Raw genomic sequence first — 227,419 nt, 5'->3', positions numbered from 1 at the left:
ATCGGAAGCACCCGTAGCTCAGCTGGATAGAGCGCTGCCCTCCGAAGGCAGGTGTCAAGGCTAAGAATACCAAGATATTTTGGAGATTACTGTTAAGTTACAGAGGCTTATTCTGGCACTGCGAATTGGGTTCACATCGCACTTCCTTCCGAGTAAGCACCGAGTAAGCACTAAGCACCCGTAGCTCAGCTGGATAGAGCGTCGCCCTCCGAAGGCGAAGGCCACTGGTTCGAATCCAGTCGGGTGCACCACTTTTATAATCGTTAGTCGTCTTATCGGCTTCGTCCCGCACGGCGTGTCGGCACCAAGCAAACGTGTCAGTCCTTTAATTCAGAGCTGTGTATTGGTGAGCTCGGGGCCGCCGGTCTCGCGCCATCCGGCGATGACTGGCGTGGCGCTTATTCCAGAATGTGCAACACACCAAGTCCTTCACACGCAAATTCATCCGTATCCACTGCCGCACACTCGTCCGGCGCGCATAGCTTTGCCATGCCGCCTGCCTTCCGGCGAGGATGGGAGGGGGAGGGAAAACCGGAAATCGCTGCCCTGGCGCGGGCCGGCGGGCACAGCCCGCAACACGGGGGCGTCTATTTACGGTTTCGGGAACGAGAGGGCGAAGCCCTTGGCGTTCCCGCGCAAGGATCGCACCCGCGATCCGGACAAACGACGGCACCCTTGCGCGGCGCGAAGCCGACGAACGTCCTGCGCGCGGACCTGTGGGCCAGCGGGCGTCCGGCAATAAGAGAGGCAAGAGTGCCTGCGGGTTAGCTCGAGAACGCCGCGCCCTCAGGAGCACATCGCAAGATGTGTGGGACAGAGCGCGTCCTCCAGAATCTCCCGCTCAATCTGAAGCTGCTCCTGATCGTCACCCAAATGGGCCGGGACTACAGGCCCGGTCCGCGCAGCGGATAGAGCAGGTCGCCCGCAAGGGCAGCCCCCCGACTCGCTCGGCGGTTTGCAAGGACGAAAGTGTGCTGTGCAAAAGAAACTTGCGCGACGAACAAAACATAAACAACAAGTGGCTGTATGACTCGACCTGAAAATGCTGGCGACGCCCTTCCCTTGGATAGCGCAGATTTCGACATCGAAGCGCTGCTTGAGAGCATGCGTCCTCCATCGTTCCCGCGCGAAATCTGCGAGAAGCACCCAAAATTGCAGGCATGGCTGACCCGCATTGATCGTAAGCACACACTCTCATTGCTGGCTGGTTTGCAGGCTACGCCCGAATTTCATGCCAACACAATTCGACTAGATTGGGCCATGCGACTGATTGCCGCTTTTGCCGATGGCAAAGAGAAGCTCAATCGGGAAAAACTGGCGATGCTGCTCAATGTCTCGCTAAAGAAAGCAGACGTCACTCGGCTGGAAGACCCTATCGAGGACTTCTTCGTTGCGCCGGTAGTTACCCGCGATGGTGAATTTCTGACTTTTCAATCCACGTGGGAAAATCCTGCCTTTCACACTGAAGTCGTGCTGGAGGCATTCGCAGAACTTCCAGACGGCCAGCCAAAGCTAGATGTGCTTGCAGGTGCACAGGCGTTGTTACTGATTGGCGACGTGATCATTCGCCGAGCGGAGCTGGAGCGCTGGGTTCCCGGTTCCGGGCAGCCTGCCCATAAGCTCAAATTGCCAAGCCAGCGTCGCTTAAATGACAGCGCAACCAGAATGAAATTGTCATGGCAGGAGGTCGAGGAGATCATTCCCGATGCACTGCTGTTGACGCCTTTCGTGCTGCCGGATGAACCCGCACCCTCAATTGCTGATCAACCCATCGGCAATGCGCTGGTCGACTTCAAGCCGCTGCTGGCCGACGCAGACGGCATCACGCTGATTGCCCCAGGCTCGATTACTGTTGCCGCTCGTGGCCACCTCATCAACGAGGCGGCGACGCACGGCATGGCCAGAAGGCTGCAACGTAATATGCTGGCAGAGGAGGCCGTCAGGCTACGTGCTGGTGGCTTTGAAAACTTGACAGAAGGGCCCGACTCTTTCGCAGGAAATGAAGTCGTCCGTCAAAAAGTGACTGAAGTCTCGCGCGGGCACTTTGTGCATTTTGTGCTGTCCATGGACGGCTTCCAGACCTGGGCCGCTCAGGGTTTTAGTGGGATGACTGAATACGGAGAGAAATTCTTCGAAACCGTGTTCGAGGGTGCCCGTTTTGCCCGTGACGCAGCACGGAAGAATCCGGGCTTCAAGGACGGCATGACCATCCTGTTGCTCGGTGGCTGGGGTCAGGGTCGCATGCTCGAATTCGAGGTGCCGCTCGATCTACGAGGCTGGCAGTTTCAGTATATGCAGCCAGTTGAAGCCATCACTCTTGGCTCGCTAGACGATGCCAAGCTACCCGATCTCCGCCGCATATGGCTAATTGATCGGATCGTGCATGGCATGGGTTTTGAGCTGCAAAACCCAAGTGGCTTTCTGAATCTGTTCCAGTGGTGGAAAGAGAGCGATCATGCGCTCGTCCCAGAAGATGAGGTGGAGTTAGTTCCGCCGTGTGTCATCAACTTCGGTTCAGATCGACTTTTCTCGGCGCGAGTGGAATCGGCTCAAGCCAGTGACCGCCGCGCTGTGCCATTCCCTGAGGGTACTGTTCGCCGGGTGATGCGAGTTGATCCACGATCACATTTTGAACGACTTGAACCAGTTTATGCCTGCATAGATGCCGTACAGCGTGGGGAATTGCTTGGCGTTGTTCTGTCAGGAGAGTGGCCAGTGTGGGTGTCGCGCGACGTAACCGGCCCACGAACTTACGACGAATACGAGAACTGGCGCACCATCCTTCGCTGGGTGGAAATCGTTGCGGCACCCCAATCAGGCGCAATCTTGCCAAAGGGAGACCGACCTCTTCTCATTACATTACATATCGAGCAACCGGACGCAGATCATTTAACTGATACCGTTGCGGACCAAGAGGTGCGTGACGCAATTTCCTATTGCATAATGACCGAAGGTCAATCCGCCGAATTGCATATCGCCGCAAAGTGGCATCATGGGCTGCGGCGTTCAGACAATTTTGCAGAAATCATCCTCGCTACTACGCTGCTGCGATGCATCGCTGAACTTCGGGGCACTGAGGTCACAACGGAAGACGCCTTAGAACAAGTCCGGCGCGTTGTAGGTTCCTTGGATCTTCGCTGGCGACATGCGCTGATTGCAGAGCGCCCTATCGAGATTTTGCGGGCGCACGGACTGGTCAATGAACGTTATCGGCATGTGCCGCTTTCAGCCGCAGCACTTGTCAAATGCGGTTCGGCGCTCTCTGTGCCCGGTGCGAAGCCGGGGCAGATCATCGAAGGCCAGGACGACTGCTTCGATTTTCTAAGTAGGTTGCAGGCTGAATTGCTGGCATCGCTATGTCAGACAATCAGCAGGTACAATCGTGAATCGGTCGTCCTGACCGCACTTGAGCAATATCAGATCGCGCTCGCTGAACAGCGCAGCTGGGAAACCAGCGCGCGCGCGTTACGTGTTATTCACGGCGTGGATGGAGACCAGAAGGCAAGCTTCGAGCAACGCAACCATATCAACGCCACCATCCGCGCCTGTTCAATCCTGACCGAAATCGCCGGATCGCAAGCCACGCTCGATGGCGGCTACGAATTGGGAACAATCGACTTCGACGAATTGCAGGCGCTCGCTCTTCAAATTTTCGCAGTTTCTGATCTTATTCCTGCGCTGCGCGGAGGGCAGATCAAGGCAGAGCTTCGGATCAGCCCAACCGGACATCTGCTGCATGATCATGAGTTTGGGGAAGCCGCTCTCGGCTCGACGGTGCGCTTGCTGCATTCACAGGCTCGGGCCGATCAAAGCGATGCATATGACAGGCTCTACGAAGCACGCGATCCAGCTCCGGGTACGCCCGATCCGCAGTTCCTGAATGCACTTCAAGCGGAGTATGGCGTGCCAGCAGAGATATTCGTCCAGTTGGGGGAATTTCTCGTCAGAATTGGCATCGAGTTGCAGAAATCGGCATTTGAAATACCCCGGTCAGAGTTGCTTGCTCGGTTGTCGGCAATGGAGATCGAAGGTGCTCCCGATTTCGCCCCACTGATTGACCGGCTAACCTTACCTTGTCGGGATGGGTGGGACGATATTCCTGAAGGTGCTGGCAAGCTCGACTTCGACATCAGCAGGTTCGACCGTCGTTTCTCGATCATCGGACGACCGCTGGTAGCAATGACGCCGGATGACAATCCCTTGCTCGCGATAGCGCCCGGCATCGTTGAACGCGCTGCACGGCACAATGTGGCCGGAGCGTCAGCAGGCGGACTTCAAGGCAACTTCTGGGTCAGCAAGGCAATGCGCAGTTATGTTGGCCATGCGGGCGAACGGTCCGGCATGGAGTTCAATGAGAGAGTGGCGGCAGCGGTGCAAGCGCAAGGGCTTTTAGCGGCGGCGTCAGTGAAGCCATCTGCTTGTCTGAACCACAAGGCCACGGATGGATTGAAGCGCTTGGGTGACATTGATGTGCTCGCTTTTTCTCCGGATGGGAAACATGCTTGGGTTATCGAAGCTAAGGATATCAAACTGTGCCGGACGCTTTCCGAGACGGCGAGACGCTTGTCTGAATATCGCGGGCTAACATTGCCAAATGGTAAGCCAGACAACCTCCTGCGGCACCTCAACCGGGTTGCATATGTGCGGCAACATGCCGCCGATCTCGCCAAGCGCAACAAATTGCCTGAAGTTCCGCAAGTGCATGGGTTGGTGATCGTAGATGTGCCGCAGCCCATGACGTTTGTCATTGCGAGTGAATCGAAAGATGCCAGATTTGTCCGAATAGACTCAGTGAAAGAGGTCGATTGGGCACCTCAGCCTTAGTTGAGTACCTGTAGTGTGCGCCTCACGGCGGCAATTCGCGTAAGCTTCAAATTTGAGCCTGTCCGGTCGTTCCGTCTTTTTGCACCGCCAGAACGTCATTGATCCGCGCCCGAAGACGTTCGCGGCGGTCGGTATGAAACTGCTCGAAATCTTCGAGCGTGTCGGGAATGTCCCCAAGTTCATGCATCGCACAATAGTGCGCCCGATCACCGGCATTGGGATAATGGCTCGAAAGCCACTTCGCGGGCAAGGCATCGCGTTTCTCGGTATTGGTGGTGCCTTCGAGCAACTGCAAGTTGGGCAATTCGTTCGCCATCCGAGCGAGGTCCTCGATCCTATCCTCAGCGAAGCCAGCTTTGCGCAGCTTGGCTGTCGTGAACCGTGAGATCGGAAAGACATGGTCCATGTGAAATTGGTTGCGCAGATTGACGAAGGGAAACAGCATCGACAGCAGCGCAAACATGCGTTTGTCTCCGTATTGCATCGACAACATGTCTTCGACCTCGGCTGGCGAGAACGTAAGCGACTTGCCACGCGCGTCCATGACCAGTTCGAGTTCCCGCGCCGGAAATGACTCTTCGCCCTTCTGCTGTATCACTTCTCGCAAGGCGGTGAGGAATGTGTCGAGGCCGCTTCCCCAAATGCCGGATGCTTTAAGCAATGAACGTATGAGCCAGGAGTGGATAACGGCACGGTCGGCGGCGAACTGATTGCTAACTGCATAGTTCGCCGGGGCTTTCCGGTGATATAGATAATAGGCAATGGGAAGTAGGGCGCTGTCCGCGCGAAGTGTCTGGCCATTCAGACCGAAGCTCGCGGCCAGCTCCACAGTCCGGACCAAGGCAGCGCGAATTTGCGGCCAATTGGCTTCAAGCCTCTCCATGTTGGCTTGAGTGAAGTTCTCGACCTTGAAGCCGACACTAGCGATGTCAGACAGCATTAGTCCGGCTTTCAGAACGAAATCCTGGCTCAGCGTGAAACCGGTGCCAATCCGGTTGATCTCATCGACCAGACTGTGAATCTCTGAACGGGCATCGACTTTCTTCCATTGCGCGACCGCGATGCTGAGCAATAGGTCGGAATAAGAAAGAATTGTTCCACCAGAATTGAGCCGAATGAAGATGTTTAGGACCCGTTCAACGTCCTGAGCTTCCTCTTCGTAGTAGTACATCAATTGGTTGGTCTTCACGACGTGATAGAGTTTAGTCAACATCCTGAAGGCGGATTTGAAGGGGTCCCCTGTGAGACCGGCATCGACCAGCCAGTCATTAAGGTCGGTCACGTCGTTGACGGCCATGACGTCGGGCACATTGTACCAGAACGCCTCTTCGCTGCGCTCGACTTGAGCATCGTCCATGAACCGAAAATCGTAGACAATCCCGTCCTCGTCAGGCTCCAATGACGCAAGCAAATTAAGGCGGAGCGTCCTTTTCGGGAAGGCGTCGGGGTTCGTCCACCACTTGCTCGGTAATTTCATCGCCATCGAACCACGGAGCCCAATATTGAGCGCAGTCAGTCGCTGTTGACCGTCGAGAACGGCTGTGACCGTCTGATCGTGCAATGTTGGCAACTCGGGACAATGGGCGGCATCGCGCTGGTGGTAGTGCAGAACGAAATCGTAGAATTTGAAGCTGCCGCTCGTTTCCGGTTTGACCGTCCAGAAGAGGAAAGTGCCAAACGGGTAGCCTTGCATCAGGCTGTCGAACAGGCGCTCAATCTGCTCAGGTTTCCAGACGAATTCGCGCTGGATTGCCGGAAGCACATATGACTTACGTTGGATTTTCTCCAGCGCTGCGGCGATTGTGCCTCCTGGCTTATACATCCTTTTCCCCCCAATTTCCTCGATTTAAACTAGTTGATTGGTGCTGATCTACATGTTCTGCCGATCCAAGAACAAGAAGTGACCGCAGGTGATGCAGTCAAGTAGTCAAATCTGCTGCACGTCTCCATTGCACCGCACGAATGCGAGCACAACGATGATTCCGCAGTCGCGCTTGCGCACCGGTTGCGCTAGTCGAGGACGAAAGTGAAGGGGGATGTGTGGCGCTCGATCCGATTGAAATTGCCGAAGAGTTTTTCGAGGCGGTCCGTAAGGTTCGGGCCCTTGGGGCCGGAACGCCGGAAACTGCATATTATCCGGCACTCAGCACCTTGCTGGAACGGATCGGCGCATCGCTAAGCCCGAAAGTCTTGCCGCTTTCCCAATTGGCAAACACCGGTGCAGGCAGCCCCGACTTCGGGCTGTTCGCTGCAAGTCAGCTTCAAAAAGGAGAGCCCCGCAAGGGCCAGCTACCGGAACGCGGCGTAATCGAGGTCAAGGGGGTCGACGATGCCAGCCTCTTTACCTCGACACCCACCCAGCTGAGCAAATACTTTGATGCGTATCGGCTCGTATTGGTTACCAATCTTCGAGCGTTTCAGCTCGTCGGAGAAGATATAAATGGACAGGCCACACGGCTTGAAGCGTTCGAACTAGCCGAAAATCCGGCTGACTTTTGGGCGCTGGTTAAAACACCGGCTGCGTCGGCAAAGAACGTTGGGCTCGCCTTCGTCGAATACCTTAAGCGCGCGCTTACCCAGAATGTGGCGCTGGTACAGCCGAAAGACGTGGCGTGGTTCATAGCGTCATACGCGCGCGATGCTCTGGACCGCGTGGAAATGGCGGGCGAGTTACCCGCGCTCAAGACTGTGCGGACAGCGCTTGAAGATGCCCTCGGCATCACCTTTGAGGGCGAGAAAGGCGATCATTTCTTTCGTTCGACACTTGTCCAGACGCTCTTCTACGGGCTGTTCTCGGCTTGGGTGATCTGGGCACGGACCGTGCCGCGGAAACCGGCGCAATTTGATTGGCGTTCGGCGGGCTGGAGTTTGCACGTCCCATTCATTCAGACCCTTTTCCAGCAGCTGACTGCACCGCAGCACATCAAGCAACTCGATCTAGTCGAGGTGCTGGACTGGACGGGCCATACACTAAACCGGATCGACGCTGCTGAATTTCTCAAGCGGTTCGATGACGGAGAGGCTGTCCAGTATTTCTACGAGCCCTTCCTAAAGGCCTTCGACCCGAAGCTTAGGAAGCAATTCGGCGTCTGGTATACTCCCGCTGAGGTCGTCGACTACATGGTGGCAAGAGTAGACTATGCGCTGCGCGAGGAACTGGGCATCGCCGATGGGCTTGCCGACGAGCGCGTGTATGTGCTCGACCCGTGCTGCGGTACGGGTGGCTTCGTAAATGCAGTTCTGAGACGAATTCGCGCGAACCTTGAAAATCACGGACTTGGCAGCGCGTTAGCGGACCGGCTGCGTGATGCAGCAAAGAACCGCGTCTTCGGTTTCGAGATTATGCCCGCTCCGTTTGTCGTTGCGCACATGCAAGCTGGTATAACGCTTGCTGAAATGGATGCTCCGCTAGCGGGAGATTCTCGCCCGGCGATCTATTTGACCAATGCGCTGACTGGGTGGGAGCCACACACGAACAAGCCGTTGCCGTTCCCCGAGCTGGAGGCTGAACGCGCTTCCGCCGATGCGATTAAGCAAGCAAGCCCGATCCTCGTTATCCTTGGTAACCCTCCATATGATGGCTTTGCAGGGATTTCAGACAATGCCGAAGAGCGCGCCCTTTCAAATGCCTACCGCCAGGTAAAAAAGGTCGCGCCGCCGCAAGGGCAAGGTCTGAACGAACTCTATGTCCGGTTCTTTCGCATGGCCGAAAGTCGCATTGCGGAAAAGACCGGTGAAGGCGTGATCTCATTCATTTCGAACTATAGCTGGCTCGATAGCTTGAGTTGCCCTGGAATGCGCGAGCGCTACCTCGACGTTTTCGACAGCATCACCGTCGATTGCCTAAATGGTGACAAATACAAAACCGGCAAGAAAACGCCTGAGGGACTGCCTGACCCGTCGATTTTTTCCACGCCCGCCAATCCTGCAGGCATACAGGTTGGCACCGCAATCGCGACACTGGTGCGGAAGAAGGACCACAGCCCCTCGGAAACAATATCGTATCGGGACTTATGGGGAACTGCGAAGCGTGAGACGCTGACGGCGACAGCCGAGGCGGACCCTGTGATTTTATACGAAAAGCTCACGCCATCGTTGCCGATGAGGCTTCAATTCATGCCTTCCGATGTCGACGAAGCTTATTTCGAGTGGCCGCGCTTGCCTGAATTGCTGCCAGTGAACTTTGCCGGCGTAAAAACAAGCCGCGATGAGTTTCTTGTCGATGTCGATCGTGAAGCTCTGGAAAAGCGCATCGAACAATACTTCGACACCAATGTCTCCAATTCGGAATTGAAAACAGCATTCCCAGCATTGATGAATGCTTCGTCACGATACGATCCTTCGGAAACTCGAAAGATGCTGATGGACCGAAAGCACGCACTGGGAGAAGTCGTCAGGTACGCTTATCGACCTTTCGACGTGCGTTGGGCATACTGGGATCCAGACACAAAATTGATCGACGAAAAGCGGCCCGAATTTTTTGGCAACACGAGTTTCGACAATCGTTTCCTGACGGCTGGTGAGCGCAATCGCATGGGCATATTCTACAACCCACAGTCGATTAGCGTCCTTGGCGACCATCACTTGGTAGAAAGCAACGTCGCAATCTTTCCGGCTACTGTACGGCAAGACAGCCACAACCTCGAACCGAACATTGCAAAATCGCTCAAGAAAGAATTGGCGGATCGAGGCATCTCAAGTGATCAGCTGTTCGATCACATCCTCGCAACACTTAACGCACCGTCGTACGAAATTGACTATATCGATGCCCTGAGAATCGATTGGCCGCGCATACCGTTTCCCGGAGATGTAGAGGCTTTCAGAATGTCTGCCGAGCTGGGCTCACGGCTCTCGGCTCTGCTTGATGCAGAAGTCGAAATCGACGGTGTGACCCGAGGCTCATTGCTGGCGGGCCTTTCAGTAATCGCGCCGCCACGTGGCAAGTCGTTCGAAGTGACGACTGGCTGGGGCTACAGCCAGCGCCGCGAAAACGGCACTCGTCTTGTGATGCCCGGCGTTGGCAAAACCACGGAACGCGCATGGACCGAAGCTGAGCGTGATGCTCTTGCGCATCTCGCGGATCGTCATGATCTAGAGCCTGACGCGTTGCTCGAACTGATCGGTACGCGCGCAGTTGACGTTGAAATCAACGCGGGTGCTATGTGGGAGAGTATTCCAGAGAACGTCTGGGAATATACACTAGGCGGATATCAAGTGCTTAAGAAATGGCTTTCCTACCGCGAGCTCGACGTCCTCGGTCGCGCACTTTCGGGAGCCGAGGCTCTCCACTTCACCAAGACCGCGCGGCGCATTACCGAAATCCTCTGTATGGGACCTGCTCTCGACGCTGCCCACGCCAAGGCCCGCGACTGCGCTGTGCCCTGGATCGAGGGGAAGCCAGCTTCTAATTGAGGCTCTCATTTCACGTTTCCATGTTCGTATTTCGGGTTAGAACTGCACGTCTGCGCTCGACCAAGTTTCTCAGGCTTCTGGTAAGCACAAGCGTGGCACTTCCTAGCTTGATGAATTCGATCTCGCCTTCGCCGATGAGCACGTAGAGGGTGCTGCGACCTATCCCGAGGTAGCGGCATGCTTCGGGCACACGCATCGCGACCGGTTCAATGGCGGACAGGCGTCTTTGCTTGGGCCGTTTGTCGCTCGTTTCTGCTGTCGGCATGCCGGTCGGTCCTTTAATCGTTCGGGTGATGACGGACCGACCTCGGGGACATGGAGGGGAGCAGGTCAGCCCGCCATCGACATCAATTATCAGTCGATTCAGGCCAATTGCGCCACATGACATTCTTACTCTGAGGCCTCCGTTTCTACGCTGTTGTCCCGAAGCTCAGCCAAGCATCTTCCAATTGAATGCGACTGCGTCTGCGCGGACAGATGTGGACCGATAAACCGATGCGCCGAAATTTCGAAATGAGCTTGATTGAGGGAAGCGCCATCGCACTTTGCATTGAGAACAAAGGGCTTTCCAGCAGAACCGCCGCAGCGCAGTCTCGAGCGCCGTCGCAATTTGCCTAGCAATACCAACCACATGTACCCCGACCGACGGCGGTGCTTTTATCTTGCCATCGTAAAAGCCATCATAAATCGGACGCCTGCGGACATTCAATTCTGATGGTAGCGCGCGGTGTTTGCCGCTCAGTAGCCGCCGACCTCGTTCCAGAAGGCGGCGTCGCGTTCAGCCTCAAGTTGTTCCAACGGTACATGGATCAAGTCTAAGTCCATGTTGTACATCGGAAGCTGCCAGTGATTGAATAATAGCCGAGCATGCTGCTCGGTGCCGCAATCTGAGATCAAGCCTTCCGAGTCCAGTCGGGCGGCAAGTTGTTTTGTCAGCTCACGCGCTTCCACTGGTCCCTCATCGTTCACAAAATCGACACTGCTCCAAACTTCACTGGTCGCCTGAAGGCCCGAGCGTGTTAGTACCCCCAGAGCCTCAAGTGCTTCGACGAGGTCCAATGCAATGGGTCGCATCATCATTGTAGAGTCGGACCAGCGATTGGGATCATTCCACTGCGGAATGCCTCTTCATGGACCTCGATGTCGGCATACATGGTGCTCTCACGCTGATAGAGCGACCAGTTGGGAACGATGTATTCGCTCATGCCACCTTCGAGATAGTGCCCTTGCCTTTCGTGATCGATATACTCTTGCAGCTGCGCGACATTGGCAGGCAGCCACGACTGAGCTTTCGCATATATCATACGAGAAAGATGATCGTAGAGCGTCTTCTTCACGATCCTCCCAATGCGCTTACCCACCTCAGGCTTAGGGCATCGGACTAGGCCCTGTTGACAAACTGGATTCACAAACGGGCTGAGTTGTGATTCAAGATAGCTTTTGCGGAGGTTATCTTGGCGCGGTTGCTGATGGAGGATGCGGAGTGGGCATTCTTTGAACCCTTTTTGATGGCGGTGCGTGGGCAAGGCGGTCGGCCTGCCTCCAACCACCGGCTTGTTCTGGATGGCATTTTCTGGATTGCTCGCACTGGTGCTGCCTGGCGTGATCTGCCTGAAGAGTTCGGCAAGTGGTCGAGCGTCTATCGCCAGTTTCGGCGCTGGACCTTGTTAGGGCTGTGGGAGTTGGTGCTCGATGCCCTCAATGACAGCGGCGCGGTGCCAGACAGCGTCCAGATGATCGACAGCACTGTTATCCGCGCGCACCACTTGGCAGCGGGCGCAAAAGGGGGACTCAAAGACAGGGTTTTGGCCGTTCAAAAGGTGGCTTCACGTCCAAAATTCACCTCATTACCAACGCTCACGGCCTCCCTGTCCGGGCGGAAGTAACTGGCGGCGAGGTCTCCGACTTCAAAGGCTTCGATGCTCTGGTGGATGATGACCTACCGACGGCTCGCGTGTTCTTGGCTGACCGGGGCTACGACAGCGACCATATCCGAAGCACCATTGCGCTACGTGGCGGAACGCCGGTGATCCCGGCCAAGGCCAACCGCAAAGAGCCAATACCCCACGACACCGTCACCTACGCGTTGCGAAACCGCATCGAACGGTGCTTCGCGAAGCTCAAATGCTCACGCCGTCTCGCAACCCGATACGACAAAACATCAGCAAGCTACCTCGGCTTCATACATATCGCCGCCGCTCGCCTCTGGACCAATCAGTTTGTCAACAGAGCCTAGCGGATTACCGGTCGCTACAATCACAATAGTTTCAACCAATGTGAATAGAAAAATAACTCGTTCCCACTTGACATCCGCTCCGAACAGTCGACCCTAGCTCAAATAGGGAAAAGGGAAGCGTAATATGTTGAAGCCTGTCGCAGTATTATCGTTGCTTTTGACAACCAGTTCGTTAGCAGCGCAGGAGGCTCCACCGCCACCAGTGTCAGCAGCTACCAGCGACGTAAGCGCAGGTGTCGCTTACCTTATGGACCTATATGGCTTATCCCAGTCTGAGGCCGATGAACGCATCTCGCTGGAAGAGGAAGTAAGTGCTTTTGCGACTCAGTTGAAAAGTAGCAACCCGGACGGTTTTGGCGGTATATGGATCGAACATTCACCGGTTTACAAGATAGTCGTCGCCGTCAAAGACAACACAGACGCTCAAGCGCTGCGGAAGATGGTCTCACCACAAATGAGACGTTATCTGCAAACCAAGAAGGTGAAATTTTCTGAAGCAGAAATCGAAGTTCGCATCGACCGGGTAATTCAAGCGCTTTTGCCGTTAAACATCAACTACGTATCTTATTATGAGCACAAAAATGACAGTCTCGTCATCGAAACGAGCTTGGATAGTGGAGTCGGACTAATCCGGCAGGCCTTGCCGCAAGATTTGATGAGCTTTGTCCAAATCAAGAAGGGCTCTGTTCCGAGCCAGATGCAGGCAACAGGTATGCAATCTGGAGACGGAGTATACGGTGGTTGGTCATTCTCAGACTCGACTGCGGATGCTTCGCGATACGTCTGCTCGTTCGCTTTCAACGCAAAAGACAACCTAAATCGTCCAATCATACTCACAGCCGCACACTGCGCTAACAATCCGAGGATATATTATCAGCGCTCTGGCGTCCCGCATTGGGTGTCTCTCACGTTCGAAAAAGAATGGATAGGGCCAGGCACGAAATACGATTACCAATTTCATCGGACCGATGGTTTAAATAACGGCGCTTGGGTGTGGTTTGATAATGGTCCTGGCAAAATTGATTTTAAAGGCTTTAGGCCGAGCGACGATCATACTCTCGACTCTAGCAAGAACATTATCGCATCTCAATCTGCTGAAGGTTATTACGCAGTGAAAGGGACGTGGGGATATTATGACCAGAAAGTTGGACAGGTCTTGTGCAAATCCGGGCGCTCGACTGGTCTAACATGCGGCCAGATTACGCACGGCTACTACACGTTCAACGGCATAAAAGGTTGGATCGAAACCGGCTTGTCGAGTGCATTCATCTACGCAGTATCAGGTGATAGCGGAGGCGCCGTATTCACCGAGCCGACCACTGCCGGAGGCATCAAAGCTGCAGGTATCGTCACTGCTGCAACAATCCACGATCCGACCCGGAACGCTAAAGGTGAGGTGAATTTTAGCGGCGATGAGCGTCCGTGCCTGCCGTTTATGGAAGGGAATTCTTCATATCCCGATGTCGGTCCGGATTGCAAAATGATCCATATGCCCATCGATTATGTCGATGATCAACAGCTCATTACGATTGTCACACAATGAGAATTGCTGGGCTCATTCCGATCTTCATCCTGGTTGCCGGATGCTCTACCGAAGTGACACCGGACACTTCCCCAGTGCTTCAAGAAAATCAAAAAGTAGCGCAGGCAGAATCGGTTTTTATCGGACGCCGGGTTGAAGACCGAGAAACCCCTTACGCTGCTTTATTCACCGGAGAATATGCGATCCGAAGTGGTTGTCTGGTATTCGCAGGCGGAGGGGAGGCGGTCTATCTTGCTGTCTTTTCGGAAGCCACAGATGTTGCCATAACTCAGACAGGAATAACAATAGACGGATCCAAAGAGATTGCATTCGGCACTCCGCTATCAATTGGTGGAGGCGTTGTGCCGACAAATGCGGTCACCTTGCGGAATGCTGTCCCAGCCGATTGCGACTATGAGTTGTTATTGGTCGGAGGGTAGCTGCCTTCGTGCGCTATGGCAGCGACCATATCCGAAGCACCATTGCGCTACGTGGCGGAACGCCGGTGATCCCGGCCAAGGCCAACCGCAAAGAGCCAATACCCCACGACACCGTCACCTACGCGTTGCGAAACCGCATCGAACGGTGCTTCGCGAAGCTCAAATGCTCACGCCGTCTCGCAACCCGATACGACAAAACATCAGCAAGCTACCTCGGCTTCATACATATCGCCGCCGCTCGCCTCTAGACCAATCAGTTTGTCAACAGAGCCTAGATCGATGAGGATAAGGGCCTTCGCTGACTCTTCCTCCGCGAAGCCCGCGAGCACTGCCGCCTCGCGCGGTCGCTCCTTAAGCGTTTCCGCCGCTCGCCAAAAGCCCCGCGCACTTTGAAGTACAACCGGCAGGCCCTCGGCGATAAAGTCGAGACGCGCCGAATGGCTCATGTTGCAGAGGGCGCGCGCTTGACGCCCACCAAAGGTGATCTTGGTTCCTCTTTCGCTCATGCAAGCTTTCTAGCACTGTTCATTCCGTGACGCGCATGCGATCAGCAACACATGGGCAAGACACCTTATGATGATCGCGAAGATCTCGAGAAGCTTCAGACTCAGTGGAAGAAGATCGAAGGGATTATCGAACGCCGGAAGGAATGGTCCACAGCAATCGTAAGAGCTGCTACTGCCGCCGAGATTGCCGCCAACATCGCGATAAGAAAGCGCTTCGAAAGTGAAAGCGAATTCTCGCCGGAGTTCGTAGATTCCCTGCTAAGATGGGCCAATGGCATCGATGGAAAATTTGGCCGTTTGATCATACCTGCTGAGCAAGACGAGACGCGAAAGAAGGCGCTCGGCAAACTCAAAAAGCGCTCCGAGCGACTGAACAAGAAGCGCAACGCCATCGTCCACCAAGGTGCGTTCGCAAACAAGCGAGAGATGCGTGAACTGGTTAATCTCTCGCGTGAGATCGTGAATGCGCTGGTCACCCCTTGGGAACCAACGTTCGTGCTGGGCGGTGAGAAACTTGCCAGTTCCAAGTCAGGAAATGCTAAAAAGCCTGCGCAAGTTACGAAGGCGAAAAGCAGAAAACGAAAAAGCTAGCGCACTCTTGCACGTGGGGGGTGGAGCTTCGTGACTGTTTAATTTGTGGCGTTCAACTAAGCCTTGAGCTTTTCAAGCCGCTCCGAACACAGCTCATGCACGACGCGGCCTAGCTCCTCGACTTGCTCACCGAGCCATTCGAGCTCTTCTTTGGTGATGCGGTAGTGCTTCGAATAGCGCGCTTTGACGTAGGCTTCTTTGAGCTTCTCGAAGCGCGCGCGGTCCTGCCGTGTGTCGCGCGGCCAGACATAGGTAAGGCGCGCATCGATCCGCTCAGCCTGGGTGCGCAGGAAGCCGAGATTGTGCACGTGTGGCGTGTAGAAGGTGCAGACCAGCAGCACGCAGTGGTACAAGCTCTCGGTCGCTTGATGCATTAGAAATGCAGCTTCTTTGAAAAACTCCTGATCCACCGCATCTTGCGTAAGCTTGAACTTGCGCATCGATGACTTGAACCACTCATCGAAATATTCCTGCGCCATCGCAAGCGCCTGTTCGGGCGTTTTCGGCTTGGGCGTGTGCAGCTCGGTGTCGTCAGACTGGTAAAGCGCGACCCCGTCCTGCTTCACATCCATGAAGAAGTAGCGCCCATGCGCAAGGCCATCGTTCACTTCCTGAAGCGTGTGGACGATGAAGTTGACCGGCGTCTTGATCGTCCCGGTTACACCATACTCGCGCATCAACCGGTCATCGAGCTTGGACCAGTACTTCACTCGGTCGGTCAGTCTGCTGTCATTGACGATCACCAAAAGGTCGTAATCCGACTGGTAGCCCTTTGCAGTGTGTGGTTCGTCGACCCAGGTGCCGCGCGCATAGCTGCCGTAGAGAATGACCTTCAGGATGCGCCCGGCCTTCTTCCAGTCATGCTTGGCTAGCGCGAAGGAATCATCAAATTCTTCGAAGATCAGCTGCACTACGCGTTCAAGCTCGCGTTGTTTTTGCGGGGGCAGATGATCGAGGTCGGTCTTCATCGCTCAATTCCTAGCAAGCGCTTGAGATTCTTGCACCCGCCAAGTCGCGAGGTGCGCGGCGACGGCGCATCCCAAAGCGCTGAGGAGCCGCGCGCAGTCTGCCGCGTTAGCAACAATCCGACAGGATTGTTTGTTAGCATAGTTAAGGGGCCATATTTTCCAACAATGCCAGATGTTTGAAGGTGGTTTCGGTTCCCGATAGTCCGAGCTTTCGGTTCCTGATCGTCCGAGTCCAGCGGTTCCTGATAGTCCGAAGAGCCCACAGTTTTATCCACAGGGTTAGCCATCCCCATTTCTGGGGAGGGGGCTTGAATCGCGTTTGCAGTAAGAGTGTGCTGGCAGGTTTGCATCGGAACCTATTTCATGATCCAGCTGCGCGCTCGGCGATGAATTCGCTCATGGCGCTCTTTCGTGCAGTGCGGTCCAGTGCAAAGCTGCCTCGCTGGAAGTTCGTGCCATTGAGCAAAGCGCTGACATACCCCGCAATCATGTCGGCGGCAGTGACCAACGTCGCGTCCAGCACGTGGATATATCTGCTGGTGATCGAACCCTTGGCGTGCCCTAGCAGCGCGGCGATTGTAATTTCGGTGAATCCGAGATCATTGCCGATGCTCGCAAAGCTATGACGCAAGACATGGGCTGTGACCCCCTCCAATGGTGAGCCGCTAAACAAGGCGTTCCAGTGATTTGGGAAGCCGCCAAAAGCGGTGTCATCGCCGTAACCCGGGAACACATAGCTACCCGTGGCAGTGTTACGCTGTGTCTCGAGAAATTCGACAACAGGCAGGCCGATGGGCCGGATCGATCTGCCTTCCTTGCTTTCAGAAAGCCGCAGGCAACTGCCATCCAGGTCCACGTCGGACCATTTGAGATTGATGATCTCGCCGCGTCGGCACCCTGTTAGCGCAATCTGACGGATGATGTCCGTTGTCGGGCAGAACTTTTCTTGCGCCTGCGCATCTCGCAACATGTTCCCCAAAATGCCGTACTCAGCTTCGGTCAACCGCCGCTCGCGCACTTTGTATTTCGGCTTCTTGATGCCGTGCGCGGGATTGTGTTCGATGATCCCCAGATCAATGGCGTATGAGAGTATCCCACCAATGAGGCCCAGGGTCCGGGTAGCAGTGCCAGGACCGCCCCTCACGATGGACTTTCCCCGTAGCTTCTTGGTTTTGACAATGATCCTCGACCGACCCGCCATGATGTCGCGCATGATCTTGACCATATCCGCTCTGGTCAGATCCTTGACGCGCCGGGTTCCGATCAGGGGAATGATGTGTCTCTTGATCCGACCGATATCGGTATCGATGGTCGATTGCTTCTTCGGGCGCCCCCCTTGCCGAGAATCAGGCCATCATCGAGGTCCTGAATGTAGCGCTTGCAGAGGCCCTTCATCGTGATCGCACGATGATCTTCAAGGCGCTCCTCTGCCGGATCGTCGCCTCCCGCGACACGTCCCAACTGAGCCTTCGCTTCTCGGCGAGCCAGTTCCGCTGTCCACACGCCGTGCAATCCAAGCGTGAGCCGCCTCGCGCGTCCCCTCTGTCGATACTGGATTACATAGCTGCGCTTGCCCGACCGGTATACTCGGAGCCCAAAACCGGGTAGCTCTTCATCCCAAATGATGTAGTCTTTCACCTGAGACTTGGCTGCCTCGACAGTGCGCTTCGTTAATTTGACCACGGCGATCTCCGTTTCCAGAGCCCCGTTTTTGAGTAACTGTGGTGTCATCACTCGGAGGAAAACCGGGGCGTAGATTTGGGTACGCCAGCGAAATCCGAGTTCAATCTAAATCTATACAAAACAGTAGTTTAGAGTAGTATTTCGTAGTCTGGCGTACCCGTTCTGTACCGGCTCCGAAGGCAGAGGCCACAGGTTCGAATCCTGTCGGGTGCGCCAGTCAACTGCCTTAGGGCGTTGTGATTGCTCTACTTTCTAGAAAATCGCAGAAGTAGTTCCTACGATTGACCCCACACAATGTGCGGGCTTTTCCAGCACATTCTGGGGCACTCCGGGACGCTCGGTAGCCGCACTTGCCCTCTTCAGAAGGCACCTGCAGAGCAGCGAATCCACGCGAATCTGGGCATCGCCCGCACACGACGCGATCGTACTTGGTACATCCGATACCTGGCTGAATGGCAAATCAACGCCCTCAAGCGGTCAGCGCTCTCGCCGCTGCCCGTCGATTGTTTCGCAACTCACTCAACGTGGGGGCGAAAGGATGGGTGGAGAAGTCGATGTTCAGGGGCGTCCTGTAACTTTTGACCAAGTCCTGTTCGGCTTCAGCCGGTCGAGGATCGGTGATCCAGCAGGCGTAAATATTCTCATCCATCCAGTTGCGGAGCCGCGCTGCTCCTTGAGGAGAAGTGTGGAATTTGGCCTTGCCCTTTTCGATACGCAGAACGCTAGGTCCAGCGACGTCGGGTAATAGTGAAGCCAGTGTCAGACAGATCGTCGAACGACGCTCGTTCCCGCCAAGGTGGTTCTGACCCAGCCTGTTGCGCAACGTACCGCGCCTCGCGCGGTCAGCACCTGCGGTGCCTATATAGAGAAGGCTAAGCTTTCCGCGACAAAAGGCTCCATCGATTGGGGCGATCCCTGGCGCCATCCCGAAGTAAAACCCGTAAACACCCCGGTCGGTAGGCAGCATCGCCTTATTGCGACGCACATCGGAGAGTTGATACAGAGGGCTGGTTTGAAGGAAATCTGGCATAACATCTCAGTCCGATCTCGGTACGGTCTCCTTGGCGGCGAGCGACCACTCCGCGAGTGGGACGAAATGCTCGTCGATGATCTTCATAACTTCGTGATCATCATACTGCGTTGTGAAGCCTGCCTGTGTCGCCCAGCTCTTTGTGACTCCGGACAGCCAGAAATAGACGAAAAAGCAGTTTGCAAAGACCTCCGTTAGGAAGTCATTCGAGATTCTCAACGAAGCTTCGTCTTCAAGACCCCAGCCTGGTACCTCTTCGAGTCGATGAACCATCTGATTGCGGATATTGAGAAACGTCGAAAGGCGGGAATCGATTTGAGGTTCGACGTCAACACGGAACCGGAGTTGATTCAGGAAATAGCCAATAGTTTTTTCCCGTTCAGCTTTCGACTGCGCTTCCCACTTTTCGAGATCAAGTCCTTCCTGCCCTTTCTGTATGACGAATGTCATCACAAAGCGAAACGAGGCTTCAACGCTTTGCACAAAGAGCAGAGCCTCCCCAAGCCGAGCTAGCGTATCTTGTTTGGTTGTGCCTCGCCTCGCGTCTATTACACGGCGTAGCTGGTCGAATGTGAAAGGGATCATAGGCTGCGTCGAAGAAATTAACTCATGCTTATCTTGTTGGCCCGGTATATCTCACTTCACGACAAGCACCAAAGCTGGCCAAACAAGGATTTGTCGTTCTATCCGACCTTGGTGCCAGCACAAACCTTCATGGCTTGATCTGAATTGAACAACTGACAGACTTTTCCGCTTTCCGTGCCCGCTCATGGCAGCGATCCAAGGCTTCTCGGTTTGCGCTCAGAATGAGCTGCGCTGTAGCCAGTTCCTCCCAGGCTTCGGGGTTCTGAGACCGGATCAACCGGATGCCCGCTTCCACGATGGTCGGTTCGCCAACCGCCTTGCGAGCCATACTTTCGGGCCAATGCCATCTTTCGGGCATGGCGCGGGCAATGGTGCCGGGCAGGATCGACCAAAGCAGCATACCGGCAGCCAACCCGATGCCAGCAAAGCGCCAGGTCTGGCGCTTCTGCTCGGCCTCCGTGCGGACGCGTCCTACAATCGCAGCGAGCCGACCGGTTGCATTGTCTAGGTCTTCGCGGCCCTGGCGAAACAGGTCGCTGCTGTCGCGCAGCATGTCGAGCGAGGCGCGCTTGATCTGAACTGCAATGTCTTCCGGAGTCAGCTCGATGGCAGGCTTGGTGCCGATTGTGCTCAAAGTCTTGGAGACCTTTGCCAACTGATCGGCCATCTGGCCGAGGGTGGAGGTGTAGTCGGGGATCAAGATGTCGGCTCGTTCCCTCGCCATATTTTGGACCGTATGGCGCACCATCGTCATTTCGCCTTCTAGGCGGGCGAAGGCTTCCGTTGCCGGATCGGATCCTTGCGCCGCTTCTGGCTGCGCGGTTGGCGGCTCCTCCACTTCGAGGTCCAGTTGCACTTCGTCGATGTGGTCGTCTTCCATGTCGGTTCTCCTAAATGCCCATGTCGAAGGCGCGGGTGCGCTCGCGAGCGAGGGTTGCGGTGAGTTCGTTGGCGATGCTGCGTTCCGGCTTCGGATCGATGCCAAGTTCGCGGGTCTTGCCACGCAGCAGGCCTTCGACCTGGGGATCGCGTTCAAGCGACTTCGCCAGCTCGTTCTGCTTTGCCGATACGCGGGCAGCGCCGGCGCGGTCGCCTTGCTGCTCAAGCTGCTTGCGCGCAGCGGCCAGCCCCAGCCAGTCGCTGACAAAGCGCTCGGTTCGTAGCGCCGGATCGGTGCGCACGGCGGCTTCGTGCTGCATGGCGCGCAAGACTTCCTGGCTGCGCCCGCCTGCGGCCTCTGCAATCAGTTCAGGACGCCGCTCCAGCGCTTTGGCGAGGTCGGTGACGGCATGGGGCCGGATCGCCTCGAGCGCCATTCCGGCCCTCTCCAGCGCGTCCTTCTGGTGCGGCAGGACGGGCAAGCCCTGGGCCTGCATCGTCCCGATATCGCCAAGCGCGCGGGCGTAGCGTTCGACCGCACGGCGCTGGTTGTTCTGCGTGTTCGTTTGTGCTGGAAGCGGCTCAAGCTGGCGTGCCTGCGGACGGAAGTTTCCGAAGATCGATTTGGCGCGTTCGGGCACCTGCCGCACCATCTTTACGATCCGCTCGCGGAAGGTGATGCCCCGCAGTTCGGCGAAAGCCTGCTCGGGCTTGTAATCGCCCGCCATATCCTTCCCGCGCTCACGGCTGAGCGTGCGGACGAGCTTCGACTGGTCGGCAAAGTCATCGCGCCCATAGTGCAGCGCCAGCCCTTCGCGATGGCGCGACATGGCGACATAGGCCGAGTGGCTGTCCATGCCGGGAGTGGCGAGCGCATGGGCACGATCCACCGTCATGCCCTGCGCCTTGTGGATCGTGGCCGCGTAGCCATGATCGATATGGCCATAGTTCTTGGTCTCGAAGGCGACCTCGCGGCCATCATCGGTGCGCACGGCCATGCTCTGCACGCTGGCCATTGCGACCGTGCCAAGTGTCCCGTTCTTGACCCCAAGCCCACGCTCGTTGCGCAGGAAAATGATGCGGTCGCCCGATGCAAACTGGCGTTCGCCGCGTGCCGACTTGATCGTGGCATCGGCACCTAGCGCGCCAGCCTCGCGCATCTTCTCGCGCGCCATCTGGTTCAGCTCGCGCACCTCGTCATTGGTGTGGGTGAGGATGATCTGGCTTTCGTCTGGGCTGGCCCGCCGCTCCTGATCCCAACGGTCGATCAAGGCCGCGCGGGCCGCTTCGCGCGTGTCGGCGGCATGGACCATGCCGCGTTCCTCATGGCTGCGGATCGCTTCGCCGGTGCGGCCTGTGGCGAGGTGCCTGGTCGCATCCTGCTGCCAAGCCGATAGCTGACGGCGGACTTCGCTGATCTCGACGCCGCCGTGGCGTTCCTGGATCGCCCGGAAGGCCGCGCCTGCCTCGATGGCCTGAAGTTGCTGCTGGTCGCCGACCAGGACTACCTTCGCACCGGCTTTGGCAGCATGGGACAGTACGCGCTCCATCTGGCGCGTGCCGACCATGCCCGCTTCGTCGATGACGAGCACGTCGCGGGAAGTGAGCAACTCGCGTCCCTTGCCCCATTGGTGCTCAAGGCTGGCGATAGTGCGCGACGCGATGCCGGAGCCGTTCTCCAGCCCCTCGGCGGCGATGCCGGACAGCGCTGCGCCGCGTACTGTGGAGCCCGCACTTTCCCAGGCCTCGCGCGCCACGCCCAGCATCGCGCTTTTGCCGGTCCCGGCGTAGCCGACGACCACGGCAAGTCCCTTGCTCTTGGTCACATGCTCGAAGGCGGATTTCTGCTCGCCGGACAGCACCAGGCCGCGCCCTGAAGCGTTCGCGAAGGCGGCATTTCGTTGCACATCATTGACGGCGTGACCCGTGCGCTGTGCCATCGTGTCGGCGGCGCGATGCAGGCGCTGTTCGGCCTCGATCATTGCGCGTGACGTGAAGCGATCCTGCCCGCGTCCATCCTTGCCCAGGGATATCAAATCGGACGAACCTCGCACCGCATTGTAGGCCGCGTCGAATTGTTCTTTGCCGTCGCTGTGCCGGTGAACGAAGGCGGCGAGATCGCGCCTGGTGAACGTCGCCTGCTGGTGCGTGATCGCATCCAGTGCCAAACCCGGAGTTGCAATGATCCGTTCGCCATTGCGTTGGGCAATGGCGCGGTGCTCTTCGATCCTCTCGGCTTCCAGCCCGCGCCCGCCAATGCGTGATGCGGCGGGGCCGATCTTGTCCTGCGGCTCCAGCGCTATCCCTTGGGCTTCGAGGCTGCGGTGATCCATCCGCGCGTCTATGTCGCGTGTCGCAAGCGCGCGGTTCACATGATCGGCCCAACGCTCGCGCCACTGCTCGATCAGCGCGGTCTTGTTCCAGTCGCGAACCTTTGCGCCAAAACCGTCCTTGGTGACCTCGCGCATGGTGAGCATGACATGCGTGTGCGGCTTGGCCTTGCCGTCTTCGCCAATATCCCAATGAACATTGAGATCGGCAATCATACCCTTCTCGACGAACTCGGCTTTGACGAACTCGCGTGCCAGCCTGATGTTGTCCTTCTTCGCCAACTCGCGGGGCAGGGCAAACTCGACCTCTCGGGCGAGCTGGGCATCCTTGCGCTTTTCGGCGGCCTCGACCGCGTTCCACAAAGTGGCCCGATCGGCGAAGGCTTCAGGCGCACCTTTGGGCAACATCACTTCGGAATGAAGAACGCCTGCCTTGTTGGTGAAATCATGGGTTCTGTCGATGCGTTCATCATGCAATCTCTCGCCTGCACGATAGGCTGCCGCCGCAACGGCACTGCGTCCGCTCGACCTTCCGATGACCTTTGCGCTGAAGTGAAAGATTGCCATGACGGCAATCCAGTTACACCGCAAAGCCTGCGTCGGCACGACGTATAAGCGCGCCCTCTCATGATAAAATCCTGATCGGGACTAGGCGGTTTCACATTGTCCCGGCGACCTTACTGCATTGGATTACAAGCACGATTATCATGGCTCCATCACACCAACGATGGAGACAACACATGCGCAAACCCCGCGATTTTGATTCGGAGCTGAAGGCACTTGCCGACAAGGCCAAACAGCTCAAAGAACGCCGCGTGCGCGACCTCGGCGCGCTGGTCACAGCAACCGGTGCCGACACGCTCGATGCCGATGTCCTCGCAGGCGCGCTGCTCGATGCTGCGGCGAATACCGACAAGGCAATCGGGGAGGGCTGGCGCAAGCGCGGCGCCGCATTCTTTCAGGGAAAGTCACGGGACACTTCGAGCGCAGCTAGCAAACAGCCGGAAGGCACTCTCCCGCTCGATAGCGGCGCGGCATCGGCTTGAGGCAGCAAAGGCGCGAACTGACATGCGCGAATGGCAAGTGAAACGGCGCGAGCGGACCCGGCAACTGATCGAGCTAGGCGGCCTGGTCGCAAAGGCCGATCTGGTCGAGCTGACCGACGATGATCGCGCCGCTCTCTACGGCGCGTTCCTCACCGTCGCGGCCAAGCTGCGCGGGCCTGACGGAGCGCAGGCGCTGGTGCTGTTCCGGCGCAAGGGGAAACGGGCGTTTGAAGCGGAGCAATCGAATGATGGATAGCAGCGCGGCCCGAACGGCAATTGGCACGCTAATCCCGTCCTAGAATCGAGCGGGTCAACTCAGCCAATCCACTCGCATCAAGGTGCGCAGACAAAGCGTCCTTTTGCAGCAACTCCTCTGTCAAATGCGGATGGAACTTCTCGAACAAAAGGTTTGGTGAATGAGCAAATAGGTCCATCTCTTTGCCATCTGCGAGAGCAGAAAGTGCGTCGATCAACTCCGGACTTTCGTCCTTCCCGAACACTTCCAGAAAGCCGTCGTGAGTCTGCACGGTGAAGCCGCTCGCGCGAAGGGCGAGTGCCAAGGTCGTTGTCCGAACGGAACCTGTTTTGGTCGCTATGACAGCGGCATTGTCGCTGAGCTGCGCAATCCTTCCGGGGGCAAATTGCAGTTGGCCGTAGTTGCTGCGTGCCTCGTCGAGTAGCTCTAGCGCAGTCGGATCAAGATAGATCGGGCGCTTTTGGCCTTCTATAACATCGAACATTCGCTCGATCACCCGGTCATGGATGTTGCCAGGGTCGCCCCCAAAGATGGGCGGCACTCCGGCTTTCGCCGGTGCAACCATGATGACACGATCCCGGTCGAGAACTTCCTGCACCAGCCAGCGCCTGCCGGAAAAAATGAGAAGCATTCCCGGCGCGATCATGTTGTCGATGGGAAGTGTCCCAAGCTCCTTACCGCCGGAAATCAGCCGGTATTCCTCGGGCGTCTGAAATACGGCGTAGAAGCTATAGTGCTCGACCAGCTTCTCGCCATTGGCACCGAGCAATAGAAGGCCATCGCTGGCTTGCTCAATGAGCGCGACCTCGGGTTGCCCGAGTGCTCGCAAGACATCCAGGAACAGCTGGGTATCGACCTGGCGGAATGGCCCGATCTGGCAGAGAATCCCGTAGAGTTGCTGCGCACGTATTCCGCCTCGCTCGGAGATTACCGAGAGGATTTGGTGAACGAGTGTCGAAAGGTGAAGGGCCTCGCGTTGCGGCGGTTCGCACCAGCCTTCCAAAAGCAATTCGATCATCGAAATGGCCCGCACCATGCCTAGGCGAAGACGGTCCGAGAAATTGCTCGTCGGCGTGAGCTTCGCCTCAACTGCGTATTGTCGAAGGATAGCTGGCTTGCCAGGTCGCCGCCCTGATCGGCCAAGCCTTTGCCTGAGTGATGCGACGCTGAACGGTGCGCCAATCTGGCCGACGCAGGTTACATCGCCAATATCGATTCCCAATTCCAGCGTGGAAGTGCAGATGGCAGTCGTCGGCGCAGTACCATCTTTCAGGCGACGTTCGACGAAGTCTCGATGCTCGCGCGACAGGCTGGCGTGGTGAGGGTAAAACTCCTGCGGCAGGTGTTCCTTTTCGCAAAGTGCGCGCAACCGATCTGAGTAGATTTCAACTGCCTGACGCGCACCGCCAAAGACAAGATTGTCGCTGCCTCTCAGGTGTTCGAATAGGTGCTGCGCAATGGCATCCGTCGCTGAAGGGCCTTCATCGTCCTTGTCGCCAGCAACGTAGCCACGGAGCTGAAGCTGCAATTCGGCTGATCCGCCCTCGGCAATGACCTGTTCGACTTCACTTGGGCTGTCAGGACGAAGATAAGCCTTCGCAAGCTCCATATCTCCGAGTGTGGCCGACAAACCAACCCGGCGAATAGGTCTCTTTAGAGCAATTTCGAGGCGCGTGAGAAGCGAACGCATCTGGATTCCGCGCTCACTGTCGAGGACCGAATGCAATTCATCGAGAATGACTGCGCGCGTTGCGCCAAACAGTCTCGGAATCTCCAATCCGCGTCGAATGAATAGCGCTTCAAGAGACTCCGGGGTGATTAGCAGCACGCCCCTCGGTCGCTTGGTAGCCTTAGCCTTCACCGATGACGAAACGTCGCCATGCCACGGCGTGATAGGCAAGTCTGTGTCGCGACAAATGTCTTCAAGTCGCCGCGCCTGATCGGTGATGAGCGCTTTCAGCGGCGCGACATACAGAACATCAAATCCGGAGTCCTCACTGGGTTCATCGAGCACCTGGGACAGTAGTGGGAGAAATGCGGCTTCAGTCTTACCTCCGGCAGTGCTGGCAGCGACAATCAGGTCACGATTGCCGTCCATAAGCACGTGCGTGGCGCGCGCTTGAATGTCGCGCAATTCCTTCCAGCCTTGCTGACGAACCCATTTCTGGATTGGTCGAGCCAGCTTGTCGAACGCCGTGCTCACAGTCGGAAGCTGGCTAGCTCGTCGCTCTCAGGGACAGCGCCAACGCTCTCATCCACGTCGCTCATGTCGTCACCAGAATCTTCCGCCACGTCGAGCTCTTCGATGAGGTCCGACCATTCGACGCCTGGGTTTTGTTCGAGCACCGCCAGAAGATTTACAAAAGCCGTGACTGTGTTCCGGGGGGTTCTGAAATAGGCCTCCCCGATCCTTTCCGAGCAGTGTATCATGAACGCTTCCAAGGCGTCGTCTGGTAGGATTGCTTCATCGCCCTGCATGACGGCGCGAATGTTGGCTAGGAGCACGAACAGGTCTTCAGGTGTAAGGCTGGCCAATCGAATGACTGGCCCGGAAAGATCGACCAGTCCGTCACGCGCAAAGGTGTTCTCTGCGAGGCGAGATTGCAGGGCCTCATAGCTGTAGAGGCCGCGCCGCGTATTCATGAGGAATTCCGGCGTTCCTCCCAAGAGGAACCCAAGGTTCTCAGCGCTCCCTTGCAGAACGTCGTTCAGGATACGCAGGATTTGCTCATAGTTGGCATTGCGGGCTTGCGATGAAGTCAGCTTGTAGAGGTTGACCATCTCGTCAAGGCCGACGAGCAGGCCCTTGTAGCCCGCTTCACAGACAAATGCCGACATCAGTTTGAGGTGATCGTAGACGCTGGCGTCATTGACGATTGTGCGAACACCCAGAGCCTTGCGAGCATCGGTTTTGGTTGCAAATTCGCCGCGCAGCCATCTGATCGCTGCCGATTTCAGCTCTTCATCGCCGGTTTCGTGCCCCTCCCAATACCGGCGGATCACCTGCGCGAAGTCGAAGCCTCCAGTCAGTTCTTCGAAATGGGCAAGGCGCTGGCGAATGATGTCATCTGTCGATCGCTCTTGAGCCTCGGCATCGTGCTGGGCCTGGCTGACAAACCGCTCGACAACACTTGGCAATGCACCGCCATCCGGCTTGGTACGGGTGGCAAGGTTTCGCGCCATCTCTGCGTAGAGGCCCCGTGCTTGCCCGCCGGTCGCGTGGATGCGCCGATCCGGGGCAAGGTCGGCAAACATGACGACCAGTCCCTTTTCGAGCGCCACAAGCCGGATCAGGTTCATGAAGAAGGTCTTGCCGGAGCCATACTCGCCGATGATGAAACGAATGGCTGAACCGCCATCGGCGATCCGGTCCATGTCCTTGACGAGTTCTTCGATCTCACGCGCTCGTCCGACCTGAATGTGCCGAAGTCCCAATTTGGGAACAACCCCCGCGCGTAGCGCCTGAACAATAGCGTCGCGTTCGCGCGGCTTCAGTCTCGACATGAATTAATCCCCCTTCGCCATCTCGGCTCTCAACGTATCGGCGATGTCCGGCGATACGTCATATCCGTCATATTCATCGAGCAATGCTTGATCGAATTTATCGAAAGCCCACTCATTGACTACCTCAAGCGCGCCAGAGGGCATGAGCCCTTGCTTACCTGCGATCTCGTCAAACTCTTCGTCAGTCCAGTGTTCGCGCTGGATTATCTGCTCCACAAGCATCGCGTGCTTGGGATCGAGGCCAGCCATTGATGATGGAAGAGCATGTGCTGCGGTGGCCTCGTCGCTCCCGTCTTCGTCGGTCGAAAAAATCTCGCCCAGTACGCTTGAAACGCGCTCGGTGTCATTTCGAATAGCGGCAATACGCGCTGCATCGAGCGAAGCGGCTTTGGGTTTCGGCTCGTCCGGTATTTGTTCGCCTAGTGCTTCAGCTTCGGCGGCTTTGACGCGAACCGGGCCGTCTGGCACGTCGCCAGCATGAAGGTCGGCGTAAACGAAGCCAGCATCGATCCCCAGAGCCTTGTAGATCTTCTCGATGCAAGCCACTTCTTCAGACTGAATCACGCTGTCAGCGTGGGCTATCGCGACAACCGCAGCACGCAGGGCCAGATGATGTTCAGCGTCTGCGTCTTTCAACTTGCTCCGCAGCCATGACATGTCTGGCGGAACATCGAGATACCATTCGAGGTTGGCGTAGAGACGCTTTCTCTCAAGCTCAGTCAGGCCGCTAACCGCTTCGATCTTTTCACGAAGTGCCCTGCGTTCGGCTTCCACAATTTTGCTGTCGGCATGTGCGACGAAGGTCGCCAGCGCGAGTTCCAACAATTCGGTCCGATAGGCCTGGGATACATCTTCAAGCTGTTCGACCGGCTCGCCCAGTTCGAAGATCACGACGGGTTCGTCGAACTTCGGCCCACGCAGTGAAAATCTCGGGTCGGGAGCCATACCGAAGCCAATCCGGGCGAGTGCATCTGCTGCGCCAGTCAAGTTCCGCTTGCCTAGTTTTTCAGGGGCTGCTCCTTCCAGTCGTGAGATCACATCAACCGCTAGAACCAATCCGCCAGCTGCAATTTGCGCTTGCGCCCACGCTTTGAGTTCTTCCAACTCGCCCGAAGGGAAAAGATTCCAAAGCTCGGCAGGTAGTAGTGCCTGCGCTTCGATGGTTCCCCGCCCATCTGGATTTCGTCCAAGATATCGGCTGAATTTATCGAGTTCATCCATTGCCTCATCTGCGATCTTCTGAGCAACTAAGACCGGCTTTATGAGGTCAGAAATATCCGGAACGGGCTCTCCATTGAGTGTTGGCGTCAATGGCCCTTCAAATTCACCGGATGCCGCTTTGTATCTGTCAGCCAGCGCGCTTTGGGGCTGTTGGATTTTTAGACCATCGGGGTAGAGCGCATGAAATTTGAGCTTGAATAACTCTTTAAACTCGTTTGCGCAGCGCTGCGCCGGTGTACGAATCCGGCGCTCGGGATGACAAGAAAGCCATAGGTAAATCCATTCCGCATCGAGTGCGTGACCCTTTGCAATCAGACCACCGATAGAGAATTTCAAGGAGAATGGTAAATCCCACCCCCTGTTCTCCAAAATTCTTTGTTTTAGCGTAGGGTCATCGAAATCGAATTCGCCCATGCCAGCTACACCAGCTACATCGAGGAATTCGCCGAGATATCTTTGGGCGGAATGGCTTTCTGAGAATAGATTTTTTAGTCGCCTGACTTCTGTCAGAATTTGTCTTCTTTCTTCCTGCAAGGGCTGGTCGATCAGAAAGCGCCGCTCCAAACCATAGAAGAACAGGAACATGTATCCGGGGTTGATTGCCCCGTCTTGTCGCCCACCCGCCAGCCAATCAAGGTAGGTGGCTCTGCAAACGGCAGGAATGCTCGAATACCCCGGCCAATATGACATGTTATCGCCATTCTTGTCCGACCCGACCCGCGAGACGGATAACGATGGATCGATGTAGGCTCGACAGCTCTCGCCATAATAGGATGAGTCAATGCGCGGGGGTTTGCCGACGTAGATCATCCCATTGATTGTGCGACCTGCGATAGTGATGGGCTGGCCCTTAGGTACCCAGCCTTGGTAATGACCTTGCGATCTTTCCGATGGACCCTGCCTCGGACTCTCTGCTTGACGCGAAAGCTTCTCTTCTTGGTCCGACCGGCGCTGTAGTTCTGTAGATCGGCGCACTGTTTCCGCTGCAATTTGCGCAACTTTTCCGAAGTCGGAATCAAACTGATCTGGCTGACCGGGTCTGGAATTCGGAGTCTCTCCTACTTCGCGCGACAATGGGAGAGATCGTAGCTTTTCAGGGGCGGCCGTCTCAGCCACTCGCGCACTTCGACGCTTTTCATACCACCAGACAAACGCGATGGGCGCGAGAAGGGCGAAAAAAACTTCAAGCGCATCGGGCAGACTATCCAATGCGATTGCTGCGATTATTACGCAAACAAAGAAAGAGACGACGTAAAGCCCGATAATACGGATGATTTTCCAGACAATCGACATATGCACTGCCTGCCATTTTGCGGATGAGAGGTCACGCTGATTTTCGCCAAGCGAACATTCGGTCAGCCGAGCAACACTTTCTCCAGAGCCTCGATCAACTCGTGTCGTTTCTCAGGCAGCATCTTCTCCAGATTCTGCTGTTTCCACAAGACTGCGGGCAAGTGGCTGGCTTCCGGTATTTCGAGAAGCTCCCAGTCCAGTTCACCCCGCTTGAAGCCGATTAGGAACTTGCGGTGCACGTCTGGCATCTCGCCAACCATCGTGGCGACGATTGCCTCGCGCGTACCCTCAAGATCGACAAGCTCGACATTCTCTTTTGTCATGCCGATAAAGCCACGTTCGAATTCCTCGGCCAGCGGTTTGCGGGTCGGAGCGAGCACTTCGGCCATCGGGCGATTGTGGCTGATAAGGTAGACGAGGAATGCGCGCCGCAGTTCGTCGCTTATCCCTTCGTTCTCCAGCAAGTCTCGCACGTCGAACAGGTCGCGCGGGTGCTGGCGATCCAGCGCCGCCACGATCTTCCCCGCATAGAGGTCGGCGAAGGAAACAACGTGCATCTCGGCGAAGCCGAATGTGTCTTCGACTGTAGGCACGACGCTCATCACCACGGGGTCGTAGACGGTGCCGCGCAAGACAGGCGTGACCTCGATCTTGATCTGGACGCCTTCGGAGCGGACGATAAGTTTGGTGACAATGTTGTCGCCTGCGGAGCGCGATGGCGCGACCGCTGCGCCCGGTATGCCGGCTTCGATCCGCTCCTTGATCCGCAGCATCGCCGCGTCGATAGCTGCGAGTGATGGAGCGCGATCCTCGACCGGCAAGTAGGTCAGGTCGATGTCCACCGAGAGGCGCGGCAAGTCGCGCACGAAGAGGTTGATCGCCGTGCCGCCCTTGAGCGCGAAGCACTGCTCTTGCGCCACGAACGGGATGGTACGGATCAGGAGGGCAACCTGCTGCCGATAGGCGTCCTGGAAGGCCATTTCCTATTGCCCTCCAAGATCGGCAGGTACCGTGATGTCGTATTGCGGATCGAGCCTACCCCCCTTCACCAGAAGCCGTTTGCCGGAACCCAAATCGATCTTGGCCAGGTCGAGTTTCGGTCGCCACGCATGGCCGTGCCGGTCGGCAAAGAACAGGAACAGCCGCTTCACCTTTACGCTGGAGCAGGCTTCGAGAAGAGTTTGCAGGCGACGAGGGCTGAGATCGCTCAAGCCTTCCATTAAGGCATCGACCTGATGAAAGCTCTCATGCTTGGGCAGTTCATCGAGCAATTCGAGAACGGCGCGCTCCTTGCTCGAATAGCGAACAGGCAATTGCGCGCCAGCGGCACTATACATGGTGGGGCTTGGCAATGGTGGCGTGTCGGCATCTGTCGGAAACAGGCGCAAGCTGTTGTGCCATGCGAATGTCACTTCGAGCGGCAAATCACCCAGCCAGGTTGGCGGTCGTGTCGGTCCGTAAAGGTGAACCGTCTGGACGTTTGCCGAAAGGTAGTGGGCATAGCCTTGCTGTTCGAGCGCGGTGCGACCGCCAACGGTCAGTGGAAGGTCAAGCATGGTCTGGAGCGAGATCACGACTTGCTGCCAGGTCATAGGCCCGCGTGAACGGCGATAGACCCGTCGCGCTGGGCTATCCAGCCAGCCGGAACTTACATACTGGCTGCGCAGCGCGGACGAATAGCCATTGGCCTCCAGCCAAGCGGCATCGACCAGAAGTCCTTCCGGAAGCTCCTGCTGGAGTTGGTTTAGCTTGCTGTCCAAACGCGTAGCCATGCTTAGTGTTTTGCCACTTGTGTAAACTTGTGTCTAGTTTGAAATAACCTCAAAAGACTAAGCTGAACTTAGCGTTCTGGCAAAGATTCAAACCCAGCAGCCAAGCCGACTGCGCGAAATCCGGCAAAGATGGCGCGGAAATCCATCGCTGCCGTCGCAAATTCGCGCGTGCCAGCCGCAAGATCGCATCGAGCGAAAAAATTCTCAGAATCAATGGGCAAAGAAGCGGTATGTCCGTAAAGGTCTCGGACCGTCCATAGACGGTTCAAATCGTGCAAATCGTTGAAGAATTGCCCGAATCCCAACTGGATCTGACCCTTGCGCCTTTTAGAAAAGTTCTCATTATGTTCCGCAGAGGGGCTGCTAATGTTAAAGTGAGAAGGCCCTATGTCGAATACCGAACGCATCATCCGCCTCAAGACCGTGCTCGACCGCACTGGTCTTTCCCGCTCTACTATTTATCGCAAGATCGCAGAGGGCACGTTCCCGTCGCAGGTCAAGATCAGCATCCACGGCGCGGGCTGGCACGAGTCTGCCATCAATCGCTGGATTGCCGATCCCGCTCACTATCGTGAAGAGGAACCGGCGGAATGAGCGGCCATCAACCTGTCGAGCCGATCTGCGTCAGGATCAATGACGCTGCCCGAATGATAGGCGTTGGGCGCACGAAGCTCTATGAACTGATCTCCAGCGGTGAACTCGAAACGGTGAAGATCGGCAAGGCAACGCGCGTTACCACTGCCAGCTTGCAGAAGTTCGTCGAGCTGCGAGTTTCAGACCGGTGGCATTGAAACCCTCTTTAGAGAGAAGCCGACCGGACTCCTGTCACTCTGTCACATCGCCCACGCGCCACACTGTCACTTCGTTCTTAAGGCGATTGACCAGGAAGGTCATATCAGCATCCGGGAAATAATAGGCGTCGTGCAATCTCGACATTGTTGAAGGCCCCTTCTCCGCAGGCCCAAGCCGCGCCTCGAAGCTCTCTCGATTCCATGGCACATTCATGCCGATATTGCCCATTACCCAACGTTGCAGCTCATTCCTACGCTCGGCGTCTGCGCGATCCTCTCCCGAACCGCCCAATGTGATCCTGTCCGTAGCTTCGAGTTCGGGTGCGGTCTTTGCGGCTGGATTTCCATTCTCCGCTCCCCAACGTGGGTAGAAACTCACCTCTGCATCATATTCTCCGCTCGGCAACGCGTTGCGAGCGCTGGAGGTATCGAGGACAAATTCGGTGCGAGGGGACGCAAGTGTAACTCGCTCGCTGTGACCTATGAAGACGTCGTCAGGCTTCTGACCCGCCAAAGCCACCCCAGCCATAACCTCTACCGGAGTTGGAAGATTGGTTGTCACAACGAACCGGATTTGCGTGTCGCTTTGCGGTGAAGCGTCCAACGAGATTTCAGCCGTTGCAGGATCGAAAGCATCGCCAACTGAGCCAGCTTCAACTTCGACATCTTCAGGCGCTGGGTTCGGGGCTTGACCACAGGCCGCAAGCGTTAGGACTAGGCCTGCCGTCCAAAAATACTTCATTGTAACCCCCTATAGTCCCATATCAGAAATGGCTTGCGGTGTCCGAAAAGCCCGCGAAGCAGCCTAAGAATGGGATCGTAGCGAACCTGATAGCCAAATCTAGTCGAAGTCGGGGCCGTGCATAGCTTGGCACTTGTGGCACCTTTGACCGTTATGATTCCGGATTCAAATACTCCGCCCATACAGCCATTAAGTCGCGCCGCTTGTCGAAGAAGTCGGTGCGGCGATAGGCGGCTTCGACCTGGTTGCTCAGCTTGTGGGCCAATGCCTTGTCTGCCACTTCCTTCGGAAAGTCGGTCTTCTCCGCCGCCCAATCAGTAAAGGCGGAGCGGAAGCCATGGACGGTCGCGCCCTTGATCCCGGCATCGCGCAACAGCTTGGTCATTGTCATGTCACTGATGGGCTTGTCGCCATTGTTCGAGAAAACGAGGCCATCGTCGCTCGTGCGCAGTTTCCAGCGCCGACGCAGAATGGAAACCGCTGCCTTAGAGAGCGGCACCACATGCGTTTCCTTTGCCTTCATGCGCTCGCCGGGGATTGTCCAGACCGCCTTGTCGAGGTCAATCTCAGTCCAGACGGCCTTGCGCGTTTCGCTCGACCGCACGGCGTTGTAGATGGTGAAACGCAGGGCATCGCGGCCCGTGGTGGGTGATGCGGTCGCCAGCTCCTTCATGAACGCCGGAATGCCAGCATAAGGCATGGCCTTGAAGTGCTCGACCTTGTCGGTCTGGCGCGGCAAGCCCTTGCGGACTGAGCGCAACGCGGCCTCTTCTTCCCGCCATCCCTTGATATGCGCAAAGTCGAGCACTGCACCGATGCGCTGCAAGATTTTACGAGCAGTGTCGGGGATGTCGAGCCAGATGGGCGTGAGCACCTCGACGACGTGGGTGCTGTCCACCTGATCGACGGGCTTCCTGCCGATCAGCGGGAAGACATGGTTTTCCATGCTGGAAATCCAGTTGCGGTAGTTCTGGTTCTTCCAGCCGTCCTTCAAGGCCTCGTAGCATTCGCGCGCTGCCGTTTCGAAGCTGGGCACCACCTTGCGCGACTTCCGTCGCTCGGCAACGGGATCGATCCCAGCGCGAACCTGGCGGCGCAGAGCTGCCGCCGCGTCACGCGCTTCGGTCAGCGTCACATCGAGCGCCGATCCCAATCCGTAGTCGCGCCGCCTGCCGTTGTGCTGCATCCGCAAGACCCAACTACGGGAGCCGCTTTCCTTCACAAAAAGACACAAGCCACGGCCATCAACGTAACGACCGGGCTTGGCGTTCTTCACCTTCAATGCTGTCAGTGCCATAGGTTATACACACCATAAAATTGTTCCAACTTTCGACCCCACATGGTGATCGAAATGCAGGCAAACGGGGGCGATCAACCGTGAACACGGTAGAAGACAAATCCCTGATTTTACAGAGTGGTTAGGGACGTCCCGACACTGCCTGCGACAGAAGTTTTAGCAATGTCGGGTGCACCATTCGCGGCCGGTTCCTCTTGGGACAACCTCACCGTGACCCAACCGCAATCCTGATCTGACCTCCGCCCAGGATTGTGGTGGGCTTGGGATGGGAGTCTCTCTTCCGAAGGCGTTGAGGATCGGCATTTCGCCGCGAACCGTGCCCCTTGCGGGAAGAGTGCGATTTCCCGGAACCGGTGATGGTTGGATTATGGGTAGCTAGAACCATGCCCGCAGGCCGATGACGGCCTTCACGCCATCCGGGTCTCGTCTGTTCGCCCGAGCAATGTCGGCGGTCTCGCCCAGCTTCGCTTCGTATTCGATCCCGATATAGGGCGCGAATTCGCGCAGGATCTCGTATCGCAGGCGTAGCCCCGGTTCGATCGTGGTAATCCCGGCGCCGATTTCGCGCTCCGGAATGTCCTGCGCCGCAAAACCCGCCTCGATGCGCGGTTGCAGGATCAGACGCTGGGTGATCTTCTGATCGTATTCGGCCTCGACCCGCGCGGTCAGATCGCCGCGGTCCGACAGGAACAGCGCCCCGTCGAGATGGACCATGTAGGGCGCGAGGCCCTGCAGACCGACCACCAGATGCGTGAGGCTGCCGGGCTCGAAGTCGAGCCGCACGCCCGCCTGCAGATCGAAGAACGGGCCGATCGCGCGGCTGTAGAGCGCTTGAATTTCGGCATCCTCCAACGCGCCGCCGAATTCACCTTCGCCTTCGGTTTTGAGCACGAAGCGATTGATGTCGCCGCCATACCAGGCTTGTGCATCCCACACATAGCCGTCTTCGCCGCCATCGGTTGCGATCCGCGCTTCCAGCCGTTCGACCAGGATCGTGCCGGTGGTCATGCCGCCGTTTTCGCGAGCCAGTTGCGTGCGTGCGGGGGCCATCGCTTCGCGGCCCCAGACTGCATCGGCCGCGTATCGCGGTCCTTCCAGTGCGCGGGGCGGGGTCGCATCTTCGGCTGCGGCCCCGGGTGCGGCCTTGTCCGTCATCGCTGCGTGCGATCCATGGTCCATGCCCGCCATGGGCGCGTCGTCGTCGTTGCGCTCGCTTGGCGGACATTGCCCGGGTGGAAGATGCCCCATCGCGCAATGATCGATCTCGGGTTCCGGCGAGGGTTCCTGCTCAATCTTGGGCGGGCATTTTTCGGGCGGCAGGTGGCCCATCGCACAGTGATCCATCTCGGACTGCGCGGCAGGCTTCTTGCCGTGCGCCGAATGGTCCTGCGCAGCAAGCGGAGTAGCCGCCACCATTGCCCCGGCAAGCACTGCAACGCGCATCATGACGTGCCTCCCTCGGGGAATGGCCGCACTGTCACCACTTGCATCATTCCTGCGTGCATGTGGTAGAGCAGGTGGCAGTGGAAGGCCCAGTCGCCCGGCTCGTTCGCGGTCAGGTCGAAGGTCGCGGTGCCGCCGGGCTGGACGATGACCGTGTGCTTCAATGGCTGGTGCATATGGTCCGCGCCATTGACCAGTTCGAAGAAATGGCCGTGCAGGTGGATCGGGTGCGCCATCATGGTCTGGTTGACCAGTTTCACCCGGACCCGCTCGTCATAGCCGAAGCGGATCGGGTCGTCGGTGACGGCCGCAAATTTTTTGCCGTCGAACGACCACATGTAGCGTTCCATATTGCCGGTAAGATGGATTTCCATCTCGCGGTCTATGCTGCGATGCGGGTTCATCCGCCTGGCCTTGAGATCGGTGTAGCGCAGCACGCGGTGGCCGACCCCGTCGAGGCCGAGACCGGGGGAATCCATGCGGTCCATCGGCATCGGCGCAATCATGTCGACGCCCGGCCCGACCTCGACATCGCCCGGCACGAGCGACTTGTCCCGCATCGAGTGGTCCATGCCTTGCATTCCGTTCATTCCGGAATGGTCCATCATGCCCATATCGACCATCGTCAGCGTCGGGATTTCCCGCAGCGGCGGCGGGGTGGCGCGGTGGCCCTTGTGGCTTGTCAGGCTGGCGATCCCCATCCCGCTGCGGTCCATCGCCTCTGCTACGATCGCGTGGCTCCCGTCCGACGGGGACACGATCACATCATAGGTCTCGGCGACGCCGATCTGGAATTCGTCCACCTGCACTGCGTCCACGTCCTGCCCGTCGGCTGCGATGACGGTCATCGGCACACCGGGAATTCGAACGTTGAAGAAGGTCATCGCCGATCCATTGATGACCCGCAGGCGCACGCGCTCGCCCGCGCGAAACGCCAGTTGCAGGTCATCCTGCGGACCGTGCCCGTTGATCAGGAAGGTGTAGGCGGTGCCCGTCACATCGGAAATGTCGCGCGGGTTCATCCGCATCTGCCCCCACATGCGCCGCATCTCGCCCGGCATGTCGCCCTCGGTCGCGGTCTGCATCTGGCGCTGGAAGTAATGCTCGCCGACCTTCAGCTTGCGCATGATCTCGTGCGGATGCAGCGGCGTGAACTCGGACAGCAACACCACGTAATCGCGGTCGTAGCGCGGATCCGGTTCCGCACTCTCGATGATGATCGGGCCGTAATGCCCCGCCTGTTCCTGCAGGCCCGAGTGCGAGTGCCACCAATAGGTGCCGCTCTGGCGGATCGGGTATTCGTAGGTGAAGGTCTCGCCCGGCTTGATGCCGGGGAAGCTGACGCCGGGCACCCCGTCGAACTGGAACGGCACGAGCAGGCCGTGCCAGTGGATCGAGCTGTCTTCGTCCAGATTGTTCGTCACATGCAGCCGCGCGGTCTGGCCTTCGCGCAGGCGCACCAGTGGCCCCGGCACGGTGCCGTTTACGGCGAAGGCGTGTCCCGAGCGGCCGCCAGCCGTGAAATGATGATTGCCGATGGCAAGCGCGATGTCCTCGCCCGCCACTTCGCCAAAGCCGTTGCGCGCGTGCGTCAGAGACGCGCCGCGGGCCCAGGCGGGCATCGGAAGCGCGCTGGCAGCAGCCAGGGCAGCGGTGCTGCGGATTAGATGTCGTCGGGAAAGCGAGGGCATTGGGGAGCCTTGCAAAAGATTGATCCGTCGATGTCGGCTATATATACCCCCATGGGGTATGACAATCGGACACTTGGGCCATGGCTGACGCAAAGACCGCAAAAATCAATCGGCTGAACCGGATCGCGGGGCAGGTGCGCGGCCTCGCGCAGATGATCGAGGATGACCGTTACTGCATGGATATTCTCCATCAGCTGCAGGCGGTAAAATCCGCGCTCGCCAAGGTGGAAACGCAGATCCTGAAGGATCATGCCGCCTGCTGCGTAGCCGAAGCCATCGCCAGCGGCGACGAGGCCGACCAGCGCGAAAAGTTCGAGGAACTGGTGGATTTGTTCGCCAAGCGGCGTTGACCGTCACGCCGCGTCTCGGGTGGGCGCGGACGAATCCGCTGACGGCGGTCACCTTGCGACCGAGTTCGGAGCGCCTGTTGCATCTGCCCGGGATGGAGGCCCAGGCCGATGTCGTGCCCTCAAGCCATTCCCGACCGCCAAGTCCTAGCTGGCGGGCTTCCTCGCAAAGACGCCAAACCCGGCGATGATTGCGTAGCAGATGATCGGGATGATCATCGCCACGGCCAGATCTCCGCCCGTAGCATCGGCCACGACCCCGTAGATGAGGGGAACGATAGCGCCGCCGCAGATCGCCACGTTGATGATGCCCGAACCGTCTGCTGCGCGCGGGCCCAGTTTTTCGCAGGCGAGCGAGAAGATCGTCGGGAACATGATCGAGTTCATCAGACCCACGGCGAGCAAGCTGTAAGCGGCGATGGAACCGCTGCTGGTGGTCGAGATCACGATCAGTGCGATGGCGCCAGCGGCGTTGAAGGCAAGGATCTTGCCCGGGCTGAACAGGCGCAGGAACACCGATCCGATGAACCGGCCGATCATCGCGCCGCCCCAATACAGGCCGATCATCCAACCGATCACGCTTTCGGGCTGACCCAGCACGCGTTCTCCGGACAGGTAATTGATGATTACCGAGCCGATCGACACTTCGGCGCCGACGTAAAGGAAGATGCACAGCGCGCCATAGCCGAAGCGGCCGCGCTTCAGCAGGTCGAGCCCGGCGAGCCCTTCGGAGGCTTCGTGCGTTTCGCCCTGCAGGCGGTTGCGGAACAGCCAGACCGTGAGAGCGACCAGCGCAATCAGCGCTGCCAGGCCGAGATAGCCCTGCCAGATCGCCTCGCTTTCCGCCTGGCGATAGGCCTGGAGGTCGGCGCCGGACAATTGGTCGGCGCTGATCGTGGCCAGGCTGCCAAGGATGAGCGCCGCCCCGACGATCGGGAAAATGGTGGTGCCGAGCGAATTGAACGCCTGCGCGAAGGTCAGCCGGCTGTGCGTGGTGCTGGGCGGGCCGAGCAGGCTGATCAGCGGGTTCGCGACGACCTGGACGATCACCACACCGCTGGCGAGGACGAACAGCGCGAACAGGAAGATCGCATAGGTCGCTGTCTGGCTGGCCGGGATGAACAGCAGGCAGCCCGCCATCATGGTAAGCAGGCCCGCGACCGCGCCGCGCATGTAGCCGATCTTCTTGACCAGTTTCGCGCCCGGTATGCCGATAATCGCATAGGCGGCGAAGAAGCAGAACTGGACCAGCATCGCTTCGGTCCAGTTGAGCGTGAACAGTTCCTTCAGCTTGGGGATGATCACGTCGTTGAGCGACGTGATACCGCCGAAGATGAAGAACAGGCCGAATACGAAATACTGCAGGCCCGGTGCGTCGACCGGCGGCCTGTCGTCCTCGATCGAAGCGGGAATTGCGCTCGTTGCGGCGTCGGGTGCCAGTGCCATGTCAGTTATCCTCCCAAGACCCGGTGCGACCCTGGTGGGGCCCGGTTTGTATTCTATGGCTCCCGGTCTCAGGCGCGTGCCGCCTCACGCCGGGAGTTTGGACCGGCCTGCTCAGAACGAACAGTCGGTTCCGTCTGCAAATTCCTCGCGCACGATGGTCCCGATGCTCAGCGCGAAAGCGCCCTGCGATGCGAAGGTCAGCGTCGGGCCGAGATCGGTGGTGCAAGCGCCGGTGATGATCATCTCCCGCCAGCTCTTGCCCGCTGCGACTGCCAGCTGCTGCGTGATGTCGAGCGGTTCGCCCGAACCGACCGCGAGCGTGACGGGGGCCTCGGGCCGATCGGTGACGGCGTAGAGGATGCGGTAGCCGTAGCCGCTGTTGCCGCCGCCCTGCGACAGTTCGAGCGCGGCGCCCGGCGCGAAGGTTACGCTCCGCGCGTCTTCCTGCGCGCTCCGGTCGAGGCCCATGGCGGTGATCCCGCCCGCTTCGCCGCGCAGATTGTCGAGCTTGCCACTCGCGGTATTGGCCAGCACGCCGTCGGCGAGGCGGCCGTTGACATACCAGTCGAGCGCGGGCCCCTGTTCGAGCGGAGCGCAATTCTCGTCGAGCTTGCGCAGCGGCGCGGTGTCCGCCAGCGAACGGCCGTAGCCCACCGGGAAAAGCGCGCCTTCGGGGCTGTTGAGCGGGCCATAATCGCAGCGTTCGGGCCAGCTGAAGCCGAGTTTGCCCGTGACCGGCACCGCGCCGGTGAGGACATCGGCAACACCCGCGCCCTCGCTGCCCGGAAGCCAGCTGGCGACAAAGGCGTCGGCCAAATTGAGTTCGCGGTTCATCCACATCGGGCGGCCCGACAGGAACACGGCGACCGTGGGTACGCCTTCGGCTGCGAACTTGCGCAGCAGGCCGAGCCCCTCTTCGTCGGAGAAGCCGAGGTGCTTCCGGTCGCCGGCGAATTCGGCATAGGGTTCTTCGCCGAAGACCACGATCGCGGCGTCGGGTTTGGCGGCATAGGTCCCATCGACCGACAGAGTGGCACTGCCGCCACGCGCTGCGGCAGCGTCCTTGAGCCCCTGCCAGATCGAGGTCGCGCCGGGGAAATGTTCTGCGTTCGCGAGTTCAAGCCCGCCCTGCCAGGTGAGCGTCCATCCGCCCGCGGCCTGCGCGATGCTGTCGGCAGCGCTCCCGGCGACGAGGATGTCGGCGCCTTCGGCCAGCGGCAGCACACCGTCGTTCTTCAGCAGGACCTGCGATTTGGCGACCGCCTCGCGGGCGATCGCGCGGTGCTCGGGCGAGCCCAGCAAATGGTATTCGCCGGCATTGGGCCGCGCGGACGGCTGGGCGAATTCGTCCAGCAGGCCGGCGCGCATCTTGACGCGGAGGATACGGCTGACGGCTTCGTCGAGGACCGGCACCGGGATGGTGCCATCCCGGACCTGGGCGATCAGCGTTTCGTACAGGCCCTTCCAGTCGTCGGGCACCATGTAGATGTCGAGCCCGGCGAGCAGCGATTGGGGGCAATCGGTATTGGTGCAGCCGGCAACCTGGCCGTGGCCGTTCCAGTCGCCGACCACGAGCCCGTCGAAGCCCAGCTCGCCGCGCAGGACATCGGTAAGCAGCATCTTGTTGCCATGCATCTTGACGCCGTTGATCGAATTGAAGCTGGCCATGATCGCTTCGACGCCCGCATCGATCGTCGCGGGGTATGGCGCGGCATGGATCGCCTTCAGCGCTTCGATGTCCCCGGTGACCTCGCCCTGGTCGACCCCCTGCTCGGTCCCGCCATCGCCAAAGAAATGCTTGGCGGTGGCAATGACGTGTCCGGCGCCGAGACGGTCGGCTTCGCCCTTCCGCCCCTGCAGACCTTCGACGAGTGCTGCGCCAAGGGGGGCTACGATGGCGGGATCTTCGGAATAGCTTTCATAGGTCCGGCCCCAGCGGTCGTCGCGGGCGACGGCGACGGTGGGCGAGAAATTCCAGTCGATTCCGGTCACCTCGATCTCGACGGCGGTCGCTTCGCCGATCTGGCGGACGAGATCGGGATCGCGCGCCGCGCCCAGGCCGATGTTGTGCGGAAAGATGGTCGCCCCCACGACATTGGTATGGCCGTGCACCGCATCGGTGCCCCACATGGTCGGGATGACGGGTTCTCCGCCTGCGAGCGGCTCTACCGAGGCGAGATACATTTCATCGGCATGGCGCAGCCATTGCGAGGCCGGGGCGAATTCATCGCCATAGGGGCCGCGGTTTCCGCCATTGAGATAGCTGCCGAAGCGATAGCGGCGCATGTCTGCCGCAGTGAAGGACCCGATCTGCGGCTGGATCAGCTGCGCGACCTTGCGCTCGAGGCTCATCCGCGCGACGAGATCGGCAATGCGCGCATCTTCATCGGCGACGGGCGCGGTTTGCGCCGGCGGTGCGCTCGCGGCAGGGGCGGGAACCGTGGTGCATCCCGCCAGCCCGATTGCGGCAGCCGTCGCTAGTAAAAACGTTCTCATTCCAGCCATCCCTCCCGCTCCCTTGTTCAAATGAGAACGTTATCAATCGGGCTGGGGTGCCACGCGTATCCGGTAAAATCAAGCGGCGTTTTCACCGCGCAGCCTGGTTGCCAGCAGGAGCGTTGCCAGCGCGGCGAGCCCGGCAAGAACCCAGAAGAGCCCGCTGAAACCGAACACCGGGACCATGGCCAGCGTCAGCCATGGCATGATCAGGCTGGGCACCGTGTTGGTGAGGTTGAAAAAGCCGAGATCGCGGCCGCGCCGTGCAGGTTTGGGAAGAAACCTCAGCGTCTGGCTGGAATGCAGCGCCAGGAATACGCTGGTCGACAAGCCGAAGACGACATAGCCGAAAAGCGCCCCGGCAAGCCCTCCTGACAGGGCCATGATGGCAAGACCGATGCTGCCGATCCCCGAACCCAGCACCAGTGGCAGGATCGGACGGCTGCGGATATCGGACCAGCGGCCGGCAAGCAGGGCTAGCGGCACCGACAGGCCGAGCACGAGCGCGAAGATCCGCGCAGTGTCACTATCGCCGAAATCCGGCTCGATCCCCGATATCCACACCAGCAGATAGGCGAACATGGTCGCTTCGGCGATCTGGACGAGCAGCCGGGCGAGCCACATCCGGGCGACCATGTCGCGGGCCGCCCGGCGATGCCCATGCGGGCTTGCCGGCTTGTCCGCCATCAGATGCGGCATCGCCCGCGGACGGCCGAACACCACCACCGGCAGCACCATCACCACGACCAGTCCCGCGACGAGGCCAAGGCGCAGGTCCGGTCCGGCCAGCCCCGGGATGGTCACGAAGGCCCCCGACAGCGCACCCAGCGTCGGCGCGAAGGCCAGCAGGCCGCCGAGAAAGCCTTTCTGATTGTCGGGCACGACATCCCCGGCCCAGGCCGCCAGCGGCGCGAGCATCATGTTCACCGCCAATTGCCACGCGACGATCGCGATCAGCAGCTGGGTCCGGTCCTGCGCAAGGGGCACGCACAGCAACAGCAGGCTCGACGAGAGCATCCCGGCGACGATCCACGGTTTGCGCCGGCGCGTCACATCGCTCAGCCAGCCGAAGCCGATATTGGCACAACTCGCGGCAATCGCCCCGGCGAAGGCGGCGTAAGCTAGCAGATCGATCGTGCCCGCGCTGGCCATGTCGCTGGCTCTGAGAGGCAGCAGCAGGGTGAGGAACGGAACGTAGGATACCGCGCCGCCGGCTACCGCGAGCGCGTAAAGCCACAGGAACCGGCGCGATTGGGTTATGCCCGCGTCCCGGCTCAAGTGCGGGAACGCGTGGGCGCGCGGGCCGTGGAGGCACGGACGATCAGCTCGCCTTCGACCACCACCGGCGCCTGGGGCGCGCCATGCTTGTTGAAATCGATCAGCAATTCGACCGCCCGTGCGGCAGTGCGCGCAATCGGCTGGTCGACGGCAGTGAGCGACGGCGTGGCGAAGCGCACGATGGGTGTGTTGTCGAAACTGACGATCGACAGATCGCGCGGGACGTGGAGGCCGCGTTCCTTGGCCACATCGAGCGCTGCCAGAGCCATTTGGTCGCTGCTGGCGATGATCGCCGTCGGGGGATTTTCGCGGTCGAGCAAAGCCTGCGCTGCGGCAAGCCCGCTTTCGAAGCCGAAATCGCCCTGTTCGAGCAGGTCTTCGCAATCGAGCTCGGCATTCCCCATCGCTTCGCGCCAGCCATCGGTGCGCCAGCCCGCCAGGCTGTATTCGTCCGGCCCCGCGATAAAGCCGATGCGCATGTGGCCCAGTTCGATAAGATGGTCGGTGGCTTTGCCCGCGAGCAGCTCGTCGCCCATGGTCATGGCGATACCTGGCCCATCCTCCTTCGAGCCGATGCGCGCAAACGGAATGCCGTTTTCGGCCAGCAAGCCGGTGATCTGCGGGTTTTCCGAATGCGGCGGTGTGACGATAACGCCGTCGGGCTGCAAAGCCGCGATCGCCGCGCCGAGTTCGCGCTCCACATGGTCGCTGTGCGTATCGATCAGTTCGAAGATCATCCGGTAGCCGCGCTCGGCCGCGGTCAGCATGCCGCCGAGCAGCATCTGGTCGACCCAGTCGCGGCCATCGCGGGCCCGCCAATCGGCAATCGTGCGGTCCCGGTCGTTGATCGCCAGGATCAGGTAGGACCGCGATCCGCTCATCCGCTGCGCCGCGATCGAGGGGACATATCCCAGCTTGTCGATGCTCGCCTGAACGCGCTCCTTCATGGCCGGGCGTACGTTCGGTTCCTTGTTGATCACGCGGCTGACCGTCTGCAGGGAAACCCCCGCATCGGCTGCGACGTGCTTGATGGTCACTGACTGGCGCCGCCGGCCCATGGAATAGCTAACCCCCCGAAACTCAGACCGTGCTAATACGAACCGGCCGGGCATTGAACCCCGGTCTAGGCTGCCTGGGCGGTTTTTGCCCCGCAGTATTGCGCGACATAGGCATGGTGGTCGGGCAGGTTCGCAACGGTGCGGGCCACTTTCTCGCGCAGCGTCTGGAGGAAATGCGCCAGCTCTTCGTCGGTCATCTTCTTGGCGACCGGGTGGAAGGCGCGCGGCATGATCCCCTGACCCAGCATGACCTGGATCCAGCTGTTCTCGACGAACAGTTCCTCGTTCTTGCGGAACACGCGCCCGGTTTCGCGGAACAGTTCGATCTTCTGGGTCAGACTGTCGGGAATATCCATCGTCGCGCACTGACGCCAGAACGGGCTGTCGCGCCGCTCGGTGGCCTTGTAGTGCAGGATCAGGAAGTCGCGGACCTGGATCATGTCGGTCAGCTGCTGGTCGTTGAATTCGGCAATGTCGCGCTCGCTCACATCGCCTGCCGGCATCATCCGCAACAGCCGGATGACCGCCCGCTGGATCAGGTGGATGCTCGTCGATTCGAGCGGTTCCAGGAAGCCGGACGACAGGCCGATGGCAATGCAGTTGCGGTGCCATTGCTTGCGCCGTGCGCCGGTGGTGAAGGGGATTGCGCGCGGTTCGCTGATCGGCTTGCCGTCGAGCGTCGACATCAGGCGATCATGCGCGGCGTCCTGCGACAGGTAGCGGCTGCAATAGACAATGCCGTTTCCGCCCCGGTGCTGCAGCGGAATGCGCCATTGCCATCCCGCATCATGCGCGATCGCGCGGGTGTAGGGCACCGGGGGGCCGGCCAGTTCGGTCTGCACCGCGATCGCGCTGTCGCAGGGCAGATAATGCGACCAGTCGTCATAGCCGACATGCAGCGCGCCTTCGATCAGCAACGCGCGGAACCCGGTGCAATCGACGAACAGATCGCCTTCGAGGCGAGTCCCGTCCTCCAGGCCGATCGCCGCGATATTACCCGTCTCGCCATCGATATCGACCTTGCCAATCTTGCCCTCGACGCGCTTCGCCCCGGCCTGTTCGGCGATGCGGCGCAGATAGGCGGCATATGCGGTCGCGTTCAGGTGATAGGCGTAGTTGAGGCCGTTTTCGGGCAGATGGGCGAATTTCTTGGCGTAGGCGGCGACAAGCTCGAGGCAATATTCGTCGTAACTGACCGTATGGCCGCGTTCGCGCCCTTCGGCCCAGAAATGCTGGAAGCCGGCCGACCAGTGGTCGCGCCCGGTGTTGCCGAAAGAATGGAAGTATTTCTCGCCGTCGCGTTTCCAGTTCTCGAATTCGATGCCGAGTTTGAAGGTGGCCTGCGTTTCCCGCATGAAATCGGCCTCGCTTATGCCGATCAGGCGGTTGAACAGCACCAGCGGAGGGATGGTAGCCTCGCCGACCCCGACGGTGCCGATGGCATCGCTTTCGACCAGCGTCAGATCGATCGCATCGCCCATGGTGTGGGCGATGGCCGCGGCAGCCATCCAGCCCGCGGTGCCGCCGCCGGCCACGACGATGCGCCGGGGTTTGAAATCGCTTCTCATCGGTTCAGTGTCCTCAGCAGGAAGGTGCGAATGCGGCTGGCGGTTTCGGCGGTAAGCGGCGCGAGTATGCCGCGCGCCGGTTCGGGAATATGCTCGGCCACCTCGGGCGGGTTCTCGAACACGTAGTGATCGAACAGCTGCCGCCAGAAGGCCCGCTCCTCCTGCGGCAGATCGCGCAGCGCCCATATCGCGTGGTTGAGCGCGTCCTGGGGCTGCCCCAGAAAACCCGGCGTGTCGCGCCACCAGTAATTCACCAGGACATTGAAGACCTCCAGCCCTTCGACATGGTGCCACCACATCGACGGGATGTAGATCGCATCGCCCGGCTCGAGTTCGGCGATCCGGGCATGCGCCAGCGCCTCGGCGAAACGGGGGAATGCTGCCAGGTCCGGATCGTGGAAGTCGACCAGACTGACCGCGCGGCCCGCGGGCGTGTTTTCCAGCGGACCGATATAGAGATTGCGGAACTGTTCAGGCGGGAACACCGTGAAGCGCCGCCGGCCGACGGCGCAGCAGGCGAGATTGCGCGGAAAATCATTGTGCGCCGCGACGCGCGTATCAGTCCCGATCCAGATGCTTTCGCGCGGATCGCGGCCGCGGACCGGGGAGGGGTTTTCATCGGCCAGGCCGTCGAAGAACAGCTTCATATCGACCGAGGTGAGGTAGATTGCCGGCGCGTCCGCGCGGCCTTCATTGTCGTCGAAGCCGCGGAAGATATCCGCCAGTTTCCCGCGCGCCTGGCGGAAATTCATGGCGAAATCGTCTTCGTAGAACAGCCGGCCGTCGCGCCCCGGCTGGCCGATCGTCACTTCGAACGGCACGGGATGCGCTTTGTCCAGCAGGTAGGACCGGGCCGCGCGGGGCGAATCGCGGCCAGCCGCAACCAGTGGCCAGTCGTTCACCAGGCCGCGCACCACGAATGGCGCGCTGGCCTCGTCGAGCAGCGCCGAAAGCGCGGCAAAGTCCGCAGCTTCGCGCACTTCGACCGGTTTCATCTGCGCGAAGATCGAAGGATCGGCTTCAGCCACGGGCCTCCCGCCTGTTCTTGCGCTCGACCAGCTCGCTCAGGTTCGACAGCGATGCCACCGCCATGAAGATCGGCATGAGGTGGCCGTCGGCGTGAAGCGCGCCAAGCGCATCGCCGTCGAGTTGCTGCAGCTTGTCTTCATTGATCATGTGGAAGCCGACGAGCGTGTTCTTGGCGCCGTTCGCCAGCGTGACCTCGAAGCTGAACGGTTCGAGCAATTCGTACCGTTCGAGCGCCGCGATAAACGCCGCGCTGTCCTGATAGCCTACATGCAAATCGCCCAGCTGCGCCGAGATCTGTTCCACGTAAGGCGTCGGCCGGCCGAATTCGTCGAACAGCCGCATGCCTTCGCCATCGCTCGAAATGCGCGGATGATCCATATCGATATGAACGGTGGGCTCGTGGCTTTCATCTACCGGGCGCCCGACGAGGAACGGCTGGATCGCCATCGACAGCGGCCGATAGGCGGCATCCCATTCGCTGCCTTCGAGAAACAGGTTTTCGCCGTTCTCGAACCCGAGCAGGGCAAGCGCATTGAACCGCCCGCCATCGTTATCCCGCCGAAAGACGATCGGGTAATGGACCTGGACCTGCCGAAATTCATTCGGAATCACGAGCGCGGCCATCGCGGCATCGCCGAACTGCGCGCCAGCACCGGTATGCACGCGCAGCGCGGCATGGTCTGAATTGTTGAGGGTTTGGTGATTGCTCATGATCAGGCGATTGCTCCCTGCGCGCCGCGGTCGGTCTCGGCCGCGCGCAATGTATCGAGATAGGTTCGGTTGGACGGCAGCGCAGCGGCGAGCGCGCGGCTGCGTTCGGACACTTCGGCAAGCCGCCGCAGCGCATCGTGTCCGGGCGCCGGCCGCGCGGCGCTGGGCAGGGGAAAGCCCATTCCGTACAGGACATATTGCTGGCTGAAGGCGGAAAAGATCTCGTCCACCTGCGGGAAGTCCGCCGCGGAAGGCGGGTGATCGCGCCAGAGTTCGAGCTGCGCTGCGAGCGAGTCCGGGATCGTGGCTGGATCGCGCTGCGCCTGCCAATAGGGTTCGCCGCGCTTGCTGAGCACGTAGTGCAGCTTGAGGAAGTCGACGATCCGGTCCCAGCGATAGCGGAACAGGGCGTTGAACCGGTCCGCCAGCCTCGGCAGCGCGGAGCGGCTGTGCGGATAGGCATCGGCAAGCGCTTTGAGCGACAATTCGATCAGCACGATGGCCGATGCTTCGAGCGGTTCGATGAACCCGGCGGACAGGCCTACGGCAAGGCAGTTGCCGCGCCAGAACTGTTCGCGATGGCCGGTCGCAAACTGCAGCTTCCGCGGCGCGAGTGCGCCTGGATCGGCGCCGGGCACCTTGGCCGTGATATAGTCTGCGAGAATTGCCTCGGCGTCTTCGTCGGACAGGAAGCGCGAGGAATATACGCAGCCGATACCGCGGCGCGTGGGCAGGCCGATGTCCCACAGCCAGCCCGCCTTGTGCGCTGTGCCAACCGTCTGCGATGCGATGGCGCTGCCGGGTGCGACCGGAACCTGCATGGCCAGCGCGCGATCGTTGAACGAGACATCCGACCGGTCGCGCCATCCGATGCCAAGCTCGTCGCCGATCAGCCGGGCTGCCATGCCGGTGCAGTCGATAAAGAAATCGCCCTCCACCGTATCGCCGCCGCGCAGCATGAGTTTGGCAAGGAGGCCGTCTTCGCCGCGTTCGACGCCTGTTACATGGGCGCGAACGTGCGTCACGCCCAGACGGGCAGTACCCTGTTCGGCGAGCAGCGCCCCGAGCTTGCCTGCATCGAGATGGTAGCCGTAATTGAGCGCGCCCGTAAAAGCCGGCATGGCACGCTGGCGCGGCGCCAGGTCGCGATCGCAAACCGCGATCTGCGGCGTCACGGCCCCGGCAAAGGAAGCTGTCTTTCCGTGCTGCGCGGACCAGGCGGAAAGGATGTCTGCCATCGGCCCCGAAGCGGGCGGGGTGAAGGGATGATAATAGCTGTCATCGGCCGACCCATCCACCCAGCCATCGAACCGCGATCCCTGCTTGAACGAGGCATCGCAAGCGCTGAGGAAACGGGCTTCGTCGATCCCGATCGTGGCGAGCGTCTCGCGCAGTGTCGGCCAGCTGCCTTCACCGACGCCGATGGTCGGGATATCGGGTGCCTCGACGAGTGTCACGTCGAGCTCGGGCCGTCGGGCCGCAAGCAGGCAGGCGGACAGCCAGCCAGCCGTCCCGCCGCCCACGATCACCAACCTGTTGAACTCGGAACTCATCGATCGGACGTCCATACCCTCTCATCACGCAGGATACAAAGCGAGCCGCACTGCGCGGGCAGTGCGGCTCGCTTGCCCGAATATCGGCCGGACCTGCGGGTCCGGGTTGCAGTTACCAGGTAGAGCGGACGCCGCCGGCATAGCGGGCATAGCCCGGGGCGGCGAAGTACACTGCCTGGTCGGCACGCATGTGGCCCTTGCGGTCCGCATTGGTCACATTGATGCCCTCGGCAAAGACCGAGATGCCGTTGGCGAACTCGTAGCTCGCGCTGACATCGAACTGGCCGTACTCCTCGGTGAAGAACGGATCGGTCCCGAAGCCCGACAGGAACTCGTCGCGCCAGTTGTAGGCGACACGCGCCTGGAACCCGCCCTTGTCGTAGTAGAGCACTGCATTGGCACTGTCGCTTACGCCGGTCACCGCGAACTGCGGCTCGGGGTCGAAGCCCGGACGCAGCAGCTCGTATTCGGTGTTCGAATTCACGATCGTGTAGTTCAGGATGACGCCGAAGCCGGTGTCCCAGAAGCTGTGGGTGATCGCGAATTCCCAACCGGAAAGAGTCGCGCTCTGGTCGCTGTTGCCCGGCTGGCTGATGTTGAAGATCAGCAATGGATCGCCGGGCTGGGCAAGGATGCCGACCGGCATGCCGCCCGCATCATAGTCGACGGCGTCCGGATAGTTGGCAACGACGTAGTCGAGGATCGAAGCGCCCGGATTGGCCGCGTCCGGTGCGAAGGGCGCATTGCTTCCCTGCCGCGCAACGGCCTCCCGGAAGATCGCGCCAGCGCTGGGATCGCGCAGGTCGAATGCCGAGGACTGACGGATCGAGTTGCCGATGAAGTTCGACACCTTCTTGTTGAAGTAGCCGACCGAGAGATAACTGGCCGGGGCGTAGTACCACTCGGCCGACAGGTCGATGTTCTTCGACTTGTAGGGAAGCAGGCCCGGGTTGCCCGAGAAGCCGGTGCTGCCACCACTCACACGCGCCGGCGAATTGACTGTGAGACCACCGTCGAGGTTGTTGTAGGCTGGCCGGGTGATGGTGTGGCTGTACGATGCGCGCAGCACCACGTCCTGGATCGGCGTCATGTCGAAATCGATCGCCGGGAGCCAGTTGTCGTAGCTGCCCTTGAGCGTCGTGAAGACCGTATCCGACGGGTTTGAATCGACAATCGCAATCTCGTTGAACGATACGAGCGATGCGCCGTCCGGCGACGGCACGAGGGCCGAACTCGAGACGTCGGTCGCCTCGTAGCGCAGGCCGAGGCGCAAATGAGCCTCGTCGGCCAGAATATCGAAGGCATGTATGGTCTGGAGGTAGGGGGCGATCGTACGCTCATTGAGCAGGCGGTCGACGGTATACTCGGCCAGACAGCCCTCTCCGGTCGGGGTCCCGACCCAGGGGGTCGTACAGACGCCGATCTCGCGGTCCAGCAGGTCGATCAGCGAGACCGTGTCAACCGTGAAGTAGTTCGGAATGACGGCCGGATCTTGCGATCCTTCCATGCCTGCGAGGTCGTCCGGCAGGTCCTGCAGCGTGTACAGGCCGTCGGGCGTATCTTCTGCGCTCAGCGTGCCGCCCCAGCTATCGGTCTGAAGGAAGCCGTAGGCCGAACGAACCTTGTTGTCGGTATAGGTTACCCCGAAATCGAGGCTTTCGATAAAGCCGTCGTCGAAGTCTTTGCCGCCCGACAGGCGCACTTCGTTGATCCGGTCCTTCATGTAGGCCGTACGGAAGGCGTTGCCGGAAGGCCGGATGTTCGACGCGTCGATTTCGGAACCCGGATACATCTGCACGGAGATGACCGGCATGTCGCTGGTGAAGTCGATGCTCTGATTCTGGACACCGAAGATTGCGCTGCCAACCGCGATGTTGCTGCCGAAGGGCGAGGTCGGTTCGGATTCCGCAGTCGAATGGTGCGCGTCGAGTTCGAAGCGCCATCCGCTCGGGTGGTTCCATTGCAGGTTTCCGCCCAGCGAGTGGTTGGTGTTGCGGTTGGCGGCAACGGCGCCGGTAATCGCGAGGTCCTTGCCCGGGCCGAAGTCCTCGGCGTAGAAGTTCGGGCCGGCCACCGGGCCATCGGTCCAACTGCTGGCGGTCGCGCCGTGGTTGAACCAGACCCCAATGCTGTTGGTTTCCGCATCGATGGTGTTCTGCGAAAAGGTGTAGTCTACGGTTGCGGTAAACTGGTCGGACGGGCTGAACTGCAGCACCGCCTGACCATTGATACGCTCCCGGTCGATGTTGGTGAAATCGTAACCGGCGTTCTGCGGCGTCTGGTAGATATCGTCCGGACCCGGGCGGTTTTCCACTCCGCCGGTCGTCGGCAGCGAACCCCAGCTCGAGGAGTCGCTGCCCAGATAACCTTCGCGCCAGCCCGCGTTGAACTGGGCGAGCGACGCCTTGCGGCGCTGGTACGAACCGCTCAGCAGGATGCCGAAGGTGTCGTCGGCAAAGGTCTTGCTGATGACACCCGATATCTCGGGTGTGATTTCGGTATTTTCGAACGTGTGGTCGAGAACACCTTTGACGCCGATCGAACCCTGGAATCCGGGCCGATCGAGCGGACGCGGGGTTTTCACATTGATGACCGAGCCGATGCCGCCGGAGGGAAGTGTCGCACGCCCCGACTTGTAGACTTCGACGCCCGCAATGCCTTCCGAGGCAAGGTTGGCGAAATCGAATGAGCGCGACGCAGGCGCTTCGCAGCATGAGCCAAGGCCCGATGCCGGCATCTGGCGGCCGTTGAGGAGTACGAGGTTGAAGTCCGGCCCGAAGCCGCGGACGGTGACCTTCGAGCCTTCGCCGCTTTCGCGATCGATCGACACGCCGGTAATGCGCTGCAACGATTCGGCGAGATTGGTGTCAGGGAACTTGCCGATGTCCTCGGCACTGATGGCATCGACCACACCGACCGCATCGCGCTTGATGTTCATCGCGTCCTGGAGGCTGGCCCGGATGCCCGAAACGATAATGACGTTGCCGCCATCGTCAGCCGCGACTTCCTGCGCAGTCTCGGAAGGCTGAGCACCTGTCCCGACATCCTGTGCAGCGGCAGTCGATGCCGCCGCCCCCAGCGTCAGGATCGACGCGCCCGCCATGAAACGCGCGAGTGATTGTTTGTTGCCGAACTTCATTTTCCCTCCCTCTCCTGCGAAGCGCCGTCAGCGCGCGCAGGCTTCCTGATTTTGATCGAGGATATATATGTTAACGTTCACTTGGTCAATCGCGGCTGGAATTGGCTGGTCACAAAAATGCATGACTGCGGCGAAAATGTTGCAGTTGGCGCATGTCATCCTGGTGGCACCGCCGACCACGGCTTTACGAGCGTAGGAAGATTGGGCCCCCGCTCCCCCAAGATCGTTTGGGCCCTGGCGAAGACTGCATGCGTCGGGCGGCAACCTCTAGATCCGAGCCGATACGTGGATGCGGCGGAGTGCGTTTCGGCGCAGTCCTCTTTCGGCCCAATGGCGCCAACAAGGGCTTGCCGTAGCGTTGCGGCGTGGTTCAGCGCAGCGCCACAATTGCCCGGGCAATTGTAGCCTTTTGCGCACGTGCGACCAAGAATCGGGCGCGCCACTATTACAATTTGGCGAAAATGCCCTAGGTAGGCGCCGCAGGGGGCGATTAAGGCACAAGGTTGATGGACCGGGTAATCTACAACTTCGACAGCCTGCCCCAGCGGCACGGCTTGGCGTCGGCCCCCAAGCGCCGTTCGATTTACCGTGCCCGCCGTACGCCGGAACCGCGTGTCGGGATCATCTATAATCCGCGCAGCCATCGCAACCACGGGCAGGATCTTGCCTGCAGCGGTGCGGACAGCATCATGGTCGCGCAGCCGCGCACGCGGGACGAGATCGCCCATGCCCTTGCCGGGTTTGCGCGCGACGGAATCGATTTTCTCGTGATCAATGGCGGTGACGGCACCGTGCGCGATGTGCTCACGATGGGCCAGACCGTATTTGCCGATCGCTGGCCCGCGATCGCGGTGCTGCCCAAGGGCAAGACCAATGCGCTCAACGTCGACCTTGGCGCGCCGGCCGATTGGTCGCTCGAAGGCGCACTTGCGGCTTATGCCTCGGGCCGGCAGATCATCCGCCGCCCGCTTGCGGTCAGCCGCGAGGATCACGACGATCCGGCCATGCTCGGCTTCATTTTTGGCGCCGGCGCTTTCACACTCGGGATCGAGGCGGGACAGGATGCGCATTCGCTGGGCTTCTTCAACAGCCTCGCAGTGGGCGCGACCAGCGCCTGGGGCGTGATCCAGGGCCTGTTCGGTAGCAATCGCAACAAATGGCGCCGCGGCACGCCGATGCAGCTCACCTACCTCCCTTCGGGCAAGCCCGTCCCGCGCTCGGCGCATGGCGATCCTGCACGGCGCAGCGTGCTGCTCGCATCGACGCTCGAGCGCATGCCGATGGGTATCGAGCTGTTCGGCATCCCGCGATCGGGCCTCAAGTTCGCTCTGCTCGACCATCCGCTGCGGGGCCTGTTGGCCGCGCTGCCCGTCATCCTGATGGGCTGGCGACCGCGCTGGCTGGCCAAGGCTGGCCTCCACCAGCTGGAGGCCGATGCGCTGGCGATCGACGTGGCCGAACCGGTGATTCTCGACGGCGAGGCCTTCCCCCCGGGGCGCTATCGCGTCGCACAGGGGCCGGAACTCACCTTCATCAGCGCGTGAGCGGCGCACTCGCGCAGCGCATCGCAAGCGCACTCGACCGCCCGGTGCGGGACGAGGTGGCTGCCTTCGCGCGCCGGTTAAGCGAGGACGCCGGGGCGCTGGCAGTGCTGTTTTACGGTTCGAACCTGCGGACCGGCTCGCTCGAAGGCGTGCTCGATTTCTATGTCCTGCTGCCCGGCCCCCAGCGCGAGAAAATCTGGCCGCGCGTCAGCTATCGCGAATGGGACCATGCGGGCGAGCGATTGCGCGCCAAGATCGCGACGATGTCGCTGGCGCAGTTCGATAGCGCCGCGCGCGGGGAATCGCGCGATACGACGATCTGGGCGCGCTTTGTCCAGCCCTCGGCATTGGTCTGGTCAGCAGACGACGGTGCGCGGGGGCGAGTGTTGGCGGCGCTCGGTGGGGCGGCGACCACTGCAGGCCGCCTGGCGGCTGCTGTCGGACCCGAAAAAGGGGCGGCGGAGGCCTATTGGCGCGCACTGTTTCGCGCGACCTACCAGGCCGAATTCCGTGTCGAGAAACCCGGGCGGGAAAACTCCATCCTCGAGGTCAATGCGGCGCATTTCGATGGGCTGTTGCCGCTGGCGTGGGAGGCGGCGGAGATCGCCTTTTCGCGCGACGGTACGACCTTGCGGCCGAATCTGTCCGAAGACCGCCGCCGCCGCATCCTCGCGTGGTGGCGGCTTCGCGCGCGCCTGGGCAAACCGCTCAACCTGCTGCGGCTGGCCAAGGCGACCACCACCTTCGAAGGGGCAGCCGATTATGCCGCGTGGAAGCTCCACCGCCACACGGGGATATCGCTGGAGGTCACGCCATTCCGGGCCAAGCATCCGCTGCTCGCCGCTCCCGGCGCGCTGCTCGAACTATGGCGCAAGCGCCGCTCCTAGCGGTAGCGCATCCTGATCGAGATGCTTTCGACGCCCGAACCGACCTCGAAAGCCGTCTTCTTGTAGCTCGGTTTGCCGAGGTTGAAGAGGTTGATGCTGGGATTGTTCGACATTGCCCCGCCATCGGCGAAGATGTCGGTGCTGCCATTGCCATTGATGTCGTGGCGCACCGCGATTGCATAGGTTCCGGGGCGCGGCAGCGGCATGCAGAAGGACATCGACCCTGCCTTCGCGGGGGCTTCCATGCGGTAGATCCACTTGCCCTTCTCGAGCCAGTCTTCCTTCGTCCCGCGATAGCTCTGGACGCGGATGGTGCCCTTGCTTTCCTTGATGTCGGTAATGGTCACGCGCACGGCCGGGCCGGCGCCGCCAGCGCATTTGGCGGCGTCATTGGTGATTTTCTGGCGGTATTGTGCCTCGGCCGGGGCGGGGGCGGCAAGTGTCGCAAAGGCAAGCGCCGCGATACCGGCGGTGGCGAAAGTCGTCCGTTTCATAAAGGTAATCCGTCTCAACTGGGTCGATGCGGCGCCGCGGCGCCGGGTGTGAAGGGCCTGTCACCCCTCGATATGGCCTGCTGTTTACCAGACCGCGCTGAATTACGGCTGAATTTCGCACCTGCGGGATGTCCGTAAGCGAATGCTGGGCCCATCCGGGTGCGAGCAAATGCACGGCCCATGTGGAAAAGGCCCCCTCGCTCGCTTGTTAACCCTCGTTTCGCGCGCGTAGGGCTGGCCAAGGCTCACCCGCGACCAAGGCCCCCAGCCCGCATGACCATTCCGCTTATCTCGCCTTCGATCCTGTCCGCCGACTTCGCTGCGCTGGGCGAGGAAGTGCGCGCCATCGATGCCGCCGGGGCCGACTGGATCCATGTCGATGTGATGGACGGGCACTACGTACCCAATATCACCATCGGCCCGGCGGTGGTGAAGGCGCTGCGGCCGCATACCGACAAGCCGTTCGACGTCCATCTGATGATCGCGCCGATCGATCCCTATCTCGAAGCCTTCGCCGAAGCCGGAGCGGACATCATCACTGTCCATCCCGAGGCGGGGCCGCATATCCACCGCACGCTGCAAGCGATCACCGCGCTGGGCAAGAAGGCGGGCGTGGTGCTTAATCCGGGCACCAGCCTCGACGCGCTCGACTATATCCTCGAGGACGTCGATCTGGTGCTGGTGATGAGCGTCAATCCCGGTTTCGGCGGGCAGAGCTTTATCCATTCGCAGCTGCGCAAGGTCGAGGCGATCCGTGAGCGGATCGAGACGCTGGGCAAGCCGATCCACCTCGAGGTCGATGGCGGCGTCAACGCCGAGACCGCGCGGCTGTGCGTCGATGCGGGCGCCGATGTGCTGGTCGCGGGCTCGGCCACCTTCAAGGGCGGGCCGGGGAAGTATGCGGCCAATATCGCGGCGCTGAAGGGGCAGGCGTGAACCACGGCGCGCGCACTCTTCTGCGCGAGGATCGCGGCGCCCCCGTCGACAGTACAGCACCCGCGCTGCCCCTCACCGGCATGGCCGAACCGCTGGTCGACCGCGGCCCGCCCGCCAGGCCCGACGCGGTGCCGCTCGAACCGGCGCGTGCGCTGGTCCTCACCGATTTCCAGCCGCCGCGCGCGGGCCCTGTCGATAGCCTCGTGCGCTGGGCCTATCGGCTCGGCGTGCCCAATTCGGTGCTTGCCGCGCCGCTGCGCAAGCCCGCCGCGCCGCGCCTGCTCGCCACCGTGGTCAGTCCGCTGCAGGGCGAGCGCGCCGCGGGCATGGCTTTGCGCGCCGGTCAGTTCCTCGTCCACGGGCTCAAGGTGCCGGTCGACAAGCTCGATTTCGCCAGCAATGCCCCGCTGACCCCGCCCGTGCAGCGCGCGGTGCAGGGCTTTGGCTGGCTGCGCGATCTGGGCGCCTGTGCCCCGCGCGAGGAATGCGCTGCGATTGGCGAGAAACTGCTCGCACGCTGGCTCAAGGCCAATCCCGTCCCCGCCAAGGGCCCCGCCTGGACGGTCGAACATGCCGGGCTGCGGCTGCTTGCATGGCTGGTTCATGCGCCCTTGCTGCTCGGCGGCGATGCACGGCTGCGCGCCCGCGCGCTCGGAGCGATGGAAGCGACGGCGCGCTTTCTCGACCGGCAGGTTGCCGGGGCCGAGGACCGCCTGGGCCAGGTGGCCGGCTGGTGCGCGCTGGTGGCGGCCGGACTGCTGCTGCCCGATGGCCGCCCGCGCCGCCTGTTTGGCGAAGCGGGGCTGCTGCGCGCCCTGGGCGAATTGGTCGCCGAAGATGGCGGTGTGCTCTCGCGCAGTCCGCTGGCGCAGGCCGAGGCGATCGCGCTGCTGGTCGATCTGCGCGCCTGCTACGCCGCGGTGAACCGCGAACCGCCGCCCGCGCTGGAAACCATGCTCGGTCTGCTTGTCCCGCCACTCCTGACGCTGCGGATGGGCGACCGGGGTCTGGGCAGCTGGCAGGGGGCGGGTGCGACCTCCGCTGCGCGCGTCGATGCATTGATAACGGCGAGTGGTATTCGCGCGCGGCCGGGCAAGGAAAGCCGCCACTGGGGCTACCAGCGCGTCGATGCGGGCAAGGCGACGCTGGTGCTCGACGCCGCGCCGCCGCCACGCGCGCGCCACGCGCGCTATGGCTGTGCTTCCACGCTGGCCTTCGAACTGTCGCATGGCGACCAGCGCATCATCGTCAATTGCGGCGGGGCCGAACTGGCGGGCGGGCTGGTGCCCGTGCGGATCGAGCAGGGACTGCGCGGCAGCGCGGCGCATTCGACGCTGGTGCTCGACGATGCCAATTCGACCGCAGTGCTGATCAAGGGGCAGATCGGGAAGGGCGTCGAGGAAGTCGATATTGCGCGCACCGCGGTCAAGCAGAAGGGGCGCGATGCCGCGCGGCTGGAGGCTTCGCACAATGGTTATGCGGCGCGTTATGGCCTGATCCACCGGCGGACGCTGCTGCTGGGCGCCGACGGCAGCGGCCTGTCGGGTGAAGACGTGCTCGAACCCTCGGGCCGGCAGGGCAAGCGCGGGAAGATCAGCTTCGCGATCCGTTTCCATCTCGGCCACGGCATCGAGGCCGGGCTGGCGGACGACCGGCGCGGTGCGGGGCTCGCGCTGCCCGACGGTAGCTACTGGCAATTCCGCCTCGGAGGCGATAGCGGCGAGGCGCATATCGCGATCGAGGACAGCCTCTGGGTCGACGGGCAGGGCCGCCCGCGCGCGACGAAGCAGCTGGTCGTCGAAGGACTGACATCGCGCAGCGGGGGACGCTTCCCCTGGCTGCTCAAACGCATGGGGTGATTTTACGTGGCTGACGTGGCGATCAAACGGGCACTGCTTTCGGTGTCCGACAAGAGCGGCTTGGTGGAACTGGGCACGGCGCTGGCCGGACGCGGTGTGGAACTGGTGTCGACCGGCGGCACCGCCAAGGCGCTGCGCGAGGCGGGGCTCGACGTGCGCGACGTGTCCGATCTCACCGGCTTTCCCGAGATGATGGACGGGCGGGTCAAGACGCTCCACCCGATGGTCCATGGCGGCCTGCTCGCCGTGCGCGACAATCCCGAGCACGCGGCGGCGATGGAAGCGCATGCGATCGGCGCGATCGACCTCGTGGTCGTCAATCTCTATCCCTTCGAGGCGACCGTGGCGAAGGGTGCGGAGCGCGACGAGATCATCGAGAATATCGATATCGGCGGGCCCAGCATGGTTCGCAGTGCAGCCAAGAACCACCAGTTCGTCACCATTGTCACCGATCCGGCGGATTACCCCGCGCTGCTGAGCGAACTCGAAGCATCGGGCGCAACTTCGCTCGACTTCCGCCGCAAGTGCGCGGCCAAGGCCTTTGCGGCCACCGCTGCCTATGATTCGATGATCAGCCAGTGGTTCGCTTTCGCGGACCAGCGGCAGCTCTTTCCCGACTTCCTCGCAATCAACGGCAAGGCCCCCGTCGAGCTGCGCTATGGCGAGAACCCGCACCAGCAGGCGGCGCTCTACACGCCGGTCGGCCCGCATGCCCGGGGCATCGCGCAGGCCGAGCAGCTGCAGGGCAAGGCGCTGAGCTACAACAATTACAACGATGCCGATGCCGCGCTGGAACTGTGCGCCGAATTCGCCGGCGGCGAACCTGCGGTGGTTATCGTCAAGCATGCCAACCCCTGCGGCGTCGCGCAGGCCGCGACCTTGCTCGAGGCGTGGAACCACGCGCTCGCCTGCGACAGCGTGTCGGCCTTTGGCGGCATCGTCGCGGTGAACACCGAACTCGATGGCGCAACCGCAGCGGCGATCTGCGAAATCTTCACCGAAGTCGTGATTGCCCCTGCGGTCAGCGATGCGGCGCGCGAGGCGTTTGCCAAGAAGAAGAACCTGCGCCTGCTGGTTACCGGCGACCTCCCCGATCCCCGCCGCGGCGGTCTGGCGGTCAAGCCGATCACCGGCGGGCTGCTGGTCCAGACGCGCGACAATGGTGCAATCACCGAAGCCGATCTCAAGGTGGTCACCCGGCGGGAGCCCACCGAACAGGAATTGCGGGACTGCCTGTTCGCCTGGACCATCGCGCGACACGTCAAATCGAACGCCATCGTCTATGCCAAGGACGGCGCAACCGCGGGTATCGGGGCCGGCCAGATGAACCGCCGCGATTCCTCGTGCATCGCTGCAATGAAAGCCGCCGAAGCGGCGGAGAAATACGGCTGGGAGCAGAGCCGCACGGTCGGTAGCGCGGTCGCCTCCGACGCCTTCTTCCCCTTTGCCGATGGCCTGCTGGCCGCCGCCGAAGCGGGCGCGAGCGCGATCATCCAGCCGGGCGGATCGATCCGCGATGACGAGGTGATCGCCGCCGCCGACGAACGGGGCCTCGCAATGGTCTTCACCGGGATGCGCCACTTTCGTCACTGAGGCCGGGCCGCTTCTTGGTCAGCGTTCGACGAGCGAAGCTGAACATCCGACGACGGGCGTATTAAGCCGGTTGCAAGAGGTGCGGGTGTAACCATCTGGGCGAGACATACGAAAGAAGCCCCTATGAGCCTGTTCACTCCCGACCTCTATCGCAATTTCGGCATCGGTTTCGGTGTCGGCGCCGTTGCTGTTCTACTGACCAATGGCAGCGAATGGCTCGCCGCCGTGCCGCAGTTGGTCGCTTCGATCCTGTAATGCGCCTGCGCGCCGCCCTTGCCGCCGTCATGCTGGCGCTGGGGGCTTCTGCCTGTCAGCAACCGGTACTGGCTGCGGAACAGGCGGTCGCGGCACCCAAGGCGCAGCGTGTTGCCAAGGAAGGACCGGGGCTCAAGACCGCGATCTTCGCAGGCGGCTGCTTCTGGGGTGTCGAGGGTGTTTTCAGCCATGTGAAGGGCGTGACCAGCGCGGTTTCCGGCTATCATGGCGGGACCGAGCGGCAGGCGAGCTACAAGCTCGTCTCCAGCGGCATCACCGATCACGCCGAGGCCGTGAAGGTCACCTATGATCCCAAGATAGTCCGCTATGACCAGCTCCTGCGGATCTATTTCTCGGTGGTCGCCGATCCGACCCAGTTGAACCGGCAGGGCCCGGACCGCGGCGCACACTACCGCGGGGCCATCGTCCCCATGTCAGCCGAACAGAACACCGTCGCCAAGACCTATATCGCGCAACTGACCGCGGCAAAGCTGTGGAACCGCCCGATCGTCACGCGGATCGAACGCGCGCAGGCCTTCTATCCGGCCGAAAACTACCACCAGGACTTCATGCTCAAGAACCCGCGCCACAGCTATATCGTGCGTTGGGATGCGCCCAAGGTGAAGGCGCTCAAGGCGATGTATCCGGGTGTCTACTCGGCGAGCTTCCGGCGCGACTAACTTGCGATAGGCGGCTCGCGCGCCTACTTCTTCGCGCATGGCCAGACATGCGCATGCACACACCGAACACGAAGGCGACGACCTCATCGAGGCGGCCCGTCACACGCTGACCGACAATGGCGAGCAATGGACCGGCATGCGTCAGTCGGTGTTCGAGGAGCTTGCCCGCCACGACAAGCCGGCCAGCGCCTATGACATTGCCGACAATCTCTCGCAGAGCCGCGGCAAGCGGGTCGCGCCCAACAGCGTCTACCGGATCCTCGACCTGTTCGTGCGCACCAATCTTGCCAACCGGATCGAGAGCGCCAATGCCTATCTGGTCAACACCCATCCGGGGTGCCGCCACGACTGTATCTTCCTGATCTGCGACGATTGCGGCAAGGCCACGCATATCGACGACGACCGCGTCACCGGCGCGCTGCGCGTGGCGGGGCAGGACGCGGGCTTCACCGATGTCCGCCCGGTGGTCGAACTGCGCGGGCTATGCGACGATTGCGCGCGCTGAGGCGCGCCGTCAAACCGTTCATTTGCGGCGATAAAGCGTTCATCGACAGTTGCGTTTCGCGAGTGTAGAGCTTGTCCGCATGACAAGTCGCCCCAAGACCCCCCTCCTCGATACGGTTAATACACCCGACGATCTGCGCAAGCTGGGCAAGGACCAGCTCCGCCAGCTGTCCGACGAATTGCGCGCCGAAATGATCGACGCCGTCGGCACCACCGGGGGCCATCTGGGATCGGGACTGGGCGTGGTCGAGCTGACCACCGCAATCCATTATGTTTTCGACACGCCGCAGGACAAGCTGGTGTGGGACGTCGGCCACCAATGCTATCCGCACAAGATCCTGACCGGGCGCCGCGATCGCATCCGCACGTTGCGCCAGGGCGGCGGGCTGAGCGGGTTCACCAAGCGCAGCGAAAGCGAATACGATCCGTTTGGTGCGGCGCATAGCTCGACCTCGATCAGCGCAGCGCTCGGCTTCGCCATGGCCAACAAGATGCAGAACCGGGCCGGTCGCGGGATCGCGGTGATCGGCGACGGCGCGATGAGCGCGGGCATGGCCTATGAAGCGATGAACAATGCCGAACAGGCGGGCAACCGGCTGGTCGTCATCCTCAACGACAACGACATGTCGATCGCGCCGCCGGTGGGCGGCCTGTCCGCCTATCTCGCGCGGATGGTGTCGAGCAGCGAGTATCTCGGCCTGCGTTCGATGGCGTCGAAACTCGCCAAGAAGCTCGGCCGACGCGTCTGGGGCGGGCTGGAAAAGGCCGAGGAATACGCCCGCGGCATGGCGACCGGCGGCACGCTGTTCGAGGAACTCGGCTTCTATTATGTCGGCCCGATCGACGGGCACAATCTCGATCACCTCATCCCGGTGCTCGAGAACGTCCGCGACAGCGAACAGGGCCCGGTGCTGATCCATGTCGTGACGCAGAAGGGCAAGGGCTATGCCCCGGCCGAAAACAGCGCCGACAAATACCACGGGGTCGCCAAGTTCGATGTCGTCACCGGCGAACAGAAGAAATCCAAGGGCGGCCCGCCCGCCTATCAGAACGTCTTTGGCGAAACGCTGGCGAAGCTCGCCGATAGCGACCCGCGCATCTGCGCCATCACCGCCGCCATGCCCAGCGGCACCGGCGTCGACAAATTTGCGCAGGCGCATCCTGGCAGGGCCTTCGACGTCGGCATCGCCGAACAGCACGGGGTGACTTTCGCTGCAGGTCTCGCCGCCGAGGGTATGCGCCCCTTCGCCGCGATCTATTCGACCTTCCTCCAGCGCGCCTACGACCAGGTGGTGCACGATGTGGCGATCCAGAACCTGCCCGTGCGCTTTGCGATCGACCGCGCCGGTCTGGTCGGCGCGGATGGCTGCACGCATGCCGGCAGCTTCGACATCACCTATCTCGCGACGCTGCCCAATTTCGTCGTCATGGCCGCCGCCGACGAAGCCGAACTGGCCGCGATGACCTATACCGCAGCCGAGTATGACGACGGGCCGATCGCCTTCCGCTACCCGCGCGGTGCGGGCACGGGCGTTGAGATTCCCGAGAAGCTGGAAAAGCTTGCCATTGGCAAGGGCCGCATCGTGCGCGACGGCACCAAGGTGGCGATCCTGTCGCTCGGCGCGCGGCTGGAGGAGGCCAAGAAAGCCGCCGACCAGCTCGAGGCCAAGGGCCTGTCGACGACCGTCGCCGATATGCGGTTCGCCAAGCCGCTCGACACCGGCTTGATCGAGAAGCTGATGCGCAGCCACGAAGTGGTGGTCACGGTCGAGGAAGGCGCCGTGGGCGGCCTTGGCGCGCATGTGCTGACCTTCGCGAGCGACACGGGCCTGACCGATGCCGGGCTCAAGGTGCGCACCATGCGTCTGCCCGACACGTTCCAGGACCAGAACGACCCGGCGAAGCAATATGACGAAGCGGGCCTCAACGCCCCGCAGATCGTCGACACGGTGCTCGCAGCATTGCGCCACAACAGCACCGGAGTGGAAGAAGCGCGCGCCTGACCGGCGATTTGGGGCGGCCTCTTCCCCCAGCCTGATCCTTCCCCTGCCGGGAAGCTAAAAAATCGCGGGCATCATACGATGCCAGCTGGGTGCTAACTCTTTCGCAGCGCCGCCGGGAGTGGCAGGACGGTCGGTGAAAGAGAGGCTGCATGACCCTGCTGACTACCGACACGTCGAATCACGTCACCACGCTTACGCTCAATCGTCCCGACACGATGAACCCGCTTGGGGCCACGGGTGACGGGGATGCCTTCGCCGCCGCCTGCGATGCGATCAATGCGGATATGGAGGTGCGCTGCGTGATCCTGACGGGCGCGGGGCGCGCGTTCAGCGCGGGCGGCGATATCAAGGCGATGAAGGAGCGGACCGGGACCTTCGGCGGGACCGCGCCCGAGATATCCGACGGCTACCGCAACAACATCCACAAGGTGCTGCGCGCGCTCTACGGTCTGCGCGTGCCGCTGATTGCCGCGGTCAACGGGCCGGCGATCGGGCTGGGCTGCGACCTCGCCTGCCTCGCCGATATGCGTATCGCGAGCGACCGCGCGAAATTCGGCGTCACTTTCCTCAAGCTCGGGATCATTCCCGGCGATGGCGGGACCTGGATCCTGCCGCGGATCATCGGCGAGGCGCGCGCTTCCGAACTGTTCTACACCGGCGATGTGATCGACGCGGCCACCGCGCGTGACTGGGGTCTCGTCAGCCGCGTGGTCGAGGGCGAGGCGCTGATGGACGAGGCGCACGCGCTCGCGGCCAGGGTTGCCGCGATGCCCCCGCATGCGCTGCGCCATGCCAAGAACCTGATGCGGCAGGGGCGGTCGGTGACCTATGACACCGCGCTCGAAATGGCGGCCAACACGCAGGCGCTGATGCATCTGACCCAGGACCACATGGAAGGGGTGGATGCGCTGATCGAGAAGCGCGCCGCCAAATTCACGGGCGACTGACGCGGCGTAGCGCCCGCCTGCGGCTTGCCAGTTGCGGTAAAATCGGAGAGACTTTGCCCGCGAGGGGGATAGCATGCCCGTAGGAGTGCTCGAAGTCATCGTCTGGACCTGCGTCGGCCTGTTCGTCGGCGTCGTCCTGCTCGGGTTCGCCGCGCTGGTCGGCTGGTGGCACCCCCGCGACGAGGAAACGGGCAAATGGCTCAAACGCTCGGTCGTCTTCCCGCTGGTCGGCGGCGTGGTCGGTTTTGCGACCCTGGAGTTCGGCAGCGGACGCGATACGCCGCCTCCACCCGAACCGACCCCGACCGTATCACCCAGTTCGACGCCTTCACCGTTCCTGCCGACCGGCTCACCCACGCCGACCCCCCGCCCCACGCCGACAGAAACACCTAAGCCCCCCGATCCCGGTCCGCTGGCTGAGGCGTGTACTGTCTCGGTCCCCCAGTCGCTGACCAGCTGGGCAGACGAGCAACTGGGTGAGCCCCCTGCCTTCACCTGCGCGGGCCGCCAGCCATATCCGACCTGCCTCGACCCGCTGCGCCAGCGCTCGCGCCCTGAAATATCGTCGGCGGCGGCGCGTGAGTGCGGCGATGCGCTGGCCGCCTTCCGCCGTGAATATGTCGCCCCCGTCTATGGCGCAAAGGCCACCTATCAGGTCAATCTCGACACCGCTGAAGCCGCCTTGCGGCTGCGTACCTCGGATGAGGCGGTGGAGCGATATGACTACGTCACTGCCGAAATCAGCCGGATGAACGGACGCGAGTGGGATGGGTTCGTCGCCATCGACCGCCAGTCGCGGGAAGACATGCGCGCCTGCCAGGACGAGCGGCGGTGCCTCGACGAATAAAGGCTTGTTACAGCCAGCGCCACAGTCCTGCAGGAATGCCATTGGCGTGAATGTGGGCATAGGTCGCGGCGAGCCAGATGATGAACCCGCCGATCCAGGCGATAGCGCCCGCCCTCGCCAGCCCGCCGAAGCGCGGCCAATAGCTGGTCCGTTCTTCCCACCCGGTCCATGCGTCGCCCATTTGGCTTTCCTTCTTGCGGTCCTGCAGATGCGCCCCGAGCAGCGCCAGCAGGCCGATCGCGCCCGCGAGAATGATCTGGCGCGGCGTCGGGCTGAGCAGGATATGCGTCGCGGCCCACAGCGCGATCGACCACATCATCGGGTGCCGCGTGACATGGAAGACGCCGTGGGGAGCAAGCGCGGCATGCGCCGCCGCGCGCGGATCGGGCAGCGCGGGATTGCGCTGGAACGACCCCGCCAGCAGGACCGAAGCAAGCAACATGATCACCGTGGCAATCGCCCATAGGAGGTCACCCGATCCGTTCCACAAGGAGAGCCCGCCCGGCCCGACCGCACGAAACGCCATTGCCGCCCAGACGAATGTCGCGAGCGCAACCAGCGAATAGAGCGCGCGAAAGCCATTCTCGCCCAGCGCGCCGACCAGCGGCGCACGTAGGGGGTGCGACAGCGCAAAATGCATTCCGACAAAGGCGAGTGAAGCGGCGAGCAGCGAAACCAAGGCCTGATCCATGACCGACTCCCATGTTTACAGCGTCAACATGGATAGCAGAACCGGACTGCGAAGCAAGCGGCAATCGCGGTGGCTGGATTATGCGGCGGGTTCGATCCCGAGCAGCTGGACGGTGAACAGCAGCGTCGCCCCGCCGGGGATCGGCCCCTTGCCGCCTGGCCCATAGGCGAGGTCGGCGGGTGCGGCGATCTCGATCGTGTCGCCCACGCCCATTTCGGGGATCGCCATCTGCCATGCCTTGATCAGCCGGCCCAATGGGAAAGTCGCCGGTTCGCCGCGGTCGAAACTGCTGTCGAAGGTCTCGCCATCGAGGAAGGTACCCGCGTAATGCACGGTCACCGTATCCTCGACGCGCGGCTTGTCGCCGCTGCCCGCATAGTCGACATAGCGCCACTTGAGCCCGGCCGGCATCGCGCGCCAGCCGTCCTCATGCGACAGTCCGCCGAGATAGGCTTGCTGCGCATTCATCCAGGCGATGTCCTGCGACCGATCGGGCGGCGTATCCTGCGCGGATAGCGCATGGAAGCCAACTGCGGCGGCGGCCGCGCCCAGCGCGAGCAGGGTGGTGCGCATTTCCTTCACCGGCCTACCAGTCGTAGCCCTTGGGCAGATCGCTCTCGTCGAGATCGCGATAACGCTCCTTGAGACGGCTCTGGTGGTTGTCCAGCGGCTGCTCCACGCCGTCGATGAACACCTTCACCGGCATCGATCCCACTTGGAGCGGATCGCCGTCCCAGATCACCAGGTCGCCCATCGCACCCGGGGCGAGCACCCCGGCCTGGCCGCCCATGCCGCTGATGCTGGCGGGCACCGAGGTGATCGCCGCGAAGGCCTGGCCCCAGCTCAAACCGTCGGCCCCGGGCATGCGGGTCAGCGCCACGAGATTGCCCGCATACTGGTTGAGGTTGCGCGGGTTCTCCATCGCCGCGGCGTTGAGCGCGACCTTGACTCCGGCTTTCACCATCCGCCCGATATTGCTCTGCGTTGCCGCCAGCTCCTCGAAATTGGCAGGCAGATCATCGAGTCCGTCGGCGATGACAGGCACGCCGGCTGCAGCGATCTCGCGGGCGACGAGCCAGCCTTCGCTGGCGCCAACGAGCACGAGGTCGAGGCGCGGGAATTCGCGCTTGAGCGCCAGCGTGCTGCGGATGTCGGAAGCGCGCTCGACATAGACGTAAAGCGGCTGTTCGCCGCGGACGACCGGGGCCAGTGCCGCCGCGTCGAACCGGGTGAGCAGGACCTCGTCGCTGCGGATGTCGGCGCTGGTGGCCGCGCGGTTGGCGCTCGCCTCGCGCAGCGCGGCGCGCAGCAGCGTGTGCGTGGCGACGCGGCTGCCGCCCGCGATCCGCCCGCCATATTCGCCGAGCGCGACGACCTGGAAGGCGCGCGCCTGCGTAACCGCGTCGGGATCGGCCCCCAGATCGATCACCGCGCCCTGCCCGCCGAAGATCGAGCTCGAGGGCAGCGTCACCGTGGCGGCGCGGGTGATGCCCGAGGCGCGGTGGACGAGGATGTGCTGCGAGGAAGGATTGATCACCGGAGCCACGTCGAGCGCGGCGCTGAACGGCGCCCCACCGGCGCGCGTATCGTTCGATTCGCTCACCGCACCGACGTCCCACAGGCCGAGGCTGGTGAGGGTCGCGAAAATGCCCGGGGTAACCCAGGCACCGTTCGCGTCGATCGCGGGAAGGTTGCTGGCGGGCGTACCGCTGCCGATCGCGGAGACCTTGCCGTTCTCGACCACGACATAGCCGCTCTCGATCGGTTCGCTGCCATCGCCCGAGGCGACGGTGGCGTTGGTCACGACGAAGCTCTGCGCGGCGGCAGGTGCGGCGACAGCGATCGCGGCGGAGGCGAGAAGCGTTGCGAGAGCCTTCATTTCACGTCTCCTTCACCGGGCTGGCCGAGCTCGAAATCGCTCACCGGACGCCGCTTGCGGTCCATCGCATCGAACATCAGCGCGCCATCGACCCAGACCTTTTCGGGCCGCGAATAGACCGACAGCGGATCGCCGTTCCACAGCACGACGTCGGCCATCTTGCCGGCCTCGAGGCTGCCGGTCATCTCGGCGATGCCCATGGCCTTGGCGGCGTTGTAGGTGAACCAGCCGACCACTTCGGCGTCGGGGATGTCGATCCCCAGCCGATGCCCGGCGGCCTGCGCCTTGGCCGCTTCCTGGTTGAGCCGCTGGATGCCGTTCTCGTCATCGGAATGGATCACCACGCAGGCATCCGCCTGGCGCAGCAGCGCCGCGTTTTCGAGGATACCGTCATAGGCTTCCATCTTGAAGCCGTACCAGTCCGCCCAGATCGCGCTGCAGACGTCGTTTTCGCGCAGCAAATCGCCGATCTTGTAGGCTTCGACCGCGTGATGGAAGGCGGTGACCTTGTAGCCCATCTCCTTGGCCATATCCATCACCAGCGCCATTTCGTCCGCGCGGTAGCAATGGTTGTGGACGAGGATTTCGCCGTCGAGCACGCCCTTGAGCGTTTCCTTGCCCAGATCGCGCTTCTTGCCGTCATAGGCCTCCGCATCGAGCCACATCTGCCGGTTGACCGCGAAATTGCCCATCCGGGTCGAGGGCGTGCGGCCCTTGCCGCCATAGACGCGCTTGGGGTTCTCGCCGCAGGCCATCTTCATGCCATAGGGCGCGCCGGGGAACTTCATCCCCTGCACGGTCCGCGCGGAAACGTTCTTCAGCGTGACCGAGCGGCCACCGGTCAGGTTCGCCGAACCCGGCAGGATCTGCAGGCTGGTGACGCCGCCATTGGCCAGCGCGCGGGTAAAGCCCGGGTCCTGAGGCCAGACCGAATGCTCGGCCCAGACTTCGGGCGTCATCGGGCTGGTCGCTTCGTTGCCGTCGGAATGCGCCTGCACGCTGGGGGTGGGATAGTCGCCCAGGTGCGAATGGATGTCGATCACCCCCGGGGTGACGAACTTGCCGCTGCCATCGATCCGGTCGTAGCCCTCGGTGGCCAGCGAGGCATCGCCGACGGCAACGACCTTGCCGTCGCGGAACAGGACGGTGCCGTTGTCGATCCGGCCGCCTCGGCCGTCGTACACGGTCGCGCCGATCAGCGCCGTCGGACGGCCGGGATAGGGGGTGTAGGTCGAGGGGAAGGGGGCATTGCCATCCTTGCCAACCGGCGCGGTCCAATCCTTGGTAGAGGCCGAGGCCAAGCCGTCGCCCCCGGTGGTGGAACATCCGGCAACCGCGAATGCGGCCGCGCAGGCGAGCAAGGTATATTTCTTCATGGAACCCCCAATGCAGTCGGGCCGGAGCATCGCTGCCCCGGCCCGTGCGGTCAATTGCGTTTTGTCGGCGCTATCAAGCAGTTCGCAGATTGGCACCGGATAGCGGATCAGCCCAATGGGCGTGTTTCCGGATGGATACCGGCGCCTTGCGGTTCGCCCGGACCCTCGCTCTGGCCGAGCAGGTCGTCGCCGACATCGTCGTCCTGAAGCGTATCGAGATGCATGAGCTTCTTGATCAGCGGGCTGATGACCATCACTCCGACACCGATCGCGATCGCGTACCAGCCGACGGTCGAGTAGACGTCGAGCACGACCTGCTTGCCCGCCTCCTCGCCCACGCCTTCGGCACCGGTGGCCGAGGCGATCAGGCCGGCGGCGAAGTTGCCGGTGGCCGAAGCGAAGAACCAGGTGCCCATGATCAGCGACGCCATATGTGACGGCGCCAGACGGTTCATGGCCGAGAGGCCGACCGGTGACAGGCACAGCTCGCCGGTGGTGTGCAGCAGGTAGATCAGGAAGATGAACAGCACGGGCACGGCCGCGTCCATGCCGACCGACTGCGCGCCCCATACGAGGACGAGGAAGCCAAGGCCGACCTGGACGACACCCAGGCCGAACTTGAGCGGAGCGCTGGGTTCCATCCCCTTGCGGCCAAGCGTTTGCCAGGTAACCGCAAACACCGGGGCGAGCAGGATGATGTAGATCGCATTGATCGACTGGAAGGTCGACGCGGGCACGCCGCCGCGATCGACATGGCGATCGGTGAACAGGTTGAGGCTCGAGCCCGCCTGTTCGAACAGCGCCCAGAAGACGATCGAGGTCAGGATCAGGAACATCGCTGCGAAAATGCGGTCGCGTTCTTCGCTGGGCAGCTTCACCACCGCAGTGAACAGCACGTAAAGCACCAGCGACCCACCGAAGAGGCCGAGCACGTAGCCGACCATGTCCTGATACTGGATCGCAAGCCAGCAGACGCCGACCAGCGCGATGCCCACGCCGTACATCGACCATTCGGTCTTCTTGGCAAGCTGCTTGGGCGGTTCGCCGCGGCCGAGCAGCAGCGGCTTGCCCCAGACGAACACGACCAGGCCCGCCAGCATGCCGATCCCTGCAAGACCAAAGCCATAGGCCCAGCCATAGGTTTCGCCGATATAGCCGCACAGCAGCGAACCGATTGCGGCGCCCAGGTTAATGCCCATGTAGAAGATGGTGTAGGCCGCATCGCGGCGCGTATCGGTCCGCGGATAGAGCTGGCCGACAATCACCGAGATATTCGCCTTGAGGAAGCCCGATCCGACGATGATCAGCGCCAGTGCCAGCCAGAAAACGTAGACGATCGGATTGTTCTCCGTCCCCGCGGCGGGATCGCCTTCGAAGGCCATGAAGAAATGGCCGAGCGTCAGCAGGACCGCGCCGAACAGCACCGCCTTCCTCTGTCCCAGATACTTGTCGGCGAGATAGCCGCCGACCACCGGGGTGATGTACACCAAGGCGGTATAGGCGCCGTAGATGATGCCCGCATCGCTGTCCGAAAACAGCCAGTGCTTGGTCAGGTAGAAGATCAGCAGGGCGCGCATCCCGTAGTAGGAAAAACGCTCCCACATCTCGGCGAAGAACAGGACGAACAGTCCCTTGGGGTGGCCCAGGAATGTTCCTGCCGAATCCCCGTCAACCGGTTGTGTTGTGGCCATGCGTGGCAAACCTCTTGTAGTGTTCAGGAAGCCGCACACAGGGCTTCCTCCCCGAAGAAGCGGGCACCCTAACGGCTTGCGCGCTCATGTGAAGCATTAGTTACACTCGTGACCGGCTGGTTCGCGAATGGCGGTTTGGCCGGGAACCTTGCGCGCTCCGGTGTATTATGGCACTGATGCAGTCAGCTTCGGGGAACACGTGATGCGCAACCAGTCCAAGCCGGTCTATCTCAAGCTGCGTGACATGATCGCAGCGGCGATTATCGACGGACGCTATGCCGAAGGCGACATGCTGCCCTCGGTCCGCGCGCTGGCTGCCGAGCAGGGCGCCAATCCGTTAACCGTCGCCAAGGCTTACCAGCAGTTCCAGAACGACGGTCTGGTCGAAGTCCAGCGCGGGGTCGGCATGTATGTCGTCGACGGCGCAGCCGAGCGCCTGCGCCGGTCGGAACGCGACGCTTTCCTGCGCGAGGAATGGCCCGAGATCAGGGCGCGGATGGACCGCCTTGGCGTCTCGGCCAGCGAACTGCTTGCCGAAGCCTGAGGGCCGGGCTGAAATTTACAGCTGTGAACTTGCGGGGAACCGCGGCTTCTGCCACAACCAGCGGATTGGAATCGGGCAAGAAAGCATGATTTCGGTGGGGCGCGTGGTAATAACCCATTTGTGGCCGAGTGGGCCAGGAGACGCCAAATGATCCGATCCGAACTTCTTACTGCCCTTGCCCAGGATAATCCCGAGCTGCGGGCCGAAGAGGTCGAACAGGTCGTGGACGTCTTCTTCGAAGAAATTGCCCAGCGCCTGAGCGAAGGCGGACGCGTCGAACTGCGCGGGTTCGGCGCCTTTTCCACGCGAGAGCGCGAAGCGCGCAAGGGTCGCAACCCGCGCACCGGCGAAACGGTCGATGTGCCCGCCAAGCGCGTGCCCTATTTCAAGCCCGGCAAGGATATGCGTCGCCGTCTCAACGACGACTGACGTTTCCCTATAGCTCAAGATCGACGATTGCCCGCCCGCCGGGCAGCGATTAGGGCTGCTTGCCGCAGGCGGGTGTGGCGGAATGGTAGACGCCGGGGACTTAAAATCCCCTGTCCTTTGGACGTGTGGGTTCGAGTCCCACCACCCGCACCAGCGCTGTCGCATCCCTTCGATGAACCAAGCGCGCCCTACCGCGAATAATTCGCAAGGGGTTTATCTCCGCGTTAACCCCTAGCGTTATATTAGGGGCCTTCAAAGGATCGCTGGGCCAGGGAACCGTGGCAGACAAGCCGTAGCTGCGGGTACCTGGAGAATTTAGGGGCGATGGAATTTACCACCGAACTCTACATGGACGATAACGCTTCCTCGACCGGACCCGAACAGCGCGCTGCGCCGCGCTTCATCTCGCTTATCCGCGCGGCGAAACTGGTGTGCGGGCAGGGCGAGTTCGTCTGCGTTATCCGCGATGTCTCGGCGACCGGCGTATCCGTGCGCACCTTCCATCGCTTGCCGACCGATGCGGCGATCGCGCTCGAACTGCAGAACGGTGAAACCTACGAGCTGGAACTGGTCCGCTCCGAGGGCTTCGAGGCGAGCTATCGTTTCGTCACCCCGATCGCGGTCGAACAGCTGATCCAGGAAGACTGGGGTTACCCCAAGCGTCAGCTGCGTCTCAACATCATGCTTCCGCTGGTGGTGTCCGCGCTGACGGGCCGGGGCAAGGCGGTCACGCTCAATGTCTCGCAGCAGGGTGCGCGGATCGAATGCGACCACGTCTTTTCTATCGACCAGCGCGTGACGATTTCCTGCGACCAATTGCCCGACATCCGCTGCACGGTGCGCTGGCGCAAGGATGCCAATTACGGGCTGGTGTTCGAAGATACCTTTACGCTGGCCGATTTCGCCAAGCTGGCGGCCAAGGTGCAATGCCCCGCGCTGCTGCAGGACCAGAGGTAATACGCGCTGCTGTTCAAGGCGACTTCGTCACGCCTGGTCGGGCGCTAATCTAGCTAACCACGAAATCCATCGCGGCGCCGTTGATGCAATGGCGCTTGCCGGTCGGCTTGGGCCCATCGTTGAAGATATGGCCCAGATGCCCGCCGCAGTCGGCGCAATGCACTTCGGTGCGCGGATAGCCGATCTTGTAATCGGTGGCGGTGCCGACCGCGCCCTTGTCGATGGCCTGCCAGAAGCTGGGCCAGCCGGTTTTCGAATCGTATTTGGCCCTTGAGCTGTAAAGCGCATTGCCGCAGCCCGCGCAGGTGAAGGTACCCGCCCGCTGTTCGTCATTGAGCGGTGAGGAATAGGGCCGTTCGGTCCTCGCCTCGCGCAGGATCGCGAATTCCTGTTTGCTGAGCCGCTGGCGCCATTCGGCGGCCGTGTACTTTATCCGGAATTCCTTCGCCTCCGCCGCGCCTGAGCCGCACGCGGCCAGTCCCGCAAAGCTCGCAGAGGCACCGATCCAGCCAAGCAGGCGGCGGCGATCGAGGGACAGGTCGGTCATCGGGTGCGGTCTCATGGCGTGGAGGAATAGCCCCCCACGCCTGAACCTACGCTTGAACCGCGCGGCGGGTTACCGCCCGCCGTCAGAACTGGGTGACCTCGACCTCGAGCTTGCGGAAACCGTGGACGAAATTCGCCCGCACGCGCTCGATATCGCCCGCGACATGCACGCGGATGCGGCGCTTGTGCATTTCCTCGAGCAGGATCCGTAGCTGGAGCTCGGCCAGGCGCGCGCCGACGCAGCGGTGGATGCCATAACCGAAAGCGATGTGGCGGCGGGCATTCTCGCGCGTCAGGTCGAGCTTGTCGGGATTCTCGAACACTTCCTCGTCGCGATTGGCCGAGAGATACCACAGCACGACCTTGTCGCCCTTCTTGATCGTCTGGCCGAACACTTCGGTATCCTCGGTGCAGGTGCGCCGCATATGCGCGAGCGGGGTCTGCATGCGGAGCATTTCCTGCACCGCATTGGGGATCACGTCGGGGTTCTGTTCGAACAGCTTGCGCTGCTCGGGGTTCTTGTCGAGCTGGTAGATGAAGCCGCTCATCGAATTGCGGGTGGTGTCGTTGCCGCCCACGATCAGCAGGATCAGATTGCCCATGAATTCCTGCGGGCTCATCTGGTTCATCGCTTCGGAATGGATCATCATCGAGATGAGATCGTCGCCCGGTTCCTTGTCATGCGTGCGCTCGATCCACAGCGACTGGAAATAGGCCGCCATCTCGTTGAGGAAGCCCCAGCGCATCTCATCGAGATCGCGCACGGTGGCGAGTTCGGTATCGCCCGCCCAATCGGACCAGAAGGTCAGCAGGCGGCGGTCTTCCCAGGGGAAACCGAACAGGATCGCGAGCATGCCCGTGGTCAGCTCGATCGAGACCTTGTCGACCCAGTCGAACACTTCGCCGCGCGGCAAGCTGTCGAGCAGTTCGCCGGTACGCTGGCGGATCTCGCCTTCCATCTCGGCCATGCCGCTGGGCGTGAACTTGGGCGCAACGGTGCGTCGCTGGCCGGTGTGCTGCGGGCGGTCCATGGCGATGAACATGGGCAGCTCGCGCCGCTCCTCGATCCCCGCCTCGGCCAGTTCCTCATCGGTCAGCCGGTTGAGGATGGTGATCCCGCCATGCTCCCAGCTGGAGGAAAAGGTGTCGGGCAGCGCCTCGATATGCTGGATCGCCTTGTGGCCGACCACCGCCCAATAGGGGCCGAAGGGGCTTTCGGGGATGTAATGCAGCGGTCCGGCTTCGCGCATCTCCTTGAAGATCGGCTGCCAAGTGTTCTCGGAATAGATGTCGCTGCGGCTGACATCCCATTTGTGCGGGTGGCTGAGGCGTTCCTCGGGGTGCTCCGCAAAATGCTGTTTCAGCGCTTCATGCGCTCTGGGTTCGGTACGGCATTGGGGGCGTTCGATTGCAGCAGTGGCCATGTCTCTCTCCTCGCGGGAGCGACTCCATCCGCCGCTCTCCCTCCTATGCCGCCCATCCTGCCTTAACTGACACGTGTGTCAATAGTGCGTTGCAAATCGCCACCCAACGAGGTCGTTGATCCAGATGCGAGTTCTTACGCGGGTTCGGTCCCGCCGACATGCCCCTTCACCGCGCGTCCGCCGCGGCCCGATTTCATCACCCGGCGGCGGAAGATCATCGCCCCGAAGCGGACGAACAGGATCACGCACAGCGCCTGCCAGCCAAGCGCGAGCGCATGCGGCCACAGCGCGTCCGACTGCGCCGCGCGCGCCAGCATGGCGAAGGGCGAGGACAGCGGGAAAATCGCGGCGAACAGCTCTATCGGCGAACCGGGGCGGGTGATCGAGGACGCGGCGAGGAAAAACACCAGCAGCTGCGCCATGGTGACGGGCATCGACAGCGTCTGCACCTCGCGCACGGTCGTCGCCATCCCGCCAATCGTCAGGAACAGCGAGCCGAGCAGCAGATAGCCCATCGCGAAATAAATAATCCCGAACAGCAGGAACAGCGGCCAGCCCAGCGCGGGTTCGGGCAGTTGCGGCAATGCGCTACCGGCCAGCAGGCCGATCGCCGCGCCCGCGGTGGCCCACACCGCAATGCCGACCAGGCTGATGCCCAGCATGGCGGCCAGCTTGCCGAGAAAGACGGCGTCCATCGGAATGGCCGCGGCGAGCACTTCGATGATCTTGTTGGCCTTTTCCTCGACGAGGTTGGAGAGCACCATGCCCGCCAGCAGCATCATCAGCAGGAACAGCAGCAGCTGCCCCGCCTGCGCGGTACGGATACGGTCGCTGCGCTGCGCGGCGACACTGGTCGCGACCGGGCGCGCGGTAACTTCCGGATAGGCGGTTGCGGTCCCCCTGCCGGCATCGGCGGCGATCAGCGCGATGGGTCCGCTCCAGTATTCTATCGCGTCTGCCGGCGCAGTCAGCGCGGGCGCGGCCACCGTGCCGCTGATCACCGCGGTATAGTTTTTGCCCGGCTCGCGCAGGATCTGTTCGGGCGAGGCTGCGCTGGCGCTCGACTGGAGTTCGGGCAGTGCCATGCCGATCTGCGGGGCGAGCCGTGCGCGTGCCGCGATCATCGCCTGCGTGTCGGCCTCCGCCATGGCCACCGCGACAACGCGGGTATTGGCGTCGCGCTGCACTTGTCCGCCGATCCCGCCTGCCAGCGCCCCGATAACGATCGGGAACAACGGGCCCAGCAGGAAGAAGAAGAATGCGCGGCTGAACAGGATGGCGTGGAAATCGCGCTTTGCCACGACGCGCGCGGCTTCGAACAGCGACAGGCGGGTGGTGTCGGTCATCGCGAGGCTCCTGCGGCCTGGTCTTCCTCGAGCGCGCGGGCCGCCGCTTCGCCCGCAATCTCGACGAAGGCATCGTGCAGACCGGCGCGCTCGATCGACAGCGACAGGATACCGGCTTCGCCATCGATCAGCTGCTTGAGCAAGGCTTCGATTCCTGTCTCGGGAACGGGGAAGAACCAGAAATGGCTGCCATCCCCCTTGTCATTATGGCGGGCATCCGCGGGGAGCGCCGCGCGCCAGGCCCCGTCGCGCTGGCGCGTCTCGAGCCGGACCTGCGCGGGGATGCGGTCGCGTGCGGAATCGACCGACCCGGCATAGGGGACCTTGCCCCCGGCAATGATCGCGACCTCGTCGCATAGCCGCTCGGCATGATGGATGACATGGGTCGAGAAGATCACCGTGGTGCCATTGTCCGCCAGCTCGCGGATCATCACTTCGAGCTTGCCCTGGTTGATCGCATCCAGCCCGCTGAAGGGCTCGTCGAACACCACCAGGCGCGGGCGGTGGACCAGCGTGCCGAGCAATTGCACCGTCTGCGCCATGCCCTTCGACAGCTGGCGGATCTGCCGGTCGACCGCATGGCCAAGGCCGTGGCGTTCGAGCAATTCGCGCCCGCGCGCCTTGCCTTGGGCGGTGGGCAAACCGCGCAAGGCGCCCATGAAGGCGATCGCCTCGTCGCATTTCATCGCCGGGTAGAGCCCGCGTTCCTCGGGCAGGTAGCCGATCAGCTTGGCGACCTCATGCGGGCGATCATTGCCGAACACGCGGCGCACGCCCGCGTCGGGATCGATAATGCCCAGCAGCATGCGCAAGGTCGTGGTCTTGCCCGCGCCATTGGGTCCAAGGATGCCGTAAATGGCGCCTTCGGGCACGGCGATATCGACGCCGTCGACCGCCAGCGTGCCATCGAAGCGCTTGACCAGCCCGTGGGCCTCGATAGCGAGCGGGCGCTGGTCGCCAGCCGGGGGTCGCGTCATGGAGCCTGTCTCGGTAAGCATGCGCGCATGATTAGTGGCTGGCAGTGAACGGGAGCACCCGCAAGCGTGGTTAATGCAGGATTGCAGGCGGAATTGCGCGCCGAGGCCCTCAGGCTGGGTTTCGTCGCCTGCGGATTTGCATCTGCTGCGCCCGACCCGCAGCGCGCCGCGCGGCTCGAGCACTATCTGGGCGAAGGGCGGCACGGCGCGATGGACTGGATGGATGCGCGCAAACAGCAGCGCGCCTCACCGCAAGGATTATGGCCCGAAGCCAACAGCGTGATCGCACTGGGCATGAGCTATGCGCCCGATGTGGACCCTCTGGCGCTGGCGGCCGCGCCGGAGAAAGCGCGCGTTTCGGTCTATGCGCAGGGGCGCGACTATCACGACGTGGTCAAGAAGGCGCTGAAAGCGCTGGCGCGCTGGCTGATCGCGCGCGAACCGACAAGCGAACTCAAGGTCTTCGTCGATACGGCGCCGGTGATGGAAAAGCCGCTGGGGGAGGCGGCCGGGATCGGCTGGCAAGGCAAGCACACCAATCTGGTCAGCCGGTCGCATGGCAGCTGGCTGTTCCTCGGCGCAATCTATTCGACGCTCGAATTCGCGCCCGACCTCTCGCATCCCGATCGCTGCGGAAATTGCCGCGCGTGCCAGGATGCCTGCCCGACCGACGCCTTCCCCGCGCCCTACCAGCTCGATGCGCGGCGCTGCATTTCCTACCTCACGATCGAGCACAAGGGGCCGATCCCCGAGGAGTTTCGTGAGGCGCTGGGCAATCGCATCTATGGCTGCGACGATTGCCTCGCGGTCTGCCCATGGAACAAGTTCGCCGATACGGCGCACCGGCACCTCAAGCTGGCGCCGCGCGAGGAGCTGATGGCGCCCGACCTGGCTGCCTTCCTGGCCTTTGACGATGCGGGCTTCAGGCAGTTCTTCTCCGGCTCGCCGATCAAGCGGGTTGGGCGCGACCGCTTCGTGCGCAACTGCCTTTATGCGGCAGGGAATAGCGGTTCGGCAGCTCTCGCTCCGCTTGTCGAAGGGCTGCGCGGTGATCCCGATCCCGCGGTTTCCGAAGCGGCCGATTGGGCTGCGGCAAGGCTCGCCTAGTCGTTGCGATAAGTCCGGTCGTGCTCGCCCAGCAGCGGGGCGGGCGCTGGATCGGGCGCTTCCCAGGCGGAAAAGCGCGACGGCTCGCGCATCTCGACCAGCGCGCCTTCGGTGGGGTGTTCGCGGCGCATGAAAAAGCCCGACGCTTCAAGATGGGGCTCCTGCGCCATGTCGGCCATGTCGCGCACCGGCATCGCGGGGATCGCATTGGCGTGCATCAGCGCGACCAGTTTGTCGGTCGCGAAACCGGCGGTGAGTTCGGCGATGCGGGCATAGAGTTCGGCCTGCCCCGCGATCAGCCCTTCGGGCGTGGCGAAGCGCTCTTCTCGCGCGAAGGCCTCGTCGCCCATCAGCGCGATCACCTTGGTGAAATGGTCGAGCCGGTAAGGCACGATGCTGACATATCCGTCGCGGGTCGGGAACGGCTGGCGATCCGGGTCGACCTGGCGGCCATAGCAGGGCGGGCCGACGGGCGGCTCGAAAGTGTTCCCGCCAAGGTGCTCCTTGAGCATGAAGCTGCTGAAGGCCTCGAACATCGGCACTTCGACATGCTGGCCTTGCCCGGTCCGCAGGCGGTGTACCACGGCGGCCATCACCGCATAGGCGGCGTGCAGTCCGGCGACCTTGTCGGCGATCAGCGATGGCAGGTAGCGCGGGCGCTCGTTGCCGTCTGCGCGCGGCAGCAGGGTGGTGGTGCCGCTGGCGGCCTGGATCACGTCGTCATAGGCCTGCAGCCCGGCATAGGGCCCGCCCGAGCCGAAGCCAACGCAATGTGCATAGATGATGTCGGGAGCAAGCGCGCGCACGCTGTCGTAATCGAACCCGAGCCGCTCGATCGCTTCGGCGCGGACATTGTGGATGAAGATGTCGGCATCGGCGAGCAAATCGCGCAGTATCGCGCGGTCGGCCTCCTGCTTGAGATCGAGCACCAGCGACTGCTTACCGCGATTGAGCGCGATGTACCCCGGGCCCATGGCCTTGCTGCGCGCGGAGGGCGCGCCGTAGCGGAACACGTCGCCGCCGGGGGCTTCGACCTTGATCACCTCGGCCCCAAAATCGGCGAGGATCTGCGTGCAATAGGGCCCGAACACCACCGAGGTCATGTCGATCACGCGAAGCCCTTCGAGCATCGCGCGACCGTCCCCGGCTGCAATCACAGCATGTCCTTGAGCGGCACCGCGCTGTCGGCAAGCACTTCGGGATCCACTTCCGCGCGCGCCATCACCAGCTTGCGGCCCTGCACGTAATCCTTGGTGTTGTTGACGCAATCGAGCGCGATCACCACGCCTTCGCGCAGATAGACCACGCTGAACTTCTTGTCCGCCGGATCGCCGCGCAGCACGGTGGCATCATAGCCGATCGATATGCCCACGGTCTGCAGGCGCAAATCGTACTGGTTCGACCAGAACCATGGGACCGCATCATAGGCCTGCTTGTCGCCCATGATCGCCTTGGCCGCGATCGTCGCCATGTCATTGGCATTCTGGACCGATTCGAGGCGGATGACCTTGTTGTCGGCATAGGGGTTGGCGTGGCTGGCGCAGTCGCCGATGGCATAGATGTTGTCGAGCGTAGTGCGCCCGTACGCGTCGACATCGACCCCGTTCGAACCCGCTGCCCCCGCAGCGATCAGCGGCCCCACAGACGGCACGATGCCGATCCCCGCGATGATCACATCGCAGGCGATCGTCTCGCCGCTGTCGGTCATCACGCCGGTGACGCGGCCGTTCTCGCCGGTGATCGTCTCGACCGCGGTCGACAGCCGCAGATCGACGCCGTGTTCGCGGTGATAGGCAGCGTAGAATTCGGACAATTCGGGACCCGCGACGCGCGCCAGCACGCGGTCGAGCACTTCGACCACGGTGACCTGGCAATCGAGCTTGCGGAGCACCGCCGCTGCCTCGAGCCCGATATAGCCCGCCCCGACGATCACTGCGCGCTTGGCCCCGGCGGCGAGCTCTTCCCTGAGCGTATCGACGTCGCGCCGCGTGCGGACGTAGTGGATGCCGGCATTGTCGCTACCCGGGCACGACATGCGGCGGGCATCGCCGCCGGCAGCCCAGACCAGCTTGCGATAGGTAATCCGCGTGTCGTCGGACAGGCCCAGCTCGCGCGCGACCGGGTCGACCTCGTTGACGTTGCGGCCGAGGCGCAGCTCGATGTCCTTGTCGGCCCAGAATTGTTCGGGGCGTATCTGGATACGCTCGAATGGCTTCTCGCCCGCAAGATATTCCTTCGAGAGCGGGGGGCGTTCGTAGGGCGGATTGCGATCGCGGCTGACGATGAGGACCGAACCCTCATGGCCGTTCTGCCGCAATGCGATGGCGGCCTGGGCCCCGCCATGCCCCGAGCCCACGATGACGATATCGAAATGTTCCATCGCCGCGCTGGCTGGCGCGAAAACGCCAGCCGGTCAAGCCCAGCCGGTCATGCCCGGGTCGGGTGTGGTGCTAGCGGCCGAGCAGGTTGCGCGCCATGCTTGCGACCTGCGCCAGCATGGCCGGCGCAACCGGCGACTGGCCCTGCGCCCGCGCGACCATGCTGCGGAACCCGCGCACCGCGACGGCCTGCTCCTCGGCCCATTTGGCAACCGCGGCGGGCATGTCCTGCTTGGCATCCTTGCGCCGCGCGAGGCGCCGCAGCAGTTCGAGCCGCATCTGCTGGAAATCGCGCGCGAGGCCAGAAACCAGCAGGCGTTCCCACACATCCGAGGGGCTCATCAGCGCGGCGGTCGACTGCGCCCAGTCGAGACCGAGCCGACGGCCGATATCGGTGAAGGCCTCGGTCAGCCCGATCGGGGCGATGCCGGTTTCGCTGGCCAGCTTGGCGAGGCCCACTGCGCCGTCGAGATCGTAGAGATGCGCGACGCGCGCGGCGAGCGCTTCGGGCGCCCCGGCGGCGATGAGCTGGTCGCACAGGCGATCGGATTGCTGGCGCGATTCGGCGCTCAGCAGTTCGGTGGTGGCGCCCGCCAGCTTGGCGACTGCCTTGCCGATATCGCCGACCAGCGCGCTCGGGTCGACGTGGCCCGAAGAGGTGCGCAGCACGTCCGAAATCAAATTTCCCGCTGCCGCGGCGATCCGGTCGAACAGCATCAGCCGCGCGCTTTCAGGCATCGCTGTGGCATCGATAGACGCCCATAGGTCGGGCAGGTCGAACAGGTGTTCGGCAGCGACGAAGGCCGCGGCCACTTCATCCAGCTCGACGCCTTCCTCTTCGGCCAGTTCGAAGGGATGGATCATCCCCATGCGGTTGACGATGCGGTTGGCGAGCTTGGTCGCAACGATCTCGCGCCGCAATTGATGGCCCGCGATCTGCGTCTTGTACTTCTTGCGCATCGGCGCGGGGAAGGCTTCGAACAGCGTTTCCTCGAGCAGCGCATCGTCGGCCAGGCTGCCGCGCTCGATGGCATCCTGGAGCACCAGCTTAGACGAGGACAGCAGTACGGCGAGTTCGGGCCGGGTCAGGCCGGCGCCATCGGCCGCGCGCCGTTGCAGCGTCTGGTCGTCCGCCAGCCCCTCGGTCCGGCGGTCGAGATTGCCGCCAGCTTCGAGCGTCTGGATGATATGTTGCTGCGAGGCCATTGCCCGCGCGCCGCCGACTTCGGCGATCGACAGCGCAAGTGCCTGCAAGCGATTGTCCTCAAGCACGATCCGTCCGACCTCGTCGGTCATCGATTCGAGCAGCGCGACCCGCTTGGGCTCGCTGAGCTTGCCCGCGCGCTTGGCGGCGGCCAGCGCGATCTTGATATTGACCTCATTGTCCGAACAATCGACGCCCGCCGAATTGTCGATGAAGTCGGTGTTCGATCGTCCGCCGCCATGCGCGAACTCGATCCGGCCTGCCTGCGTGATTCCGAGATTGGCGCCCTCGCCGATGACCTTGGCGCGGACGTCCTTTGCATCCACGCGCAGCGCGTCGTTGGCCGGGTCGCCGACCTGGACGTTATTCTCCTGCGACGCCTTGATATAGGTGCCGATGCCGCCGAACCAGATGAGGTCGACCGGCGCCTTCAGGATCGCCGAGATCAGCGCCTCGGGCTCGATCGTGCCCTGCTCGATGCCCAGCTTCGCCTGCATCGCCTTGGACAGCTTGATGCTCTTGGCGTCGCGCGCGAAGACCCCGCCGCCCTTGGAAATCAGCGCGCTGTCGTAATCCTCCCAGCTCGAGCGGGGGAGCGCGAACAGGCGCTGGCGCTCGTCCCAGCTGGCGGCCGGATCGGGATTGGGATCGAGGAAGATGTGGCGGTGATCGAAGGCGGCGACCAGCTTGATCGCCTTGGACAGCAGCATCCCGTTGCCGAAGACATCACCCGACATGTCGCCGCAGCCGACCACTTCAACGGGCTCGCTCTGCACATCGACGCCCATCTCGAGGAAGTGGCGCTGGACGCTGACCCAGGCACCCTTGGCGGTAATGCCCATGGCCTTGTGGTCGTAGCCTTTCGAGCCGCCGCTCGCGAAAGCGTCGTCGAGCCAGAAATCCTTCGCTTCGGCGATCGCGTTGGCAACGTCGGAGAAGGTCGCGGTGCCCTTGTCGGCGGCGACCACGAAATAGGGGTCCTCGCCATCGGTGATGACCACGTCTTCCGGATGGACGACCTTGTCGTCGACGATGTTGTCCGTGACCGACAGCAGCGTGCGGATGAAGGTCTCGTAGCTGGCGCGCCCCTCGGCGGCCCAGGCCTCGCGGTCGAGCGCCGGATTGGGCAGCTGCTTGGGATAGAACCCGCCTTTCGCGCCGGTCGGCACGATCACCGCGTTCTTGACCCGCTGCGCTTTCATCAGCCCGAGAATCTCGGTGCGGAAATCGTCGCGCCGGTCGGACCAGCGCAGGCCGCCGCGCGCGACGGGGCCGCTGCGCAGGTGGATACCCTCGACCCGGCGCGAATAGACGAAGATTTCGCGGTAGGGGATCGGCTTGGGGAGATTGGGCACCTTGGCCGAGTTGATTTTGAAGGCCAGCGCTTCGGCCGCCGCGGGGGCGAAGGCGTTGGTGCGCAGGATCGCGTCGATCAGCGAGTTGTAGAGCCTGAGCAGGCGGTCGTCATTGATCGCCTTGACCTTGGCGAGGCCGCGCTTGATCGCGGCGCGCGCATCCTCGACCGCCTTGTCGCGTCCCGTACCGAATTCGGGATCGTGACGCGCGGTGAACAGCGCGATCAGCGCGCGGGTCACGTCGGGCGCGGCAGCCAGCGCATCGACCACGGTGTAGATGGTGAAGCCCATGCCGGCCTGCCGCAAATAGCGGTAGAAGGCGCGCAGCCAGTTCGCCTCGCGCGCGGACAGGCCCGCTTCGGGCACCAGCCGGTTGAAGGGGTCGTTCTCCGCTTCGCTGTTGAGGACCGCGCTGACGGCTTCCTCGATCGCATCGGACCGGTCGATCAGCGCTTTGGGATCGGCACCCGGCTTCAGGTCGAGCAGGAAATCGTGGATTGTCCCCAACCGGCCCTCGTCGAGCACGGTGGGCATTTCGGACCGCACGTAGAAACCGAAATCTTCCAGTGCTGGCACGCCTTCGGACAGCGGCAGGCTGCCTTCCGACTGGTAGAGCTTGAGCCGCAGGCACCCCTGTACCTCGCGGTCGCAGAAATACATCCGCGCGCCGCGCACCACTTCCTCGCTTTCAAGGCTCGCACCGAGTTCGTGCAGGCGCGCGATATCGAGCGCTGCCTCGCGCGGGCCATAGCGGCCGCGGAATCCGGTAGGGAAATGGTCGGCGAAGCGCATGGCAAGGCCCGCCGCGCGGCTGGGTTCCTCGATCGCGCCAAGCTCGGCCTCGACCGCTTCGCTCCAGCCGCGCAGCAGCGTCTGCATCTGCTCCTCGAGCTGGGCCTGGTCGGGCGCCTGGTCGCCATCGCGAATATCGAAAACGAAGCGGATGGTGGCGAGATTGCCGCCTTCGACCTCGAGGCTCCAGTCGAGCAGCCGCGCCGAAGCGGCTTCCTCGAGCAGCGCCTGGATTTCCAGCCGCACCTGTGTCGCGACCATGTCGCGCGGCAGCCAGACGAAGGCGAAGAGGTGGCGCGCCAGCGGCGCCTCGACCAGCGCGAGGCGCGGGCGCGGGCGATCGACCAGGCTCATCATCGTCGTCGCGACGCGTTCGACGTCTTCTTCCGAGAAGCCGATCAGCAGATCGTGCGGGAGCGTGGTCAGCGCATGGACCAGCGCCTTGCCGGCATGGCCGGTGTCGTCGAACCCGTGACGGCTGCGCAGCGTATCGAGCTGGCGACGCAGGCGCGGCACGCTGCGCGGCGGCGCGGCGAGCGCGGCGCTGGTCCAGACCCCGGCATGGACCGAGAGCGCGACCGGCTTGCCCTGCTCCTCGATCGGCACGATCAGCAGGTCGAGCGGGACGCGGCGATGCACGTTGCTGAGGTGGTTGGCCTTGATGATCAGCGGCCGGCGCTGGTCGGTGCCCGCTTCGAACCAGGCGAAAGCGCGTTCGTATGAGGCTTCGGCGAGCAGCACTTGCGCGCTGCGGCGGCAGATGCCCAGCTCGTTCACCTGGCGCCCGTCGCGGTGACGGGTGACGTGACCCAGCTGGGTCAACATGCCCGAATTGAGCCAGTCGAGCAGCTCGGCGCCTTCATTGTCGGTTGCCGCGATCCGCTTTGCATCGCTCGCCATGGCCTCCTGCAGCGCGGGCCAGTCGGTGACTGCCGCGCGCACGTCGGCAAGCGTTTCCTTGAGCGTTTCCTGCAACTGGCGGCGGGTCTTGGCATCGACCCGCGCAGCCTCGATGTAGATCATCGATTCCCAATAGGCCTCGTCCGGATCGCCTTCGGGGATGCCGGTCAGCCGTCCGGTCTTGTCGCGCTCCACGGGGATGACCGGGTGGACCAGCCGGTCGATCGACAGCCCCAGAGCGGCAATCGTCGCGGCGACCGAATCGACCAGGAAGGGCATGTCGTCATTGACGATTGCGATGCGCGTGAGGCGGCGTTCGTCGCTGACGCTTTCGATCGCCATCGCAGAACGCCCAAGCGTACGCTGGACGGCCAGCTGCCCGACAAATTGCGCGGCGTCGCCAAGCTGCGCCTTGTCGAACGGCGTATCGCCGCTGAGCAGCGACAGGCGCATTCTCTCGGTGATCGCATTCTGGAGGGTTTTCGGAAGGACGGCAGTTGTCGAACCCATAAGGGGCCTCTTCTTCTTGCGGCGCATGATCGTTTCCGCGCCGCGAAATATCCGAGTCGTGTGCGCCACGACCTGCGCGCCGCGCCTAGGCCCGTTGCAGGCGGGCTGCAAGGTGCTGTGCGTGCAAAAGTGCAATCGTATGCGCGCCATCATGCGGCCCGCCGACGCTACGGCACGCTAGTCCGTCAGGACATCCATCGCGAGTTCCAGCGCCCGGCACCGCGCGGCGGGATCGAACATGCTGCCGCCGAAGACGATCTCGTCGGCCCCGGTCCGTTCGACAAAGGCACGTACCGCCCTAGCCGCCTGTTCCGGCGTGCCGATCGCGCTGGCCTGGCCGATATGCGCGAGCATGGCCTGCGCTTGCGGCGGCAGGCTGGCACGGTAGCCGCGGACCGGCGGCGGTAGCTTGCCCGGCGTGCCCGTGCGCAGCGCGACGAAGGCCTGCAATTGCGAGCTGGCGAGATATTCGGCCTCGTCTTCGGTATCGGCGACGAACAGGTTCATCGCCGCCATCACATGCGGCGCGGGACAGGCTTCGGAGGGCTGGAAATCGCGCCGGTAGAGTTCGAGCGCGCCATCGAGGTGGTCGGGGGCGAAGTGGCTGGCAAAGGCGTAGGGAAGGCCGAGCTGGGCGGCGAGCTGCGCGCCGAACAGGCTCGACCCGAGCATCCAGAATTCGGGCCGCGCGCCGAGCCCGGGGGTCGGATGGATCGCGGTTTCGCCCGCCATCAACGCCATTAGCTCGACCACATCCTGCGGGAACATCTCGGCGGCGCGATGCAGATCCTTGCGCAGCGCACGCTGCAATTCGGGACCGGCTCCGGGCGCCCGGCCTAGCCCGAGGTCGATCCGCCCGGGAAACAGCGCATCGAGCGTCCCGAACTGTTCGGCGATCTGGAACGGCGTGTGGTTGGGCAGCATGATCCCGCCCGACCCGATCCGGATGGTCGAGGTGGCATTGCCGATATGTGCCAGCACGACTGCAGTCGCCCCGCCGGCAATCCCGGCCATGGCATGGTGCTCGGCCACCCAGAAGCGCTTGCAGCCGGCCTTTTCGGCGGCTTGCGCGAGCATGGTCACGGCATCGAACGCCTCACCCAGCGTGCCCCCCTCGCGGACGGGGACGAGATCGAGAACGGAGAAATCGGTCATGATGCAAGCTGCTCCAGATAGGTCCGGGCCCGGGTGGCCTCGGTGCTTTGCGGCGCGACCAGCAGCACCGATTCGAAACTGCGCCGGGCTTCCTCGTCACGCCCCGACAGCGCGGCGATCACACCCGCCTCGAGCCCGACTGCGGGGTCCTGCGGCGAAAGCAGGGCGGCCTGCGCAATCTGTTCACGCGCTTCGCCAAGCCGTTCGAGCCGCCGCGAGAGCGTGGCCGAAAGCAGCCACGCGCGGGCATTGGCAGGATCCGCTCCGCGTGCGCCGGCCAGCGCAGCCACCGCGTCCTCGTTGCGGCCCATGGCAACCAGAGCGCGTGCGCGGTCGACCGACACGCTCCCCAGAAGCGGCGCATCGGCGGCATCGGTGGCGTAATTCACTGCGCGGGTGAAGGCGATTTCGGCGATGGCGGGATTGCCCTGCGCCATGGCCGCATTGCCCGACATGGCCGAAAGCCGCGCCTGGTAGGCCGGGGCACCGGGAGGAACTTCGCCAGCGGCCAGATCGAAGGCGCGCTGGGCTTCGGCGAAATCGTCCAGCCGGACGAGCGCGAGACCAAGGCAATGCGCCGACTGGGCCAGCTCGAGCTGGTTCGCGGCGGTCTCGCGCCAGGCCTGCGCCATATCGCTGGCAGCTTCGGCATCATCGGCGGCGAGCGTAACGCATTCGGCCAGCTTGCTGCCCGAGGTGCCCGTGATGCCGACGGGTGCAGCCGCACGCTCGCGCGGCGGGCGATCGCGCAATTCCTCGGGTAGGCCGGGGAAGGCGTTGGCGCCAGGGTTAGGGCCGACCTGCAGGATCAGCAGGGCGATGGCGGAGGCAATCATACAAGGCCTTTCGAAAGCGCGTCGACGGTGCGCAGCAGCAGGGCGATGTCCTGCTCGCGCGACAGGCGGTGGTCGCCGTCCTTTACCAGTGTGACCTGTACATCGTCCGAACGCAGCGCGGCGGCGAGACGCAGGCTGATGTCCCACGACACATCCGGATCGCGCTGCCCGTGGATCAGCCGCGCGGGTGCGGTGATGGGAATCTCGCCGCCGAGCAGGAGCTGCGCCTGCCCGTCGCTGAAGAAGCCCGGGTGCAGCGGTGTGGGGTCGGGCCCGTAGGGGTTCTCGTCGTAGATGGTCTCGCCCGCGAGCAGTTGCGCCTTGTCGGCATCGGACCGTCCCCAGTCGGTGAAATCGGGGGCCGGGGCGAGGCCCACCAGCCCGGCCAATTGCCCGCCAAGCGTTTGTCCGACGGCCAGCATCAGCCAGCCGCCCATGGAAGACCCGATGACGATTACCGGTACCTCGATCAGCGCATCGACCAGCGCGAGCACCTCCTCGCGCCAGAGCGAGAGCGTGCCGTCGGCAAAGTCCCCCTCGCTCGCGCCGCAGCCCGAATAGTCGAGCAGCAGGCACGCCTGCCCCCGCGCCCGTGCCCATTCAAACACGGCGGTCGCCTTGCCGCCCGCCATGTCGGACATATAGCCCGGCAAGAAAACCAGCGCGGGGCCGCTGCCGTGCGCGTAGCGATAGGCGATGCGCTTGCCGCCGGGCATGACATGGAACTGGATATCGCTCATTTGGGCATGCTGTTCACGCGACCGTGCGCGATTGCAAGGGTCAGAAGAAGCCGAACTCCTCGACATCGGGATCCTGCGCGCACATCGATTTGAGCGCGGCGAATTCCGCTTCGGTCAGCACCGGGGGATAGTCCGCGTCCTCTTCTGCCGCCGCGCGATAGGCCTCGGCGCGCTCGCCCGAGGACGGGTGGCTCGCCAGCCATCCGATCATGGCGGGGGCATCCTCGCTATCGCCCCGGCTTTTCGCCATGCGTTCGAAAAATCCGGCTGCGCCCATGGGCGAGATATTGCTTTGGGCCATGCGCGCGCGGGCATAGTCGTCCGCCTCGCGTTCGGCATCGCGCGAATAGCCCATCGCGGCGAGACCGAAGACGCCGTTGGTGACGCCCGAATCGGCGCCGGCCAGCAGGATCGACAGGCCGAACTGGCGCAGCAGCGCGGTCATCACATGGCGCTCGCGGACATGGCCGACCTCATGGGCGAGCACACCGGCCAGCTCCTCGGGGCTATCGGCCTGCTGGACCAGCCCGTCGAACAGCATGACCTGCCCGCCGGGCAGCGCGACTGCATTGACCATGGCCATATTGGCAACGCCTGCGCGTACCTTTTCCTCCGCCGGATCGACCTTGGCCAGCAGCTTGGCGAGCGCCGCATCGCCCGCTGGCGTATGACAGATACGGCCGCCGAAATCGCCGACCATCGCCTCGCCGATCTGGCGTTCCCAGCCGGGCGGGATACGCGGGCCGAGCCAGTCGGGTGCGGTCAGGAACAGCGCCACCGCCGCGGCGCTGGCAACGCCGAATATCGCCGCCGCTTTGCCCAGTCCGAGCTTGTCGACCCAGGCGCCGTAATCGCTTTTCGCAGGTAACTGCGCGGCGAGGCCCGCGGGGATCTCCTTGGGCAGGATCAGGCGGAAATCGGGCACGCTGGCGCGGTGATAGACGCGCTGTTCGGGACGGATTTCGCCGAAGCGCAGGTCGGCGGCGTCGAATTCGTCGCGCGCTTCTGGCCCCGCCAGCGTGAACCCGCCGCGCCCGTCCCAGCTCAGCGTCCCGCTATGGCGCACCGCATTGGTGCCATCGTACCATTGGGCGGCAGTCTGGAACGCGTCTTCCATCGGCTCAGATCGCGCCCATGTCGAAGGCGTCGAGCAGGCCCTCGCCATGCTTCGCGGTCCTCGTCTGCGACTGGGTCAGCTCGTCGAGCAGGATTTCCCCGCTCGCCTCGAGATGCGTCATGAAGAACTTCCAGTGGCGATAGGACAGGAAGACCAGCCCGATCCCGAAGGTAAAGACGACCAGCAGCGCATCGACCACCAGCAATTTCACCCAGTCCAGCGTCGAAGCCGTGAAAGTGAAGTGCAGGTCGCGCCAGCGGGTTGCGCCGACCACTTCGCGGTAGAACTTGGCGAAGAATGCCACTGCGATCAGGCCGAGGCCGAAGTAAAAGAACAGCACCAGGGCGAAAATGCCGATCATCCCGCCGAGCGCGCGGCCTTCCTCGCCGCCGACACCATAACCCGCGAGCATTCCCATGCCGGCCATGATGATCCCACCGGCAAAGAGGACAAAGGGGGTCAGATAGAACAGCAGATAGCGCGCGAAGACATTGCCCGCTTCGGCATCGGCCTCGAACGCGTAGGGGCCGAAGCTCATCTTGCTCCACCGTTCGTTCCACAGGCTGGTCATCGACCAGGGCAGCAGCAGGCCGGCCGGGATCCAGCCGACCGCGGTCTTCCACATATATGACAGGCCGAACAGGAAGCCGGCGGTGTCGCTGCCGCCGCGAATGCCACGCCAGCGGGTGCGCGAAAGGCGGTAGCGCAGCGCGCGGAAACGGGCGACGCCCAGCAGGTAGAAGATCGCCAGCGCCGCGAATGCCGAAAGCGCAATGCCGAGCGATTCGTACCCGCGCGCGACCAGCGCCTGCGCAACGAAGCTCAACCCGAAATAGGGAATGCCGAATAGGACGAAGACCATGACGAAACCGATGAACAGCTCCATTCCGGTGCCTGCCCATTCGAGATTTTCGTCGACGAAGCGCGTGCGCGACCACAGATAGCGGCGCTCGCGCGCGGTCGCCCAGAAGCGGTAAACGCCCAGCGTGACGATCGTCAGCAGCAGGTTCGGCAAGGCGATCCTGGCGAAATCGCGCCAGTTTCCTTCGAAGACGAAGGCGCTGTCGGCCCCGTCCCTCGCGTGCGACCCATGCATAAGTAACGACCCCTGTGAATATACCGCGCAAGGGTCGGGGATCGCCGCTGCCGTGTCAATCGGTGAGCCGCTATTCTTCGCGCAGGAAGATTTCTTCTATCGCCAGCCCGAAAACATCGGCGATCCGGAAGGCGAGCGGAAGCGAAGGATCGTAGCGCCCGGTCTCGACCGCGTTGACGCTTTGCCGCGACACTTCGAGCCGGGCGGCGAGGTCCTGCTGGCTCCAGTCGCGTTCGGCGCGCAGCACTTTGAGGCGGTTCTTCATGCGCCGCGCACCTTCTGCCACAATTGCGCCAGGCCCAGGCCGATCGCCCAGACGGGCAGTACCCACCACGCCCAGATATGCGGCACCAGTTCGAACATCTCGAGAAAGCCCCAGAAGATGCCCAGCGCGAGCACCAGGCCGAGCGCAACCAGCGCTGCCATGATCGTGCGATGGCGCAGATATTCGTCCTGTTCCTCGGCGAGGTAGCGCCCCATCGCCCAGATGATGCCGAAGGTCGGGAGCGTCGGCAGGAGCGAAATGGCGAAGACCGCCGGATCGGACAGCTCGTAGCGGCTCCACAGCGTGACCGCGATGCCGAGGCCGAGTACGTAGCCGAAGCTGCTGAACACGATCCGCCGGTTGTACGAAGCCATCGCCTGGCTGGTGCAGCCATCCGCACCGCGCCGCGCCAGCGGGAAGAGCAGGAAGGTCGCCGCAGCCAGCAGGATGAAGCCGACGGGCGATGCGATCGCCCCGCTCAGTTTCAGCGCCGCGATGACGGCGATGCTGAGGAAGTAGAGCGCGACCCAGCGTCCCGGCGACTTGAGCAGCCAGGGCCCGCCGGTGCCGCTCATGCGCGCATCTTCGTGCTGCAACCGCACGAGCCGGTGCGCGCGATATGAATGGCCGCGAGGGCCGGGAAGAGGATCACGCTGAACTGCGCAAATTCTTCAGGGACGATGTCGAAGACGGCGAGCACGGCAATCGCGATGATCGCGCCGGCGAACAGGAGGGGGGTCTTGAGTGACATGGCAATGGTCCTTTCCGTGATGTAAAGCGTGTTTGTCATAAGCGTCGCCTATTGTCAAGTATGCTTTCCATTAGGTCGTGCGTGCTTGTCGCTTCGCAAAATGGCTTGTCACCACACCGTCATCGGGCGCAGGCAGGGGGCCGGAAGAGGAGAATTCGAATGTTCGCGACTGAACCGCCTGCCGCTGCCCCGCTATCCGCACTCGACCGCCGTTCGCTGCTCAAGACCGGCATCCTCGGGCTGGGGGTGGCCGGCGCTCCCCTCGCCGCGCAGCCGGGCGGGCAGGGGTTCAGCCACGGCGTCGCCAGCGGCGAACCGGCGGCCGAGCGCGTGCTGCTGTGGACCCGCTTCGTCGGCGCGCAGGACACCGCGCTGGAATTCGAGGTCAGCGAAATGCTCGACTTTTCGCGCGTCGCGGCTGGAGGCTCGGTCACTGCACGCGCGGAGAACGACTGGTGCTGCAAGGCCTGGGCCGAGGGGCTCGAACCGGGACGCTGGTATTATTACCGCTTCACCGCACCCGACGGATCGCACTCGGACGTCGGCCGCACGAAGACGCTGCCCGTCGGCGCGACCGACAAGTTCCGCATGGCGGTGTTCTCCTGTTCGAACCTCGGTTTCGGCTGGTTCAATGCCTATGCGCATGCCGCCGCCGATGGCAATTTCGACTGCGCGCTGCACCTTGGCGACTATTTCTATGAATACGGTCCCGGCACCTATCCCTCGAACGAAGAGACGCAATCGGGCCGCGTGCTGTTTCCGGCGCGCGAGATCGTCAGCCTCGCGGATTACCGGCTGCGCTATTCGACCTATCGCCGCGATCCGGACCTGCGCCGGTTGCACCAGCTGTTCCCGATGATCGCCGGCTGGGACGATCACGAGAGCACCAATGATTCGTGGGAAGGCGGCGCGCAAAACCACCAGAGCGAGACCGAGGGCGACTGGTCGGTGCGCAAGGGCGCCGCAGTGAAGGCCTACCGCGAATGGATGCCCGTGTCGGACGAGCCATGGGCCGCCTATGAAGTGGGCGACCTCGCGACGCTCTACCGGCTCGAAACGCGGCTGACCGCCCGCGCCGAACAGTTTTCCTACGGCCAGATCCTGTCGGGCAAGACCAGTCCCGAAGCCGCGATGGCTGCGCTCGTCGCCTTCCGCGAGGGCGACTACCGCGATGGCAGCCGCGAATTGCTCGGAATGAAGCAGCAGGCCTGGCTGGCCGATGGCCTCAAGCGCTCGGCTTCTGCAGGCAAGCCGTGGCAGGTGCTGGTGCAGCAGGTGCTGATGGGCAATCTGGTCACGGCGCCGCGATTGACCGAAGGGCTCCCGGCAGACCTGCCCGCCTATATCCGCCAGCGCATCCTGGCCGGGGCGATGGCCGGCCGCGCCGAATTGCCGCTGAACATGGATGCGTGGGACGGATACCCCGCTGCGCGCGAACGGGTGTTCAGGGCCGCGCTCGACGCCAATGCGAACCTCATCAGTCTGGCGGGTGATACGCATAATGCCTGGGCTTTCGATCTCGATCATGCGGGGGAGAAGGTCGGGGTCGAATTCGGTGTGCAGGGGGTGACCTCCCCGGGACTCGAAAGCTACGCCTCCTACCTCCCGGTCGATGTCCTCGAACGCGAGACGGTTGCGCACAATCGCCAGCTCAAGTGGATGGACGGATCGCGCCGCGGATACATGGCGGTGGAGCTCACCCCGGCCAGCGCATCGAGCGAGTTCCGCTTCGTTTCCAGCGTGCGCGAGAAGGGCGCCGGGGTGAACGATACCCGCCGCGTTTCGACGCAGGCGGGAAGCCGCGCGCTCGATATGGGTTGAGAAACCCGCGGCCCGCACCTAATGTGCCGGCCATGCCCGACGCGCGCATCATCACGACCACTACCACCACTCCGGGTGACCGGGGGCGGTCGGTCGCGGCTTGATCCGCGCCGCCGCCGCCCGGTTTCGGGCGGCATGGCGTTTCCTCCCGAAACCGGATTTTGCGCAAACGCCGCTTCAAGCGCGCGCGCCCTTGTGCCATGGGCGCCGCAACCAGACGGACGACGAATGACATGACGGAACTGCTCAAGATCAGCCTGCCCGATGGATCGGTGCGCGAAATGGAACAGGGCTCGACGCCGGCCGACGTCGCCGCAGCGATCGGGCCGGGCCTCGCCAAGGCGGCGATCGCGGCGCGCGTCGATGGCGAATTGCGCGACATCAACCGCCCCTTCGAGGGCGATGCCGAGCTGGCGCTGGTAACCGCGCGCGACGAAGAGGATGCGCTCGAACTGGCGCGGCACGATTTCGCGCATGTGCTCGCCGAAGCGGTGCAGGCGCTCTGGCCGGGTACGCAGATCACCTTCGGTCCCGCGACCGACGACGGCTTCTATTACGATGTGAAAGCGCCCGAGAGCCGCGACCCGTTCAGCATGGACGATCTGCCCGCGATCGAGGAGGAGATGCGGCGGATCATCAAGGCCGACAAGCCGCTGCGCCGAGAGGTCTGGAGCCGCCAGCAGCTGATCGAGAAGTGGGAAGCCGAGGGCGAGACCTTCAAGGCCGAATGGGCGCGCGAACTGCCCGAGGACGAGGCACTGACGGTCTACTGGTCGGGCGAGGACTGGCTCGACATGTGCCGCGGGCCGCACCTGCCGAGCACGGGCAAGCTCGACCCGCAGGCGTTCAAGCTGATGCGGGTGGCGGGTGCCTATTGGCGCGGCGACCAGAAGAATGCGCAGCTCACGCGGATCTACGGCACCGGCTGGCTCAACAAGAAGCAGCTCAACGCGCATCTTACGCGGCTGGAAGAAGCGGCCAAGCGCGACCATCGCAAGCTGGGCCGCGAGATGGACCTGTTCCACTTGCAGGAAGAGGCACATGGCAGTGTCTTCTGGCACCCCAAGGGCTACCGCATCTGGCGCGAGCTCGAAGCCTATATGCGCCGCAAGATGGATGGCGCCGGCTATCGCGAGATCAAGACGCCGCAGCTGATGGACGTGCGCCAGTGGGAGCAATCGGGTCACTGGGGCAAATATGCCGAGAACATGTTCGCGGTGCCCGACATGGTGCCCGAGGTCGACGACAGCGATGCGGGTGCGCATCCCAGCGTCGCCAAGGACGCCGACTGGATGGCGATCAAGCCGATGAACTGCCCCGCGCATGTTCTGGTCTTCAAGCAGGGCATCACCTCCTATCGCGACCTGCCGATCCGGCTGGGCGAGATGGGCTGCTGCCACCGCAACGAACCGCACGGGGCGCTGCACGGACTCATGCGCGTGCGCCAGTTCACGCAGGACGATGCGCATATCTTCTGCACCGAGAAGCAGGTCGTCGAAGAGGTGCGCGCCTTCTGCAAGCTGGCCGCCGACGTCTACAAGGACTTCGGCTTCGGCTTTGCGATCAAGCTCGCGCTACGGCCCGAGAAGCGTCTGGGTTCGGATGCGGACTGGGACAAGGCCGAGCAGGAACTGCGCGATGCGGTCGAGGAAGCCGGCATGATGAGCGAAGAGTTCGGCTGGGAAGAACTGGAAGGCGAAGGCGCCTTCTACGCGCCCAAGCTCGAATGGCACCTCACCGATGCAATCGGCCGGACCTGGCAGGTCGGCACGATCCAGGGTGACCGCGTGCTGCCCGATCGGCTCGATGCGACCTATATCGGCGAGGATGGCGACAAGCATCGCCCGGTCATGCTGCACCGTGCGATCTTTGGTAGCTACGAACGCTTCATCGGTATCCTGATCGAACATTTCGCCGGGCGCCTGCCCGTCTGGCTTGCCCCGGTGCAGGCGGTGGTCGCGACGATCGTGTCCGACGCCGACGACTATGCGAAGGAGGCGGTCGCCAAGCTCGAGGCCGCGGGCATCCGCGTCGAGAGCGACCTGCGCAACGAGAAGATCAACTACAAGGTGCGCGAGCACAGCCTCGCCAAGGTCCCGCACCTGCTGGTTGTGGGCAATCGCGAGGCCGAGGAAGGCACGGTCGCAGTTCGCACGCTGGGCGAGAAGGATCAGCGGGTGATGAGTCTCGACGAAGCGATCGCGATGCTGCGCAGCGAAGCCACCCCGCCCGACTTGCGCTAGAAGGACTGCACGCGATGGACCTGCTGGCGGCCTATGCGCCGTGGCAATTGGCGGCGGCGCTTGCCGCGGCCTTCGGCTCGGCCTTCGTGCGCGGCCTGACCGGCTTCGGCATGGCGATCCTGCTGGTCCCGATCCTCGCGCTGGCATTGGCGCCGGTGGAGGCGGTGCTGCTGGCCAATTTCCTCTCGCTCTTCATCGGGCTGAGCGAGGTTCGGCGGCTGGTGCGCGGGGCGGAGCGATCGGCATGGCGCATATCCATCCTCGTGGTGCTGGTCACCCCGCTCGGCCTGCTGGCGCTGGCCGCGACGAGCGATGACCTCGCGCGCTTCCTGATCGCGATGATTGCGCTGTCCGCCTTCTTCGCCATTCTCCTGCCGCGCCGGGCGGGCACCGAGCCGGGGCATCTGGCGACCGGGGGTGTGGGCGTACTGAGCGGGCTGATGACGGGTTATGCGGGAATGCCCGGCCCGCCGGTGGTGCCCTATTATGTCGGGCGAGCCATCCCGCGCGAGACGGCCAAGGCCTCGATGATGCTGATCTTCACCATTGCGGCAGGCGCGGGCCTGGTTTCGGGCGCCGCGCTGGGAATCCTCGCCTGGCGCTTGCCGCTACTGGCGGCGTTGCTGTTCCCCGCCGTATTGCTGGGGAATTGGCTGGGGGATCGCGCTGCGGGGCGGATCGGGGACGCGCTGTGGCGCGCGGTCGTCGGCGTGATTTTGGGCGGGGCTGCGCTCGCGGCGCTGCTGCGGCTGCTCTAGGCGATCAGAACGGCAGCACCGGTCCGGCGAGGACCAGCGCAAGGCCGCAGCCACCCACGATCAGCGCGCGCGCGAGATCGACCACCGACTGGGCGGGGGTCTGCGTGCGGGAGAGAGCGGTGGGCTTGACCATGACCGCCATTCTCGGCTGCAATAGCTAATGAAAGGTTAAGGCTGCCATCCGGCCGCGGGCATCTGCTGGCTGGCGCAATGGAACCCGCCTCCGCCGGCAAGCACGGCATCGCCCGGCAGGCCGATCGTTGCGCGGTCGGGGAACAGTTCGGCGACGGCTGCCACACCATCTTCGTCATGCGGGCTGCCGAAGGTCGGCACGACGACGAGATGGCTGGTGATCGCGAAATTGGCGTAGCTCGCGGGTTCGACATGGTCGCCGCTGGTGACCAGCCCGGGCGAGGGGATCTGCTTCACGGTCACGCCCGCAGCCTCGGCACGCGCCTTGGCGTCGGCGTAGATCGCGGTATTGGGATCGTCCTTGCCGGTGGCGCGTGGCAGGCACAGCGTGTTGGGCGCCACAAAGCGCGCGAGATTGTCGACATGGCCATCGGTGTGGTCGTTGATAAGCCCTTCGCCAAGCCACAGCACGCGGTCAAAGCCGAGGTCGCGCTTCAGGCGCTCTTCGATGGCTTCGCGCGACAGCTGCGGGTTGCGATTCGGATTGAGCAGACACTGCTCGGTCGTGGCCACCAGCCCCGTGCCGTCGCCGTCGATCGCCCCGCCTTCGAGGATCCAGTCCGCCACTTCCACCGGTAGCCCCGCATCCGCGCCGAGTTCGGCGCCGACCGTCTGGTCGCCGTCCATCAGATATTTGCCGCCCCAGCCGTTGAAACCGAACCGCCGCGCGGCGCGGTTGCCTGCTCCGTCGCACAGCACCAGCGGACCCGTGTCGCGCAGCCAGACGTCGCCGTAGCTGCGCCGTTCGAGCGTGACGGCGCCGGTTACCAGCTGGCCCGCGCGTGCCTCGTTGGCGGCGTCGCGGACCAGCAGGCGAACTTCCTGTCCGCTCTCAGCCACGGCATTGGCGAAGGCCGCGATCTGCTCCTGCGCGCGCGGGAGCACTGCGGGCCATTCATCCGCGTCGTGCGGGAACCCGATCCACAGCCAGTCCTGCGGTGCCCATTCGGGCGGCATGCGCAACGTCATGGACCGGTTCTCCCGCTCGGCAGGCTCAGGCGGCGCAGCCAGCGCCTTCGGCGGCGCAATCCTCGTCGCGCGTGCCCTTGAACTCGTCGCCCTCGTTCCAGTTGGGCCAGCTGGTCGAATCGCCCAGCATCCGCCCGATGCGATAGAACAGCGCGAGATCGCTCATCACGCCCGACCAGTCCCAGTTCGGATCATATTCGTCCTTCGGCCCGTGATAGCGGTTTTCGCGATAATCGGCGGCCACTGCCGCGCCCGCTTCGGTGCTGCCCTCGATCAGGTCTTCGCCGCCGTCGAGATAGAGCATCGGCACGCCGCGCTTGGCGAAGGCGAAATGGTCCGAACGATAGTAATAGCCCGCTTCGGGGTTCGGATTGGGCGTAGTCACCCGGTCATCGTTAATCAGCGCCTTGTCGAGGAACAGATCGAGCTGTGACTTGCCCGGTCCGACCACGGTTACGTCCTTCGCCGCGCCCGCCATCAGGAAGGCGTCCATGTTGATCCCCCCAACTGTCCGGTTGAGCGGGAACACCGGATTGGCGGCATAATAGTCCGCGCCGAGCAGGCCCGATTCCTCGGCGGTCACCGCAAGGAAGACGAGGCTGCGCTTGGCGGGGCCTGCCTTGGCATGCGCTTCGGCCAATGCGACCAGCGCGGCGGTGCCGGTGGCGTTGTCGACCGCGCCATTGCAGATGTCGTCGCCATCGGGTGCCGGCGTGCACCGGCCGAGGTGATCCCAATGCGCCGTGTGCATGACATATTCGTCGGCGCGCTCGCTGCCCGGCAACATGCCGATCACGTTCTGCGAGGCAAAGGTGCGGATATCGTTGCGGAAGCTGGTCGAGGCGGTGAGGCCAAGCGGGACGGCAGTGAAGCCTTTCTCGCGCGCGGCGGCCGACAGTTCGCCGAGGTCCTTGCCCGCGGCGCCGAAGATATTCTCCGTCACGGTCTTCTGCACCCAGCCGTTTACCTGCGTCATCGGCGGGGGATTGTCGCCGCGCGAGGCATAGGCCTGCGGACCCGACCAGCTGCTTTCGACTACGTTCCAGCCATAGGCGGCCGGCGCAGTGTCGTGGATGATGATCGCACCCGCCGCGCCCTGGCGTCCGGCTTCCTCGTATTTATAGGTCCAGCGGCCATAGAAGGTCATCGCCTTACCGTTGAACGGACCCTCGAGCGTTTCCGCGCCGAAATCGGGATCGTTGACGAGGATGACCGCGGTCTTGCCCGTCATGTCCAGCCCGGCATAGTCGTTCCAGCCCTTCTCGGGGGCGTTGATGCCATAGCCGACGAAGACCAGTTCGCTGTCCTCGAGCGTGGTCTGGACATCCTCGCGATAGGTCACTCCGACCCAGTCGCTGGCATAGGCCAGTTCCATCGCCTCGCCTGCGCCGCCCGCAATCGTCAGCGGCGCGTAATTCTTGCCGGTGATCTCGACCAGCGGGACATCCTGCACCCAGCTGCCGTTATTGCCCGGCTCGAGGCCTGCCTTCTCGAATTCCTCGATCAGATAGGCAACGGTCTTTTCCTCGCCCGGCGTACCCGGTGCACGGCCTTCGAATTCGTCCGAGGACAGCCGTTCGGTGACGCGCTTCATCGTCTCTTCGGACAGTGTGCCGTCGGCGACTTCGGGCAGGTCGAGCCCGGTGTCCGCGCCTGCATCGGGATCCAGCCCCATGTCGCAGGCGGACAGCACCAGCGCCGCGCTCGCGGCAAGGATGAAGCGTTTCATCGCAGAGGTTCCTCTTCTCACATCTCGCATTGCGCGCGCTTGTGTCAGCATGGCGGGACGAGGGCAAGCTTGCGCGGGCGCGCAGGCGGCGGCAGGGATGCCGGCGATGGCTGCCGACTGGACCTCCGCGCTGAACCGCGCCCGCGACCATGCGCCCTTCCTTGCGCGCGTGCTGGAGCGCCGACCGGACTTGGCCCGGATGCTGGCCGAGGGCGCGGGCGAAGAGGCGCTGCTGGCGGCCAAGCAGGTCGCGGAAGCCGACGTGGCAACGGCGCTGCGGCGCGAACGTCTGGGTCTGGCGCTGGTGCTGGCGGTAGGCGACCTCGCGGGGGCCTTCGATCTCGAGAAGGTCATGCGCGAACTGTCGACCTTTGCCGACCGCGCGCTGCATGCGGCGCTTGCGGCGGCGATTCGCAAGCGCGTGCCCGATGCCGAGCCAGCGGGAATGATCGGCCTCGCGCTGGGCAAGCATGGCGCGGGCGAGCTCAACTATTCCTCCGACATCGACCCCATCCTGCTCTACGAGCCCGAGCAGCTACCTCGGCGCGAGCGCGACGAACCGGGCGAGGCGGCCCAGCGCTATGCGCGCGAAACGGTGCGGCTGCTGTCGGATGTCACCAGCGAAGGCTACGTCTTCCGGGTCGATCTGCGCCTGCGCCCGGCAGCCGAAGTCAGTCCGCTGGCGATCTCGCTCGACTCGGCCATCACGCATTACGAAAGTTCGGCACTGGCGTGGGAGCGCGCGGCGTTCATTCGTGCGCGGGCCTGTGCGGGCGACATCGGTGCAGGCGAGGCGTTCCTCGACCATATCCGCCCCTTCGTCTGGCGCCGCAGCCTCGACTTCGGTGCGATCGACGAGGTCCGCCGCCTGACCCACCGCATCCGCGACGAACAGCGCGGGCCCCGGGTTCCGGAGCCGGGCTACAACCTCAAGCTGGGGCGCGGCGGTATTCGCGAGATCGAATTCTTCGCCCAGACGCATCAGTTGATCCATGGCGGGCGCGACCCCTCGCTGCGGGTCCGCGGAACGCGCGCGGCGCTCGATGCGCTAGCCGCGACCGGCCGGATATCCTCGGCGGATGCGCAAGCGCTGGGCCAAAGCTACGACGGTCTGCGCACGATCGAGCACCGGCTGCAGATGGTCGGCGACAAGCAGACGCATACGCTCCCTGCGGGGGAAGCGCTGGACACGGCCGCGCGGCTGCACGGACTGGATGGCGGCGCCGCGCTGATTGCGCTGGTGGAGGATCTCGCCCGCCCGGTCGCCGAACGGTTCGATGCCCTGCTCGACGAGGACCGGATATCGGTCCCCAAGAGCGCGCCGCATGTCGTGGCGGACACCGGCGCCGCGCCCGACATCCCGGTCGAACTGGTCGAACGGATGAGCCAGTGGACTGGGGGGCGGTATCCGGCGCTGCGCAGCACCGCCGCGCTCAGCGCCTTCGAGGCGATCCGCCCCGACCTGCTGTCCTCGATCGCGGATTCGCCCGACCCCGCGGCTGCCGCAGTGCGCTGGGAAAGCCTGATCGCGCGCCTGCCGAGCGCGATCAACCTGTTCCGCCTGCTCGAAGCGCGCCCCGGCCTGTTCGCGCTGATTGCCGATTGCCTGACGCTCGCGCCGCCACTGGCCGAGGATTTGTCGCAGCGGCCCGAACTGCTCGACGCGCTGATCGACCGTACAGCGCTCGACCTGCCGGGCAGTGTTGCCGAGCTCGCAGCGCACATGGGCCGGCGCGAACGCGGCGACGATTACGAGATGCAGCTCGACCGGCTGCGCGTGGTCACAGGCGAAACCCGCTTCGCGCTCGCCGTGCAACTGGTGGAGGCGGCACATGATCCGCTGGCCATCGCTGCCGGGCTTGCGCGGACGGCAGAGGCCGCCTTGCAGGTCGCGGTGGCGGCGGCCGAGGAGGAATTTGCCGCAAAGCATGGCCGGATCGCGGGCAGCGAACTTGTTGTCGTCGGGCTGGGGCGGCTGGGCGGCGGGGTGCTGACTCATGCGTCCGATCTCGACATCGTCTATCTTTTCACCGGCACGCATGAAGGCGAATCGGATGGCGAGCGCCCGCTTGGCGCAACGCTCTATTTCAATCGTCTCGCCCAGCGGGTTACCGCCGCGCTCAGCGTACCGACAGCGCAGGGCGCGCTTTACGAAGTCGACACGAGGCTGCGACCACAGGGCAATCAGGGACCGCTTGCGGCCAGCGTGGAGAGCTTTGCGCGCTACCAGCGCGAGGATGCCTGGACGTGGGAGCATATGGCGCTCACTCGCGCACGGGTGCTGGTGGGGAGCGAGGCCGCGCGTGCCGAGGTCGGCGAATTGGTGACGTCGATCCTGTGCCGCGAACGCGATCCCGATAGCCTGCGCAAAGACGTGCTCACGATGCGCGGCGAGATGGCGGCGCACAAATCGGCCAAGGGACCGCTCGATGCCAAGCTGCTGCGCGGCGGGCTCGTCGATATCGAATTCCTGGTGCACTACCTGCAATTGCGCGATCGCGCTGCGCTTGGCCCCGATCTGGGGCCGGTCATCGGCAAGCTGGTCGCCGCGGGCAAACTGCCGCCCGCGCTTGCAGGCGCGCACCGCTTGATGACGCGGCTGCTGGTCGGTACGCGGCTGCTCGCGCCCGACCTGGCCCGCCCCAATCCCGCGGCCGCGGCGCTGCTGGCGCGGCAGAGCGGGTGCGGCGACTATGCGGATCTGACGCATTGCCTGCGCGCGGCGCGTCACGATGTAGCCGCGGCATGGCAGGATGTGTTCGGCGAAACCCTGGAGATGGACGAATGACCAAGACCTATGGCGAAGGCGATGCCTTTCCCGATTTCACCATGGAAACGCCCGATGGCGGCACGCTGACCAAGGCCGACCTGGCGGGAAAGAAGGCGGTGATCTTCTTCTACCCCAAGGACAACACCCCGGGCTGCACCACCGAGGCGAAGGATTTCTCCGCCCTCAAGCCCGAGTTCGACAAGGCGGGCGCGGCGCTGCTCGGGGTCAGCAAGGATTCGGCGAAGAAGCACCAGAACTTCATCGCCAAGCACGATCTCACCGTCGCGCTCGCAACCGATGCGGCCGAGGGCGGGCTCTCGGATACGCTCGGCGTATGGGGCGAGAAGCAGATGTATGGGAAAACCTTCATGGGGATGATCCGCTCGACCTATCTGCTCGACGAGAAGGGCCGGATTCAGCGCGTCTGGCCGAAGGTAAAGGTCAAGGGCCACGCGGAAGAGGTGCTCGCGGCGGTCCGCGGCGGCTGACGTGTCTCCTCGCCGCTACCGATCTGCCGCGCTGGATTCAGGCGGCTGTCGGTGCGCGGCGCGCTGAACCGAGGGGCAGCAGCCCTCCGCCACACTACGGGGCGCGAGGGCAGGCGGTCCGGTGCGGAATGCGATTCGCCGGTAGAAGCGAAAAGCGGCCCGCGAGGGCGAGTGACGTTCTAAGCCCATGAATTCAGGGCACATATTCTCAAACGAATCATTGACCGGGCAATCGCCCTTATTGCGATCGGCCCGAAGCGTTTTCACGGCTCCGGAACGCCGTTCAGTGGTAACCTACAGAAAATAAAGCGAAAAATCGCCGGGTCCGGGTCTCTTGGGAGCGGCAGGGGTAGCGGTAAACGACTCAACGCGTTTCGCAGGCAACCTGCCGCGCGGTTCCTGCGCAGCTATTGCTTGATTAACTTTTCTGCCGATAACCCAAACTCACAAGAAGCCGGGGGGTTCCGGCGCAGACTGAAAAGGGCGGAAACGGCCGGGACGCCGGGATCGCCAAAAATCGAACAGGCGCGCAAAGCGCCGGATGGACGGGTTAGCATGATCACCAAGCGCACTTCGCTTGTTCTCGCATTGATGGCTGGTTTCGGTATTGCCGCCGCTCCGGCCCATGCGCAGGAAACCAACGCCGCGGCCGCTGTCGGCGCGATCGACATGAGCAAGGTCACTGCACCCGCCCAGGCTGGCGACGACGCGCAGTTCCAGCAGCTATTCGCCAAGTGGGACGAACTCGATCGTACGACCCCGGCCGCTGCCCGGGTTTCGGTGCCGTCGCGCATGCCGCTCGACGACACGCGGCTGACCAGCGATTACGGCATGCGGACCCACCCTGTGCTCGGCGGTCGCCGCAGCCACAAGGGTGTCGACCTGTCCGCGCCGACCGGTACGCCGATCTATGCAACTGCGGATGGTTACATCAGCAAGGCGGAATGGTTCTCGAGCTACGGCAAATATGTCTCGATCGAACACGGCGCGAACCTGCAGACCCGCTTCGCGCATATGTCGGATATCGCGGTGACTGCGGGAAGCCGCGTCAAGAAGGGCGACATCATCGGCTATGTCGGTTCGACCGGCCGTTCGACCGGCCCGCACCTGCATTATGAAGTCCGCATCGACGGCAAGGCGGTCAACCCGGTTCCCTATATGGTCGAATCGGAAGCACAGCGCGCTTTCGCGCTCGCCACCGGCCAGGGCGGCCAGGGTGACGGCGAAGAATAAGATTTTAGCCCTTCAAGGGTCGCAAAAGGGGCGGTGGGAGCGATCCTGCCGCCTTTTTTCTTGCCCATGCGAGAGGCTTGGGTAGGTTTCTTCTCGAAACTGGACGAGTCCGCGGCAGAACGTCGGACCGGCAGACAGGAGAGAGAAGCCCATCATGCACCCCATTACCCATGCGCAGACGCGCCCCGACCATCCCGCGATGATCATGGCGGGCAGCGGCCAGACCGTGACCTTCGCGGAAATGGACGCCTATGCGAACCGCTTTGCGCAGTTGCTGCGGGCACGCGGGCTCAAGCGCGGCGACCATTTCGCAGTGCTGATGGAAAACAATGTCCATTACCTGCAGGTGGTGTGGGGCTCGCAGCGTGCGGGCACGATGATGGTGCCGATCTCGACCCGGCTGACCGCGCCGGAGATCTGCTACATCCTTAAGGATGCGGGAGCCAAGTTCCTGCTCACCAGCACGCGCTATGCCGAGGCGATCGAGGGCATCCGCGACGAATGCGCCGACCTGCCGCTGCTGATCGTCGATGGCGAGGGCGAGGAAGATTACGAAGCCGCGCTCGCCGCGCAGCCTGCCGAGCCGATCGCCGACCAGGCGCCGGGACAGTACATGCTCTATTCCTCGGGCACCACCGGACGGCCCAAGGGGGTCAAGCCCGCGCCGCCCGAGGACGACGACATCCTCGCGACCAATCCGCTGATGGGCCTCGCGGTGATGGGCGCCGGCATGCCCGCCGATGGCAGCATGGTCTATCTCTCGCCCGCGCCGCTCTATCACGCCGCACCGATCGGCTGGTGCACCACCGCCCAGCGGCTTGGCGGCACGGTCGTGGTGATGGAGAAGTTCGATCCCGAGCACGCGCTCGAGACGATCGAGAAATACAAGATCACCGACAGCCAGTGGGTGCCGACGCATTTCGTGCGCATGCTCAAGCTCGATCCCGAGGTGCGCACGCGCTACGATCTCTCCAGCCACCAGCGTGCGCTGCATGCTGCCGCGCCCTGCCCAGTGCCGATCAAGCGCGAGATGATCGAGTGGTGGGGCCCGATCATCAACGAGTATTACGCCGGCTCCGAAGGCGTCGGCATGACGCTGATCAAGGCCGAGGACTGGCTGACCCATCCCGGCAGCGTCGGCAAGGCGATCCACGGCACGCTGCATGTCTGCGATGCCGAGGGGGAAGAGGTCCCCGTGGGCCAGGACGGATTGCTCTATTTCGAGAACGATCTCATCCCTACCTATCACAACGATCCCGAGAAGACGCGCGAAGCGATGCATCCCAAGGGCTGGATGACGCTGGGCGACATCGGCCATGTCGACGAGGACGGCTTCCTCTACCTCACCGACCGCAAGAGCCACATGATCATCTCGGGCGGGGTCAACATCTACCCGCAGGAGATCGAGAACCTGCTGGTTACGCATGACAAGGTGATGGACGCGGCGGTGATCGGTGCGCCCTGCCCCGATTTCGGCGAGAAGGTGGTCGCGGTGGTGCAGCCGATCGACATGGCCGAGGCGGGCGATGCGCTCGAGGCCGAATTGCGCGATTTCCTCGCTCCCAGCCTGTCCAAGATCAAGATGCCCAAGCTGTTCGACTTCCGCGCGCAGCTCCCGCGCGAGGCCAATGGCAAGCTGTACAAGCGCGAATTGCGCGACGAATTCCAGAAGGCGGCCGAACAGCAGACGGAGCAGGCGTGATGGCGGCGCAGGACCGGCCCCGGCTCGATCCGGCCACCGCCCGCGCGGTGATCGACCCGCAGAGCTATGCCGAATGGGACGGCCTGCTCGACACGTTCGACCGCCTGCGCGAGGATACCCCCGTCGCCTGGGTCGAGCCGGCCGAAGATGCGGTGCACCCGCCCTTCTGGCTGGTCACGCGCTATGACGATGTGATGCGCATGTCAAAGGACAATGCGACCTTCCTCAACAACCCGCACAGCGTCGTCTTCAGCCTGACCGAGGGGATCGAGTTCGCCAAGGCGCTCACCGGCGGCAGCGAACACATGGTCGCCAGCCTCGTCACCTTCGATGCGCCGGTCCACATGAAGTACCGCAAGCTGACGCAGGAATGGTTCATGCCCAAGAACCTGCGCGGCGTGGAGGACGAGATCCGCGGCATCGCGCATGCGGCGGTCGACCGGCTGCTGGCGGGCGGCGGCGAGGCGGATTTCGTGAAGACCGTTTCGGCACCCTATCCGCTGCATGTGGTGATGCAGATCCTCGGCGTGCCCGAGGAAGACGAGCCGCGCATGCTGACGCTCACGCAGCAGATGTTCGGCGGCAGCGACGAAGACCTCAACCAGTCGGGGATGAAGGACCTCCCGCCCGAGGCGATCACCCAGCTGGTGGCAGGCGCGGTCAAGGACTTCGAGGCCTATTTCGCCAAGCTCACTGCGCAGCGCCGCGCCAACCCCACCGCCGATGTTGCCAGCACCATCGCCAATGCGGTGGTCGACGGCGAACCGCTCAACGACCGCGACATGATGGGCTATTACATCATCCTCGCCGCCGCGGGGCACGACACCACCAGCGCCAGCACTGCGGGCGCGATGCTCGCACTGGCGCAGGACGCTGAGCAATGGGCGCGGGTGCGCGCCGATCGCAGCCTGCTGCCCGGCATCGTCGAGGAAGCGATCCGCTGGACCACGCCGGTGCAACACTTCATGCGCACTGCGGCTGAGGACACCGAGGTCGGCGGGCAGGCCATCGCGAAGGGCGACTGGCTGATGATGAACTATGTCGCCGCCAATCACGATCCGGCGCATTTCGACGATCCGCGCCGCTTCGACGCCGCGCGCAGCCCCAACCGCCACCTCGCCTTCGGCGCGGGCGCGCACCAGTGCCTCGGCCTGCATCTCGCCCGGCTCGAAATGCGCATCCTGTTCGAAGTGCTGCTCGACCGGATCGAGACCGTCGAACTGGCGGGCGAGCCCGAGCGGTCCAAATCGACCTTCGTCGGCGGGCTCAAGACGCTGCCGCTGCGCTTCACTGCGGCCTGAAAAGGCATCCCGGAGGACCACAAAACGCGTTTGCGGAAAGCGTGACCTTCCGCCGCTTCACGGCGCAGCCCGCGCGCTTGCGTGCGGACTGCACTTGGCGGGATGTGACCTTCCATTCGAGCCTGCTCCACGATGTATTGGCCTGCCGCTGCGGGCGATCTTGGACGCGACCACGGCCATGTTATCACGCGCCGGACCAGTAGGAAAATCGAACTCGGTTCGTCGCATATTTGTGTCGAAAAAGCGCGATTTCCGCTAAGAAACAGGTGTGAAAACAAGTCGGAAGCGAGAAGCCTTCGTCCTTTGAGGCCGAATTTGTCCCTCTGGCTGTAACTATAGTTGAGAGCCGGGGGGTCATGTCGATATTCGAAGCACACAACATGCCGTTCGCCGCGGCATTCGTCTTGGTCTTGCTGCTTGCACTAGTTCAGGCGATTGGTCTCGGCGACATGTTCGGCGGCGACGCGGAGGTCGATCCGTCGACCGGTGTCGAGGTCGATTCCGGTATGCAGCCAGGGGCGCTGGACGGGATATTCACCTTGCTGGGCATCGGCCGGGTCCCGCTGACCATCTGGCTTGCGGTGTTCCTGTTCGGCTTTGCCGCAATCGGGGTATCGATCCAGTCACTGTCGGATAACCTGCTCGGTGCGCCGCTGTACCGCTGGGTCGCCGCGATCGTCGCTGCCGCGGCCGCCCTGCCGCTGACCGGGATGCTGGCACGGCCGCTGGGCGCGATCCTGCCAAAGGATGAAACCAGCGCGGTCAGTACCGACACGCTACTCGGGCGCCGCGGGACCATCACCGACGGGATCGCCCGTCGGGGTTCGCCCGCTCGCGCCCGGGTGCAGGATGCGCACGGACAGGCCCACCATGTCATGGTCGAGCCACACGAGCCGTCCAGCGAGATATACGCCGGCGACGAAATCCTGCTCGTGCGCCGTGAAGGTCGCCAGTTCTACGCCACTGCGCTCGCCGAGCGCCGCCTCTCGCCGCAGGCGTGACGCGCTTACCATGATTCGCAATTCATCACCGAGGAGAACCAATGGAAACCCTGCCTGAAGTCGTAGTTTGGGGCGGAGGCGGTCTTGCCGTTTTCCTCGTCATCGCACTCACGATAACGCGCCTGTACCGGCGCGCGTCGAAGGAGATCGCCTTCGTTCGGACCGGCGTCGGCGGCGAAAAGGTCGTCATGAATGGCGGCGCCCTGGTGCTGCCCGTCTTCCACGAGACCATGCCGGTCAATATGAACACGCTGGTGCTGCCGGTGGTCCGGCGCGATGGCGAGGCGCTGATCACGCTCGACCGCCTGCGGATCGATGTGAAGGCCGAGTTCTATGTCCGCGTCCGCCCCGATGCCGGAGCGATCGCGATGGCCGCGCAGACGCTTGGCCAGCGCACGATGCAACCCGAAATGCTCAAGGACCTGGTCGAAGGCAAATTCGTCGATGCGCTGCGTTCGGTCGCAGCCGGTATGAGCATGAATGAGTTGCACGAACAGCGCGCCGATTTCGTCCAGAAGGTGCAGCAGGTTTCGTCGAACGACTTGGCCATGAACGGGCTGGAACTCGAATCGGTCTCGCTCACCGGGCTCGACCAGACCAGCATCGAGCATTTCAACGCCAACAACGCCTTCGATGCCGAAGGCCTGACCAAGCTGACCGAGCAGATCGAGGCGCGCAAAAAGCTGCGCAACGACATCGAGCAAGACACGCGCGTGCAGATGGAGACCAAGAATCTCGAGGCCGATTCACGGAGCTTCGAGATCGGTCGCGACAAGGAATATGCGCGCCTCCAGCAGGAGCGTGAGGTGGAAATCCGCCGCGCCGCGCAGGCTTCGGAAATCGCCCGCGAACAGGCCGAGCGTAGCCGCGAAGCCGATGCCGCGCGGATCGAGGCCAAGAAGCAGGTCGATGCGCAGCAGATCGAGGCTGACCGCCTTGTCGAGGAAGCCCGGATCGACCAGCATCGCGCCCTCGAAATCGCCCGCCAGGAACAGCAGATCGCGGTGCAGAACAAGAGCCGCGAGGAAAGCCAGGCCAAGGCCGAGGCCGACGAGGCCCGCTCGAAGGCGGTGGCCGCGGAGGAGCAGGTCGCCACCAGCCGTGAAACCGAGATTGCCGAGCGTATGAAGCGCATCGAACTGATCGAGGCTTCGAAACAGGCCGAGCGTGACGCAATCAAGATCCGCGTCGATGCCGAAGCGGAAAAGGACGCGGCGTCGAACCGGGCCGAGGCCGCGCGCCGCGAAGCCGAGGGCGAAGCCGAAGCCGAGAAGCTGCGCGCCGAGGCCGCACGCGTCCGCTTCGAGGTCGAGGCTGCCGGCCAGAAGGCGATCAACGAAGCTGCCAACATTCTGTCGTCAGGCCAGATCAGCCTGCAGACCAAGATGGCACTGCTCAAGGTGTTGCCCGAAGTCATTCGCGAAAGTGCGAAGCCGATGGAGGCGATCGACAGCATCAAGATCGTGCAGGTCGATGGTCTGACCAATGGCGGAGGCAAGGCGGGGGCGCCAGCGGGCAGCAATGGCTCGGGCAATCTCGCCACCGATGCGGTCAGCGCCGCGCTGGCCTATCGGGCGCAGGCGCCGGTGCTCGACGGACTGATGAAGGAGTTGGGTCTCGATGGTTCGTCGCTCGACAGTCTCGTCAAAGGACCGGCGGCGGCAGAAACCGCGCCGCGCCTGGCAGAGGTGCTCGACGACATAGCGGAACAGGTCGAGGAGGCCGAAGCCAAGGCACCGGCGAAGCCGGAAGCCACAAAGGGCGAAGACGCTCCGGCGGCATAGCTCGCGAACTTAGGTAATTGGGAAAGGGGGTGCTGCGGCGCCCCCTTTTTCGTCGCTATTCGCTGAGCAACCGCTCCGCCATTGCGCGCACCTCGGCGCCCATGTCTTCGCGTTCGAGTGCCAGTGCCAGCGTCGCTTCGACGAAGCCGGTCTTGCTGCCGCAGTCGAAGCGACGGCCGGCGAAGGTGGCGGCGTGGAAGGGCTGGTTGCCGATCATTTTCGCCATTGCGTCGGTCAGCTGGATTTCCCCGCCCGCGCCCTTGCCCTGGTCCTTGAGCACGCCCATCACCTCGGGCTGGAGGATGTAGCGGCCCGAGATGATCTTGTTCGACGGCGCCTCGTCCACCGGGGGTTTTTCGACCAGCCCGGTCACCTCGGTCAGCGTCTCGGACAGCTGGGCGCCCGGCGCGATCACGCCATAGCTCGACACTTCGTCATGCGGCACTTCGAGCACCGAGATCAGATTGCCGCCGACCTCTTCATAGGCTTCGACCATCTGCTTCATGCAGCCGGTGCCGCCGCCCTTGGCCGCCACCATCAGCTCGTCGGGCAGGAGGATGGCGAATGGATCGTCGCCGACGATCGCGCGCGCGCACCAGATCGCATGGCCCAGCCCCAGCGGCACCTGCTGGCGTACGGTGATGATATCGCCCGGCGTGGCGCGGGTGGGTTCGAGCACCGAGAGGTCCTTGCCGCGCTCCGCCATGGTGGTTTCGAGTTCGAAGGCGACATCGAAATGCTCGACGATCGCGGTCTTGCCGCGGCCGGTGACGAAGATGATCTGCTCGATCCCCGCCTCGCGCGCCTCGTCCACCGCATACTGGATCAGCGGACGGTCGACGATCGGCAGCAATTCCTTGGGGATCGCCTTGGTCGCGGGGAGAAAGCGGGTTCCGAGACCGGCGACGGGAAACACCGCCTTCTTGATCGGTTTACGGGCTGACATCTGTGTTGCTCCTGCCTGTTTGCGCGGCCAATTTCGCGCGGGGGCGCACGCGATCGGCCGACGATACATCCGCTGGCGCGGCGCTGCGACGCTATCGTGACGCTTGCCAGCATGACGCGCGAGGGTAAAGCACGGTTCCATGGACAAACTGATCATTCGCGGCGGTAACCGCCTGTCGGGGACCATCCCCATTTCGGGCGCCAAGAATGCCGCGCTCACGCTGATACCCTGCGCGTTGCTGACCGAGGAGGCGCTGACGCTGCGCAATTTGCCGCGGCTGGCCGATATCGACGGCTTCCAGCACCTGATGACGCAGTTCGGCGTCAGCCATACGATTCCCGGCAAGCGGCCCGAGGACTTCGGCCGCAACGTCACGCTCGAGGCGATGCGGATCACCAGTTCGGTCGCGCCCTACGATCTGGTGCGCAAGATGCGCGCCTCGATCCTCGTGCTCGGCCCGCTGCTCGCGCGCACCGGCGAGGCGACCGTGTCGCTGCCCGGCGGCTGCGCAATCGGCAACCGCCCGATCGACCTCCACCTCAAGGCGCTCGAAGCCTTCGGCGCGCATATCGAACTGGCGCAGGGCTATGTGAAGGCGATGGCGCCCGATGGCGGACTGCCCGGCGGCGAGTTCGACTTCCCCGTGGTCTCGGTCGGCGCGACCGAGAATGCGCTGATGGCGGCGGTGCTGTGCAAGGGCACCAGCCGGCTGGTCAACGCCGCGCGTGAGCCCGAGATCGTCGATCTGTGCAATTTGCTCACCGCGATGGGCGCGGAGATCGAGGGGATCGGGACCTCCGAGCTGACGATCCACGGGGTGCGCAAGCTGCACGGCGCGACCTACCGCGTGATGCCCGACCGGATCGAGGCGGGCTCCTATGCCTGCGCGGCGGCGATCACCGGCGGCGAAGTGCGGCTCGAGGGTGCCGATGCGGGCGACATGGGCTCGACGCTGCACGCTTTGCGCAACATCGGGGTCGAGATCGAAAGCGACAAGCACGGTATCAACGTGGCCGCGAACGGGCCGCTCAAGGCGCATAACCTCACCACGGCCCCCTTCCCGGGGCTGGCCACCGACATGCAGGCGCAATTGATGAGCCTGCTGACCCGCGCCGAGGGCACCAGCGTGCTCAAGGAAACGATCTTCGAGAACCGCTTCATGCATGTGCCCGAACTGGCGCGGATGGGCGCGGATATCGAAACCGAGGGGCGCACGGCGATCGTTCGCGGTCCGGTGGACCTCACCGGCGCGGAAGTGATGGCGACAGATCTGCGCGCTTCGATGAGCCTGGTGATCGCGGGGCTCGCCGCGGCAGGCGAGACCACCGTGCGCCGTCTCTACCACCTCGACCGCGGTTATGAGCGGCTGGAAGAGAAGCTCCAGCTGGTCGGCGCAGATGTCGAACGGGTGGGCGACGAATGAGCGCTGGCTGACGGACCTTTCGGGCGATCCGCGCGTTGGGTCGCCAAGGAAGGAGTTCTCATATGTTACTCAAGCTCATGGCGCTCGGCGGTATCGGATATGCCGGTTATCGCTATCTCGAAAAGAACAAGTCCAAGGCGGCGTTTGCCGACAACCAGGGCGATGCATCGATCCGCGACGCAGGTCCCGAATCGATGCGCGACAAGCCCGACGGGACCTGGACCAAGGCCGATGAGGAAAGCGACGAAAGCTTTCCCGCGAGCGATCCGCCCGCCAATTACTGATCAGGCGGTTTGAACTGCCGAAGGGGCGGTTGGCGTAAGCCAGCCGCCCTTTTCATAGGTGACCAGCCAGATGCAGATCGCCCCCGCCAGTCCCGGCGGGGTTTCGGCGCGGATTCGTTCGGCGTCGATCTGCGCAACCAGCGCATTGATCGACTGGTTGCGCATCCGCGCCGCGGTGGTGAGCTTGTCCCAGAACAGCGGTTCGAGGCTGATCGAGGTGCGGTGTCCGTCGATGCGGACCGAGTATTTCTTGGGGGGGTGGTAAGGGGGCATTTCCATAGGCCGCGCGCCCTACAACGCTCGGGCCGGGGCCGATACGATTTTTTTGGGGTGTGCGGTGAACCGTGCCGCGCCTAAGTTTCGGGCATGGCTGAAGGCTATGACGCGCTTACCGAAAAGGAGAAGGAAACGCTGCGCCTGATGGCGCGGGGGCACGATGCCAAGTCGGCCGCGAGCGCGCTATCGCGGTCGGTACACACGATCAACGAGCGGCTGCGCGGGGCGCGGCGGAAGCTGGCGGTAACCAGCAGCCGCGAGGCGGCACGGCTGGTGCTCGACCGCGAAGGCGGACCCCACGAAAATTTTGCGGACAAGGATTTGGGGGGAGACCCGCGTGCCGGTTCGGATGATCAACCGGGCAGCAGGCGCAAGGGTGCCTGGCTAATCGGAGGAATCCTCATGTCCGTACTGACCGCAGCGCTGCTGCTCTTCACGCCCCTCGCCTCGGATGGCGCGGGCTCTCCCGATGCCGAAACCGCGGCGCGCGACGCAGCGGTCGAGTCTGCCGCGCGAAGCTGGCTCGTGCTTGGCGATGCCGGAAACTGGCAGGCGAGCTACGATGCGGCGGGCGACAGTTTCCGCTCGGCCAACAGCGTTGCGGGATGGGCCGCGGCGTCGGAGCAGGCCCGGGTTCCGCTGGGCGCCGTGGTGGCGCGCAATCTGGCGACGATCCGCTACCTCAACGCGCCGCCGCACGGCTATCAGGAAGTCACCTTCCATACGCGTTTCGCCAACAAGCCTGACGCGATGGAAACGGTCACGCTGGTGAAGGAAGATGGCCAATGGAAGGTCGTCGGTATCCTGATCGACTGAACCGACCGACCACCGGGGGGTGCGCCGGCAGCCCCCATGGCCATCAATACATGTGCTGACCGCATTGATGCTCATCGTCGAGCCGGTCACGAATGCGGCATGTTCGGAGCACAGGAAGCTGACCCCGCGGGCGATCTCGCTGGCCTTGCCCAGTCGCCCGACGGGGATCTTGGCGACGATCTTCTCGAGCACCGGTTCGGGGACGGCGGCGACCATGTCGGTGTCGATATAGCCCGGCGCGATCGCGTTGACGGTGATCCCGAAGCGCGCGCCTTCCTGCGCCAGCGCCTTGGTGAAGCCGTGAATCCCGCTTTTGGCGGCGGCGTAGTTGACTTGGCCATATTGTCCGGCCTGGCCATTGATCGACCCGATGTTGACGATGCGGCCCCATCCGCGTTCTTTCATCCCCGCGAAGGTGGCCTTGGCGGTGTTGAAACAGCCGCCCAGATTGGTGCGCATGACCGCGTCCCAGTCCGCGTAGCTCATCTTGAGCAGCGTGCCGTCGCGGGTGATCCCGGCATTGTTGACCACCACGTCGATCGGGCCATGCTGCTCGGCGATGCTTGCGCAGGCCGCTGCGACAGCCTCGGGGTCGCCGACATCGAACTTGCTCGTGGGGATGCCGGTTTTTTCAGTGAAACGCTGGGCGGCTTTGTCATTGCCGGCGTAATTGGCGATCACGGTAAAACCGCGCTCGTCGCGCAGGCGTTCGCAGACTGCGCGGCCGATCCCGCGTGTGCCCCCGGTTACAATAGCCACCCGTGACATAGTCGATTCTCCCCGGCATTCCCTAGCGTTGCGGCGAGCCTAGGCCAGCGACGTGGCGCACGCCAAGGCCCAACGCCAAGCGGCGCTGCGATGCAATCGTATTTTCGGGTGGGGTCTGCTTAGAAGCTGACGCGCGTGCCGACGTAGACGGCTTGGTCGTCCTCGAGCCCGTCGGTCAGCGGTGCAAGCCGGTTGCTGTCTTTCGACAGGCGGACACCGGCGGTCACGTTGAGATTGCCGACCACGCGGTAGGAGGTGCTGAGATCGACGCTCTGGTTGCCTGCGCCTTCGAGTGTGCGCGGCGAGCGGCCGGCCTTGTCTTCCTTCTCGAGCGCGAGGCGCGAATCGAAGCGGCCCGGCTTGGCGGGCTTGTCGCCCTTGTCGAGGGCGTAGCTGGCGAGGTCGGGCATGCCCATGTCGCGCAGGCCGACAGAAACGGTCGCCGGCTTGGCGGGCTGGGCGAAGCTCTGATAGCCGCGCGCCACACCCAGATTGTAGCTGGTCTGGCTGATCGCGAGCACGCGTTCGCGGCTGTCGGCGGTGCCGGCCGAATCGATAGCGCTGCGGACCGAGATCGCGCGGGCCATGGCGTCGTCGACGCGGACCGCGACGGTCACCGTGCGGTCCTTGGTCAGCACCGGCTTGTTCGCCGGGGTGAAACGCAGGCCGTCTTCACCCATCACGGCGGCGACGCGCGCAGCAAGCTGCGGATCGACCTTGGCCGGGGTAAAGCGCAGATAGGATACGGTTTCGGGAAGCTCCGCTGCCGCGCTGGTCTGCACCACGGCGAGACCGGCCGCGGGTATCGCCAGCGACAGACCGGCAACAGCCAGCGCCGCGGGTACGAACCGCGCCTTGCCCTGACTTTTCACCGAACGTGCCATCGCGAACGAGCTTCCCTTGTTTCTCGGGACTAAAGGCAGAACCGCCCTGAACGGTTCCTGACTTTTACGCCCTGGCGGGGCGAGTCCCTTGTTTGTGACAGCCAAGGTAGCACTCGCGCACCCGATGGCCAGCTTTTCCACAGCGGTTCCGCGCGATTGGCGAAAAGTGTTGCGCAGTATCCACAAGCACTTGGCAGAAGGTGCGCGGGCCGCGCGCATGGATTAAGCCCGCATTCACGGGCGCAAGGCTGTGTGAGGCCCCGATGGCCTATGCCTTGCTCCCAAGCGTGCAGGCTTTATAGAGCCAAGCAATCTGCAGGATACCAAGGATCGACATGAGCGCTTTCGCAACCATTCGCCGCCCCGCAACCATCGCCGTTGCGACCGCCGCCTCGCTGGGCCTCGCGGCATGCGGTGGCGGGCGTGAGCGGCCGCAGGCGGACATTGCCGCGGCGCAGGTCACCACCATCGGGGTCAATTCCTACCTCTGGCGCGCCTCGCTCGATGCGGTGAGCTTTGCCCCGCTGCTCCAGGCCGACAGCAATGGCGGCGTGATCGTGACCGACTGGTATGCCAATCCGAGCAATCCGGGCGAACGGGTCAAGATGACCGTCACCATCCTCGATTCCGATCTGCGCGCCGATGCGCTGCGCGTAGCGGCCAGCCGCCAGGTCAACCAGTCGGGCACGTGGGTCGATGCGCCGGTCCAGGCGGCTACCGTGCAGAAGCTGGAAGACATCATCCTGACCAAGGCGCGCGAACTGCGCCGCGAAGCGGTCAGCTGATCGCGGGGGCGCAGCCTTAAAGCGCCTTCCCATAGCCGGTAAAATCCGTAAACGCCGCTCGCATGAGCAGCGAAACCCGTTTCGATCCCGCCAGCGCCGATGCGCGCTGGCAAAGCGCGTGGGACCAGGCGCAGACCTTCCGCGCGGATAGCAATTCCCCCAAGCCCAAGAGCTACGTGCTCGAGATGTTTCCCTATCCCTCGGGGCGCATCCATATCGGCCATGTGCGCAATTACACGATGGGCGACGTGCTGGCGCGCTACAAGAAGGCGGTGGGACACGAGGTGCTGCACCCGATGGGCTGGGACGCCTTCGGCATGCCCGCGGAAAACGCGGCAATGGAAAAGGGTGTCCACCCGGGCGGCTGGACCCGCGACAATATCGAACACATGAAGGCGCAGCTGAAGCGTCTCGGCTTCGCGCTGGACTGGTCGCGGGAATTGGCGACCTGCGAACCCGATTACTACGGGCACGAGCAGGCGCTGTTCATCGATCTCTACGAGGCGGGCCTCGTCTATCGCAAGGAAAGCGAGGTCAATTGGGACCCGGTCGACATGACCGTGCTCGCCAATGAACAGGTCATCGACGGCAAGGGCTGGCGCAGCGGCGCCGAGGTCGAGAAACGCAAGCTGAGCCAGTGGTTCCTCAAGATCACCGACTTCGCCGAAGAGCTGCTCGAAGGGCTCGGCAGCCTCGAGAACTGGCCCGACAAGGTCCGGCTCATGCAGGAAAACTGGATCGGCAAGTCCAAGGGGCTCGAATTCAGCTTCGACCTCTCGAATGGAGAGACGCTGCCGGTCTATACCACGCGGCCCGACACGATTTTTGGCGCCAGTTTCGTTGCGGTCGCTGCCGACCATCCGTTGGCGCAGGGCCTCGACAGTGATGACGCGCGCGATTTCATCGCGCTGTGCAAGAAGGGCGGGACCACCGCCGCCGAACTCGAGACCGCGGAAAAGCTGGGTTTCGATACGGGCATTACCGCCAAGCATCCGTTCACCGGGGCGGAGCTGCCCGTCTATATCGCGAACTTCGTGCTGATGGATTACGGCACCGGCGCGATCATGGCGGTGCCGGGCCACGACCAGCGCGATTTCGAATTCGCCACCAAATACGGCCTGCCGATCCCCCGCGTCGTCGCGGCGAGCGCCGATCAGGCGGACAAGCCCTTCGACGGCGAGGCCGAGGCGGGTGAGGGCGTGCTGGTCAATTCGGACTTCCTCGACGGGATGGAAGTCGAGGACGCCAAGCGCGCAATCATCGCGCGCATCGAGGAACAGGGGCGGGGCGCAGGCAAGACCGTGTGGCGCCTGCGCGACTGGGGCGTGTCGCGCCAGCGGTACTGGGGCACGCCGATCCCCTTCATCCATTGCGACACTTGCGGCGTCGTCCCCGCACCCAAGGATAGCCTGCCGATCACGCTGCCCGAGGATGTCGATTTCCAGACCCCGGGCAATCCGCTGGTGAGGCATCCGACCTGGAAACATGTCGACTGCCCCAAATGCGGCGCTGGCGCGACACGCGAAACCGATACGCTCGACACCTTCGTCGACAGCTCGTGGTATTTCCTGCGCTTCGCCAGCCAGCCCGCGGACAAGCCCTTCGACAGGGACGAGATCGCCAAATGGCTGCCGGTCGAACAGTATATCGGCGGGATCGAACATGCGATCCTGCACCTGCTCTACGCCCGGTTCTGGACCCGCGCACTGGCGCATATGGGCCAGATCGACGTGACCGAACCCTTCGCCTCGCTGTTCACGCAAGGCATGGTCACGCATGAGACCTACAGCCGCAAGGATGGCGGCAAGACCATCTATTATGCACCCGACGAGATCAGCCGCGAGGCCGAACGCGCGCTGCTGAAAGACGATGGCGGCGCAGTCGAGATCGGCCGCGTCATCAAGATGTCCAAGTCGAAGAAGAACGTCGTCGACCCCGATACGATCATCGACGCCTACGGCGCCGACGCGGTGCGCTGGTTCATGCTGTCCGACAGCCCGCCCGAACGCGACCTGCCGTGGTCCGAAGCGGGGATCGAGGGTTGCTCGCGTTTCGTCCACCGCCTGTGGCGGCTGTTCGCCGCCCATGACGCCGGAGCCGAAGGCGAGGACAAGGCGCTGCTGCGCAAGATGCACCAGACGGTCGCCGCGGTCGCCGAGGACATCGAATCACTGGGTTTCAACAAGGCGGTGGCGCAGAATCTACGAACTGACCGGCGCGGTCGAGAAGGCGCAGCCTTCGGCCAGCCGGTCGGCCGCGATCCGCACGCTGGTGCAACTGGTCGCGCCGATGATGCCGCATCTGGCCGAGGAAGCCTGGGCGTCGCTGGGCGCCGACGGCCTGGTGGCCGATGCCGCCTGGCCGGCAGTCGATCCCGCGCTGCTGGTCGAGGACGATGTGACCATCGCGGTCCAGCACAAGGGCAAGCTGCGCGACACGCTGACCGCGCCCAAGGGAGCCTCGAAGGAGGATCTCGAAGCGATGGCGCTGGCTTCCGACAAGGTGCAGCGTTCGCTCGACGGGGCAGAAATCCGCAAGGTCATTGTGGTGCCTGACAGATTGGTGAATATCGTCACCTGATGCGCATCGTCCTCGCCTCTCTCGCCCTGTGTACGCTGTCGGCCTGCGGCCTGTCGCCCATGTATGCGGGCGGCGGCAGCGGCGCGGTCGCGCAATCCATGGCCGCGATCGAGGTTGCGCCGATCGAGGGGCGGGCCGGCTGGCTGGTCCGCAGCGCGCTCGAAGAACGCTTCGGCGCAGCAGGCACGGTCAGCCCGCAATACCGGATCGATGTCCGGCTCGACGACCAGCTCGAAGGGCTTGCAGTGCTGCGCGACGATACGATCAGCCGCGAACGGCGGACGCTGCGCGCGCGCTATCAGCTGGTCGACCTCGCCACTGGCGAAATCCTGCTCGACGCGACCGATGGCTCGGATGCCGGGATCGACGTGGTGTCGAGCGAATATGCGGTCATCGCCGCTGAACAGACCGCGCTGCAGAACCTGTCGCAGGATCTCGCGCAGCGGATGGTGACGCGGATCGCGCTGGCCTTGCGGCGGCAGGGCGACGCGGCACAGTGAAGCTCAGCAACCGCGATTTCGCGGCCAAGGGACGCAGCGCCGCACAGGGCTGCGGCATTTTCTTTTTCTGCGGACAGGATGAAGCCGGCGCGAGTGCGGCGGCCAACGACCTCGTGACCTGGCTGGCCGAACCGGGCGAACGCGTCGAAATGTCGGGTGCCGAACTGCGCGGCGATCCCGCGCGGCTGGGCGATGAGGCACGGACCAATTCGCTGTTCGGCGACCAGCGGCATATCTGGGTGCGGGCCAACGGCGACGAGGCGCATGAAGCGCTCAAGGTGCTGGTCGAAACCAGCGAAGCTGGCGGCGGCGAGGCCTGCCCGGTCATCGTGGTCGCCACCTCGGCCACCGACAAGTCGCGCTCCGCCAAATTGCTCGAAAAGCGCAAGGATGCGCTGGTGGCGATGTTCTATCCGCCCGACCTGCAATCGGTCACCCGCAGCGTGCGCGGTCTCGCCGACGGGGCCGGGGTGCGACTGGGCGGCGATCTGGCTGAACGGATCGCGCGCGCGGCCAATCTCGACGTGCGGCTGGCGAAGAGCGAGGTCGAGAAACTGGCGCTCTATCTCGATGCCAGCGCGCAAAGCCCGCAGAGCGCGACCGCGGAAGACCTCGACGCGATCGGCGCGGCAAGCGAGGACGATGGCTTCACCCCGCTGGTCAATGCGGTGATGGGCGGACAGGCACCCAAGGTCGCGGTCGAGCTGGCGCGGATGAAATTGCTCGGCCTCAATCCGGTCGGCGTATTGCTCGCCTTCGAGCGGCGCGCGGCGCAGCTGGCGCGGATCGCCGCGGCGCTCGGTTCGCGCTCTTTCGGCGATCTGGATCGGGGCGAGGAGGCGCGGCTGGGTATCTTCTTCAAGGAAAAGCGCGATATCGGGCAACAGCTGGCGCTGTGGCGCCACGGCGACAAACTCGACCGGCTGACGCAGCGCCTCGTCGGGCTCCACCGCGAATTGCTGACCAACAGCCAGGCCGCCGAATTGCTGCTGGCGCAGGGCCTAGCCGATATTGCGCGCGTGGCCGGCGCGCGCGGGCGCTAGCCGCGGCTCAGCCTTCGGGGACCGAGAAGGACCCGGTGACCCGGCCGCCCGACTGGCCTTCGCCCGTAACCGAGGACGATCCGCTGGCGCGCCCGTCGACGCTCGACACGCCCGAGGCGAGATCGATCACCAGCCGTCCGCCATTGAGCGTATCGCCCCCGCGGTTGAGCCGGACATTGCCCGCCATGGTGATGATCCGGCGGTTGAAATCATAGACCGCCGTATCGCCGCGCGCGCGTTCGTTACCGCGGGTTACATTGACCCCGCCGGTGGCCATGATGCGCTGGATCTTGAGTGTGCCGGCATCCGAATAGCTGACGATGGTGCGCGCCGCATTGAGGTTGAGCCCGGCCTGGGTGATCGCGACATTGCCCGACAGGACGACGCGGTTTTCGCGGTCCTGCAGCTCGATCCGGTCGGCGGCATAGGACACGGGCGCATCCGAATTGTGCCCCGCGATCGACTGCGCGGAGAGCTGGATACCGGCAAAGGCGACCGCCGTGACCGCGAACGAACCGATGCCCCAGCGGGCGATGGTGGGGAGCAGGGGCTTCATTACGGCATCCTCAGCTTTCCGGGCTCCATGCGCAGCCGCGCATTGTCCGACAGGGTTATGGTGCGCGCCGACAGATCGGCGGTCAAACGGTCGGCGCTGAAGGTCCCGGCGGGAATTTCCCCCTCGACGCCCCCCGCACCGACCAGCAGCTTGTTGGCGAGGTCGACCGAGACGCCGCGCGCCAGCATGCGATAACCATCGGCGGCCTGCATGCGCATCGGCCCGGTGATCGAAACCACTTCCTTGTCGATGTCATATTGCCCGGCTTCGGCACTCAGCCGCGCGGGGCCATCGTCGAGCAGCAGCCGCGCGACCAGATCGTCCATCCGCACGAGCCCTTCCGCGCTCGAGCGCTGGACCGCCTCGCCCGCGGTCAGCGAGAACGGACGGTTCTGGTTGTCGGCCCCGCGATAGAGCGCATTGTCGACGCGCAGGCGTTCCGAAATGATCGCCACCTTGTTGCGGTCGAGCAGGAAGCTGATCTCGCCGCGCGGCGAGAGCGGGGTGATGACCATCAAGGCGGCCAGCACGCCGACAGCCATCGGCAGCGCGCGCGCAAGGAAAGCGACGAGGCGATCATGCGCCCCGCCGGGCTCGGCCCAGTGCTGGCGCTCGTGGCGCCGCTCCTGGGCTTCTGCCGTTTCGATCCTGCGTTGCCGGAATGCCATGCGTGTCGCCTGCCCGCGTGATCCTTACATGTGGCTGAAGATGTCGTGCTCGGCCCAGCCCGCCACATCGAGCCGCGCGCGGGTAGGGAGGAAGTCAAAGCAGGCCTGCGCCAGTTCGGTGCGGCCCTCGCGCGCCAGCCGGCGGTCGAGCTCGTCCTTCATCCGGTGGAGGTAGCGTACGTCGCTGGCAGCGTATTCGCGCTGCGCGTCGTTGAGATCGGGGCCGCCCCAGTCGCTCGACTGCTGCGCCTTGGAGATGCTTTCACCGAGCAATTCCTCGACCAGCATCTTGAGCCCGTGACGGTCGGTATAGGTGCGCACCAGCTTGCTGGCGATCTTGGTGCAATAGCAGGGCGTCGCTTCCACCCCGAGGTAATATTCGATCGCGGCGAGGTCGAAGCGCGCGAAATGGAACAGCTTGAGCCGTGCGGGATCGGCCAGCACCGCCTTGAGATTGGGCGCGTCGTAATCGCTGTCGGGCGCAAAGCGCACGAGATGCTCGTCGCCCTTGCCGTCGCTGATCTGGACGACGCACAGCCGGTCGCGGATCGTGACGAGACCCATGGTTTCGGTATCGACGGCCACGGGGCCATCGGCGAGGACGCCTGCGGGGAGGTCTTCTTCGTGGAAATGCACTGCCATGCGCGCGGCCTTAGGCCGATTGGGGATTGGTGGGAAGGGGTGCTGGCGAGGCGCGTCCGGGCGGCCTAGTCCTGTCCCTATGGCGACCGACGAAATCCCCGAAAGCTGGCAGGCCGCGCTGGGCCCGGTGCTGGCAACCCCGCAGGCGCGGCAATTGGGCGGATTTCTGGTGGAGGAAGAGCGCGCGGGAAAAACGGTCTATCCGCCGCGCGGTTGCCGCCTGGCTGCGCTCGACCTGACCCCGCTCGACGCGGTGAAGGTCGTGATCCTCGGGCAGGATCCCTATCACGGGCCGGGGCAGGCCATGGGCCTGTGTTTCGCAGTGCCCGAAGGAGTGAAGGTCCCGCCGAGCCTCGTGAACATCTACAAGGAGCTGGAAGCCGATCTTGGCATCGCGCGCCCCGCGCATGGCGATCTGCGCAAATGGGCGCGGCAGGGCGTGCTGCTGCTCAACAACACGCTGACGGTCGAGGGCGGCAAGGCGGGCAGCCATGCAAAGCGCGGCTGGGATGCGATCACCGATGCCTGCGTGGCGGCAGTGGCGGCGCGCGAGGAGCCCGCGGTGTTCATCCTGTGGGGCAGCCATGCGCAGGCCAAGGCGCAGCGGATCGAGCACTTGCGCGATCCACGCCATTGCGTGATCGAGAGCCCGCACCCCAGCCCGCTGTCGGCGCATCGGGGATTTTTCGGCTCGCGTCCGTTCAGCCGGACCAATGCCTTCCTTGCCGAACATGGTCGCACCCCGATCGACTGGGCGGTGTGACTTGCCATGGGCGTAAGCCTGTAGGAGACTTGCCGTCAGCGACAGGGGGAAGTTGGCAGTGAAGGCGATATTCAAGGCAGGCGCGGCGCTGGCCGTGCTGGGAATGGTGGTTCCGGCACAGGCTCGCACTGGCGGCGATCACCATGCCGAGGCAGGCGCCCCCGATGCCGCCCGGGCTGAGGCGCTGGCCGAAGCGATGCGCGCGGCCGAGCTATGGGTCGAAGGCCAGCGGCAATATCGCAACATCCCCGCGGTCTCCGCCGCGGTGGCGCAGGGCGACCGGACCGTCTGGGCGCGCGGCTTCGGCACCACCGACCGCGCGCGCCACGTGCCCGCAAGTGCCGATACGATCTATTCGATCTGTTCGATTTCCAAGCTGTTCACCGCGGTTGCACTGATGCAGCAGTGGGAGCAGGGTAAGGTCGCGCTCGACACGCCGATCGCGCATTATCTGCCTTGGGCCACGCTGGCGGACGATCCGCGTGACAGCGTGCCGGTGACCCTGCGCGGGGCGCTGACCCATTCTGCCGGGCTGCCGCGCGAATCGGACTATCCCTATTGGACCGGGCCCGATTATCCCTTCCCCAGCCAGGCGCAGGTCCGCGCCAAGATCGGCTCGCAGGCGCCGCTCTATCCCGCCTCGACCACCTGGCAATATTCGAACCTCGGCCTGACGCTGGTCGGCGAAACGGTCGAGGCGGTAAGCGGCGAACGCTTCGCCGACTACGTCACCGCGAACATCCTCGAGCCGCTTGGTCTGGAGGATACGCGGCCCGGGCTTCCCGGCGCGCTGTATGGCGCGCAGCTGGCGGTCGGCTGGGGCGCGCTGACGGCGCAGGGCACACGCCCGCAGATCGACCTGTTCGATCCGGCGGGGATCACGCCCGCCGCCGGGTTCAGCGCCAGCGTCGCCGATCTGGCCAAATTCGCCAGCTGGACCTTCCGCCTGGCCAAATCGGGCGAAGCCGAAGTGCTGCGCGCCTCGACGCTGCGCGAGATGCAGCGGGTCCATTATATTTCGCCCGATTGGGAAACCAGCTGGGGGCTCGGCTTCGCGGTGCGCCGTGAAGGCGACACGACGGTGGTCGGCCATGGCGGTTCCTGTCCCGGCTATCGCAGCTCGCTGATGATCGCGCCGAGCGAGGAAATGGCGGTCGCCGTCGCGATGAACGCGATGGATGATCCGGGCGCGCTTGCCTATGGCATCGCCGCGCTGCTCAAGGCGCGGGGCGGGGCCACGCCCTTTGCCGAGGTCGAGGGCGTCGATCTGGCCGACTATGCCGGGGTCTATGACGGGCAGCCCTGGAGCGCGGACTATATGCTGATCCCCTGGGCGGGCGGGCTGACCTGGCTCGCCGCCGATGCGGATGAACCGGCCAAATCGATGTGGCGACTGAAACCGCTCGGCGGCGACCGGTTCCAGGTTGTCACCGACACCGGCGAAGAGCGCGACGAAGTCGTCTTCGAACGGGACCGCGCGGGCAACATCCACGCGGTCCACCAGCACTCCAATTCCTCGCGCCGGCTGCGCGGGCTCTAGCTCAGAAGATCGAATAGCCCCCGTCGATCACCACCGAATCGCCGGTGTGGAAGCGGCTGGCATCGCTCGCGAAATAGACCGCGATGCCTGCAAAGTCCTCGCCCTCGCCCCAGCGGCGCATCGGCACGCGGCCGATCGCTTTTTCATTGAAGGCGTCCCAGTTCTGCAGCCGCTCGGTCATGTCGGTGGCGATCCAGCCGGGCAGCACGGCATTGGCACGGATACCGTAGCGCGCGAGTTCGACCGCGGTGCCGCGGACCATGGCCAGCACGCCCGCCTTGGTCGCGGCATAGGCCTGGTTCTGCGGCGCGCCGTGGATCGCCGACACGCTCGAGGTGACCAGCAGCGAGCCGCCCTTGTCGCCGCTCTCCGCGCGCGCGACCATGTGCTTGCTCGCCTCGCGGAAGGTCCAGAACACCGCATCGAGATTGACCGCGGTGACCTTGCGCCATTGCTCGGTCGTCTGTTCGATCAGCGGCGCGCGCCCGCCGACGCCGGCATTGGCGATGCAGCTGTCGATCCGGCCAAGGCGCGACAGGCTTTCGGCCATGGCATCGACCACCGCCTGTTCATCGGCGACATCGACCTCCAGCGCCTCCACGCGCGTACCATGCGCTTTGAGCCGTTCGAGCGCAGCGGCGTTCTTGTCCGCATTGCGCCCCCAGACCGCGATGTCGGCGCCGGCCGCCGCAAGCCCTTCGGCCATGCCCAGGCCGATCCCGCCATTACCGCCGGTTACCACTGCCGCCTTGCCCGTCAGGTCGAAGGGTTTGAAAGCCATAGTCCTAATCTCCTCTCGCTCCGCTGGCAGTGAAGGGCAGCAGAGGAACGATTGCAAGATGCAACTTGTTCGTTAGGCTGCCCTGCATGACCGACCTTGTCCTGACCGAGATCGCCGATGGGATCGCCACCGTCACCCTGGATCGCCCCGAAGCGATGAACGCGCTGTCGAAAGCGCTGCGCCACCGGCTCTATGCGGTGATGACCGCACTCGATGCCGATGACGCCGTGCGCGCGGTGATCCTGACCGGTGCGGGCACACGGGCCTTCACCGCGGGGCTCGACCTCAAGGAACTGGGGGCGGAAGAAGGCGCGCTGGGGGCGGCCAATGCCGAAGGCGCGGAAGAAAATCCGGTCAAGGCGATCGAGAGCTGCCGCAAGCCGGTGATCGGCGCGATCAATGGCGTGGCGATCACCGGCGGGTTCGAAGTCGCGCTGGCCTGCGACGTGCTGATCGCCAGCAGCAATGCCCGCTTCGCCGACACGCATGCGCGCGTCGGGATCGTGCCGGGATGGGGGTTGTCGCAGAAACTGTCGCGCATCATCGGGATCAGCCGGGCCAAGGAATTGAGCTTCACCGGCAACTTCCTCGATGCCGATACGGCCGAGCGTTGGGGGCTGGTCAACCGGGTGGTCGCGCCTGAAGACCTGCTGCCCGAGGCGCGGCGGATCGCGGCTGATATGGCGGGCATCGATCCCGCCTTTCTCGCCCGCTACAAGCAGCTGATCGACGAAGGCTATGCCGCAAGCATGGGCGAGGGGCTGGCGATTGAGCACCGGCTCTCCTCGGCGGCGAATAGCGCGGTCAGTCCGGCAGAGGTCGAGGCCCGCCGCGCCGCAGTGCAGGCGCGCGGACGCACGCAGAATTAGCTCAGCGGGCTAGCTCAGCGGGGCAGTTCGCTCGCGCCCATCAGCGCCTTGTCGACCGCGCGGGCGCATTGCCGGCCTTCGCGGATCGCCCAGACCACCAGGCTTTGTCCGCGCCGCATGTCGCCGCAGGAGAACACATTCGCCTCGCTGGTGAGATACCATTCGGTATCCGCCGCGACATTGCCGCGCCCGTCGAGATCGACGCCTGCACGGTCGAGCAGTCCGCGCCGCTTGGGCCCGGTGAAGCCCATCGCGAGCAGGATGAGATCGGCCTTGAGCGTAAATTCGCTGCCCGCGACTTCCTGCATGCGGCCGTCTTTCCATTCGACGCGGACACATTCGAGACCCGCGACATCGCCATTGTCCTCGACCACGCGCTTGGTCAGCACCGCCCAGTCGCGGTCGACGCCTTCTTCATGGCTGGACGAGGTGCGCAGCTTGAGCGGCCAGTCGGGCCAGGTCAGCGCCTTGTCTTCCTTCTCGGGCGGCTTGGGCATGATCTCGAGCTGGGTCACACTGGCCGCGCCCTGGCGGTTGCTGGTGCCGACGCAGTCGCTGCCGGTGTCGCCGCCGCCGATCACGATGACATGCTTGCCGGTCGCGGTGAGCGAACCGCGCGGCGCGGCGCGGACTTCGTCGTCGCCGGCATTGCGCTTGTTCTGCTGGGTCAGGAATTCCATCGCCAGCCGCACGCCGTTGAGTTCGGATCCGGGGATGTCGAGCATGCGCGCTTCTTCGGCGCCGCCCGCCAGCACTACCGCGTCGAAATTTTCCTGCAGCGCCTGGAAGCTGACTTCGACTCCGACCTCGCTCGACGTGCGGAACTGGACGCCTTCGGCTTCCATCTGCACCGCGCGGCGGTTGATCAGGTGCTTTTCCATCTTGAAGTCGGGAATGCCGTAGCGCAGCAAGCCGCCGATCCGGTCGCTCTTCTCGAACACGGTGACTGCATGGCCCGCGCGCGCCAGTTGTTGCGCGCAGGCGAGGCCCGCGGGACCGCTGCCCACCACCGCGACCGATTTCCCGCTGCGCCGATCGGGCAGTTCGGGTTTGACCCAGCCTTCCTCGAAGCCGCGGTCGATGATCGCGCATTCGATGCTTTTGATCGCGACCGGCGAATCGACGATGTTGAGCGTGCAGGCGGCCTCGCACGGGGCGGGGCAGACGCGGCCGGTAAACTCGGGGAAATTGTTGGTCGAATGAAGGACCGCGAGCGCGTTTTTCCAGTCGTCCTCGTAGACGAGGTGGTTCCAGTCCGGGATGATGTTGTTCACCGGACAGCCGTTGTGACAATAGGGAATGCCGCAATTCATGCAGCGCGCGGCCTGCTGGCGCAGCTCGTCCTCCGACAGCGGGAGCGTGAACTCCTTGTAGTTCGTCAGCCGTTCCTGCGGGTCGAGATAGGTGCGCTCGAGCCGATCGTATTCGAGAAAACCGGTTTCCTTGCCCATGACCCTTACTCCGCCGCTTCCATTGCGGCCTGTTCGCGTTCGTCTTCGAGTGCCTTGAGCGCGCGCTGGTAATCGCGCGGCATCACCTTGCGGAAATTGCCAAGCTCGCTGGTCCAGTCGTCGAGCAGAGCCTTGGCCTTGGCCGAGCCGGTGTGCAGCAAGTGCCGCTCGACCAGAACCTTGAGCCGTTCCGCGTCATGGTAGAGCGGATCGCCCATGCCGCAGTTCTCGACCGAGATCGGGCGCTGCTGCGGATTGCCCCAGCTGCGTTCGGCACCTGTCCCATCGCCCGGCTGGACGTCGACCACATCGACCTGCGCCGGATTGCACAGCGCTTCGAAGCGGCGGTCGGGATCGTAGACATAGGCGATCCCGCCGCTCATCCCGGCAGCGAAATTGCGGCCCGTGGGGCCGAGCACGCAGACCACCCCGCCGGTCATGTATTCGCAGCCATGATCGCCCGTGCCCTCGACCACCGCGACCGCACCCGAATTGCGCACGGCGAAGCGTTCGCCCGCGACGCCTTCGAAATAGGCCTCGCCCGCGATCGCGCCATACAGCACGGTGTTGCCGACGATGATGTTTTCGCCCGGCGCACGCGGCGCGTCTTCGGGCTGGCGGACGATGATCCGGCCGCCCGACAGGCCCTTGCCGACATAGTCATTGGCATCGCCGGTCAGGCTGATGGCGACGCCATGCGCGAGCCATGCGCCAAAGCTCTGTCCGGCAACCCCGGTGAAATCGATCCGGATGGTGTCGGGCTGGAGCCCGGCATGGCCATGCGCTTCGGCGATCCGGCCCGACAGCATGGCGCCGACGGTGCGGTTCACATTGCGGATCCGGCGCGTCAGATGAACCGCCTGGCCGCTTTCGATTGCGGGCTTGCAGGCCTCGATCAGTTCGACATCGAGCGCCGCAGCAAGGCCGTGGTCCTGCGTTTCGGTCTGGAACAGCTGCTGGTTTTCCTCGAGCGGGACCGCATGGAGGATGCGCTTGAGATCGACGCCATGCGCCTTCCAGTGGCGCTCCACCCGGCGCATGTCGAGCCGGTCGACGCGGCCGATCATTTCTTCGACCGTGCGGAAACCCATCTCGGCCATGATCGCGCGCAATTCCTCGGCGACGAAGAAGAAGTAGTTGATGACGTGTTCGGGCGTACCGGTGAACCGCTTGCGCAGCACCGGGTCCTGCGTGGCGACCCCGACCGGGCAGGTGTTGAGATGGCATTTGCGCATCATGATGCAGCCCGCCGCGATCAGCGGGGCGGTGGCAAAACCGAATTCGTCCGCGCCGAGCAGCGCGCCGATTGCGACATCGCGCCCGGTGCGCAGCCCGCCGTCGACCTGCACCGCGATGCGGCTGCGCAGATCGTTGAGCAGCAGCGTCTGCTGCGTTTCGGCAAGACCGATTTCCCACGGGCTGCCCGCATGGGTCAGGCTGGTCAGCGGGCTGGCACCCGTACCGCCGTCATAACCCGAAATGGTGACATGGTCGGCCTTGGACTTCGACACACCCGCGGCGACCGTGCCGACGCCCACTTCGGACACCAGCTTGACCGAAATACGCGCCTTGGGCTGGACGTTCTTCAGATCGTGGATCAGCTGCGCCAGATCCTCGATCGAATAGATGTCGTGATGCGGCGGGGGCGAGATCAGGCCGACGCCGGGCGTCGCATGGCGCACCGCGCCGATCCGCTTATCGACCTTGTGGCCGGGCAGCTGGCCGCCTTCGCCGGGCTTTGCGCCCTGCGCCATCTTGATCTGGATATCGTCCGAATTGACCAGATATTCGGTGGTCACGCCGAAGCGGCCACTGGCGACCTGCTTGATCCGGCTGCGCATCGAATCGCCATTGTCGAGCGGCAGAAAGCGTTCGGGCTCCTCGCCGCCTTCGCCGGTGTTCGAGCGGCCGCCGAGACGGTTCATCGCGATGGCGAGTGTCGAATGCGCTTCGTGGCTGATCGAACCGAAGCTCATCGCGCCGGTGCTGAAACGTTTGACGATCTCGACCGCGGGTTCGACCTCGTCGAGGCTCAGCGGCTGTTCGGCGGGCGTCAGTTCCATCAGCCCGCGAATGGTCAGCAGGCGTTCGCTCTGCTCGTTGATCGAGCGCGCGAATTCCTCGTAATTCTTTATATCGTTGCCGCGCACCGCGTGCTGCAATTGCGCCACCGATTGCGGGGTCCAGGCATGCGCTTCGCCGCGCAGCCGGTACTGGTAGATCCCGCCGACATCGAGCATGCCCTTGTACAGCGGATTGTCGCCGTAAGCCTGCGCGTGACGCTGCACCGCTTCCTCGGCAACTTCGGCCAGGCCGATGCCTTCGATGGTGGTCGCCGTGCCGGTGAAATAGGTATCGATAAATTCGGAATTGAGCCCGACCGCGTCGAAGATCTGCGCGCCGCAATAGGACTGGTAGGTCGAGATGCCCATCTTGGACATGACCTTGAGAATGCCCTTGCCGACTGCCTTGACGAAGTTCTGGCGCACGTCGGCCGGGTCGCGGTCGGGGAAGCGTCGGGCGCGCAAATCCTCGAGCGTCTCGAAGGCCACATAGGGGTTGATCCCCTCGGCGCCGTAACCCGCGAGCGCGCAGAAATGATGCACTTCGCGCGCTTCGCCGGTCTCGATCACGAGCCCGGTCTGCATCCGCAGCCCCTGGCGCACTAGCTGATGATGCACTGCCGCGGTCGCCAGCAGTGCGGGCATGGGAATGCGGTCAGGCCCCTGGCCGCGATCGGACAGGATCAGGATGTTGGCATCGCCCAGCACCGCTTCGGTCGCCGCCCAGCACATTTCCTTGAGCGCCATCGCGAGGCCCTCGGCGCCGGTCGAGGCATCCCAGGTGATGTCGATCGTAGCGGTGCGGAAGGCACCGTCCAGCGCGGCTTCGACCGAGCGGATCTTCGCCAGACCTTCGTTCGTGAGGATCGGCTGGCTGACTTCGAGCCGCTTGTGCGTGCCCGCATCGCGGCCGAGCAGATTGGGCCGCGGGCCGATCATCGACAGCAGGCTCATCACCAGTTCCTCGCGGATCGGGTCGATCGGTGGATTAGTGACCTGCGCGAAGTTCTGCTTGAAATAATCGTAGAGCAGGCGGCTGCGGTCGGACAGGACCGCGATGGGCGTGTCGGTCCCCATCGAACCGATCGGGTCCTCGCCGCCCTGCGCCATGGGTTCGAGGAAGCGGCCGATGTCTTCCTGCGTATAGCCGAAGGCCTGCTGACGTTCGAGCAGGCTGGTGGTGGCGGTGGGGATCTCGCTCAGGTCGGGTTCGATCCGGTCGAGGTCCTTGAGCTTGTACTGCGCCGTTTCGAGCCATTTTTCATAAGGCGCGGCATTGGCCAGCTCGGTCTTGAGCTCCTCGTCCTCGACAATCCGGCCCTGTTCGAGATCGATCAGCAACATGCGGCCCGGCTGGAGCCGCCACTTGCGCGTGATATCGGCATCGTCGAACGGCAGCACGCCGCTTTCCGAGGCGAGCACCACGAGATCGTCCTTGGTCGTGCACCAGCGCGCGGGGCGCAGGCCGTTGCGGTCGAGGCAGGCGCCGATCTGCTTGCCATCGGTGAAGCACACCGCGGCGGGGCCGTCCCAGGGCTCCATCAGCGCGGCGTGATATTCGTAGAACGCGCGCCGGGCCGGATCCATCAACGGGTTCTTGGCCCAGGCCTCGGGCATCAGCATCATCATCGCATGCGCGAGGCTGTACCCGCCCGCGACCAGCAGTTCGAGCGCATTGTCGAGGCAGGCGGTGTCCGACTGGCCATGCGGGATCAGCGGCCACATCTTGTCGAGATCGGCGCCGAGCAGCTCGCTTTCCATCGTCCGGCGGCGCGCTTCCATCCAGTTCACATTGCCGCGAACCGTGTTGATTTCGCCATTATGCGCCATGAAGCGATAGGGATGCGCCAGCCGCCAGCTGGGGAAGGTATTGGTGCTGAAGCGCTGGTGGACGAGGCCGAGCGCGGACACGCAATCGGGATCGCGCAGATCGTCGTAGAAACTGCCGACCTGGTTCGCCAGCAACAGGCCCTTGTAGACCACGGTGCGGCTGGAAAAGCTCGGGATATAGGCGGTCGATAGCCCGGCAATGCCGTGCTTGTGTTCGAGCGCGGCAAGCGGGTTGAGCGTCTGCTTGCGGATCACGACCAGCTTGCGTTCGAAGGCATCCTGGTCGGCGCAATCGGGACCGCGCGCGATCACGCACTGGCGGATGACGGGCATCGAATCGACAACCGCCTTGCCCAGCCCATCGAGCGTGGTCGGGACATCGCGCCAGCCGATGAGACGCTGGCCTTCCTTCTCGACGAACCGTTCGAGCTGGCGCTCGACGAATTCGCGCGCTTCGGTCGGTTGCGGGAGGAAGCACATGGCGACGGCATAATCGCCCGCCTGCGGCAGGTCGTGGCCGTGATCGGCGGCCCATTTGCGCAACAGCGGGTCGGGTACCTGCAGCAGGATCCCCGCACCGTCGCCCAGCAGCGGATCGGCACCGACCGCACCGCGGTGGTCGAGATTGGCGAGAATCTCGAGCGCCTGCGTGACGATGGCATGGCTTTTCGCGCCCTTGATATGCGCGACCATGCCGACGCCGCAGGCGTCGTGTTCGTTACGCGGATCGTAGAGACCCGTTACGGTTTGGGGCGGCGTGCGTCCCATCAGCGATGCGTCCTCCTTCGTGCCCGCCCACCGGCCTCGCATGGGGTGCGGGGCAGCCGGGAGCATGGTCGAGCGGTGCCCATCACGGCACCAGCAAAATTGCGCGAAGGATCGTAATGCCGACCGGATCGGGATTTTGCAACTGCGAGAAGCGAAGCAAAATTTCGCAGCCGCCAAGTTTTCCGCTTTATACGGCGCGTTAGCGGGGGTGCGGGCTGGGCCCGGTGACCAAGCTAGTCGGGCTTGCCGACGCGGCTGAGCTTGTCGAGCGCGCTGCGCAATTCGGCCTGCGCGTCGTCGGATGTCTCGCCCCGACGCGATTCGGGTGCATCGCGCTCGGCCTCGCGGCGCAGGAAAGCGATGACCATATCCGAATCTTCCTGCTCTTCCGCCGACGGGCCGGACTGGAAGGCCTTGAGAGCCGAACCGAGGCGTTCGGTGAGCTTGTCGAGCGGCAGATCGCCCAGCGCCGCGGCCGGAACCGGGTTTGGCGCAGGGTCGGACGGGGCGACCTCTTCAGTGGGGGCGGGGGGTACTGGGGGCGCTGGCGGCGCGGGCTCGTCGAAGCCTTTTTCGTCCGGACTTGTGGGATCATCGTCCGAATTGTCGAAAGCGCTTTCGTCCGAGCTATCGAGATCGCCAATGGGATCGGCGATTGGATCGACATCGGCCACTTTCGGCCCGACGTTCTGCCACTCCTCCCACGGGTCCCCCCCGAATGAAGCCACGGGCTCCTCCCAATTGTCCGCGATCGGTGCTGGCGCGGTTTCGGCCTTGAACTTGTCGAAGACCGAGATTTCCATTTCGTTAGCGTCCGCTACCTCGGGTTCGTCCGGCCACTCGGGCGCGGTGCCGGCACCTGCCTCTTCATGCCACAATTGCGTCATCGCATCGTCGGGCTGCGGGGCATCGGCGAGCAGGACTTCTTCGCTCTCGGTTTCCTCGGGCGGGTCTTCAGCCGGGCGGATGCCTTCCTCGGCCATGTCCTCGCGCGGATTGAACGGGCGGCGCGGGCCGGTCTTGCGGAGCGGGGGCGCATGCTGCGCGCCGTCATCGTGCAGCCAGACACCGCCGGGCTCGTCCGCATAATCCGTATCGTCGTCGTCCCCCATGGCCTCGTTGATGGCGGTCACGCGCATCGCGATGGCCAGACCGATCAACAGGCCAAGCCCCGCAGCGGCGGCGGACAGCGCCAAACGGCGCACGCCTGCATCCGCCAGCATGTCGGCGAGGCCGAGGCGCTCGGCCATCAGCAGGTGGACCGCAGCAGGCATGACGAAGAGGCCAAGCCCCAGCAGCAGCGCAAACCATGCGCCGACACCCCATTTGAAAGCAGGGTGGCTGCTGATCGGTGCAGAGTGCGTCGCGGCGTTCATCGGCGTGGTAATACTCGTTGCATGCGGCTCAGGCGACCGCGGAAGAATCACGGGCTAGCAGATTCTGGTAAACGGCCCGATAACGATCAATGTTCCTAGCCCAATCATGGGCTTGCGCGACATGCGCATGACCCGCCTCGCGCATTGCCGGCCAGCGCTCCCGCGCGGTGATGAACCCCGCCAGCGCCTCGGCCATGCCCGCAGGATCGTCGGGCGGGAAAAGCAGGCCGGTGACGCCGTTTTCGATCAGTTCGCGGTGCCCGCCGACATCGCTCGCGGCGACGATGCGCCGCTGGGCCATGGCCTCGAGCGGCTTCAGCGGGGTGACGAGATCGGTCAGGCGCGATCGTTTGCGCGGATAGGCCAGCACGTCGACCAGCGAATAATAGCGCTCGACCTCGCCATGCGGGACGCGTCCGGTGAAGATGATCGCCTCGCTGGCGGTCGATGCCGCAGCCTGCGCGCGCAGGGCTTCGTCCATCGGCCCGCCGCCGACCAGCAGCAATTGGGCCCCCGGCTGGCGCTCGCGCAGCAGCGGTAGCGCCGCGATCAGATCGTCCAGGCCCTCGTAATCGTAGAAGCTGCCGATGAAGCCGATCACCGGTCCCCGCCCGATGCCGAGCGCCTCGGCCAAACCCGCATCGCGCGGCGGCGGGTCGCCGAACAGCGTCAGATCCACCCCATTGGGGGCCAGCGCGATCTTGCCCCCATCGTGGCCGCGCGCGACCAGATCGCCGCGCAGCCCCGCGCAAATCGTGAAGACCGCATCGGCCTGCGCCACCACGCGGTTTTCGAGCGCGCGGGTGAGGCGGTATTTGAGCGACCCCGCGCGCCCCGTGCCATTGCCGACCGCCGCATCCTCCCAGAAAGCGCGAATTTCATAGACGAAGGGGAGGCGCAGGCGGCGCGCGGCGCGCAGACCCGCCATGCCGCACAGCGCGGGCGAATGGGCATGGATGATGTCGGGGCGCCATTCGTGCACGACTTGCTCGATCTCCTGGCGCAGCGCTTCGATTTCGCGCCATTCGCGCCAGACGGGCGGGCCCGACGGCTGGCCGGGCGTGCGGTGGAAGGTCAGCCCCTCGACCTTTTCCACTGGCGGTCCCTCGGCGAAATGGCGTTGGCCGGTGATGCCGCGCACCTCGACCCCGGCACCCTGCAGGCTCTTGAGGATCGCGCGCGTACGGAAGGTATAGCCGGAATGGAGCGGCAGCGAATGATCGAGGATATGCAGCACGCGGGTCATCGGTGGGTGCCTGTGTCACATTACGCTTAACGGCGCGTCAACCGCGAGGCATTAGGGACCGCTGCGGAGACCAAGCACTCGTGATCGACTATTTCGCCCTCGCCCTGACACATGCGCTGATCCTTATTGCGATCCTGCGCGTGTTCATGCGCGACGACCTCGACCGCGAGGACCCGCCGGGCGCGGAGCCCGAGGTGGCGAAGCCGAACCAGCGCGAGGCGAGGCGAGCACGGCGCTCAGGCGGGAAGACGCGCGATGCTTGACGCGGCACTGTTCCTGTTCGTCATGGCGTTGTTCGCGCTTGGCCTGAGGCGCCCCTTCGTCTGGGTGCTGGCCTATCTCTATATCGATATCCTCGCCCCGCAGAAGATCGGCTGGACGCTGACGCCGATGCTGCCGATTTCCTTCATCGCCTTCATGCTCGCCTTCGCCGGCTGGGCGATTGCCGATGCGAAATCCGAGATCCGCTTCACGCTGCGGCAGGGCATCATGATCGCCTTTCTCGGATGGTGCTTCCTCACGCTGCAGTGGGCCGACTTCCCCGAGGATGCGGCCTATAAGTGGGAATGGGTCTGGCGCGCGCTGGTATTCGCCATCTTTCTGCCCTTCACGCTGGTCACGCGATTGCGGCTGGAGCTCGCGCTGCTGGTCGTCACGCTGACAGCCGGAGCGATCATCATTTCCTCCGGTCTCAAGACCGCGCTTGGCGGCGGGGGCTATGGCAGCCTGTATTTCTTCGTGAACGACAATTCGAACATCTACGAGAGTTCGACGCTCTCCACGGTCGCGATCGGTCTGATCCCGATCATCTGGTGGTTCATGAACCACGGGCGGATCTTCCCGCCCGACTGGCGCGTCAAGCTGTTCGGCGGCGCGTTCATCTTTGCCTGCCTGCTGATCCCCGTCGGAACCGAAGCACGCACCGGGCTCGTGTGCATCGGCGTTCTCGCGCTGCTGCTGCTGCGCGACGTGAAGCGCCGGATGACCTTCATCGTCGGCGGCATCGCGCTCGTGCTGATGGCTGCGCCCTTCCTGCCGACCAGCTATTACGAACGCATGGGGCTGATCACCGGGCACGAACAGGACCAGTCGGCATCGACGCGCCTTGCGGTGTGGCAATGGACCTATGATTATGCGCTCGAGAACCCGCTCGGCGGCGGGTTCGATTCCTACCGCGGCAACAAGTTCGAATACCGCCTGCCGCAGGTCGAGGAAAACGGCAGCACGACCACGGTCGAATACAAGGACGTGGTCGACGAAGCGCGCGCCTTCCACTCCTCGATCTTCGAGGTGCTGGGCGAACAGGGGTGGATCGGCCTGTTCCTGTGGGTCTGGCTCCATGCCAGCGGGCTGTGGCAGATGGAAAAGCTGCGGCGGCGCTGGCGCGGGCGCGAGGGGGCGAGCTGGCAATCTCCATTGGCGAGCGCGCTACAGATGACGCAGATCATCGCACTGGTCGGATCACTGTTCCAGGGGATCGCTTACCAGCCGGTGATCCTGCTGATCATCGCCCTGCAATGCGGGCTGTGGACCTATCTCAAGCGCTGCGAGGAAGCGGCCGCCGAGCCGCGCTCCTCGCGCAGGCGCGCTGCCCACCGTTCGGAGCCCCAGCGCGCCACCAGCGCATCGAACGCGGCCCGTTCGGCCCCGGCGAGCGAGGCGTAATCTGCACACCGCCGTGCGCGCGTGACGCAGGCTTCGCCGCTGTCGAGCCGCAGCGAAATCACGCCGAGCTCTTCATGCGCGAGACCGATCGCGGTCGGTTCGTCGAGCGGCCCGATGTGGAGGAAGGGCGCGGGCGGCGCGGCGGCGGGAACATCCGCGCCCAGAAGCCGCAGGATTATCGCGCGGTAGTCGCTTAGCGCGAGCGGCGCGCGAGCCGCGCCCAGCGGACGGTTGCTGGCGAGAAACGTCGCATTCTGCCGGTCGTTGATCACATGGCCATGGCCGAGGAAGCCGTCCTCGAACAAGGCCTCGCCGTGATCGCCGGTAACGATCAGCACGGTGTCCTGCCACACGCCCATCGCTTCCAGCTTGGCGATCAGCCGGCCCAGCGCGGCGTCGGTATGCGCGACCGCGTTCCAGTAGGTCCGCTCCAGCGCCGCGCGGTTGTCCTCGTTGATGTGGCCGCGTTCCAGGGGCGGCTTGGCGAAGCGGTGCGGAACGGCGTCGTGGTGATAGGGGAAGTGCGGCGTCTGGAAATTTAGGTAGACGAATTGCGGCTTCTCCCACGCTGCAGCATCGCCGAGCGCGGCGTCGAAGCGATCGAGCACGATGTCCTCGTCGATCAGCAGCGAGCCCTGCGCGGCGAAGCTGAAGGCGCGCTGGTCCTTAAGCGTTTCGGCATCGACGAAGCGGTCGGCAACCTCACGCATTCCGACAGCTGCCGAAATACCGCCGAAATCCTCCGGTTGTCCCGAGAACACGCCGATCTCGTAACCGCTAGCATCGAGCTCGCGGAACAGGCTCGGCGAACCTGGCGGCACGACCAAGCTGCCCGCGAAGAGCGATTTGAGCGAGGCGGTGGTGAAGCCGACATGGCTGTAGGCGGGCGCGAGGGCGCCGCCCTGCGCCGCGACCCGCGCGAGATTGGGGGCAACGGCTCTTCCGTCGATGCGCTTGCCCAGCACATCCGCGCGGGTGCTTTCGAACACGACGATGACGAGATGCGGCTTTGCGCCGCCGATCGGCGTGGCGGGCAAGGACCCGGCAACCGGGACCAGCGCAAGATCGCCGCCGTAGCCATCCTCGTCGATCCCGTTGCCGGGAATGTCGAGCGCGAGCGGATGGCGGCCGGCATCGAACGGGGCGGGATCGATGGTCCGCCCGGCAAGGCCGTAGCCATCGCCGTCGAAATCGCTCGCCAGTGCCAGCCCGTCGGCCAGCCCCTGCCAGGCGGCGATCCTTTCCAGCCCCCGCGGTCCGTCGCCGCCCAAACGCGGCAGCACCAGCACGGCACCGGCAAAGGCCAGCCAGACAATGCCGAGTGTGGTCCAGCGAGGCCATGCATGGGCAAGCGATGACTGCTTTCCCAGCCATCGGCGCAGCAGGCGTGCTGCCAGCCACCATCCCGCAAGAAACAGGGCCAGCGCGCCCACGCCGAGCATGATCTCGTTTTTGGCGAACAGCAGCGCATCGGTCGCGCTTCCGCCGCCCAGCTGCTTGAGGAGGGCGAAGCTGACCGCATCGCTGAAATAGGAATGGAGCTGGTACCGCAGGGTCAGTACCAGCAGGCTGATCCCGCCATAGAGGAACGCGAAATGCAGCACGGCGGACTGCGCGCCGGACGCGCGCGCCAGCCGTGCGGCGAGTTTCCAGGCGAGGAGGGCGACCGCGATATGGGCGAGCGCGAAGCCGAACATGAAAATGGCCAGTTCGCCGCCCGTATCGACCGCACTCGACTGCCCGAACCCGCCGGTGAACACACCATATTTGCGATTGGCGACCGCCAGCTCCGCGCCGGCAACAAGGGCGGCGACCAGCGGTACGCCGATTGGGGGTTTGAAGGCAGCGCCGAGCATACGGGCCAGCATGATTTCTCCAGCGTCGCGGACGCGGTTGCGCCACATGGGGGACCATACCGCCTGTGCGAATCGGCTCAATATGCGGGGCGCCCTCCATCACCGGACACGGCGCTTCCCCATGCCGTAGCGGCACGTGCGGCGGTGTTGCGCCTATCCCGCGCATGCGCCATGAGTCGCGCCGCACGCGCGGCCGGAGTCGCGCGAAACCGTCAGTTTGGATAGAGGAGAGGCGCGCATGAGCCCGCAGGATCTGGCCGGCAAGGTCGGCGAAGTAATCGGCACCAGCGAATGGGTCGAAATGAGCCAGGAGCGCATCAACCAGTTCGCCGATGCCACCGGCGATCACCAGTTCATCCATATCGACGAGGAAAAGGCCAAGATGACGCCGTTCGGCGGCACCATCGCGCATGGCTTCCTGACGCTGTCGATGATCCCCTATCTCGGCGCGCAGTCCGACATGCCGCGGCTCGACGGCGTGAAAATGGGCGTCAACTACGGCGGCAACAAGACGCGCTTCATCTCGCCCGTACGCAGCGGCAAGCGCATCCGCGGCCACTGGAAGCTGGTCGAAATGATCGAAAAGCGTCCCGGCCAGTGGCAGCAGACCAGCGAGATCACCATGGAGATCGAGGGCGAGGACAAGCCCGCGCTGATCACCGAATGGATCACCCAGATTTTCGTCTGATTTCCCCCTCCTCCCCGGTGAGGATTCAGGCACCATAGCAACCAAGGAAATACGCATGCGTGACGCAGTCATCGTCTCCACCGCCCGCACCGCCATCGGCCGTGCCTACAAGGGCGGGTTCAACGACACCAAGGGCCCGACGCTCGGCGCCTATTCGCTCAAGCCCGCGATCGAGCGCGCCGGTATCGACGCCGGCGAAGTCGACGACGTGCTGTGGGGCAGCGCGCTCCAGCAGGGCACGCAGGCCGGCAACCTCGCCCGCCAGGTCGCGCTGCGCGCCGGTTGCCCGATCGGCACCAGCGGCATGACCATCGACCGCCAGTGTTCGAGCGGCCTGATGAGCATCGCCACCGCGGCCAAGCAAATCATCACCGACCGGATGGACGTGGTTGCCGCGGGCGGCCAGGAATCGATCAGCCTCGTGCAGACCAAGGAAATGCGCGTGATGCCCGATCCCGAGCTGGTGAACATGCATGGCGCGGTTTACATGCCGATGCTGCAGACCGCCGAAACGGTCGCGCAGCGTTACGGCATCAGCCGCGAAGCGCAGGACGAATACGCGCTGCAGAGCCAGCAGCGTACCGCCGCCGCGCAGGAAGCCGGCAAGTTCGACGATGAAATCGTCCCCGTCAGCACCACGCACAAGGTGCAGGACAAGGAAACCGGCGAGATTTCGGACGTCGAAATCACCATCGCCAAGGACGAGGGCAATCGCCCGCAGACCACGCTCGAAGGCCTTTCGAGCCTCAAGCCGGTGATGGGCGAAGGCACCACGATCACTGCGGGCAACGCCTCGCAGCTGTCGGACGGTTCGTCGGCCAGCGTGCTGATGGAAGCCAAGGTCGCCGAACAGAAGGGCCTCGAGCCACTTGGCCGCTATGTCGGCATGGCAGTCGCCGGCACCGAGCCCGACGAAATGGGCATCGGCCCGGTCTTCGCGATTCCCAAGCTGCTCGAGCGCTTCGACCTCAAGGTCGACGACATCGGGCTGTGGGAACTGAACGAGGCGTTCGCGGTGCAGGTGCTCTACTGCCGCGACAAGCTCGGCATCCCGGGCGAGTTGCTCAACGTCAACGGCGGCTCGATCTCGATCGGCCATCCCTACGGCATGACCGGCGCGCGCTGCGTCGGCCACACGCTCATCGAGGGCAAGCGCCGCGGCGCGAAATACGGCGTCATCACCATGTGCGTCGGCGGCGGCATGGGCGCAGCCGGCCTGTTCGAGATCTTCTGATCGGACGACCGGCAAGCCGCCCGCTTGCCTAAACGGATAACGGACATCCTCCGGCCCCGGCGGTCGGAGGATGTTTGCGTTTGGGCATCAATATCGCGGTCTCGACTGTCGAAGACGTGGCGACGGTCGGGCTGCTCTAGCTCGCCTATGAATTCCCGCCGACCGGCTGATCGGGTCAGCCGTGCGCGGCGATGAATTCCTCGACCACCGGCGCGATACGGTCCCGCCACTTGCTGCCGTTGAAGATGCCGTAATGCCCCGCGCCCTCGGCCATGTAGTAGCGCTTCTTCGCGCTATCGAGCTTGGGAGTTAGGTCGAGCGCGGCCTTGGTCTGGCCGAGCCCCGAAATATCGTCGCGCTCGCCTTCGATCGCGAGCAGCGCGGTGCGCGTGATGTCGCCCAGATCGACTCGCTTGCCGCGATGCAGGAAGGTGCCGTTGGGCAGCGCATGGTCCTGGAAGACCTCCTGCACCGTCTGCAGATAGAATTCGGCGGTCATATCGGCCACGCTGCGGTATTCGTCGTAGAAATCCTTGGTCGCCTGCGCGCTCGCCTCGTCGCCCGCGGTGAGGTGTTTGAACATCTCGTAATGGCTCTGCATGTGATTGCCGAGATTCATGCTCATGAAGCCCGCGAGCTGCATGAAGCCGGGATAGACCCGCCGGCCCGCGCCGCGATACTGCATCGGCACGGTGGCGATGACATTGTGGCGGAACCATTCGATCGGGCGATCCATCGCCATGTCGTTGACGCTGGTCGGCGAACAACGCGTGTCGATCGGCCCGCCCATCATCGTCAGCGTGCTGGGGGTGCAGGGGTGGTTGTCGCGGTTCATGATCGCGGTGGCGGCGAAAACCGGCACCGACGGCTGGCAGACCGCCATGACATGCGCGCCTTCGCCGATATGCTCGAGGAAGCCGATGACGTAGTCCATATAGTCGTCGAGGTCGAACTCGCCCTCGTGCAGCGGCACGGTCTTGGCATCGGCCCAGTCGGTCACGAACACGCGGTAATTCTGCAGCATCCGCTCGACTGTGCCGCGCAGCAGCGTGGCGTAATGGCCGCTCATGGGCGCAACGACCAGCAGGCGCGGCGCATCCTCGGGCAGGTTTGCGCGGTAGAACTCTTTCAGATCGCCGAAGGGGCGATTGAGTACGGTCGCCTCCAGCACCGGATCGGGGGTGCCATCGACCTCGACCGCCTCGATGTTCCAGCCCGGCTTGCCGTAAGTGGCGGTGGCATGGGCGAACACTTCGAGCGCGCTGGCCGCCATCGGACCGATGTTCAGATAGCCCATCGGGTCGAGGTGATTGAGCGGGTTCGATGGATTGTTGAGCATTTCCACCCCGATCGAGGCGATGGTGCTGGCCGAGTTCAGCCAGCTGCGCTGCAGTTCATAGGCGTGATAAAGCAAAACATATCCCCTGCTGGTCCGGCGCATGATGCGGTCTCCGGCCCGGGTAAAGACGGTCATCCTGCCGTCCGGTTGGTAATTGTGCAACGCACAATAGCCGAAAATGTGCCTTCGCGCGTGCAGCAGTGTGGATTTTCGCGCCGCACCGACCTAACTGCATGCGCATGGCAGCCCAGGACGAGATGGAAACCGAAGGTCGCGGTCGGTTCGCGCGCAAACGCGCGGCCAAGGACGCACCGCGCCAGCGCTCGTTGCGGCCCTTGCGAATGGTGTGGCAGGCGGGGACGGGCTATCCCGGTCACGTCGCGCTGGCGCTGGTCGCGCTGTTCATCACCGCCGCCGCCACGCTGGCGATCCCGGCGGGGTTCAAGATGGTCATCGACCGCGGTTTTGCCGAAGGCGCCACCCCCGATGATATGGCGCGCTGGTTCCGCTATCTGCTGATGATCGTCGCCGTGCTCGCGGCGGGTACGGCGATGCGGTTCTATTACGTTAGCTGGCTGGGCGAGCGCGTGGTCGCCGATATCCGTCTGCGGGTGCAGGAAAACCTGCTGCAGCTGGCCCCGGGTTTCTACGAGGAGAACAGCCCCAAGGAAATCTCCAGCCGCATGACCAGCGATACCGCGCTGATCGAACAGGTCGTGGGCACCACTGTCTCGGTGGCGCTGCGCAATGCGCTGATGGCGATCGGCGGGACGCTGTATCTGTTCTGGCTCGTGCCCGGGCTGACCATGGGGCTGCTGCTGATCATCCCTGCGATCGTGGTCCCGATCACGCTGTTCGGGCGGCGGCTGCGCAAGGTTTCGCGCACCAGCCAGGACCGCGTGGCGGATATCGGGGCGATGGTCACCGAAGTCCTGTCGGCGATGAAGATCGTCCAGGGTTTCAACCAGGAGGGCCGCGAGCACGGACGGTTTCGCGAAGCGGTCGAGCGGACCTTTGCCGTGGCACGGCGCCGGGTGATGCTGCGCGCGGCGATGACCGCGGTGGTCATCCTGCTGGTGTTCGGCGGTATCACCCTGCTGGTCTGGCGCGGCGCGCAGGCGGTCAGCGAAGGCGCGATTTCGGGCGGTACGATTGCCGCCTTCGTGCTTACCGCGGGCCTCGTGGCTGGCGCGATCGGCGCGCTGACCGAGGTCTATGGCGATCTGCTGCGCGGTGCCGGCGCGGCCAGCCGCCTGTCCGAACTGCTCGACGAAAAGCCTGCGATCACAGCGCCCGAACGCCCGCAGGACCTGCCCGTCCCGCCGCGCGGCAGCCTGTCGTTCCGCAATGTCACTTTCCGCTATCCCACGCGGCTCGAAGCGCCAGCGATCAGCGATTTCAGCCTCGAGGTCGAGCCGGGCGAAGCGGTGGCCATCGTCGGCCCCTCGGGGGCAGGCAAATCGACCATCTTCCAGCTTGCCGAGCGGTTCTACGATCCGCAGGCGGGCTCGATCCGGATCGACGGCATCCCGTTGACCGGCGCCGACCCCGCCGAAGTTCGCCGCCGCATCGCCTATGTCCCGCAGGAAGGCGTGTTGTTCAGCGCCAATGCGCGCGACAATCTGCGCTATGGCAATTGGGAAGCGAGCGAAGAAGATATCTGGGCCGCCGCGCGCGCTGCCAATGCCGCCGAATTCCTCGAGAAACTGCCGCGGGGGCTCGACACCTACCTTGGCGAGAGCGGCACGCAGCTGTCGGGCGGCCAGCGCCAGCGCATCGCCATTGCGCGCGCGCTGCTGCGCGATGCGCCGATCCTGCTGCTCGACGAGGCGACCAGCGCGCTCGATGCCGAAAGCGAGCGGCTGGTGCAGGAGGCACTCGAACATCTGATGGAGGACCGCACCACGCTGGTCATCGCGCACCGGCTGTCGACCGTGCGCGCTTCCGACCGGATCGTGGTGATGGAAGATGGCCGCATCGTCGAGCAGGGCACGCACGACCAATTGTCGGGCAATGGTGGGCTGTACGCCCGGCTCGCCTCGCTTCAGTTCGGTCTCGAGAGCGCGTGACCGCTTGACTCCCGCCTCGCCTTTCCCTTGGGGACTGCCGCAATGAACGACTATCTCACCGCCATCTTCCTCGGCATCGTCGAGGGGCTGACCGAATTCATTCCCGTCTCCTCGACCGGGCACTTGATCCTCGCCACCGAGTTGTCGGGTGCGGACCCGAACGAATGGGCGATGTTCAATGTCGTCATCCAGCTCGGCGCGATCCTCGCGGTGGTCTATCAATATTGGGGCACCTTCTGGTCGGCCGGCATGGGTGTGCTGCGGCTCGAACGCGAAGGGTTGATGTTCGCGCGCAACATCCTGCTGGGGTTCCTGCCCAGCGCGGTCATCGGCTTCGCGCTGTACGAGAATTTCGAGGCCATGCTGGGCAATCCGGGGATCGTGCCGTGGGCGCTGATCGTCGGCGGTGTGGCGATCATCGTGATCGAGCGCGCTGCCAAGCCGCGCGACGAGGGCCGCGGGGTCGCCGAACTGCCGCTGAGCAAGGTGCTCGGCGTCGGTTTCGCCCAATGCCTGGCGATGGTGCCGGGGGTCAGCCGTTCGGGCGCCACGATCATGGGCGCGCTCGCCATGGGCATCAACCGCAAGACGGCCGCGGAGTTCTCCTTCTTCCTCGCCGTGCCGACCATGGTCGGTGCGACCACGCTCGAAGTCGCGACCAAATACGATGCGATGATGGCCGGCTCGACGCGGGTCGGGTGGGACCATATCGCGCTTGGCTTCGTGGTCAGCTTCATCGTCGCGCTGGTCGTGATCCGCGCCTTCGTGGCCTATGTCAGCCATAGCGGCTTCACGCCGTTTGCCTGGTACCGGATCATCGCGGGCAGTGCCGCGCTGGCGTGGCTGACATTCGCGTAACTCCCGGCGCGTACCGTGATCGCCACAGTCCGGCCATAATTCCATCCCGCGCCGGAACTTTTGTTTCGCGGCGGGTTTATTGCCAGTGAGTGACACGTAAAGGTTAGACCAATGGGCTTACTGATCCTGATCGTAGTGGGCGCCCTGCTGGGGTGGCTGGCGACGATTATCCTGCGCATCGAGGATGGTCGCACCATCCTCGCCAATGCGCTGGTCGGTGTGCTCGGCTCGCTGGTGACCGGGATGGTCGCGGGCAATGGTGCCATCCTGGGCACGGTAAGCGGCGTTGCGCTGCTGTGGGCGGTGCTTGGCTCGGTCGTGACGATCGGCCTGTTCAACCTGTTCCGCCAACGCGCCTACCGCTGAACGCGCTTCACATAATCTTAGCATTGATTACAAACGGGCGCGGGATGGATTCGCGTCTCGAATACCAAGGGGAATACACATGAACTTCAACAAGCTTACCATCATCGCCTCGGCCGCTGCCCTGAGCCTCGGCGTTGCCGCTTGCGACAGCCCGCAGGAAGAAGCCGCTGAAGAGCAGGCCGAAGCCATGGAAGACGAAGCTGACGCGATGGAAGATGCCGGCGAAATCACCGACGCTGAAGCCGACGCCATCGAAGCCGAAGCCGACGACATCGAAGATGCCGCCGAAGGCGACACCGATGCGATGACCGAAGGTCTCGAAGAAGCCGTCAACTAAGACGCTCTTCAGCAAGAATTACCAGGCGGCCCGGAAGCGATTCCGGGCCGCTTTTGCGTGCGCCCGTGCCAATCGCCGCAATAGCATTTGTCTGGGAACCGGGCGGCTATTCGCCCGTTCATCACATTCTCGCCGCATTTCGAATACGCGGCGTGCACGAGCGTCGCGACGCGGCGCGAACCTAAAGGTTAAAGGGGATACGTAATGAAGTTCACCAAAGCCACGATCATCGCTTCCGCCGCCGCCATGAGCCTCGGCCTTGCCGCTTGCGACAGCGCAGCTGAAAACGAAGCTGAAGAAAACATCGAAGAGATGGAAGACGCTCGCGACAACCAGGTTGATGCACTGGAAGAAGCCGGTGAAATCACCGAAGACCAGGCCGACGCGATCGACGACCAGACCGACGCCATGGAAGAATCCATGGAAGAGCAGGCTGACGAAATCGACGAAATGTAAGCATCGTCGATCGTCATTCGATCATGCGGCCCCGGAGCGATCCGGGGCCGTTTTTCGTTGGGCCCTGTTTTTTCCAGTCCTGATGCCGTCAGACCGGTTTCGCGCCGCTCTCGCGCCCACCGCGCAGCGTATATTCGAGCGAGCCGCGGTTCACCACATGGTCGACATCGATCACCGCGGTATTGGCATAGGTGAAGCCCGCGCCCAAATTCCGGTACAGCTTGTCGAAATCGCGCTCGACCGTCTGGCGATAAAGGTCTTCGAAACTCTCGATCACGAAATAGGTCGGCTGCAGGTCGCTGATCACGTAGTCGGTGCGCATCACCCGGTCGACATTGAGCATGATCCGGTTGGGGCTCTCGGCCTCGGTGGCATAGACCACCTCGGTCGGGCCCGAGAGGATCCCCGCGCCATAGGCCTTGATCCCGTCGGCTTCCTGCAGCAGTCCGAATTCGACCGTGTACCAGTAGAGCGAACCGAGCGCCTTGAGCCGGTTGTAGCGCATCGCCTTCCAGCCCGCGCGGCCATATTCCTGCATGTAATCGGCATAGACCGGATCGGTCAGCATCGGGACGTGGCCGAAGACGTCGTGGAACACGTCGGGTTCCTGGATGTAGTCGAAGGTCTCGCGCGTGCGGATGAAATTGCCCGCCGGGAAACGCCGGTTGGCCAGGTGCCAGAAGAACACGTGATCGGGAATCAGCATGGGCACGGGCACCACGCTCCACCCGGTGAGCGTATCGAGGTCTTCGGACAATGTGCCGAATTCGGGCACGCCCCCGCGGTCGAGGTTCAGTTTCTCCAGACCCGCCATGAACGCGGTCGCCGCACGGCCGGGCAGCACGGCCATCTGCCGCGCAAACAGATCGTTCCAGATCGCGTCGTCTTCGGCGGTATAGTCGGTCTGTTTTGGTTCGAGCCAGTCGTCGCCCACATGTGCGGGTTTCTTCAGCGGCGCGGTGAACACCTCTGCCGGAAGGTCGGGCAGGCGGGTAAAGTCCTGTTCGGTCTGTGTAAGTGTAGCCATATGGTCGGCGCTAATACTATCATTGCCGCATGCATACAAATGGCAGGAGCGAGGCGCGATGAAACGCAAGCACTATGAGACGGCGATGGCGCCGCTGCGCGAGCAGCTGGTCGTCATGGCGCGGTGGGCGCGCACGACGGGGCAGCGGATCGTGGTCTTGTTCGAAGGGCGCGATACCGCGGGCAAGGGCGGCGCGATCCGCGCGGTGTCCGAGAAGCTCAACCCGCGCCAATGCCATATCGTCGCGCTCGCCAAGCCGACCGAGGCCGAACAGAGCCAGTGGTATTTCCAGCGCTACGTCGATCATCTGCCCAGTGCAGGCGAAATCGTGCTGTTCGACCGCAGCTGGTACAATCGCGCGGGCGTCGAGAAGGTCATGGGCTATGCCGACGACGCGCAGGTGACGCGCTTTCTCGAGCAGGCCCCGGCGTTCGAGAAGATGCTCGTCGACGACGGCATACTGCTGTTCAAATACTGGCTCGGGACCGATCAGGCCCAGCAGGAGGAGCGGCTGCGCGAACGGCTGGAGGACCCGCTCAAACGCTGGAAGCTGTCGCCGATCGATCTTGCCGCGCGCGAGCGTTACGATGCCTATACCGACGCACGCGAAGCCATGCTGGAAGCAACGCATACCGCGCATGCCCCCTGGACCCTGGTTGACTTCAACGACCAGAAACGCGGGAGGCTGACGCTGGTACGCGATCTGCTCGACCGGCTGCCCGATACGCACGTCGTCCCGCCGGAGATCGACTTCCCGGCGCTGGACCGTGAGCCGCGGGCCGAAACCTACGCAGTGCTGAAGCCGATTGCGGATTATCCCATCGAATAGTCATTGCGGAGGGCCGAAGGCGACGCGGCTTCGCCGCTCGCGAAGATTAGCTGAGAGTAGCAGACGCCTTGGTCACCTGGCGTCCATCGCCGGCAAAGGCACCGAGCTCGATTTCCCCGCCATCGCCGCGCAGCACGAGGTGGAGCGGTTCGCCCGCAATCGCCGGGCTGACCCCGCGAAAAGCGAAGTGGGCGAGGCGGTTCTCGCCAAAATGCGCGCCGGCCAGCTGCAGCAGCAGGCTCGCGGTGAGCGGGCCGTGGACGACCAGCCCGCGATAGCGTTCGACCTCGCGCGCATAGGGCGCATCGTAATGGATACGGTGCGTGTTGAAGGTCAGCGCCGAATAGCGGAACAGCAGCCGCTCGTCGGGCACGAGTTCGCGGTGCCCATCCCACCCCTGCGGATCGAAGACAGCCGGGGTCGGTTCGGGCGGGGACAAGGGTGCATCACCCGTCAGCGCTTCGAGATAGACCGCGGTCTGGCGCTCGGTAACGGCAGCGATGCCGTCGGCGCTGGTTTCATGATCGATCTCGACGAAGACCATGTCGCCCCGGCTGCCCGATTTCGGCGTGATCGAAACCACGCGGCTGACGCGCTCGACCGTCGCGCCTACGGCGATCGGGGCGTGAAACTGGATCGCGCTCGATGCCCACATCCGCCGCGGTAGCGGGATCGGGGGCAGGAAGCTCGCCGGGTCGTCCTCGCGCAGCGGATGCCCGTCGGGGCCCAGCCGTGCGGTCGGTGCCTCGGGCGTGCAGAGGCAGAAATGGATCCCCTGCGGCATGGCGGCAGAGGCGGGGGCGCCGTGATCGAAGGTCGCGTACCACCGCGCGGCGAGCGCCGGATCGAGCCGGTCTGCCGCGCGTTGTTCGCGTCCAATCCAGTCGCCCCACTCGGCCATCAGGCGGCGCGTTCGAACACGGCGGCCATTCCCTGGCCCCCGCCGATGCACATGGTCTCGAGCCCGTAGCGGACCTCGCGCCGCTGCATTTCATGCGCCATGTCGGCGAGGATGCGGATCCCCGTCGCGCCGATCGGGTGGCCCAGCGAAATGCCCGAACCGTTGACGTTGACCAGCTCGCGGCGGCTGTCGTCCTCTGTGAAGCCCCAGCCCTTGAGCACGGCGAGCGCCTGCGGGGCGAAGGCCTCGTTGAGTTCGATCAGCCCGATATCGTCCCAGCCCATATTGGTCTTGGCGAACAGCCGTTCGACCGCGGGAACGGGGCCGATCCCCATCCGGCTGGGATCGCAGCCGGCCGCGCTCCATGAATGGAACCACAGGATCGGTTCGAGGCCCAATTCCTCCACCTTGTCCTCCGCCACCACCAGGCAAGCTGCGGCGGCGTCGTTCTGCTGGCTGGCATTGCCCGCCGTCACGATCGCATCTGCATCGCGCTTGCCGTCGATCGCGCGCAGCTTGCCCAGCGTGTCCATGCTGGCGTCTTCGCGAAAGCCTTCGTCACGCGCGAAGACCACCGGGTCGCCGCGCCGCTGGGGGATCTCGACCGGGACCAGCTGTTCGTCGAACCGGCCTTCGGCCCAGGCGCGGGCGGCGTTCTGGTGGCTGCGCACCGCGAATGCATCGGCGGCCTCGCGGCTGATGTCGTAATCCTTGGCGAGATTCTCCGCGGTCTCGATCATGCCGGTGATCACCCCGAAGCGTTCGATCGGCTGGCTCATCAGCCGGCCGCGCGTCAGCCGGTCCCACAGCACCATGTCGCCCAGCCGTGCGCCGTGGCGCGCCTTGGTGGTGTAATGCTCGACATTGGACATGCTCTCGACCCCGCCCGCGAGCACGCAATCGGCCACGCCGGTTTGCACCATCATCGCCGCAGTCGCGACCGCCTGCAGGCCCGAGCCGCAGCGCCGGTCGAGCTGGAAGCCGGGCACTTCGATCGGATAACCCGCCGCCAGCCAGCTCCAGCGCCCGATCGCGGGCGCCTCGCCGCTGCCATAGCCCTGGCTGAAGACGACATCGTCGACGCGCATGGGATCGACGCCGCTGCGTTCGACCAGCGCCTTGATGATCACCGCGCCGAGCGCGCCCGCCTCGAGCGGGGCGAGGCTGCCGAGGAACTTGCCCACCGGCGTACGCAGGGGCTTGCAGATGGCTACGCGGCGGAGTGTCGTCATGGCTTAATCCTTGTCGGAGAGGCGGGCGATATCGCGGTCGACGAGCTTGCCGATCGCGCCCGAGGACAGGCCGAGCCGTTCGGCGAGCACTTCCTCGGTATGCTGGCCCAGATAGGGCGCAGGCGCGGGCGCCCCGGCTTCGCGCGAAGGGATGTTCGCAAAGCTGCGCGTGGCCGGATATTCGAAGCCGCTGGGATTGGCGGGCGAAGCACCGAAGAGCGGGTTGGCGGCCACCAGTGCGGCGTCGTTCGCCGCCTCATGCATCGTGCGGTAGCGTTCGAAAGTGGTGCCATGCGCGGCGAGGCTGGCGGACAGTTCGTCCCAGTCCATCTGGTCCGCGCGTTCCTGGAACAGCGCGAACAGGCGGTGGCGGTGTTCGAAGCGTGGCCGGTCGCCATCGGCGAAGCGCACGCCCAGCTCGGCCTCGAGCGCGGCAATCGCGTCCGCGATCCCGAAGGCGGCGACGAGGCCGTCCCATTGCTTTGCGGTCAGTGCCGCGACCATGAAGCGCACCCCGTCGCGGCTGCGGAAGTCGCGCCCGAACGCGCCCCAGATGGCATTGCCGAGCCGTTCGCGGTCGCCGCCGCGATAGAGCATTTCGGCCATGGCGCCGCTATTGGCCATGGTCCCGATCGCGACATCGCCGAGCGGCACGCGCAATTCGCTGCCCTGGCCCGTGGCATCGCGCTGGCGCAGCGCGGCAAGCAGCGCGAAGGCGCAATAGGCGCCGGTGATGAAATCCCATGCGGGCAGAACCTGGTTGACCGGCGGCGCATTGGCCATGTCCCAGTCCTCGGGCCCGCACATCAGCGGATAGCCGCTTGCCGCATTGACGGTGAAATCCATCGCCTGGCGCCCGTCGTGCCAGCCCATGATGCGCACGCTGACCAATTCGGGCGCGCCCTCGGGCTGCTGCGCGGCGATGGCATCATGCCCGAGGAAGCTCTTTTCCGGCAGGTTGGTAATGAGATTGCCCGTATTGGCCGACAGCGCGACCAGCAGTTCGCGCCCCTCGCCGCTGCGCAGGTCGAGCGCGACCGATTTCTTCGCCCGGTTGAGGTTTTCCCAGCTCAGGCTGCGGCCCTGCTCGGTCAGCATGTAGCGGTCGTAATCGAGCCCGCCTTCCTTGTGATCGACGCGGATCACTTCGGCGCCCAGTTGCGCGCAATAGAGGCCGGCGGTGGGCGAGGCGACGAAGCTCGAGGCTTCGATAATGCTCAGTCCGTCGAGAAGCTGATACACGCGCTACAATCCCGCCGCATAATCGCGCAGCATGTGCTTGGCGATCTGCAACTGGAGGATCTGCGTGGTGCCTTCATAGATGCGGTAGATGCGCGCATCGCGGAAGAAGCGTTCGGCGTCGTATTCTGCGAGATAGCCCGCACCGCCGTAGATCTGCACCACCCGGTCGACCACGCGGCCGCACATTTCGGAGGCGAAGACCTTGAAGGCGGCGGCGTGCTTGACCGTGTTCTCGCCGCGATCGACCCGCGCGGTGACATCGGCCATCATTGCCTCGGCAGCGTAGATTTCGGTCCAGCTTTCGCTGAGCATCTGCTGGATCAGCTGGAAATTGGCGATCGGCTCGCCAAAGGCCTGCCGCTCATTGGCGTATTTGAGCGCCGAATCGAGCGCGCGGCGCGCATAGCCGGTGCTCGCCGCGCCCACCGAGATACGGCCATTGTCGAGGCTCATCATGGCGAAGCGGAAGCCCTGTCCGGTCTGTTCGCCCAGCAGCGCGTCGCCGGGGACATGCACGTCGTCGAGCATGATGTCGGAGATATGGCTACCAGCCTGGCCCATTTTCTTGTCGGGGCTGCCGGTCGATACGCCCGGCGTATCCATCGGCACGATGAAAGCGCTGACATGCGCGTTCTTGGGCTGCGCGTCCTTCTCGGTGCGCGCCATGATCAGCCCGACCTCGGCATGCGGTGCGTTGGTGATGTAGCGCTTGGTCCCGTTGAGGATCCAGCCATTGCCCTCGGGATCGGGCTTGGCGGTGGTCGCCATGGCGGCGCTGTCGCTGCCCGAACCGGGCTCGGTCAGGCCGAAGCAGGCGATCGCGCCCGCGGCGATCCTGGGCCACCATTCGGCCTTTTGCGCCTCGGTCCCGCCGTTCTTGATCGCCGAGTTGAACATGCCGACATTGATCGAGAAGATCGAACGATAGGCGGGCGCGGCATAGGCCATGGTCTTCACGACCTGGGCATATTGCGTGATGTTCAGCCCGGCGCCGCCGAATTCTTCGGGGACGGTCAGGCCGAACAGGCCCATCTCCTTCATCTCCGCGACGATCTCGTCGGGGATCTTGTCGTTCGCGATGACGTCCTTCTCCGCCGGGATCAGCCGCTCGCGGACATAGCGTTCGAGCTGTTCGAGAAACTGGTCGAAGGTCTCGGCATCCATGCCGGGGTGGACGGCATCATTCATCGGGTAGCTCCATTTGCTCAGGGCCGCCCGATTCCTGCGGGGCTGCACCGGGGGGCATCTTGCCTGCGGGGGCCTCGGTGGATGCTTCGGGCGCGGGCGGGACCACGCCTTCGGGCAGGCGGCGCTGCTCGATCATCTCGGCGGCATCGTCGAGCGCTTCGGCCTCGCTTTGTGTCACCGCGCCGACCGGCTCGGTATCCTCCTCGTAGCCGGAACAGGCAGGCAGCGCGAACAGGGCGAGGAGCGGGATGAATCGGTTCATGGCTGCGGAAGCTAGGCGCACAAGCACCGCGCGCAAAGGACGCTACGGCGCGGCTGGGCGCGGGCGAGCCGTGAGGCCCGCCCGCTTGAGGCTCAGTTGCTGGCGTCTTGCGACATGGCGTCCATCGCCGCAGCGGCGGTGTCGGCCGCATTGTCGCCGGCTTCCTGGATCTGCGCGGTCTCGCTCGGGCTCAGATCGGGGGCCTCGGTGGCCACGTCATTGGCGGCGGGGTCTTCGACCGGCTCGGCTTCGACATCGGCCAGCGCGTCGTCGGCGGCGATTTCGACGGTGTCGGCTTCGGCTTCGGTCGAGGCGTCTTCGGTGCTGCCGCAGGCGGCAAGGGCGAGCGTGGCGGCAGCGGTCAGGGCGATACGGAAGTTCATGGTTTCTCTACTCCGGTGATGGGTCGCGCGGGTAAAGCGCAACCGCGGGGCGCGGGGCAAGGGGAAAATCGCCCGCGACCGGTTGCGTGTACCGTTCCTTCTGCCATCAGGCGGGCATGACCGGAATTGCGCGCGCAGGACAATCGCTGAAGGAGACCTTCGGCTTCGATCGCTTCCGCGGGCGGCAGGAAGAGGTGGTCGCGCGCGTACTGGCCGGCGATTCGACGCTGGCGGTGATGCCGACGGGGGCGGGCAAGTCGCTGACCTACCAGCTCCCCGCAGTCATGCTGCCCGGCACCTGCGTGGTGATCAGCCCGCTGATCGCGCTGATGCACGACCAGCTGCGCAGCGCGCGCGCCAACGGTATCCGCGCGGCGACGCTGACCAGCGCCGATGCCGACTGGCGCGAAACGCAGGACGCTTTCCGCGCAGGCGAGCTCGATCTGCTCTATGTCGCGCCCGAACGTGCCAGCCAGCCGGGTTTCCGCGACCTGCTGGGCACGGCACCGCTATGCCTGTTCGCGATCGACGAGGCGCATTGCGTGTCCGAATGGGGGCATGATTTCCGCCCCGACTACCGGATGCTGCGCGGCATGCTCGATGCTTTCCCGCAGGTTCCGCGGCTGGCGCTGACCGCCACCGCCGACAAGCAGACCCGCGCCGATGTGATGACGCAGCTGGGCATTCCCGACGACGGGCTGGTGCTCGCAGGCTTCGACCGGCCCAATATCCGCTATGCCATTCGCCACCGCGACAATCCGGTGCGCCAGCTGACCGATCTGATGGCCGCCGCGCCCGGTCCGGGGATCGTCTACGCCCCGACACGGCGCAAGGTGGAGGAGCTGGCGGTCAAGCTGGCCGCTGCCACCGGGCGCGCAGTCCTGCCCTATCACGCGGGTCTCGATGCGGGGACGCGCGCTGCTAACCAGGCGGCATTCGTGACCAGCGAGGATATGGTCATCGTCGCCACGGTCGCCTTCGGCATGGGGATCGACAAACCCGACGTGCGCTTCGTCGCGCATGTCGGCGTGCCCAAGTCGATCGAGGGCTATTACCAGGAAACGGGGCGCGCGGGGCGCGACGGCGATCCAAGCCAGGCAGTGATGTTCTGGGGCGCGGGCGATTTCGCCACCGCGCGGCAGCGGCTGGCCGAAGTCGACGAGGGGCGCCGCAATGCCGAGCGCGCGCGGCTCGATGCGCTTGCCGGACTGGTCGAGACTGCCGCCTGCCGCCGCGCGGTGCTGCTGCGCCATTTCGGCGAGGACCCGCCCCAGAGCTGCGGCAATTGCGACAATTGCCTCGAACAGCCCAGCGTGACCGATGTCACCGAACTGGCGCGCAAGCTGCTGTCGGCGGTGTACCGCACGGGGCAGAGCTTCGGCATGGGCCATCTGCAAAAGGTACTGACCGGGAGCGAGGACGAGCGCGTGCGCCAGCGCGGGCACGACCGGCTGAGCGTCTTCGGGATCGTCGAGGGCGAGGAAGCGGCTCTGCTCCAGCCACTGTCCCGCGCCCTGCAGGCGCGTGGCGATCTGGTCGCGACCGAACATGGCGGATTGGCGCTGGGCGGCTCGGCGCGCGCGATCTTGACCGGCGAAAGCGCGGTCGCCATCGTCGTCCCGCCCAAGCGCCAGCGGCGCCGCCGCGGCGATACGACTCCCAATCCGGTCGGCGATCCACTGTTCGAGGCGCTTCGCGCGTTGCGCAAGGAACTCGCCGAAGAAGCGCAGGTGCCGCCCTATGTCGTCTTCCACGATTCGACGCTGCGCGAGATGGCCAGTGCGCGGCCCGCCACACTCGCCGCGCTGGGCCAGCTCCCCGGCATCGGGGCGAAGAAACTCGAAGCCTATGGCGAGCGCTTCCTGCGCGCGATCGACGACCATTGAACCCGGACCTCCAATGATATAAAGATGATATCATAATTATTGGAGGAGCCATTCGTCATGACCGTCGAACTCAGGGGAATGAAGAAGAGCAGCGAGCATGCGGGGTCCAGCTTCAGCGGTTATCCGATGCTGGGGCTGATCCTGGCCTTGCTGGTGCTGGTGATCTGGAACGTTGCCGGAAATGTGCCGATGGACGGCGCGGACAAGGCGGCCAAGCTCACCTTCGTCGGCCTGCTCGTCCTGCCCATCCTCGTGCTGGCGTTTCTCGCCGCCGGATTTTTCATGATCCAACCCAACCAGGCGGCCGTGATCACGCTGTTCGGCGAATATCGCGGGACCGAACGGCGCGAGGGGCTGCGCTGGATATGGCCGTGGATGACCAAGAACAAGCTGTCGGTGCGCGCGCACAACATCCATTCGGAGCGCGTGAAGATCAACGATTTGCGCGGCAATCCGATCGAGATCGCCTGCAATGTCGTGTGGCGCGTCGCCGATAGCGCGCAAGCGAGTTTCGATGTCGACGATTACAAGGAATTCGTGAACATCCAGATCGAGGCGGGGCTGCGCACGGTGGGTTCGCGCCATCCCTATGACGATTTCGAAGGCGAGGAAGTCACGCTGCGCGGCGGCGCCGAGGTCATCAACCGCGAATTGCTCGAAGAACTCAACGACCGGCTGAAGGTCGCGGGGATCATCGTGGACGAGGCGGGGCTGACCCATCTCGCATATGCCAGCGAAATCGCCAGCGCGATGCTCAAGCGCCAGCAGGCCGATGCCATCATTGCCGCCCGGGCCAAGATCGTGCTCGGCGCGGTCGGCATGGTCGAGGATGCGCTGACCAAGCTGGCGCAGGACAATATCGTCGAGCTGGATGACGAACGGCGCGCGACGATGGTCAGCAATCTGATGGTGGTGCTGTGCGGCGAGAAGGACGTGCACCCCGTGATCAACGCGGGTTCGCTCTACCAATAGGTATGCGTAAAGCCCCGATCCGATGACAAAGAAGGCTTTCGCCCTGCGCCTCGACCCGGCGGTCCACGCCGCGATCGAACGGCTTGCCGCGAACGAGTTGCGCAGTGCCAATGCGCAGATCGAGATGTTGCTGCGCGAATCGCTGGCAAGGCGCGGGATCGAGGTGCCGGTTTCGAAGCCGCCCAAGCGCGGCCGACCAAAGAAGGAGGAGGAGTGAGATGACAGTGATTCACTGGCTGAGCGCCGGGGCCCTGCTGGCATCGGTGGGCGCCGCGCCCGCGGTGGCCCAGGAAACGCTGGTTGCCCCCGGGCCGCAAGGCGATCTTGCAGGAACGCTGGTCGCGCCCGCCGAAGGGCAACCGCTGGTCCTGATCATCCCGGGTTCGGGCCCGACCGACCGCGATGGAAACAGTTCGCTGGGAGTGACTGCGGCACCCTATCGCCTGCTCGCGGACGCGCTGGCCGAGCGCGGCATCGGCACATTGCGGATCGACAAGCGCGGTATGTTCGCCAGCAAGGCGGCGGTGGCGGACGCCAATGCGGTCACGATCGCCGATTATGTCACCGACACTGCAAGCTGGGTTGGCGCGGCGCGCACTGCGACCGGGGCCGAGTGTATCTGGCTGCTGGGGCATAGCGAGGGCGGGATCGTCGCGCTCGCCGCGGCACAGGAGGTGCCGCATCTGTGCGGGATCATCCTCGTGGCTGTGCCGGGCCGCCCGCTGGCCACCGTGCTGCGCGAGCAATTGCGCGCCAATCCCGCCAATGCGCCCTTGCTGGAGGATGCCGAAGCGGCGATAGCGACGCTGGAGACGGGCGAACGCGTCGATGTCACGCCGCTGCATCCTGCACTTCAGAGCCTCTTCGCGCCCGCAGTGCAGGGCTTTCTCATCGATTTGATGGCGCAGGATCCCGCAGCGCTGGCAAAGCAGACCGACCTGCCCATGCTGATCGTCCATGGCGGGAACGATCTGCAAGTCACCGCAACCGACGCCCAAATGCTTCGTGCGGCGGCCCCACAGGCCAAGTATCTCGAAATTCCGGCGATGAACCATGTGCTCAAGGACATTCCGGACGGCGCGCCCGCAGCGAACCGCGCAAGCTATGGCGACCCCTCGCTCCCGGTATCGCGCGCCTTGGTCGCGGGCGTGGCGGATTTCGTGACGCGCGATAGGGGAGCAAGCGAATGAGCGAGCGTGATGACGGGGCGTGGTTCGCACCCAAACGCTTCGGCTATGGCGCAGGGCTGCCGATCGCGTGGCAGGGCTGGGCGTTGCTGGCCGGGTACATCGCGGTGATGCTCGCCCCCACCCCTCTCCTCGAATGGGATCCCATTCTCGGCACCGGCATTGCCGCAGCCGTCTGGATTTTCGCGACAGCGCTCGTCCTGGTCGTCGCAAAGCGCAAGACGCGAGGCGGGTGGCGCTTGCGCATCGGCGAACGCGATTGACAGGAACAGCGCGATGGGCGGAGTTATTCTACTGTTAACCATCACGGCGTAGAAGAAAGCCATGGTTTCGCCATTCGTCTCTCCTGCTTCGCGCCTTCCGCGCTGGCTCCTCGCTGCGATTGCCGCGATGGCGGTCAGCGCGATCCCGTTGGCAGCGGTGGTGGCGCAGAACGGCGGATCGGCCAGCTTCACCGTCGCCGAGACTGGCCGCGGCTATGGCTCGCTACAAGCCGCGGTCGATGCGATCGGCAATCGCGAGGGCACGGTGGTGATCGCTTCCGGCAATTGGAACGAGTGCGCGGTACAGAGCGAGGGCGTGATGCATTTCCGTGCCGAACAGCCGGGCGAAGCGCTGCTGGGCGGCAAGGCATGCGAAGGCAAGGCATCGCTGGTGCTGCGCGGACGCGGGGCCAGCGTCGAAGGCCTGGTCTTCGCCGAGATCGCGGTTGCCGATGGCAATGGCGCGGGCATCCGGTTGGAACAGGGGCCGCTGCGCGTTTCGCAAAGCTGGTTCCGTGACAGCCAGCAGGGCATTCTGACCACCAATGGTGTCGACAGCGAGCTGGTGGTCGACAAATCGACCTTCACCCGGCTGGGCACTTGCGAAAACTCGGGCGGCTGCGCCCATTCGATCTATGCCGGCGATTACGGCCGCGTCACGGTGACGCGCAGCCGGTTCGAACAGGGCACCGGCGGCCATTACCTCAAGTCGCGCGCGGCGCGCAATGTGATCGAGGGCAACAGTTTCGACGACGCCAACGGCCACGGCACCAATTACCTGATCGACCTGCCCAATGGCGGGACCGGTGCGATCCGCGGAAACTGGTTCGTCCAGGGGCGCGACAAGGAAAACTGGTCGACGATGATCGCCATCGGCGCCGAAGGCGCGCGTTACACGTCCGACGGGCTGGTCATTGCCGACAACGATGCGCGGATGGTCCCGGGGCTGTCGCGCAGCCCGGCCTTTATTGCCGACTGGACCAATGACGCGCTGGTGATCGAGAACAACAGGCTCGGCAGCAACGTCAGGCGCTTCGAGCGGCGCTGAACGCCGGGGCGAAGCTCACCGCGCCGCGCGGCGCGTCGCCTTCAAGCACCAATCGCTGGAAATAACGGGGCTCCGCCCCGTCGTAGCGCAGCGCGGGATCGCATTCGAAGCCGAAGCGCGCGTAATAGGCCGGGTCGCCGACCAGCACGATCCCGCGCCCGCCGCTTTCGCGCAGATCGGCAATGCCGCGCTTGATCAGCGCCGAACCGATGCCCTGCCGTTGCAGTCCGGGCGCGACGCTGATCGGGCCGAGCCCGAACCACCCCTCGCTGCCATCGGAGATGGTGACCCGCGAAAATGCGGCATGGCCGACGATCCGCGTCGCATCCTCGGCCACCAGCGACAGCGCCAGATCGCATCGGCGCGCAGCCGGTCGACCAGCTGCTGTTCGTCGCCATCGGCATAGGGCATGTCCTGAAACGCCGCCTCGGTCAGCGCGAAGATCGCCGGTGCATCGCCGCCGCGTTCGGGCCGGATCGCGATCGCGGTCACAGCAAATGTCCCGACCGGTCGCGCTTGGTCGCAAGGTAATGCGCGTTGTGCGGATTGTCGGGCAGCGCGTGCGGCACGCGTTCGGCAATCGATACGCCCACCGCGGCGAGCGCCGTGACTTTGGCGGGATTGTTCGTCATCAGCCGGATCTCCCCGACATTGAGCAGGTCCAGCATCCGCGCTGCAGTGGGAAAATCGCGCGCTTCATCGGGCAGGCCCAGCCGCGTGTTGGCATCGACCGTGTCGAAGCCCTGGTCCTGCAGGCGGTAGGCGCGCAGCTTGTTGATGATGCCGATCCCGCGGCCTTCCTGCCGCATGTACAGGAGTATGCCCCAGCCGCCCTTGTCCGCTTCCTGCGCCATCGCCTGCAGCGCGGCGGCGAGCTGCGGGCCGCAGTCGCATTTGAGGCTGCCGAGGATATCGCCCGTGAGGCATTCGGAGTGCAGCCGGACCAGCGGAATACGGTCGGCCGATTGCTCGCCGATGATCAGCGCGACATGCTCGCGCGTGTCGTCGGGGCTGCGGAAGGCGACGATCCGCGCATCGTCGGCGGCGGCCACGGGCAGCCGCGCGCGCGAGGCGATCTGCAGCCGCGCGGCATCGGTAAAGGCGCCCACATCGGCAGCATTCAGCGCAACCGCTTCGCCGGCATTCTCCGGATCGACCAGAAAGGCAGGCAGCACGCCGGCGAGGCGGGCGAGTTCGAGCGCGGCGCGCGCCTGTTCCTCCCATTCGAGCGCCATGGCCTTGAACGGCCCCTTGAGCGGGTTGGCCATGTCTAGCGCCGGGTCGGCAACCGCCAGCGCGGCCGGCAGGTCGAACGGGTCGGCGCCGCGCATCAGCACCGGCTGGCGCGGCGCGGCGGCTTCGATCTGGTTGGCCAGCTTGAGCGTCGCCGCACGCGTGGCGGAGATCAGCATGGCCGATCCCGCCAGCTCGCCGAAAGCGGTTTCGACCGGTTGCAGCAGCGGGGCCCCTTCGATGGCGAGCGGCCAGCCGTGGCGCAGCGCGTCCACCGCCTGCGCCGCGCGCCGTGAAGGGGAGGCCGTGCTCAGAGCGTGAACTCCGTCACCAGCGGCACATGGTCCGACGGCTTTTCCCAGTCGCGCGCGTATTCGTGGATCGAATGGCCGGTGGCCTGCCGTGCGAGTTCGGGGCTGGCCCACATATGGTCGAGCCGGCGGCCGCGGTCGTTCACCTTCCAGTCCTTCGACCGGTAGCTCCACCAGCTGTAGTAGCGTTCGGGCGCCTTGACGTGTTCGCGCCCGATATCGCTCCAGCCATGCGCATCCATGAAGCGCTGCAGGCTCTCGACCTCGATCGGCGTGTGGCTGACCACCTTGAGCAATTGCTTGTGGTTCCACACGTCGCTTTCGAGCGGGGCGATGTTGAAATCGCCGACGATCAGCGTCGGGCGGTCGACCGCATCGGCCCAGCGGGTCATCCGTTCGAGGAAATCGAGCTTCTGGCCGAACTTGGCGTTGATCTCGCGATTTGGTTCGTCGCCCCCGGCAGGGACATAGACGTTCTCGACGATCATTCCGTCATGCTCGGTCAGCTCGACCCCGACATGGCGGGCCTCGCCATTGTCCTGCCAGTCGTGGCGCGAGAATTCGGTCAGTGGCGTTTTCGCGACCGTCGCGACGCCGTGATAGCCCTTCTGCCCATGTACCGCGAAATGCTCGTACCCCAGCGCGCGGAAGGCTTCGTAGGGAAACTGGTGCTCCTGGCACTTGATTTCCTGGAGGCACAGCACGTCGGGCGATTGCTCCTTCAAAAAGCGCTCGACGATCGGCATGCGCAGGCGGACGGAATTGATATTCCAGGTTGCAACGGTGACCATGCGGGGGCTTTAGGTGCCTTGGCCGATGGCAGCAAGCGGGCACCGCGCGGCGACTTGGCCGGTGCCCCGCAGCGTCACGCTATCGTCTTGTTCCGCCGTGATATATGGCGCCGCCAAATCTACCCGGAGACATTGCATGACCATCCGCCCGTTCTGCCTGACCATCTGCGCCGCGGCGCTGGCCTTGGGTGGCTGCACCACCACCAACAATTACAATTATCCCGACAAGGCGCGCGCTGCCCCGGCTGCCAGCGAAACGCAGGCCGCGGGCAAGGCGAAGAACGTCATCCTGTTCATCGGCGACGGCATGGGGGTTTCCACCGTCACCGCCGCGCGGATCTATGCGGGGCAGAAGCAGGGGCAGAGCGGCGAGGAATACGTCCTGCCGTTCGAGACCTTCGACAATGTCGCGCTGGTCAAGACCTACAATACCGATGCGCAGGTCGCCGACAGTGCGGGCACGGCCAGCGCCATGCATACGGGCGTGAAAACCCGGATCGGCGTGCTCGGCTACGGGCCCGGCGTGACCAAGGGCGACTGCGCCTCGGGCAGCGGGCACGAGCTTGGCCTGCTCGGGGAAGAGGTGAAGCAGCGCGGACTGGCGCTGGGCATCGTCAGCACCGCGCGGCTCACGCATGCGACCCCCGCCTCGGTCTATGCGCGCAGCGTGTCGCGCGACTGGGAAGGCGATACCGCGATTCCCGAAGATCAGCGCGGACGCGGTTGCAGCGACATCGCGCAGCAATTGGTCGGCGCACCGTTCGATGTCGCGCTGGGCGGCGGCAGCGTGGCATTCTTCGGCAAGCAGAACGGCGGACTGCGGCTCGATGACGGCGCCAACCTTCCCGCGGACTGGGCGGCGGCAACCGGGGGCCATTTCGTCACCACTGCCGCTGACCTGGCCGCGGCCCCCGCCGATGCGCCGCTGCTCGGGCTCTTTTCGCCCAGCCACATGACCTACATGGTCGATCGCGACGCCGAGAGCAGCGAGCCCACGCTGACCGACATGACCGCCGCGGCCGTTACCCGGCTGGCAGGCGACCGGGACGGCTTCTACCTGATGGTCGAAAGCGGGCGCATCGATCACGGGCACCACGCGGGGCAGGCGGGCTATGCGCTGGAGGAAGCGGTCGAGTTCGCGCGGGCGATCCAGTGGGCGATCGACAACACCGACCCGGCCGAAACGCTGATCATGGTCACTGCCGATCACAGCCATGTGTTCACCATCGCGGGCTACCCGCGGCGCGGCAATGATATCCTCGGCCTGGTCGTACCGCCCGCCGCCGGGGGCGAGCGTGGCGACGACCCGATGCTGGCCGCCGATGGGAAGCCCTATACCACGCTGGGCTATGCCAATGGTCCGGGCGCGGTGAAGCATGATGCGGGCGGCGGGCGGCCGATCCCCGAAACCGGGGTGATGGCGCATCAGCAGGCGCTGGTGCCCATGGGTTCGGAAACGCATGCGGGCGAGGATGTCGCGCTCTACGCCAATGGCCCGGGCGCGGGCAATGTGCGCGGCGTGATGGAGCAGAACCTGATTTACGACGTGATCCGCACGGCATTCGGCTGGGACGCTGAATAGCGGCGCCATCGCGCCCATCCCATGCGAACAACAAAAAACCCTCGCGCCGGGGGCATTGGCGCGAGGGTTTCCTGTGAGCGTTCGTCACGCTTGGAACGAGACGAACCAGATCGAGGGGGTCAACAGGGGGGAAACCCGCCTCGTGTCGTCTCGTGGATTAGAAATTAGGCCTCGCTCGATTGCTGTTCAATGAACGCCGTGGAGCGGGATAACGCATAGATCGCACAATTCGCCGCGTGCCCGTTTATCCCGGACGACGGGACGAACGGCGCGGGTCGCGGAAAGTGAACGCGCTGTCGGCCACCGCCACGCCGTAACGCTGGTTCGCGAGTCGGACGGTGGTGCGGTGGTTCTGCGAATCGAGCGCGACCCAATGCGTCAGCCGCAGCCCGCCGGGCGATGCGGCATCGCGGGCGAAGATCAGCGTGATCACGCCAAACTCGGGCCGCTTGGTATCGCGTACTTCGACGCTGACGACATCGGGGTGGCTGGTCGGCACCAGCTTGCCGAAGCGCTTCACGTCGCGGCTCGGGTCGAGCAGCGCGCCAAGCGGCGAGTTCTCGATCGGCCAGCGCTGGACCTGGTTGACCTCGTAGTCCACCATATACATCGACTTGCCGTTCGAGACGACGAGCATGGGCACGCCCTTCTCGTATTCGAAGCGGATCTTGCCCGGCCGCTTGAGCGTCATGACCCCGCGGACGGTCTGGCCGCTGCGGTCGGTCTGGACGAAATCGGCCTTCATCGTGGAGATGCCGCGCAAGGCGGCAACGGCCTTGTCGAGATCGCCCTGGGCGGCGGCCACCGGGGCCGGCGCCAGGATGGCGGATGCAGGAAGCGCCGCGGCCAGCGAAAGGGCTAGCGCGGCGCGAATCGATTTATGCTTTTGCAAAGACAAGGTGCTCATGCTCCTGCGGTTAGGGTCGGAGCATTGAACCATCGCTGAACCCCGCTCGTTCCCGCGGTTCAGCTGGTTGCGCATTACTTGATCTTGGCTTCCTTGAACTCGACGTGCTTGCGCGCGACGGGATCGTACTTGCGGAAGGTGAACTTCTCGGTGTGATTCCGGGGGTTCTTCTTGGTCACATAGTAGAAGCCCGTGTCGGCGGTCGAGACGAGCTTGATCTTGACGGTTGCGGGCTTCGCCATGGCGTGTTCCTAAAGATCTGAAAGGGGCCGATGGGGCCCGAAAAAACAAGGGCGGCGCGCAGAGCACCGCCGTTCCGGCGCGCCCATTGGGCGATTCACCGGCAAAAGTCAAGCATTCTACCAGTCGACCCGGCCACGCTTGGACTTCACTTCGCCGCGCGCCTTCTTGGCCTTGAGACGCTTGACCTTGCCCACGCGGTTGACGCGGCTCTGCTTGCGTTTGCGCGGCGGCGTGAGCGCTTCGGCAAGCAGCGCGACCAGCCGTTCGCGCGCCGCCTCGCGGTTCTGTTCCTGCGTGCGGTATTCATTGGCGGTCAGCACGATTTCACCGCCCTTGGTGAACTTGCTCCCGGCGATGTCCTTGAGGCGCTCGAAGGATTCGGGATCCATGCCCAGCTGGAACACATCGACCCGCAACTGGACCGAGGTAGCGACCTTGTTGACGTTCTGCCCGCCGGGGCCCGAGGAGGCGATGAACTTCTCCTCGGCAATTTCGAGAGCCTTGTCGGCTATCCTACCCATCGCCGAAGCCGAGCGCGGTGAAATCGCGCGGGACGGGGGCGGTGGCGGCGATCGGCGGTTTGCCCTCGCGCGGGACGGTGATCGCCGCGGCATGCAGCATGGTGCGCGGGGCGCCCTTGCCGTCGCCATAGACCGGATCGCCCAGCAGCGGCAGGCCCAGCCCCGCCTCGCAATGCACGCGGATCTGGTGGGTACGCCCGGTTTCGGGACGGAATTCGAGCAATGCGCGGCCATCGATTTCGGCGAGCACGCGCCAATGGGTGATCGAGGGCTTGCCCTTTTTCGCCGCGATCATGCGCCAGCCCTTTTCGGCGCTGCTGATCTTGGACAGCGACAGTTCGATCGTCCCTTCGCTTGCGTCCGGCACACCGGCCAGCACGCCGAGATAGCGCTTTTCGACCCGGCGGTCCTCAAAGGCGCGCGAGAACCGCGTCAGCGCCTTGGGATTGCGCGCCAGCAGCAGGCAGCCGCTGGTATCGGTATCGATCCGGTGCACCGGCACCGGCGCGCGCTGGAACCCCAGCTTGAGCTGCTCGAAATGGTCTTCGAGGCACGCGCCGCCCCGCCGCGGGCGTTCGATCGGCAACCCGGAAGGCTTGTCAATCACCAGCGCCTCGCCGTCTTCGAAAAGGATCGGGATCTGCATCATGTCTTGAGTGTCGCTTTCATCAGGAGCCGCAGCGCATTGCCGAGGTAGAAGCCCTTGTCCAAATCCTCGATCCGCAGGTCCGCTTCGCGCACGCGGCCTTGCTCGATCAGGGTCCGGCGATAGACACCGGGCAGCAGGCCGAGGCGCGCGGGCGGGGTGAGCAGGCCGCCGTCGCCATCCTCGACGAAGATATTGGTCACGCAGCCCTCGGTCAGCAGCCCGTCTTCGCGCACGAACAGCGCTTCTTGCGCGCCGTGACTGTGCGCGACGCGCTGGGCATCTTCGTAAAAGCTGCGGTCGGTGGTCTTGTGCCGCAGCCGCCAGTCGCCCGGGTCGACCGGCAGCGGCAGGACGATGCAGCGCGCCGGTTCGGGCCAGGCCTGCGGCAGGTCGCGCGCCTCGAGCGCGATCGCGCCCGAGCGGGCGGCGAACAGGCGCACCCGGCTGGGCCGCTCGAGCACAAAACACAGCGCATGCAACTGGTTGCGCGCTTCGTGGCGGTCGAAGGAAAAGCCGAGTTCGGCGGCGCTGTCTTTCATCCGCTGGAGATGCATTTCGAGCTGGGCGATCCCCTTGTCGGGGGTGAAGCGCATGGTTTCAATGAGGTCGAATTGCGCGGCGCGGCAAGCGGGCGAGGAGCTGCGGGCAAAGGCCCCCTTGAGTAGCGCCTCGCGCCATTCGGTACGCGGTTCGCTGTCGGCGACGATCGCGCCGCCCACGCCCAGCACCGCCTTGCCGCGGCCGTTCTCGATCTCGGTCAGCCGCAAGGTGCGGATCGCCACGTTGAAGGCCGCATCGCCGCCTGCGCCGATCCGGCCGATAGCCCCGCAATAGGCGCCGCGCGGATCGCGCTCGACCGTGTCGATCAATTCCATGGCGCGGATCTTGGGCGCACCCGTAATCGACCCGCAGGGGAACAGCGCGCGGACGAGATCGACCGCGCCTTCGCCCTGCCCAAGCCGGGCGCGGACCACGCTGACCATCTGGTGGACGGTGGGGTAGCTCTCGATCGCGAAGGGTTCGTCCACCCGCACGCTGCCGGCTTCGGCGACACGGGCGAGATCGTTGCGCATCAAATCGACGATCATCAGATTCTCGGCGCGGTCCTTGACCGAACCGGCGAGCTCTGCTGCCAGCGCTGCGTCGGTCTCCGCATCGCTGCCCCGCGGGCGCGTGCCCTTCATCGGCTTGGCCTTGGCCTCGCCATCCTTGAGCGAGACGAACAATTCGGGGCTGAGGCTGAGCAGCCAATGCGTACCGTCGAAAATGACGCCGCCATAGCCCGCCTGCGCCGCCGGGCGCAGCGCGGCGTAGAGCCCCAGCGGATCGCCGGTGAAATTGCCCGCCAGCGGGAAGGTCAAATTGGCCTGGTAGATATCGCCCGCGCGGATCGCGTCCTGCAGCGTCCCGAAAGCCTGCGCATAGCCGCCCGGTGACAGCTGCGGCTCGAGCGGGCCGACACTGCCACCGCCTTGTGCATGCGCTGCCAGCCAGTCGGGCATGTCGGCTGCGGCGATCCGCGTCGGTGCATCGAACAGGCCGAGCCAGACCAGCGGCCCGCCGCCGCCGCTGCGTGCATCGGCGAGCGGGCGAAGCCGGTCTTCCAGCGCCAATCCGGCCTCGTAAGCGATGAAGCCCGCCAGTTCGCCGCCTGCCTGCCGCGCGGCTTCCGCCGCCGCAAGCGCTTCGGCAACCTGTTCGGGGCGCTGGGCGATGAAAATTTCGCGCGGGTTCTCGAACAGCAGAGCATCCGCCGCGCCGCATTCGCGCGCATCGTCGAGCAGGACAAAGGGACGCTTTTCCGCCATCGGTGCCAGCCTTTACCGCAAGCGCTGCGCCTGTCGAGGGATAGCTTGACCGCACCCACAAGGCTGCGCCACACCGCAAGGGCGGGCGAACCATCGGGAGCGGGCAGCACAATGAGCGAGATTTTTCTTGGACTGGGCGGAAATGGCGAGAACCAGCACTTGCGGCTCGACCAGGCCAATCGCCACGGTCTGATCGCCGGGGCGACGGGCACTGGCAAGACGGTGACGCTGCAGGGGCTGGCGGAAAGTTTCTCCGCCAATGGCGTCCCGGTCTTCGTTGCCGATGTGAAGGGCGATCTGGCGGGTATCTCGATGGCCGGTTCGCCGCAGTTCAAGCATGCCGACAAGCTCGAAGCGCGGGCGGCGGAACTGGGCATGGAAGACTATGCCTATGCCGACAATGCCGCCGTTTTCTGGGATCTGTATGGTGAGCAGGGCTTCCCGATCCGCACCACCATTTCGGAAATGGGGCCGTTGCTGCTGGCGCGGTTGCTCGATCTCAACGAGACGCAGGAAGGTGTGCTCAACATCATCTTCCGCCATGCCGACGATGATGGACTGCTGCTGCTCGACCTCGGCGACCTGCAATCGATGCTCGCCTATGCCTATGAGAACGCGAAGGAGCTTTCGGGCACTTACGGCAATGTGTCGAAGGCCAGCGTCGGGGCGATCCAGCGGCAGCTGCTGAGTTTCGAGAGCCAGGGCGCGGACATGTTCTTCGGCGAACCCGCGCTGGAGATCGACGATTTCCTCGCGCTCGACGACCAGGGCCGGGGCGTGATCAACGTGCTCGCCGCGGACAAGCTGATGCGCGGGCCCAAGCTGTACGCCACCTTCCTGCTGTGGCTGCTTGCCGAATTGTTCGAAAGCCTGCCCGAAGTGGGCGATCCCGACAAACCCAGGCTGGTGTTCTTCTTCGACGAAGCGCACCTGCTGTTCGATGACGCGCCCGAAGCGCTCGAAGACAAGGTCGAACAGGTCGTCCGCCTGATCCGCTCGAAAGGCGTGGGCGTCTATTTCGTCACGCAGAACCCGATCGACATTCCGGAAAAGATCGCCGGCCAGCTGGGCAACCGCGTTCAGCATGCGCTGCGCGCCTTCACCCCGCGCGACCAGCGCGCGATCAAGGCGGCCGCGGAAACCTTCCGCATCAATCCCGAACTCGATGTCGCGCAGGCGATCACCGAATTGAAAGTGGGCGAGGCGCTGGTTTCCTCGCTCGACGAGGACGGGGCGCCGACGGTGGTCCAGCGCACGCTGATCAAACCGCCGCAATCGCGTCTTGGCCCGGTGACCGAGAAGGAGCGCAAGATCGTCAATTCGGTCAGCGCGCTCGATGGGAAATACGACGTCGCGGTCGATCGCGAGAGCGCCGAGGAAGTGCTCGCCGCCAAGGCAGTCGACGCGGCCGCGACCGCCGAGGAGGTCGCGGAGAAGGGCGAAACCGAAGTACGCAAGCGCAGCCGCAAGACCACTTCGCTATGGGAAAAGGCGGGCAAGGCCGCGGCGGGGGCTGCCGCGAGCAGCGCCGCTTCGCTCATCGCGGCCAAGGTGCTGGGCAAGAAAAGCCGCGCCAATCCGGCACGGTCGGCTGCGACTTCGGCCGCCGGGTCGATCGCGACCGAGTTTGGCGGCAGTATCGCGGGCCGCTTCGTCCGCAATCTGGTCGGCGGGTTGATGCGCTAGGTCGGAATGCGGATTTCGGCGCGCAATCCGCCTTCGGGACGGTTGGCGAGCGTCAACGTCCCGCCATGCTGTTCGGCCACCGCGCGCGCCAGCGTCAGGCCCAGCCCGGAGCCGCCGGTTTCACGATTGCGGCTGGCCTCGCCGCGCGTGAAGGGCTCGAGCATTTCGTGAATGCGGTCCTCGGGAATGCCCGGGCCCTCGTCCTCCACCCGCAGCACCGCCATACCGTCCTCGCGCAGCACGCTGACATGCGCCGTGCCGGCATAGCGCAGCGCATTGGTGACGAGATTGCGCAGCCCGCGCTTGAGCCAGGTGAGATGCACCGGGGCGGCGATGCGTGCGCCGCCGGCAAGCGTGACCGGCTGGCCCAAATCCTCGAATTCCTCGATCACCGACGCGGCCAGCGCGCCGAGCTCGGTCATTTCGGGCGGCGCATCGCTGCGCCCGATCCGCGCGAGCGAAAGGATCTCGTCGAGCGTGCGGGTAATGTCCTCGATCGTCGCCGCCATTTTCGCGCGCGCGGCCTCGTCCTCGACGCTTTCGATGCGCACCCGCAGCGCGGCGAGCGGGGTTTTCAGATCATGCCCGATGGCGCCGAGCATGACGTCCTTTTCGTCGAGCATCGACCCGATCCGTCCCTGCATCGCATTATGCGCTTCGATCAGTCGGCGGACATCCTGCGGGCCGCTGGGTATCAGCGGTTCCTCGGGCGCGCCCGCGCTCCCGAACCGCCGGGTGCGGTCGGCCAGCGCGGCGAGTGGGCGGGTAATTCGGCGCAGCACGAAATAGAGCAGACCGACGAGCACCAGGAACAGGATCAGCGTCTGCAGAACGAGGGTGCGGACGATGCCGCGATCGGGGGGCGGCACGGCGAGGCGGGCGACCTGCCAGCCATCGGTGCCCTCCTGCCGCAAGCCGACCACCAGCAATTCATGCGGCGCGGTGCGCAGGCGCTGGTCCCATACGGGGTGGGTCTGCTCCAGCTGGCCGACAAGCGGATCCGACTCCAGCGAGCGGTCGGTGACGACGATTTCGGCCACTTCCAGGCCCTGGCGTTCAAGCTGGCGCGTGATCGCGGCCTCGCGCGCCGAATTGCGTTCTTCGCCGGAGAGCAGCGGGCTGGTCTCGCTGTTCGAGAAACGGATGCTGCGCGGCAGGCGGATGAACGGTTCGTCTTCGACGGGGCCGGGCCGGCCCGATGGCGGACGCGCGCGCCGGCGCCGTTCGTCGCGCAGGTCGCGGCGCTGGCCGACGAGGAGCTGGAAGCTCGCAGCGCTGGTCACGGCAAGCTCGCGCCGTTCGGAAGCCGCGCGGTAGAGCATGGTCGCCGAGATGGCCTGCGCGATCAGCAGTGCAGCGGCCAGCGCCAGCATGACCTGTCCGAGCAGGCTACGGGGCAGGAAACGCGTCATGCGTTGTCGTTGCGCGCGACGCGCGTGACCTCGGCACCGAAGCGATAGCCGCCGCCGCGTACGGTCTGGATGAAATGCGGGTTGCGGCTGTCGGTTTCGATCTTGCGCCTTAGCCGGCTGATCTGGTTGTCGACTGCGCGGTCGAATAGCTGGGCTTCGCGCCCCTGAACCATATCGAGCAACCGGTCGCGGTCGAGCACCTGCCGCGGGTGATCGCAAAAGGCGCGCAGCATGCGGAACTCGGCAGTCGAAAGCGGCACCAGCGCATTGTCGGGATCGGTTAGGCGGCGCTTGAGCGGGTCGAGATGCCAGTCTTCGAACCGATAGAGGAATTCCTCGTCGGCCACGGCGGCAGGCCGTTCGGCACGGCGCAGCACCGAGCGGATGCGCGCCACCAGTTCGCGCGGTTCGAAAGGCTTGGTGACATAGTCGTCGGCGCCGATTTCCAGGCCGATGATCCGGTCCATGGCTTCGCCCTTGGCGGTGAGCAGGATCGTCGGCAGGCCGCGGCTCTCGACCAGATGGCGGCACAGCGACAGGCCGTCTTCGCCGGGCATCATGATGTCGAGCAGCGCGAGGTCCGGCAATTCCTGCGCCAGCAGCGTGCGTGCCTGCGCGGCGCTGTCCGCCTCGCGCACGACGAACCCCTGGCGGGTAAGATACTCCGCCAGGGGTTCGCGCAGGCTGCGTTCGTCATCGACGAGCAGGATGGAGGTGGACGCGGGTTCGGTCATAGGTAATTCAATTCCGCGCCTACCGCCCGGTGGTCCCTGCGATCAAGCGTTACTGGCCGCGGCGCTCGCCGCGCTTGGCACGGCGTTCGCCCTTCTGTGCATCGCGTTCCTCGGCAGAAATCGCGCCGTCGCCATTGGTGTCGAGCTTGGCGAAGCGGGCCTCGACCGAAGCATCGAATTCGGCGCGGCTGATCGCCTGGTCGCCATTGGTATCGGCGCTCATGTGCATGCCGCCGCGCTTTCCGTCACGGCCACCACGTTTGCCGCGTTCGCCGCGGGCTTCGTGCATTGCGGCCAGTTCGGCTTGCGAGAGGCCGCCCGACTGGTCGGTATCGGCCTTGGCGAAATGCTCGGCCATGCGGGCGCTGCGATCACCGCCGCGAGTGCCGCGCCGTTCGGCACGGTCGCCGCGTTCGGGCCGGTTCGCCTTGCGGGCTTCATGCGCAGCCGTCATTTCGGCTGCGGTCAGCTCGCCATCACCATCGGTGTCCGCCTGGGCGAACATCTGGGTGCCCTTGGCCGCGCGGTCGTTGGCATTGAGCACACCATCGCCATTGGCATCCATGCGGGCGAAGCGCGCAGCGCTGGTGGCCTGCATTTCGGCCAGCGTGATGCGGCCATCGCCATCGGTGTCGGGATTTTCCCCGCCACGGTGCTGCGCGATTGCAGCAGTGCCGGTCAGCGCCAGCACGGCAGCGGAGAGAGTGAGGAAGGTCTTGTTCATTGCTTATCTCCAAAAGTGGAGAGCTGCGACGGACCAGGGGTCTGAGGGGAGGGACGTATTCGCCCGCCGCAGCTCGTATCCCCGTTCTAGGCCCGCAATGTCGCAGCAATATCCCGAACATGGCCTGAATTGTAACGAATTGCATCGGCGCGGCGGACCTGTTCATCGCGCTGCAAGGCAGCGGGGCCGGTGCCGGGTGCCCTCGCCCGCAGTGATGAATATGGCGGTGGCTTCGCTATCGATATCGGCAATATGCCACACGCCCGCGGGATTGATGGCATACTCCCCCGCCGCCAGCGTCGTGCTTTCGCGGCGCCCTTCGGGAAATTCCTGCGTCAGCACCATCGTGCCCGCGGTGCAGATCACCACTTCCTCGCCCAGCGGGTGCATTTCCCAGCTGGCCCAGCTTTCGGTAAAGTGGTGCTGGCCGACCAGCCGCCCCTCGCGCCCGTCGGCCCCGTGCCGCTCGCCATAGGCTTCGTACCATTCGAGCCCGTCGAAGGGCGGCTGCGGCACCGCCGTCGCGCCCAGACCCAGATGGATGAAACTGTCGGCGAGACGGTGCGGCCGGGCCATGTCAGGTCACCTTGTCCATCAGGAAAGCGTTGAGCTTGTTGCCATCGGGATCGCGGAAATAGGCCGCATAGAAGACCATGCCGTTGGCGTCGGGTTCGCCGCGGGGACCCGGTTCACCCTCGCTGGTGCCGCCGTTGGCCAGCGCGATGTCGTACAGCCGCTGCACCTGATCGCGGTCCTGCGCCTGCAGGGCCACCATGGTGCCATTGCCGACGGTCGCCGCTTCGCCATCGAATGGCTTGGTCGCAGCGATACCCGCCGCGCCGTCCATATTGCCCCAGGCGATGAAGCTGTCGAAATCCATCATCCGCCCCACGCCCAGTTCGGCCGCGATGGGATCGTAGAACCGAGCCGCTCGCTCGAGATCGTTGGTCCCCACTGTCACATATCCGATCATCTGCACTCTCCTTGTCGAAAACGACTCGCGACCGGCGGAACATTAAGGGAACGTAGATGAACCTACAAGGGCGCGCATTGCTCCTCGAGCCAAGCGAGATCATCGCCTTCGAGCTGCGGGGCGAGCGTGGCGTAGACCGCGGTGTGATAGTCGTTCCACCAGCCGATTTCGGCCTCGCTGAGCAGAGCGGGGTCGACCAGCGTCCGGTCGAGCGGAACCATCGTCAGCGTTTCGAAGCCGAGATACTTGCCCTCGCTGTCCGCAAGACCCGCATCGACCACCAGCACGAGGTTCTCGATCCGGATGCCGTATTCGCCGGGCTTGTAGTAACCGGGCTCGTTCGACAGGATCATCCCCTCGCGCAGCGGGGTTTCGGTGCCGGGGAAGGCGCCGCCCGGCTTGCTGATCCGCTGCGGGCCCTCGTGGACCGAGAGGAAGCTGCCGACGCCATGCCCGGTGCCGTGGCCGTAATCGACCCCGCCGTTCCACAGATGCATCCGGGCCAGCGCGTCGAGCGCGCCGCCCGTGGTGCGATCGGGGAATTTCTGCATGTCGAGCTGGATATGGCCTTTGAGCACGCGCGTGTTGCGCTCGACCATCTCGGCGCTGGGTTCGCCCGGGCCGATCCACACGGTACGGGTGATGTCGGTGGTGCCGTCGAGATACTGGCCGCCCGAATCGACGAGGTAGATCGACGACGGCGGGATCGGGATATTGCTGTCTTCATCGACCTTGTAATGCGGCAGCGCGGCATGGCCCGCTGCGGCACTGATCGTATCGAAGCTCGCATCCTTGAGCAGGCCGCCCGCTTCGCGGAATTCGCGCAGCTTGGCCGCCGCGGCGAGCTCGTCGACGCCGCCCTTGGGCGCTTCGATGCCGAGCCAGCGCAGGAACCGCGCCACGGCGGCACCATCGCGCGACTGGGCATCGCGGTGGCCCTGCTGTTCGGCTGGGTTCTTGATCGCCTTGGGCAGCACGGTCGGATCGTCGGTGCGCACCACGCTGGCGCCGCCCTGTTCCAGCGCGTGGAAGATGCCCGCCACCGCATGGTTCGGATCGACCGCGACCCGCTTGCCGTCCAGCGCCTCGAGCGCGGGTACGAATTCCGCGCGGTCGCGCACCGTCACCGCATTGCCGAGATGCTGGGTGAGTTCGGGCGTGACCTTGTCGGGCGCGATGAACAGTTCGGCGGTTCCATCGGCATGCGCCAGGACATAGGACAGCGCGACCGGAGTGTTGTCGACATCGCTGCCGCGCATGTTCAGCAGCCACGCGACCGAATCGAGCGCGCTGACGACGGTCGCATCATACCCTTCCTGCTTGAGCCAGTCGGCCACTTCGGAACGCTTGTCGGCGCTCGACCGTCCGGCATGCTCGTCGCCATGCGGCACCGCTGTGGCCAGCGAGGCCTGCGGACGGTCGTCCCAGATCGCATCGATCGGATTGCCGTCCACCGGGACCAGTTCGATGCCCTTGCGTGCGAACGCGGCTTCGGCCTCCTCGGCCCAGCCGATCCCGTGCAGCCATGCGTCATAGCCGATCTTTGCCCCCTCGGGCGCGTGCTCGGCGATCCATTTGGCGGGCGATGTGGCGGGCACATCCTCGTAATCGTACAGCGCCCCGCTGACCTGCTCGCGCACCTGGACGGTATAGCGCCCGTCGGTGAACATCGCTGCGCGGTCCTGCAGCACGGCGGCACTTCCGGCGCTGCCGCCGAAACCGGTCAGCCAGTTGAGCCGCTGGGCATAGGAGCCGACATATTCGCTCATATGCTCGTCCGAGATGGGAATGACGAAGCCGTCGAGGCCGCGGCGGGCCAGTTCCTTGCGCAATCCGTCAAGACGGGCTTCATGGGTCTGCATCAGCATCGAGAAATCCTTTCCTTCGCGCCGGTCGCGCTGGGGAGCGACTCGGTGCTTGCGGCGCGTGGCGCAGCCGCATAATCACTCCCCCGTCATAGTCATCCGCGGCGCTCCTTTCCAGTTTTGCGCCGCCCGGGGGAGGACCACCCATGCCTTTCATGCGATACGCCGCGTTCCTATCTGCCGCATCGCTGGCGCTCAGCGCGCCGCTCCACGCCCAGAACTCCGAAGGGACCACAGTGCCACAGCCGACTTCGCCGCCGACTGCCGAAAAACGCGACCACAGCTATTCGCATCACGGGATCACGATTTCCGACCCCTATCATTGGCTGCGTGACCAGTCCTATCCGACGATCGACGACGAGGACGTGCTCGACCATCTGAAGGCCGAAAACGCGTGGTTCGAAGCGCGGATGAAGCCGCAGCAGCCGCTGGTCGACGAATTGTTCGCGGAGATGAAGGCGCGCATCAAGGAAGACGATTCCACCGTGCCGCAGCGCCGCGGGGATTATCTCTACTGGTCGGAGTTCGAGGAAGGCGCGGAATACCGCAAATATTACCGCAAGCCGGTTGCCGGGGGCGACGACGTCCTGATCCTCGACGAGAACGCGCTGGCCGAGGGGGTCGAATATTTCCGCCTGGGTGCGTTTTCGGTGTCGCAGAACGGCCGCTACCTCGCCTATTCGGCCGATACCAACGGCTCCGAACGCTTCACCGCGCGGATCAAGGACCTGGAAACGGGCGAACTGCTGCCCGACGAGATTCCCGGCACGCTGTCGGACCTCGTCTGGGTGAAGAACGACACGGCGCTGGTCTATGGCACTGCGGACGACAATTGGCGCGTCCACGATGCGACCATGCATGTCCTCGGCACGCCGGTCAGCGAAGACGTCGAACTCTACCGCGAAACCATGGATGAGGGTTTTCGCGTCGGCACCGGCCTGTCGGCACAGGAAGACTGGCTGATCATTTCGACCGGCGACAACGAGACCAGCGAAGTCCGCTTGGTGCCCGCCAGCGATCCCACGGCGGAGCAGGTGCTGGTCAAGCCGCGGCAGAAGGGCGTCGAATACGATGTCGATGTGCGCGACGGGATGGTGTGGGTCCATACCAATGACGATCACGTCAATTTCCGGCTGGCGACCGCCAAGCTCGAGACGCCGGGCGACTGGACCACGCTGATTTCCGGATCGGACGAGTTTTACCTGACCGGTTTCGAACTGTTCAAGGACTTCTATGTCACCGAAGGGCGACTGCGCGGGCTCGACCAGATCCAGCTGCGGTCCTACAAGAATGCCAATCTGGTCAAGCCGATCGCCTTTGCCGAGGCCAGCTTCAGCGCAGGGCTGAGCAACAATCCCGAATACGATCAGGACACCCTGCGGCTGGCCTACGAGAGCATGGTCACGCCCGATTCGGTCTATGACTACCACGTCGCCACGGGCGAGCTCGAGCTGCTCAAGCAGCAGGAAATCCCCAGCGGTTACGACCCCGCGCTCTACACCACCGAGCGCGTCGAAATCGCCGCGCGCGACGGCACGATGGTTCCGGTCAGCATCATCATGCGCAAGGACCGGCCGAAGACCGTTCCGCTGCACCTCTATGCCTACGGCGCCTATGGCTACGCGGTGCCGCCGGGCTTCTCGACCTCGCGGCTGAGCCTGGTCGATCGCGGCTATGCCTACGCCATCGCGCATATCCGCGGCGGCGACGACCTGGGCCGCAAGTGGTACCTGCAGGGCAAGCTCAACGAGCGCACCAACACGTTCAACGATTTCGTCGACGTGGCGAAGGGACTGGTCGCCAAGGGCTATACCGAGAAAGGCCGGATCAGCATTTCGGGCGGTTCGGCGGGCGGCGAGCTGATGGGCGCGGTGGTCAACACCGATCCCGAGCTGTGGGGCGCGGTGGTGGCGCATGTGCCCTTCGTCGATGTGCTGTCGACCATGCTCGACGGAGAGTTGCCGCTGACGCCGGGCGAATGGCCCGAATGGGGTAACCCGATCCTGAGCAAGCAGGCCTTCGCCTACATCCTCAGCTACAGCCCCTATGACCAGGTGACCGCGCAGGATTACCCGCCGATGCTGGTGACCGCCGGCCTCAACGACCCGCGCGTTACCTATTGGGAACCCGCCAAATGGGTGGCCAAGCTCCGCGAGGTAAAGACCGGCGACAGCGAGCTGCTGCTCAAGACCAATATGGGCGCGGGCCACGGCGGCAAGTCGGGCCGTTTCCAGTCGATCTACGAAACCGCCGAAGAGGTCGCCTTCATCCTGTGGCAGATGGGCGAGGCCGAGTGATACCCAGCTTCACCCGCAGCTTCACCGCGGAGGCGCGCCACATCGACGAGATGGGGCACGTCAACAATGCGGTGTGGGTGCAGTGGATACAGGACATGGCGACCGCGCATTGGGACGCCGCGGCGCGGCCCGAGGACCGCGAGAAATTTGTCTGGCTCGTGGTCCGCCACGAGATCGACTACCGCGGCAATATCGACCTGGGGCAGAGCGTCGAAGGCACGACCTGGATCGAAGGCGGGGCACGCGGCGCCAAGTCGCTGCGCCGCGTCGATTTTCGCGATTCTGCGGGCCGGGTGATCGTCAGTGCGGCGACCACCTGGGCCATGCTCGATCGCACTTCGGGGCGCCCCGCGCGGGTGCGCCCCGAAGTGATCGCGCCGTTCCTCTGACCTAGCGGAGCAGTTCCGCCGCCGGACGATAGTCGTAGCCGAGTTCGGTGGCGACCGCTTCATAGGTCACTTCGCCGCGGTGGACGTTGAGCCCTTCGGCGAGATGCGGATCGGCGGCGAGCGCATCCTTCCAGCCCATCCGCGCGATGCGCAGCGCATGCGGCAACGTCACATTGTTGAGCGCATAGGTGCTCGTGCGCGCCACCGCGCCGGGCATGTTGGCAACGCAATAATGGACGACATCGTCGATGACATAGGTCGGTTCGGCATGCGTGGTCGCGCGGCTGGTTTCGAAACAGCCGCCCTGGTCGATCGCGACATCGACCAGCACCGCACCCTTGTGCATGTCCTTGAGCATCTCGCGCGTTACCAGCTTGGGTGATGCGGCCCCGGGGATCAGAACGGCGCCGATTACCAGATCGGCATTGGTCACTGCGTCGTAGAGATTGGCGGCGTTGGAGAAGCGCGTGCTGGCGCGCGCCTCGAAATGCGTGCCCACCTTTTCGAGCACTTCGGGATCGCGATCGAGAATGGTCACGTCGGCCCCGAGGCCGACCGCCATCTGCGCGGCATTGAAGCCGACCACGCCGCCGCCGATCACCACGACCTTGCCGGGCATCACGCCCGGGACACCGCCAAGCAGCACACCGCGTCCGCCATGCGCCTTCTCGAGCGCGGTGGCGCCCGCCTGCACGCTCATCCGGCCGGCCACCTGGCTCATCGGCTTGAGCAGCGGCAGCTGGCCGCGCGGACCGGTCACCGTCTCATAGGCGATCGCGGTGACGCCGCTGTCGAGCAGTTCCTTCGTCTGGTCCGCGTCGGGTGCCAGGTGCAGGTAAGTGTAGAGGATCTGGCCCTCGCGCAGCTTCTTGCGCTCGACCGACTGCGGTTCCTTGACCTTCACCACCATTTCGCATTCGGCGAAGATCGGATCGGGACCGTCGACGATTTTCGCCCCGGCAGCGACATATTGGTCGTCATTGGCGTCGATGCCGGCACCCGCCTGGGTCTCGATCCACACCTCGTGGCCCTGCATGACGAGCTCTTTCGCGCTCTCGGGCGTCAGGCCGACGCGGTATTCGTGGTTCTTGATTTCCTTGGGGCTGCCGATGCGCATTGGGGGGACTCCTTGATTGCGCGCGTCCGTTACAACTGCAACCAAGCGGCGGCAAGCCTGTCACCCTACTCGCAGGAGGTGACCGGTCTAGTCGGGCACAGTGCCCGCAGCCGTCGACCAGGCGGCGGTCACGGTATTCCCTGCTCCCGATGTGGTAGTGTCGATATAGCGGGCGTCCGCGCCGAGCGCCTGCGTCACCGCCGCGAGCGCACTTTCGCTGCCGCTCAAGGTGATCCGCAGACCGGTGCGCCGCGCAGCCCAGCCGATTAGCGCGACCCGCGACGTATTCGCGTCATCGAGACCCTCTTCGCTCACGGTAACCTCGGGCAAGGCGACAAGGGGCGGGCGCAAATCGACCGTCCAGCCCGGCGTCGTGCGCTCGAGCCGCTGCTCCAGCTGGCGGTAGCCCGAGAGGGTGAGGCCTGCGAGCGGTTGTGCGGTCGCCTGAACCGTCTGGTTCTCGCGGTCGAGCATCACATCCTTGCGCGCGACTCCGGCGATCAGAGCGACGCTTTGCCCCAGTGTCGCGATCTGGCGCTCGCTCGCCTCGGCCGCCTCGCGCACGCGCGCCTGCGCCAATGCGGCCTGCTCGGCGGCGCCCGGATCGGTACCGACCTGGAACTGGTCGATCGTCACCACCACCGGCCGTCCCAGCCGCTGGGACAGCCGTTCGGCCACCTCGCTGTCGGCGCCGGGATTGAACTCGGGAGTAAAGACGCTGGCAGCGATGGTTACGGGTTCGGCCGCCCAATTGACGATCGGCTGTTCGACCCGCGCGCGTCCGGTGAAGGCCTCGGCGACCTCCTGGTTGACGATCCGCTGGCCGTTCGCCTCCCAGGCAATCGTCCGCAGCGAGAAGCCGAGCGGCACCGCCAGCGAGACGAACACCGCCACCATCACCATCGACTGCAACCGGGTCTGGCGGTGCGTCATGTCCGACTGGAAGCCGTAGAGCCGCGCCATCAGCGCAGCGGTCAGTCCGATCGTCACGAGGTTGGTGATGAACAGGCCCAGCGCGCCGCCGAAGACCGTCCAATTGAAGGTGGCGAGGCCGAAGCCCACCACCGCCAGCGGCGGCATCAGGGCGGTGGCGATCGCTACGCCCACGATCGTGCCTTCACGGCCGCGGATCACCGCATAGGATCCGGCCAGCGCCGAAAACAGCGCGACCAGCAAGTCGAACAGATTGGGCCGCGTGCGCGCGGCGATTTCCTCGGTCACCGTCTGCAGCGGCGAGAAATAGACGATCAGCGCACAGAACAGGATTGCGAACACCGACCCCGCCACCAGCGCCTTGCCGCAGCGCCGCAGCCAATCGGCATCGCCCGTGGCGAGCGAGAAGCCGGTGCCGAGGATCGGGTTCATCAGCGGCGAGAGCAGCATGGCGCCGATAACCACCGCAGGCGACGACAGCAGCAGGCCGAGGATCGCGATGCCCGCGCTCATCGCGGTCATGAAGATATAGCGGCTGGTGAGCAGCGATTCGCCGCGCACGCGTTCGATCGTGGCGACATGGTCGAGATCGGCGATTACCCCGTCGCGCCACCACATGCGCACTTCGACCAGCGCGCGCAGTATCGTCAACCGGCTGATCGGCCGGCGGCTGGCGAACGCTCCGGTGCGGGCCTTGTCGGTCTCGGCTGCGCTTGCGGTGTCGTCGGTCGGGCTGGTCATCGGCGCGCTATCTAGCTCGCCCATCCCCGCGAGTCGCGTGGATTCTGCACCTCGTGGTTCGTCCGTATGGCGGTCAGAGCGGGTTGCCGTCCTGATCGCGGAAAATCTCGCGCCGCCCGACATGGTTGGCGGGCCCCACCAGCCCTTCGCTCTCCATGCGTTCGATCCACTTGGCGGCAGTGTTGTAGCCCACGCCCATCTGGCGCTGCAGCCACGAACCCGATGCCTTTTGGTTCTCGATCACGATCTGGCAGGCCTGGCGATACTTGCGCTCTTCGGGATTGTCCGACGCGGTAAATTCGTCCTCGAAGTTGAAGCCGCCATCCTCCGGCTCCTCGGTCACGGCATCGACGTAATCGGGCTTGCCCTGCGCGCGCCAGTGGGTCGCGACGCGTTCGACTTCCTCGTCGCTGACGAAGGGACCATGAACGCGGATCATCGCGCCGGTGTTGGGCTTGTAGAGCATGTCGCCTTTGCCCAGCAGCTGCTCGGCACCCTGCTCACCCAGGATCGTGCGGCTGTCGATGCGGCTGGTCACCTTGAAGCTGATGCGCGTCGGCAGGTTCGCCTTGATGACGCCGGTGATGACATCGACCGACGGGCGCTGCGTCGCCATGATCAGATGGATGCCGGCGGCGCGGCTCTTCTGCGACAGCCGCTGGATCAGCACTTCGATTTCCTTGCCCACGGTGACCATCAGATCGGCCAGTTCGTCGACGATCAGCACGATCAGCGGCAGCGGTTCGTAATCGAGCTGCTCTTCCTCGTAGAGCTCCTCGCCGGTTTCGGGGTCGAAGCCGGTCTGTACGCGCCGGCCGAGCGGCTTGCCCTTCTCGATCGCCTTGCCGACCTTTTCGTTGAAACCGGCGATATTGCGCGAATTGACCGACGACATCATCCGGTAGCGCCGCTCCATCTCCTCGACCGCCCATTTGAGTGCGCGCACCGATTTGTGCGGCTCGGTCACCACCGGGCTGAGCAGGTGGGGGATGTCGTCATAGCTCTTCAGCTCGAGCACTTTGGGGTCGATCAGGATCAACCGGCATTCGTCGGGCGTGAAGCGATAGAGCAGCGACAGCAGGATCGCGTTCAATCCGACCGACTTGCCCGAACCGGTGGTGCCCGCGACCAGCAGATGCGGCATCGCGGCCAGATCGGCGACGATCGGTTCGCCTGCGATATCCTTGCCGAGGATCATCGGCAGACTGCCCTGGTGGTCGACGAAGGCTGCCGAATTGGCGAGCTGCTTGTAGCTGACCATCTGGCGGTCGGCATTGGGCAATTCGATGCCGATGACCGTCTTGCCGGGGATCGGCGACACGCGCGCGCTGATCGCCGACATGTTGCGCGCGATATCCTCGGCCAGCCCGACCACGCGGCTGGCCTTGATGCCCGGCGCGGGTTCGAGCTCGTACATGGTGACCACCGGCCCCGCGCGCACCGCGGTGATCTCGCCCTTGACGTTGAAATCGTCGAGCACGTTTTCGAGCAGCCGCGCATTGCGTTCGAGCGCCATCTTGTCGAGCTTGGGCGCGGTATGATCGGGGGCGTCGTCGAGCAGGTCGTGGCTCGGCAGCTGGTAATTGGCGAACATGTCGCGCTGCTTGGCCTTGGCCGGCCTTGGCTGAACCGGGGTCGGCGCAGGATCGGCGATTTCGGGTGCGCGCCGCGGCTCGTTCATCGGCACCGGCTCAGCCTCGTCATCCTCGGACGATTTGGCCGCGCGCTTCTGCTTCTTCGGCGCGAGCGGCAGGTCGAGCTCGGGCAGCTGCGCCTTGCGTTTCACGAAGTCGGGCAGGGTGAGGAATTGCGCCCAGTCGATCGCGAAGACGCGGGTGACCAGCGCGATGCCGCCGCCCAGCGCGATCAGGGCGAGGACCAGCACGATCCAGCCGGAGAATGCGCCGCCGAAGCGCTCCGCCACCGCCTCGATCCCCAGCCCGCCGAGCTGGCCGAACAACCCGCCGACACCTGCCGGCAGGCTGCCGGTGGCGGGATCGAAAACCAGTGCCAGCACCGTGTCGAGCAGCGCGATCGCGGCGAGCAGCATGGCGACAGGGCGCCACCAGCGGCCGGGCGTTTCCTCCTCGTCCTCGCGCTCGACCCCGGTCCACAGCCGCCGCGCGGAGATATAGAACAGCGGCAGCAGCAGCACTGCGGGCAGGCCGAGGAAATTGAGCGCGCGTTCGCTCGCCCAGGCCCCGCTGGCGCCCATCCAGTTGCGGATGTCCGCCCCGCTGGCCGCGGTCGAGGGGCTGGGATCGGTCTGGGTGTAACTCGCCAGCGCCAGCGTCAGGAAAACGAGCAGCGCGAACAGCACTCCGGCGCCCGCCATATGCGTGGCACGGCGGAAGGAGCGGCGAAACGCCGCGCGCCAATCGGGTGCTGCGCCTGCGCGCGAAGCCATGTGGGGTCCCCTGATCCGTTGAGAGCGCGCAGTATGAATCCTCGGGGACTCCGCCGTCAAGCGGCCTTCGTCGAACCGAGTCCGTCGATCGCGCCCCAGCGTGGCCAGTCGAGTTCGCGCGCGCGCTCGTGGGTCATGCCGCCGAGCGCGATGACGGGGACGGGAGATCTGTCTGCCAATGCGTGAAACCCGGCAATGCCCAGCGTGGCGGCGCCGGGGTGCGAGGCGGTCGGGAAGACCGGCGAGAGGAAGATGCCGTCGGCCTGCGCCGCCACGGCGGCCTGCATTTCCCGCTCGTCATGCGCGTTGGCGAGCCGCAGACCTTTGCCGAGCCTGTCGGGCGTGCCGTAGTGCCCATCGGCGCCCCACTCCTGCGTATCCGCGAGCACGACCACATGCCCGTATGCCCGCGCCACGGCGGCGAGGGTGTCGAAGCGCGCGCGCCGTGCGACGGGGCCCAGGTGGTAGTGGCGAAAGACGAAGCCGGAACCTTGCGGGAGCGCTGCGAGCACGTCTTCCAGCCGCGCGTCGTTGCGGGCATCGCTTAGCAACCAGATCAGCGGGAGGGACTGTTTATCGCGCATATTGTCGCTATAGCGCGGCGCGATGGAAAAGGCAGAGACCCCGCTTCAACACGTCCAGGCCACTATCGCGCAGGCCTGCCAGATCGCCCGCCGCGAGCCGGGCGAGGTGACGCTGATTGCCGTCAGCAAGATGCATCCGGCCGCAGCGATCGAACCGCTGCTGCGTGAAGGCCAGCGTCATTTTGGCGAGAACCGCGTGCAGGAAGCGCAGGGCAAGTGGCCCGCGCTGCGCGAGGCGCATCCCGCGGTCCAGTTGCACCTCATCGGCCAGTTGCAGTCGAACAAGGCCGACGATGCCGTCGCGCTGTTCGACGTCATCCACTCGCTCGACCGGCCCAGTCTCGTCAAGGCGCTGGGCAAGGCGATGGACAAGGCGGACAAGCGCGTGCCCTGCTTCGTGCAGGTCGATCTGGGCGAAGAACAGCAAAAGGGCGGCTGCCCGGTGGCCGAGTTGCCCGCACTGCTCGATCAGGCGCGCTCGGCCGATATCCCGATCGCGGGGCTGATGTGCCTGCCGCCCGCCGATATCGAGCCCGCGCCGTTCTTCGCCTTCCTCGACAAGCTCGCGCGCGACCACGGCCTTGAAGGCCGCAGCATGGGCATGAGCGGAGACTACGAGACCGCGATCAAGCTGGGCGCGACGCATGTGCGTGTGGGCACCGCGCTGTTCGGCGCGCGTCCCCCGCAGGACTGACGGGCCAGCCGGGTACGGCCTGCCCCATCACGCGTTCTCGAGGCGGTCCTGCGTGGCATCGCTGGCGGCTTCCATCAGCCGCGCTTCGATACGGTTCATCCGCTCGCCCGGTTCAAGCTTTCCGCCCGTGAGGTCGGTCACGTAGAAGGTGTCCGCCGCGCGTTCGCCATAATTGGTGATATGCGCCGAATGCACCACCAGCCGGCTTTCGAATAACGCGCGCGCCAGGCGGTTGAGCAGCGCCGAGCGGTCGCGCGCATTGACTTCGATGACGGTGAACTTGTTCGACGCCTTGTTGTCGAACAGGACGCGCGGGGCGACGTCGAAGGCGCGCGCGCGGCTGTGCGGCAGCGGTCGCTGCGCGAGACGCGGGGCAAGATCGACCCGGTGCGCCAGCGCATCGGCAATGCTTTTCTTCAGGCGGTCGAGCTGGCCCGCTTCGGCGAAGGGTTCGCCATGCGGGTCCTGGACGAGGAAATTGTCCAGCGCCCAGCCCATGCGCGTGGTGTGGATGCGCGCATCGATGATGTTTCCGCCAGCGAGGTGGATGCCGCCCGCAATGCGATAGAACAGACCCGGATGGTCGGCGGCGATCACCGTGACCAGCGTGGCCCCGCGCGCCTCGTAATATTCGCAATGGATCGACAGTTCGTGCTCCGCCGCGCGCGCCGCGGCATAATGCACCAGGTTGAGCGCGATGATATCGGTCGGCTCGGCGATCCAATAGGCATCGCCCACGGTCTCGGCGAGATCCTCGACCAGCCCGGACCGTTCACCCAGCAAATCGACCACTTCGGCCTGTTTGTGCGCGACTTTCTGGTCGCGGCCATGACGCATATGCCCCAGCCGCAGGCGTTCGCTGGAGACGTCGTAAAGCTCGCCCAGCAATTGCCCCTTCCAGCTGTTCCACGTGCCGGGACCGACCGCGCGGATATCGACCGCGGTGAGGATGGCGAGATGGCGCAGCCGCTCGTGGCTCTGCACATGCCCGACGAAATCCTCGATCGTCTTGGGATCGGTCAGGTCGCGTTTTTGCGCGGTGTGGCTCATCAGCAAATGGTTGCGCACCAGCCACGCGACCATCTCGGTTTCGCTTTCGGTCAGGCCGAAGCGCGGGCACAGGTCCTCGGCTACTTCGGCGCCGAGCACCGAATGGTCGCCCCCGCGGCCCTTGGCGATATCGTGCAGCAGTGCGGCGACATAGGCGGTGCGGCGCGATCCCACCTTGTGGATCAGCCGCGTCGCGCGCGGATGGTCGCCCGCCAGTTCGCCCTTCTCGATCTGGTTGAGCAGGCCGATCGCGCGGATGGTGTGCTCGTCCACCGTATAATGGTGGTACATGTCGAACTGCATCTGTGCGTTGACCTTGCCGAAATCGGGCACGAATTTCCCGAAGACGTTGGCCTCGTTCATCCAGCGCAAGACCATTTCGGGATCGTTACGGCCGCACAGCAGGTCGAGGAACAGCGCATTGGCGCGGGCATCCTCGCGAATCTTGTGGTCGATCAGCCCGCTGTCGCGATTGGCCTGGCGCATGGTTTCGGGGTGGATTTCGAGCTCTTCGGCCTCGGCCAGCTGGAAAATTTCGATCAGCCGCACCGGATCCTGTTTGAACCATTCGTCCGTCGGGGCAGCGATCTTTCCGCCATAGACCCGGTATCCCTTGAGGATACGCGCCTTCTGCTTCCACCCGGCGAAGAACCCGCGCCGCGCGGTTTTGGCCTCGAACTGCTCGTCGATATGCGCGAGGAAAATGCCGGTCAGCGAGCCGACCCGCTTGGCCTGCAGGAAATAGAATTGCATGAAACGTTCGACCGAGCTCTTGCCCGGCCGTTCGGCGAAATTCATCCGTTCGGCAATGCGGCGCTGGAGGTCGAAGGTCAGCCGGTCCTCGGCGCGCCCGGTCAGCACATGCATGTGGCTGCGCACTGCGAGCAGGAAGTTTTCCGCGCGGCGGAAGCTGCGGTATTCGGCCGGGGTAAACAGGCCGACATCGACCAGTTCGGCGGCGGCGCGGACGCGGTGGATGAACTTGCCGATCCAGTAGAGCGTATGCAGGTCGCGCAGGCCCCCCTTGCCGTCCTTCACATTGGGTTCGACGACATAGCGGCTGTCGCCCATGCGCTTGTGGCGCGCATTGCGCTCGGCCAGTTTCTCGGTGACGAAGGCGCGTTCGTTGCCGCGCACGACTTCGGTCGTGAAGCGGCGCGAGCCCTCGTCGTAAAGCTCCTGGTCGCCCCAGACATAGCGCCCTTCGAGCAATGCGGTGCGGATGGTCAGGTCGTTCTTCGACAGACGCATCGCCTCGTCGAGCGTGCGCGTCGAATGGCCGACCTTCAGCCCGAGATCCCACATCAGGTAGAGCATCGCCTCGACCACCTGCTCGCACCAGGCGGTTTTCTTGCCGCCAACGAGGAAAGCGATGTCGACATCCGAATGCGGCGACATCTCCGCGCGGCCATAGCCGCCCACCGCCATCACCGCGAGCCGTTCGGCCTGCGAGCGATTGGCGCTGGAATAGAGATGGGTCGTCGCGTGATCGTGGATCACCCGGATCAGCTGGTCGATCAGGAAGGCGAAGCCGCCCGCATTCTCATGCCCCGCCGAAGGCTTTTCCTCGAGCCGCCGCTCAAGCTCGGCGCGGCCCTGGTCGAGGGCGGCCTTGAGCAGCGCCACCACATGCGGGCGGGCCTTGTCGCCGTGCTCCCCGACCAGCGCCTCGATCCCGGAGGCGAGCTGCCGCCGGTCGATGATGGCACGCTGGCGGGGGACACGGGTCACGCTCAAGCGGCCAGGTGCTCCTTGGCGTAGGTCGCCTTGACGGTGCGCTTGTCGACCTTCTGCGTGCCGAGGCGGGGAAGCTGTTCCTCGCTCTGCCACATGACCGAGGGGACCTTGAAGGCGGCGATATGTTCGCGCAGGAACTCCTGCAGTTCCTCGACCGACAGGCTCTGCCCCGGATGCGGGTAATAGACCGCCGCCGGAATTTCGCCGAAGCGTTCGTCGGGCAGGCCGAAGACCGAGCATTCGGCAACCTTGGGATGCGCGTAGATCGCTTCTTCGACCTCGATGCAGCTGATGTTCTCGCCGCCGCGGATGATGATGTCCTTCTTGCGGTCGACGATGAACAGGTAATTGTCCTCGTCGAGATAGCCGAGATCGCCGGTGCGGAAATAGGCATCGTCCGAATAGGCCGCCTTGGTCGCGTCCTCGTTCTTCCAATAGCCGAGGAAGTTGCACACCGAGCGGATCGAAACCTCGCCGATCTTGCCCTGCTCAAGCGGCTTGCCGTCATCGTCGAGAATGGCCATGTCGACCAGCGGCCGCGAGGGCATGCCGGTGCTGTTGGGCTTGGCGAGATAGTTCTCGTTCAAATTGCCCGCGCCGACACCATTGGTTTCGGTCAGGCCATAGCCCAGCGCGGGGAAGCCGTCCTTGAACGCATCCTTGATCTTCTTGACGTGTTCGATCGGGCGGGCCGCGCCGCCACCGGCAAAGGTCTTGCACTGCGACAGATCGTATTTCTCGCGCTCGGGATGGACCGCGATCTCATAGCTCATCAGCGGAACGCCGACGAAATAGGTGATCTGTTCCTTCTCGAGCAGTTCGAGCGCATTGGTCGCATCCCACTTGGGCATCAGCACCAGCTTGCGCCCCATGGCGAAGCTTTGCAGCATGAGCGGCACCTCGCCGGTCACATGGAACAGCGGCACCGCCACCAGCGCGCTCGGCTGGACGGTCGGCGCGGCGTCGTTCTCGGTCAGCAGCTGGAGCATCATCGCCGTCTGGCAGACGTAGTTCATCGTGCCCGACACGACGCCGAGATGATCCGAGTAGGCGCCCTTGGGGTGGCCAGTCGATCCGGAGGTATAGAGGATGGTGGCAAGATCGTCGGGACCGAGCTGGCCGAGCATGGCTATCGCGGTATTCCCAGCCGCCCAGATGGGGGCGAGTCCTTCGGACGGAACGCCGTGGCCGAACACGACGACCTTGGCACCGTGTTTGACCCCATCGAGCCGCTCGGCGCGCTGTGCATCGGCGAGCACCAGCTTGCACTCGCACAAATCGATTCCGTAGGCCAGTTCCTCGCCGGTCCACCAGCCGTTGAGCAGCGTGGCGCAGCCGCCCGCCATCAGGATGCCCATATAGGCGATGATCCAGTTGGCCGAATTGCGCGCGGCAATGCCGACCCGGTCGCCCTTGGCGATCCCGTGCTCGGTCGCGAGGCTGTGCGCGACATGCGAGGCCGCGCCCCACACTTCGCCGAAGGTCAGCCGCATTTCGCCATCGACGATGAACAGCTCGTCCTTCTTCTCGTTGCAGAAATGCGCGAAATAATGCGCCACGCTGGGCGGCGCATTCTTGAACGCGGGCATGGTGACGCCGCGGCGGGTGACTTCGGTCAGCTCGAACATCTGGCCGGGTTCGGTCACTGCCCTGGTGATCCGGTCGATATCCTTGTCGAGTTGTGTCGGCATGGGTTGTTTCGTGTCCTCTCCAAATCGGCACGCGGCCTCGTGCTCGAGGCTCGCGCATGAACTGCGGCTCGACGCAGGCTTTCCCCAAATCCCCTGCTATGCCAAAAGCCGCCCCCGATGGGTCGCCGGACGCGGCCTTGGGCACACCTCTAAGGGGATAACCACTTGCTGTCACTACTGGCTGCATCGGGCGCGGCAGAGCCGATCTACTGGGAGAATCTGGGGCTACGGCCCTATCTCTTCGAGATCGGCGGATTCCAGCTGCGCTTCTACTCGCTCGCCTACCTGCTGGGCATCCTGCTGGGCTATTGGCACCTGTCGAAGATGATCAAGGCCCCCGGCGCGCCGATGGCGCAGCGCCATGCGGACGATCTGTTCTTCTATTGCACACTCGGGGTCATCCTCGGCGGGCGACTCGGCTATGCGGCCTTCTACAAGCCCGAGCTGTTCGCCAGCGCCGATGTGTTCAAGCTGTGGGAAGGCGGGATGAGCTTCCACGGCGGGGTCATCGGCGTATTGATCGCGATCACCTGGGTCGCCTGGCGCGGCGGTCTCAACTGGCTGCGCATCACCGATTACATCGCGGTCAATGTCCCGCTCGCCTATATGCTCGGGCGGCTGGCGAATTTCGTCAATGGCGAGCTTTACGGACGCCCGGTCGAAGGCGGCTTCCCGCTGGCGATGATCTTCCCGACCGATCCGGACCAGCTGCCGCGCCATCCCAGCCAGCTCTACCAGGCCGGGTTCGAAGGCCTGCTGCTCGGGTTGCTGCTGCTGGCCATGTTCTGGAAGACGCCAGCGCGCTATCGCCCGGGCTTTCTCGTCGGCATCTTCACCATCGGCATGGGGCTGGGCCGGTTCCTGATGGAGTTTTTCCGCGAACCCGATGCGCATCTGGCGCATGTAGTGGTCGAAACCGGCCTGTCGCGCGGCCAATGGCTGAGTCTGCCGATGATCGGCGTCGGGCTGGCAGTGCTCGTTTATGCATTGCTGCGCCCCGCAATCGGTAGCGCCAAGGCATCCGCACCGCAGCAGGCATGAGCGAAGCCGGCGCGCCCGAGCCCGCGCTGGCGGCGGTCTTCCGCCGCCTGATCGCCCAGCACGGGCCAATGCCCGTGGCGCGCTATATGGGCGAGAGCAATGCGCGCTATTACACCAGCCGCGACCCGCTCGGCGCGGCGGGCGATTTCACCACCGCGCCCGAGATCAGCCAGATGTTCGGCGAAATGGCGGGGCTGTGGCTGGCGGATATCTGGGCGCGGGCGGGACGTCCGGCGGATGCGATCTATGTCGAGCTCGGCCCGGGACGCGGGACGCTGGCGAAGGATGCGCTGCGCGCAATGGCCAGCCAGGGACTGCGCCCCGACGTGCACCTCGTCGAAGGGTCCGAAGCGCTGCGCGCGGTGCAGGGTACCGCGCTCGCCGGCGCGCAGTTCCACGATTCGCTCGACAGCCTGCCCGACGATCGCCCGATCCTGCTGCTCGCCAATGAATTTCTCGACGCGCTGCCGGTCCGCCAGCTGGTGATGACCGCACAGGGGTGGCGCGAGCGCATGGTGGGACTGGAGGAGGATCGCTTCGCTTTCGTCGCCGGGCCCAGCCCGATGGACGAGGTCGTGCCCGAAGCGCAGCGCGCCGCGGCTGCCGAAACCGTGATCGAAACCTGCCCCGCCGCCGCCGCGCTGGTCCAATCGCTCGCGCAGCGGCTCGATGTGCAGGGCGGCGCGGCGCTGTTCATCGATTATGGCCATGTGGCCCCGCGCCGTGGCTCGACGCTGCAGGCGGTACTGGCGCATGAGAAGGTCGATGTGTTCGCCGCGCCCGGCGAGATGGATATCACCGCGCATGTCGATTTCGCGACGCTCGACACGATCGCGCGGCGCGAAGGCGTGGCGAGCTCGCTAACCACGCAGGGCGCCTGGCTCTCCGCGATGGGAATCGGCCTGCGCGCGCAGGGATTGGCGACCGCCGCGCCCGAGCGTTCGCAAGAGATCCAGGCCGCGCACGATCGGCTGGTTCAGCCGCAGGCCATGGGCGAATTGTTCAAATGCATGGCCCTGTCCGCCCGCGACTGGCCGCGCGGGGCGGGCTTTCCCGAAGGCCAGCGGAGGACGCCCCCGTCATGAAACACCTGCTTGCTGTTGCCGCGCTTGTGCTGGCCGCCACGCCGCTGGCCGCCGCCGAACCGATCGAAGGCCGCTGGGTGACCGCGGAAAAGGACGCCATCGTGCAGATAAGCGATTGCGGACGCAGTATCTGCGGGCGGATCGCCAAATTCCTCGTCACCCCGCCGCAGGGCGCCGACCAGCGCGACGTCAACAACCGCGATGCCGCCAAGCGCAGCCGCAAGCTGCTCGGCATGGCGATCCTCACCGGCTTCACCGAAGACGAGGATTCGTGGCGCGGCGAGATCTACGATCCGAACAACGGCAAGACCTATCGTTCGATAGTGCGCCGCCGCGGTCCCGACCGGCTCGAGGTCAAGGGCTGCATCGGCCCCTTCTGCCAGACGCAGGTCTGGCAGCGCGCACGCTAGCCTTACCCGCCGATCCGTTCGGCGAGGCGGCGCGCGGCCTCCCCGAACGACAGCTTGTCTTCGTCGCGATCGACCGAATAATTGGCTTCGCGCATCGCTTCCACGTTGATCGCACCAACCAGTGGTTCCAGCGCGGCGACAAGTGCGTCGTCGGCCCCGGTTGCGGGGGCGAGGAGGATGATCGCGTCGTAATTGGGGAAGGCATCTTCCGGGTCGTCGAGGATCACGAGGTCATCCGCCGCGATCCGCCCGTCGGAGGTGTAGGCACCGATCACGTCGGCCTCGCCCGAGGTGAGCGCATTGTACATGAAGGTGGGCGAGAAATTGCGCCGTGCGGCGAAGCGCAGGCCATAGGCCTCGCGCACCGCGATCCATTCGGGCCGTTCGAAGAATTCGGGATCGCCGCCGATGGTCATGCCCTGCGCGCGTCCCGCAAGATCGCCGATACTGGCAAAGCCGCCCGCCTCGGCCGCTGCGCGCGGCATGGCGAGGCCGTAGGCGTTTTCGAAACCCAGGCGGCCCAGCACATGCGTACCGCTGGTGCGGGTTTCCCACGCGGCAATCTCGGCAAGCATGGTTTCGCGGTCGGGATTGTCGCTGCGTTCCATCTGGTTGGTCCAGATGGTGCCGGTGTAATCGACCAGCACGTCGATCGCGCCGGTCGATACCGCCTGGTGCGCAACCGCCGAACCCAGGCCGTCACGGTATTCGACCGAGAAGCCCTCCGCCTGGAGCCGTTGCCCGATCAGGCGGGCGAGGATGTATTGCTCGGAAAAGCCCTTGGCCCCGATGACGATGCGGTCGCCCCCCCGGTCGCCGAACTGGACGGTAAGCGCGCCAAGAATGCCCAGCAGGACCGCCGCCAGCCCGCCGAACGTAAGCATCCGGCGGCGTGCGGCGAGCCCTTTCTCGATCAGGCCCAGCAGCGCATCGGCGACCAGCGCCAGCCCGGCGCTGGCAATGCACCCCGCCAGCACCAGCACCCAGTTCTGCGTCTGCAGTCCGGCGAAGATCGGATCGCCCAGGCTCGGCTGTCCGATGGTGGTGGCGAGTGTGGCGGCACCGATGGTCCACACCGATGCGGTACGGATGCCGGCCATGATGTAAGGCGCGGTGAGCGGCGCTTCGACCAGCCGCAGGCGCTGCCAGAAATTCATGCCGACGCCGTGCGCGGCCTCGATCACGCCCGGGTCGAGATTGACCTGCGCGGTCACCGCATTGCGCAGGATCGGCAGCAGCGCATACAGCGCCAGCGCCAGCAATGCAGGCAGGAAGCCCAGCGTGGGCAGGCCTTCGCCGAACACGGCGCGCAGCGACAGCAATATGGGGAAGAACAGCGCGAGCAGCGCCAGCGCGGGGATCGTCTGCACCAGGCTGGCAAAGCCCAGCGTGGCGCGCGCCACGCCCGGCGAGCGGCTGGCCCAGATCGCCAGCGGCAGGGCCACGGCGATTCCCAGCCCAATCGCGGCAGCGGAAAGCAGCACATGCGCGGCAAGCTTGTCGCCCAGCCCGAGCAGTGTGGTCCAGATTTCGCTCATCTTGCCAGCTCCGCCAGCCGGTCGGCCTGCGCGCGCGGGACTGCGACAAGGCCCTGGGCGATCTCGCCGCCGGCCCCGGCGAGCAGCGAATGCGGGGTTTCATCGGCCACGACCGTCCCCGCATCCATCACCAGCACGCGGTCCGCGAGCAGCAGGGCTTCGGCCATGTCATGCGTCACCATCACGGTGGTCAGGCCGAATTCGGCATGCAGCGCGCGGACCCGGTCGCCCAGCGCGTCGCGCGTAATCGGGTCGAGCGCGCCGAAGGGTTCGTCCATCAGCAGCAGCTGCGGCTCGTTCGCCAGCGCGCGCGCCACGCCGACCCGCTGGCGTTGCCCGCCCGACAATTCGTCGGGCAGCCGGGCGGCCATGTCGGGCTCGAGATCGACCAGTTCGAGCAATTCGCCGATCCGCTCTGCGGAAAGCCGCTCCCCGACGAGGCGCGGGCCGATCGCAACATTTTCGCCCACGGTCATATGCGGGAACAGCCCGACCGACTGGAAGACATAGCCGATCTTGTGGCGCAGCGCGGCCAGCGGCAGGCTTTCGACATTGTCGTCTTCGAACCGCACCTGGCCCGATGTTGGCTCGACCAGCCGGTTGACGGTCTTGAGCAGCGTCGATTTGCCCGAGCCCGAGGCGCCGACCAGCGCGACGAATTCGCCCTGCGGGATCGTGAGCGAAACGCCGGCAACCGCTTCGGTCGCCTCGTAGCTCTTCCTGAGGTCGCGGAATTCGAGCAGCGGGACGGGCGTATCGGTCACGCGGGTGCGTCGTCCGCGTTTGCGTCTACGCCCGCGTCCGAACCAGCATCTGCGGGAGGCCGGTAATCGACGCGTTCGAGCTCGATCGAGACCCCGTCGTCATTCGTCGCTTTCATCTTCCCGCCGGACATCCGGCCGGGCTCCCAGCACCGCTCGATCCCGCTGTCGGGCGCAGGCATGAAACACAGGCGCTTGTCGCGCTCGACCACGCTGTAGGTCCAGCTGCCGGTCTGCCACGGATCGCCGTTGCGCAGGTCGCGATAGGTCCCGTCGGCATCGAGATAGGTGGTGTAGCGCGCTCCGTCTGCGGCCACCGCGCGCCAGGCGGTGGCAACGAAGACTTCGGGGGCCGGCTCGCCCGATGGCGATACGACCTGCTGCGGCGTAAGCGCGGAGCTGTCGCCTTCGTCACTGGCGGGGGTGCAGGCGGGGAGCGCCATTCCCAGCGCAAGGATTGTCAGACTTCGCATGGCGGGCGGGAAAGCACAGCCACGCCAAGCGTGCAAGGCGGGCGGGGGATCAGGTTTCGATCGAACTGCGCGGAAAGACGATCCGGATATCGAGCCCGTCGTCCGAAAACGTGCGCTCGAATGAACCGCCCAGCTGGCCTTCGACCGCCATCCGCAGGAGGCGCGAGCCGAAACCCTCATGCGCGCTGTCTTCGGGTGCGCTGGCGCTGCGCACGCTTTCTTCCCACAATACGCAGACCTTGCTGTCGTCCTCGCCCTCGCATTCATCCTCGACGGTGACGGTCACATGCCCGTCGACACGCGACAGCGCGCCATATTTGGCCGAATTGGTCGCCAGCTCGTGGAAAATGAGCGCCAGTGGGGTCGCGGCACGCGCACCGACCACGATCCCCGGACCCGTCACGCTGAAGCGCTTGTCTTCCGCAGTGCCGTAAGGGGCCAGCAAGTCGGCGAGCAGGCCCGACAGCGTACCGCCCTGGTGCCCGTGACCGGGCCGCACGTAATCATGCGCTGCGCCCAGCGCGCGGATGGTGTCGTTCAGCTCGGTGGCAAACTCGGCGATTTCGGGCTTCCCGCGCGACCGGATCGCGACCAGCCCCGACACCACCGCGAAGATGTTCTTGATCCGGTGCGACAGCTCGTTGGCAAGCAGGTCACGCGCTTCGGACAGGCGCCGCTGGCGATCGACATCGATGACCGTGCCGAACCAGCGGTTCTGGCCCCCGCCAACCGGCGTCTGGACCGCGCGGGCGAGCATCCAGCGATAATTGCCATCGGACAGCTTCAACCGCCATTCGAATTCGAAGGGCTTGCCGCTATCGAGCGAGGCACGGAACGCGCCCGAGGCAGTGTCCCAGTCTTCCGGGTGAATCGTCGCGCGCCAGTCCGCCAGCGTCCTGGGCTGCGCCCGGCCGGTCATTTCGTCCCATTGTGCGTTGACGTAATCGAAATTGCCCGCGGCATCGGCGGACCAGGCGATCCCCGGGACGCTGTCGATCATCCGCTGGAGGTAGCTTTCGCGGACTGCGACCGCGGCCTGCGCGGTCTCGCCCATGCGCCGCTGCGAGATGCGGCGCATGACCGCCTTGCCCAGCACACCCAGGGTTTCGCGCTGGAGCGCGGTCAGCCCGTCCGGGCGCGGCACGGTATCGATGACACAGAGCGCACCCAGCGGAGCGCCTTCGACAGACACCAGCGGATGGCCGGCATAGAAGCGGATGTGCGGTTCACCCGTCACCAACGGGTTGTCGGCGAAGCGTTCGTCCTCGCGTGCATCGGTGACCACCATCGGCTCGGTGCCGAGCATGGCATGCGCACAGAAACTGGTTGGGCGCGGCGTTTCGCGAGCGTCGATCCCGACCCGGGTCAGGAACAGCTGGCGCCCCTCCTCGACCATGGTGACCATCGCCATCGGTGTGCCGCAGATCTTGGCGGCGAGATCGACGACTTCCTGCAGTTCGGGATCGTCGAGCATGGCTTGGGTGCCGTGCGCGGTCAGGATCGCGAGACGCCGGTCCTCGTCGCAATAGGCATCCGAGGGGGGCTCTCCCTCGGGCCACAGGATGTTGTCTTTACGGTACATAGGCAGACCCAAGCGCCTAGATGCAAGCGACTATCGCGTAAAGTATTTACCAGTGACAGAGGGTAAAGCCAGCCTATTCGGTTTGCCCCGTGCTGCGTGCTCGGCTATCGGCCCGCCCGCAGCCGAATTTTCGCGAGCCCCCAAGGAGAGAGCATGCGCGCGACCCCCGATTTCGATTTCCAGCTTGGCGAAAGCGCCGAGATGATCCGCGACAGCGTAGCCCGCTTCGCCGATGAACAGATCGCCCCGCTGGCCGAGAAGATCGACCGCGAGGATTATTTCCCTCGCGCCGAGCTGTGGGAGCAGATGGGCGAGCTGGGCCTGCACGGCATCACTGTGAGCGAAGAAGATGGCGGGCTCGGTCTCGGCTATCTCGAACACGTCATCGCGGTCGAGGAAGTCAGCCGGGCCTCGGCCTCGCTCGGCCTCAGCTACGGCGCGCATTCCAACCTCTGCGTCAACCAGATCCGCCGCTGGGGCAATGCCGCGCAGAAAGCCAAGTATCTCGCCCCGCTGGTCAGCGGCGAACATGTCGGCAGTCTCGCCATGTCCGAAGTCTCGGCGGGTTCGGACGTGGTATCGATGAAGTTGAAGGCCGAAGCCGCCTCGCGCGACGGCGTGGACGGCTACATTCTCAACGGGACAAAGTTCTGGATCACCAATGCGCCCTATGCCGATACGCTGGTGGTCTATGCCAAGACCGACGGCAGCGCTGGTTCGCGCGGGATCACCGCCTTCCTGATCGAGAAGGACGATGCGGGTTTCTCCATCGGCCAGAAGATCGAGAAGGTCGGCATGCGCGGGTCGCCCACCGCCGAACTGGTGTTCGACGATTGCTTCGTGCCCGAAGACCGCGTGATGGGGCCGCTCAATGGCGGCGTCGGCGTGCTGATGAGCGGGCTGGACTACGAGCGCGTGGTCCTGTCGGGCATCCAGCTGGGCATCATGCAGGCCTGTCTCGACACGGTCATTCCCTACCTGCGCGAGCGCAAGCAGTTCGGCAAACCGATCGGCAGCTTTCAGCTGATGCAGGCCAAGGTGGCGGATATGTATGTCGCGCTGCAAACCGCCCGCGCCTATACCTATGCGGTCGCCAAGGCCTGCGATGCCGACCAGACGACGCGCTTCGATGCCGCGGGCGTGATCCTCTATTCGAGCGAGAGCGCCTTCCGTGTGGCCGCCGAAAGCGTCCAGGCACTGGGCGGGGCAGGCTACACGCTCGACTGGCCGGTCGAACGCTATATGCGCGATGCCAAGCTGCTCGATATCGGCGCGGGCACCAATGAAATCCGCCGCATGCTGATCGGCCGCGAGCTGATCGGGGCGGCGGGGTGAGCGCCGACGAAGACTATGTCTATGACGAGGACAGCGGCGAATGGATGCCCGCGTCCGAGCTCGCGGCAAAGCAGGCTGCCGCGAACCGCGTCGAAGTACGCGATGCGGTGGGCAATGTGCTGTCCGACGGCGACCAGGTGACGCTGATCAAGGATCTGGACGTCAAGGGCGCGGGCCAGACGCTCAAGCAGGGTACGCTGATCAAATCGATCCGCCTGACCGGCGACCCACAGGAAATCGACTGCAAATATCCCGGCATCAAGGGCCTCGTCCTGCGTGCCGAGTTTGTGAAGAAGCGCTAGGGCCAGACGAATGACCGCACCCGTTCTTACCTCGACGCTCGACCGCGAGGCACCTGATGCGAAGGCTCGCTTCGAACACAATAGGGAGCTTGCCGAGGAACTGCGTTCGGCCGTCGCCGCAGCTGCGCTTGGCGGGTCCGAAGGCAGCCGCGAGCGGCATGTCGGGCGGGGCAAGCTGCTCCCGCGCGAGCGGGTGGAGCGCCTGCTCGACCCGGGCAGTCCCTTTCTCGAAATCGGGCAGCTGGCCGCGAACGGGATGTACGGCAAAGACGAAATCAACGGCGCGGGGCTGATTTGCGGGATCGGGCGCGTGTCGGGCCGCCAGGTGATGATCGTGTGCAACGATGCCACCGTGAAGGGCGGCACCTACTACCCGATGACGGTCAAGAAGCACCTGCGCGCGCAGGAGATCGCGCAAGAGAACCGCCTGCCGTGTATCTATCTCGTCGACAGCGGCGGGGCGAACCTGCCGCACCAGGCGGAGGTCTTCCCCGACCGGGACCATTTCGGGCGCATCTTCTTCAACCAGGCGAACATGTCCGCGCTGGGCATTCCGCAGATCGCCTGCGTGATGGGCAGCTGCACCGCGGGCGGGGCCTATGTCCCGGCGATGTCCGACGAGACGGTGATCGTGCGCGAACAGGGCACGATCTTCCTTGCCGGTCCGCCGCTGGTGAAGGCCGCGACGGGCGAGGAAATCAGCGCCGAGGACCTCGGCGGCGGCGACCTCCATGCGCGCAAGTCGGGCGTGGTCGATCATTTGGCCGAAAATGACGAACACGCGCTGACCATCGTGCGCGATATCGTCAGCCATCTGGGCGACAATCACGCCGCCGCACGGGCCATCACGACACAGGATCCGCGCGCGCCGAAATTCGATGCCGAGGACCTCTATGCGCTGGTGCCTGACGATGTCCGCGCGCCTTATGACGTGCACGAGGTCATCGCGCGGCTGGTCGACGGCAGCGAGTTCCACGAGTTCAAGCAGCATTACGGCAGCACGCTGGTGTGCGGGTTCGCGCATATCTGGGGCATGCCGGTGGCGATCCTCGCCAACAACGGCGTGCTGTTCTCCGAAAGCGCGCAGAAGGGCGCGCATTTCATCGAACTCGCATGCCAGCGCGGTATCCCGCTGCTCTTCCTGCAGAACATCTCGGGCTTTATGGTCGGGGGCAAATACGAGGCCGAAGGCATCGCCAAGCATGGCGCCAAGCTCGTCACCGCGGTCGCCACTGCCAGTGTGCCCAAGCTCACCGTAGTCATCGGCGGCAGCTTCGGCGCGGGCAATTACGGCATGTGCGGCCGCGCCTATTCCCCGCGCTTCCTGTTCACCTGGCCCAATGCGCGCATCTCGGTGATGGGCGGCGAACAGGCCGCCTCGGTGCTCGCCACCGTTCACCGCGACGCCGATAGCTGGACGGCGGAACAGGCCGAGGAATTCAAGGCCCCGATCCGCCAGAAATACGAGGATGAAGGCAATCCCTATTACGCCACCGCACGGCTATGGGACGACGGCGTGATCGACCCGGTGCAGACGCGCGACGTGCTCGGGCTGGCGCTGGCCGCGACGCTCGAAGCGCCAATCCCCGAGCATCCGCAATTCGGTGTGTTCCGCATGTAATCGGCGGGAAAACCGCTGCATCCCTATCGCTTTCCCTCGCGTAGCTGCTAGGTCGGATCACCGGGGAGAGTGAAGTGTCGTTAGCCAGGCCGCGCCGCAAGCGTTCGATCCTGTCGCGTATCGTGCGGCGGATCATTCTGGCGATCTATCGCTGGCGCGGATGGACGCTCGACGGGCATCTGCCGGACATCCCCAAATTCGTTATCGCTGGCGCTCCGCATACGTCCAATTGGGATTTCGTTTTCTTTACCGGCGCCACCGCCGCAGAGGGGATCGAACCCGCCTTCATGGGCAAGCACACGCTGTTCAAGGGCGTAATGCGCAATTTCATGCTCGATATGGGCGGCATTCCGATCGACCGGACGCAGCGCGCCAATGTGGTCGAGCAGGTCGCGGACGAATTTGCGCGCCGGGACCGGCTCGCGCTGGTGATCGCGGCGGAGGGCACGCGCAGTTCCAGAGGCGAATGGAAATCGGGGTTCTACAATATCGCCCGCGCCGCCAATGTGCCGATTGTTCCCGCCTGGGTGTGCAACACGCGCCGGATCGTCGGCTTCGGACCGGCGATCATTCCGAGTGCGAATTATGGTGAGACACTGCTGGAAATCGCGCGTTTCATGCGCGGCAAGCTGCCCGAGTTCGAGCGCTTCAAGGTGCTCGAACGCCAGGCGCTGCAACTGATCGAGGAGAATGGGACATGATCGTCGAAGCACTGCTGGCCAATGCGGCGATCCTGCTCGGTATGGCGATCATCCTATGGGTGGTCGCGGTGCAGATCGACGATGTCAGCTTTGTCGATGCCTATTGGGGCGGCGGCATGGCCTTGATGGCATTCGTCAGCTGGCTGCGGCTGTACGAACCCGGCCCGCTGGCCACGTTGCTGATGGCGATGGCGGTGATCTGGGGCCTGCGGCTGTGCCTCCATCTGATGCTACGCTGGCGGCGCGAGGGCGAGGACAAGCGTTACGCGCGCATCCTCGCGAAGGACCGCGCGAAGGGGCGTTTCGCGCTGGCCGCCCTGACCAAGGTGTTTCTGGGTCAGTCGGTGCTGCTGTTCATCGTTTCGAGCCCCGCGCAATACGGCATTCTCGAGGCCAATTGGATGGTGCCGATCAGCGGGCTGGCACTGATCGGCTTGGCGCTGTGGACGGTGGGCATCCTCTTCGAATGGGTCGGCGACTGGCAGCTCGCCCGGTTCAAGGCCAATCCCGCGAATGCAGGCAAGGTGATGGACCGCGGCCTGTGGCGCTATACGCGCCACCCCAATTACTTCGGCGACGCCTGCGTCTGGTGGGGCATCTGGATCGCTGCCGCATCGGCCGGCTGGTGGGTCGCCGCCGCCACGGTGATCGGGCCGCTGTTCCTGACCTTCACGCTGACCAGATGGTCGGGGGGTCCGCTGCTCGAACGCGGCATGAAAAGCTCGCGTCCCGGCTATGACGATTACAAGGCGCGAACCTCTGCCTTCTTCCCGCTCCCGCCCAAGAAATCCTCGGGCTGATCCCGCAGGGGGTTTAACCCGCGCCCTTGCGCCCCTATTTGCGGCGCAGGACGAGAGGGGAGCGCGCGCAAGCGTGAGCGAGAACGAAATCGACGAACTGCGCAGCCGCTTCGCGCGCGAGGCGATGGCGTTGATGGAGCGCACCGGCGAGGAAGTATCTCGGGCGCGGCTGGCCGCCGAACTCGGCGTTGCGCGGGCGCGGGTCGATTCGGTCTTTCCCGGGGATGGCGATCTGTTCGAGGCGATTACCGCCGAATGGTTCGCGCCCAAGCTGCGGGTGATGGACGAGGTGATGGCCTCCGACTTGCCGCCCCCGCGCAAGATGTACGAATTCTTCGCGCGCCGGTTCATCCTGCTGCGGCAGAACTTCCGCGACGATCCCGCAACCTTCAACCTCTATGTCGAGATGGGCGAACGCTATTTCGACTACGCCCGCAGCTATATCGATCTCGGCGACCACTACCTGTGCGAACTGATCGCCGAAGCGCAGGCCGACGGTTACCTCGAGGGGCTAGAGGTCGACACCGCGATGTCGATCATCAACCAGATGGTGAATTGCTATCTGCAGCCCTACATGATCGCCATGATCGACGACCGGCTGACCGAAGAGAAGCTGGCCCTGATCGTGGGCGCGATCTTCGGTGGTCTCGATGCAAAGGATGGCGGCGCGCGCGGAACGAACGACATCCGCGCGGCGTAATCAAGCCGCTTCGTTCGGCTCCGTCGGGGCGACTGGGGGTTCGCGCTGTTCGGCGAAAATGCCCCAGGCGGCGAGGAACAGGCCGCAGACCAGCGGGCCGACCACGATCCCCGACAGCCCCATGAGCGCGATGCCGCCAAGCGTCGTCACGAGGATCAGCCAGTCGGGAATACCGGTATCGCGGCCGACCAGGATCGGGCGCAGGACATTGTCCGCCATCCCGATCAGCGCGACACCCGAGATAATCACCACCACGCCTTCCCACAGCGCGCCGGTGGCGAGCAGGTAGATCGCGGCGGGCACCCAGACGATCGCCGGGCCGAGCGCGGGAAGCAGCGAGGCGATCGCCATGATCACGCCGAGCAGCAGCACCGAGGGAAGGCCGACGATCCAGAAGGTCAGCGCCCCCAGCGCGCCCTGCACCAGCCCGACCACGACCGATCCCTTGATCGTCGCGCGCACGATGGTGAGGAAGCGTTCGGCCAGCCGGTTGGCGACCTGCCGCTCCATCGGCAGCGCGGCGATGATCGCCCGGCCGATTGCGCGTCCGTCGCGCAGCAGGAAAAAGCCGACATACAGCGCGATTGCGAAGGACAGGACGAACCCGAACACGCTTCCGCCCAAGGCGATCGCCTGGGTCGCGATCAGGCCGAGACTCGCCTGCACAAACGCGGTCGCGCGAGCCTGTACCTCGCCGAAATCGCCAAAGCCTGCGCTGTCGAGCGAAGCCTGGATATTGGTCGGGAGTGCGGCGAATATCTGTGCGAAATACATCGATACGTCGATATTGCCTTCGCGGAAGGCGACATAGAGGCCGGCCGCCTCCTCGACCACCGCACTGCCAATCCACAGCGCCGGAAGCACCACCGCGAACAGGATCACCACGAGGCTGGCCAATGCCGCCTGCGTTTCTTTGTCGGGCCGCCGCACGAGGAACCAGCGGTAAAGCGGCTGGAACATGATGGCCGCCAGCGCCGCCCACAGCATCGGGGTGAGGAATGGCAGAACCACCGCCAGCAGCGCAAGCGAGACCAAACCGAGAAAGAGCAGGAAACCGCCCCGCTCGGTCGCCGATGTCGACTGCCCCCCGCCCACCGCGTCAGACGTCCAGATTGGCCACGTTGAGCGCGTTGTTCTGGATGAACTCGCGGCGCGGTTCGACCACATCGCCCATCAGGCGGGTGAAAATCTCGTCGGTGACGTCGGCATCCTCGACCTTGACCTGCAGCAGCGCGCGATTGTCCGGATCGAGCGTGGTTTCCCACAATTGCTCGGCGTTCATTTCGCCCAAACCCTTGTAGCGCTGGATCTTCTGGCCCTTGCGGCCGGCCGCCATGACCGTCTCGAGCAGCTGGGTGGGCAGGGTGATCGCATCATCGGCAAGGATCGGTGCGTCCTCCTCGACATCGCTGCTGTCGACCTCTTCCGCCGGCTCCGCGGCACCGCTGCGGACGAGCCGCACGGGCGAAGTGTAGACGTCGGCGAAATCCTGCGCGATGCGGTGGAGCTTGCGCGCTTCGGCGCTGTCGAGGAAGGCCGGGTCGATCTCGTGGACGTCGGTCACTCCGCGCCAGATGCGGTTGAGACGGACCTTGCCGTCTTCGCCGATGTCGGCGCTCCAGCGCGCTTCGGGATCGCCCATCTGCAGATGGGCGGCGGCGCGGTCGAGCGCCGAGCGGCGGTCGCCATCAGGTTCGAATGCGCCCGCCAGCGCCATCGCCTCGATCAGGTCGGTCTTGTACTTGCGCGGGACGAAGCCGAGCATATTGCGCATCCGCAAACCATGGTCGACCAGCGCTTCGAGTTCGCCGCCGGCGTGGGTCGATCCGCTCTGCGATTCGAGCATGCGCCCGTCGAGGCCCTGCGCGATCAGATAGCGATCATAGGCGGCCTGGTCCTTGAGATAGACTTCGCTCTTGCCGCGGGCGACCTTGTACAGCGGCGGCTGCGCGATGAAGAGGTGCCCGGCCTTGACGATCTCGGGCATCTGCCGGTGGAAGAAGGTCAGCAGCAGCGTGCGGATATGCGCGCCGTCGACGTCGGCGTCGGTCATGATCACGATCTTGTGATAGCGCAGCTTCTCGAGATCGAATTCGTCGCGCAGCCCGGTGCCCATCGCCTGGATCAGCGTGCCCACTTCCTTTGAGGAAATGATCCGGTCGAAGCGCGCGCGCTCGACATTGAGGATCTTGCCCTTGAGCGGCAGGATCGCCTGCGTCTTACGGTCACGGCCCTGCTTGGCGCTGCCCCCTGCCGAATCGCCCTCGACCAGGAAGAGTTCGCAGTTCGCGGGGTTGCGGTCCTGGCAGTCGGCCAGCTTGCCCGGCAACGAGGCGATGCTCATCGCGCCCTTGCGGCTCATTTCGCGCGCGCGGCGGGCCGCTTCGCGGGCGGCGGCGGCGTCGATCACCTTCTGGATGATCGCCTTGGCTTCGGCGGGGTTTTCCTCCAGCCATTCGCTCATCTTCTCGCCCATCAGGCTTTCGAGCGGCGAACGCACTTCGGAACTGACCAGCTTGTCCTTGGTCTGCGAGGAGAACTTGGGATCGGGCAGCTTGACCGAAACGATCGCGGTCAGGCCTTCGCGCATGTCCTCGCCCGACAGCGAGACCTTCTCCTTCTTCAGCATCCCGCTGGCGCTGGCGTAATTGTTCAGCGTGCGCGTCAGTGCGGTGCGGAACGCGGCGAGGTGGGTGCCGCCATCGCGCTGCGGGATGTTGTTGGTGAAGGTGAGGACGTTTTCGTAATAGCTGTCGTTCCACTCGAGCGAAACGTCGATGCCGATGCCGTCCTTTTCCGCGCTCACCGCGATCGGTTCGGCGACCAGCGGCTGCTTGTTGCGGTCGAGATATTTGACGAAGGCGGCAATCCCGCCTTCGTAGAACAGGTCGTGTTCCTGCGCTTCCTCGTGGCGCTTGTCGCGCAGCAGGATCCGCACGCCCGAATTGAGAAAGGCGAGCTCGCGGTAGCGGTGCTCGAGCTTTTCGAAGTCGAATTCGATCACGTTCTTGAAGGTATTTTCGGACGCCTTGAAGGTGACGCGCGTGCCCTTCTTGAAGCCGTCCTCGTCGGGGTTCTGTTCGACCCGCGGGGCATCGCCCACGACGCGCAGGCTTGCGACCGCATCGCCATGCTCGAAGCGCATCCAGTGTTCCTTGCCGTCGCGCCAGATCGTCAGTTCGAGCCATTCGGACAGCGCGTTGACCACCGACACGCCCACGCCGTGGAGGCCGCCCGACACCTTGTAGGCATTGTCGTCGCTGGTGTTTTCGAACTTACCGCCCGCGTGAAGCTGGGTCATGATGACCTCGGCCGCGGAGACGCCTTCGCCCTTGTGCATGTCGACCGGGATGCCGCGGCCATTGTCTTCGACCGAGACCGAGCCATCGGCATTGAGCTCGATCAGGACGAGGTCGCAATGCCCCGCCAGCGCTTCGTCGATGGCGTTGTCCGAGACCTCGAACACCATGTGGTGGAGGCCCGATCCGTCATCGGTATCGCCAATATACATGCCGGGCCGCTTGCGGACCGCGTCGAGGCCCTTGAGGACCTTGATCGAATCTGCGCCATAACCGGGTTTCTTCGGCGCTTCGGCGCCCGTGTTTTCAGGGGTTTCGTCCATAGTGAGCATATAGGCGTTCGAAGGCGGATTTCCAAAGTTTCGCGGGCGATTTTACCCACAGATTGCCGCTGCCCCGGTTTCGACTGCAACCGGTTGATTTCGAAGCGGCGAAGGCGCATCTCGCGGCCATGCTATCGGTGCTCGACATCTTCCGGATCGGGATCGGTCCTTCCTCCTCGCACACGGTCGGGCCGATGCGGATCGCGCGCACCTTCGTGCGGGCGCTGGCCAAGTCGGGCAAGCTCGACAGGACGGCGCGTGTCACGGTGGAATTGCAGGGTTCGCTCGCGCTGACCGGCGTCGGACATGGCACGCTCGATGCGAGCATTCTCGGCCTGATCGGCTTCGCGCCCGACACGACCTGTCCCGACGACGCCGCGGCCGCGCTCAAGCGGGTGCGCGAGGATCGGCGGCTGGTGCTGGGGGGCAAACGCGAGATCGCTTTCGACCCGGCGGCCGATATCGATCTTGCCGGGGATATCATTCCCGACCTGCATCCCAACGGGATGAAGCTGGCGGCCTTCGATGCGGCCGGGGAGCGGTTGTCCCAGCGGACCTATTATTCGACCGGTGGCGGTTTCGTCGCCTCCGAAGCGCAATTGCAGCGCAAGCCCAAGGACGACCGGATCAATACGGGCACGCGGGTGCCGCATGATTTCGGTTCGGCCGAGGAATTGCTGGCCGCCTGCGCGCAGACCGGCCTGCCGATCGCCGAGCTGATCCTCGCCAATGAAGACGCTTTCCGCCCGCGCGAGCAAACGCTCGAGGGGATCGACCGGGTCGCCGCCGCGATGGACCAGTGCATCGATCGCGGCCTGCACCAGCGCGGTATCCTGCCCGGCGGGCTCAAGGTGGCGCGGCGCGCGCCCGACCTGTGGGACAAGCTGTCCGCCAACCCGCAATCGAACGAGCGCGAGCAATTGTTCGACTGGCTCAATTGCTACGCCATGGCCGTCAACGAGGAGAACGCCGCCGGGGGCCGCGTCGTCACCGCGCCGACCAATGGCGCTGCGGGGATCATCCCCGCGGTCATCCGCTTCTACTGCACGACCACGGGTGACGGCCCATGCCGCGACAGCCGCCGTACCTTCCTGCTGACCGCCGGCGCGATCGGGCTGCTCTACAAGCAGCGCGCGAGCATTTCGGGCGCCGAAATGGGCTGCCAGGGCGAAGTGGGCGTGGCCTGTTCGATGGCTGCCGGGGGGCTGGCGGCGCTGTGGGGGGCCTCGCCCGCGCAAGTCGCCTGTGCGGCGGAGATCGGGATGGAGCATAATCTTGGCCTGACCTGCGATCCGGTCGGCGGGCTGGTCCAGGTGCCCTGTATCGAGCGCAATGCGATCGGCGCGGTCAAGGCGGTCAATGCCGCACGGCTCGCACTGCACCGGACCGAGGCGGAGACCTGTGTCAGCCTCGACCAGGTGATCGAAACGATGCGCCAGACCGGTCTCGACATGTCCTCGAAATACAAGGAAACGAGCCAGGGCGGGCTCGCGGTCAATGTGATCGAATGCTGATGCTGCTCGTCGTGGTGCTGGTGGTTTCGGGCGCTTTGGTCGCCGGGGCGGCATGGGGCATATACGGCAAGCTCCCCACCCGCGTCGAAGGGTTCCTCGTCGCGCTGGCCGGCGGCGCGCTGCTGCTGTCGGTGACGAGCGAATTGATCGAACCCTCGATCGCCAAGAGCAGCGTGTTCCACGCGATGCTCGGCGTGGGGGCCGGGGCGATCGTCTTTGCCGTGGCGGACTATCTGATCGACGAAAAATGGGGTTCGAATAGCGGCGGCGGCCTGCTGGCGGCGATCACGCTCGACGGGATCCCCGAGAATCTTGCGCTGGGTGTCGCGCTGATCGGTGCAGGCGGGATGGAAGTTGCCGCGCTTGCGGGATCGATCCTGCTGTCCAACCTGCCCGAAGCCGCGGGCGGCGCGCGCGCCATGACCGCCGATGGGCGCTCCAAAGGCACCGTGATGCTGCTGTGGATCGGCACCGCAGCGTTGCTCGCGCTCGCCGCAATTATCGGCAATCTCGCGCTGGCCGGGGTCGGCGAAGGCACGCTGGCAGTCATCCGCTGCTTTGCCGCCGGCGCAGTGGTCGCGAGCCTGGCGACCGAAGTCTTCCCGCAGGCGTTCCGCGAGGATCGCCACTGGGCGGGGGTTGCCACCGCGCTGGGCGTCATTCTCGCCTTTTCGCTAAGCAGCCTCGCTGGCAGCTAGACAGCGCCGCGCGCCGCGATAGGGTGCGCCGCATGGGAGAGACACAAAGAGCAGCGCTGGCCGAAACTTTCGGCAGCTTTCCGCACATCATCGCCGCCAATGCCGCCGCGCTGGACAGCCAGATCGCGATGCGCGACGACGAGGGCGAGCTGAGCTGGGCCGCGCTTGGCGACCGGGTCGAGCGGATCGCCGCGCGGCTCGTCGCAGACGGGCTGGAGCGGGGGCAGGCGGTGGCGATCCTCGGCTATTCCTCGATCCCCTATGCGCTGGTGTTCCTCGCCGCGGTGCGCGCGGGCGGGGTGGCCGCGCCGCTGACCACCAGTGCCAGTCCCGACCAATTGGCAGGCATGGCGCGCGATTCGGGCGCGCAGCATATCTTCATCGACCGCGCAAAGCTGGCGGAACTGGGCGAGGATTGCTTCCCGAGCATGACGCGGATCGTGCTCGACGAGCAGCTCGCTGAGTGGATGGCGCCCGCAGGCGCGCAGGCGCCCGAATTCCAGCCGCAGCCGTGCGATCCCTTCAACATCATCTATTCTTCGGGCACGACCGGCGTCCCCAAGGGCATCGTCCATTCGCACCAGATGCGCTGGCGGCAATTTGCCAGCACGGCATCGAGCTGGCTGGAGGGCGGCCTGCCCGTCCGTACGCTCGCCTCGACGCCGCTCTATTCGAATACCACCATGGTTGCGTTCCTGCCGCCACTGCTGGCGGGCGGGACGGTGCGCGTGATGCGCAAGTTCGATGCCCTGCGCTGGCTCGAATATGCGCAGGCGGACCGGACCACCGCGACCATGCTGGTCCCGGTCCAGTACCGGCGGTTGATGGAAGAGCCGCGCTTCGACGAATTCGACCTGTCCGCCATGCAGCTCAAATACTGCACTTCGGCGCCTTTCCCGGCGGAATTGAAGCGCGAGGTGCTGGCGCGCATGCCGGGTGCGCTGATCGAGATCTATTCGATGACCGAGGGCGGGGTTGTCTGCCTGCTCGAAGCGCACAAGTTTCCCGACAAGCTGCACACGGTGGGCCGTCCGGCGCCGGGCAGCGAACTCAAGGTGCTCGACGATGCGGATCAGCCGGTCGCGCCGGGTACGCCGGGCAATCTGGTCGGGCGCAGCCAGACGATGATGGCGGGGTACAAGAACCAGCCCGACAAGACGCGCGAGGGCTACTGGACCGACCCGGAAACGGGCGAGGTCTGGCAGCGCATGGGCGATATCGGGCGCGTCGATGCCGACGGCTTCGTCGAACTGGTCGGCCGCGCGAAGGACATGATCATCTCGGGCGGGTTCAATATCTTCCCGGTCGATCTCGAGGATGAATTGTCCAAGGAAGCCGATGTGGTCGAGGCCGCGGTGATCGGCGTGCCCAGCGCGCGCTGGGGCGAAACCCCGGTCGGGTTCGTGACGCTGGCGGAGGATGCGCGCGATTGCGAAGCGATTCGCGAAGCGGTCAATGCGCGGCTCGGCAAAACCCAGCGGCTGGCGCAGCTCCACAGAATCGCGGACATGCCGCGCAGCCATATCGGCAAGCTGCTCAAGACCGATCTGCGCGAAGAGGCTGGCCGTCGCGGCCTGCCCGACTGAGCGGCGGCGCAGCGCTTCGAGACGCGGCGCCGACTTCTTGGGGGAGGGAGAGGAATGTCGGCGGCCGCGTCTCTACTCGCTGCCATATCGCCTCGCCGGTGCGGAGGGCCGGTGGCCGGCCGCCGTGGCGAGGAAGGCCAGAAACGCGGCTGCTTGGGGGGCCGTCGCTTCTGTAAATCGTCCGGGACGGGAGTGTCAGGGTTCACCGTCCGGCTGTGAGGCGTGTAATAATCTTACTCGTCAGCGAACGAAAGTGAGAAAACTTTGAAAGATGTTGCGATTTGCGCAACCAAGCTTTCGCGCCTCTGCCGTCCCGTCTCAAAACGAACGGTGCCGCCAAGACCGAGGTCGTGGCGGCACCGGAATATCCTGCAGTCGCGCTTACAAGAGAGCGGCTTAGCGGGCCTGCGCCAGCTTTGCCGAGGTCTTCAGCGTGATCATCTTGCGCGCCGATGCGACCAGCGAGGCCTTGCAGCGACGATCATAGGAGAAGGCGTTGACCGACAGCGCGTCGGGGTGGGTGCAGGCGGCTTCGGCGGCATCGGCAACGCGCTCGCGCAGGACTTCGACCTGGTCGGGATCGCGCAGGTCGAGGTCGTTGAATGCGACTTCGATGCTGACTTCGCTGCGTTCGGCCTGCGCCGGGGTGTGGACGAGTGCGGCAGCGACGAGGCTGGCGGCGAGAAACTGGTGATACTTCATGAGCGTCTCCTGGGGTAAAGGTTATCGCTCTTCAGGCATCCTCGGCCTTGTTCTTGATCGCGATTGTGCATCGCAACATAAGTGTTCGCAAGTGCAAAATACGCGACGATAGGTTGTAAGCGATGCATCTTCGCCGCGGGGCGCAGGATATGACCGGCAGCAGCGCTGCGAACGCTGGACAGGCGACGCGCGCTGCCCTTATCGGGACCCATGCAGGCAGAACACCTCCCCGATTCCATCCTCATCGTCGATTTCGGCAGCCAGGTCACCCAGCTCATCGCGCGCCGCGTGCGCGAAGCAGGGGTCTATTCCGAGATCGCCCCCTTCACCCAGGCGGAGGAGGCGTTCCACCGGCTCCAGCCCAAGGGCATCATCCTGTCGGGCTCGCCCGCCAGCGTATGCGACGAAGGCAGCCCGCGCGCACCGCAGGTCCTGTTCGACAGCGGCCTGCCGATCCTCGGCATCTGTTATGGCCAGCAGGTGATGACCGAGCAGCTCGGCGGCGAGGTTCGCCCGGGGCATGAAACCGGCGAAGGCGGCGAATTCGGCCGCGCCTATCTCACCGTATCGGAAGAATGCGCGCTGTTCGACGGGCTGTGGCAGACCGGCGAGCGGCACCAGGTGTGGATGAGCCATGGCGACAAGGTCACCCGCTTCGCCCCCGGCTTCGGCATCGTCGCCACCAGCGACGGCGCCCCCTTCGCGGTCATCGCCGACGAGAAGCGCCAGTATTACGGCACGCAATTCCATCCCGAAGTGGTCCACACGCCCGATGGCGGCAAGCTGCTCGCCAATTTCGTGCGCCATGTCTGCGGGCTCGCGGGCGACTGGACCATGGCCGAGTTTCGCCGCACCAAGATCGCGGAAATCCGCGAACAGGTCGGCGATGGCAAGGTCATCTGCGGCCTTTCGGGCGGGGTCGATTCGGCGGTTGCCGCAGTGCTCATCCACGAAGCGATCGGCGACCAGCTGACCTGCGTCTTCGTCGACCACGGGCTGATGCGGATGAACGAGGCCGAGCAGGTCGTCACGCTGTTCCGCGACCATTACAATATCCCGCTCGTGCACGTGAATGCGGAGGAGATGTTCCTCTCCGGTCTCGCGGGCCAGACCGACCCCGAAAAGAAGCGCAAGTTCATCGGCGGCGCCTTCATCGACCTGTTCGAGGCCGAAGCGAAGAGGATCGGCGGCGCCGATTTCCTCGCACAGGGGACGCTTTATCCCGATGTGATCGAAAGCGTCAGCTTCACCGGCGGCCCCTCGGTCACGATCAAGAGCCACCACAATGTCGGCGGCCTGCCCGAACGCATGAACATGAAGCTGGTCGAACCCTTGCGCGAACTGTTCAAGGACGAAGTGCGCGAACTGGGCCGCGAACTGGGCCTGCCCGAAATCTTCGTCGGGCGGCATCCTTTCCCCGGGCCCGGCCTCGCGATCCGCATTCCCGGCGAAGTCACCAAGGAACGCTGCGATATCCTGCGCAAGGCCGATGCGATCTATCTCGAGGAGATCCGCAACGCCGGGCTCTACGATGCGATCTGGCAGGCCTTCGCGGTGCTGCTGCCGGTCAAGACCGTCGGCGTGATGGGCGATGGCCGCACCTATGACAGCGTCTGCGGCCTGCGCGCGGTGACCAGTACCGATGGCATGACCGCCGATATCTATCCCTTCGACAGCGCCTTCCTCAGCCGCGTCGCGACCCGCATCATCAACGAGGTGCAGGGCATCAACCGGGTGGTCTACGACTATACGTCGAAGCCCCCCGGCACGATCGAGTGGGAATAAGCGCGGGAAAACCGCGCGCACCGGCTGCGGCTGCGCGCCCTTTCAGGCTCGCGACGGTTCTGGTCCTCGCCAGCCTGGCGGTGCTGGCCTTTGCCGGCAATTCGCTCATTGCGCGCTATGCGCTTGCCGGAGGGGGGATCACGCCTATCGCCTTCTCGGTGGTCCGGCTGGCGACCGGGGCGATCGTCCTCGCGCCGCTGCTGCTGGGGCGCGGCGGGACATGGAATTACGGGGGTGGGCTCAGCCTGTTCGCCTATGTCGTGATGTTTTCCTGGGCCTATGTCGAGCTGCCCGCGGCGACGGGGGCACTGATCCTGTTCGCCGTCGTCCAGGCGACGATCCTGCTGGCGGGCATGGCGCGCGGCGAACGGGTGGGCTGGCTCGGGTGGACGGGGCTGGTGCTCTCGCTCTCGGGTCTGGCGGTGCTGCTGGTCCCGCAAGTGCAGGGCGGGCGATTGCTGCCGTCCGCATTCATGGCGGTCGCCGGGATCGCGTGGGGTGCCTATACGATGATCGGGCGGGCGTCCGCCGGTGCGGGCCGTTATACGGCGCGCAGCTTTGCCATCGGTGCGATGCTCGCGCTGCCGCTGCTGGCGTTCGACATAACGATGCCCGAAACCCCCGGTCTGCTGCTCGCGATGCTGTCGGGTGCGGTCACCTCGGGGCTCGGCTATGTCATCTGGAACCGTGTTTCCCCTTCGCTGGGACTGGCGACGCTGGCGACTGTCCAGCTGGCCACGCCGCTGGTCGCGGCGCTGGGCGGCATCGCCCTGCTCGACGAACTGGTGACCAGTGAACTGATCGTTGCCGGGGTGCTGATCGTGACCGGCATCGGCCTGACGCTACGGCGCTGACCGATGCTGCCGCTGGGTCCCGATCCGCGCACCGAAACGCTCCGCCGTCTGCAGGCGCTACTGGTCCAGCGGTTCGGGCATATCGAACGCGCGGCCGCGGAATGGCGCCAGCCCGAATGGGTGCTGGTGCAGGGTGTGATCGGCGCGCGGACCAAGTCCGAGGTCTCGAACGCCGCAACCGACCGGCTGCTGCAGCGCTGGGGCAGCTGGGAGGCGGTGGCCACCGCGCCGCTCGCCGACTTGCAGGCCGAACTCGCGACGCAGACCTATCCCAATGTCGCCGCCGAACGCCTGCAGGCGAGCCTTGCGGCGCTCATCGATTTGCGCGGCGCGGTAGACCTCACTCATCTCGCCGAGCTGGACACCGAAGCGGCGATGGACTGGCTCGAACAGCTCCCCGGTGTCGGGCGCAAGATCGCCGCGGGCGTGATGAATGCCAGCACTCTGGACCGGCGCGCCATCGTGCTCGACGGGCATCACACGCGTATTCTCCAGCGGATGGGGCTGGTCCCGCCCAAGGCCGGCACCGCGCGCGCTTTCGCCGCGATCATGCCCGCCATGCCCGAGGACTGGTCGGGCGCGCAGTTCGACGAGCATCACCTGCTGATGAAGAAGCTCGGCCAGACCTGGTGCCGCCCCTCAGTTCCCGACTGCCCCAATTGCCCCGCGCAGGCGCTGTGCGAGACGGGTCGCCGCCGCGCCTGATTGCGGCGCGCGCCAGCTTGCGCCACAAGGGCGGGCAATGAAGCGTATCGGCTCGATCCTCCTGTGGTCCGCAATCGCGGCGGCACTCATCGGGCCGGGCACGGTCACGGCGGCCGCCAGCGCGGGGGCGAACACCGGCGCGGCGCTGCTGTGGGCGCTCCTCTTCTCGGGCATCGCGACCTTCACGCTCCAGGAATTTGCCGGACGGCTGGCAGTGGCGACGGGCGACGATCTGGCGACAGTGCTGCGGCGCCGGTACCCAACCGGGTTTGCACATTTCGCCACGCTGCTGCTGGTCGGCGGCTCGATCCTGCTGGGGTGCGCGGCCTATGAAGCGGGCAATATCCTCGGCGGCGCGGCGGGGGCGATGCTCGCCTTCAACGGGCCGCGGGCAGGCATTACGCTGGGTCTGGCGGCAGCGGCTGCGCTGTTGCTGCTGGCGGGATCGCCGCACAGCGTCGCGCGGCTGATGGCGGTGTTCGTCGCGCTGATGGGAGGCGGCTTCCTGCTCGTCGCGCTGTCGCTGGCGCCGCCCGCCGCCGGGCTGCTGGCGGGTCTCGTCCCGGCACCGGGTTTTGCCGACGATCCCGCTGCGCTGCTCGCGGTGCTGGCATTGGTGGGGACGACGGTGGTCCCCTACAATCTGTTTCTCGGCGCGGCGCTGGCGCGCGGGCAGGGGCTGGGAGACGTGCGCTTCGGCCTCGCGATCTCGGTCGGGCTCGGCGTGGTCATCACTGCGGCGATCCTCGTGGTCGGCACGGCGCTGGCGGGCGAGTTTTCGTTCGCAGCGCTGGGCGATGTGCTGGATGAGCGCGTTGGCGCCTGGGCGCGGACGGGCGCCGGGATCGGGCTGCTGGCGGCAGGCATTTCCTCCGCGGTCACAGCCCCCCTGGCAGCCGCGCTGACGGCGCGCGGGCTGTTCGGCAGAGCGGATGACCCGCGGTGGCAGGCTAGCGGCTGGCGTTTCCGCGCGGTCTGGGGCGCGGTGCTGCTGGTCGGCCTGGGTTTCGGGCTGGCCGAAATCCGCCCCGCTCCGGCCATCCTCGCCGCGCAGGCCTTCAATGGCATATTGCTGCCGCTGGTCGCACTGTTCCTGCTTGCAGCGATGAACGACGCCGGCCTGCTGGGCGAGCGGGTCAACGGCCTGCTGGCAAATGCCTTCGGCCTGCTGGTGGTGGGCGTTGCCGCCATGCTCGGCCTGACCGCGCTGGCGCGCGCTACGGCGACGCTGTTCGGCTTCGATCTGCCCGACCCGGGCCTGATGCTACCCGCCTTTGCCCTGCTCGGCGTGTTCACGGGCCGCGCGGTCATGCGCCGCGCGGCGCTTTAACCGGGGAAGGCGACCCCGGTCAGTTCTTCCGACTTGCGCCACAGCGCTTTTGCCAAATCCTCGTCGCGGATATGCGGCCAGCAGCCGCCCGCGCGCGGGTTTTCGGGATCGACGGGGACCGCGATGTCGCAATCCTCGCAATAGACGCCGCCCTTGCGTTCGAGCAGCGGGGAAACCGCGCACCACACGCTGGTCGACGCGCCTTCCTCGGTCGATTTGAAGGCTTCGTGGACATTGCCTTCCTCGTCATACCAACCCATCGCGCGCTGCTCTTCCATGGTGAGGTGGCGCTGGAGCGGGGTCGCAATTCCGCCGGGGTGGACGGCAAAGGCGCGCACGCCCTGCGCTTCGCCCAGCTTGTCGAGCTGGAGCGCGAACAATGCATTGGCCGACTTGGCCTGCCCATAGGCCAGCCACTTGTCATAGTCGCGGCGCTCGAAATTGGGATCGTCGAGGTCGAGCCCGTTGAGCCGGTGCCCGATCGAGGACAGCGCCACCACCCGCGCACCGCCGTCTGCCAGCAGCAGTGGCCACAGCCGCGCGGCGAGCTGGAAATGGCCCAGATGGTTGGTCGCGAATTGCATTTCGTAGCCACGCGCATCGCGCGCCAGCGGACTGGCCATGATCGCGGCATTGTTGATGAGGATGTCGATGGCCGCGGTTTCCTCGGCGACAGCTTCCGCAAAGGCATCGATCGAGGCGGGATCGGACAGGTCGAGCGGCAGGATGGCGATATCGCCGCTCACCCCTTCGAGGACATCCTCGGCCTGGTCGGGTCGCCGCGCGCCGACGATTACCTGCGCTCCGGCCCCGGCCAGTGCGTGGACGGTTTCGGTGCCGATGCCCGAATAGCCCCCGGTGACGACCACGGTCTTGCCCGCCAGATCCACGCCCTCGACCACTTCGCGCGCGGTGGAGCGATAGCCGAAGGGCGAATTCACGGGGGCTTGCGGGCTGGTCATCTGGCTCTCCTCGAAAAAAGAGAGCTATGCCCCCCGGATAACGGGCTGGCTACCCTTGGGGGCGATCAGCCCTCGGCGTCGACCTTCGCATAGGGGATGAACTCGTCGAGGAAGATCACCCCGCTGAGGAAGCCGCCGGTGCGGCTGACCAGTTCGATCTGGTCGGTGCGGCACAGGCTGGTGGCGCTGAAGCGCTTGATCACCATCACTTCGCTCTCGTCGATGCTCTCGGGATTGCGCGTGTAATTGACCCAGATGGTGTTGCCGTCGCGATAGGTCAGCGCGGTGCCGTCGATCTGGTTGATATTGCGGCTGCCGATGGTGCGGATGCAGTCGCGCGGTTCGCCCGCGACGCGGCCTTCGAGCAGTTTGGCGAGTTCGGCCTCACCGCGGGTCATTTCCTCGGTTTCGTCGGCCTGGACGGGCGCGGCAAGCAGGCCGAGCGCGGCAGTGGCAATGGCAAGCGGCTTGAACATGGCGAGTCTCCTGATGAGCGGCGGATACTGTATCACACCGCCTGAACCTGCGCTGAGTTGACGCGCGCGTGGGTCAACCGGTTCCGCCCACGGTGATGCCGTCGACCAGCAGGGTCGGCTGGCCGACGCCCGCGGGCACGCTCTGCCCGCCCTTGCCGCACATGCCGACGCCTTCATCCAGCGCCATGTCGTTGCCGATGCCGCGCACCTTGGTCAGCACGGTCGGGCCGTCGCCGATCAGCGTCGCACCCTTGATCGGCGCGACCACCTTGCCCTTCTCGACCTTGTAGGCCTCGGTGCAGGCGAAGACGAACTTGCCGCTGACGATATCGACCTGCCCGCCGCCGAAGCTGGTGGCATAGATGCCGTCGTCGACGCGGCTCAGCAATTCCTCGGGATCGTCGCTGCCGCCTTGCATGAAGGTGTTGGTCATGCGCGGCATGGGGGCATGTTCATAGGATTGGCGGCGCCCGTTGCCGGTCGCTTCGACGCCCATCAGGCGGGCATTGAGGCGATCCTGCATATAGCCCTTGAGGATGCCGTCTTCGATCAGCACGGTCTCGCGGGTCGGTGTGCCTTCGTCGTCAATGCTCAGCGATCCGCGGCGATCGGTCATGCTGCCATCGTCGATCACGGTGACGCCGGGGGCGGCGACACGTTCGCCGATGCGTCCGGCGAAGGCGCTGGTGCCCTTGCGGTTGAAATCGCCCTCGAGCCCGTGGCCGACCGCTTCGTGCAGCAGTACGCCGGGCCAGCCGGGGCCGAGCAGAACGGTCTGTTCGCCCGCCGGGGCGGCAATGCTGTCGAGATTGACCAGCGCCTGGCGGACCGCTTCGTCGACCGCGCGCATCCAGCGCCCTTCGTCGAACAGATCGTCGTAGAGATAGCGTCCGCCAAATCCGAAACTGCCGGTTTCGCGGCGGCCGTTGGCTTCGGCCACGATGCTGACGTTCAGGCGGACCAGCGGGCGCAGGTCGCGAGCAGTGAACCCGTCGGCGCGGATGATGTCGATCGCGCTCCAGCTGGCCGACAGGCTCGCATTGACCTGCGCCACGCGCGGATCCTTGGCGCGCGCCACCGCGTCGATCTTTTCGAGCAGCGCTACCTTCTCGGCGAAGGGCACGAGGTCGAGCGGGCTGGCATCAGTGTAGAGATGACGGTTGGTCCGCTCGGGCGGTGCGGCATGCGGCGAGGTGGTCGCGTCGAGCAAACGCAGCGTCTCGCCGGCGCGGGCGATCGAGGCGGCGCTGATCTCGTTGGCATGCGCGAAGCCGGTCGTCTCGCCCGACACGCCGCGCAGGCCGAAGCCCGAGTCGCGGCTGTAGTCGGCGGTCTTGAGCCGTCCGTCATCGAAGGCGAAACTCTCGCTCGCCATGAATTGCAGGTAGAGCTCGCCATCGTCGCAGGGGGCCAGCAGGCGCGCGGTGAGCGCCTTGGCTTCCTCGGGATCGAGCTGGTTGTAGAGCAGGGCGTGCGGGTCGGTCGCTGGCGTCATGCACCCTATGTAGGGGCTGGCGCCGGCGAAGGCGAGGGGGTCAGCGGTGACCCGGGTCCGCGCCTTCGGAAATATCCATCAGCTGCGACTGGTCGACCCCGTCGGCGGGCCCGCCTTCGAGGACGAAGCGACGATCGCAATAGCCGCAGTCGACATAGCCATGCTCGTCGATCTCGAGATAGATCTTGGGGTGGCCGAGCGCGGCGGGTTTGTAGTTTGCACCCGTCCTGATGTCGGTCGCGCCGTCGCACCACACGCGCCGCGTGGTGACCTTGGTGATTTCGGGAGGAGGCAGGCTCATGCGCAAGCCGATAATGGGTTTGACGGAGCTGCTCAAGAGCCTAGGTCACGCGGCATGACCACCCCACCTGCGATCAAGATCGACAATCTCGTCAAGGAATACGCCTCGCCCGGTCCGGGCGCGCCGGCCAAGCTGGCGCTCAAGGGGGTCAGCTTCGATGTGCCGCAAGGCGGCATTTTCGGACTGCTGGGCCCCAATGGCGCAGGCAAGTCGACGCTCATCAACATCCTTGCCGGGCTGGTGCGCAAGACCAGCGGCAGCGCCGAGGTCTGGGGTTTCGACATCGCGGGCAATCCGCGCAACGCCAAGCGCTCGATCGGGATCGTGCCACAGGAAATCGTCTTCGATCCCTTCTTCACCCCATTCGAAGTGCTGGAGAACCAGGGCGGCTTCTACGGCATCCCCAAGGCCGAGCGGCGCAGCGAGGAGCTGCTCAAGGCAGTGCATCTGTGGGACAAGCGCGATGCCTATGCGCGCACCCTGTCGGGCGGGATGAAACGGCGCCTGCTGATCGCCAAGGCGATGGTGCATTCGCCGCCGATCCTGGTGCTCGACGAGCCGACTGCCGGAGTCGATGTCGAACTGCGCCGCCAGCTGTGGGAGCTGGTGACCGAACTCAACCGCGAGGGCGTGACCGTGGTGCTGACCACGCATTATCTCGAGGAAGCCGAACAGCTGTGCGACCGCATCGCGATCATCAATCACGGCGAACTGATCGCCGACAAGCCGACTCGCGAACTGGTCGACATGGCGCGCGAAAAGATCGTCTCGATCACGGTGGACAAGGATCTCGGCGGGCCGATCATGGAACCGGCTTTCACCAAGGCCGAAGTGATCGAGCCGCGGCGGCTGGAGATCACCTATGACCGCGACAAGACGAGCGCAGGGCAGGTGCTCGCGCTCGTCCAGTCGCACGGTTATGCGATCGAGGATGTCACCACCCGCGAGGCCGACCTGGAGGACGTGTTCGTCCAGCTGACCGGCGCGGGATAGGCCTGCGCGCTACAGGAAGGCGCGCGGCCCGAGCCCTGCGTCGCGGACCTTCTGCACCGCCCACAAATGCGGTTCGACCTCTTCCATCGGAGTCTTGCACTTGCGGCAGCGCCCGACCTGCTGCCCGCTGACGCGCGTTACATTCGCGTTGTCGACGCTGTGCCTACCCAAGGCACAGCCGATACGTCCCAAAGTCATGATCTCGCGACCCTTCCAAACCCGTTGTTTTGTCCCCTGTCGATTCGCGCCCTAGTGCAGCAAGCGGCTGACAATAACCTCGCTGCGCCGAATCGTTCCTTGCTTGCCGCGTAGTGATTGCGTCGGCATGACGCGGGCATGACAGACACCCCTTACGACGTCCTCGTCATCGGTTCGGGCGCTGCCGGACTTACCGCCGCGCTGGCGCTGGCGCAGACCAAGCGCGTGCTGGTGCTCGCCAAGGGCCGGCTCGACAGCGGCTCCACTGCGTGGGCGCAGGGCGGCATCGCCGCCGTGCTCGACGCTGGCGACACGTTCGACAACCACATCCGTGACACGATGGTCGCCGGGGCGGGTCTCAACGACCAGGAGACGGTCGAGTTCGTGATCGAACGCGCGCCGGCCTCGATCGACCGGCTGTGCGAGCTGGGCGTGCCCTTCAACCGCGAGGAGGGCGATCTTCACCTGACGCGCGAAGGCGGGCATTCGCACCGCCGCATCGTCCATGTGAACGATGCGACCGGCTGGGCGGTGCAGGCCGCGCTGCTCAAGGCGGCGGAGGAAAATCCGAACATCACGCTACTGCCCGGGCAAAGCTGCATCGACCTGGTCACCGGGCGCAACCAGGCGGATTATTCGGGGTCGGGCCGCGTGTGGGGTGCCTATGCGCTCGACGAGGCTACCGGCGACGTGGTGACGCATGTCGCGCGCGCGACCGTGCTGGCGGCGGGCGGGGCGGGGCGCGTGTACCAGTTCTCGACTGCCCCGCGCGGCGCGACGGGTGACGGGATCGCCATGGCATGGCGCGCGGGCGCGCGGGTCTCCAACATGGAGATGATGCAGTTCCACCCGACCTGCCTCTACAATCTCGAGGTCAAGAATTTCCTCATTACCGAGGCCGTGCGCGGCGAGGGCGGGCGGCTCTTCAACCCCGTCACGGGCGAGCGCTATATGGAGAAATACGACCCCGAGCGGATGGAGCTGGCACCGCGCGATATCGTGGCGCGCGCCAATGACGACCAGATCAAGCGCCATGGGCTCGACTATGTCCATCTCGATATCAGCCACCAGCCACCCGAATTCGTGAAGGAGCATTTCCCCACGATCCACGAAAAGCTGCTCGGCCTCGGCATCGACATGACCAAGGGGCCGATCCCGGTGGTGCCGGCGCAGCACTATACCTGCGGCGGGGTGAAGATCGGGCTCGATGCGAAGACCGACCTGCCGGGTCTGTGGGCGGCGGGGGAATGCACCGAAAGCGGGCTTCACGGTGCCAACCGGCTGGCCTCGAATTCGCTGCTCGAATGCTTCGTCTTCGGTGAGGCGGCGGCGAGCGACATCCTGTCGTGCTGGGACGACCTCGATGATCCGCCCGCGATCCTGCCGTGGGATGCCAGCCGCGTGACCGATTCGGACGAGGAAGTGGTGATCAAGCAGAACTGGACCGAGATCCGCCGCTTCATGTGGAACTATGTCGGAATCGTGCGCACCACCAAGCGGCTGGAACGCGCGGGCAACCGGATCGAGATGATGCGCAAGGAAGTGGAGGACTATTACGGTTCGTTCCGCGTCACGACCGATCTGATCGAGCTACGCAACCTGCTCGATTGCGCGGGGCTGATCGTGACCAGCGCGCTCAGGCGCCACGAAAGCCGCGGGCTGCATTATATCATGGATTATCCCGCCACCGACCCGGTCGCGCGCGACATGGTGCTAGTGCCCTGACGAGGCACCCGGGGCGGCATCAGCCCGTTACCGACCGCCAATTGGCTGCCGACCAGTCGCTGCGCAGCATCCAGTCGTCGAGCGCGAAGTGCCGCACCACTCCCATGCTGATGGGTTCGAGGAAGAAGATGCCGATGCTCTCGCCGAGCTGCCAGGCGACTTCGCCCTGCGCGATATAGCCGGGCAGTAGCACGACTTCGACCGGCGTGCCGACATCGGCAATCAGGTCGCGGCACTCGATCATGCAGCCTGAAAGCGACAGATTGCGCATGGCACAGCGCAGACCGGTGCCGCCGATCGTGACGCGAAGATTGTCCTGCGTCTGGCTTCGCTGTTCGTCGCGTCGGTCCATCGCTCGTTCCCTCGTTCCGCCCAATGGGGCAGCGCGATTCCCTTCTACATCCCGGTCCAAGTCGGGAAGCTGAACAGCCGTGGCGGCCCTAGCCGTGCGATGATCCATTGCTGTCAAAGCCATTTCGTTCACCCTCGAGCCACGCCAATGCGTGCCATCCGCGCGGGGATATGCCAGCGGTCGGCGCAGTAGGATTGTAAGCACACGCCATTGTGATGAGCCGGCGAAACCCACAGCTGCAGGCCGGTTTGCGCTGGACAAGGGCATGAGCATGCGATGAGGTCTCCAGCCGGAATTCGGAGGAGGTAGAGCAATGCCCAAGGCAATCGCGAACGGGATCGAGATTCACTACGAGGAACAGGGCGACAAGACCGCCCCGCCCATGCTGCTGATCATGGGGTTCGGCGCGCAGCTGACGCTGTGGCCCGACGAACTGGTCGAGGCGCTTGCCAGCCGCGGCTTCCGTGTCATCCGCTACGACAATCGCGATATCGGCCTCAGCCACAAGTTCGATGGGGTCAAGGCGCCGGGGCTGGTCAAGATGACGCTCCTCTCCAAGCTCGGGCTCAAGCCCAAAGTACCCTATACGCTGGCCGATATGGCCGATGACGGGGCCGGCTTGCTCGATACGCTGGGCATCGAGAAGGCGCACATCGTCGGCGCGAGCATGGGCGGGATGATCGCTCAGCATTTCGTCTCGCGGCATGCCGACAAATGCCTGTCGCTCACCACGATTTTCTCGACCACCGGCAATCCCAAGCTGCCGCCCACCAAGCCCGAGGCGATGAAGGCGCTGGTTACCCGCCCCGACAGCACCGATGAGAAGGTGCTGGTCGAGCATGGCATGATGGTGGCGCGCACGATCGGTTCGCCCGGCTATCCGACCGAGGACGAGCGCCTGCGCGAACGCACCACCGCCAGTGTCCGGCGCAGTTTCTACCCCGAAGGGCCGACACGGCATCTCTCGGCGATCGTCGCGGATGGCGACCGCCGGGGTATGCTGAAAGACGTTACTGTGCCGACGCTGGTCTTGCATGGCGAAGACGATCCGCTGGTGCCCTGCGAGGGTGGCCGCGATACGGCGGCCTCGATCCCCGGCGCCAAGCTGAAGACCATCCCGGGCTGGGGCCACGACCTGCCGCTCGAGCTGGTCGACGAGCTTGCCGATGCGATCGCCGGCCATGCCAAGGCGAATGCCGACTAGGGCCAAATTTGCGTGGTTGTTCGACCAATGGCCGTCGTCGGTCGACCGGCGGACGAACGGAAATTGTCTCTAGTCGTTCGCAAAAGGCGAGTCTGCTGCGCCGCTGCGCTCGATTCTTGCGTTTGGCTAAAATGATCGCTTCGGGATGCAGGCGAGAAGTTGCGCTGTGCCCTCAGGGAGTTGCCATTTGCCCCACCGAGCCCCCCTTGCGCCGGGAGTTTGACACGCAATCCTTCGCGCGTATCCTGATGCACAGGACGTCCGGCTCCCGCAGACGCCGGCCTGCCCCGATCGACCACTGATTGTGGACCATGGGACGGCCGCCCGCCTTGTGCCGGGCGTGCAACGCGACTGCGGCCGATCATCTTTGCACGCGAAAGGATGATCCGATGAAATCCCCCCTTATAGCCTTTGCCGGTGCCTTGCTGGTGACCGGCGTCCCCGCGACTTCGCAGGACATCGTCGTCTCGGCGGAGAGTGCCGCCGAGACGACGATTTCCCGCGACCTCGATCGCAATCTCCTGCGCGCCGACTGGCCGCGGCGTGAGCTGGTTGGCGAAGGGATTGCCATGGTGCGGTTCCAGCGCGGCGCCGATGGCCGCCCGGCCGATGTGAAACTCTATCGCAAATCGGGCCAGCGCAGCGTGGATCGTCGCGCGCTGGTGGCGGTTGCCCGGCTGGGCCGGAGCAATCCGCTCCCGGCGATCGGGGCACCCGACCAGATTTTCCAGGCCAACATCGTCCTCGCCAACAGCCACCAGGCCTTTGCCGATCTGTCGTCGCAGCTGGCGAAGCTGGAACAGGCGCGCCTCGCCGACCCGCGCGAACGCACCGTATTCGCGTTCAATTCGGCTCCGCGCACCGCGTCCTAGCGCCGGCCCCGGCACTGTTCTTCGGCGTTGCCGTGATCCCGTGCTGCGGACGGGTTGCGGCAGCGCCGGAGTCTGTGCCGAATGCCCGCCTCGATTCCAAAATTGCGCGCCCGGATTCGATTGACTCACAAGCCGGACCGATCGTTTTTGCCCGCAAAATTTTTTTCACGGATTCATTTAGCCCCTTGCGCTCGCCCGAAGTCCAGCTTGGTCCACGCGTCGCGGCGTTGCAGCCGGATAAGGCACCGGCTCCGCCAGGCCCGAACCAGCCTTAAATCGGCGTTGACCCTCTTGCGCCGGAGTCCCGCCTGATTCAGTATCTAGTGGTCAGGCTACCATGGGTACCCACAAGACCTAGCTTTTGGCGGCCGGCTCCCCATATTGAGGAGCCCCGCCCCAGCGGCATGGCTGTGGGGAAAAAGGGGAAAAGTTTTCGCCCCGGAGCCACACAAAATTGGTAGGCGGGGCAGTGGCCTCGTCGACTCGAACACAACCGGAACGCGGGTGGCCTGATAGCGGCCCGCGGAGCACTCAGACGGCGGGGCACACGATGGATTTCAAGAGCGGGAACGATACGGCGATGGCATTGGATTTCGACACACAAGACACCGCGCCCGAACCCACCACCGAAGAGAAAGCGGTCGCCATGGACAAGACGGACAAGGGCAGTGACGAACTGGTCCAGGCAGCCGCTGGCCAGGCGCTGGCCGGCGCGGTCGCCAGCGCGACCTCGGAAGCGGCCGAACATGACAGCAAGAAGGTGCTCGATCGCCGGTTCGACGTGAAGACCGACGAGAGCCGCGATGCGCTGCTGACCGAATTCGGCAAGGAAACGCTGACCGATCGTTACCTGCTGCCGGGTGAAGGCTATCAGGACCTGTTTGCGCGTGTGGCCGATTATTTCGCCGACGATGCCGAACATGCGCAGCGGCTTTACGACTATATCTCGAACCTGTGGTTCATGCCCGCCACGCCCGTGCTGTCGAATGGCGGCACCACGCGCGGCCTGCCGATTTCCTGCTATCTCAACAGCGTGTCGGACAGCCTCGACGGCATCGTCAACACCTGGAACGAGAACGTCTGGCTCGCCTCGAAGGGCGGCGGCATCGGCACCTATTGGGGCAATGTCCGCGGGATCGGCGAACCGGTCGGCCTCAACGGCAAGACCAGCGGCATCATCCCCTTCGTGCGGGTGATGGATTCGCTCACGCTCGCAATTTCGCAAGGCTCGCTGCGCCGCGGTTCGGCCGCCTGCTACATCGACGTTTCGCACCCCGAGATCGAGGAGTTCCTAGAGATCCGCAAGCCGAGCGGCGATTTCAACCGCAAGGCGCTGAACCTGCACCACGGCGTGCTCGTCACCGATGCCTTCATGGAAGCGGTGCGCGCGGGCGAGGAATTCGACCTCGTGTCCCCGCGCGACGGATCGGTGCGCAAGACCATTGACGCGCGCAGCCTGTTCCAGAAGCTGGTCGAAACCCGGCTCGCCACGGGCGAACCCTACATCGTGTTCTCCGACACGGTGAACCGCATGATGCCCAAGCATCACCGCGAACTGGGGCTCAAGGTCTCGACCTCGAACCTGTGCGCCGAAATCACGCTGCCCACCGGCATCGACCATCTCGGCAACGATCGCACTGCAGTGTGCTGCCTCTCCTCGCTCAATCTCGAGAAATGGGATGAATGGAACGGCGACAAGCAGTTCATCGAGGACATCATGCGCTTCCTCGACAACGTCCTGCAGGACTATATCGACCGGGCGCCCGACCAGATGGCGCGCGCGAAATATTCGGCCATGCGCGAACGCAGCGTGGGCCTCGGGGTGATGGGCTTCCACTCCTTCCTCCAGGCCAAGAGCATCGGCTTCGAAAGCCCGATGGCCAAGGTGTGGAACCTCAAGATGTTCAAGCATATCAGCGCCAAGGCGGAAGAAGCCTCGCTGGTGCTGGCGCAGGAACGCGGGCCGTGCCCCGACGCTGCCGAAACCGGCGCGATGGAACGCTTCAGCTGCAAGATGGCGATCGCGCCGACCGCATCGATCAGCATCATCTGCGGCGGGACCAGCGCCTGCATCGAACCGATCCCGGCCAATATCTACACGCACAAGACGCTGTCGGGCTCGTTCATCGTCAAGAACCCCTATCTCGAGAATATCCTCGACAAGAAGAGCAAGAACTCGACCAATGTCTGGAATTCGATCCTCGAGCGGGGCGGCAGCGTCCAGCACCTCGACTTCCTGACGACCGAAGAAAAGGCCACCTTCAAGACCAGCTTCGAAATCGACCAGCGCTGGCTGCTCGAATTCGCCGGCGACCGGGCCCCCTTCATCGACCAGGCGCAGTCGCTGAACCTGTTCATCCCAGCCGATGTCGACAAGTGGGACCTGATGATGCTGCACTTCCAGGCGTGGGAAAAGGGCATCAAGTCGCTCTACTACCTCCGCTCGAAGAGCGTGCAACGCGCCGGTTTCGCCGGCGGCGTGGAAGCGGACAACACCGCCGATGCCGCGAAGTTCGAACTGGCCGCAGGCGCCGAGCAGACCGATTACGAGGAATGCCTCGCCTGCCAGTAGTAGGCGGCCTCTGGTGACGTCTGGGCGGCCCTAGGCTCACCTCTCTCACCAGCCACGATTGCCCATATGAAAGGCCCCGCCACCGGACTTCCGGGGCGGGGCTTTTGAGATCCGCTATGGGATCGTAACGGCGGGGTCGCTCAGGCGACCGCCTTGTTGCCGAGACCGGCGGGGATCCGCGCACCTTCCTTGAGGTAGATACGGTTGTCGTCGATCTTCTCGACATCGTCGAGCGCCAGGAAGTGGTGCATGTCATCGCCGCTGTCCGATTTGGTCAGCTTGATGGCATCGCCTTCGACTTCATCGACGGTTCCGACGTGCTGGCCCTTGGCGTCGGCGATTTCCATGTGTTCCTTGATGCGAATCTTCTCGAACATCTAAATTCCTTTTGTTTTGCGTTGCTTACACCTTACCAACGGGCTGGCGGTGGCTTTGGTCCACGCTTCGCCGAAGCTGGTGCACGGCGCAGCCGACCCCCAAGATTTCTTGGGGGCGGACGCTCTCTCGACTGACGGGACGCTCAAATTAAAGGCTTTGGCCTTCCGCGCGTATCCTGCGCCGCCCCGATGCTCTCGACAGCCTACCGGGACGGGCTAGTATTAACCAACCGGCGCAAGGCGCATTTAATCACCCATGCGCGGGCATTATTCAGACATCCCATAATATCTTCGAATGGCATTCTGCATTGTCTTTGGAAGGAGGGGGAATTCGGTAGTGCACTCTCTATACGTATGTCCGGGGCACGGCCATGGGCGGGCTGAGGAACTTCTTCGAGGATTTCCTGGCGTCGCTTGACCATGCCGAAAGCGCGGATGCGATCTGGACCGCCGCGCTCGATGCGATCGGCCGGGTGCCCGTGTCCGGCGAGGTCCATGTCTTCTACCGCGATACGGAGGACGAACAGGAGGCGGCGACCGCGCCTTCCACGCTAACGCCCGGTACGCCTCAGCCGGCTGATGCCAGCAGCGTCGCGATCTCCGCATTCCCCTTCGGCCAGGTCGCCCGCGATGGGGCCGCTGCGAACGCGGGCGACATCGGGCAGTTTGTCGAGCGACCGGGCAAGGGCGACAGGTCGACCATGCAGGCCATCGCCATCACCGTCGATGACACGCCCTGCGAGGACATGGCCGGCCTCCCGGTGGTGCGCGATGGCAGCGTCCCCGACAGCGGCGTCCTGCCGGGCGATTTTGCCGAGGACGTGACCGCAGCGCTCGATGACAGCTACTGGATCTACCTCTCGGCGGTGATGCATTTCACCTATGCCTATCTCGAGAAAATCGCCGGACCGGCGCCAAAGCGCCTGCGGCCCGCGCTGAGCGGCCGCCAGGCCGATGTCCTTGCGGGTCTTGCGGCGGGCAAGCGGCAAAAGGAAATCGCCTACGACCTCGGCATCAGCGAAAACACGGTGGCCTATCATGCTGCGCGGCTGCGCCAGCGGCTCGGCTGCAGCCATTCGAACGAGATCGTCGCGGCGGCCTATCTCAGCGGTTTGCTGCGGTCTCCCGATCCGCGCCGCAGCTAGCGACCACGAATATGGTAATAGGAATCGATCTGGACGCGCCGGTAGGCGCGCTTCCCCGATAGCGCCCTGAAACTGCCGCGGATCATGACGTCGACGATCTGGCCGACAACCAGCAGGACTACCCCCAGCAGCGCCATGGATCCGAAGATCGGGGACAGCGGAAAGGTCCATACATGACGCCGCAGCAATTTGCTGGGCCAGGCAGAGGTGGCGATACGAACCAGCAATGAGGCGAACACGAGGCTTGCCACAAGGTAGGTACCGACCCCGGTCGCAACGTCATCGAGCCCGATGGACATGTCGATCTCCAATTCTCGCCTGCACGGCGCACAATTGCACATCTGCCGAAAGGCGGGAGCCGCTCGACCGGTGCCCGGCCCGGGGAAATGGACGGATTCGCTTCCTGGGTGTTCTGGTGAATCACCCCCCTGCCGTTAATGATAATGCCCAGCGGGCCGTGCAGCGACAATACCGAGGAACCTTGGGGTTGACGCAAAGCGCGGCGGGCTATCCAGCGCACAATGGGGCGCTCCGGTCGCTTGGCATGCGACCACCGGGGGTACGGCGAACGGCTGCTGCTTTGAAGAATGGCGCGGTTCGTCGCATACCGCCCCCGCGCCACCGGGCGCATCTGCGGTTGACCACATCTTATCCCCGCCGAATCATTCCCGCTTGCCTTCGAATCCGGGTTCTGATTCCCTATATGAGTCGTTCACGCTGAATCGGAGAACTACCAGATGTCGTTGCTCGAAGCCCGTAAGACCTACAAGCCCTTCGAGTACCCCTGGGCCTACGACTTCTGGAAACGCCAGCAGCAGATACACTGGATGCCCGAGGAAGTGCCGCTCGGCGAGGACTGCCGCGACTGGGCGCAGAAGCTCACCGAGCACGAGCGCAACCTGCTCACGCAGATCTTCCGTTTCTTCACGCAGGCCGATGTCGAGGTGCAGGATTGCTACCACGACAAATATGCGCGCGTGTTCAAGCCGACCGAGATCAAGATGATGCTGACCGCCTTCTCCAATATGGAGACGGTGCACATCGCCGCCTATTCGCACCTGCTCGACACGATCGGCATGCCCGAAAGCGAATATTCCGCCTTCCTCGAATATGAGGAAATGGCCGACAAGCACAGCTACATGCAGCAGTTCGGCGTCGACAATGACGAGGATATCGCGCGCACGCTGGCGATGTTCGGCGGCTTTACCGAAGGCATGCAGCTGTTCGCCAGCTTCGCCATGCTGATGAACTTCCCGCGCTTCAACAAGATGAAGGGCATGGGCCAGATCGTCAGCTGGTCGGTGCGCGACGAATCGCTGCACTGCGAAGGCATCATCCGCATGTTCCACGAATTCGTGCGCGAGCGCGACTGCCTGACCAAGGCGGTCAAGGAAGACATCATCGACATCTGCCAGAAGTCGGTGCGGCTGGAAGACAATTTCATCGACCTCGCCTTCGAAATGGGCCCGGTCAGCGGCATGACGCCCAAGGAAATCAAGAAGTACATCCGCTACATCGCCGACTGGCGGCTGGGCCAGCTCGGCCTCCAGCCGATCTACATGATCGACGATCACCCGCTGCCCTGGCTCGCCCCGCTCCTCAACGGTGTGGAGCACGCCAATTTCTTCGAACAGCGCGCCACCGAATATTCCAAGGGCGCGACCACCGGCGACTGGAACTCGGTCTGGTCGAGCTTCGACAAACGCACCAAGGCCAAGGCCGCGAACGAGGAGGGCGCCGCGCAGGACGACGGCCCGGGTCTGTTCGGCGATGAGGCTGGAGCGCAGGCGGCGGAGTAAGGGGCAAGCTCTTGCTCGGGGAATACAGCTCTGGTCTGATTGACAATTGAAGTAATAAAGTCAGCATTTGGAATGGCTTACGAAAGGCGATTCGAAATGACGTTTCCGTACACCCAAAATACTGGAAATCTTACGAGTCTAATCTCGCAGATAGGAAAGAACGGCGTTCCGGATAAGCTTACCACCAAGGACTTACCCGTCTGGGGGTTCAAAAGCTCCAACGATCGATCAATTTTATCAGTTTTGAGATTTATTGGATTTCTGGACTCATCCGGTGCTCCTACAGATCTTTGGCGAGAAGCCCGAACGAAGCCCGACGTGGCTGTCGGGAAGGGTGTGAGGGAGGGCTACAAGTCGCTCTTTCAAACGTTCCCAGATGCTGAACGTAAAGATAGCGAAGCGCTTACGAATTTCTTCAAAGCGAAGACCGATGTCGGCGATGCCGCCATAAGAATGATGGTTGGGACGTTTAAGGCCCTTGCTCAGTACGGGGATTATTCGTCAAAACCGAGCGTTGCTGCTGCACCCGCGCCTTCTGCAAATTCAGATACAGATATGCCAGTGCAAAGCCCCTTGATTGCAACCGCCTTGCCCACATCCAATGCGGGAGTTTCAGTAAATCTCAACATTGAACTCGCTCTGCCCGCTGATGAAACTGGCAAAGTCTATGATGCCTTTTTTAAAGCTATGAAAAAGCACCTGTTAGATGGAAGTTGATCCCATTGGCGAATGGGCAGATCGTTTGGGTAGATTTCATGCTGAGGCTAACGCAGCATTCTCCCAGATCGAAACCTCGAAAGCTCGGAAGTTTTCCCTCGACCGAAGCTATGAGAATTTGAAGGGTCTTAGCCTTAAAGAAGACGAGCTTTTCCGTCAGTCGCTTCGTTGCGTCGAACTTGAGGTCTACCGTGGAGCTCACATTTTAGCGTGGTGTGGCTTCTTCGATATGGTTCTTCGCCTTTTAGAGACCGATAACTTTGCAGCGTTGAAGGCTGCCCGACCGAATTGGACGTTTACGAACAAGGAGGAATTGGGAGAATCCGTTTCCGAACATCAAATCGTCGAATCACTTCGACTCCTTTCAATCACTAGTAAAGCGGATCAGAAGGCGCTGATTGGTTTGTTGTCTCGTCGCAACGAGTGCGCACATCCGACTGGCTACTTTCCTGATCTAAATCAAACTCTCGGCTTTATCAGTGAACTTTTTCAGAGAGTAGAGAACCTACAAAAGAAGTATCCCGATTGGTCGCTAGTCTAACGCGAGTAAAGGGATAGAGCCCGCCTA

200 protein-coding genes, 2 tRNA genes and 3 pseudogenes are annotated in these 227,419 nt (G+C 64.3%); 95 read left to right on the top strand and 110 right to left on the bottom strand.

The window, feature by feature from the left end; translation table 11 throughout:
- The first annotated feature begins 174 nt into the window (after positions 1-174).
- A tRNA-Arg gene (locus VWN43_RS14140) sits at positions 175-251 on the top strand.
- A gap of 775 nt (positions 252-1,026) precedes the next feature.
- On the top strand, positions 1,027-4,824 hold the full coding sequence (locus VWN43_RS14135) for a hypothetical protein (protein WP_320181300.1): 3,798 nt from the start codon (positions 1,027-1,029) through the stop codon (positions 4,822-4,824).
- A gap of 46 nt (positions 4,825-4,870) precedes the next feature.
- Here the strand turns inward: VWN43_RS14135 and VWN43_RS14130 are convergent, their stop codons facing one another.
- On the bottom strand, positions 4,871-6,646 hold the full coding sequence (locus VWN43_RS14130) for a DUF262 domain-containing protein (protein ID WP_320181301.1): 1,776 nt from the start codon (positions 6,644-6,646) through the stop codon (positions 4,871-4,873).
- A 218-nt stretch (positions 6,647-6,864) separates the two neighbouring features.
- Here VWN43_RS14130 and VWN43_RS14125 point away from each other — a divergent pair, with 218 nt between their 5' ends.
- Positions 6,865-10,236 carry a type ISP restriction/modification enzyme gene (locus VWN43_RS14125; protein WP_320181302.1) on the top strand — a complete coding sequence of 1,124 codons (3,372 nt, stop codon included), beginning with the start codon at positions 6,865-6,867 and terminating at the stop codon, positions 10,234-10,236.
- A gap of 10 nt (positions 10,237-10,246) precedes the next feature.
- Here VWN43_RS14125 and VWN43_RS14120 read toward each other — a convergent pair whose 3' ends face one another.
- The 3 genes from VWN43_RS14120 to VWN43_RS14110 all read right to left on the bottom strand — a co-directional run bounded on the left by VWN43_RS14120 (position 10,247) and on the right by VWN43_RS14110 (position 11,573).
- A complete protein-coding gene (locus VWN43_RS14120) occupies positions 10,247-10,501 on the bottom strand; it encodes a helix-turn-helix domain-containing protein (RefSeq protein WP_320181303.1) in 255 nt (84 codons plus the stop codon).
- Between the two features lie 473 nt (positions 10,502-10,974).
- Complete coding sequence (locus VWN43_RS14115; RefSeq protein WP_330767611.1) at positions 10,975-11,313, bottom strand: hypothetical protein; 339 nt, start codon at positions 11,311-11,313, stop codon at positions 10,975-10,977.
- On the bottom strand, positions 11,313-11,573 hold the full coding sequence (locus tag VWN43_RS14110; protein ID WP_320181305.1) for a hypothetical protein: 261 nt from the start codon (positions 11,571-11,573) through the stop codon (positions 11,313-11,315). Before VWN43_RS14110 ends, VWN43_RS14115 begins: the two co-directional genes overlap by 1 nt.
- Positions 11,574-11,705: 132 nt before the next feature.
- Here VWN43_RS14110 and VWN43_RS14105 point away from each other — a divergent pair.
- From VWN43_RS14105 to VWN43_RS14090, 4 genes are all read left to right on the top strand, one after another.
- Positions 11,706-12,472 (top strand): IS5 family transposase gene (locus VWN43_RS14105; protein WP_413840884.1). Its coding sequence is split into 2 segments (ribosomal slippage): positions 11,706-12,027 and positions 12,027-12,472, totalling 768 coding nucleotides; the frame shifts between segments, so codons are not numbered across the junction.
- A 124-nt stretch (positions 12,473-12,596) separates the two neighbouring features.
- On the top strand, positions 12,597-14,015 hold the full coding sequence (locus tag VWN43_RS14100) for a S1 family peptidase (protein ID WP_320181306.1): 1,419 nt from the start codon (positions 12,597-12,599) through the stop codon (positions 14,013-14,015).
- The gene (locus tag VWN43_RS14095; protein ID WP_048884301.1) at positions 14,012-14,434 is read left to right on the top strand and encodes a hypothetical protein; all 423 of its coding nucleotides are present in this window, start codon (positions 14,012-14,014) and stop codon (positions 14,432-14,434) included. The genes VWN43_RS14100 and VWN43_RS14095 overlap by 4 nt, the downstream gene beginning before the upstream one ends.
- An 8-nt stretch (positions 14,435-14,442) precedes the next feature.
- Positions 14,443-14,682 carry a transposase gene (locus VWN43_RS14090; protein ID WP_227819624.1) on the top strand — a complete coding sequence of 80 codons (240 nt, stop codon included), beginning with the start codon at positions 14,443-14,445 and terminating at the stop codon, positions 14,680-14,682.
- Here VWN43_RS14090 and VWN43_RS14085 read toward each other — a convergent pair.
- The gene (locus tag VWN43_RS14085) at positions 14,635-14,940 is read right to left on the bottom strand and encodes a hypothetical protein (RefSeq protein ID WP_320181308.1); all 306 of its coding nucleotides are present in this window, start codon (positions 14,938-14,940) and stop codon (positions 14,635-14,637) included. The two genes, VWN43_RS14090 and VWN43_RS14085, sit on opposite strands and share 48 nt — an antisense overlap.
- Positions 14,941-14,991: 51 nt before the next feature.
- Between VWN43_RS14085 and VWN43_RS14080 the strand changes: the two genes are divergently transcribed.
- The gene (locus VWN43_RS14080; protein ID WP_320181309.1) at positions 14,992-15,531 is read left to right on the top strand and encodes a hypothetical protein; all 540 of its coding nucleotides are present in this window, start codon (positions 14,992-14,994) and stop codon (positions 15,529-15,531) included.
- 56 nt (positions 15,532-15,587) lie between these two features.
- Here the strand turns inward: VWN43_RS14080 and VWN43_RS14075 are convergent, their stop codons facing one another.
- From VWN43_RS14075 to traA, 7 genes are all read right to left on the bottom strand, one after another.
- On the bottom strand, positions 15,588-16,499 hold the full coding sequence (locus tag VWN43_RS14075) for a HEPN domain-containing protein (RefSeq protein WP_320181310.1): 912 nt from the start codon (positions 16,497-16,499) through the stop codon (positions 15,588-15,590).
- 361 nt (positions 16,500-16,860) lie between these two features.
- Complete coding sequence (locus tag VWN43_RS14070) at positions 16,861-17,763, bottom strand: tyrosine-type recombinase/integrase (protein ID WP_420493563.1); 903 nt, start codon at positions 17,761-17,763, stop codon at positions 16,861-16,863.
- The gene (locus VWN43_RS14065; RefSeq protein ID WP_330768588.1) at positions 17,763-18,230 is read right to left on the bottom strand and encodes an Arm DNA-binding domain-containing protein; all 468 of its coding nucleotides are present in this window, start codon (positions 18,228-18,230) and stop codon (positions 17,763-17,765) included. The genes VWN43_RS14070 and VWN43_RS14065 overlap by 1 nt, the downstream gene beginning before the upstream one ends.
- A gap of 421 nt (positions 18,231-18,651) precedes the next feature.
- Positions 18,652-19,212: a GIY-YIG nuclease family protein gene (locus VWN43_RS14060; RefSeq protein WP_320181311.1), complete on the bottom strand. Its 561-nt coding sequence runs from the start codon at positions 19,210-19,212 to the stop codon at positions 18,652-18,654.
- A gap of 6 nt (positions 19,213-19,218) precedes the next feature.
- On the bottom strand, positions 19,219-19,662 hold the full coding sequence (locus VWN43_RS14055) for a hypothetical protein (RefSeq protein ID WP_305097667.1): 444 nt from the start codon (positions 19,660-19,662) through the stop codon (positions 19,219-19,221).
- Positions 19,663-19,924: 262 nt separating this feature from the next.
- Complete coding sequence (locus tag VWN43_RS14050; protein ID WP_320181312.1) at positions 19,925-20,677, bottom strand: DUF6118 family protein; 753 nt, start codon at positions 20,675-20,677, stop codon at positions 19,925-19,927.
- Positions 20,678-20,687: 10 nt separating this feature from the next.
- On the bottom strand, positions 20,688-23,573 hold the full coding sequence (traA, locus tag VWN43_RS14045) for a Ti-type conjugative transfer relaxase TraA (protein ID WP_320181313.1): 2,886 nt from the start codon (positions 23,571-23,573) through the stop codon (positions 20,688-20,690).
- A gap of 173 nt (positions 23,574-23,746) precedes the next feature.
- Here traA and VWN43_RS14040 point away from each other — a divergent pair, with 173 nt between their 5' ends.
- On the top strand, positions 23,747-24,052 hold the full coding sequence (locus VWN43_RS14040) for a conjugal transfer protein TraD (protein WP_320181314.1): 306 nt from the start codon (positions 23,747-23,749) through the stop codon (positions 24,050-24,052).
- 22 nt (positions 24,053-24,074) lie between these two features.
- Positions 24,075-24,308 (top strand): conjugal transfer protein TraD, encoded by a 234-nt coding sequence (locus VWN43_RS14035; RefSeq protein ID WP_098106811.1) that lies wholly within the window; start codon positions 24,075-24,077, stop codon positions 24,306-24,308.
- Between the two features lie 28 nt (positions 24,309-24,336).
- On the opposite strand, the gene VWN43_RS14030 is transcribed toward VWN43_RS14035, so the two are convergent.
- The 5 genes from VWN43_RS14030 to VWN43_RS14010 all read right to left on the bottom strand — a co-directional run bounded on the left by VWN43_RS14030 (position 24,337) and on the right by VWN43_RS14010 (position 32,098).
- Positions 24,337-26,511 (bottom strand): DEAD/DEAH box helicase, encoded by a 2,175-nt coding sequence (locus VWN43_RS14030; protein ID WP_320181315.1) that lies wholly within the window; start codon positions 26,509-26,511, stop codon positions 24,337-24,339.
- On the bottom strand, positions 26,508-27,812 hold the full coding sequence (locus tag VWN43_RS14025) for an ATP-binding protein (RefSeq protein WP_320181316.1): 1,305 nt from the start codon (positions 27,810-27,812) through the stop codon (positions 26,508-26,510). Before VWN43_RS14025 ends, VWN43_RS14030 begins: the two co-directional genes overlap by 4 nt.
- 3 nt (positions 27,813-27,815) lie before the next feature.
- Positions 27,816-30,326: a TerB N-terminal domain-containing protein gene (locus VWN43_RS14020; protein WP_320181317.1), complete on the bottom strand. Its 2,511-nt coding sequence runs from the start codon at positions 30,324-30,326 to the stop codon at positions 27,816-27,818.
- Between the two features lie 62 nt (positions 30,327-30,388).
- Entirely contained in the window at positions 30,389-31,306 is a 918-nt protein-coding gene (locus VWN43_RS14015) for a nucleotidyl transferase AbiEii/AbiGii toxin family protein (protein WP_320181318.1), read from the bottom strand.
- Between the two features lie 3 nt (positions 31,307-31,309).
- Entirely contained in the window at positions 31,310-32,098 is a 789-nt protein-coding gene (locus VWN43_RS14010) for a type IV toxin-antitoxin system AbiEi family antitoxin domain-containing protein (RefSeq protein ID WP_320181319.1), read from the bottom strand.
- 387 nt (positions 32,099-32,485) lie between these two features.
- Here VWN43_RS14010 and VWN43_RS14005 point away from each other — a divergent pair, with 387 nt between their 5' ends.
- Positions 32,486-32,692 carry a helix-turn-helix transcriptional regulator gene (locus VWN43_RS14005; protein WP_009802104.1) on the top strand — a complete coding sequence of 69 codons (207 nt, stop codon included), beginning with the start codon at positions 32,486-32,488 and terminating at the stop codon, positions 32,690-32,692.
- Positions 32,689-32,889, top strand: a complete 201-nt coding sequence (locus VWN43_RS14000; protein WP_320181320.1) for a helix-turn-helix domain-containing protein — start codon at positions 32,689-32,691, stop codon at positions 32,887-32,889. The genes VWN43_RS14005 and VWN43_RS14000 overlap by 4 nt, the downstream gene beginning before the upstream one ends.
- 34 nt (positions 32,890-32,923) lie before the next feature.
- Here the strand turns inward: VWN43_RS14000 and VWN43_RS13995 are convergent, their stop codons facing one another.
- From VWN43_RS13995 to VWN43_RS13980, 4 genes are all read right to left on the bottom strand, one after another.
- Complete coding sequence (locus tag VWN43_RS13995; RefSeq protein WP_320181321.1) at positions 32,924-33,631, bottom strand: hypothetical protein; 708 nt, start codon at positions 33,629-33,631, stop codon at positions 32,924-32,926.
- A gap of 151 nt (positions 33,632-33,782) precedes the next feature.
- Positions 33,783-34,928, bottom strand: a complete 1,146-nt coding sequence (locus tag VWN43_RS13990; protein ID WP_320181322.1) for a tyrosine-type recombinase/integrase — start codon at positions 34,926-34,928, stop codon at positions 33,783-33,785.
- A 375-nt stretch (positions 34,929-35,303) separates the two neighbouring features.
- A complete protein-coding gene (locus VWN43_RS13985; protein WP_320181323.1) occupies positions 35,304-36,374 on the bottom strand; it encodes a copper resistance protein B in 1,071 nt (356 codons plus the stop codon).
- Positions 36,371-38,062 carry a copper resistance system multicopper oxidase gene (locus tag VWN43_RS13980; protein WP_330767592.1) on the bottom strand — a complete coding sequence of 564 codons (1,692 nt, stop codon included), beginning with the start codon at positions 38,060-38,062 and terminating at the stop codon, positions 36,371-36,373. The genes VWN43_RS13985 and VWN43_RS13980 overlap by 4 nt, the downstream gene beginning before the upstream one ends.
- Before the next feature lie 80 nt (positions 38,063-38,142).
- On the opposite strand from VWN43_RS13980, the gene VWN43_RS13975 reads away from it, so the two are divergent.
- Positions 38,143-38,412 carry a metal-sensitive transcriptional regulator gene (locus VWN43_RS13975; protein WP_253521168.1) on the top strand — a complete coding sequence of 90 codons (270 nt, stop codon included), beginning with the start codon at positions 38,143-38,145 and terminating at the stop codon, positions 38,410-38,412.
- Positions 38,413-38,556: 144 nt separating this feature from the next.
- On the opposite strand, the gene VWN43_RS13970 is transcribed toward VWN43_RS13975, so the two are convergent.
- From VWN43_RS13970 to VWN43_RS13930, 9 genes are all read right to left on the bottom strand, one after another.
- A complete protein-coding gene (locus tag VWN43_RS13970; RefSeq protein WP_320181325.1) occupies positions 38,557-39,855 on the bottom strand; it encodes a sugar MFS transporter in 1,299 nt (432 codons plus the stop codon).
- Between the two features lie 111 nt (positions 39,856-39,966).
- Entirely contained in the window at positions 39,967-42,351 is a 2,385-nt protein-coding gene (locus VWN43_RS13965; protein WP_320181326.1) for a glycoside hydrolase family 3 protein, read from the bottom strand.
- Positions 42,352-42,429: 78 nt separating this feature from the next.
- Complete coding sequence (locus VWN43_RS13960; RefSeq protein ID WP_320181327.1) at positions 42,430-43,629, bottom strand: MFS transporter; 1,200 nt, start codon at positions 43,627-43,629, stop codon at positions 42,430-42,432.
- On the bottom strand, positions 43,626-44,687 hold the full coding sequence (locus tag VWN43_RS13955; RefSeq protein WP_320181328.1) for a LacI family DNA-binding transcriptional regulator: 1,062 nt from the start codon (positions 44,685-44,687) through the stop codon (positions 43,626-43,628). The genes VWN43_RS13960 and VWN43_RS13955 overlap by 4 nt, the downstream gene beginning before the upstream one ends.
- A 65-nt stretch (positions 44,688-44,752) precedes the next feature.
- Positions 44,753-46,255 (bottom strand): tryptophan halogenase family protein, encoded by a 1,503-nt coding sequence (locus VWN43_RS13950; RefSeq protein ID WP_253521181.1) that lies wholly within the window; start codon positions 46,253-46,255, stop codon positions 44,753-44,755.
- Positions 46,252-47,283, bottom strand: coding sequence for a cupin-like domain-containing protein (locus VWN43_RS13945; protein WP_320181329.1), 1,032 nt, complete (start codon positions 47,281-47,283; stop codon positions 46,252-46,254). Before VWN43_RS13945 ends, VWN43_RS13950 begins: the two co-directional genes overlap by 4 nt.
- A complete protein-coding gene (locus tag VWN43_RS13940) occupies positions 47,276-47,995 on the bottom strand; it encodes a SapC family protein (RefSeq protein WP_320181330.1) in 720 nt (239 codons plus the stop codon). The genes VWN43_RS13945 and VWN43_RS13940 overlap by 8 nt, the downstream gene beginning before the upstream one ends.
- Positions 47,996-47,997: 2 nt before the next feature.
- A complete protein-coding gene (locus VWN43_RS13935; RefSeq protein WP_320181331.1) occupies positions 47,998-49,548 on the bottom strand; it encodes a tryptophan halogenase family protein in 1,551 nt (516 codons plus the stop codon).
- 112 nt (positions 49,549-49,660) lie between these two features.
- A complete protein-coding gene (locus tag VWN43_RS13930; RefSeq protein WP_320181332.1) occupies positions 49,661-52,687 on the bottom strand; it encodes a TonB-dependent receptor in 3,027 nt (1,008 codons plus the stop codon).
- A 506-nt stretch (positions 52,688-53,193) separates the two neighbouring features.
- On the opposite strand from VWN43_RS13930, the gene VWN43_RS13925 reads away from it, so the two are divergent.
- Positions 53,194-54,231 carry a diacylglycerol/lipid kinase family protein gene (locus VWN43_RS13925; protein ID WP_320181333.1) on the top strand — a complete coding sequence of 346 codons (1,038 nt, stop codon included), beginning with the start codon at positions 53,194-53,196 and terminating at the stop codon, positions 54,229-54,231.
- Positions 54,228-55,118: a hypothetical protein gene (locus tag VWN43_RS13920; RefSeq protein WP_320181334.1), complete on the top strand. Its 891-nt coding sequence runs from the start codon at positions 54,228-54,230 to the stop codon at positions 55,116-55,118. Before VWN43_RS13925 ends, VWN43_RS13920 begins: the two co-directional genes overlap by 4 nt.
- Here VWN43_RS13920 and VWN43_RS13915 read toward each other — a convergent pair.
- Positions 55,115-55,612 carry a DUF2141 domain-containing protein gene (locus VWN43_RS13915; protein ID WP_320181335.1) on the bottom strand — a complete coding sequence of 166 codons (498 nt, stop codon included), beginning with the start codon at positions 55,610-55,612 and terminating at the stop codon, positions 55,115-55,117. The genes VWN43_RS13920 and VWN43_RS13915 overlap by 4 nt on opposite strands.
- A 273-nt stretch (positions 55,613-55,885) precedes the next feature.
- Between VWN43_RS13915 and rpe the strand changes: the two genes are divergently transcribed.
- The 9 genes from rpe (at position 55,886) to VWN43_RS13870 (ending at position 65,236) form a co-directional block, all read left to right on the top strand.
- Positions 55,886-56,548 (top strand): ribulose-phosphate 3-epimerase, encoded by a 663-nt coding sequence (gene rpe, locus VWN43_RS13910; protein ID WP_320181336.1) that lies wholly within the window; start codon positions 55,886-55,888, stop codon positions 56,546-56,548.
- Positions 56,549-56,628: 80 nt separating this feature from the next.
- Positions 56,629-58,407 carry a heparinase II/III family protein gene (locus VWN43_RS13905; protein WP_420493544.1) on the top strand — a complete coding sequence of 593 codons (1,779 nt, stop codon included), beginning with the start codon at positions 56,629-56,631 and terminating at the stop codon, positions 58,405-58,407.
- A 6-nt stretch (positions 58,408-58,413) separates the two neighbouring features.
- The gene (gene purH / locus VWN43_RS13900) at positions 58,414-60,000 is read left to right on the top strand and encodes a bifunctional phosphoribosylaminoimidazolecarboxamide formyltransferase/IMP cyclohydrolase (protein WP_320181338.1); all 1,587 of its coding nucleotides are present in this window, start codon (positions 58,414-58,416) and stop codon (positions 59,998-60,000) included.
- Positions 60,001-60,123: 123 nt separating this feature from the next.
- A complete protein-coding gene (locus tag VWN43_RS13895; RefSeq protein ID WP_301298842.1) occupies positions 60,124-60,255 on the top strand; it encodes a hypothetical protein in 132 nt (43 codons plus the stop codon).
- Positions 60,255-60,935, top strand: a complete 681-nt coding sequence (msrA, locus tag VWN43_RS13890; protein WP_320181339.1) for a peptide-methionine (S)-S-oxide reductase MsrA — start codon at positions 60,255-60,257, stop codon at positions 60,933-60,935. Before VWN43_RS13895 ends, msrA begins: the two co-directional genes overlap by 1 nt.
- Positions 60,936-60,972: 37 nt before the next feature.
- Positions 60,973-61,440, top strand: coding sequence for a Fur family transcriptional regulator (locus VWN43_RS13885; protein WP_320181340.1), 468 nt, complete (start codon positions 60,973-60,975; stop codon positions 61,438-61,440).
- A 79-nt stretch (positions 61,441-61,519) separates the two neighbouring features.
- Entirely contained in the window at positions 61,520-63,442 is a 1,923-nt protein-coding gene (dxs, locus tag VWN43_RS13880) for a 1-deoxy-D-xylulose-5-phosphate synthase (protein WP_320181341.1), read from the top strand.
- Positions 63,443-63,591: 149 nt separating this feature from the next.
- Entirely contained in the window at positions 63,592-64,389 is a 798-nt protein-coding gene (locus VWN43_RS13875; protein ID WP_253521212.1) for a crotonase/enoyl-CoA hydratase family protein, read from the top strand.
- A 73-nt stretch (positions 64,390-64,462) separates the two neighbouring features.
- On the top strand, positions 64,463-65,236 hold the full coding sequence (locus VWN43_RS13870; RefSeq protein ID WP_320181342.1) for a hypothetical protein: 774 nt from the start codon (positions 64,463-64,465) through the stop codon (positions 65,234-65,236).
- Between the two features lie 7 nt (positions 65,237-65,243).
- Here the strand turns inward: VWN43_RS13870 and VWN43_RS13865 are convergent, their stop codons facing one another.
- From VWN43_RS13865 to VWN43_RS13845, 5 genes are all read right to left on the bottom strand, one after another.
- Positions 65,244-65,927 (bottom strand): NnrU family protein, encoded by a 684-nt coding sequence (locus tag VWN43_RS13865; protein ID WP_320181343.1) that lies wholly within the window; start codon positions 65,925-65,927, stop codon positions 65,244-65,246.
- Between the two features lie 78 nt (positions 65,928-66,005).
- Positions 66,006-66,500 carry an FKBP-type peptidyl-prolyl cis-trans isomerase gene (locus VWN43_RS13860; protein WP_320181344.1) on the bottom strand — a complete coding sequence of 165 codons (495 nt, stop codon included), beginning with the start codon at positions 66,498-66,500 and terminating at the stop codon, positions 66,006-66,008.
- A gap of 13 nt (positions 66,501-66,513) precedes the next feature.
- Positions 66,514-67,806, bottom strand: a complete 1,293-nt coding sequence (locus VWN43_RS13855) for an amidohydrolase family protein (RefSeq protein WP_320181345.1) — start codon at positions 67,804-67,806, stop codon at positions 66,514-66,516.
- The gene (locus VWN43_RS13850) at positions 67,803-69,182 is read right to left on the bottom strand and encodes an amidohydrolase (protein ID WP_320181346.1); all 1,380 of its coding nucleotides are present in this window, start codon (positions 69,180-69,182) and stop codon (positions 67,803-67,805) included. The genes VWN43_RS13855 and VWN43_RS13850 overlap by 4 nt, the downstream gene beginning before the upstream one ends.
- A 107-nt stretch (positions 69,183-69,289) precedes the next feature.
- Positions 69,290-70,873, bottom strand: coding sequence for a peptide MFS transporter (locus VWN43_RS13845; protein ID WP_320181347.1), 1,584 nt, complete (start codon positions 70,871-70,873; stop codon positions 69,290-69,292).
- 202 nt (positions 70,874-71,075) lie between these two features.
- Here VWN43_RS13845 and VWN43_RS13840 point away from each other — a divergent pair, with 202 nt between their 5' ends.
- The 4 genes from VWN43_RS13840 to VWN43_RS13825 all read left to right on the top strand — a co-directional run bounded on the left by VWN43_RS13840 (position 71,076) and on the right by VWN43_RS13825 (position 72,803).
- The gene (locus tag VWN43_RS13840; protein ID WP_253523079.1) at positions 71,076-71,417 is read left to right on the top strand and encodes a GntR family transcriptional regulator; all 342 of its coding nucleotides are present in this window, start codon (positions 71,076-71,078) and stop codon (positions 71,415-71,417) included.
- A 48-nt stretch (positions 71,418-71,465) separates the two neighbouring features.
- Entirely contained in the window at positions 71,466-71,846 is a 381-nt protein-coding gene (locus VWN43_RS13835) for an integration host factor subunit beta (protein WP_320182162.1), read from the top strand.
- A gap of 68 nt (positions 71,847-71,914) precedes the next feature.
- Positions 71,915-71,999, top strand: a tRNA-Leu gene (locus VWN43_RS13830).
- A gap of 171 nt (positions 72,000-72,170) precedes the next feature.
- Positions 72,171-72,803 carry a PilZ domain-containing protein gene (locus VWN43_RS13825; RefSeq protein WP_253521228.1) on the top strand — a complete coding sequence of 211 codons (633 nt, stop codon included), beginning with the start codon at positions 72,171-72,173 and terminating at the stop codon, positions 72,801-72,803.
- A gap of 49 nt (positions 72,804-72,852) precedes the next feature.
- Here VWN43_RS13825 and msrB read toward each other — a convergent pair whose 3' ends face one another.
- From msrB to VWN43_RS13805, 4 genes are all read right to left on the bottom strand, one after another.
- Complete coding sequence (msrB, locus tag VWN43_RS13820; RefSeq protein WP_320181348.1) at positions 72,853-73,350, bottom strand: peptide-methionine (R)-S-oxide reductase MsrB; 498 nt, start codon at positions 73,348-73,350, stop codon at positions 72,853-72,855.
- A gap of 82 nt (positions 73,351-73,432) precedes the next feature.
- Complete coding sequence (locus VWN43_RS13815) at positions 73,433-74,773, bottom strand: cytochrome P450 (protein ID WP_320181349.1); 1,341 nt, start codon at positions 74,771-74,773, stop codon at positions 73,433-73,435.
- A gap of 134 nt (positions 74,774-74,907) precedes the next feature.
- Complete coding sequence (locus VWN43_RS13810; RefSeq protein ID WP_320181350.1) at positions 74,908-76,119, bottom strand: ABC transporter permease; 1,212 nt, start codon at positions 76,117-76,119, stop codon at positions 74,908-74,910.
- Entirely contained in the window at positions 76,116-77,096 is a 981-nt protein-coding gene (locus VWN43_RS13805) for an ABC transporter ATP-binding protein (protein WP_320181351.1), read from the bottom strand. Before VWN43_RS13805 ends, VWN43_RS13810 begins: the two co-directional genes overlap by 4 nt.
- Before the next feature lie 66 nt (positions 77,097-77,162).
- On the opposite strand from VWN43_RS13805, the gene queG reads away from it, so the two are divergent.
- Positions 77,163-78,203: a tRNA epoxyqueuosine(34) reductase QueG gene (gene queG / locus VWN43_RS13800; protein ID WP_320181352.1), complete on the top strand. Its 1,041-nt coding sequence runs from the start codon at positions 77,163-77,165 to the stop codon at positions 78,201-78,203.
- Here the strand turns inward: queG and VWN43_RS13795 are convergent.
- From VWN43_RS13795 to VWN43_RS13745, 11 genes are all read right to left on the bottom strand, one after another.
- Complete coding sequence (locus VWN43_RS13795) at positions 78,200-79,333, bottom strand: CaiB/BaiF CoA transferase family protein (RefSeq protein ID WP_320181353.1); 1,134 nt, start codon at positions 79,331-79,333, stop codon at positions 78,200-78,202. The genes queG and VWN43_RS13795 overlap by 4 nt on opposite strands.
- A gap of 23 nt (positions 79,334-79,356) precedes the next feature.
- A complete protein-coding gene (locus VWN43_RS13790) occupies positions 79,357-80,583 on the bottom strand; it encodes an NAD(P)/FAD-dependent oxidoreductase (protein ID WP_320181354.1) in 1,227 nt (408 codons plus the stop codon).
- Between the two features lie 70 nt (positions 80,584-80,653).
- Complete coding sequence (locus VWN43_RS13785) at positions 80,654-85,342, bottom strand: NAD-glutamate dehydrogenase domain-containing protein (RefSeq protein ID WP_320181355.1); 4,689 nt, start codon at positions 85,340-85,342, stop codon at positions 80,654-80,656.
- A 177-nt stretch (positions 85,343-85,519) separates the two neighbouring features.
- Positions 85,520-86,497, bottom strand: coding sequence for an LLM class flavin-dependent oxidoreductase (locus VWN43_RS13780; RefSeq protein ID WP_320181356.1), 978 nt, complete (start codon positions 86,495-86,497; stop codon positions 85,520-85,522).
- Positions 86,494-87,333 carry a tetratricopeptide repeat protein gene (locus VWN43_RS13775; protein ID WP_320181357.1) on the bottom strand — a complete coding sequence of 280 codons (840 nt, stop codon included), beginning with the start codon at positions 87,331-87,333 and terminating at the stop codon, positions 86,494-86,496. Before VWN43_RS13775 ends, VWN43_RS13780 begins: the two co-directional genes overlap by 4 nt.
- Entirely contained in the window at positions 87,330-88,073 is a 744-nt protein-coding gene (locus VWN43_RS13770; protein WP_320181358.1) for an alpha/beta hydrolase, read from the bottom strand. The genes VWN43_RS13775 and VWN43_RS13770 overlap by 4 nt, the downstream gene beginning before the upstream one ends.
- A gap of 40 nt (positions 88,074-88,113) precedes the next feature.
- Positions 88,114-89,190: a M48 family metallopeptidase gene (locus VWN43_RS13765; RefSeq protein WP_320181359.1), complete on the bottom strand. Its 1,077-nt coding sequence runs from the start codon at positions 89,188-89,190 to the stop codon at positions 88,114-88,116.
- A 4-nt stretch (positions 89,191-89,194) separates the two neighbouring features.
- Positions 89,195-90,286, bottom strand: coding sequence for a YjgN family protein (locus VWN43_RS13760; protein WP_320181360.1), 1,092 nt, complete (start codon positions 90,284-90,286; stop codon positions 89,195-89,197).
- 70 nt (positions 90,287-90,356) lie between these two features.
- Positions 90,357-90,551, bottom strand: coding sequence for a helix-turn-helix transcriptional regulator (locus VWN43_RS13755; protein ID WP_253521272.1), 195 nt, complete (start codon positions 90,549-90,551; stop codon positions 90,357-90,359).
- Positions 90,548-91,126, bottom strand: coding sequence for a hypothetical protein (locus VWN43_RS13750; protein WP_320181361.1), 579 nt, complete (start codon positions 91,124-91,126; stop codon positions 90,548-90,550). Before VWN43_RS13750 ends, VWN43_RS13755 begins: the two co-directional genes overlap by 4 nt.
- On the bottom strand, positions 91,123-91,341 hold the full coding sequence (locus tag VWN43_RS13745) for a hypothetical protein (protein WP_320181362.1): 219 nt from the start codon (positions 91,339-91,341) through the stop codon (positions 91,123-91,125). The genes VWN43_RS13750 and VWN43_RS13745 overlap by 4 nt, the downstream gene beginning before the upstream one ends.
- A gap of 120 nt (positions 91,342-91,461) precedes the next feature.
- On the opposite strand from VWN43_RS13745, the gene VWN43_RS13740 reads away from it, so the two are divergent.
- The 3 genes from VWN43_RS13740 (at position 91,462) to VWN43_RS13730 (ending at position 96,124) form a co-directional block, all read left to right on the top strand.
- The gene (locus tag VWN43_RS13740; protein ID WP_320181363.1) at positions 91,462-93,123 is read left to right on the top strand and encodes an alkaline phosphatase D family protein; all 1,662 of its coding nucleotides are present in this window, start codon (positions 91,462-91,464) and stop codon (positions 93,121-93,123) included.
- A 233-nt stretch (positions 93,124-93,356) separates the two neighbouring features.
- Positions 93,357-95,366, top strand: coding sequence for a threonine--tRNA ligase (gene thrS / locus VWN43_RS13735; RefSeq protein WP_320181364.1), 2,010 nt, complete (start codon positions 93,357-93,359; stop codon positions 95,364-95,366).
- Between the two features lie 14 nt (positions 95,367-95,380).
- Positions 95,381-96,124 carry a sulfite exporter TauE/SafE family protein gene (locus VWN43_RS13730; protein ID WP_320181365.1) on the top strand — a complete coding sequence of 248 codons (744 nt, stop codon included), beginning with the start codon at positions 95,381-95,383 and terminating at the stop codon, positions 96,122-96,124.
- A 4-nt stretch (positions 96,125-96,128) separates the two neighbouring features.
- On the opposite strand, the gene VWN43_RS13725 is transcribed toward VWN43_RS13730, so the two are convergent.
- The 3 genes from VWN43_RS13725 to VWN43_RS13715 are packed head-to-tail and all read right to left on the bottom strand — an operon-like array spanning position 96,129 to position 99,014.
- Positions 96,129-96,257, bottom strand: a complete 129-nt coding sequence (locus VWN43_RS13725) for a hypothetical protein (protein ID WP_265597042.1) — start codon at positions 96,255-96,257, stop codon at positions 96,129-96,131.
- 35 nt (positions 96,258-96,292) lie between these two features.
- Positions 96,293-97,285, bottom strand: a complete 993-nt coding sequence (locus VWN43_RS13720; RefSeq protein ID WP_320181366.1) for an agmatine deiminase family protein — start codon at positions 97,283-97,285, stop codon at positions 96,293-96,295.
- Between the two features lie 25 nt (positions 97,286-97,310).
- Positions 97,311-99,014, bottom strand: coding sequence for a M28 family metallopeptidase (locus VWN43_RS13715; RefSeq protein ID WP_320181367.1), 1,704 nt, complete (start codon positions 99,012-99,014; stop codon positions 97,311-97,313).
- A 106-nt stretch (positions 99,015-99,120) separates the two neighbouring features.
- Here VWN43_RS13715 and glnE point away from each other — a divergent pair, with 106 nt between their 5' ends.
- From glnE to VWN43_RS13680, 7 genes are all read left to right on the top strand, one after another.
- The gene (gene glnE / locus VWN43_RS13710) at positions 99,121-101,802 is read left to right on the top strand and encodes a bifunctional [glutamate--ammonia ligase]-adenylyl-L-tyrosine phosphorylase/[glutamate--ammonia-ligase] adenylyltransferase (protein ID WP_320181368.1); all 2,682 of its coding nucleotides are present in this window, start codon (positions 99,121-99,123) and stop codon (positions 101,800-101,802) included.
- The gene (locus tag VWN43_RS13705; protein ID WP_320181369.1) at positions 101,799-102,272 is read left to right on the top strand and encodes a peroxiredoxin; all 474 of its coding nucleotides are present in this window, start codon (positions 101,799-101,801) and stop codon (positions 102,270-102,272) included. Before glnE ends, VWN43_RS13705 begins: the two co-directional genes overlap by 4 nt.
- 555 nt (positions 102,273-102,827) lie before the next feature.
- The gene (locus VWN43_RS13700) at positions 102,828-103,505 is read left to right on the top strand and encodes a M23 family metallopeptidase (RefSeq protein WP_253521300.1); all 678 of its coding nucleotides are present in this window, start codon (positions 102,828-102,830) and stop codon (positions 103,503-103,505) included.
- A 154-nt stretch (positions 103,506-103,659) separates the two neighbouring features.
- Positions 103,660-105,207, top strand: a complete 1,548-nt coding sequence (locus tag VWN43_RS13695) for an acyl-CoA synthetase (protein ID WP_253521303.1) — start codon at positions 103,660-103,662, stop codon at positions 105,205-105,207.
- Positions 105,207-106,508, top strand: coding sequence for a cytochrome P450 (locus VWN43_RS13690; protein ID WP_320181370.1), 1,302 nt, complete (start codon positions 105,207-105,209; stop codon positions 106,506-106,508). Before VWN43_RS13695 ends, VWN43_RS13690 begins: the two co-directional genes overlap by 1 nt.
- A gap of 356 nt (positions 106,509-106,864) precedes the next feature.
- Entirely contained in the window at positions 106,865-107,509 is a 645-nt protein-coding gene (locus VWN43_RS13685) for a YqiJ family protein (RefSeq protein ID WP_320181371.1), read from the top strand.
- 41 nt (positions 107,510-107,550) lie between these two features.
- Entirely contained in the window at positions 107,551-109,293 is a 1,743-nt protein-coding gene (locus VWN43_RS13680) for a flotillin family protein (protein WP_320181372.1), read from the top strand.
- 55 nt (positions 109,294-109,348) lie between these two features.
- Here VWN43_RS13680 and VWN43_RS13675 read toward each other — a convergent pair whose 3' ends face one another.
- Entirely contained in the window at positions 109,349-110,239 is an 891-nt protein-coding gene (locus VWN43_RS13675; RefSeq protein ID WP_063506274.1) for a UTP--glucose-1-phosphate uridylyltransferase, read from the bottom strand.
- Positions 110,240-110,378: 139 nt separating this feature from the next.
- On the opposite strand from VWN43_RS13675, the gene murA reads away from it, so the two are divergent.
- Positions 110,379-111,662 (top strand): UDP-N-acetylglucosamine 1-carboxyvinyltransferase, encoded by a 1,284-nt coding sequence (gene murA / locus VWN43_RS13670; protein WP_320181373.1) that lies wholly within the window; start codon positions 110,379-110,381, stop codon positions 111,660-111,662.
- Between the two features lie 62 nt (positions 111,663-111,724).
- Entirely contained in the window at positions 111,725-111,946 is a 222-nt protein-coding gene (locus tag VWN43_RS13665) for a hypothetical protein (protein ID WP_253521320.1), read from the top strand.
- On the opposite strand, the gene VWN43_RS13660 is transcribed toward VWN43_RS13665, so the two are convergent.
- The gene (locus VWN43_RS13660) at positions 111,947-112,225 is read right to left on the bottom strand and encodes a ribbon-helix-helix domain-containing protein (RefSeq protein ID WP_330767566.1); all 279 of its coding nucleotides are present in this window, start codon (positions 112,223-112,225) and stop codon (positions 111,947-111,949) included.
- 87 nt (positions 112,226-112,312) lie between these two features.
- Between VWN43_RS13660 and VWN43_RS13655 the strand changes: the two genes are divergently transcribed.
- Entirely contained in the window at positions 112,313-113,038 is a 726-nt protein-coding gene (locus VWN43_RS13655; protein WP_320181374.1) for a helix-turn-helix domain-containing protein, read from the top strand.
- Positions 113,039-113,081: 43 nt separating this feature from the next.
- Here VWN43_RS13655 and phbB read toward each other — a convergent pair.
- Positions 113,082-113,806, bottom strand: a pseudogene (phbB, locus tag VWN43_RS13650) (acetoacetyl-CoA reductase).
- A gap of 119 nt (positions 113,807-113,925) precedes the next feature.
- Entirely contained in the window at positions 113,926-114,690 is a 765-nt protein-coding gene (locus VWN43_RS13645; RefSeq protein WP_330767565.1) for a hypothetical protein, read from the bottom strand.
- 335 nt (positions 114,691-115,025) lie between these two features.
- On the opposite strand from VWN43_RS13645, the gene VWN43_RS13640 reads away from it, so the two are divergent.
- The 4 genes and pseudogenes from VWN43_RS13640 (at position 115,026) to holA (ending at position 119,598) form a co-directional block, all read left to right on the top strand.
- The gene (locus tag VWN43_RS13640; protein ID WP_253521337.1) at positions 115,026-115,475 is read left to right on the top strand and encodes a DUF3576 domain-containing protein; all 450 of its coding nucleotides are present in this window, start codon (positions 115,026-115,028) and stop codon (positions 115,473-115,475) included.
- 62 nt (positions 115,476-115,537) lie between these two features.
- A pseudogene (leuS, locus tag VWN43_RS13635) lies at positions 115,538-118,055 on the top strand (leucine--tRNA ligase).
- Complete coding sequence (gene lptE / locus VWN43_RS13630) at positions 118,055-118,555, top strand: LPS assembly lipoprotein LptE (protein WP_320181377.1); 501 nt, start codon at positions 118,055-118,057, stop codon at positions 118,553-118,555. The pseudogene leuS and the gene lptE overlap by 1 nt, the downstream one beginning before the upstream one ends.
- A complete protein-coding gene (gene holA / locus VWN43_RS13625) occupies positions 118,552-119,598 on the top strand; it encodes a DNA polymerase III subunit delta (RefSeq protein ID WP_320181378.1) in 1,047 nt (348 codons plus the stop codon). Before lptE ends, holA begins: the two co-directional genes overlap by 4 nt.
- Before the next feature lie 7 nt (positions 119,599-119,605).
- Here the strand turns inward: holA and VWN43_RS13620 are convergent, their stop codons facing one another.
- Genes VWN43_RS13620 through VWN43_RS13610 form a run of 3 tightly spaced genes read right to left on the bottom strand, consistent with a single transcriptional unit; the run spans position 119,606 to position 121,464 of the window.
- On the bottom strand, positions 119,606-120,154 hold the full coding sequence (locus tag VWN43_RS13620; protein WP_320181379.1) for an LptA/OstA family protein: 549 nt from the start codon (positions 120,152-120,154) through the stop codon (positions 119,606-119,608).
- The gene (locus tag VWN43_RS13615) at positions 120,154-120,822 is read right to left on the bottom strand and encodes an LPS export ABC transporter periplasmic protein LptC (RefSeq protein ID WP_320181380.1); all 669 of its coding nucleotides are present in this window, start codon (positions 120,820-120,822) and stop codon (positions 120,154-120,156) included. Before VWN43_RS13615 ends, VWN43_RS13620 begins: the two co-directional genes overlap by 1 nt.
- 24 nt (positions 120,823-120,846) lie before the next feature.
- A complete protein-coding gene (locus tag VWN43_RS13610) occupies positions 120,847-121,464 on the bottom strand; it encodes a ribonuclease D (protein ID WP_263605720.1) in 618 nt (205 codons plus the stop codon).
- Positions 121,465-121,543: 79 nt separating this feature from the next.
- Between VWN43_RS13610 and ung the strand changes: the two genes are divergently transcribed.
- Together ung and VWN43_RS13600 are read left to right on the top strand one after the other, a co-directional pair.
- A complete protein-coding gene (gene ung, locus VWN43_RS13605; RefSeq protein ID WP_320181381.1) occupies positions 121,544-122,227 on the top strand; it encodes a uracil-DNA glycosylase in 684 nt (227 codons plus the stop codon).
- A gap of 58 nt (positions 122,228-122,285) precedes the next feature.
- Positions 122,286-123,767: a serine hydrolase domain-containing protein gene (locus VWN43_RS13600; protein WP_320181382.1), complete on the top strand. Its 1,482-nt coding sequence runs from the start codon at positions 122,286-122,288 to the stop codon at positions 123,765-123,767.
- Between the two features lies 1 nt (position 123,768).
- Here VWN43_RS13600 and VWN43_RS13595 read toward each other — a convergent pair whose 3' ends face one another.
- Positions 123,769-124,548 (bottom strand): SDR family NAD(P)-dependent oxidoreductase, encoded by a 780-nt coding sequence (locus VWN43_RS13595; protein ID WP_320181383.1) that lies wholly within the window; start codon positions 124,546-124,548, stop codon positions 123,769-123,771.
- An 86-nt stretch (positions 124,549-124,634) separates the two neighbouring features.
- Between VWN43_RS13595 and VWN43_RS13590 the strand changes: the two genes are divergently transcribed.
- A complete protein-coding gene (locus tag VWN43_RS13590) occupies positions 124,635-125,417 on the top strand; it encodes an enoyl-CoA hydratase (protein WP_320181384.1) in 783 nt (260 codons plus the stop codon).
- A 14-nt stretch (positions 125,418-125,431) separates the two neighbouring features.
- On the opposite strand, the gene VWN43_RS13585 is transcribed toward VWN43_RS13590, so the two are convergent.
- The 4 genes from VWN43_RS13585 to VWN43_RS13570 form a co-directional block, all read right to left on the bottom strand.
- The gene (locus VWN43_RS13585; protein ID WP_320181385.1) at positions 125,432-126,868 is read right to left on the bottom strand and encodes a glutamate synthase subunit beta; all 1,437 of its coding nucleotides are present in this window, start codon (positions 126,866-126,868) and stop codon (positions 125,432-125,434) included.
- Between the two features lie 5 nt (positions 126,869-126,873).
- Complete coding sequence (gltB, locus tag VWN43_RS13580; RefSeq protein ID WP_320181386.1) at positions 126,874-131,529, bottom strand: glutamate synthase large subunit; 4,656 nt, start codon at positions 131,527-131,529, stop codon at positions 126,874-126,876.
- 233 nt (positions 131,530-131,762) lie between these two features.
- On the bottom strand, positions 131,763-132,905 hold the full coding sequence (locus VWN43_RS13575) for a hypothetical protein (protein WP_320181387.1): 1,143 nt from the start codon (positions 132,903-132,905) through the stop codon (positions 131,763-131,765).
- Positions 132,906-132,933: 28 nt separating this feature from the next.
- Entirely contained in the window at positions 132,934-134,151 is a 1,218-nt protein-coding gene (locus VWN43_RS13570) for a TIGR04063 family PEP-CTERM/XrtA system glycosyltransferase (protein ID WP_320181388.1), read from the bottom strand.
- 80 nt (positions 134,152-134,231) lie between these two features.
- Here VWN43_RS13570 and VWN43_RS13565 point away from each other — a divergent pair, with 80 nt between their 5' ends.
- On the top strand, positions 134,232-134,414 hold the full coding sequence (locus VWN43_RS13565) for a hypothetical protein (RefSeq protein ID WP_320181389.1): 183 nt from the start codon (positions 134,232-134,234) through the stop codon (positions 134,412-134,414).
- Entirely contained in the window at positions 134,407-135,816 is a 1,410-nt protein-coding gene (locus VWN43_RS13560; RefSeq protein WP_320181390.1) for a DUF5935 domain-containing protein, read from the top strand. The genes VWN43_RS13565 and VWN43_RS13560 overlap by 8 nt, the downstream gene beginning before the upstream one ends.
- Before the next feature lie 284 nt (positions 135,817-136,100).
- Here the strand turns inward: VWN43_RS13560 and VWN43_RS13555 are convergent.
- Positions 136,101-137,258: pseudogene (locus VWN43_RS13555) on the bottom strand (sulfatase-like hydrolase/transferase); the annotation flags it as partial.
- A 652-nt stretch (positions 137,259-137,910) separates the two neighbouring features.
- On the opposite strand from VWN43_RS13555, the gene VWN43_RS13550 reads away from it, so the two are divergent.
- Together VWN43_RS13550 and VWN43_RS13545 are read left to right on the top strand one after the other, a co-directional pair.
- On the top strand, positions 137,911-138,360 hold the full coding sequence (locus tag VWN43_RS13550) for a MaoC family dehydratase (RefSeq protein ID WP_253521385.1): 450 nt from the start codon (positions 137,911-137,913) through the stop codon (positions 138,358-138,360).
- 55 nt (positions 138,361-138,415) lie between these two features.
- Positions 138,416-139,594: an acetyl-CoA C-acyltransferase gene (locus VWN43_RS13545; protein ID WP_320181391.1), complete on the top strand. Its 1,179-nt coding sequence runs from the start codon at positions 138,416-138,418 to the stop codon at positions 139,592-139,594.
- A gap of 175 nt (positions 139,595-139,769) precedes the next feature.
- Here VWN43_RS13545 and VWN43_RS13540 read toward each other — a convergent pair whose 3' ends face one another.
- A complete protein-coding gene (locus VWN43_RS13540; RefSeq protein ID WP_320182164.1) occupies positions 139,770-141,008 on the bottom strand; it encodes a polyhydroxyalkanoate depolymerase in 1,239 nt (412 codons plus the stop codon).
- A gap of 182 nt (positions 141,009-141,190) precedes the next feature.
- Between VWN43_RS13540 and VWN43_RS13535 the strand changes: the two genes are divergently transcribed.
- The 5 genes from VWN43_RS13535 to VWN43_RS13515 all read left to right on the top strand — a co-directional run bounded on the left by VWN43_RS13535 (position 141,191) and on the right by VWN43_RS13515 (position 145,019).
- A complete protein-coding gene (locus tag VWN43_RS13535) occupies positions 141,191-143,002 on the top strand; it encodes an ABC transporter transmembrane domain-containing protein (protein ID WP_320182165.1) in 1,812 nt (603 codons plus the stop codon).
- 42 nt (positions 143,003-143,044) lie between these two features.
- Entirely contained in the window at positions 143,045-143,860 is an 816-nt protein-coding gene (locus VWN43_RS13530; RefSeq protein ID WP_253521394.1) for an undecaprenyl-diphosphate phosphatase, read from the top strand.
- A 111-nt stretch (positions 143,861-143,971) separates the two neighbouring features.
- The gene (locus VWN43_RS13525) at positions 143,972-144,226 is read left to right on the top strand and encodes a GlsB/YeaQ/YmgE family stress response membrane protein (protein WP_253521396.1); all 255 of its coding nucleotides are present in this window, start codon (positions 143,972-143,974) and stop codon (positions 144,224-144,226) included.
- 79 nt (positions 144,227-144,305) lie between these two features.
- Complete coding sequence (locus VWN43_RS13520; RefSeq protein WP_253521399.1) at positions 144,306-144,563, top strand: hypothetical protein; 258 nt, start codon at positions 144,306-144,308, stop codon at positions 144,561-144,563.
- Positions 144,564-144,767: 204 nt separating this feature from the next.
- Positions 144,768-145,019: a DUF2680 domain-containing protein gene (locus VWN43_RS13515; protein ID WP_253521402.1), complete on the top strand. Its 252-nt coding sequence runs from the start codon at positions 144,768-144,770 to the stop codon at positions 145,017-145,019.
- 88 nt (positions 145,020-145,107) lie between these two features.
- On the opposite strand, the gene phhA is transcribed toward VWN43_RS13515, so the two are convergent.
- The gene (gene phhA / locus VWN43_RS13510; protein WP_320181392.1) at positions 145,108-146,046 is read right to left on the bottom strand and encodes a phenylalanine 4-monooxygenase; all 939 of its coding nucleotides are present in this window, start codon (positions 146,044-146,046) and stop codon (positions 145,108-145,110) included.
- Positions 146,047-146,104: 58 nt separating this feature from the next.
- Between phhA and ppk2 the strand changes: the two genes are divergently transcribed.
- A complete protein-coding gene (ppk2, locus tag VWN43_RS13505) occupies positions 146,105-146,875 on the top strand; it encodes a polyphosphate kinase 2 (RefSeq protein WP_320181393.1) in 771 nt (256 codons plus the stop codon).
- A gap of 46 nt (positions 146,876-146,921) precedes the next feature.
- Here the strand turns inward: ppk2 and VWN43_RS13500 are convergent, their stop codons facing one another.
- The 6 genes from VWN43_RS13500 to VWN43_RS13475 all read right to left on the bottom strand — a co-directional run bounded on the left by VWN43_RS13500 (position 146,922) and on the right by VWN43_RS13475 (position 152,083).
- The gene (locus tag VWN43_RS13500) at positions 146,922-147,776 is read right to left on the bottom strand and encodes an HTD2 family dehydratase (RefSeq protein WP_320181394.1); all 855 of its coding nucleotides are present in this window, start codon (positions 147,774-147,776) and stop codon (positions 146,922-146,924) included.
- On the bottom strand, positions 147,776-149,008 hold the full coding sequence (locus VWN43_RS13495) for an acetyl-CoA C-acetyltransferase (RefSeq protein ID WP_320181395.1): 1,233 nt from the start codon (positions 149,006-149,008) through the stop codon (positions 147,776-147,778). Before VWN43_RS13495 ends, VWN43_RS13500 begins: the two co-directional genes overlap by 1 nt.
- Positions 149,009-149,011: 3 nt before the next feature.
- Positions 149,012-150,250: a CoA transferase gene (locus tag VWN43_RS13490; protein WP_320181396.1), complete on the bottom strand. Its 1,239-nt coding sequence runs from the start codon at positions 150,248-150,250 to the stop codon at positions 149,012-149,014.
- 3 nt (positions 150,251-150,253) lie between these two features.
- Entirely contained in the window at positions 150,254-151,438 is a 1,185-nt protein-coding gene (locus VWN43_RS13485) for an acyl-CoA dehydrogenase family protein (protein ID WP_320181397.1), read from the bottom strand.
- Positions 151,431-151,700 (bottom strand): hypothetical protein, encoded by a 270-nt coding sequence (locus tag VWN43_RS13480; RefSeq protein ID WP_320181398.1) that lies wholly within the window; start codon positions 151,698-151,700, stop codon positions 151,431-151,433. Before VWN43_RS13480 ends, VWN43_RS13485 begins: the two co-directional genes overlap by 8 nt.
- Positions 151,701-151,792: 92 nt before the next feature.
- Positions 151,793-152,083: a hypothetical protein gene (locus tag VWN43_RS13475; protein WP_320181399.1), complete on the bottom strand. Its 291-nt coding sequence runs from the start codon at positions 152,081-152,083 to the stop codon at positions 151,793-151,795.
- Between the two features lie 116 nt (positions 152,084-152,199).
- On the opposite strand from VWN43_RS13475, the gene recQ reads away from it, so the two are divergent.
- From recQ to VWN43_RS13445, 6 genes are all read left to right on the top strand, one after another.
- Complete coding sequence (gene recQ, locus VWN43_RS13470; protein WP_320181400.1) at positions 152,200-153,969, top strand: DNA helicase RecQ; 1,770 nt, start codon at positions 152,200-152,202, stop codon at positions 153,967-153,969.
- A gap of 57 nt (positions 153,970-154,026) precedes the next feature.
- Positions 154,027-154,941, top strand: a complete 915-nt coding sequence (locus VWN43_RS13465) for an SPFH domain-containing protein (RefSeq protein ID WP_320181401.1) — start codon at positions 154,027-154,029, stop codon at positions 154,939-154,941.
- 22 nt (positions 154,942-154,963) lie between these two features.
- The gene (locus VWN43_RS13460; RefSeq protein WP_320181402.1) at positions 154,964-155,158 is read left to right on the top strand and encodes a type II toxin-antitoxin system antitoxin; all 195 of its coding nucleotides are present in this window, start codon (positions 154,964-154,966) and stop codon (positions 155,156-155,158) included.
- A gap of 1 nt (position 155,159) precedes the next feature.
- Positions 155,160-156,131 carry an alpha/beta hydrolase gene (locus VWN43_RS13455; RefSeq protein ID WP_320181403.1) on the top strand — a complete coding sequence of 324 codons (972 nt, stop codon included), beginning with the start codon at positions 155,160-155,162 and terminating at the stop codon, positions 156,129-156,131.
- On the top strand, positions 156,128-156,391 hold the full coding sequence (locus tag VWN43_RS13450) for a hypothetical protein (protein WP_320181404.1): 264 nt from the start codon (positions 156,128-156,130) through the stop codon (positions 156,389-156,391). Before VWN43_RS13455 ends, VWN43_RS13450 begins: the two co-directional genes overlap by 4 nt.
- Positions 156,392-156,452: 61 nt before the next feature.
- Positions 156,453-157,439 carry a right-handed parallel beta-helix repeat-containing protein gene (locus VWN43_RS13445; protein ID WP_320181405.1) on the top strand — a complete coding sequence of 329 codons (987 nt, stop codon included), beginning with the start codon at positions 156,453-156,455 and terminating at the stop codon, positions 157,437-157,439.
- On the opposite strand, the gene VWN43_RS13440 is transcribed toward VWN43_RS13445, so the two are convergent.
- The 3 genes from VWN43_RS13440 to xth all read right to left on the bottom strand — a co-directional run bounded on the left by VWN43_RS13440 (position 157,417) and on the right by xth (position 159,774).
- Positions 157,417-157,776, bottom strand: a complete 360-nt coding sequence (locus VWN43_RS13440) for a GNAT family N-acetyltransferase (RefSeq protein ID WP_320181406.1) — start codon at positions 157,774-157,776, stop codon at positions 157,417-157,419. The genes VWN43_RS13445 and VWN43_RS13440 overlap by 23 nt on opposite strands.
- A gap of 151 nt (positions 157,777-157,927) precedes the next feature.
- Positions 157,928-158,947: a GTP cyclohydrolase II gene (gene ribA / locus VWN43_RS13435; protein ID WP_320181407.1), complete on the bottom strand. Its 1,020-nt coding sequence runs from the start codon at positions 158,945-158,947 to the stop codon at positions 157,928-157,930.
- A 35-nt stretch (positions 158,948-158,982) separates the two neighbouring features.
- Positions 158,983-159,774 carry an exodeoxyribonuclease III gene (gene xth / locus VWN43_RS13430; protein WP_320181408.1) on the bottom strand — a complete coding sequence of 264 codons (792 nt, stop codon included), beginning with the start codon at positions 159,772-159,774 and terminating at the stop codon, positions 158,983-158,985.
- Positions 159,775-159,910: 136 nt separating this feature from the next.
- On the opposite strand from xth, the gene VWN43_RS13425 reads away from it, so the two are divergent.
- Positions 159,911-161,356, top strand: a complete 1,446-nt coding sequence (locus VWN43_RS13425; RefSeq protein ID WP_320181409.1) for an alkaline phosphatase — start codon at positions 159,911-159,913, stop codon at positions 161,354-161,356.
- A 244-nt stretch (positions 161,357-161,600) separates the two neighbouring features.
- On the opposite strand, the gene VWN43_RS13420 is transcribed toward VWN43_RS13425, so the two are convergent.
- The 5 genes from VWN43_RS13420 to pabB form a co-directional block, all read right to left on the bottom strand.
- Complete coding sequence (locus tag VWN43_RS13420; RefSeq protein ID WP_320181410.1) at positions 161,601-162,263, bottom strand: LolA family protein; 663 nt, start codon at positions 162,261-162,263, stop codon at positions 161,601-161,603.
- 74 nt (positions 162,264-162,337) lie between these two features.
- Positions 162,338-162,505 carry a 50S ribosomal protein L33 gene (rpmG, locus tag VWN43_RS13415; RefSeq protein ID WP_050601641.1) on the bottom strand — a complete coding sequence of 56 codons (168 nt, stop codon included), beginning with the start codon at positions 162,503-162,505 and terminating at the stop codon, positions 162,338-162,340.
- 117 nt (positions 162,506-162,622) lie between these two features.
- Positions 162,623-163,027 (bottom strand): alternative ribosome rescue aminoacyl-tRNA hydrolase ArfB, encoded by a 405-nt coding sequence (gene arfB, locus VWN43_RS13410; protein ID WP_253521459.1) that lies wholly within the window; start codon positions 163,025-163,027, stop codon positions 162,623-162,625.
- Positions 163,020-163,673 carry an RluA family pseudouridine synthase gene (locus VWN43_RS13405; protein ID WP_320182166.1) on the bottom strand — a complete coding sequence of 218 codons (654 nt, stop codon included), beginning with the start codon at positions 163,671-163,673 and terminating at the stop codon, positions 163,020-163,022. The genes arfB and VWN43_RS13405 overlap by 8 nt, the downstream gene beginning before the upstream one ends.
- Positions 163,673-165,484: an aminodeoxychorismate synthase component I gene (gene pabB, locus VWN43_RS13400; RefSeq protein WP_320181411.1), complete on the bottom strand. Its 1,812-nt coding sequence runs from the start codon at positions 165,482-165,484 to the stop codon at positions 163,673-163,675. The genes VWN43_RS13405 and pabB overlap by 1 nt, the downstream gene beginning before the upstream one ends.
- 111 nt (positions 165,485-165,595) lie before the next feature.
- Between pabB and VWN43_RS13395 the strand changes: the two genes are divergently transcribed.
- Complete coding sequence (locus tag VWN43_RS13395) at positions 165,596-167,170, top strand: helicase HerA-like domain-containing protein (protein ID WP_320181412.1); 1,575 nt, start codon at positions 165,596-165,598, stop codon at positions 167,168-167,170.
- Here the strand turns inward: VWN43_RS13395 and VWN43_RS13390 are convergent.
- The 6 genes from VWN43_RS13390 to VWN43_RS13365 form a co-directional block, all read right to left on the bottom strand.
- Positions 167,167-168,582, bottom strand: coding sequence for a sensor histidine kinase (locus tag VWN43_RS13390; protein ID WP_320181413.1), 1,416 nt, complete (start codon positions 168,580-168,582; stop codon positions 167,167-167,169). The genes VWN43_RS13395 and VWN43_RS13390 overlap by 4 nt on opposite strands.
- Positions 168,579-169,316, bottom strand: coding sequence for a response regulator (locus VWN43_RS13385; protein WP_320181414.1), 738 nt, complete (start codon positions 169,314-169,316; stop codon positions 168,579-168,581). Before VWN43_RS13385 ends, VWN43_RS13390 begins: the two co-directional genes overlap by 4 nt.
- Before the next feature lie 49 nt (positions 169,317-169,365).
- Positions 169,366-170,040, bottom strand: a complete 675-nt coding sequence (locus VWN43_RS13380; protein WP_320181415.1) for a hypothetical protein — start codon at positions 170,038-170,040, stop codon at positions 169,366-169,368.
- Positions 170,041-170,202: 162 nt separating this feature from the next.
- The gene (locus tag VWN43_RS13375) at positions 170,203-170,616 is read right to left on the bottom strand and encodes a cupin (protein WP_320181416.1); all 414 of its coding nucleotides are present in this window, start codon (positions 170,614-170,616) and stop codon (positions 170,203-170,205) included.
- Between the two features lies 1 nt (position 170,617).
- Positions 170,618-171,013: a VOC family protein gene (locus VWN43_RS13370; protein ID WP_320181417.1), complete on the bottom strand. Its 396-nt coding sequence runs from the start codon at positions 171,011-171,013 to the stop codon at positions 170,618-170,620.
- 62 nt (positions 171,014-171,075) lie between these two features.
- Positions 171,076-172,881, bottom strand: coding sequence for an aminopeptidase P family protein (locus tag VWN43_RS13365; RefSeq protein WP_320181418.1), 1,806 nt, complete (start codon positions 172,879-172,881; stop codon positions 171,076-171,078).
- Positions 172,882-173,033: 152 nt separating this feature from the next.
- On the opposite strand from VWN43_RS13365, the gene VWN43_RS13360 reads away from it, so the two are divergent.
- Both VWN43_RS13360 and VWN43_RS13355 read left to right on the top strand, forming a co-directional pair.
- Entirely contained in the window at positions 173,034-175,175 is a 2,142-nt protein-coding gene (locus VWN43_RS13360) for a S9 family peptidase (protein ID WP_320182167.1), read from the top strand.
- Positions 175,172-175,564 carry an acyl-CoA thioesterase gene (locus tag VWN43_RS13355; RefSeq protein WP_320181419.1) on the top strand — a complete coding sequence of 131 codons (393 nt, stop codon included), beginning with the start codon at positions 175,172-175,174 and terminating at the stop codon, positions 175,562-175,564. Before VWN43_RS13360 ends, VWN43_RS13355 begins: the two co-directional genes overlap by 4 nt.
- A 1-nt stretch (position 175,565) precedes the next feature.
- On the opposite strand, the gene ald is transcribed toward VWN43_RS13355, so the two are convergent.
- The 4 genes from ald to VWN43_RS13335 all read right to left on the bottom strand — a co-directional run bounded on the left by ald (position 175,566) and on the right by VWN43_RS13335 (position 181,346).
- Positions 175,566-176,681: an alanine dehydrogenase gene (gene ald, locus VWN43_RS13350; protein ID WP_320181420.1), complete on the bottom strand. Its 1,116-nt coding sequence runs from the start codon at positions 176,679-176,681 to the stop codon at positions 175,566-175,568.
- 87 nt (positions 176,682-176,768) lie between these two features.
- Positions 176,769-178,355: a DUF389 domain-containing protein gene (locus VWN43_RS13345; protein WP_320181421.1), complete on the bottom strand. Its 1,587-nt coding sequence runs from the start codon at positions 178,353-178,355 to the stop codon at positions 176,769-176,771.
- 73 nt (positions 178,356-178,428) lie between these two features.
- The gene (locus VWN43_RS13340) at positions 178,429-180,762 is read right to left on the bottom strand and encodes an FtsK/SpoIIIE family DNA translocase (protein WP_253521496.1); all 2,334 of its coding nucleotides are present in this window, start codon (positions 180,760-180,762) and stop codon (positions 178,429-178,431) included.
- A 56-nt stretch (positions 180,763-180,818) separates the two neighbouring features.
- The gene (locus VWN43_RS13335; RefSeq protein ID WP_320181422.1) at positions 180,819-181,346 is read right to left on the bottom strand and encodes a thiamine phosphate synthase; all 528 of its coding nucleotides are present in this window, start codon (positions 181,344-181,346) and stop codon (positions 180,819-180,821) included.
- Positions 181,347-181,368: 22 nt separating this feature from the next.
- Between VWN43_RS13335 and VWN43_RS13330 the strand changes: the two genes are divergently transcribed.
- Positions 181,369-182,040 carry a YggS family pyridoxal phosphate-dependent enzyme gene (locus VWN43_RS13330; protein WP_320181423.1) on the top strand — a complete coding sequence of 224 codons (672 nt, stop codon included), beginning with the start codon at positions 181,369-181,371 and terminating at the stop codon, positions 182,038-182,040.
- A 27-nt stretch (positions 182,041-182,067) separates the two neighbouring features.
- Here VWN43_RS13330 and VWN43_RS13325 read toward each other — a convergent pair whose 3' ends face one another.
- Both VWN43_RS13325 and VWN43_RS13320 read right to left on the bottom strand, forming a co-directional pair.
- On the bottom strand, positions 182,068-184,827 hold the full coding sequence (locus VWN43_RS13325) for a [protein-PII] uridylyltransferase (protein WP_253521503.1): 2,760 nt from the start codon (positions 184,825-184,827) through the stop codon (positions 182,068-182,070).
- Positions 184,824-186,518, bottom strand: coding sequence for a class I adenylate-forming enzyme family protein (locus tag VWN43_RS13320; RefSeq protein ID WP_320181424.1), 1,695 nt, complete (start codon positions 186,516-186,518; stop codon positions 184,824-184,826). Before VWN43_RS13320 ends, VWN43_RS13325 begins: the two co-directional genes overlap by 4 nt.
- Positions 186,519-186,683: 165 nt before the next feature.
- Here VWN43_RS13320 and lgt point away from each other — a divergent pair, with 165 nt between their 5' ends.
- The 3 genes from lgt to VWN43_RS13305 are packed head-to-tail and all read left to right on the top strand — an operon-like array spanning position 186,684 to position 189,054.
- A complete protein-coding gene (lgt, locus tag VWN43_RS13315; RefSeq protein WP_320181425.1) occupies positions 186,684-187,559 on the top strand; it encodes a prolipoprotein diacylglyceryl transferase in 876 nt (291 codons plus the stop codon).
- Positions 187,556-188,644: a class I SAM-dependent methyltransferase gene (locus tag VWN43_RS13310; RefSeq protein WP_320181426.1), complete on the top strand. Its 1,089-nt coding sequence runs from the start codon at positions 187,556-187,558 to the stop codon at positions 188,642-188,644. The genes lgt and VWN43_RS13310 overlap by 4 nt, the downstream gene beginning before the upstream one ends.
- Positions 188,641-189,054 (top strand): DUF2147 domain-containing protein, encoded by a 414-nt coding sequence (locus VWN43_RS13305; protein ID WP_050601660.1) that lies wholly within the window; start codon positions 188,641-188,643, stop codon positions 189,052-189,054. The genes VWN43_RS13310 and VWN43_RS13305 overlap by 4 nt, the downstream gene beginning before the upstream one ends.
- Positions 189,055-189,056: 2 nt before the next feature.
- Here VWN43_RS13305 and VWN43_RS13300 read toward each other — a convergent pair whose 3' ends face one another.
- Genes VWN43_RS13300 through VWN43_RS13285 form a run of 4 tightly spaced genes read right to left on the bottom strand, consistent with a single transcriptional unit; the run spans position 189,057 to position 193,408 of the window.
- Positions 189,057-190,592, bottom strand: coding sequence for an ABC transporter permease/substrate-binding protein (locus tag VWN43_RS13300; protein ID WP_320181427.1), 1,536 nt, complete (start codon positions 190,590-190,592; stop codon positions 189,057-189,059).
- Positions 190,589-191,356, bottom strand: a complete 768-nt coding sequence (locus tag VWN43_RS13295) for an ATP-binding cassette domain-containing protein (RefSeq protein ID WP_320181428.1) — start codon at positions 191,354-191,356, stop codon at positions 190,589-190,591. Before VWN43_RS13295 ends, VWN43_RS13300 begins: the two co-directional genes overlap by 4 nt.
- Positions 191,353-191,826, bottom strand: coding sequence for a hypothetical protein (locus VWN43_RS13290; protein ID WP_320181429.1), 474 nt, complete (start codon positions 191,824-191,826; stop codon positions 191,353-191,355). The genes VWN43_RS13295 and VWN43_RS13290 overlap by 4 nt, the downstream gene beginning before the upstream one ends.
- 49 nt (positions 191,827-191,875) lie before the next feature.
- Positions 191,876-193,408, bottom strand: a complete 1,533-nt coding sequence (locus VWN43_RS13285) for a sensor histidine kinase (protein ID WP_330767544.1) — start codon at positions 193,406-193,408, stop codon at positions 191,876-191,878.
- A gap of 153 nt (positions 193,409-193,561) precedes the next feature.
- Between VWN43_RS13285 and VWN43_RS13280 the strand changes: the two genes are divergently transcribed.
- The 6 genes from VWN43_RS13280 to VWN43_RS13255 all read left to right on the top strand — a co-directional run bounded on the left by VWN43_RS13280 (position 193,562) and on the right by VWN43_RS13255 (position 198,867).
- Positions 193,562-194,743, top strand: coding sequence for an isovaleryl-CoA dehydrogenase (locus VWN43_RS13280; protein ID WP_320181431.1), 1,182 nt, complete (start codon positions 193,562-193,564; stop codon positions 194,741-194,743).
- Positions 194,740-195,045, top strand: coding sequence for an alkylphosphonate utilization protein (locus VWN43_RS13275; protein ID WP_320181432.1), 306 nt, complete (start codon positions 194,740-194,742; stop codon positions 195,043-195,045). Before VWN43_RS13280 ends, VWN43_RS13275 begins: the two co-directional genes overlap by 4 nt.
- 10 nt (positions 195,046-195,055) lie before the next feature.
- The gene (locus VWN43_RS13270; RefSeq protein ID WP_320181433.1) at positions 195,056-196,666 is read left to right on the top strand and encodes a carboxyl transferase domain-containing protein; all 1,611 of its coding nucleotides are present in this window, start codon (positions 195,056-195,058) and stop codon (positions 196,664-196,666) included.
- Positions 196,667-196,740: 74 nt separating this feature from the next.
- Positions 196,741-197,367 (top strand): 1-acyl-sn-glycerol-3-phosphate acyltransferase, encoded by a 627-nt coding sequence (locus VWN43_RS13265; protein WP_320181434.1) that lies wholly within the window; start codon positions 196,741-196,743, stop codon positions 197,365-197,367.
- Positions 197,364-198,167 carry a DUF1295 domain-containing protein gene (locus VWN43_RS13260; RefSeq protein ID WP_320181435.1) on the top strand — a complete coding sequence of 268 codons (804 nt, stop codon included), beginning with the start codon at positions 197,364-197,366 and terminating at the stop codon, positions 198,165-198,167. Before VWN43_RS13265 ends, VWN43_RS13260 begins: the two co-directional genes overlap by 4 nt.
- 73 nt (positions 198,168-198,240) lie before the next feature.
- A complete protein-coding gene (locus VWN43_RS13255; RefSeq protein WP_320181436.1) occupies positions 198,241-198,867 on the top strand; it encodes a hypothetical protein in 627 nt (208 codons plus the stop codon).
- Here the strand turns inward: VWN43_RS13255 and VWN43_RS13250 are convergent, their stop codons facing one another.
- Complete coding sequence (locus VWN43_RS13250; RefSeq protein ID WP_320181437.1) at positions 198,868-199,962, bottom strand: AI-2E family transporter; 1,095 nt, start codon at positions 199,960-199,962, stop codon at positions 198,868-198,870. It abuts the gene before it with no gap.
- Between the two features lie 4 nt (positions 199,963-199,966).
- Complete coding sequence (gyrB, locus tag VWN43_RS13245; RefSeq protein ID WP_320181438.1) at positions 199,967-202,489, bottom strand: DNA topoisomerase (ATP-hydrolyzing) subunit B; 2,523 nt, start codon at positions 202,487-202,489, stop codon at positions 199,967-199,969.
- A gap of 128 nt (positions 202,490-202,617) precedes the next feature.
- Here gyrB and VWN43_RS13240 point away from each other — a divergent pair, with 128 nt between their 5' ends.
- The 3 genes from VWN43_RS13240 to VWN43_RS13230 are packed head-to-tail and all read left to right on the top strand — an operon-like array spanning position 202,618 to position 206,287.
- Positions 202,618-204,003, top strand: coding sequence for an L-serine ammonia-lyase (locus VWN43_RS13240; protein ID WP_320181439.1), 1,386 nt, complete (start codon positions 202,618-202,620; stop codon positions 204,001-204,003).
- A complete protein-coding gene (locus VWN43_RS13235) occupies positions 203,997-204,701 on the top strand; it encodes a ZIP family metal transporter (protein ID WP_320181440.1) in 705 nt (234 codons plus the stop codon). Before VWN43_RS13240 ends, VWN43_RS13235 begins: the two co-directional genes overlap by 7 nt.
- 32 nt (positions 204,702-204,733) lie before the next feature.
- Positions 204,734-206,287, top strand: a complete 1,554-nt coding sequence (locus tag VWN43_RS13230; RefSeq protein WP_320181441.1) for a class I adenylate-forming enzyme family protein — start codon at positions 204,734-204,736, stop codon at positions 206,285-206,287.
- A 396-nt stretch (positions 206,288-206,683) separates the two neighbouring features.
- On the opposite strand, the gene VWN43_RS13225 is transcribed toward VWN43_RS13230, so the two are convergent.
- Entirely contained in the window at positions 206,684-206,989 is a 306-nt protein-coding gene (locus VWN43_RS13225) for a UrcA family protein (RefSeq protein ID WP_253521556.1), read from the bottom strand.
- 210 nt (positions 206,990-207,199) lie between these two features.
- On the opposite strand from VWN43_RS13225, the gene guaA reads away from it, so the two are divergent.
- The 4 genes from guaA (at position 207,200) to VWN43_RS13205 (ending at position 211,663) form a co-directional block, all read left to right on the top strand.
- Entirely contained in the window at positions 207,200-208,774 is a 1,575-nt protein-coding gene (gene guaA / locus VWN43_RS13220) for a glutamine-hydrolyzing GMP synthase (protein ID WP_320181442.1), read from the top strand.
- 80 nt (positions 208,775-208,854) lie between these two features.
- Positions 208,855-209,628, top strand: coding sequence for a DMT family transporter (locus VWN43_RS13215; RefSeq protein ID WP_330767543.1), 774 nt, complete (start codon positions 208,855-208,857; stop codon positions 209,626-209,628).
- Between the two features lie 3 nt (positions 209,629-209,631).
- Positions 209,632-210,333: an endonuclease III domain-containing protein gene (locus VWN43_RS13210; RefSeq protein WP_320181444.1), complete on the top strand. Its 702-nt coding sequence runs from the start codon at positions 209,632-209,634 to the stop codon at positions 210,331-210,333.
- 37 nt (positions 210,334-210,370) lie between these two features.
- Positions 210,371-211,663: an NRAMP family divalent metal transporter gene (locus tag VWN43_RS13205; RefSeq protein WP_320181445.1), complete on the top strand. Its 1,293-nt coding sequence runs from the start codon at positions 210,371-210,373 to the stop codon at positions 211,661-211,663.
- Here VWN43_RS13205 and VWN43_RS13200 read toward each other — a convergent pair.
- The 4 genes from VWN43_RS13200 to VWN43_RS13185 form a co-directional block, all read right to left on the bottom strand.
- The gene (locus VWN43_RS13200) at positions 211,660-212,625 is read right to left on the bottom strand and encodes an oxidoreductase (protein WP_320181446.1); all 966 of its coding nucleotides are present in this window, start codon (positions 212,623-212,625) and stop codon (positions 211,660-211,662) included. The two genes, VWN43_RS13205 and VWN43_RS13200, sit on opposite strands and share 4 nt — an antisense overlap.
- A gap of 65 nt (positions 212,626-212,690) precedes the next feature.
- On the bottom strand, positions 212,691-213,101 hold the full coding sequence (locus VWN43_RS13195; protein ID WP_320181447.1) for a hypothetical protein: 411 nt from the start codon (positions 213,099-213,101) through the stop codon (positions 212,691-212,693).
- 73 nt (positions 213,102-213,174) lie between these two features.
- Positions 213,175-214,596 (bottom strand): metalloprotease TldD, encoded by a 1,422-nt coding sequence (gene tldD, locus VWN43_RS13190; protein ID WP_320181448.1) that lies wholly within the window; start codon positions 214,594-214,596, stop codon positions 213,175-213,177.
- Between the two features lie 40 nt (positions 214,597-214,636).
- Positions 214,637-214,897 carry a zinc-finger domain-containing protein gene (locus VWN43_RS13185; protein ID WP_253521574.1) on the bottom strand — a complete coding sequence of 87 codons (261 nt, stop codon included), beginning with the start codon at positions 214,895-214,897 and terminating at the stop codon, positions 214,637-214,639.
- Positions 214,898-214,951: 54 nt separating this feature from the next.
- On the opposite strand from VWN43_RS13185, the gene VWN43_RS13180 reads away from it, so the two are divergent.
- Complete coding sequence (locus VWN43_RS13180; RefSeq protein WP_320181449.1) at positions 214,952-215,890, top strand: ABC transporter ATP-binding protein; 939 nt, start codon at positions 214,952-214,954, stop codon at positions 215,888-215,890.
- Positions 215,891-215,899: 9 nt separating this feature from the next.
- Here the strand turns inward: VWN43_RS13180 and VWN43_RS13175 are convergent, their stop codons facing one another.
- Positions 215,900-216,088 (bottom strand): hypothetical protein, encoded by a 189-nt coding sequence (locus tag VWN43_RS13175; protein WP_320181450.1) that lies wholly within the window; start codon positions 216,086-216,088, stop codon positions 215,900-215,902.
- Between the two features lie 138 nt (positions 216,089-216,226).
- On the opposite strand from VWN43_RS13175, the gene nadB reads away from it, so the two are divergent.
- A complete protein-coding gene (gene nadB / locus VWN43_RS13170) occupies positions 216,227-217,813 on the top strand; it encodes an L-aspartate oxidase (protein WP_320181451.1) in 1,587 nt (528 codons plus the stop codon).
- 19 nt (positions 217,814-217,832) lie between these two features.
- Here nadB and VWN43_RS13165 read toward each other — a convergent pair whose 3' ends face one another.
- On the bottom strand, positions 217,833-218,165 hold the full coding sequence (locus VWN43_RS13165; RefSeq protein WP_320181452.1) for a PilZ domain-containing protein: 333 nt from the start codon (positions 218,163-218,165) through the stop codon (positions 217,833-217,835).
- Between the two features lie 313 nt (positions 218,166-218,478).
- On the opposite strand from VWN43_RS13165, the gene VWN43_RS13160 reads away from it, so the two are divergent.
- The 3 genes from VWN43_RS13160 to VWN43_RS13150 all read left to right on the top strand — a co-directional run bounded on the left by VWN43_RS13160 (position 218,479) and on the right by VWN43_RS13150 (position 222,813).
- Positions 218,479-219,369 carry an alpha/beta fold hydrolase gene (locus tag VWN43_RS13160; RefSeq protein WP_320181453.1) on the top strand — a complete coding sequence of 297 codons (891 nt, stop codon included), beginning with the start codon at positions 218,479-218,481 and terminating at the stop codon, positions 219,367-219,369.
- Between the two features lie 389 nt (positions 219,370-219,758).
- Entirely contained in the window at positions 219,759-220,241 is a 483-nt protein-coding gene (locus VWN43_RS13155) for an energy transducer TonB family protein (protein ID WP_320181454.1), read from the top strand.
- A 550-nt stretch (positions 220,242-220,791) separates the two neighbouring features.
- The gene (locus tag VWN43_RS13150) at positions 220,792-222,813 is read left to right on the top strand and encodes a ribonucleoside-diphosphate reductase subunit alpha (RefSeq protein ID WP_320181455.1); all 2,022 of its coding nucleotides are present in this window, start codon (positions 220,792-220,794) and stop codon (positions 222,811-222,813) included.
- A 140-nt stretch (positions 222,814-222,953) separates the two neighbouring features.
- Here VWN43_RS13150 and VWN43_RS13145 read toward each other — a convergent pair whose 3' ends face one another.
- The gene (locus VWN43_RS13145; RefSeq protein WP_320181456.1) at positions 222,954-223,190 is read right to left on the bottom strand and encodes a DUF2171 domain-containing protein; all 237 of its coding nucleotides are present in this window, start codon (positions 223,188-223,190) and stop codon (positions 222,954-222,956) included.
- Between the two features lie 371 nt (positions 223,191-223,561).
- On the opposite strand from VWN43_RS13145, the gene VWN43_RS13140 reads away from it, so the two are divergent.
- On the top strand, positions 223,562-224,335 hold the full coding sequence (locus tag VWN43_RS13140) for a response regulator transcription factor (protein ID WP_320181457.1): 774 nt from the start codon (positions 223,562-223,564) through the stop codon (positions 224,333-224,335).
- On the opposite strand, the gene VWN43_RS13135 is transcribed toward VWN43_RS13140, so the two are convergent.
- Complete coding sequence (locus VWN43_RS13135; RefSeq protein WP_253521619.1) at positions 224,332-224,634, bottom strand: hypothetical protein; 303 nt, start codon at positions 224,632-224,634, stop codon at positions 224,332-224,334. The genes VWN43_RS13140 and VWN43_RS13135 overlap by 4 nt on opposite strands.
- A gap of 438 nt (positions 224,635-225,072) precedes the next feature.
- Between VWN43_RS13135 and VWN43_RS13130 the strand changes: the two genes are divergently transcribed.
- From VWN43_RS13130 to VWN43_RS13120, 3 genes are all read left to right on the top strand, one after another.
- Entirely contained in the window at positions 225,073-226,134 is a 1,062-nt protein-coding gene (locus VWN43_RS13130) for a ribonucleotide-diphosphate reductase subunit beta (protein ID WP_320181458.1), read from the top strand.
- Positions 226,135-226,230: 96 nt separating this feature from the next.
- On the top strand, positions 226,231-226,851 hold the full coding sequence (locus tag VWN43_RS13125) for a DUF5343 domain-containing protein (RefSeq protein WP_320181459.1): 621 nt from the start codon (positions 226,231-226,233) through the stop codon (positions 226,849-226,851).
- A complete protein-coding gene (locus tag VWN43_RS13120; RefSeq protein ID WP_320181460.1) occupies positions 226,841-227,392 on the top strand; it encodes a hypothetical protein in 552 nt (183 codons plus the stop codon). The genes VWN43_RS13125 and VWN43_RS13120 overlap by 11 nt, the downstream gene beginning before the upstream one ends.
- Positions 227,393-227,419: the final 27 nt, after the last annotated feature.

This window comes from Qipengyuania sp. HL-TH1 (assembly GCF_036365825.1).
Classification (GTDB): domain Bacteria; phylum Pseudomonadota; class Alphaproteobacteria; order Sphingomonadales; family Sphingomonadaceae; genus Qipengyuania; species Qipengyuania profunda.
This window is presented reverse-complemented; position numbering and strand designations above follow the sequence as displayed.

Excerpts from the sequence above, each read along its gene's own strand:
- VWN43_RS13450 (WP_320181404.1), top strand. The coding sequence starts at position 156,128 with ATGAGCGAGCGTGATGACGGGGCGTGGTTCGCACCCAAACGCTTCGGC.
- VWN43_RS14010 (WP_320181319.1), bottom strand. The coding sequence starts at position 32,098 with ATGGCTACGCGTTTGGACAGCAAGCTAAACCAACTCCAGCAGGAGCTT.
- VWN43_RS13225 (WP_253521556.1), bottom strand. The coding sequence starts at position 206,989 with ATGAAGTATCACCAGTTTCTCGCCGCCAGCCTCGTCGCTGCCGCACTC.
- pabB (WP_320181411.1), bottom strand. The coding sequence starts at position 165,484 with ATGGCGGAAAAGCGTCCCTTTGTCCTGCTCGACGATGCGCGCGAATGC.
- VWN43_RS13545 (WP_320181391.1), top strand. The coding sequence starts at position 138,416 with ATGCGTGACGCAGTCATCGTCTCCACCGCCCGCACCGCCATCGGCCGT.
- VWN43_RS14005 (WP_009802104.1), top strand. The coding sequence starts at position 32,486 with ATGTCGAATACCGAACGCATCATCCGCCTCAAGACCGTGCTCGACCGC.
- VWN43_RS14020 (WP_320181317.1), bottom strand. The coding sequence starts at position 30,326 with ATGTCGATTGTCTGGAAAATCATCCGTATTATCGGGCTTTACGTCGTC.
- xth (WP_320181408.1), bottom strand. The coding sequence starts at position 159,774 with ATGGTCACCGTTGCAACCTGGAATATCAATTCCGTCCGCCTGCGCATG.
- lptE (WP_320181377.1), top strand. The coding sequence starts at position 118,055 with ATGCGCATCGTCCTCGCCTCTCTCGCCCTGTGTACGCTGTCGGCCTGC.
- VWN43_RS13905 (WP_420493544.1), top strand. The coding sequence starts at position 56,629 with ATGGCCGAACCGCTGGTCGACCGCGGCCCGCCCGCCAGGCCCGACGCG.
- VWN43_RS13200 (WP_320181446.1), bottom strand. The coding sequence starts at position 212,625 with ATGACCAGCCCGCAAGCCCCCGTGAATTCGCCCTTCGGCTATCGCTCC.
- VWN43_RS13815 (WP_320181349.1), bottom strand. The coding sequence starts at position 74,773 with ATGGCCACTGCTGCAATCGAACGCCCCCAATGCCGTACCGAACCCAGA.
- VWN43_RS13535 (WP_320182165.1), top strand. The coding sequence starts at position 141,191 with ATGGAAACCGAAGGTCGCGGTCGGTTCGCGCGCAAACGCGCGGCCAAG.
- thrS (WP_320181364.1), top strand. The coding sequence starts at position 93,357 with ATGACGGAACTGCTCAAGATCAGCCTGCCCGATGGATCGGTGCGCGAA.
- VWN43_RS13585 (WP_320181385.1), bottom strand. The coding sequence starts at position 126,868 with ATGGGCAAGGAAACCGGTTTTCTCGAATACGATCGGCTCGAGCGCACC.
- rpe (WP_320181336.1), top strand. The coding sequence starts at position 55,886 with ATGACCATTCCGCTTATCTCGCCTTCGATCCTGTCCGCCGACTTCGCT.
- VWN43_RS13870 (WP_320181342.1), top strand. The coding sequence starts at position 64,463 with ATGCCCGTAGGAGTGCTCGAAGTCATCGTCTGGACCTGCGTCGGCCTG.
- VWN43_RS13745 (WP_320181362.1), bottom strand. The coding sequence starts at position 91,341 with ATGACAAACACGCTTTACATCACGGAAAGGACCATTGCCATGTCACTC.
- VWN43_RS13965 (WP_320181326.1), bottom strand. The coding sequence starts at position 42,351 with ATGAGAACGTTTTTACTAGCGACGGCTGCCGCAATCGGGCTGGCGGGA.
- VWN43_RS13940 (WP_320181330.1), bottom strand. The coding sequence starts at position 47,995 with ATGAGCAATCACCAAACCCTCAACAATTCAGACCATGCCGCGCTGCGC.
- VWN43_RS14055 (WP_305097667.1), bottom strand. The coding sequence starts at position 19,662 with ATGACATTCGTCATACAGAAAGGGCAGGAAGGACTTGATCTCGAAAAG.
- VWN43_RS13730 (WP_320181365.1), top strand. The coding sequence starts at position 95,381 with ATGGACCTGCTGGCGGCCTATGCGCCGTGGCAATTGGCGGCGGCGCTT.
- VWN43_RS13935 (WP_320181331.1), bottom strand. The coding sequence starts at position 49,548 with ATGAGTTCCGAGTTCAACAGGTTGGTGATCGTGGGCGGCGGGACGGCT.
- VWN43_RS13395 (WP_320181412.1), top strand. The coding sequence starts at position 165,596 with ATGAGCGAGATTTTTCTTGGACTGGGCGGAAATGGCGAGAACCAGCAC.
- VWN43_RS13175 (WP_320181450.1), bottom strand. The coding sequence starts at position 216,088 with ATGACTTTGGGACGTATCGGCTGTGCCTTGGGTAGGCACAGCGTCGAC.
- VWN43_RS13280 (WP_320181431.1), top strand. The coding sequence starts at position 193,562 with ATGCGCGCGACCCCCGATTTCGATTTCCAGCTTGGCGAAAGCGCCGAG.
- VWN43_RS13950 (WP_253521181.1), bottom strand. The coding sequence starts at position 46,255 with ATGAGAAGCGATTTCAAACCCCGGCGCATCGTCGTGGCCGGCGGCGGC.
- VWN43_RS13550 (WP_253521385.1), top strand. The coding sequence starts at position 137,911 with ATGAGCCCGCAGGATCTGGCCGGCAAGGTCGGCGAAGTAATCGGCACC.
- VWN43_RS13675 (WP_063506274.1), bottom strand. The coding sequence starts at position 110,239 with ATGTCAGCCCGTAAACCGATCAAGAAGGCGGTGTTTCCCGTCGCCGGT.
- VWN43_RS13260 (WP_320181435.1), top strand. The coding sequence starts at position 197,364 with ATGATCGTCGAAGCACTGCTGGCCAATGCGGCGATCCTGCTCGGTATG.
- VWN43_RS13125 (WP_320181459.1), top strand. The coding sequence starts at position 226,231 with ATGACGTTTCCGTACACCCAAAATACTGGAAATCTTACGAGTCTAATC.
- VWN43_RS13770 (WP_320181358.1), bottom strand. The coding sequence starts at position 88,073 with ATGAGCGATATCCAGTTCCATGTCATGCCCGGCGGCAAGCGCATCGCC.
- VWN43_RS13210 (WP_320181444.1), top strand. The coding sequence starts at position 209,632 with ATGCTGCCGCTGGGTCCCGATCCGCGCACCGAAACGCTCCGCCGTCTG.
- VWN43_RS13640 (WP_253521337.1), top strand. The coding sequence starts at position 115,026 with ATGAGCGCTTTCGCAACCATTCGCCGCCCCGCAACCATCGCCGTTGCG.
- VWN43_RS13495 (WP_320181395.1), bottom strand. The coding sequence starts at position 149,008 with ATGACGACACTCCGCCGCGTAGCCATCTGCAAGCCCCTGCGTACGCCG.
- VWN43_RS13740 (WP_320181363.1), top strand. The coding sequence starts at position 91,462 with ATGTTCGCGACTGAACCGCCTGCCGCTGCCCCGCTATCCGCACTCGAC.
- VWN43_RS13915 (WP_320181335.1), bottom strand. The coding sequence starts at position 55,612 with ATGAAACGGACGACTTTCGCCACCGCCGGTATCGCGGCGCTTGCCTTT.
- VWN43_RS13705 (WP_320181369.1), top strand. The coding sequence starts at position 101,799 with ATGACCAAGACCTATGGCGAAGGCGATGCCTTTCCCGATTTCACCATG.
- VWN43_RS14050 (WP_320181312.1), bottom strand. The coding sequence starts at position 20,677 with ATGGAAGACGACCACATCGACGAAGTGCAACTGGACCTCGAAGTGGAG.
- VWN43_RS13925 (WP_320181333.1), top strand. The coding sequence starts at position 53,194 with ATGGACCGGGTAATCTACAACTTCGACAGCCTGCCCCAGCGGCACGGC.
- tldD (WP_320181448.1), bottom strand. The coding sequence starts at position 214,596 with ATGACGCCAGCGACCGACCCGCACGCCCTGCTCTACAACCAGCTCGAT.
- VWN43_RS13785 (WP_320181355.1), bottom strand. The coding sequence starts at position 85,342 with ATGGGTTCGACAACTGCCGTCCTTCCGAAAACCCTCCAGAATGCGATC.
- VWN43_RS13500 (WP_320181394.1), bottom strand. The coding sequence starts at position 147,776 with ATGGCCGAGTGGGGCGACTGGATTGGACGCGAACAACGCGCGGCAGAC.
- VWN43_RS13485 (WP_320181397.1), bottom strand. The coding sequence starts at position 151,438 with ATGAATGATGCCGTCCACCCCGGCATGGATGCCGAGACCTTCGACCAG.
- VWN43_RS13695 (WP_253521303.1), top strand. The coding sequence starts at position 103,660 with ATGCACCCCATTACCCATGCGCAGACGCGCCCCGACCATCCCGCGATG.
- arfB (WP_253521459.1), bottom strand. The coding sequence starts at position 163,027 with ATGGGTAGGATAGCCGACAAGGCTCTCGAAATTGCCGAGGAGAAGTTC.
- traA (WP_320181313.1), bottom strand. The coding sequence starts at position 23,573 with ATGGCAATCTTTCACTTCAGCGCAAAGGTCATCGGAAGGTCGAGCGGA.
- VWN43_RS13795 (WP_320181353.1), bottom strand. The coding sequence starts at position 79,333 with ATGCTCGAAGGGCTTCGCGTGATCGACATGACCTCGGTGGTGTTCGGG.
- VWN43_RS14025 (WP_320181316.1), bottom strand. The coding sequence starts at position 27,812 with ATGTCGAGACTGAAGCCGCGCGAACGCGACGCTATTGTTCAGGCGCTA.
- VWN43_RS14130 (WP_320181301.1), bottom strand. The coding sequence starts at position 6,646 with ATGTATAAGCCAGGAGGCACAATCGCCGCAGCGCTGGAGAAAATCCAA.
- VWN43_RS13685 (WP_320181371.1), top strand. The coding sequence starts at position 106,865 with ATGTCGATATTCGAAGCACACAACATGCCGTTCGCCGCGGCATTCGTC.
- VWN43_RS13130 (WP_320181458.1), top strand. The coding sequence starts at position 225,073 with ATGTCGTTGCTCGAAGCCCGTAAGACCTACAAGCCCTTCGAGTACCCC.
- VWN43_RS13520 (WP_253521399.1), top strand. The coding sequence starts at position 144,306 with ATGAACTTCAACAAGCTTACCATCATCGCCTCGGCCGCTGCCCTGAGC.
- VWN43_RS13855 (WP_320181345.1), bottom strand. The coding sequence starts at position 67,806 with ATGAAGGCTCTCGCAACGCTTCTCGCCTCCGCCGCGATCGCTGTCGCC.
- VWN43_RS13365 (WP_320181418.1), bottom strand. The coding sequence starts at position 172,881 with ATGCTGATGCAGACCCATGAAGCCCGTCTTGACGGATTGCGCAAGGAA.
- VWN43_RS13570 (WP_320181388.1), bottom strand. The coding sequence starts at position 134,151 with ATGACCCGCGTGCTGCATATCCTCGATCATTCGCTGCCGCTCCATTCC.
- VWN43_RS13330 (WP_320181423.1), top strand. The coding sequence starts at position 181,369 with ATGGAAAAGGCAGAGACCCCGCTTCAACACGTCCAGGCCACTATCGCG.
- VWN43_RS13135 (WP_253521619.1), bottom strand. The coding sequence starts at position 224,634 with ATGTCCATCGGGCTCGATGACGTTGCGACCGGGGTCGGTACCTACCTT.
- gltB (WP_320181386.1), bottom strand. The coding sequence starts at position 131,529 with ATGGGACGCACGCCGCCCCAAACCGTAACGGGTCTCTACGATCCGCGT.
- VWN43_RS13760 (WP_320181360.1), bottom strand. The coding sequence starts at position 90,286 with ATGCATGGGTCGCACGCGAGGGACGGGGCCGACAGCGCCTTCGTCTTC.
- VWN43_RS13160 (WP_320181453.1), top strand. The coding sequence starts at position 218,479 with ATGCCCAAGGCAATCGCGAACGGGATCGAGATTCACTACGAGGAACAG.
- VWN43_RS13155 (WP_320181454.1), top strand. The coding sequence starts at position 219,759 with ATGAAATCCCCCCTTATAGCCTTTGCCGGTGCCTTGCTGGTGACCGGC.
- VWN43_RS13805 (WP_320181351.1), bottom strand. The coding sequence starts at position 77,096 with ATGACGCGACCCCCGGCTGGCGACCAGCGCCCGCTCGCTATCGAGGCC.
- VWN43_RS13720 (WP_320181366.1), bottom strand. The coding sequence starts at position 97,285 with ATGACGTTGCGCATGCCGCCCGAATGGGCACCGCAGGACTGGCTGTGG.
- VWN43_RS14135 (WP_320181300.1), top strand. The coding sequence starts at position 1,027 with ATGACTCGACCTGAAAATGCTGGCGACGCCCTTCCCTTGGATAGCGCA.
- murA (WP_320181373.1), top strand. The coding sequence starts at position 110,379 with ATGGACAAACTGATCATTCGCGGCGGTAACCGCCTGTCGGGGACCATC.
- guaA (WP_320181442.1), top strand. The coding sequence starts at position 207,200 with ATGCAGGCAGAACACCTCCCCGATTCCATCCTCATCGTCGATTTCGGC.
- VWN43_RS13285 (WP_330767544.1), bottom strand. The coding sequence starts at position 193,408 with ATGTACCGTAAAGACAACATCCTGTGGCCCGAGGGAGAGCCCCCCTCG.
- VWN43_RS13150 (WP_320181455.1), top strand. The coding sequence starts at position 220,792 with ATGGATTTCAAGAGCGGGAACGATACGGCGATGGCATTGGATTTCGAC.
- VWN43_RS13405 (WP_320182166.1), bottom strand. The coding sequence starts at position 163,673 with ATGCAGATCCCGATCCTTTTCGAAGACGGCGAGGCGCTGGTGATTGAC.
- VWN43_RS13995 (WP_320181321.1), bottom strand. The coding sequence starts at position 33,631 with ATGAAGTATTTTTGGACGGCAGGCCTAGTCCTAACGCTTGCGGCCTGT.
- VWN43_RS14080 (WP_320181309.1), top strand. The coding sequence starts at position 14,992 with ATGGGCAAGACACCTTATGATGATCGCGAAGATCTCGAGAAGCTTCAG.
- VWN43_RS13560 (WP_320181390.1), top strand. The coding sequence starts at position 134,407 with ATGCTTGACGCGGCACTGTTCCTGTTCGTCATGGCGTTGTTCGCGCTT.
- VWN43_RS13875 (WP_253521212.1), top strand. The coding sequence starts at position 63,592 with ATGACCCTGCTGACTACCGACACGTCGAATCACGTCACCACGCTTACG.
- VWN43_RS13850 (WP_320181346.1), bottom strand. The coding sequence starts at position 69,182 with ATGAAGAAATATACCTTGCTCGCCTGCGCGGCCGCATTCGCGGTTGCC.
- VWN43_RS13445 (WP_320181405.1), top strand. The coding sequence starts at position 156,453 with ATGGTTTCGCCATTCGTCTCTCCTGCTTCGCGCCTTCCGCGCTGGCTC.
- VWN43_RS13420 (WP_320181410.1), bottom strand. The coding sequence starts at position 162,263 with ATGAGCACCTTGTCTTTGCAAAAGCATAAATCGATTCGCGCCGCGCTA.
- VWN43_RS13195 (WP_320181447.1), bottom strand. The coding sequence starts at position 213,101 with ATGTTCAAGCCGCTTGCCATTGCCACTGCCGCGCTCGGCCTGCTTGCC.
- VWN43_RS13390 (WP_320181413.1), bottom strand. The coding sequence starts at position 168,582 with ATGACGCGTTTCCTGCCCCGTAGCCTGCTCGGACAGGTCATGCTGGCG.
- VWN43_RS13590 (WP_320181384.1), top strand. The coding sequence starts at position 124,635 with ATGACCGACCTTGTCCTGACCGAGATCGCCGATGGGATCGCCACCGTC.
- VWN43_RS13530 (WP_253521394.1), top strand. The coding sequence starts at position 143,045 with ATGAACGACTATCTCACCGCCATCTTCCTCGGCATCGTCGAGGGGCTG.
- VWN43_RS13750 (WP_320181361.1), bottom strand. The coding sequence starts at position 91,126 with ATGAGCGGCACCGGCGGGCCCTGGCTGCTCAAGTCGCCGGGACGCTGG.
- VWN43_RS13345 (WP_320181421.1), bottom strand. The coding sequence starts at position 178,355 with ATGACCAGCCCGACCGACGACACCGCAAGCGCAGCCGAGACCGACAAG.
- VWN43_RS13700 (WP_253521300.1), top strand. The coding sequence starts at position 102,828 with ATGATCACCAAGCGCACTTCGCTTGTTCTCGCATTGATGGCTGGTTTC.
- VWN43_RS13305 (WP_050601660.1), top strand. The coding sequence starts at position 188,641 with ATGAAACACCTGCTTGCTGTTGCCGCGCTTGTGCTGGCCGCCACGCCG.
- VWN43_RS13595 (WP_320181383.1), bottom strand. The coding sequence starts at position 124,548 with ATGGCTTTCAAACCCTTCGACCTGACGGGCAAGGCGGCAGTGGTAACC.
- VWN43_RS13845 (WP_320181347.1), bottom strand. The coding sequence starts at position 70,873 with ATGGCCACAACACAACCGGTTGACGGGGATTCGGCAGGAACATTCCTG.
- VWN43_RS13645 (WP_330767565.1), bottom strand. The coding sequence starts at position 114,690 with ATGGCACGTTCGGTGAAAAGTCAGGGCAAGGCGCGGTTCGTACCCGCG.
- VWN43_RS13460 (WP_320181402.1), top strand. The coding sequence starts at position 154,964 with ATGACAAAGAAGGCTTTCGCCCTGCGCCTCGACCCGGCGGTCCACGCC.
- rpmG (WP_050601641.1), bottom strand. The coding sequence starts at position 162,505 with ATGGCGAAGCCCGCAACCGTCAAGATCAAGCTCGTCTCGACCGCCGAC.
- VWN43_RS14060 (WP_320181311.1), bottom strand. The coding sequence starts at position 19,212 with ATGCCAGATTTCCTTCAAACCAGCCCTCTGTATCAACTCTCCGATGTG.
- VWN43_RS13865 (WP_320181343.1), bottom strand. The coding sequence starts at position 65,927 with ATGGATCAGGCCTTGGTTTCGCTGCTCGCCGCTTCACTCGCCTTTGTC.
- VWN43_RS13235 (WP_320181440.1), top strand. The coding sequence starts at position 203,997 with ATGCTGATGCTGCTCGTCGTGGTGCTGGTGGTTTCGGGCGCTTTGGTC.
- VWN43_RS13370 (WP_320181417.1), bottom strand. The coding sequence starts at position 171,013 with ATGATCGGATATGTGACAGTGGGGACCAACGATCTCGAGCGAGCGGCT.
- VWN43_RS13385 (WP_320181414.1), bottom strand. The coding sequence starts at position 169,316 with ATGACCGAACCCGCGTCCACCTCCATCCTGCTCGTCGATGACGAACGC.
- VWN43_RS13300 (WP_320181427.1), bottom strand. The coding sequence starts at position 190,592 with ATGAGCGAAATCTGGACCACACTGCTCGGGCTGGGCGACAAGCTTGCC.
- VWN43_RS13205 (WP_320181445.1), top strand. The coding sequence starts at position 210,371 with ATGAAGCGTATCGGCTCGATCCTCCTGTGGTCCGCAATCGCGGCGGCA.
- VWN43_RS13725 (WP_265597042.1), bottom strand. The coding sequence starts at position 96,257 with ATGGTCAAGCCCACCGCTCTCTCCCGCACGCAGACCCCCGCCCAGTCG.
- VWN43_RS13680 (WP_320181372.1), top strand. The coding sequence starts at position 107,551 with ATGGAAACCCTGCCTGAAGTCGTAGTTTGGGGCGGAGGCGGTCTTGCC.
- VWN43_RS13455 (WP_320181403.1), top strand. The coding sequence starts at position 155,160 with ATGACAGTGATTCACTGGCTGAGCGCCGGGGCCCTGCTGGCATCGGTG.
- VWN43_RS13480 (WP_320181398.1), bottom strand. The coding sequence starts at position 151,700 with ATGAACCGATTCATCCCGCTCCTCGCCCTGTTCGCGCTGCCTGCCTGT.
- VWN43_RS13320 (WP_320181424.1), bottom strand. The coding sequence starts at position 186,518 with ATGCCGACACAACTCGACAAGGATATCGACCGGATCACCAGGGCAGTG.
- VWN43_RS13165 (WP_320181452.1), bottom strand. The coding sequence starts at position 218,165 with ATGGACCGACGCGACGAACAGCGAAGCCAGACGCAGGACAATCTTCGC.
- VWN43_RS13665 (WP_253521320.1), top strand. The coding sequence starts at position 111,725 with ATGTTACTCAAGCTCATGGCGCTCGGCGGTATCGGATATGCCGGTTAT.
- VWN43_RS13765 (WP_320181359.1), bottom strand. The coding sequence starts at position 89,190 with ATGGAAGACGCGTTCCAGACTGCCGCCCAATGGTACGATGGCACCAAT.
- VWN43_RS14035 (WP_098106811.1), top strand. The coding sequence starts at position 24,075 with ATGCGCGAATGGCAAGTGAAACGGCGCGAGCGGACCCGGCAACTGATC.
- VWN43_RS13475 (WP_320181399.1), bottom strand. The coding sequence starts at position 152,083 with ATGAACTTCCGTATCGCCCTGACCGCTGCCGCCACGCTCGCCCTTGCC.
- nadB (WP_320181451.1), top strand. The coding sequence starts at position 216,227 with ATGACAGACACCCCTTACGACGTCCTCGTCATCGGTTCGGGCGCTGCC.
- VWN43_RS13860 (WP_320181344.1), bottom strand. The coding sequence starts at position 66,500 with ATGCGCACCACCCTGCTCGCGCTGGGCGCGGCCGCCGCCGCAGTTGGC.
- VWN43_RS13620 (WP_320181379.1), bottom strand. The coding sequence starts at position 120,154 with ATGAAGCCCCTGCTCCCCACCATCGCCCGCTGGGGCATCGGTTCGTTC.
- VWN43_RS13360 (WP_320182167.1), top strand. The coding sequence starts at position 173,034 with ATGCGATACGCCGCGTTCCTATCTGCCGCATCGCTGGCGCTCAGCGCG.
- VWN43_RS13380 (WP_320181415.1), bottom strand. The coding sequence starts at position 170,040 with ATGAACAAGACCTTCCTCACTCTCTCCGCTGCCGTGCTGGCGCTGACC.
- msrB (WP_320181348.1), bottom strand. The coding sequence starts at position 73,350 with ATGACCGACCTGTCCCTCGATCGCCGCCGCCTGCTTGGCTGGATCGGT.
- VWN43_RS13715 (WP_320181367.1), bottom strand. The coding sequence starts at position 99,014 with ATGAAACGCTTCATCCTTGCCGCGAGCGCGGCGCTGGTGCTGTCCGCC.
- VWN43_RS13340 (WP_253521496.1), bottom strand. The coding sequence starts at position 180,762 with ATGGCTTCGCGCGCAGGCGCAGCACCCGATTGGCGCGCGGCGTTTCGC.
- ung (WP_320181381.1), top strand. The coding sequence starts at position 121,544 with ATGGCGACCGACGAAATCCCCGAAAGCTGGCAGGCCGCGCTGGGCCCG.
- VWN43_RS14075 (WP_320181310.1), bottom strand. The coding sequence starts at position 16,499 with ATGAAGACCGACCTCGATCATCTGCCCCCGCAAAAACAACGCGAGCTT.
- VWN43_RS13240 (WP_320181439.1), top strand. The coding sequence starts at position 202,618 with ATGCTATCGGTGCTCGACATCTTCCGGATCGGGATCGGTCCTTCCTCC.
- VWN43_RS13140 (WP_320181457.1), top strand. The coding sequence starts at position 223,562 with ATGGGCGGGCTGAGGAACTTCTTCGAGGATTTCCTGGCGTCGCTTGAC.
- VWN43_RS14120 (WP_320181303.1), bottom strand. The coding sequence starts at position 10,501 with ATGCCGACAGCAGAAACGAGCGACAAACGGCCCAAGCAAAGACGCCTG.
- VWN43_RS13970 (WP_320181325.1), bottom strand. The coding sequence starts at position 39,855 with ATGGCACTGGCACCCGACGCCGCAACGAGCGCAATTCCCGCTTCGATC.
- VWN43_RS13885 (WP_320181340.1), top strand. The coding sequence starts at position 60,973 with ATGGCCAGACATGCGCATGCACACACCGAACACGAAGGCGACGACCTC.
- VWN43_RS13465 (WP_320181401.1), top strand. The coding sequence starts at position 154,027 with ATGACCGTCGAACTCAGGGGAATGAAGAAGAGCAGCGAGCATGCGGGG.
- recQ (WP_320181400.1), top strand. The coding sequence starts at position 152,200 with ATGACCGGAATTGCGCGCGCAGGACAATCGCTGAAGGAGACCTTCGGC.
- VWN43_RS13270 (WP_320181433.1), top strand. The coding sequence starts at position 195,056 with ATGACCGCACCCGTTCTTACCTCGACGCTCGACCGCGAGGCACCTGAT.
- VWN43_RS14015 (WP_320181318.1), bottom strand. The coding sequence starts at position 31,306 with ATGGCCTTCCAGGACGCCTATCGGCAGCAGGTTGCCCTCCTGATCCGT.
- VWN43_RS13290 (WP_320181429.1), bottom strand. The coding sequence starts at position 191,826 with ATGCGAAGTCTGACAATCCTTGCGCTGGGAATGGCGCTCCCCGCCTGC.
- VWN43_RS13985 (WP_320181323.1), bottom strand. The coding sequence starts at position 36,374 with ATGATGCGCGTTGCAGTGCTTGCCGGGGCAATGGTGGCGGCTACTCCG.
- VWN43_RS13975 (WP_253521168.1), top strand. The coding sequence starts at position 38,143 with ATGGCTGACGCAAAGACCGCAAAAATCAATCGGCTGAACCGGATCGCG.
- ald (WP_320181420.1), bottom strand. The coding sequence starts at position 176,681 with ATGCGCATCGGCAGCCCCAAGGAAATCAAGAACCACGAATACCGCGTC.
- VWN43_RS13930 (WP_320181332.1), bottom strand. The coding sequence starts at position 52,687 with ATGAAGTTCGGCAACAAACAATCACTCGCGCGTTTCATGGCGGGCGCG.
- VWN43_RS13955 (WP_320181328.1), bottom strand. The coding sequence starts at position 44,687 with ATGGGCCGGCGGCGCCAGTCAGTGACCATCAAGCACGTCGCAGCCGAT.
- VWN43_RS14100 (WP_320181306.1), top strand. The coding sequence starts at position 12,597 with ATGTTGAAGCCTGTCGCAGTATTATCGTTGCTTTTGACAACCAGTTCG.
- VWN43_RS13310 (WP_320181426.1), top strand. The coding sequence starts at position 187,556 with ATGAGCGAAGCCGGCGCGCCCGAGCCCGCGCTGGCGGCGGTCTTCCGC.
- msrA (WP_320181339.1), top strand. The coding sequence starts at position 60,255 with ATGCGCCTGCGCGCCGCCCTTGCCGCCGTCATGCTGGCGCTGGGGGCT.
- VWN43_RS13525 (WP_253521396.1), top strand. The coding sequence starts at position 143,972 with ATGGGCTTACTGATCCTGATCGTAGTGGGCGCCCTGCTGGGGTGGCTG.
- VWN43_RS13780 (WP_320181356.1), bottom strand. The coding sequence starts at position 86,497 with ATGACCGATTTCTCCGTTCTCGATCTCGTCCCCGTCCGCGAGGGGGGC.
- VWN43_RS13655 (WP_320181374.1), top strand. The coding sequence starts at position 112,313 with ATGGCTGAAGGCTATGACGCGCTTACCGAAAAGGAGAAGGAAACGCTG.
- phhA (WP_320181392.1), bottom strand. The coding sequence starts at position 146,046 with ATGGCTACACTTACACAGACCGAACAGGACTTTACCCGCCTGCCCGAC.
- glnE (WP_320181368.1), top strand. The coding sequence starts at position 99,121 with ATGGCTGCCGACTGGACCTCCGCGCTGAACCGCGCCCGCGACCATGCG.
- VWN43_RS13840 (WP_253523079.1), top strand. The coding sequence starts at position 71,076 with ATGCGCAACCAGTCCAAGCCGGTCTATCTCAAGCTGCGTGACATGATC.
- VWN43_RS13425 (WP_320181409.1), top strand. The coding sequence starts at position 159,911 with ATGACCATCCGCCCGTTCTGCCTGACCATCTGCGCCGCGGCGCTGGCC.
- VWN43_RS13515 (WP_253521402.1), top strand. The coding sequence starts at position 144,768 with ATGAAGTTCACCAAAGCCACGATCATCGCTTCCGCCGCCGCCATGAGC.
- VWN43_RS13660 (WP_330767566.1), bottom strand. The coding sequence starts at position 112,225 with ATGGAAATGCCCCCTTACCACCCCCCCAAGAAATACTCGGTCCGCATC.
- VWN43_RS14095 (WP_048884301.1), top strand. The coding sequence starts at position 14,012 with ATGAGAATTGCTGGGCTCATTCCGATCTTCATCCTGGTTGCCGGATGC.
- VWN43_RS13185 (WP_253521574.1), bottom strand. The coding sequence starts at position 214,897 with ATGAGCCTGCCTCCTCCCGAAATCACCAAGGTCACCACGCGGCGCGTG.
- VWN43_RS13335 (WP_320181422.1), bottom strand. The coding sequence starts at position 181,346 with ATGCGCGATAAACAGTCCCTCCCGCTGATCTGGTTGCTAAGCGATGCC.
- VWN43_RS13690 (WP_320181370.1), top strand. The coding sequence starts at position 105,207 with ATGGCGGCGCAGGACCGGCCCCGGCTCGATCCGGCCACCGCCCGCGCG.
- gyrB (WP_320181438.1), bottom strand. The coding sequence starts at position 202,489 with ATGGACGAAACCCCTGAAAACACGGGCGCCGAAGCGCCGAAGAAACCC.
- VWN43_RS14085 (WP_320181308.1), bottom strand. The coding sequence starts at position 14,940 with ATGAGCGAAAGAGGAACCAAGATCACCTTTGGTGGGCGTCAAGCGCGC.
- VWN43_RS13575 (WP_320181387.1), bottom strand. The coding sequence starts at position 132,905 with ATGAACGCCGCGACGCACTCTGCACCGATCAGCAGCCACCCTGCTTTC.
- VWN43_RS13980 (WP_330767592.1), bottom strand. The coding sequence starts at position 38,062 with ATGCCCTCGCTTTCCCGACGACATCTAATCCGCAGCACCGCTGCCCTG.
- VWN43_RS13825 (WP_253521228.1), top strand. The coding sequence starts at position 72,171 with ATGGAATTTACCACCGAACTCTACATGGACGATAACGCTTCCTCGACC.
- VWN43_RS13180 (WP_320181449.1), top strand. The coding sequence starts at position 214,952 with ATGACCACCCCACCTGCGATCAAGATCGACAATCTCGTCAAGGAATAC.
- VWN43_RS13990 (WP_320181322.1), bottom strand. The coding sequence starts at position 34,928 with ATGGCACTGACAGCATTGAAGGTGAAGAACGCCAAGCCCGGTCGTTAC.
- VWN43_RS13120 (WP_320181460.1), top strand. The coding sequence starts at position 226,841 with ATGGAAGTTGATCCCATTGGCGAATGGGCAGATCGTTTGGGTAGATTT.
- dxs (WP_320181341.1), top strand. The coding sequence starts at position 61,520 with ATGACAAGTCGCCCCAAGACCCCCCTCCTCGATACGGTTAATACACCC.
- VWN43_RS13775 (WP_320181357.1), bottom strand. The coding sequence starts at position 87,333 with ATGATTGCCTCCGCCATCGCCCTGCTGATCCTGCAGGTCGGCCCTAAC.
- VWN43_RS13895 (WP_301298842.1), top strand. The coding sequence starts at position 60,124 with ATGAGCCTGTTCACTCCCGACCTCTATCGCAATTTCGGCATCGGTTTC.
- VWN43_RS14000 (WP_320181320.1), top strand. The coding sequence starts at position 32,689 with ATGAGCGGCCATCAACCTGTCGAGCCGATCTGCGTCAGGATCAATGAC.
- VWN43_RS14115 (WP_330767611.1), bottom strand. The coding sequence starts at position 11,313 with ATGATGCGACCCATTGCATTGGACCTCGTCGAAGCACTTGAGGCTCTG.
- VWN43_RS13615 (WP_320181380.1), bottom strand. The coding sequence starts at position 120,822 with ATGGCATTCCGGCAACGCAGGATCGAAACGGCAGAAGCCCAGGAGCGG.
- VWN43_RS13810 (WP_320181350.1), bottom strand. The coding sequence starts at position 76,119 with ATGACCGACACCACCCGCCTGTCGCTGTTCGAAGCCGCGCGCGTCGTG.
- ppk2 (WP_320181393.1), top strand. The coding sequence starts at position 146,105 with ATGAAACGCAAGCACTATGAGACGGCGATGGCGCCGCTGCGCGAGCAG.
- VWN43_RS14040 (WP_320181314.1), top strand. The coding sequence starts at position 23,747 with ATGCGCAAACCCCGCGATTTTGATTCGGAGCTGAAGGCACTTGCCGAC.
- VWN43_RS13145 (WP_320181456.1), bottom strand. The coding sequence starts at position 223,190 with ATGTTCGAGAAGATTCGCATCAAGGAACACATGGAAATCGCCGACGCC.
- VWN43_RS13790 (WP_320181354.1), bottom strand. The coding sequence starts at position 80,583 with ATGGAACATTTCGATATCGTCATCGTGGGCTCGGGGCATGGCGGGGCC.
- VWN43_RS13755 (WP_253521272.1), bottom strand. The coding sequence starts at position 90,551 with ATGAAGAACCGCCTCAAAGTGCTGCGCGCCGAACGCGACTGGAGCCAG.
- VWN43_RS14065 (WP_330768588.1), bottom strand. The coding sequence starts at position 18,230 with ATGACACCACAGTTACTCAAAAACGGGGCTCTGGAAACGGAGATCGCC.
- VWN43_RS13230 (WP_320181441.1), top strand. The coding sequence starts at position 204,734 with ATGGGAGAGACACAAAGAGCAGCGCTGGCCGAAACTTTCGGCAGCTTT.
- VWN43_RS13610 (WP_263605720.1), bottom strand. The coding sequence starts at position 121,464 with ATGGCAGTGCATTTCCACGAAGAAGACCTCCCCGCAGGCGTCCTCGCC.
- VWN43_RS13375 (WP_320181416.1), bottom strand. The coding sequence starts at position 170,616 with ATGGCCCGGCCGCACCGTCTCGCCGACAGTTTCATCCATCTGGGTCTG.